Origin of the sequence: Streptomyces ovatisporus (assembly GCF_042653885.1) — a bacterium.
GTDB lineage: Bacteria > Actinomycetota > Actinomycetes > Streptomycetales > Streptomycetaceae > Streptomyces > Streptomyces ovatisporus.
Map to the genome: position 1 here is coordinate 294045 of NZ_JBHSFH010000010.1, position 226563 is coordinate 520607.

204 protein-coding genes and 4 pseudogenes (2 of these 208 running past the window's edge) are annotated in these 226563 nt (G+C 71.0%); 85 read left to right on the forward strand and 123 right to left on the reverse strand.

Annotation, left to right across the window (positions count from 1 at the left end; translation table 11 throughout):
* The 4 genes from ACFPA8_RS19025 to ACFPA8_RS19040 form a co-directional block, all read right to left on the reverse strand.
* Positions 1-1055 carry the 5' portion of an ABC transporter substrate-binding protein gene (locus tag ACFPA8_RS19025; protein WP_386450051.1) on the reverse strand. 307 nt of this gene lie to the left of the window's left edge, so the window shows 1055 of its 1362 coding nt (coding positions 1-1055); its start codon is at positions 1053-1055; the stop codon falls past the left edge of the window.
* A gap of 130 nt (positions 1056-1185) precedes the next feature.
* Positions 1186-1956 (reverse strand): DeoR/GlpR family DNA-binding transcription regulator, encoded by a 771-nt coding sequence (locus ACFPA8_RS19030; RefSeq protein WP_386450053.1) that lies wholly within the window; start codon positions 1954-1956, stop codon positions 1186-1188.
* Between the two features lie 376 nt (positions 1957-2332).
* Complete coding sequence (locus tag ACFPA8_RS19035; protein ID WP_386450055.1) at positions 2333-4315, reverse strand: DUF5107 domain-containing protein; 1983 nt, start codon at positions 4313-4315, stop codon at positions 2333-2335.
* A 250-nt stretch (positions 4316-4565) separates the two neighbouring features.
* Entirely contained in the window at positions 4566-5294 is a 729-nt protein-coding gene (locus ACFPA8_RS19040) for a 4'-phosphopantetheinyl transferase family protein (RefSeq protein ID WP_386450057.1), read from the reverse strand.
* Between the two features lie 57 nt (positions 5295-5351).
* Between ACFPA8_RS19040 and ACFPA8_RS19045 the strand changes: the two genes are divergently transcribed.
* Positions 5352-6461 carry an aminoglycoside phosphotransferase family protein gene (locus ACFPA8_RS19045; protein WP_386450059.1) on the forward strand — a complete coding sequence of 370 codons (1110 nt, stop codon included), beginning with the start codon at positions 5352-5354 and terminating at the stop codon, positions 6459-6461.
* 135 nt (positions 6462-6596) lie between these two features.
* Here ACFPA8_RS19045 and ACFPA8_RS19050 read toward each other — a convergent pair whose 3' ends face one another.
* From ACFPA8_RS19050 to ACFPA8_RS19080, 7 genes are all read right to left on the reverse strand, one after another.
* Positions 6597-7136, reverse strand: a complete 540-nt coding sequence (locus tag ACFPA8_RS19050; protein ID WP_386450061.1) for a DinB family protein — start codon at positions 7134-7136, stop codon at positions 6597-6599.
* Entirely contained in the window at positions 7133-8068 is a 936-nt protein-coding gene (locus ACFPA8_RS19055; protein WP_386450462.1) for a S66 peptidase family protein, read from the reverse strand. Before ACFPA8_RS19055 ends, ACFPA8_RS19050 begins: the two co-directional genes overlap by 4 nt.
* Positions 8069-8163: 95 nt before the next feature.
* Positions 8164-10194: a S9 family peptidase gene (locus ACFPA8_RS19060; protein WP_386450063.1), complete on the reverse strand. Its 2031-nt coding sequence runs from the start codon at positions 10192-10194 to the stop codon at positions 8164-8166.
* 56 nt (positions 10195-10250) lie between these two features.
* Entirely contained in the window at positions 10251-11579 is a 1329-nt protein-coding gene (locus ACFPA8_RS19065) for a M20/M25/M40 family metallo-hydrolase (protein ID WP_386450065.1), read from the reverse strand.
* Complete coding sequence (locus ACFPA8_RS19070; protein WP_386450067.1) at positions 11572-12405, reverse strand: M55 family metallopeptidase; 834 nt, start codon at positions 12403-12405, stop codon at positions 11572-11574. The genes ACFPA8_RS19065 and ACFPA8_RS19070 overlap by 8 nt, the downstream gene beginning before the upstream one ends.
* A 248-nt stretch (positions 12406-12653) precedes the next feature.
* Positions 12654-15368, reverse strand: a complete 2715-nt coding sequence (locus ACFPA8_RS19075) for an MFS transporter (RefSeq protein WP_386450069.1) — start codon at positions 15366-15368, stop codon at positions 12654-12656.
* A 294-nt stretch (positions 15369-15662) separates the two neighbouring features.
* The gene (locus ACFPA8_RS19080) at positions 15663-16109 is read right to left on the reverse strand and encodes an SRPBCC family protein (protein WP_386450071.1); all 447 of its coding nucleotides are present in this window, start codon (positions 16107-16109) and stop codon (positions 15663-15665) included.
* Positions 16110-16297: 188 nt separating this feature from the next.
* On the opposite strand from ACFPA8_RS19080, the gene ACFPA8_RS19085 reads away from it, so the two are divergent.
* Both ACFPA8_RS19085 and ACFPA8_RS19090 read left to right on the forward strand, forming a co-directional pair.
* A complete protein-coding gene (locus ACFPA8_RS19085; RefSeq protein WP_386450073.1) occupies positions 16298-17332 on the forward strand; it encodes an Rv2578c family radical SAM protein in 1035 nt (344 codons plus the stop codon).
* 66 nt (positions 17333-17398) lie between these two features.
* Positions 17399-17806: a RidA family protein gene (locus ACFPA8_RS19090; protein WP_386450075.1), complete on the forward strand. Its 408-nt coding sequence runs from the start codon at positions 17399-17401 to the stop codon at positions 17804-17806.
* 22 nt (positions 17807-17828) lie between these two features.
* Here the strand turns inward: ACFPA8_RS19090 and ACFPA8_RS19095 are convergent, their stop codons facing one another.
* Both ACFPA8_RS19095 and ACFPA8_RS19100 read right to left on the reverse strand, forming a co-directional pair.
* The gene (locus tag ACFPA8_RS19095; RefSeq protein WP_386450077.1) at positions 17829-18338 is read right to left on the reverse strand and encodes a pyridoxamine 5'-phosphate oxidase family protein; all 510 of its coding nucleotides are present in this window, start codon (positions 18336-18338) and stop codon (positions 17829-17831) included.
* 213 nt (positions 18339-18551) lie between these two features.
* Complete coding sequence (locus tag ACFPA8_RS19100) at positions 18552-19178, reverse strand: HEAT repeat domain-containing protein (protein ID WP_386450079.1); 627 nt, start codon at positions 19176-19178, stop codon at positions 18552-18554.
* 403 nt (positions 19179-19581) lie between these two features.
* Here ACFPA8_RS19100 and ACFPA8_RS19105 point away from each other — a divergent pair, with 403 nt between their 5' ends.
* The 10 genes from ACFPA8_RS19105 to pssA all read left to right on the forward strand — a co-directional run bounded on the left by ACFPA8_RS19105 (position 19582) and on the right by pssA (position 30843).
* Complete coding sequence (locus ACFPA8_RS19105) at positions 19582-21366, forward strand: 3-hydroxyacyl-CoA dehydrogenase family protein (protein WP_386450081.1); 1785 nt, start codon at positions 19582-19584, stop codon at positions 21364-21366.
* A 126-nt stretch (positions 21367-21492) separates the two neighbouring features.
* Positions 21493-22293, forward strand: coding sequence for a TetR family transcriptional regulator (locus ACFPA8_RS19110; RefSeq protein ID WP_386450083.1), 801 nt, complete (start codon positions 21493-21495; stop codon positions 22291-22293).
* Positions 22293-22565, forward strand: coding sequence for a pentapeptide repeat-containing protein (locus ACFPA8_RS19115; protein ID WP_386450464.1), 273 nt, complete (start codon positions 22293-22295; stop codon positions 22563-22565). Before ACFPA8_RS19110 ends, ACFPA8_RS19115 begins: the two co-directional genes overlap by 1 nt.
* 353 nt (positions 22566-22918) lie before the next feature.
* Entirely contained in the window at positions 22919-24292 is a 1374-nt protein-coding gene (gene ccrA, locus ACFPA8_RS19120) for a crotonyl-CoA carboxylase/reductase (RefSeq protein ID WP_386450085.1), read from the forward strand.
* 6 nt (positions 24293-24298) lie between these two features.
* Entirely contained in the window at positions 24299-26452 is a 2154-nt protein-coding gene (locus ACFPA8_RS19125) for a protein meaA (RefSeq protein ID WP_386450087.1), read from the forward strand.
* Positions 26449-27432, forward strand: coding sequence for an HpcH/HpaI aldolase/citrate lyase family protein (locus ACFPA8_RS19130; protein WP_386450089.1), 984 nt, complete (start codon positions 26449-26451; stop codon positions 27430-27432). The genes ACFPA8_RS19125 and ACFPA8_RS19130 overlap by 4 nt, the downstream gene beginning before the upstream one ends.
* A gap of 5 nt (positions 27433-27437) precedes the next feature.
* Positions 27438-27971 carry a MaoC family dehydratase gene (locus ACFPA8_RS19135; protein ID WP_386450466.1) on the forward strand — a complete coding sequence of 178 codons (534 nt, stop codon included), beginning with the start codon at positions 27438-27440 and terminating at the stop codon, positions 27969-27971.
* 1 nt (position 27972) lies between these two features.
* Positions 27973-29190 (forward strand): acyl-CoA dehydrogenase family protein, encoded by a 1218-nt coding sequence (locus ACFPA8_RS19140; RefSeq protein ID WP_386450091.1) that lies wholly within the window; start codon positions 27973-27975, stop codon positions 29188-29190.
* Between the two features lie 170 nt (positions 29191-29360).
* Positions 29361-30008 (forward strand): phosphatidylserine decarboxylase, encoded by a 648-nt coding sequence (locus ACFPA8_RS19145; RefSeq protein ID WP_386450093.1) that lies wholly within the window; start codon positions 29361-29363, stop codon positions 30006-30008.
* A complete protein-coding gene (pssA, locus tag ACFPA8_RS19150; RefSeq protein ID WP_386450095.1) occupies positions 29995-30843 on the forward strand; it encodes a CDP-diacylglycerol--serine O-phosphatidyltransferase in 849 nt (282 codons plus the stop codon). The genes ACFPA8_RS19145 and pssA overlap by 14 nt, the downstream gene beginning before the upstream one ends.
* A gap of 143 nt (positions 30844-30986) precedes the next feature.
* Here the strand turns inward: pssA and ACFPA8_RS19155 are convergent, their stop codons facing one another.
* From ACFPA8_RS19155 to ACFPA8_RS19185, 7 genes are all read right to left on the reverse strand, one after another.
* On the reverse strand, positions 30987-31760 hold the full coding sequence (locus ACFPA8_RS19155) for an ABC transporter permease (protein WP_386450097.1): 774 nt from the start codon (positions 31758-31760) through the stop codon (positions 30987-30989).
* Positions 31757-32485 carry an ABC transporter ATP-binding protein gene (locus ACFPA8_RS19160; protein ID WP_386450099.1) on the reverse strand — a complete coding sequence of 243 codons (729 nt, stop codon included), beginning with the start codon at positions 32483-32485 and terminating at the stop codon, positions 31757-31759. The genes ACFPA8_RS19155 and ACFPA8_RS19160 overlap by 4 nt, the downstream gene beginning before the upstream one ends.
* On the reverse strand, positions 32478-33029 hold the full coding sequence (locus ACFPA8_RS19165; RefSeq protein WP_386450101.1) for a TetR/AcrR family transcriptional regulator: 552 nt from the start codon (positions 33027-33029) through the stop codon (positions 32478-32480). The genes ACFPA8_RS19160 and ACFPA8_RS19165 overlap by 8 nt, the downstream gene beginning before the upstream one ends.
* A gap of 154 nt (positions 33030-33183) precedes the next feature.
* Positions 33184-34320 carry a glycerate kinase gene (locus tag ACFPA8_RS19170; RefSeq protein WP_386450103.1) on the reverse strand — a complete coding sequence of 379 codons (1137 nt, stop codon included), beginning with the start codon at positions 34318-34320 and terminating at the stop codon, positions 33184-33186.
* 184 nt (positions 34321-34504) lie between these two features.
* Positions 34505-35932 (reverse strand): phytoene desaturase family protein, encoded by a 1428-nt coding sequence (locus ACFPA8_RS19175; RefSeq protein WP_386450105.1) that lies wholly within the window; start codon positions 35930-35932, stop codon positions 34505-34507.
* A gap of 40 nt (positions 35933-35972) precedes the next feature.
* Entirely contained in the window at positions 35973-36791 is an 819-nt protein-coding gene (locus ACFPA8_RS19180; protein ID WP_386450107.1) for an inositol monophosphatase family protein, read from the reverse strand.
* 128 nt (positions 36792-36919) lie between these two features.
* The gene (locus ACFPA8_RS19185) at positions 36920-38797 is read right to left on the reverse strand and encodes a gamma-glutamyltransferase family protein (protein WP_386450109.1); all 1878 of its coding nucleotides are present in this window, start codon (positions 38795-38797) and stop codon (positions 36920-36922) included.
* 258 nt (positions 38798-39055) lie between these two features.
* On the opposite strand from ACFPA8_RS19185, the gene ACFPA8_RS19190 reads away from it, so the two are divergent.
* Both ACFPA8_RS19190 and ACFPA8_RS19195 read left to right on the forward strand, forming a co-directional pair.
* A complete protein-coding gene (locus tag ACFPA8_RS19190) occupies positions 39056-39862 on the forward strand; it encodes an SIR2 family NAD-dependent protein deacylase (protein ID WP_386450111.1) in 807 nt (268 codons plus the stop codon).
* A gap of 259 nt (positions 39863-40121) precedes the next feature.
* Positions 40122-41072, forward strand: a complete 951-nt coding sequence (locus ACFPA8_RS19195) for a hypothetical protein (RefSeq protein WP_386450113.1) — start codon at positions 40122-40124, stop codon at positions 41070-41072.
* A gap of 34 nt (positions 41073-41106) precedes the next feature.
* Here the strand turns inward: ACFPA8_RS19195 and ACFPA8_RS19200 are convergent, their stop codons facing one another.
* The 7 genes from ACFPA8_RS19200 to ggt form a co-directional block, all read right to left on the reverse strand.
* Positions 41107-42681 (reverse strand): NCS1 family nucleobase:cation symporter-1, encoded by a 1575-nt coding sequence (locus ACFPA8_RS19200; RefSeq protein ID WP_386450115.1) that lies wholly within the window; start codon positions 42679-42681, stop codon positions 41107-41109.
* A gap of 88 nt (positions 42682-42769) precedes the next feature.
* The gene (locus ACFPA8_RS19205; RefSeq protein ID WP_386450117.1) at positions 42770-43777 is read right to left on the reverse strand and encodes a TIGR03842 family LLM class F420-dependent oxidoreductase; all 1008 of its coding nucleotides are present in this window, start codon (positions 43775-43777) and stop codon (positions 42770-42772) included.
* A gap of 39 nt (positions 43778-43816) precedes the next feature.
* Positions 43817-45223, reverse strand: coding sequence for a dihydropyrimidinase (gene hydA / locus ACFPA8_RS19210; RefSeq protein WP_386450119.1), 1407 nt, complete (start codon positions 45221-45223; stop codon positions 43817-43819).
* Positions 45220-46569 (reverse strand): aspartate aminotransferase family protein, encoded by a 1350-nt coding sequence (locus ACFPA8_RS19215; protein ID WP_386450121.1) that lies wholly within the window; start codon positions 46567-46569, stop codon positions 45220-45222. The genes hydA and ACFPA8_RS19215 overlap by 4 nt, the downstream gene beginning before the upstream one ends.
* Positions 46569-47411, reverse strand: a complete 843-nt coding sequence (locus ACFPA8_RS19220; protein WP_386450123.1) for a nitrilase-related carbon-nitrogen hydrolase — start codon at positions 47409-47411, stop codon at positions 46569-46571. The genes ACFPA8_RS19215 and ACFPA8_RS19220 overlap by 1 nt, the downstream gene beginning before the upstream one ends.
* A 166-nt stretch (positions 47412-47577) precedes the next feature.
* Positions 47578-48942 carry a hypothetical protein gene (locus ACFPA8_RS19225; RefSeq protein ID WP_386450125.1) on the reverse strand — a complete coding sequence of 455 codons (1365 nt, stop codon included), beginning with the start codon at positions 48940-48942 and terminating at the stop codon, positions 47578-47580.
* A gap of 103 nt (positions 48943-49045) precedes the next feature.
* Positions 49046-50872 carry a gamma-glutamyltransferase gene (gene ggt, locus ACFPA8_RS19230; protein ID WP_386450127.1) on the reverse strand — a complete coding sequence of 609 codons (1827 nt, stop codon included), beginning with the start codon at positions 50870-50872 and terminating at the stop codon, positions 49046-49048.
* A gap of 160 nt (positions 50873-51032) precedes the next feature.
* Here ggt and ACFPA8_RS19235 point away from each other — a divergent pair, with 160 nt between their 5' ends.
* Positions 51033-51767 carry a hypothetical protein gene (locus tag ACFPA8_RS19235; RefSeq protein WP_386450129.1) on the forward strand — a complete coding sequence of 245 codons (735 nt, stop codon included), beginning with the start codon at positions 51033-51035 and terminating at the stop codon, positions 51765-51767.
* A gap of 3 nt (positions 51768-51770) precedes the next feature.
* On the opposite strand, the gene ACFPA8_RS19240 is transcribed toward ACFPA8_RS19235, so the two are convergent.
* Positions 51771-52211, reverse strand: coding sequence for a DUF6278 family protein (locus tag ACFPA8_RS19240; protein WP_386450131.1), 441 nt, complete (start codon positions 52209-52211; stop codon positions 51771-51773).
* Positions 52212-52446: 235 nt separating this feature from the next.
* Between ACFPA8_RS19240 and ACFPA8_RS19245 the strand changes: the two genes are divergently transcribed.
* A complete protein-coding gene (locus ACFPA8_RS19245) occupies positions 52447-54222 on the forward strand; it encodes an SGNH/GDSL hydrolase family protein (RefSeq protein WP_386450133.1) in 1776 nt (591 codons plus the stop codon).
* 190 nt (positions 54223-54412) lie between these two features.
* On the opposite strand, the gene ACFPA8_RS19250 is transcribed toward ACFPA8_RS19245, so the two are convergent.
* The 11 genes from ACFPA8_RS19250 to ACFPA8_RS19300 form a co-directional block, all read right to left on the reverse strand.
* Complete coding sequence (locus tag ACFPA8_RS19250) at positions 54413-54883, reverse strand: hypothetical protein (protein WP_386450135.1); 471 nt, start codon at positions 54881-54883, stop codon at positions 54413-54415.
* A gap of 416 nt (positions 54884-55299) precedes the next feature.
* On the reverse strand, positions 55300-56079 hold the full coding sequence (locus ACFPA8_RS19255) for an exodeoxyribonuclease III (RefSeq protein WP_386450137.1): 780 nt from the start codon (positions 56077-56079) through the stop codon (positions 55300-55302).
* A 10-nt stretch (positions 56080-56089) separates the two neighbouring features.
* A complete protein-coding gene (locus ACFPA8_RS19260) occupies positions 56090-56728 on the reverse strand; it encodes an MBL fold metallo-hydrolase (protein ID WP_386450139.1) in 639 nt (212 codons plus the stop codon).
* Between the two features lie 122 nt (positions 56729-56850).
* Positions 56851-58098 carry a bifunctional 3-oxoadipate enol-lactonase/4-carboxymuconolactone decarboxylase PcaDC gene (gene pcaDC / locus ACFPA8_RS19265; RefSeq protein ID WP_386450468.1) on the reverse strand — a complete coding sequence of 416 codons (1248 nt, stop codon included), beginning with the start codon at positions 58096-58098 and terminating at the stop codon, positions 56851-56853.
* Positions 58099-58179: 81 nt separating this feature from the next.
* Complete coding sequence (locus ACFPA8_RS19270; protein ID WP_386450141.1) at positions 58180-58791, reverse strand: hypothetical protein; 612 nt, start codon at positions 58789-58791, stop codon at positions 58180-58182.
* A complete protein-coding gene (locus tag ACFPA8_RS19275) occupies positions 58788-59948 on the reverse strand; it encodes an ROK family glucokinase (protein WP_386450143.1) in 1161 nt (386 codons plus the stop codon). Before ACFPA8_RS19275 ends, ACFPA8_RS19270 begins: the two co-directional genes overlap by 4 nt.
* A 161-nt stretch (positions 59949-60109) precedes the next feature.
* Positions 60110-60967: an ATP-binding cassette domain-containing protein gene (locus ACFPA8_RS19280; protein WP_386450145.1), complete on the reverse strand. Its 858-nt coding sequence runs from the start codon at positions 60965-60967 to the stop codon at positions 60110-60112.
* On the reverse strand, positions 60964-62049 hold the full coding sequence (locus ACFPA8_RS19285; protein ID WP_386450147.1) for an ABC transporter permease: 1086 nt from the start codon (positions 62047-62049) through the stop codon (positions 60964-60966). Before ACFPA8_RS19285 ends, ACFPA8_RS19280 begins: the two co-directional genes overlap by 4 nt.
* Positions 62046-62990, reverse strand: coding sequence for a sugar ABC transporter substrate-binding protein (locus ACFPA8_RS19290; RefSeq protein ID WP_386450470.1), 945 nt, complete (start codon positions 62988-62990; stop codon positions 62046-62048). Before ACFPA8_RS19290 ends, ACFPA8_RS19285 begins: the two co-directional genes overlap by 4 nt.
* Before the next feature lie 202 nt (positions 62991-63192).
* Positions 63193-64170 (reverse strand): sugar ABC transporter substrate-binding protein, encoded by a 978-nt coding sequence (locus tag ACFPA8_RS19295; RefSeq protein WP_386450149.1) that lies wholly within the window; start codon positions 64168-64170, stop codon positions 63193-63195.
* Between the two features lie 181 nt (positions 64171-64351).
* Entirely contained in the window at positions 64352-65074 is a 723-nt protein-coding gene (locus ACFPA8_RS19300; protein WP_386450472.1) for a GntR family transcriptional regulator, read from the reverse strand.
* Between the two features lie 189 nt (positions 65075-65263).
* On the opposite strand from ACFPA8_RS19300, the gene ACFPA8_RS19305 reads away from it, so the two are divergent.
* Positions 65264-66280 (forward strand): Gfo/Idh/MocA family protein, encoded by a 1017-nt coding sequence (locus ACFPA8_RS19305; RefSeq protein ID WP_386450151.1) that lies wholly within the window; start codon positions 65264-65266, stop codon positions 66278-66280.
* Positions 66281-66374: 94 nt separating this feature from the next.
* Entirely contained in the window at positions 66375-67361 is a 987-nt protein-coding gene (locus tag ACFPA8_RS19310; RefSeq protein WP_386450152.1) for a hydroxyacid dehydrogenase, read from the forward strand.
* An 88-nt stretch (positions 67362-67449) separates the two neighbouring features.
* On the opposite strand, the gene ACFPA8_RS19315 is transcribed toward ACFPA8_RS19310, so the two are convergent.
* Both ACFPA8_RS19315 and ACFPA8_RS19320 read right to left on the reverse strand, forming a co-directional pair.
* On the reverse strand, positions 67450-67794 hold the full coding sequence (locus tag ACFPA8_RS19315; protein WP_386450154.1) for a hypothetical protein: 345 nt from the start codon (positions 67792-67794) through the stop codon (positions 67450-67452).
* Between the two features lie 190 nt (positions 67795-67984).
* The gene (locus ACFPA8_RS19320; RefSeq protein WP_386450156.1) at positions 67985-68416 is read right to left on the reverse strand and encodes a nuclear transport factor 2 family protein; all 432 of its coding nucleotides are present in this window, start codon (positions 68414-68416) and stop codon (positions 67985-67987) included.
* Between the two features lie 133 nt (positions 68417-68549).
* Here ACFPA8_RS19320 and ACFPA8_RS19325 point away from each other — a divergent pair, with 133 nt between their 5' ends.
* Together ACFPA8_RS19325 and ACFPA8_RS19330 are read left to right on the forward strand one after the other, a co-directional pair.
* Positions 68550-69131 (forward strand): PadR family transcriptional regulator, encoded by a 582-nt coding sequence (locus ACFPA8_RS19325; protein WP_386450158.1) that lies wholly within the window; start codon positions 68550-68552, stop codon positions 69129-69131.
* Positions 69118-69957, forward strand: a complete 840-nt coding sequence (locus ACFPA8_RS19330) for an SGNH/GDSL hydrolase family protein (protein ID WP_386450160.1) — start codon at positions 69118-69120, stop codon at positions 69955-69957. The genes ACFPA8_RS19325 and ACFPA8_RS19330 overlap by 14 nt, the downstream gene beginning before the upstream one ends.
* A gap of 94 nt (positions 69958-70051) precedes the next feature.
* On the opposite strand, the gene ACFPA8_RS19335 is transcribed toward ACFPA8_RS19330, so the two are convergent.
* The 6 genes from ACFPA8_RS19335 to allB all read right to left on the reverse strand — a co-directional run bounded on the left by ACFPA8_RS19335 (position 70052) and on the right by allB (position 76178).
* Positions 70052-70546 carry a GNAT family N-acetyltransferase gene (locus ACFPA8_RS19335; protein WP_386450162.1) on the reverse strand — a complete coding sequence of 165 codons (495 nt, stop codon included), beginning with the start codon at positions 70544-70546 and terminating at the stop codon, positions 70052-70054.
* Positions 70547-70711: 165 nt separating this feature from the next.
* A complete protein-coding gene (locus ACFPA8_RS19340) occupies positions 70712-71362 on the reverse strand; it encodes a bifunctional 4-hydroxy-2-oxoglutarate aldolase/2-dehydro-3-deoxy-phosphogluconate aldolase (RefSeq protein WP_386450164.1) in 651 nt (216 codons plus the stop codon).
* A 208-nt stretch (positions 71363-71570) separates the two neighbouring features.
* Positions 71571-72500 carry a sugar kinase gene (locus tag ACFPA8_RS19345; protein ID WP_386450474.1) on the reverse strand — a complete coding sequence of 310 codons (930 nt, stop codon included), beginning with the start codon at positions 72498-72500 and terminating at the stop codon, positions 71571-71573.
* Between the two features lie 689 nt (positions 72501-73189).
* Positions 73190-73618 carry a guanyl-specific ribonuclease gene (locus tag ACFPA8_RS19350; protein WP_386450166.1) on the reverse strand — a complete coding sequence of 143 codons (429 nt, stop codon included), beginning with the start codon at positions 73616-73618 and terminating at the stop codon, positions 73190-73192.
* Positions 73619-73680: 62 nt separating this feature from the next.
* Complete coding sequence (gene alc, locus ACFPA8_RS19355) at positions 73681-74826, reverse strand: allantoicase (RefSeq protein WP_386450168.1); 1146 nt, start codon at positions 74824-74826, stop codon at positions 73681-73683.
* The gene (gene allB / locus ACFPA8_RS19360) at positions 74823-76178 is read right to left on the reverse strand and encodes an allantoinase AllB (protein ID WP_386450476.1); all 1356 of its coding nucleotides are present in this window, start codon (positions 76176-76178) and stop codon (positions 74823-74825) included. Before allB ends, alc begins: the two co-directional genes overlap by 4 nt.
* A 217-nt stretch (positions 76179-76395) precedes the next feature.
* On the opposite strand from allB, the gene ACFPA8_RS19365 reads away from it, so the two are divergent.
* Complete coding sequence (locus tag ACFPA8_RS19365) at positions 76396-77211, forward strand: IclR family transcriptional regulator (RefSeq protein WP_386450170.1); 816 nt, start codon at positions 76396-76398, stop codon at positions 77209-77211.
* A 69-nt stretch (positions 77212-77280) separates the two neighbouring features.
* Here ACFPA8_RS19365 and ACFPA8_RS19370 read toward each other — a convergent pair whose 3' ends face one another.
* Complete coding sequence (locus ACFPA8_RS19370) at positions 77281-77619, reverse strand: DUF5955 family protein (protein ID WP_386450172.1); 339 nt, start codon at positions 77617-77619, stop codon at positions 77281-77283.
* A 233-nt stretch (positions 77620-77852) separates the two neighbouring features.
* Between ACFPA8_RS19370 and ACFPA8_RS19375 the strand changes: the two genes are divergently transcribed.
* Both ACFPA8_RS19375 and aceB read left to right on the forward strand, forming a co-directional pair.
* Positions 77853-78530 (forward strand): nucleotidyltransferase family protein, encoded by a 678-nt coding sequence (locus ACFPA8_RS19375; protein ID WP_386450174.1) that lies wholly within the window; start codon positions 77853-77855, stop codon positions 78528-78530.
* A 342-nt stretch (positions 78531-78872) separates the two neighbouring features.
* A complete protein-coding gene (gene aceB, locus ACFPA8_RS19380; RefSeq protein ID WP_386450176.1) occupies positions 78873-80498 on the forward strand; it encodes a malate synthase A in 1626 nt (541 codons plus the stop codon).
* 311 nt (positions 80499-80809) lie between these two features.
* On the opposite strand, the gene ACFPA8_RS19385 is transcribed toward aceB, so the two are convergent.
* Positions 80810-81664, reverse strand: a complete 855-nt coding sequence (locus tag ACFPA8_RS19385; RefSeq protein WP_386450178.1) for an MBL fold metallo-hydrolase — start codon at positions 81662-81664, stop codon at positions 80810-80812.
* 389 nt (positions 81665-82053) lie between these two features.
* Positions 82054-82530: a hypothetical protein gene (locus ACFPA8_RS19390; RefSeq protein WP_386450180.1), complete on the reverse strand. Its 477-nt coding sequence runs from the start codon at positions 82528-82530 to the stop codon at positions 82054-82056.
* Between the two features lie 83 nt (positions 82531-82613).
* On the opposite strand from ACFPA8_RS19390, the gene ACFPA8_RS19395 reads away from it, so the two are divergent.
* Entirely contained in the window at positions 82614-83042 is a 429-nt protein-coding gene (locus ACFPA8_RS19395) for a MarR family winged helix-turn-helix transcriptional regulator (protein ID WP_386450182.1), read from the forward strand.
* Between the two features lie 102 nt (positions 83043-83144).
* On the opposite strand, the gene ACFPA8_RS19400 is transcribed toward ACFPA8_RS19395, so the two are convergent.
* A complete protein-coding gene (locus ACFPA8_RS19400; RefSeq protein ID WP_386450184.1) occupies positions 83145-84104 on the reverse strand; it encodes an alpha/beta fold hydrolase in 960 nt (319 codons plus the stop codon).
* A gap of 352 nt (positions 84105-84456) precedes the next feature.
* Between ACFPA8_RS19400 and ACFPA8_RS19405 the strand changes: the two genes are divergently transcribed.
* Together ACFPA8_RS19405 and ACFPA8_RS19410 are read left to right on the forward strand one after the other, a co-directional pair.
* Positions 84457-85302 (forward strand): helix-turn-helix domain-containing protein, encoded by an 846-nt coding sequence (locus ACFPA8_RS19405; RefSeq protein WP_386450186.1) that lies wholly within the window; start codon positions 84457-84459, stop codon positions 85300-85302.
* Complete coding sequence (locus ACFPA8_RS19410) at positions 85299-85490, forward strand: DUF397 domain-containing protein (RefSeq protein ID WP_386450188.1); 192 nt, start codon at positions 85299-85301, stop codon at positions 85488-85490. The genes ACFPA8_RS19405 and ACFPA8_RS19410 overlap by 4 nt, the downstream gene beginning before the upstream one ends.
* A gap of 174 nt (positions 85491-85664) precedes the next feature.
* On the opposite strand, the gene ACFPA8_RS19415 is transcribed toward ACFPA8_RS19410, so the two are convergent.
* Entirely contained in the window at positions 85665-86246 is a 582-nt protein-coding gene (locus ACFPA8_RS19415; RefSeq protein WP_386450190.1) for a putative glycolipid-binding domain-containing protein, read from the reverse strand.
* 465 nt (positions 86247-86711) lie between these two features.
* Between ACFPA8_RS19415 and ACFPA8_RS19420 the strand changes: the two are divergent.
* Positions 86712-87155: pseudogene (locus ACFPA8_RS19420) on the forward strand (alpha/beta hydrolase); the annotation flags it as partial.
* Between the two features lie 103 nt (positions 87156-87258).
* Here ACFPA8_RS19420 and ACFPA8_RS19425 read toward each other — a convergent pair.
* From ACFPA8_RS19425 to uraD, 6 genes are all read right to left on the reverse strand, one after another.
* Positions 87259-88494: an epoxide hydrolase family protein gene (locus ACFPA8_RS19425; protein ID WP_386450192.1), complete on the reverse strand. Its 1236-nt coding sequence runs from the start codon at positions 88492-88494 to the stop codon at positions 87259-87261.
* 164 nt (positions 88495-88658) lie between these two features.
* Positions 88659-90110 (reverse strand): nucleobase:cation symporter-2 family protein, encoded by a 1452-nt coding sequence (locus ACFPA8_RS19430; RefSeq protein ID WP_386450194.1) that lies wholly within the window; start codon positions 90108-90110, stop codon positions 88659-88661.
* A 216-nt stretch (positions 90111-90326) separates the two neighbouring features.
* Positions 90327-91742 (reverse strand): 8-oxoguanine deaminase, encoded by a 1416-nt coding sequence (locus tag ACFPA8_RS19435; protein WP_386450196.1) that lies wholly within the window; start codon positions 91740-91742, stop codon positions 90327-90329.
* Between the two features lie 107 nt (positions 91743-91849).
* Positions 91850-92776 (reverse strand): factor-independent urate hydroxylase, encoded by a 927-nt coding sequence (gene pucL / locus ACFPA8_RS19440; protein WP_386450198.1) that lies wholly within the window; start codon positions 92774-92776, stop codon positions 91850-91852.
* A gap of 7 nt (positions 92777-92783) precedes the next feature.
* Complete coding sequence (gene uraH / locus ACFPA8_RS19445; RefSeq protein ID WP_386450200.1) at positions 92784-93173, reverse strand: hydroxyisourate hydrolase; 390 nt, start codon at positions 93171-93173, stop codon at positions 92784-92786.
* The gene (gene uraD / locus ACFPA8_RS19450) at positions 93170-93691 is read right to left on the reverse strand and encodes a 2-oxo-4-hydroxy-4-carboxy-5-ureidoimidazoline decarboxylase (protein WP_386450202.1); all 522 of its coding nucleotides are present in this window, start codon (positions 93689-93691) and stop codon (positions 93170-93172) included. The genes uraH and uraD overlap by 4 nt, the downstream gene beginning before the upstream one ends.
* A gap of 489 nt (positions 93692-94180) precedes the next feature.
* Here uraD and ACFPA8_RS19455 point away from each other — a divergent pair, with 489 nt between their 5' ends.
* Entirely contained in the window at positions 94181-94699 is a 519-nt protein-coding gene (locus ACFPA8_RS19455; RefSeq protein WP_386450204.1) for a hypothetical protein, read from the forward strand.
* 191 nt (positions 94700-94890) lie between these two features.
* Here ACFPA8_RS19455 and ACFPA8_RS19460 read toward each other — a convergent pair whose 3' ends face one another.
* Positions 94891-95541: a TetR/AcrR family transcriptional regulator gene (locus ACFPA8_RS19460; RefSeq protein WP_386450206.1), complete on the reverse strand. Its 651-nt coding sequence runs from the start codon at positions 95539-95541 to the stop codon at positions 94891-94893.
* A 167-nt stretch (positions 95542-95708) separates the two neighbouring features.
* Between ACFPA8_RS19460 and ACFPA8_RS19465 the strand changes: the two genes are divergently transcribed.
* Entirely contained in the window at positions 95709-96827 is a 1119-nt protein-coding gene (locus ACFPA8_RS19465) for a serine hydrolase domain-containing protein (protein ID WP_386450208.1), read from the forward strand.
* Between the two features lie 249 nt (positions 96828-97076).
* Here the strand turns inward: ACFPA8_RS19465 and ACFPA8_RS19470 are convergent, their stop codons facing one another.
* Both ACFPA8_RS19470 and ACFPA8_RS19475 read right to left on the reverse strand, forming a co-directional pair.
* A complete protein-coding gene (locus ACFPA8_RS19470) occupies positions 97077-97487 on the reverse strand; it encodes a helix-turn-helix domain-containing protein (protein ID WP_386450210.1) in 411 nt (136 codons plus the stop codon).
* A complete protein-coding gene (locus ACFPA8_RS19475) occupies positions 97484-97798 on the reverse strand; it encodes a hypothetical protein (protein ID WP_386450212.1) in 315 nt (104 codons plus the stop codon). Before ACFPA8_RS19475 ends, ACFPA8_RS19470 begins: the two co-directional genes overlap by 4 nt.
* 228 nt (positions 97799-98026) lie before the next feature.
* Between ACFPA8_RS19475 and ACFPA8_RS19480 the strand changes: the two genes are divergently transcribed.
* The 4 genes from ACFPA8_RS19480 (at position 98027) to ACFPA8_RS19495 (ending at position 102662) form a co-directional block, all read left to right on the forward strand.
* Positions 98027-98881 (forward strand): TIM barrel protein, encoded by an 855-nt coding sequence (locus tag ACFPA8_RS19480; protein WP_386450214.1) that lies wholly within the window; start codon positions 98027-98029, stop codon positions 98879-98881.
* Between the two features lie 123 nt (positions 98882-99004).
* Complete coding sequence (locus tag ACFPA8_RS19485; RefSeq protein WP_386450216.1) at positions 99005-99925, forward strand: 2-hydroxy-3-oxopropionate reductase; 921 nt, start codon at positions 99005-99007, stop codon at positions 99923-99925.
* A 3-nt stretch (positions 99926-99928) separates the two neighbouring features.
* Positions 99929-101650 carry a glyoxylate carboligase gene (gene gcl / locus ACFPA8_RS19490; protein WP_386450218.1) on the forward strand — a complete coding sequence of 574 codons (1722 nt, stop codon included), beginning with the start codon at positions 99929-99931 and terminating at the stop codon, positions 101648-101650.
* A 157-nt stretch (positions 101651-101807) separates the two neighbouring features.
* Positions 101808-102662: a hypothetical protein gene (locus ACFPA8_RS19495; RefSeq protein WP_386450220.1), complete on the forward strand. Its 855-nt coding sequence runs from the start codon at positions 101808-101810 to the stop codon at positions 102660-102662.
* A gap of 39 nt (positions 102663-102701) precedes the next feature.
* On the opposite strand, the gene ACFPA8_RS19500 is transcribed toward ACFPA8_RS19495, so the two are convergent.
* The gene (locus ACFPA8_RS19500; protein ID WP_386450222.1) at positions 102702-105011 is read right to left on the reverse strand and encodes a recombinase family protein; all 2310 of its coding nucleotides are present in this window, start codon (positions 105009-105011) and stop codon (positions 102702-102704) included.
* Between the two features lie 190 nt (positions 105012-105201).
* On the opposite strand from ACFPA8_RS19500, the gene ACFPA8_RS19505 reads away from it, so the two are divergent.
* Together ACFPA8_RS19505 and ACFPA8_RS19510 are read left to right on the forward strand one after the other, a co-directional pair.
* Positions 105202-105327: a VOC family protein gene (locus ACFPA8_RS19505; RefSeq protein WP_465270239.1), complete on the forward strand. Its 126-nt coding sequence runs from the start codon at positions 105202-105204 to the stop codon at positions 105325-105327.
* Between the two features lie 453 nt (positions 105328-105780).
* Entirely contained in the window at positions 105781-106365 is a 585-nt protein-coding gene (locus tag ACFPA8_RS19510) for a DUF5994 family protein (protein WP_386450224.1), read from the forward strand.
* 146 nt (positions 106366-106511) lie between these two features.
* On the opposite strand, the gene ACFPA8_RS19515 is transcribed toward ACFPA8_RS19510, so the two are convergent.
* Both ACFPA8_RS19515 and ACFPA8_RS19520 read right to left on the reverse strand, forming a co-directional pair.
* A complete protein-coding gene (locus ACFPA8_RS19515; RefSeq protein ID WP_386450478.1) occupies positions 106512-107717 on the reverse strand; it encodes an RNA polymerase sigma factor in 1206 nt (401 codons plus the stop codon).
* Positions 107718-107725: 8 nt separating this feature from the next.
* Positions 107726-108133: a YciI family protein gene (locus tag ACFPA8_RS19520; RefSeq protein ID WP_386450480.1), complete on the reverse strand. Its 408-nt coding sequence runs from the start codon at positions 108131-108133 to the stop codon at positions 107726-107728.
* Positions 108134-108380: 247 nt separating this feature from the next.
* On the opposite strand from ACFPA8_RS19520, the gene ACFPA8_RS19525 reads away from it, so the two are divergent.
* The gene (locus ACFPA8_RS19525) at positions 108381-108953 is read left to right on the forward strand and encodes an RNA 2'-phosphotransferase (RefSeq protein WP_386450226.1); all 573 of its coding nucleotides are present in this window, start codon (positions 108381-108383) and stop codon (positions 108951-108953) included.
* Positions 108954-109123: 170 nt separating this feature from the next.
* On the opposite strand, the gene ACFPA8_RS19530 is transcribed toward ACFPA8_RS19525, so the two are convergent.
* Positions 109124-109537, reverse strand: a complete 414-nt coding sequence (locus tag ACFPA8_RS19530; RefSeq protein ID WP_386450228.1) for a YciI family protein — start codon at positions 109535-109537, stop codon at positions 109124-109126.
* 261 nt (positions 109538-109798) lie between these two features.
* Here ACFPA8_RS19530 and ACFPA8_RS19535 point away from each other — a divergent pair, with 261 nt between their 5' ends.
* Positions 109799-110881, forward strand: coding sequence for an endonuclease/exonuclease/phosphatase family protein (locus tag ACFPA8_RS19535; protein WP_386450230.1), 1083 nt, complete (start codon positions 109799-109801; stop codon positions 110879-110881).
* Between the two features lie 105 nt (positions 110882-110986).
* Positions 110987-111424 carry a nuclear transport factor 2 family protein gene (locus ACFPA8_RS19540; RefSeq protein WP_386450231.1) on the forward strand — a complete coding sequence of 146 codons (438 nt, stop codon included), beginning with the start codon at positions 110987-110989 and terminating at the stop codon, positions 111422-111424.
* Positions 111425-111452: 28 nt separating this feature from the next.
* Here the strand turns inward: ACFPA8_RS19540 and ACFPA8_RS19545 are convergent, their stop codons facing one another.
* From ACFPA8_RS19545 to ACFPA8_RS19565, 5 genes are all read right to left on the reverse strand, one after another.
* Positions 111453-112634, reverse strand: coding sequence for an XdhC family protein (locus ACFPA8_RS19545; RefSeq protein WP_386450233.1), 1182 nt, complete (start codon positions 112632-112634; stop codon positions 111453-111455).
* A 76-nt stretch (positions 112635-112710) separates the two neighbouring features.
* Positions 112711-114246, reverse strand: a complete 1536-nt coding sequence (locus tag ACFPA8_RS19550; protein ID WP_386450235.1) for an NCS2 family permease — start codon at positions 114244-114246, stop codon at positions 112711-112713.
* Between the two features lie 166 nt (positions 114247-114412).
* On the reverse strand, positions 114413-116845 hold the full coding sequence (gene pucD, locus ACFPA8_RS19555) for a xanthine dehydrogenase subunit D (protein ID WP_386450237.1): 2433 nt from the start codon (positions 116843-116845) through the stop codon (positions 114413-114415).
* Position 116846: 1 nt separating this feature from the next.
* Entirely contained in the window at positions 116847-117422 is a 576-nt protein-coding gene (locus ACFPA8_RS19560) for a (2Fe-2S)-binding protein (RefSeq protein ID WP_386450239.1), read from the reverse strand.
* Complete coding sequence (locus tag ACFPA8_RS19565; protein WP_386450241.1) at positions 117413-118321, reverse strand: FAD binding domain-containing protein; 909 nt, start codon at positions 118319-118321, stop codon at positions 117413-117415. Before ACFPA8_RS19565 ends, ACFPA8_RS19560 begins: the two co-directional genes overlap by 10 nt.
* A 393-nt stretch (positions 118322-118714) precedes the next feature.
* Between ACFPA8_RS19565 and ACFPA8_RS19570 the strand changes: the two genes are divergently transcribed.
* On the forward strand, positions 118715-120586 hold the full coding sequence (locus tag ACFPA8_RS19570; RefSeq protein ID WP_386450243.1) for a PucR family transcriptional regulator: 1872 nt from the start codon (positions 118715-118717) through the stop codon (positions 120584-120586).
* Positions 120587-120687: 101 nt separating this feature from the next.
* Here the strand turns inward: ACFPA8_RS19570 and ACFPA8_RS19575 are convergent, their stop codons facing one another.
* The 3 genes from ACFPA8_RS19575 to ACFPA8_RS19585 form a co-directional block, all read right to left on the reverse strand.
* Entirely contained in the window at positions 120688-121407 is a 720-nt protein-coding gene (locus tag ACFPA8_RS19575; protein WP_386450245.1) for a hypothetical protein, read from the reverse strand.
* Between the two features lie 304 nt (positions 121408-121711).
* Positions 121712-121885, reverse strand: a complete 174-nt coding sequence (locus tag ACFPA8_RS19580; RefSeq protein ID WP_386450247.1) for a hypothetical protein — start codon at positions 121883-121885, stop codon at positions 121712-121714.
* A gap of 299 nt (positions 121886-122184) precedes the next feature.
* Positions 122185-122913: an alpha/beta fold hydrolase gene (locus ACFPA8_RS19585; protein WP_386450249.1), complete on the reverse strand. Its 729-nt coding sequence runs from the start codon at positions 122911-122913 to the stop codon at positions 122185-122187.
* Positions 122914-123093: 180 nt separating this feature from the next.
* Between ACFPA8_RS19585 and ACFPA8_RS19590 the strand changes: the two are divergent.
* From ACFPA8_RS19590 to ACFPA8_RS19605, 4 genes and pseudogenes are all read left to right on the forward strand, one after another.
* Positions 123094-123246 (forward strand): annotated as a pseudogene (locus ACFPA8_RS19590) (ArsR/SmtB family transcription factor); the annotation flags it as partial.
* Positions 123247-123396: 150 nt separating this feature from the next.
* Entirely contained in the window at positions 123397-123753 is a 357-nt protein-coding gene (locus ACFPA8_RS19595) for a hypothetical protein (RefSeq protein ID WP_386450250.1), read from the forward strand.
* Positions 123750-124199 carry a MerR family transcriptional regulator gene (locus tag ACFPA8_RS19600; RefSeq protein ID WP_386450251.1) on the forward strand — a complete coding sequence of 150 codons (450 nt, stop codon included), beginning with the start codon at positions 123750-123752 and terminating at the stop codon, positions 124197-124199. Before ACFPA8_RS19595 ends, ACFPA8_RS19600 begins: the two co-directional genes overlap by 4 nt.
* A gap of 9 nt (positions 124200-124208) precedes the next feature.
* A pseudogene (locus ACFPA8_RS19605) lies at positions 124209-124331 on the forward strand (YnfA family protein); the annotation flags it as partial.
* Here the strand turns inward: ACFPA8_RS19605 and ACFPA8_RS19610 are convergent.
* From ACFPA8_RS19610 to ACFPA8_RS19625, 4 genes are read right to left on the reverse strand one after another with little or no spacing between them, the layout of a single operon-like run.
* Complete coding sequence (locus ACFPA8_RS19610) at positions 124325-125398, reverse strand: ArsO family NAD(P)H-dependent flavin-containing monooxygenase (RefSeq protein WP_386450252.1); 1074 nt, start codon at positions 125396-125398, stop codon at positions 124325-124327. The pseudogene ACFPA8_RS19605 and the gene ACFPA8_RS19610 overlap by 7 nt on opposite strands.
* A 2-nt stretch (positions 125399-125400) precedes the next feature.
* Entirely contained in the window at positions 125401-125601 is a 201-nt protein-coding gene (locus tag ACFPA8_RS19615) for a hypothetical protein (RefSeq protein WP_386450254.1), read from the reverse strand.
* Positions 125598-126707, reverse strand: coding sequence for an ACR3 family arsenite efflux transporter (arsB, locus tag ACFPA8_RS19620; protein WP_386450256.1), 1110 nt, complete (start codon positions 126705-126707; stop codon positions 125598-125600). Before arsB ends, ACFPA8_RS19615 begins: the two co-directional genes overlap by 4 nt.
* On the reverse strand, positions 126704-127018 hold the full coding sequence (locus ACFPA8_RS19625) for an ArsR/SmtB family transcription factor (RefSeq protein ID WP_386450257.1): 315 nt from the start codon (positions 127016-127018) through the stop codon (positions 126704-126706). The genes arsB and ACFPA8_RS19625 overlap by 4 nt, the downstream gene beginning before the upstream one ends.
* A gap of 88 nt (positions 127019-127106) precedes the next feature.
* Between ACFPA8_RS19625 and ACFPA8_RS19630 the strand changes: the two genes are divergently transcribed.
* Positions 127107-127520 carry an arsenate reductase ArsC gene (locus ACFPA8_RS19630; protein ID WP_386450259.1) on the forward strand — a complete coding sequence of 138 codons (414 nt, stop codon included), beginning with the start codon at positions 127107-127109 and terminating at the stop codon, positions 127518-127520.
* A gap of 97 nt (positions 127521-127617) precedes the next feature.
* Here ACFPA8_RS19630 and ACFPA8_RS19635 read toward each other — a convergent pair whose 3' ends face one another.
* The 8 genes from ACFPA8_RS19635 to ACFPA8_RS19670 form a co-directional block, all read right to left on the reverse strand.
* Positions 127618-128628, reverse strand: coding sequence for an ABC transporter substrate-binding protein (locus tag ACFPA8_RS19635; protein ID WP_386450261.1), 1011 nt, complete (start codon positions 128626-128628; stop codon positions 127618-127620).
* Entirely contained in the window at positions 128607-129419 is an 813-nt protein-coding gene (locus ACFPA8_RS19640; RefSeq protein WP_386450263.1) for an ABC transporter ATP-binding protein, read from the reverse strand. The genes ACFPA8_RS19635 and ACFPA8_RS19640 overlap by 22 nt, the downstream gene beginning before the upstream one ends.
* A 1-nt stretch (position 129420) precedes the next feature.
* Positions 129421-130449 (reverse strand): FecCD family ABC transporter permease, encoded by a 1029-nt coding sequence (locus tag ACFPA8_RS19645; protein WP_386450265.1) that lies wholly within the window; start codon positions 130447-130449, stop codon positions 129421-129423.
* Between the two features lie 166 nt (positions 130450-130615).
* Complete coding sequence (locus ACFPA8_RS19650) at positions 130616-131899, reverse strand: MFS transporter (protein ID WP_386450267.1); 1284 nt, start codon at positions 131897-131899, stop codon at positions 130616-130618.
* 23 nt (positions 131900-131922) lie between these two features.
* Positions 131923-132768, reverse strand: coding sequence for a Rossmann-like domain-containing protein (locus tag ACFPA8_RS19655; RefSeq protein ID WP_386450269.1), 846 nt, complete (start codon positions 132766-132768; stop codon positions 131923-131925).
* A gap of 100 nt (positions 132769-132868) precedes the next feature.
* On the reverse strand, positions 132869-133876 hold the full coding sequence (locus ACFPA8_RS19660; RefSeq protein WP_386450271.1) for a pyridoxal-phosphate dependent enzyme: 1008 nt from the start codon (positions 133874-133876) through the stop codon (positions 132869-132871).
* 11 nt (positions 133877-133887) lie between these two features.
* Positions 133888-134661, reverse strand: coding sequence for a class I SAM-dependent methyltransferase (locus ACFPA8_RS19665; protein ID WP_386450273.1), 774 nt, complete (start codon positions 134659-134661; stop codon positions 133888-133890).
* Between the two features lie 428 nt (positions 134662-135089).
* Entirely contained in the window at positions 135090-135287 is a 198-nt protein-coding gene (locus tag ACFPA8_RS19670) for a hypothetical protein (protein WP_386450275.1), read from the reverse strand.
* Positions 135288-135290: 3 nt separating this feature from the next.
* Between ACFPA8_RS19670 and ACFPA8_RS19675 the strand changes: the two genes are divergently transcribed.
* The 3 genes from ACFPA8_RS19675 (at position 135291) to ACFPA8_RS19685 (ending at position 138360) form a co-directional block, all read left to right on the forward strand.
* Positions 135291-136220: a GHMP family kinase ATP-binding protein gene (locus tag ACFPA8_RS19675; RefSeq protein ID WP_386450277.1), complete on the forward strand. Its 930-nt coding sequence runs from the start codon at positions 135291-135293 to the stop codon at positions 136218-136220.
* Between the two features lie 395 nt (positions 136221-136615).
* Complete coding sequence (locus ACFPA8_RS19680) at positions 136616-137620, forward strand: permease (RefSeq protein WP_386450279.1); 1005 nt, start codon at positions 136616-136618, stop codon at positions 137618-137620.
* Complete coding sequence (locus ACFPA8_RS19685) at positions 137617-138360, forward strand: TIGR03943 family putative permease subunit (RefSeq protein ID WP_386450280.1); 744 nt, start codon at positions 137617-137619, stop codon at positions 138358-138360. The genes ACFPA8_RS19680 and ACFPA8_RS19685 overlap by 4 nt, the downstream gene beginning before the upstream one ends.
* A gap of 223 nt (positions 138361-138583) precedes the next feature.
* On the opposite strand, the gene rpsN is transcribed toward ACFPA8_RS19685, so the two are convergent.
* Together rpsN and rpmB are read right to left on the reverse strand one after the other, a co-directional pair.
* Positions 138584-138889, reverse strand: a complete 306-nt coding sequence (gene rpsN / locus ACFPA8_RS19690; RefSeq protein WP_386450282.1) for a 30S ribosomal protein S14 — start codon at positions 138887-138889, stop codon at positions 138584-138586.
* Complete coding sequence (rpmB, locus tag ACFPA8_RS19695) at positions 138889-139125, reverse strand: 50S ribosomal protein L28 (RefSeq protein WP_386450284.1); 237 nt, start codon at positions 139123-139125, stop codon at positions 138889-138891. The genes rpsN and rpmB overlap by 1 nt, the downstream gene beginning before the upstream one ends.
* 68 nt (positions 139126-139193) lie before the next feature.
* Between rpmB and rpmG the strand changes: the two genes are divergently transcribed.
* The 6 genes from rpmG to ACFPA8_RS19725 all read left to right on the forward strand — a co-directional run bounded on the left by rpmG (position 139194) and on the right by ACFPA8_RS19725 (position 142846).
* On the forward strand, positions 139194-139358 hold the full coding sequence (rpmG, locus tag ACFPA8_RS19700) for a 50S ribosomal protein L33 (RefSeq protein WP_386450286.1): 165 nt from the start codon (positions 139194-139196) through the stop codon (positions 139356-139358).
* A 23-nt stretch (positions 139359-139381) separates the two neighbouring features.
* The gene (locus tag ACFPA8_RS19705) at positions 139382-139636 is read left to right on the forward strand and encodes a type B 50S ribosomal protein L31 (protein WP_386450288.1); all 255 of its coding nucleotides are present in this window, start codon (positions 139382-139384) and stop codon (positions 139634-139636) included.
* Positions 139636-140790, forward strand: a complete 1155-nt coding sequence (locus tag ACFPA8_RS19710) for a CobW family GTP-binding protein (RefSeq protein ID WP_386450290.1) — start codon at positions 139636-139638, stop codon at positions 140788-140790. The genes ACFPA8_RS19705 and ACFPA8_RS19710 overlap by 1 nt, the downstream gene beginning before the upstream one ends.
* 61 nt (positions 140791-140851) lie before the next feature.
* On the forward strand, positions 140852-141088 hold the full coding sequence (gene rpsR / locus ACFPA8_RS19715) for a 30S ribosomal protein S18 (protein WP_386450292.1): 237 nt from the start codon (positions 140852-140854) through the stop codon (positions 141086-141088).
* Between the two features lie 123 nt (positions 141089-141211).
* Positions 141212-141793: an HhH-GPD-type base excision DNA repair protein gene (locus tag ACFPA8_RS19720; protein ID WP_386450294.1), complete on the forward strand. Its 582-nt coding sequence runs from the start codon at positions 141212-141214 to the stop codon at positions 141791-141793.
* Positions 141794-142030: 237 nt separating this feature from the next.
* Complete coding sequence (locus tag ACFPA8_RS19725; RefSeq protein WP_386450296.1) at positions 142031-142846, forward strand: hypothetical protein; 816 nt, start codon at positions 142031-142033, stop codon at positions 142844-142846.
* Between the two features lie 84 nt (positions 142847-142930).
* On the opposite strand, the gene ACFPA8_RS19730 is transcribed toward ACFPA8_RS19725, so the two are convergent.
* Complete coding sequence (locus ACFPA8_RS19730; RefSeq protein WP_386450298.1) at positions 142931-143662, reverse strand: GntR family transcriptional regulator; 732 nt, start codon at positions 143660-143662, stop codon at positions 142931-142933.
* A gap of 374 nt (positions 143663-144036) precedes the next feature.
* Here ACFPA8_RS19730 and ACFPA8_RS19735 point away from each other — a divergent pair, with 374 nt between their 5' ends.
* Positions 144037-144897 (forward strand): (2Fe-2S)-binding protein, encoded by an 861-nt coding sequence (locus ACFPA8_RS19735; protein ID WP_386450300.1) that lies wholly within the window; start codon positions 144037-144039, stop codon positions 144895-144897.
* 182 nt (positions 144898-145079) lie between these two features.
* Positions 145080-146117, forward strand: a complete 1038-nt coding sequence (locus ACFPA8_RS19740; RefSeq protein WP_386450302.1) for a DUF2637 domain-containing protein — start codon at positions 145080-145082, stop codon at positions 146115-146117.
* Between the two features lie 113 nt (positions 146118-146230).
* Here the strand turns inward: ACFPA8_RS19740 and ACFPA8_RS19745 are convergent, their stop codons facing one another.
* Complete coding sequence (locus tag ACFPA8_RS19745; protein ID WP_386450304.1) at positions 146231-147694, reverse strand: protein phosphatase 2C domain-containing protein; 1464 nt, start codon at positions 147692-147694, stop codon at positions 146231-146233.
* A gap of 144 nt (positions 147695-147838) precedes the next feature.
* Here ACFPA8_RS19745 and ACFPA8_RS19750 point away from each other — a divergent pair, with 144 nt between their 5' ends.
* Positions 147839-148228, forward strand: a complete 390-nt coding sequence (locus tag ACFPA8_RS19750; RefSeq protein WP_386450305.1) for a PPOX class F420-dependent oxidoreductase — start codon at positions 147839-147841, stop codon at positions 148226-148228.
* 102 nt (positions 148229-148330) lie between these two features.
* On the opposite strand, the gene ACFPA8_RS19755 is transcribed toward ACFPA8_RS19750, so the two are convergent.
* The 5 genes from ACFPA8_RS19755 to ACFPA8_RS19775 form a co-directional block, all read right to left on the reverse strand.
* Positions 148331-149908: a DNA-3-methyladenine glycosylase 2 family protein gene (locus ACFPA8_RS19755; RefSeq protein ID WP_386450481.1), complete on the reverse strand. Its 1578-nt coding sequence runs from the start codon at positions 149906-149908 to the stop codon at positions 148331-148333.
* Between the two features lie 53 nt (positions 149909-149961).
* Positions 149962-151341, reverse strand: coding sequence for an MFS transporter (locus ACFPA8_RS19760; protein WP_386450307.1), 1380 nt, complete (start codon positions 151339-151341; stop codon positions 149962-149964).
* A 100-nt stretch (positions 151342-151441) separates the two neighbouring features.
* A complete protein-coding gene (locus ACFPA8_RS19765) occupies positions 151442-151972 on the reverse strand; it encodes a hypothetical protein (RefSeq protein WP_386450483.1) in 531 nt (176 codons plus the stop codon).
* Between the two features lie 164 nt (positions 151973-152136).
* Positions 152137-153231 (reverse strand): ribosome small subunit-dependent GTPase A, encoded by a 1095-nt coding sequence (gene rsgA / locus ACFPA8_RS19770; RefSeq protein ID WP_386450485.1) that lies wholly within the window; start codon positions 153229-153231, stop codon positions 152137-152139.
* A 430-nt stretch (positions 153232-153661) separates the two neighbouring features.
* The gene (locus tag ACFPA8_RS19775; protein ID WP_386450309.1) at positions 153662-154792 is read right to left on the reverse strand and encodes a YihY/virulence factor BrkB family protein; all 1131 of its coding nucleotides are present in this window, start codon (positions 154790-154792) and stop codon (positions 153662-153664) included.
* Between the two features lie 18 nt (positions 154793-154810).
* On the opposite strand from ACFPA8_RS19775, the gene ACFPA8_RS19780 reads away from it, so the two are divergent.
* Complete coding sequence (locus tag ACFPA8_RS19780) at positions 154811-156493, forward strand: acyl-CoA dehydrogenase family protein (RefSeq protein ID WP_386450311.1); 1683 nt, start codon at positions 154811-154813, stop codon at positions 156491-156493.
* Between the two features lie 48 nt (positions 156494-156541).
* Here ACFPA8_RS19780 and ACFPA8_RS19785 read toward each other — a convergent pair whose 3' ends face one another.
* Both ACFPA8_RS19785 and ACFPA8_RS19790 read right to left on the reverse strand, forming a co-directional pair.
* Positions 156542-158548: an alkaline phosphatase family protein gene (locus tag ACFPA8_RS19785; protein WP_386450313.1), complete on the reverse strand. Its 2007-nt coding sequence runs from the start codon at positions 158546-158548 to the stop codon at positions 156542-156544.
* A 391-nt stretch (positions 158549-158939) separates the two neighbouring features.
* Positions 158940-159926 carry a carbohydrate kinase family protein gene (locus ACFPA8_RS19790; protein ID WP_386450315.1) on the reverse strand — a complete coding sequence of 329 codons (987 nt, stop codon included), beginning with the start codon at positions 159924-159926 and terminating at the stop codon, positions 158940-158942.
* Positions 159927-160241: 315 nt separating this feature from the next.
* On the opposite strand from ACFPA8_RS19790, the gene ACFPA8_RS19795 reads away from it, so the two are divergent.
* The 13 genes from ACFPA8_RS19795 to ACFPA8_RS19855 all read left to right on the forward strand — a co-directional run bounded on the left by ACFPA8_RS19795 (position 160242) and on the right by ACFPA8_RS19855 (position 173019).
* On the forward strand, positions 160242-161990 hold the full coding sequence (locus tag ACFPA8_RS19795; protein WP_386450317.1) for a P-loop domain-containing protein: 1749 nt from the start codon (positions 160242-160244) through the stop codon (positions 161988-161990).
* The gene (locus ACFPA8_RS19800) at positions 161987-162664 is read left to right on the forward strand and encodes a GNAT family N-acetyltransferase (protein ID WP_386450319.1); all 678 of its coding nucleotides are present in this window, start codon (positions 161987-161989) and stop codon (positions 162662-162664) included. The genes ACFPA8_RS19795 and ACFPA8_RS19800 overlap by 4 nt, the downstream gene beginning before the upstream one ends.
* A gap of 92 nt (positions 162665-162756) precedes the next feature.
* Positions 162757-162840, forward strand: a complete 84-nt coding sequence (locus ACFPA8_RS19805; RefSeq protein WP_309471194.1) for a putative leader peptide — start codon at positions 162757-162759, stop codon at positions 162838-162840.
* A 227-nt stretch (positions 162841-163067) separates the two neighbouring features.
* Entirely contained in the window at positions 163068-164765 is a 1698-nt protein-coding gene (locus ACFPA8_RS19810; RefSeq protein ID WP_386450321.1) for a nitrite/sulfite reductase, read from the forward strand.
* A gap of 472 nt (positions 164766-165237) precedes the next feature.
* On the forward strand, positions 165238-165465 hold the full coding sequence (locus ACFPA8_RS19815; RefSeq protein WP_386450323.1) for a hypothetical protein: 228 nt from the start codon (positions 165238-165240) through the stop codon (positions 165463-165465).
* Entirely contained in the window at positions 165462-166169 is a 708-nt protein-coding gene (locus ACFPA8_RS19820) for a phosphoadenylyl-sulfate reductase (protein ID WP_386450324.1), read from the forward strand. The genes ACFPA8_RS19815 and ACFPA8_RS19820 overlap by 4 nt, the downstream gene beginning before the upstream one ends.
* A gap of 41 nt (positions 166170-166210) precedes the next feature.
* Positions 166211-166756, forward strand: coding sequence for an adenylyl-sulfate kinase (gene cysC, locus ACFPA8_RS19825; protein WP_386450326.1), 546 nt, complete (start codon positions 166211-166213; stop codon positions 166754-166756).
* Positions 166757-166782: 26 nt separating this feature from the next.
* The gene (gene cysD, locus ACFPA8_RS19830; RefSeq protein ID WP_386450487.1) at positions 166783-167688 is read left to right on the forward strand and encodes a sulfate adenylyltransferase subunit CysD; all 906 of its coding nucleotides are present in this window, start codon (positions 166783-166785) and stop codon (positions 167686-167688) included.
* A 2-nt stretch (positions 167689-167690) separates the two neighbouring features.
* Positions 167691-169076 (forward strand): sulfate adenylyltransferase subunit 1, encoded by a 1386-nt coding sequence (locus ACFPA8_RS19835; RefSeq protein WP_386450328.1) that lies wholly within the window; start codon positions 167691-167693, stop codon positions 169074-169076.
* A gap of 10 nt (positions 169077-169086) precedes the next feature.
* Complete coding sequence (locus tag ACFPA8_RS19840; protein ID WP_386450330.1) at positions 169087-170229, forward strand: aliphatic sulfonate ABC transporter substrate-binding protein; 1143 nt, start codon at positions 169087-169089, stop codon at positions 170227-170229.
* Between the two features lie 172 nt (positions 170230-170401).
* A complete protein-coding gene (locus tag ACFPA8_RS19845) occupies positions 170402-171160 on the forward strand; it encodes an ABC transporter ATP-binding protein (protein ID WP_386450488.1) in 759 nt (252 codons plus the stop codon).
* Complete coding sequence (locus ACFPA8_RS19850; protein WP_386450331.1) at positions 171147-172133, forward strand: ABC transporter permease; 987 nt, start codon at positions 171147-171149, stop codon at positions 172131-172133. The genes ACFPA8_RS19845 and ACFPA8_RS19850 overlap by 14 nt, the downstream gene beginning before the upstream one ends.
* Positions 172134-172251: 118 nt before the next feature.
* Complete coding sequence (locus tag ACFPA8_RS19855; protein ID WP_386450332.1) at positions 172252-173019, forward strand: sirohydrochlorin chelatase; 768 nt, start codon at positions 172252-172254, stop codon at positions 173017-173019.
* A gap of 655 nt (positions 173020-173674) precedes the next feature.
* On the opposite strand, the gene ACFPA8_RS19860 is transcribed toward ACFPA8_RS19855, so the two are convergent.
* From ACFPA8_RS19860 to ACFPA8_RS19885, 6 genes are all read right to left on the reverse strand, one after another.
* Positions 173675-173770 (reverse strand): putative leader peptide, encoded by a 96-nt coding sequence (locus ACFPA8_RS19860; protein WP_386450334.1) that lies wholly within the window; start codon positions 173768-173770, stop codon positions 173675-173677.
* A gap of 241 nt (positions 173771-174011) precedes the next feature.
* On the reverse strand, positions 174012-175244 hold the full coding sequence (locus ACFPA8_RS19865) for a S8 family peptidase (RefSeq protein WP_386450336.1): 1233 nt from the start codon (positions 175242-175244) through the stop codon (positions 174012-174014).
* A gap of 509 nt (positions 175245-175753) precedes the next feature.
* Complete coding sequence (locus ACFPA8_RS19870) at positions 175754-176281, reverse strand: DUF1697 domain-containing protein (protein WP_386450337.1); 528 nt, start codon at positions 176279-176281, stop codon at positions 175754-175756.
* Between the two features lie 73 nt (positions 176282-176354).
* Positions 176355-177671 carry a macrolide-inactivating glycosyltransferase gene (gene mgt / locus ACFPA8_RS19875; protein WP_386450339.1) on the reverse strand — a complete coding sequence of 439 codons (1317 nt, stop codon included), beginning with the start codon at positions 177669-177671 and terminating at the stop codon, positions 176355-176357.
* Between the two features lie 152 nt (positions 177672-177823).
* On the reverse strand, positions 177824-179086 hold the full coding sequence (locus tag ACFPA8_RS19880; protein WP_386450490.1) for an SAV2148 family HEPN domain-containing protein: 1263 nt from the start codon (positions 179084-179086) through the stop codon (positions 177824-177826).
* 415 nt (positions 179087-179501) lie between these two features.
* Complete coding sequence (locus ACFPA8_RS19885) at positions 179502-180083, reverse strand: FHA domain-containing protein (RefSeq protein WP_386450341.1); 582 nt, start codon at positions 180081-180083, stop codon at positions 179502-179504.
* A 302-nt stretch (positions 180084-180385) separates the two neighbouring features.
* On the opposite strand from ACFPA8_RS19885, the gene ACFPA8_RS19890 reads away from it, so the two are divergent.
* Positions 180386-181351 (forward strand): GNAT family N-acetyltransferase, encoded by a 966-nt coding sequence (locus tag ACFPA8_RS19890; protein ID WP_386450343.1) that lies wholly within the window; start codon positions 180386-180388, stop codon positions 181349-181351.
* Positions 181352-181465: 114 nt separating this feature from the next.
* Here ACFPA8_RS19890 and ACFPA8_RS19895 read toward each other — a convergent pair whose 3' ends face one another.
* From ACFPA8_RS19895 to ACFPA8_RS19920, 6 genes are all read right to left on the reverse strand, one after another.
* Positions 181466-182122, reverse strand: coding sequence for a LysE family translocator (locus ACFPA8_RS19895; protein WP_386450345.1), 657 nt, complete (start codon positions 182120-182122; stop codon positions 181466-181468).
* A 95-nt stretch (positions 182123-182217) separates the two neighbouring features.
* Positions 182218-183846, reverse strand: coding sequence for an MFS transporter (locus ACFPA8_RS19900; RefSeq protein WP_386450346.1), 1629 nt, complete (start codon positions 183844-183846; stop codon positions 182218-182220).
* Positions 183847-184025: 179 nt separating this feature from the next.
* Entirely contained in the window at positions 184026-184433 is a 408-nt protein-coding gene (gene msrB, locus ACFPA8_RS19905; RefSeq protein ID WP_386450348.1) for a peptide-methionine (R)-S-oxide reductase MsrB, read from the reverse strand.
* A 107-nt stretch (positions 184434-184540) separates the two neighbouring features.
* Complete coding sequence (gene murC, locus ACFPA8_RS19910) at positions 184541-185971, reverse strand: UDP-N-acetylmuramate--L-alanine ligase (protein WP_386450349.1); 1431 nt, start codon at positions 185969-185971, stop codon at positions 184541-184543.
* A 287-nt stretch (positions 185972-186258) separates the two neighbouring features.
* Positions 186259-186726 carry an indole-3-glycerol phosphate synthase gene (locus tag ACFPA8_RS19915; RefSeq protein WP_386450351.1) on the reverse strand — a complete coding sequence of 156 codons (468 nt, stop codon included), beginning with the start codon at positions 186724-186726 and terminating at the stop codon, positions 186259-186261.
* A 119-nt stretch (positions 186727-186845) separates the two neighbouring features.
* Positions 186846-187721, reverse strand: coding sequence for a pyrimidine reductase family protein (locus ACFPA8_RS19920; protein ID WP_386450353.1), 876 nt, complete (start codon positions 187719-187721; stop codon positions 186846-186848).
* A gap of 93 nt (positions 187722-187814) precedes the next feature.
* On the opposite strand from ACFPA8_RS19920, the gene zapE reads away from it, so the two are divergent.
* Complete coding sequence (gene zapE / locus ACFPA8_RS19925) at positions 187815-188939, forward strand: cell division protein ZapE (protein ID WP_386450355.1); 1125 nt, start codon at positions 187815-187817, stop codon at positions 188937-188939.
* Between the two features lie 128 nt (positions 188940-189067).
* The gene (locus ACFPA8_RS19930) at positions 189068-190465 is read left to right on the forward strand and encodes an alkaline phosphatase PhoX (protein ID WP_386450357.1); all 1398 of its coding nucleotides are present in this window, start codon (positions 189068-189070) and stop codon (positions 190463-190465) included.
* A gap of 129 nt (positions 190466-190594) precedes the next feature.
* Here the strand turns inward: ACFPA8_RS19930 and ACFPA8_RS19935 are convergent, their stop codons facing one another.
* The gene (locus ACFPA8_RS19935; protein ID WP_386450359.1) at positions 190595-191263 is read right to left on the reverse strand and encodes an ABC transporter; all 669 of its coding nucleotides are present in this window, start codon (positions 191261-191263) and stop codon (positions 190595-190597) included.
* Positions 191260-192105 (reverse strand): ATP-binding cassette domain-containing protein, encoded by an 846-nt coding sequence (locus tag ACFPA8_RS19940; protein ID WP_386450360.1) that lies wholly within the window; start codon positions 192103-192105, stop codon positions 191260-191262. Before ACFPA8_RS19940 ends, ACFPA8_RS19935 begins: the two co-directional genes overlap by 4 nt.
* A 58-nt stretch (positions 192106-192163) precedes the next feature.
* On the opposite strand from ACFPA8_RS19940, the gene ACFPA8_RS19945 reads away from it, so the two are divergent.
* The 3 genes and pseudogenes from ACFPA8_RS19945 (at position 192164) to ACFPA8_RS19955 (ending at position 196552) form a co-directional block, all read left to right on the forward strand.
* On the forward strand, positions 192164-192955 hold the full coding sequence (locus ACFPA8_RS19945) for a peptidyl-tRNA hydrolase (protein ID WP_386450362.1): 792 nt from the start codon (positions 192164-192166) through the stop codon (positions 192953-192955).
* Positions 192956-193244: 289 nt separating this feature from the next.
* A pseudogene (locus ACFPA8_RS19950) lies at positions 193245-194559 on the forward strand (MbnB/TglH/ChrH family RiPP precursor modification enzyme).
* Positions 194560-194962: 403 nt separating this feature from the next.
* Positions 194963-196552, forward strand: coding sequence for an alpha/beta hydrolase (locus tag ACFPA8_RS19955; protein WP_386450364.1), 1590 nt, complete (start codon positions 194963-194965; stop codon positions 196550-196552).
* Between the two features lie 115 nt (positions 196553-196667).
* Here ACFPA8_RS19955 and hemQ read toward each other — a convergent pair whose 3' ends face one another.
* Positions 196668-197384: a hydrogen peroxide-dependent heme synthase gene (hemQ, locus tag ACFPA8_RS19960; protein ID WP_386450366.1), complete on the reverse strand. Its 717-nt coding sequence runs from the start codon at positions 197382-197384 to the stop codon at positions 196668-196670.
* 4 nt (positions 197385-197388) lie between these two features.
* Entirely contained in the window at positions 197389-198879 is a 1491-nt protein-coding gene (gene hemG / locus ACFPA8_RS19965; protein ID WP_386450368.1) for a protoporphyrinogen oxidase, read from the reverse strand.
* Positions 198880-199055: 176 nt separating this feature from the next.
* Here hemG and ACFPA8_RS19970 point away from each other — a divergent pair, with 176 nt between their 5' ends.
* The gene (locus tag ACFPA8_RS19970) at positions 199056-200462 is read left to right on the forward strand and encodes an FAD-dependent oxidoreductase (protein WP_386450370.1); all 1407 of its coding nucleotides are present in this window, start codon (positions 199056-199058) and stop codon (positions 200460-200462) included.
* A 125-nt stretch (positions 200463-200587) separates the two neighbouring features.
* Here the strand turns inward: ACFPA8_RS19970 and hemE are convergent, their stop codons facing one another.
* A complete protein-coding gene (hemE, locus tag ACFPA8_RS19975) occupies positions 200588-201667 on the reverse strand; it encodes a uroporphyrinogen decarboxylase (protein WP_386450371.1) in 1080 nt (359 codons plus the stop codon).
* 264 nt (positions 201668-201931) lie between these two features.
* Here hemE and ACFPA8_RS19980 point away from each other — a divergent pair, with 264 nt between their 5' ends.
* From ACFPA8_RS19980 to ACFPA8_RS20005, 6 genes are all read left to right on the forward strand, one after another.
* On the forward strand, positions 201932-202615 hold the full coding sequence (locus tag ACFPA8_RS19980) for a DUF3000 domain-containing protein (RefSeq protein ID WP_386450373.1): 684 nt from the start codon (positions 201932-201934) through the stop codon (positions 202613-202615).
* A 184-nt stretch (positions 202616-202799) separates the two neighbouring features.
* Entirely contained in the window at positions 202800-203474 is a 675-nt protein-coding gene (locus ACFPA8_RS19985; RefSeq protein ID WP_028433019.1) for a response regulator transcription factor, read from the forward strand.
* A 187-nt stretch (positions 203475-203661) separates the two neighbouring features.
* Positions 203662-204963 (forward strand): HRDC domain-containing protein, encoded by a 1302-nt coding sequence (locus tag ACFPA8_RS19990; RefSeq protein WP_386450375.1) that lies wholly within the window; start codon positions 203662-203664, stop codon positions 204961-204963.
* Positions 204964-204973: 10 nt separating this feature from the next.
* Positions 204974-205297: a hypothetical protein gene (locus ACFPA8_RS19995; RefSeq protein ID WP_386450377.1), complete on the forward strand. Its 324-nt coding sequence runs from the start codon at positions 204974-204976 to the stop codon at positions 205295-205297.
* 151 nt (positions 205298-205448) lie between these two features.
* Positions 205449-206693, forward strand: a complete 1245-nt coding sequence (locus ACFPA8_RS20000; RefSeq protein WP_386450379.1) for a thiolase family protein — start codon at positions 205449-205451, stop codon at positions 206691-206693.
* Positions 206690-208819, forward strand: coding sequence for a 3-hydroxyacyl-CoA dehydrogenase NAD-binding domain-containing protein (locus ACFPA8_RS20005; RefSeq protein ID WP_386450381.1), 2130 nt, complete (start codon positions 206690-206692; stop codon positions 208817-208819). The genes ACFPA8_RS20000 and ACFPA8_RS20005 overlap by 4 nt, the downstream gene beginning before the upstream one ends.
* A gap of 67 nt (positions 208820-208886) precedes the next feature.
* On the opposite strand, the gene ACFPA8_RS20010 is transcribed toward ACFPA8_RS20005, so the two are convergent.
* From ACFPA8_RS20010 to ACFPA8_RS20055, 10 genes are all read right to left on the reverse strand, one after another.
* Positions 208887-210455 carry an ArnT family glycosyltransferase gene (locus ACFPA8_RS20010; RefSeq protein ID WP_386450383.1) on the reverse strand — a complete coding sequence of 523 codons (1569 nt, stop codon included), beginning with the start codon at positions 210453-210455 and terminating at the stop codon, positions 208887-208889.
* A gap of 205 nt (positions 210456-210660) precedes the next feature.
* On the reverse strand, positions 210661-212571 hold the full coding sequence (gene dxs, locus ACFPA8_RS20015; protein ID WP_386450492.1) for a 1-deoxy-D-xylulose-5-phosphate synthase: 1911 nt from the start codon (positions 212569-212571) through the stop codon (positions 210661-210663).
* A gap of 393 nt (positions 212572-212964) precedes the next feature.
* Positions 212965-214278: a sugar ABC transporter permease gene (locus tag ACFPA8_RS20020; protein ID WP_386450385.1), complete on the reverse strand. Its 1314-nt coding sequence runs from the start codon at positions 214276-214278 to the stop codon at positions 212965-212967.
* Positions 214275-215072, reverse strand: a complete 798-nt coding sequence (locus ACFPA8_RS20025; protein WP_386450386.1) for an ATP-binding cassette domain-containing protein — start codon at positions 215070-215072, stop codon at positions 214275-214277. The genes ACFPA8_RS20020 and ACFPA8_RS20025 overlap by 4 nt, the downstream gene beginning before the upstream one ends.
* 99 nt (positions 215073-215171) lie before the next feature.
* Entirely contained in the window at positions 215172-216263 is a 1092-nt protein-coding gene (locus ACFPA8_RS20030; protein WP_386450388.1) for an ABC transporter substrate-binding protein, read from the reverse strand.
* A gap of 286 nt (positions 216264-216549) precedes the next feature.
* The gene (locus ACFPA8_RS20035; RefSeq protein WP_386450494.1) at positions 216550-217851 is read right to left on the reverse strand and encodes an ROK family transcriptional regulator; all 1302 of its coding nucleotides are present in this window, start codon (positions 217849-217851) and stop codon (positions 216550-216552) included.
* A gap of 229 nt (positions 217852-218080) precedes the next feature.
* Positions 218081-219019 carry a carbohydrate ABC transporter permease gene (locus ACFPA8_RS20040; protein ID WP_386450390.1) on the reverse strand — a complete coding sequence of 313 codons (939 nt, stop codon included), beginning with the start codon at positions 219017-219019 and terminating at the stop codon, positions 218081-218083.
* A 23-nt stretch (positions 219020-219042) separates the two neighbouring features.
* A complete protein-coding gene (locus tag ACFPA8_RS20045; RefSeq protein WP_386450392.1) occupies positions 219043-220119 on the reverse strand; it encodes a carbohydrate ABC transporter permease in 1077 nt (358 codons plus the stop codon).
* A 76-nt stretch (positions 220120-220195) separates the two neighbouring features.
* Positions 220196-221611, reverse strand: a complete 1416-nt coding sequence (ngcE, locus tag ACFPA8_RS20050; protein ID WP_386450394.1) for an N-acetylglucosamine/diacetylchitobiose ABC transporter substrate-binding protein — start codon at positions 221609-221611, stop codon at positions 220196-220198.
* A 323-nt stretch (positions 221612-221934) separates the two neighbouring features.
* Positions 221935-224754 (reverse strand): aconitate hydratase, encoded by a 2820-nt coding sequence (locus tag ACFPA8_RS20055; RefSeq protein ID WP_386450396.1) that lies wholly within the window; start codon positions 224752-224754, stop codon positions 221935-221937.
* Between the two features lie 649 nt (positions 224755-225403).
* Here ACFPA8_RS20055 and ACFPA8_RS20060 point away from each other — a divergent pair.
* Positions 225404-226563 carry the 5' portion of a helix-turn-helix domain-containing protein gene (locus ACFPA8_RS20060; protein WP_386450398.1) on the forward strand. 370 nt of this gene lie beyond the right edge of the window, so only the first 1160 of its 1530 coding nucleotides appear in the window; its start codon is at positions 225404-225406; its stop codon lies beyond the right edge, outside the window.

The window sequence follows — 226563 nt, forward strand, 5'->3', positions numbered from 1 at the left end:
GCCCAGCCGAACTCCTCGCCGACGAGCCGCTCGTACTCCTTGCTGGAGGCCCAGGAGATGAACCGGTACGCCTTGTCCTGGTTGCGCGACGCCTTCTGCAGGCCCCAGGCCCAGCTGTAGAGCCAGCCGGAGGAGTCGGTCCGCACGGTCGGGGCGGGCGCGTAGCCGATCTTGCCCTTGACGGGGGACTTCTCCGCCTCCAGCGAGCCGGCACCCGACGTGGCGTCGTACCACATGGCCGACTTGCCCTGCGTCATGTTGTTCAGGCACTCGGCGAACCCCGACTGGGTGGCTCCGGACTGGCCGTGCCTGCGTACGAGTCCGACGTAGAACTTCGTGGCCTTCACGAAGGCGGGGTCGGTGAGCTTCGCCTTGTAGCTCTTGTCGAACCACGTGCCGCCGAAGGTGTTGACCACCGTGGTCAGCGGTGCGATGACTTCGCCCCAGCCGGGCAGCCCGCGCAGGCAGATGCCGCTCATGCCCTTCTCGGCGCCGTCCGCCTCGGCGGCGAGCTTCGCGACCTGCTGCCAGGTCGGCTCGGCGGGCATCTTCAGGCCCTTCTTCTCGAAGACGTCCTTGCGGTACATCAGGAAGGAGGACTCGCCGTAGAAGGGCTCCGCGTAGGTCTTGCCGTCCTCGCCCTTCAGGGACTCGCGAATAGGGGGAAGGATGTCCTTCTGGTCGAAGTCCTCGTCCTTCTTCAGGTAGCCGTCCAGCGGTTGGAGCCACTCGTTCTTCGCGTAGATCGGCGCCTCGTAGTTGCTGATCGTGGCGACGTCGTACTGGCCGGCCTGGTTGGCGAAGTCCTGGCCGATCTTGTCGCGTACGTCGTTCTCCGGCAGCGTCGTGAAGTTGACCTTGATGCCGGTCTTCTTGGTGAAGTGCTCGGCGGTGAGCTTCTGCAGCTCGACCATCTGCGGGTTGTTCACCATCAGGACGTTGATCGTGTCGCCGCCTGTGGCGAGGCTGCCCGCACCGGCGCACGCGGCCATCAGCACATTGGCGGTTGCGACACCGATGACTGCGCGCGTCCTGCGGCGGCTCTGACTGCGCATGAACGGTCTCCTGGTCATATCGGGGCGAAGCGGGCGAAGAGTGGCGGGCCGGGGGCGGGAGAGGGCCTGAGACGTACGGCCGGCAGGGGCCGGCGGGGAAGGACGGGCGGGGCGGGAACCCGTGCAGGGGTCAGACGCGGATCACTTGGGGCCCGCGGAGCGAGTAGCGGTGAGCCTCGGAGGCGGGCACCCCCGTCGAGGTGATGATCGTTTCGAAGTCCCCGACCTCGGCGAAGCGGCAGAAGCTCACCGCTCCGAACTTGGTGTGCATGCCCGCGAAGATCCGCCGCCGGGAGGCTCTGACGGCCTGTGCCTTCACCTCGCTGACAGCCGGGTCGGGCGTGGTCAGTCCGTGTTCCCGCGAGATGCCGTTGGCGCCGATGAAGGCCAGGTCGATGACGAACCCGGCCAGCATCTTCGTCGTCCAGTGATCGACGGTGGCGAGCGTCCCGCCGCGTACGCGCCCGCCCAGCAGCAGCACCGTGATCTCCTCCGCCGAGGCGAGCGCCCCCGCGGCGGCCAGGGACGCGGTGACCACCGTCAGCGGACGGTCCCGGGGCAGGGCCTCGGCGATGAGCTGCGGCGTGAAGCCCTCGTCGACGAAGACCGTCTCGGCCTCACCGAGGTGTTCGACGGCGGCGGCGGCGATACGGCGCTTCTCGGGCACGTGCATGGTGGTACGGAACGCGAGCGTCGTCTCGAAGCCCGCGCTCTCCACGGGGTAGGCCCCGCCGTGCGTGCGGCGCAGCAGCCCGTGGGACTCCAGGACGCGCAGATCACGGCGGACGGTCTCCTTCGCGACGCCCAGCGTGGCGGCGAGATCGGCCACGTCGACCGAACCGCTGCGGCGCGCCGCCACGACGATCTCGCGCTGTCGTTCCTCCGCGCTCATGGGCGGCACTCCCCTCTCCGTACGGTCACCGTCCTGCCCGTTCGGGCCCGTGTGGAGAGTTGTACAGCTCCTCGAACACGGGGACCAGGCCGAGCGCTGGCGGGATCGTGCCCGTTTCTGCCCGTTCCGGCGGGACTCCGCGGACCCCACGACGTGGGCCGACGAGCGACCGGCGCGGCCGGGTGATGTCTGCTCCGGCACTGTGCATGCCCGTCGGCGGCCCGTTCCGGCCGGGCGGAACGGTGGCAGAGGTCACTGCCCGTCGCACGCGGCGGGTCCGAACGGTCATCCGGGCGCGGTCGTCCCGGCCTGTCCTGTCATCCGGGGCTGTCCCGTCCTGGACCGTCCCGGCCCAGCCTGTCCTGCCTCGTCCCGGCCCGTCCTGTCAGGCGGGGCGCATCCGGAAGTCGTACCGCTCCGGGAGGGGTTCGTCGCTGAGGGCCGCCCACGTCTCGCTGAGCACCTCGTCGCCCTCACGCAGGTCGTCGACCTCGAAACCGGCCTCGAACACCTCACGTGCCGCGGCCTTCTTCCCCTCGGCCGAGAGCACTTGGGCGCGCAGCAGCCGGTAGCGTCCCCGGGCCCGCGTATCCGGAGGCAGCTGATCCAGGACGTCCCGCGCCTGAGCGGTACGCCCCGCCGCGAGCAGCACGGGCACCGCCTCCCGTACGAGCGCTGCCAGCACCACCGGCGGAGCGGCGGAGGACACGGCCGACTCGACAGCGGAGAGCCAGCGGTCCGCCGCCCGTGGCAGCCGGCCGCGCACGTGGGGTTCGTGTGCGTCCGCGAAGGCCAGACACCGCAGCGCCCACGGCGTCGGCGCCGCCGCGACGGACCGCTCCCAGCTGCGTACGGCCTGCGCCCTGTCGCCCGCGTGCCACTGCGCGACACCGAGGTGGTAATCCGTCAGCGGCCCGGAAGGCGCGCACTCCAGCTGAGCGCGCCAGGCTTCGGAGACCAGCGAGGGCACCGGGACTCCTGCGGCGGCGGCCGCGCCGGGTCCCGGATCGTCGGCGAAGCGGCCCTTCGTGAGCAGCTCCAGCCAGGGACGCTGCTCGTCCCCCAGCGTCTCCTCGGGGAACGGCGTCCCCGGCAACGAGTAGCCGCCACGGGCCACTTCGAGGGCTCCCCAGCCCGAGCCCGCGGCCAGCAGCCCGCCGTGCGGCTCCGAATCGGCGCACCGGCGCCACGCCTCGTAGGCGGCGTCGACCTCGGCGCGGGGCAGGACCTCCTCCAGCCGCGATTCGGTGTGTGCACGCGCTGCCGCCCAGTCCCGGCCGTGCACGGCGGCCGGGTCGGCCGCGAGGGGGCCGTACGCCTCCAGCCATGCGAACTCCTGCCCCGCCTCCAGCGGGACGTGTTCCAGCTGGGTACGTGCGAGCCCCGCCTGGATCTCGGCGTAGCCGCCCGTCCCCGGTTCGGTCAGCCACTCCTGCCAGCGCCGTCCTCCCGGACCGTGGCCCCACGCGAAGAGTTTGCGGCCGCGCAGCAGCGAGGTGGAGGTCTGCACGAGACCCGTGCCCTGTGCGTCGAGCGAGGCGATCCACTTCCTGGAAGGGGCGGGGATCTCGTAGAAGTAGTCGGCGGGGAATTCGCTGCCCAGCGGATACGAACGGTCCGCTCCGTCCCACTCCGGCACGGGAATGCGGCGCAGGCGGCGCTCGTAGGCGAAGTACCAGGTCTCCTCGGCCGGTACGAGGACCCGCGTGCCCTCCTCCTCCGGGACCGCGATGTTCGACCACCAGTAGACGGGCACGGGGCGGTCGTGCGGGTTGCGGATGCGGGCGCCCACGTAGAGGAAGTCGGAGTTCTCCGGCAGCCACAGGTCGACCTGGAACGGAGTGTCGCGCAGCCGCTCCCACTCCCACAGGCGCAGCATGTCGCCGCCGTCGGGTGCGGTCACCCGCGCCGCGTGCAGCGGGGCGCAGGAGAGCGTGGTGTGGCCCGTCGCTCCGATGTTCCACTCGATGCCGCCGGAGTACCACGCGCCGTTGAGCGCGAAGTCGGCAGGCTGCAGGACGGGGTTCGTGTAGAGCAGGTTCCTGCCCGTGGGTTTGTGGTGGAGCGAGTGGACGCGGCCGCCGTATCCCGGCAGCACGGTCGCGCGCAGCCGGTCGTTCTCCAGGACCAGTGCGTCGAGGGCGGCGGGAGTGCGCTCGCGGGTGTAGCCGTCGAGCACCCGGGCCGGCAGCACCGAACGCAGCGGCCCGTATCCCACCTGCCGTGCCATCTCGGCGGGCAGGGACGCGCGTTCACGCTCGTCGAGGGTGTGCATCTCGTCGAGGGGCAGCAGCGGGGGCAACGGGTTCTCGGGGCCGAGGGGCGCGAGGGGCAGGGTCACGGTGGTGCGTCGCAGTGTCGTCGGCACGGCTACCTCGATCCTCTACGCGGCTGGGGCGCCTCCGCCTGCCCGGGACCCTTCCCGGGAGCCCCGATGACCATGGAACACGGTGGGCGCCGCCTTGAACAGGCCGCATCCGGGGGCGTTCCGGTTCTCGCGTGGCGCCGCGGGGGCCGTCACTCGACGAGGCGGGAAGCGCGCCTCACTCGGCGGGAGGGGCCGGAGGACGGCCGTACCGCTCACGCGGAGGACGACTGCTCACGCGGAGGGCGATCGCTCACGCGGAGGGCGGCACGTCCTGCCGGTCCAGCAGCGCCCAGGCGGCGGCGTAACCGCCGGGCACGGGGATGTCGGTGATCCGCCAGCCGGCGGGCGGCACGGGTACCGGCGACGTGCTCACGTAGGTGACGGCAGGATCCTCGGCCAGTCCGGTCCCGGTGCCCTTGAGATAGGCCTCCTTCCGGGTCCAGCAGCGGGCGAAGGCCGCACCCCGCTCCCCTTCCGGGAGAGCGGCGAGTTCTATCTGCTCGCGAGGGTGCAGGGCGCCTGCGACCTCGGTGACGACCGACGGTTCCTGTTCCTGCTCGACATCGGCACCGACCGGGGCGTCGGCGAAGGCGAGCAGCACCAGGTCACCCGCGTGGGAGAGGGAGAAGTGCAGAGGATCGCCCGGCACAGAGGGACGTCCGTGCGGACCGCCGCAGACGGGGCAGTCGGCACGGCTCAGGGGGACGGCGGCGGGCGTGGTGCCGAGCCGTGCGGCCAGTTCGCGGCGGAGCGCTGTGTGAGCGACGTGGTAGCGGTCCCGGTCCGCCCTCTGCCGGAACGCCGCGCCGCGGGCCCGCTCCTCGTCGGAGAGCAGCGGCAGCTCGCGGGCGGCCCGGCTCGCGAACTCGGAGACCCGCAGGACACGGACGTCGACGGGTGCGCCGGACGCGCTGCCGGGTGAGGAGTCCTGCCCCGGCACCCGGCCGGCGTCCCGCGCTGCTCCGGAAGTGGTCGGCATCTTACGAAAGTACACTCCGTACGGTCGTCTCCCGCAGGCCGGAGGAGGGTCCCGGGCGTGACCACAGCCGATCTCTTCCCGAACTCGCTGCCTGTGACGACCGCGATGCGGCGCACCGCCAGCGGACGTGAGTGGCTGCTCCGACTTCCCGCGCTGGTCGAGGAGTTGAGGCAGCGGTGGGAGCTGCGGCTCGGTGCGCCGTACCACGGCGGCAGCTGCTCCTGGGTCGCCCCCGCCGAGCGTACGGACGGGGCCCGCGCCGTGCTGAAGGTGACATGGCCGCACAGGGAGGCCCGGCCGGAGGGCGAGGTGCTGCGGCTGTGGGCGGGCGAGGGCGCGGTGCTGGTGCTCGAACACGACCCGCAGCTGTACGCGCTGCTCCTGGAACGCTGCGAACCGGGCACCCAGCTCGGCGAAGCCCTGCAACTGACCGCCGAGGAAAGGCTCGTGGCCGGTGCGGGAGTGCTGCGCGCACTGTGGGAAGCCGGCCGTGACCGGCGGCCCGGCAGAGATTCCACGGTGGAGCTGCTCGCCGACGCGACCGGCGGGCTGGCGGACCTCCTCGACGAACGTGCCGGCCGGTACGAGTGGCCGTCCTCGGTGGACACCGGACTCTTCCCCCGGGCTTCGGCTCTGCTGCGTGAACTGCCGCGCACCGCCCCGCTGGAGACGGTGGTGCACGGCGACTTCAACCCCGGCAACGTGCTGGCGGCCCGACGCCGGCCGTGGCTGGCGATCGATGCCAAACCCCTCTACGGCGACGCCGCGTTCGACCCGTGGCCGCTGATCCAGCAGGTCGACGATCCGTTCGCGCATCCCTCGCCGCAGCGCGTGCTCGCCCGGCGTACGGAGCTGGTGGCCGGCGAACTCGGCGCGGACGTCGACCGGGTGCGCGCCTGGGCCATGGCGCGTCTCGTCGAGTTCGCGCTGTGGCAGCTGGACGTGGGCGGTGACGGCAGCGGTGCGAGCGGTGGTGACGGCTGTGGGCGTGGCAGCGGGGATGGCAGCGGGGACGCCGGTGAGGGTGGGGGTGGTGCCGGTGAGGGTGGCTGGGGAGCTCCCCGCAGCGTCGGCGGGGGTGGCGCGACGCGACCTGGAGTGGAACTGGCACAGAGCGTGCGTCTCTTGCAACAGGCCCGTTCTCTCGCCGAGTTGGCCGGGCTCTGACGCTCCGCCACGGAGGGCGGGCAGGCGGCGGGGCGACGGCGGTCGCCCCGCCTGAGACCCGGCCTGTCCCCGGGCCGGAACGGTCCGTCGGCGCAGTCACTCCTGCCCGTCCTGCCCCGCCCGTCCTTGCCCCGCCTACTCCCCCGTCGCGCCGTCGGCCAGTTCCCGTGCCACATCGAGGTGACCGACGTGCCGCGCGTACTCCTGAACCAGGTGGAAAAGGATCCAGGCCAGCGACGGCGCCTCCTCCTCGGTGGGGAAGCGGCCACCCAGTCGCGCGTGTGCGTCCAGCCGGGCCTCGCGGACGATTTCGCGGGAGCGGTCGCACTGGGCCCGGAAGGCGGCGACGGTCTCGGCCACCGTCACCCCGTCCGGGACGCGCCACTTGCCGTCCCCGCCCCTGTCGCCCCACGGGTCCGGCGCCATCTCGGCCTCGAACCCCCAGCACAGCCACCGGCGTTCCACGTACGTCAGGTGACGCACCAGCTCGAGCGGCGACCAGCCCGACGGCAGACGACTGCCCCTCAGCTCCTCCTCGGAGAGACCGTCGATCTTCCGCAGCAGGGTCTCCCGGTAGTAGTCGAGGTAGCCGCGCAGCAGTGCGTGCGGGTCGGCCACCGACGGATCGGGCTCGCCCGGCGGCAGTGGCGGGATGGACGCTTCGGTGGCGGTCACGTGAGTCCTGGTTCGTCGTAGGTGAGCGTACGGGCGTCCGCGTCCAGCACGGCCGGAACGCCCAGGGGCAGAGTCGGGGTGGAGGTGCCGTGGCCGAAGCCCATGTCCTCCACGACGGGGACGCCGAGCGGCGCGAGCCGCTCCCGGAGCACCGCTCGGACGTCTTCGCGTGCTCCGCAGTCCGTGAACGAGCCCAGTGCGATACCGGCGACCCCCTCGAACCAGCCTGACCGGAGGAGTTGGGTCAGGAGCCGGTCGAGGCTGTAGGGCTGCTGCGCTATGTCCTCCAGCAGCAGGATCCCGCCCGCCGCTGAGGGGCGTGCGTGCCTGGTGCCCCGGTCGGCGGCGAGAAGCGACAGGTTCCCGCCGAGGGTGACACCTCGTGCCTGTCCGGGGACGACGGTGCGGGTGTTCTCCCCGGGCTCTGTCACGCGGACGCTCTCCGGGGCGAAGAGGGTGCTGCGCAGATGCTCGCGCGTCGCACTGTCGGCGAGGAAGGAGGCGGTGGCGACCATCGGTCCGTGCAGTGTGGCGAGACCGAGCTGCTGCGCCAGCGCCTCGTGCATGACGGTGAGATCGCTGTAGCCCACGAACACCTTTACGGGGGCACTGCGCAGCGCGTCCCAGTCGAGCAGGTCGAGGATGCGCTGGGTGCCGTAGCCGCCGCGCGCCGCGATGACAGCCGACAGCGATGGATCGCACCAGGCTTCCTGGAAGTCGCGGGCACGGAGTTCGTCGGCGCTCGCCAAGTGGTCCATGGAGGGATGGGGTTCGAGCACATGCGGACCGAGGACGGGCTCCAGGCCCCAGTCCCGCAGGATGTCCACCCCCGTCGTGAGGTTCTCCCTCTGCACCGGCCCGCTCGGCGCGACGATCCCGACACGGTCGCCGGGCCGCAGCCGCCGCGGCCGCGTCAGCGGGCGGACGCTCACCGCCGAGGCCGAGGCCGCTGACGGTGCCGCGCCAGGGGTGCCCTGTCCTGCCCCAGCCCGGTCCGGCTCCTGCTGCTGTGTCTGCGTCGCATCCGTCACGGCTTCAGCTCCAGAGTGGGTACGTCGCTCCGCTCGATGCCGAACGTCTGGGCGTACAGCGACAGTTCCGCCTCGACGGTCCGGATGATGGTCTCCGCGCGGCGGAAGCCGTGGCCCTCCCCCTCGAAGGTGAGATAGGCGTGCGGCACTCCTCGGCCGTCGAGCTGTTCGAGGAAGCGGTCGCACTGGACGGGCGGACAGATGACGTCGTCCAGCCCCTGAAGCAGCAGGAAGGGGGCCTCGATCAGCTCGGCGTGCTGCATGGGGGAACGCTCGCGGTAGCGGTCCGGGACGTCCCTCAACGGGCCCACCAGCGACTCCAGATACTGCGATTCGAAGTCGTGGGTCTCACCGGTGGCCCATCCCGTCAGATCCAGGATGGGGTAGCTGATCGTCCCGCACGCGTACAGGCCGGCGGTGTCCGGAGAGGTCAGCGAGGCCGCGGTCGTCCAGCCGCCCGCGCTGCCGCCGCGCAGGGCGAGCCGCCGGGGGTCGGCGCTGCCCTCGGCCGCCAGCTGCCTGGCCACGTCCGCGCAGTCCTCGACGTCGACGACGCCCCACTGTTCGCGCAGCCGGTTGCGGTAGGCCCGTCCGTAGCCCGTGGAGCCTCCGTAGTTCACCTCGACGACGCCGATGCCGCGGGACGTGAAGTAGGCGATCTCCAGGTCGAGTACGAGCGGGGTACGGCTGGTGGGACCGCCGTGCACCCACACCACGTAGGGCGGCTTCTCGCCTTCCGGTGCCGCGTAGCCGGGATGGTGCGGCGGGTAGACCTGGGCGTGGATGTCGCGGCCGTCCCGCCCGGTGAAGGTACGCACCAGGGGCCGCGGGTAGTGGGCGGGATCGACCAGGTCCTCGTGCTCGGCGGCGACGACGAAGGCGTGGCCGGTGCCGGTGTTCAGCTCGACCACTTCGTAGGAACTGTGCGGTGAGGCGGCCACACCGACGACGCGGGTGCCCGTCACGGCCAGCGCGGCCCACTCCGTCCAGGGGCCGGCGGCGTCGGCGATCTCCCCCGTCCGCGGGTCGAGAATGCCCAGCCGCATGGCTCCGCGCCCGTGGAGAGTGGCGATGAGGCCGTCGGGCATCGGCTCGAACCACTTCTGCCCGATGCGCCACAGCCCGCCGGCGAACTCCTCCTCCCGCGGGCACAGGGCGACCCGCCCGTCGGCACCTCCCGTCGAAGGCGCGTCCAGATCGAGGCGCTGAAGGTTCCACCAGCCGGTCGCGTCCGAGGCGAGGAGCAAGGCACCGTCGGGCGCCCATTCGACCTGGGCCACGGACTCCTCCGGGCCGCCCGCCACGGAGCGCACGTCCTCCAGCCGCCCCTCGGCCGTCACCCGGGCGACCTTCACGACCGTCCCGTCCCACGGCATCGCCGGGTGGTCCCATGCGAGCCAGGCCACACGGCCGCCGTCCGGGGCGAGCCGGGGGCCCGTCACGAACCGGGCGGCGTCACCGGTCAGTTCCCGTACGCCAGTGCGGTCCTCGGCAGCGGAACCGTCCAGCGGGACCGCGGCGAGCAAACGCCGTACGTCGGTCGGTCCCTCGCCGGTGAACTCCTCCAGCACACACCACACCTCGGGCCGGGCGCCCTCCGCCCGCACGACGACGGGGTCGCACCAGCGCAGCCCCCCGTCGCACACCTCGGAGAGCGGGGTGAGGGGCCGCGGCACGGAGCCGGGCAGGTCCGGTTCGTAGGCGTAGAGCCGCTGGTCCGCGAAGTGGGTGAAGACCAGCAGCGGCCCGCCCTCGCTCCGGGCCGCACCCGCCCAGGGCTGTCCGCCGTACTCGATGACGCGGTTGCGCACGTTCCACGGGGCGGGGAGCACCGACTGCGCTTCGGTCCCGCCGTCGGCGGGCAGCCGCATCAGCGCGCGGCGCCCCCCTTCGGCCGGACGCGGCTCCGTCCACCAGATCTCCTCACCCACGGCCCCGGGGAACTCGGGCTTGCCGTCGTGCGAGGCGACGAGTGAGGCGTCGATCGGGGACGGCCAACTGCCGTAGGGGGCCGTGGTGGTCGGCATGCGGGGGAAGCCTCCGAGAAACTCTGGGACGAAGCGGGAGCGGACAGGGAGCCGGCTCAGAGAGCGAGCAGCGTGCGGTCGAGGACGCGGACGCCGAAGTGGAGGGCGTCCACGGGGACCCGTTCGTCCACGCCGTGGAAGAGCGCCTGGTAGTCGAAGCCTTCGGGAAGCTTCAGCGGCGAGAAGCCGTAGCCGACGACGCCGAGCCGGGAGAACTGTTTGGCGTCCGTGCCGCCCGACATGCAGTAGGGCACGACATGGGCTCCCGGGTCGAAGTGCTCCAGCGCCTCGCGCATCGCCGCGTACGTCGGCGAATCCACGGGGGCCTGAAGCGCGATCTCGCGGTGGTGGAACTCCCAGTCGACGTGCGGTCCTGTGAGACGGTCGAGAGTCTCGGTGAACTCCCCCTCGCCGCCGGGCAGCATCCGTCCGTCGACGAAGGCGGTGGCGGTACCGGGGATGACGTTGACCTTGTAACCGGCGTTCAGCATCGTCGGGTTGGCGCTGTTGCGCACGGTGGGCTCCACGAGGGCGGCCGCGGGGCCGAGCTCGGCGAGGAGCTTGTCGGCGTCGAAGTCCGGGGCGTCCACGTCCGGTTCGGGCAGGCCGTGCACGGCGGCCAGGGTCTTCAGCGCGGCCCGCACGGTCGGCGTGAGCCGCTGCGGCCATTCGTGCTCCCCGATCCGGGCGACCGCGGCGGCGAGCCTGTTGACCGCGTTGGCACGGCTGACCTTCGAACCGTGGCCGGCCTTGCCCCGCGCGGTGAGCTTGAGCCAGGCGGTGCCTCGCTCACCGGCGGCCACGGGGTACAGCCGCATTCCGTCACCGGCGTGGAAGGTGAAGGCACCGGATTCGCTGATCCCCTCCGTGCACCCCTCGAAGAGGCCGGCGTGCTGCTCGGCCAGGTACTCCGAGCCGTACTCCGCGCTGTCCTCCTCGTCGGCAGTGAAGGCCAGCACGACGTCACGGCGCGGGCGGACACCGGCGCGGGCCCAGGCCCGCACGGCGGCCAGCACCATGGCGTCCGCGTTCTTCATGTCGATGGCACCTCGGCCCCAGACCACGCCGTCGCGGATCTCTCCCGAGAAGGGGTGCACACTCCAGTCGGCGGGCTCCGCAGGCACCACGTCGAGATGTCCGTGCACGAGCAGGGCATCCGCGGCCGGGTCGCTGCCCGCGATCCTCGCCACCACATTGGTCCGCCCGGGTGCCTTCTCCAGCAGGACGGGCTCGACGCCCACCGCGGAGAGCCGTTCCGCCACGTACTCGGCGGCGGCTCGCTCCGACCCTTCGCCACCCCCGCGGTTCGTGGTGTCGAGACGGATCAGCTCGGAGGTGAACGTCACCGCCTCGTCCAGGGCCTGCTGGTCGATGTGCTCAGCCATACTGTTCCTCCACCGCCGACGAGACGAGCGTCGTCACTGCTTTGAAAGTCCGGATTCCTTCGTACATGTCCGGTGACGTGTAGGCCACGCGGCGCTCCCCCGTCACCTCCACGCCCGGAACAACACTCGCGGCACCGGCGAGGTGCTCGGCGTCGAACTCCAGCTCCACGGTGTGTTCCTGAGGCGCCGCCGGGTCGGAGCGCACCGCCAGCCGTGCGGCGCTCGCCGCGGCTTCCCTGATGTCGGACGCCGTACGCCCCGGGGTGCGGCAGACCGCCGCGTACCGCGAGACGTAGTCCTTCACGGCCACGCCGAAGGCGTCGGGCGCATAGCCCTTCGCGTCCTCGACCGTGCGGTCGTCGCCCGTCACCAGGACCACGGGGACGCCGAACTCCTCGACGACCAGGGCGTTGAGCAGCCCCTCGCTGGCCCGTGCGCCGTCGACCCAGACGCCCGTGATCGAGTTGGCCAGGTAGGTGTGGGCGAGGACCCCTTCCGTTCCGGCCCCTGTGTGATAGCCCACGAAGGCGATGCCGTCCACATCGCCGTGCTGGACGCCCTCGACCATGCTGAGCGACTTGTGCCGCCCGGTGAGCATCTGCGCCCGGTCGTCGAGCTGTTCCAGCAGGAGATTGCGCATCGTCCAGTGCGCCTCGTTGATCAGAACCTCGTCGGCGCCGCCGTCGAAGAACCCCTTCACCGCCGCGTCGACGTCCGAGGTGAACATGGGGCGGCAGCGCTCCCACTGGGGCGTGCCCGGCAGGACGTCCGCAGGCCAGGTGACACCGGTGGCGCCTTCCATGTCGGCGCTGATGAGGATCTTCATGCCGGGAACGTTACGCGGTGCGCAAACCCCATGACACCCCTGTGGATAACTCCTGTGGTCTCGACCACTGAAGACCCCCGTGTCTCCTCTCCGACCTGCGAATTCACTCGCGAACGGGATCGCCTCCGACACCGCACGACACGCAAGACGTCAACACCGCGGCACGCGCCCGGGCAGCCGCCGGGCAACCCCGCGCGCACACGGTCCGGTTGCGGGCCGGCGCAGTCGCGGGCCGGTCCGGCCGCGGGTCAGTCCTCATGGCCCAGTTGCACGTCGCGTTCCGTGCTTCCCCCGCCGGCCACCTCGAGAACCGTCGCGACAGGCGGGTAGCCGGAGGCGATGACCGTGTATCCGCCCGGGGAGAGGCCGACGAAGCGGAACAGGCCGTCGATCCCCGTGGTGACGGTCTCGACGACGTGGCCCGACCCGTCCAGGAGTGTCACCCGGGCGTCCTCCACCGGTCTGCCGCCGCCCGCCCGCACCGTCCCCCGCAGCACCGCTCCGCCCGCCAGTTCGATGTCCTGGCGGGTCTCGCGGCCCGCCTGGACGGAGACCGGGAGCGCGGCCGGGCGGCAGGCCGGAGAGCTCGCGGCCAGGGTGTACTCGCCCGCGACCAGCTCGCCGACGACGTAGCCCCCCTCCCGTCCGCTGCGGGTTGCGGCGACCACCTCGCCGCGCACATCGGTGAGGGTCACTGCGGCGTCCGGCACCGGCTGCCCGTCGGCGGTGAGCACACTTCCCGTCAGACGCCCGGCGCCGCCCAGCACGATGTCGAGCTCGACCGGGCGCTCCCCCACGGTGATGCCGACGGCCTGGGGCTGGTGCCCGCCCGCGGCCGCGATGAGGACGTAGGAGCCGTTGCCCGGCGTGCTCAGCACGTACCGTCCGTCCTCCCCCGTCGCGCCTCTGCCGGCCTGCCTGCCGCCGGTGTCGATGAGGGTGAGTGCGGCACGGGGCACGCCGCTGCCGTCGTGGTGCCGCACGCTCCCGCACACGGCGACGCCTCCGGGCGAACCGCCCGCGGCGTCAGGGGCGTCGGCAGCCCGGGGGTGCTCGAAGCGTTCGCGGCCGAAGGCTGGTTCTCCGCCGAAGGCTGGTTCTCCGCCGAAGGCTGGTTCTCCGCCGAAGGCTGGTTCTCCGCCGAAGGCAGAGGTTCCACCGAAGCCGGTGGTGCCACCGAGGGCTGTGGCCCCGCCGTTGCTGCTGTCTGGTTCGTTGCGCGCCTCGGGCACGGGAGCGTTCTCGGACACCAGCGGTTTCTCCTTGAGGAAGAAGGTCAGGACGAGCGCGAGGACGAGCACCGGGACGAGATAGAGGAAGATCCGCGGCATGGCGTCGGCGTAGGCGTGCACGTACGCGTCGCGCAGCGGACCCGGCATCGCGTGAACCGCCTGCGGCGTGAGCGACTCCGCCTCCCGCAGCGCCCCGGACCCGTCCCGCGGCAGGTCCCGGGCGAGGGCGTCCGTGAGCCGCTCGACGAACAGGGTGCCGAAGACGGCCGCGCCGACGCTGCCGCCGATCTGACGGAAGTAGTTGCTGGCGCTCGTCGCGGCGCCGAGGTCCCGGGCCGGGACGGAGTTCTGCACGGCCAGGACGAGAACCGGCAGCACCAGCCCGATGCCCAGCCCGAGGACGGCCATCCAGACGCTGTACGCCTCGCGGCTCGTGTCCGTCTCCAGAAGGGACAGCAGCCACATGCCCGCTGCCGAGAGCGCACACCCCAGAACGGGATAGATCTTGTAGCGCCCCGTACGGGAGATGAGCTGGCCGGAGACGGTCGAGGACAGCACGACGCCGCCCATCATGGGCAGCATCAGCAGACCCGACTCGGTGGCCGTCGCCCCGTCCACCATCTGAAGGAAGCCCGGCAGGTAGCTCGCAGCCCCGAACAGCGCGACGCCGACCGCTGCGCCGACGAGTCCGGTCACATTGAAGACCGAGTCCCTGAAGAGCCGCAGCGGCAGCACGGGCTCGGGCACCAGGCGTTCGACGACGAGGAAGAGCACACCGCTGAGCCCGGCACCGGCCCCCAGCGCGAGGATCACGCGGTCACCCCAGGCGTACTCCGTCCCGCCCCAACTCGTCAGCAGCACAAGGCAGGTGGAGAAGACGCCCAGCAGCACCGTGCCCACCACGTCCAGCCGGGGCCGTGCCGGGGGTCGCGGCAGCTTCAGCACGACAGCGGTGACCAGCAGCGTGAGCAGCCCGAACGGGACGTTGATGTAGAAGCACCACCGCCACGAGAGCTCGTCGGTGAACCAGCCCCCGAGCAGCGGACCGGCGACGGAGGCGAGACCGAAGGCGGCGCCGATGAGACCCATGTACCGGCCGCGCTCGCGGGGCGGCACGACGTCCGCGACGATCGCCTGCACGCCGATCATGAGACCGCCCGCTCCGACACCCTGGAGGGCGCGGTACGCGATGAGTTCCGTCATCGTCCGCGACCAGCCGGCCAGCGCGGAGCCGGCGACGAAGACGACGATGGCGAAGAGGAAGACGCTCTTGCGGCCGTAGAGGTCGCCGAGCTTGCCGTAGACGGGCAGGCCGATGGTGGCGGCCAGCAGGTAGGAGGTGACCGCCCACGACATCCGGTCCAGGCCGTGCAGATCTCCGACGATCTCGGGCAGCGCCGTGGCGACGATGGTCTGTTCGAGCGCCGCCAGCAGCAGGGCGAGCATCAGGGCGACGAAGACGAGCCGCACCCGGCGGGGGCTGAGCGGAACGGCACCGCCGGCACCGCTCCCCGCCTCCGCGGGCGGCGGGTCCGGCGGCGAGTCCGGCGGCGGCTCCTGCTGCGGCTCCCGCAGGGAGCGGCCCGGCGCAGGTCCGCCCACGCCGGGGGAAGGTGTACCGGCGGTGGCCCGGCCGCTGCTCCTGGAGTGTCCGTACTCCGGCAGTTCCAGGCTCACTTCGACGACGGCGGGACTCTGCTCATCTCTGTGATCCAGAGCTGCCCCGCCCATCGCACTCCCCTGGTCGCCCTCGCCCGTCCTCGGGGAGCATTTCTCGCATTACGCGACAAGGGCGAGCAAGTCGGACGAGGGCCCGGGGAGGACGCCGCCGGGACGCCAACTCCGTTGCCCGAGGCGCCTGTCGGGGCGCTCAACTGGGGCTTTGACGGCGGGGCGGTCACGGACATCCGCACCCCGCCCCACCGCGAAAACCACCCGAACCGGTGAGCACGGCGGCCCGCCGGGCGCCCCCGAGAGGGGGCACGCGACGCACCGCGGCCTCTCCGCTTCCTGCTTCTCCGGTACCTACTTCTCCAGCTCGGCGGCGAGCTTGCCGAGCATCTCGTCGTAGATGCGCGCCAGCCCCTTCGGCGCGAAGGTCCGCTCGAAGAAGCCCCCGATGCCGCCGGCCCCCTCCCAGACTGTCTGCACGGCGACGCGGGCGGAGCTCCCGCCGCCCGCCGGGGAGACGCTCCAGGTGGTGACCATCGTGGAGTTGCGGTCGCGCTCGACGAGTTCGTCGTCGGCCGGCTCGGTCACATCCATCAGGCAGTCACGCACCCGCTTGCTCGTGGCCTGCAGTTTCCAGTGCACGAGCGTGCCTTCACCGTCACCGCCCTCGCGCACCTCGTACTCGCTGAAGTGGGCGGGCAGCAGCTTCGGCCGGGTTCCGCTGTAGTCGGCGAGCGCGTCGAAGACCGCGTCGGGCTTCGCCGCGATCTCGCGATGTGTGGTCGAGACGACCTGCGCCATGTGCTCCTCCTGCTGTCGGCGTGTGAGTGCGCGGGGACAGTGCCTTGCTGCGTCCACCTCCGGCCGCGGCGGCCCCGGCCGTCAGCCAATCACCCGGCCGCTCCGCACCCAAATCGGCTTGACAGGTTGCGTGGGAACAGATGTTCTATTCTCGGTACGAACGGCTGGGCGGTACGCGAGGAGGGTCCATGCGCTGGGAGAACCTGAGCGGCGACGGGTCGGCGGAGTCTCCCGCCCTCTTCGGCACCGACGTGGTCACGAGGACGTTCGACACTCCGGAGTTCCGCGGCATGACCTTCCACGAGGTGCGTGCCCGCTCGATCGTGAACCGCGTTCCCGGAGCGTCCCGGATGCCGTTCGAATGGACGGTGAACCCCTACCGGGGCTGCTCGCACGCGTGCGTCTACTGCTTCGCGCGCGGCACGCACCGCTACCTCGACCTGGACACGGGCGAGGGGTTCGACTCGCAGATCGTCGTGAAGGTCAACGCCCCCGAACTGCTGCGCAGGGAACTGGGTGCGAGCCGCTGGCACGGCGAGCACATCGCGATGGGCACCAACGTCGACTGCTACCAGCGCGCAGAGGGCCGCTACCGGCTGATGCCGGGAATTCTCACCGCCCTGCGCGACTACGCAAACCCGTTCTCCATCCTCACCAAGGGCACGCTCATCCTCCGCGACCTCGACCTGCTGCGTTCCGCGGCGGCCGTCACCGACGTCGGGATCTCGGTCTCCGTCGGCTTCACCGACGAGGAGCTGTGGCGCACCGTCGAACCCGGCACACCCGCCCCGGAGCGCCGCCTCGACGTCGTACGCACGCTCAGCGGGCACGGCATTCCGTGCGGTGTCCTGATGGCGCCCGTCATCCCTTTCCTCGGGGACTCCCCCGCCCAACTGCGCACCACTGTCCGGGCGATAGCCGCTGCGGGCGCCACCTCCGTGACTCCGCTCGCCCTGCATCTGCGGCCGGGCGCACGGGAGTGGTACATGAGCTGGCTCGCCCGGCACCACCCCCGGCTCGTGCGCCATTACGAAGCGCTCTACGAGAACAGCGCCTACGCGCCCAAGTGGTACCAGCGCCGCATCACCCGGCAAGTGCACGAACTGGCCGCGGAGTACGGCATCGGCCCCAGCGCCCCCGGCAAGCACCGCCGCATCGAGGTCCACCCCGACCGGGATCCGGAACCGGAGCCGCCGGAGTGCACCCAATTGACGCTGCTGTGAAAACCGGCCCACAGGAACTTCACAAAGCGGTGGCGCGGACGATCTTTATGAACCAGCATCCGCGTCATGCCCGAACTCACGCACATCAAGACCCCGACCGGCCTCGCCCCCGGCTACGGCTACAGCCACGTCGTCTGGGGAGAAGGCCGCTTCGTCGCCGTCTCCGGACAGCTCGCGCTCGACGAGAACGGTGAGGTCGTCGGCGTCAACGACCCCATGGCACAGGCCCGGCAGGTCTTCGCGAACATCCGCCGCTGTCTCAACGAGGCCGGCGCCACCTTCGACGACGTCGTGAAGTTCACCTTCTTCGTCACCGACATACGCGTCATGCCCGCCGTGCGGGAGGCCCGCGACGCCTGCATCAACCCCGACAGGCCGCCGGCCTGCACCGCCGTACAGGTCTACTCGCTCGTGCACCCCGAACTCTTCCTGGAGGTCGAGGCGTTCGCCATCACGCCGACGTGGCGGCTGTGACCGGCCATGCCGCCCCGTGGGCTCAGGCTTCCTCGTAGAGCGTGCTGTCCTCGTCGGTCCGACGGACCGTGCGCAGCCTCTTCCCCGGATGCCAGACCTCGAAGACGAGGTACGGGTCCTCCACATGGACGCGGACGACCTCCGTCAGCTCCGCACGGAAGAGATGGAACCGCCCGGGGGCGTGGCTCTCGGGCGAGTCCGCGGCGTAACGGGCAAGCCCGTCCGCGTCCGTGACCTCCACGGCACGGCCCGACACCCGCACGTCGCCGCCCTCCGTCCCGTCGCCCGCGCCGGGATTGGCGTGCAGGGAGAAGCGCGGGTCGCGGCGCAGGTCCAGCGCCTTGCGGGAGCCGTACATCATCCCCAGCCACAGCTCGTCGGCGCGGAAGTCCCCCTCCAGACCGGTCAGCCTCGGCGAGCCGTCGGCACGGAGAGTCGCCAGGACGTGATGACGGAAACGCTCGAAGCGCGCCCGGACGACGGCGGCGAAGTCGGGTTCTGCGGCGCGGAAGTCCGCCCAGCTGTGAGTCATACGCCCATGGTGACCCGGATACCGGACACCCTCTGTCTGGATTCGGCCGCTGATAGGCAGGCGCCCCCTGTGACGGCTCCGTCCGCCGGAACGCACGGGACCGCCGCTTCTGCGGACGCGCAGGCTTCGCCCCCGACGAGGCCGAGCACACGGAGCGCCTGGACGATGCGGCAGGGACGCCCCTCACTGTGGTCCGGCACGTACGGCCGCTGCTCAAGGGTGCGGTCTGACGGTGCGCTTACGGGCACGGCGGGGTGTCGCGGGTATTCGGGCCAGGGCTGCCTTCGCCGACGGAGAGAGCCGGTGGTGTTCGGCGGCAGCGCCCAGTACGGCCACCGCGCGCCGGTCGCCGAGCGCGCCGAGCCCCTGGACGCACGCCTCCGCGATCGGCCAGTAGTGCACCGGCCCCATCAGCAGACGCTGCAGCACGGAGATGAGGGTGGGGACCGACTCCGGGGCCCGTAACGCCGTGAGCAGCCGGACGGCGTGCAGGGCGTAACCGGTGCGCAGTTCGTTCGTCGCAAGAGCCGCCGCCGCGCGGGCCGTACGGGGGTCGCGCAGGCGGGCCAGGGCGTGGGCGGCGGTGGCGCAGCGCACGGGGTCGCGGTAGTTCAGCATGAAGATCAGCGTCTCGAAGGCACGCTCGTCCCCGGCGGTGCCGAGGGCGAATGCCGCCACTTCCCGCGCCCACAACGGACGTTGGCTCTCCGCGAGTACGGCTGCGAGTTCGTCGCGCGCCGCCGGTGTGCCCTCCTTCGCGAGTTTCACGAGTCGTTCGTACTCGGCCGGGTCCGCCTCGGCCCGTACGCGATCGGTCAACGATCGGAATGCGTCGCCCACTTCCGCGCTCCCTCCCCCACGTGGTCCGTCCCACAGCCCTGGAAGAGCCATACCCCTGGCGCATTGGTTACCCACGAGTTAAGCTGCTCGTCAGAGCGGCACCCCCGCTCAGGCGGCCTGGTGACGCAGCCGCCGAGAGTGCAAGTCGGTTCGGCGGGGGTCCGGGTCCGCGGTGTACGCCGCGGCACTGCCCGGGCAGCACCGCTGAGTACGGAACAGCCCCTGGGACAGGGCTGGATCCGCCTCTGCTCATCCTCTCATCGCAGCTCTCCGAGCGCGTGCGCTGTTCTCGCGCACCGAGCTGAACCGGCCATCCGCCGAACCGGCCGTGTCCGCCCCGGGGCCCGCCCCGTGCGTGCGGCCGGCAACCCTCACCGTCAGTCGTCACCCCTGGAGTCCCGTGATGGACCGTCCGCCTCTGCACACCATCGCCGTCGTCGGCCTCGGCACCATGGGCACCGGCATCGCCGACGTGCTCGCCCGTTCCGGCCGTGAGGTCATCGGCATCGACATCAGCGACACCGCCGCCCGGCACGCCGTCACCTCCTTCGAAGCCTCCACCGCGCGCGCCGTGCAGCGCGGGAGCATGACCGAGGCCGAACGGCGGGACGCACTCGTCCGGTTCCGCACCTTCTCCGACCTGCAGGCCGCCGCGGAGGCGGAGTTGGTCATCGAGGTGGTGCCCGAGGACTACGACACCAAGTGCCAGGTCTTCGCCGCCCTCGACACCGTCGTGAAGCCGGACACGATCCTCGCCACAGGCACCAACGCACTGTCCGTGACACGCCTCGCGGCCGATTCCGACCGGCCCGAACGCGTACTGGGCCTGCACTTCTTCCACCCCGCCAAGAAGATGAAGCTCGTCGAGGTCGTCTCCTCGGTGCTCACCTCTCCGGAGGCCGTCACCGCTGTGACGGCGCTGGCCCGCGACCTGGGCAAGGAGCCCGTCGCAGTGGGCGACCGCCCGGGATTCGTCGCCGACGGCCTGCTGTTCGGCTACCTCAACCAGGCGGCCGCGATGTACGAGTCCCGCTACGCGAGCCGGGAGGACATCGACGACGCGATGCGCCTCGGCTGCGGCCTCCCCATGGGCCCGCTGGCGCTGCTCGACCTCATCGGCATCGACACGGCGCGCACCGTCCTGGACGCCATGTACGCCGACTCCCACGACCGGCTGCACGCGCCGGCGCCCGTCCTGCGCCAGCTCAGCGACGCGGGACTGACGGGCCAGAAGGCGGGCCGCGGCTTCTACACCTACGAGGCACCCGGTTCGTCGGTCACCGTCACCGACGCGGAGACGCCTGCCGGGGACGCAGGACGCACGGAAGGACGCCCCGTCGCCTCCGTCGGCGTCGCGGGCTCGGGGACCATGGCGAGCGGCATCGCCGAGGTCTTCGCCAAGGCCGGGTACGAGACGGTGCTCGCCGCACGCAGCGAGGAGAAGGCCGGGAGCGCGAAGGCCCGGATCGCCGCCTCCTTCGAACGCTCGGTCAAGAAGGGCCGGATGACCGAGGAGGCCCGGGACGCCGCCCTCGCCCGCATCACTCCGGCCGGTTCCCTGGACGGGCTCTCCGGCGTGGACCTGGCGGTGGAGGCGGTCGCCGAGGACCTGGACGTCAAGCGCCGGCTCTTCGAGTCCCTGGACAGGATCTGCAAGCCGGGGGCCGTGCTGGCCACGACCACGTCGTCCCTGCCCGTCGTGGCCTGTGCACGTGCCACGTCCCGCCCCGAGGACGTCATCGGCATGCACTTCTTCAACCCCGCGCCCGCGATGAAGCTCGTCGAGGTCGTCCGTACGGTGCTCACCGGGGACGAGGCGCACGCCACCGTGCGCGAGGTGTGCAAGGCAGTCCGCAAGCATCCTGTGGACTGCGGCGACCGTGCCGGCTTCATCGTCAACGCGCTGCTGTTCCCGTACTTGAACAACGCCGTGAAGATGGTCGAGCAGCACTACGCCTCGCTCGACGACATCGACGCCGCGATGCGGCTGGGCGGCGGCTACCCCATGGGACCGTTCGAACTGCTCGACGTCGTGGGGCTCGACGTCTCCCTGGCCATCGAGCAGGTGCTGCACCGGGAGTTCCGCGATCCGGGGCTGGCACCCGCGCCGTTGCTGGAGCATCTGGTGGCGGCGGGTTGTCTGGGCCGCAAGACGGGACGTGGCTTCCGCGAATACGCACGGCGGTGAGAATTCCGTGGGCAGGGCACCGGTGATGCGGAACCGCCGGTGAGGCAGGACAACGGGTGGGGCGGGCTGCTGGAGCCTTCCGGCAGCCCGCCCCCCGAGTCCGTCACGGCGTGTAACGTTCCCCACATGTCAGACTCGGCCAGGCCTTCCCGTTCGCACACCGCATCCTCCCAGCGCCTCAGGATGCGCCGCGAGTTGGCGGCGGCGGCGATGGAACTCTTCGCAACGAAGGGGTACGAGGCCACCACGGTCGACGAGATCGCCGCGACGGCAGGCGTCGCACGGCGCACGTTCTTCCGGCACTTCCGCGCCAAGGAAGAAGCGATCTTCCCCGACCACGACGACACCCTCGTGCGCGCCCAGGCCGTGCTGGAGGCCGCGCCCGCGCACGAGAACCCGCTGGACACCGTCTGCAGGGGCATCAAAGAGGTCATGCGCATGTACGCGGCCTCGCCCAAGGGCAGCGTCGAGCGGTACAAGCTGACCCGCGAGGTTCCCGCGCTGCGTGAGCGGGAGATCGCGTCGGTCGCGCGCTACGAACGGCTCTTCACGCGGTACCTCCTCGGCCACTTCGACGAGGCGGCGCACCGCGACGGCGTCAGCGACTTCGACGAACCGCTGCTCGCCGAAGTCGCCGCCTCGGCGGTCGTCACGGCGCACAACCACGTGCTGCGGCGGTGGCTGCGCAACGGTGGAGTGGGCGACGTCGAGACGCAGTTGGACCACGCGTTCGCGATCGTACGGAAGACCTTCGGCACGGGATTCGGGGCGAACCGGCTCTCCGCCCCGGAATCCTCCGGCTCGGGGACGATGGCGCGTGCGGCGGCGGAAACGGTCCGGCAGGACGAGGTTCTCGTCACGGTCGCGCGTACGGACGCGCCCCTCGACGAGATCATGCACACGATCGAGCGGGCGCTGCGCAGCTGATTCCCCGGAGGCGCCTCCGGCGCCCGGCTCCCTGTTCTCCGGCACCCCGTGCAGATTGGCCTGTTCGCACCGGTGCGTGCCGTCCCGTCCGAAGTGCTCGGCTCCGAGGTGCTCGGCTCCGAGGCGCTCGGCTCCGAAGTACTCGGCTCCGAAGTGCTCGGCTCCGAGGTGCTCGACTCCGAGGCGCTCGGCTCCGAAGCACTCGGCCCGCCCTCGGCCGGCCTGCCCAACTCCCCCCGCGGCACAGGGTTCTGCCCTGCGACGGAGCCTGACGGGCGGCACCCCTGCCGCCGGTTCCGCAGGCCCGTGCGCCCGTTGCCCGGCCCTCACCCCTGCCCCCAGAGGCACGGCCACGGCGCGTGCGCTCATGCGTGCGGGTGCGAGTGACAGATGAGAAGAATTTTTGGCACGCAGTGTCTTGTGCGCTGGCACTGGGTGTCATACCTTGGTGCGAGTCCGGGCGCTGTCCCAACGGCACCACAGCCGTGTGCCCGGACGCCTGCGTCACAGGCGACCCCGCGCTCACCAGCGCTGCCAACAGCATCACCCGCCGAACCGACGGCACTGCCTCATACCCGACGACCCTCAAGCGTCTCCTTCCTCGCGCTTCGCCGGAGGCAATACCGTGAACAAGATCCTCGACGCGATCCTCGCGTCAGACACAACGCCGGAAGACTTCGCCGAGCTGCCCCTCCCCGAGACCTACCGCGGGGTGACCGTCCACCGGGACGAGGCCGGCATGTTCGACGGCCTCCCCTCCCGGGAGAAGGACCCGCGCAAGTCGCTGCACCTCGACGAGGTGCCCGTTCCCGAACTGGGGCCCGGCGAGGCCCTGGTGGCCGTGATGGCCTCCTCCGTCAACTACAACTCGGTGTGGACCTCGCTCTTCGAGCCGATGTCGACCTTCGGTTTCCTGGAGCGCTACGGACGCCTCTCACCGCTGACGAAGCGCCACGACCTGCCGTACCACGTGATCGGCTCCGACCTCTCCGGCGTCGTGCTGCGCACCGGTGCCGGGGTGAACTCCTGGAAGCCGGGCGACGAGGTCGTCGCACACTGCCTCTCCGTCGAACTGGAGTCGGCCGACGGGCACAACGACACGATGCTCGACCCCGAACAGCGCATCTGGGGGTTCGAGACCAACTTCGGCGGTCTCGCGGAGATCGCACTGGTCAAGTCCAACCAGCTGATGCCCAAGCCGGACCACCTCAGCTGGGAGGAGGCCGCGGCCCCCGGCCTCGTCAACTCCACCGCCTACCGGCAGCTGGTCTCCCGCAACGGCGCCGGCATGAAGCAGGGCGACAACGTCCTCATCTGGGGCGCGAGCGGCGGACTCGGCTCGTACGCCACGCAGTTCGCACTCGCCGGCGGCGCCAACCCCATCTGTGTGGTCTCCAGCGACGCCAAGGCGGACATCTGCCGGCGGATGGGCGCCGAGGCGATCATCGACCGCAACGCAGAGGGCTACAAGTTCTGGAAGGACGAGCACAACCAGGACCCCCGGGAGTGGAAGCGCTTCGGGAAGCGCATCCGCGAACTCACCGGCGGCGAGGACGTCGACATCGTCTTCGAGCACCCCGGCCGTGAGACCTTCGGTGCGAGCGTCTACGTCACGCGCAAGGGCGGCACCATCGTCACCTGCGCCTCCACCTCCGGGTACGAGCACAGCTACGACAACCGCTACCTGTGGATGTCGCTGAAGCGTATCGTCGGCTCGCACTTCGCCAACTACCGCGAGGCGTGGGAGGCCAACCGCCTCATCGCCAAGGGCAAGATCCACCCGACGCTGTCGAAGACGTACCGGCTGGAGGAGACCGGCCAGGCCGCGTACGACGTGCACCGCAACCTCCACCAGGGCAAGGTCGGCGTGCTCGCGCTCGCCCCCGAGGAGGGCCTCGGCGTCCGCGACGAGGCGAAGCGCGCCAAGCACCTGAGCTCGATCAACCTGTTCCGGGACACCGAAGGCCCCGCGTCCGGTGCGCACGGCAAGGTCGCGTGAAGCCTCATGGTGCGTGCTGACGAACCCCGCGGAGCGAGCGGCCCGAAGGGCGCGCCGGTACCGGAGGCCGGGGGAGAGCGGAGCGCGGCGCCGGGGAGCGCCGGTGCCGGACCGGAGCGCCCGGAGGCGGTCGGACGCAACAAGAAGGACCGGCCGTGGCTCATGCGCACCTACGCGGGGCATTCCACCGCGGAGGCGTCCAACGAGCTGTACCGGCGCAACCTCGCGAAGGGCCAGACCGGTCTCTCGGTCGCCTTCGACCTGCCGACGCAGACCGGCTACGACCCCGACCACGTGCTCGCACGCGGCGAGGTCGGCCGCGTCGGCGTGCCGGTCTCCCATGTCGGCGACATGCGGCGGCTGTTCGAGGGCATCCCGCTGGAGCAGATGAACACCTCCATGACGATCAACGCCACGGCCATGTGGCTGCTGGCGCTCTACCAGGTCGTCGCGGAGGAGCACGGCGCGGACGTCTCGAAGCTTCAGGGGACGACGCAGAACGACATCGTGAAGGAGTACCTCTCGCGGGGTACGCACGTCTTCCCGCCGGTGCCCTCGCTCCGTCTGACGACGGACATGATCGCCTACACGGTCAGCCACATCCCCAAGTGGAATCCGATCAACATCTGCAGCTACCACCTGCAGGAGGCCGGTGCCACGCCCGTCCAGGAGATCGCGTACGCCATGAGCACGGCCGTCGCCGTGCTGGATGCCGTACGCGACTCGGGACAGGTGCCTCCCGAGCGGATGGGCGACGTCGTCGCGCGCATCTCCTTCTTCGTCAACGCGGGCGTCCGCTTCGTCGAGGAGATGTGCAAGATGCGGGCGTTCACACGCATCTGGGACCGCGTGACCCGCGAGCGGTACGGCATCGGGAACCCCAAGCAGCGCCGGTTCCGCTACGGCGTCCAGGTCAACTCCCTCGGTCTGACGGAGGCCCAGCCGGAGAACAACGTCCAGCGCATCGTGCTGGAGATGCTCGCCGTGACCCTCTCCAAGGACGCCAGGGCGCGTGCCGTGCAACTCCCGGCCTGGAACGAGGCGCTGGGCCTGCCCCGGCCGTGGGACCAGCAGTGGTCGCTGCGCATCCAGCAGGTTCTGGCGCTGGAGAGCGACCTGCTGGAGTACGACGACATCTTCGCGGGCTCGCACGTCGTCGAAGCGAAGGTCTCCGAGCTGGTCGAGGCGTCCCTCGCCGAGATGGAGCACATCGAGAAGCTCGGGGGCGTGATGGCCGCGGTCGAATCGGGCTATCTGAAGTCGCAGTTGGTCTCCTCGCACGCCGAGCGCCGCGGGCGCATCGAGTCCGGTGAGGAGAAGATCGTCGGCGTCAACTGCTACGAGTCGACCGAACCGAACCCGCTCACCGCGGACCTGGACACCGCGGTCCAGACCGTCGACCCGGCCACGGAGGCCAAGGTCGTCGACGCCGTCAGGCACTGGCGCAAGGTCCGGGACTCGCGGGAGGGCCCGCCGGAGGCGTCCGCCGCACACGCCCTTCAGCAGCTCAAGGACGCCGCGGCCACCGACGTCAACCTCATGGAGGCGACGCTGGAGTGCGCCCGCGCCGGGGTCACGACCGGCGAATGGGCGGGCGCGCTGCGCGAGGTCTTCGGTGAGTTCCGCGCGCCCACGGGAGTGAGCAGCGCCCCCGTGGCCGTACCGTCCGAGGAGGGCTCCGCCCTCGCCGACGTACGCCGCCGGGTCGAACACACGGCTCGCGAACTGGGCGTCGGCAGACTCCGGTTGCTGGTCGGCAAGCCCGGCCTGGACGGGCACAGCAACGGTGCCGAACAGATCGCCGTACGGGCCCGCGACGCGGGATTCGAGGTGATCTACCAGGGCATCAGGCTCACCCCGGAGCAGATCTCCACGGCGGCCGTCGCCGAGGACGTCCACTGCGTCGGCCTGTCCATCCTCTCCGGCTCGCACGCCGAACTCGTACCTGACGTGCTGGAGCGGCTGCGCGGCGCAGGCGCGCACGACGTTCCGGTCGTCGTCGGCGGCATCATCCCCTCCGCCGACGCGGCCGACCTGCGTGCGGCCGGAGTCGCGGCGGTCTTCACACCGAAGGACTTCGGGATCACGGAGATCATCGGCCGTATCGTCAACGAAATCCGCACAGCGAACAAGCTCGACCCTCTGGAGGTCCCCGCATGACAGCCCCGTCGCCGGCCGCCACCCCGGCCTCCCGCCTCCGCCCGCGGCGTTCCTGTCTCGCCGTGCCCGGGAGCAACCCCCGCTTCCTGGAGAAGGCGCAGGGCCTCCCGGCGGACCAGGTCTTCCTCGACCTGGAGGACGCCTGCGCCCCCCTGGCCAAGGAGGGCGCACGGCACACGATCGTGAAGTTCCTCAACGAGGGCGACTGGAGCGGCAAGACCCGCGTGGTGCGCGTCAACGACTGGACGACGCACTGGACGTACCGGGACGTGATCACGGTCGTGGAGGGCGCCGGGCAGAACCTCGACTGCATCATGCTTCCGAAGGTGCAGGACGCCCAGCAGGTGCACGCCCTGGACATGCTGCTCACGCAGATCGAGACGACGATGGGCTTCGAGGTCGGCCGCATCGGCATCGAGGCGCAGATCGAGAACGCCAAGGGCCTCGTGAACGTCGACGAGATCGCCGCGGCCTCGCCGCGCATGGAGACGATCGTCTTCGGGCCGGCCGACTTCATGGCCTCGATCAACATGAAGTCCCTGGTCGTCGGCGAGCAGCCGCCCGGCTACCCGGCCGACGCGTACCACTACATCCTGATGCGCATCCTGATGGCCGCCCGCACCCACGACCTCCAGGCGATCGACGGCCCGTACCTGATGATCAAGAACGTGGACGGTTTCCGTGAGGTGGCCGGCCGTGCCGCGGCCATCGGCTTCGACGGCAAGTGGGTACTCCACCCGGGCCAGGTCGAGGCGTCCAACGAGATCTTCTCCCCCTCGCAGGACGACTACGACCACGCGGAGATGATCCTCGACGCCTACGAGTACTTCACGTCCGAGAAGGGCGGCAAGAAGGGTTCCGCGATGCTCGGCGACGAGATGATCGACGAGGCGAGCCGGAAGATGGCGCTGGTCATCGCGGGCAAGGGGCGCGCCGCGGGCATGACCCGTACGAAGTCCTTCGAAGCCCCGGAGGCGTGAGCGAGATGCAGTTCGGCCGCACCTACGAAGAGTTCACCGTCGGGGACGTCTACAAGCACTGGCCCGGCAAGACGGTCACCGAGTACGACGACCACCTGTTCTGCCTGCTCACCATGAACCACCACCCGCTCCACATGGACGCCAACTACGCGGAGAGCACGACCGACTTCGGCAGGAACGTGGTGGTGGGCAACTACATCTACTCGCTGCTGCTCGGCATGTCCGTGCCGGACGTCTCCGGCAAGGCCATCGCCAACCTGGAGATCTCCTCGCTCAAGCACGTCGCGCCGACCTTCCACGGCGACACGCTCTACGGCGAGACGACCGTCCTCGACAAGACGCCCTCGAAGTCGAAGAACGACCGCGGGATCGTCCACGTCGAGACCAAGGGCTACAACCAGGACGGCACGCTCGTGTGCGTCTTCCGCCGCAAGGTGATGGTCCCCACGCAGACGTACATCGAGGAGCGGGGCGGAGAGCAGCCGGGACGCCCCGCCCTGCGCGAGTCCGCCGGCGACGCGGCAAAGGGAGGGAAGTGAGATGGGACGGCTCGCTCAGACCGAAGGTCTCACGGAGATCCAGCAGGAGATTCTCTCCACCGTCCGCAGCTTCGTCGACAAAGAGATCCTCCCCGTCGCGACCGAACTGGAGCACAGGGACGAGTACCCGACGGAGATCGTCGAAGGGCTCAAGGAACTCGGTCTCTTCGGGCTGATGATCCCCGAGGAGTACGGCGGCCTCGGCGAGTCCCTTCTCACCTACGCGCTCTGCGTCGAGGAGATCGCCCGCGGCTGGATGAGCGTCTCGGGCATCATCAACACCCACTTCATCGTCGCCTACATGCTCAAGCAGCACGGCACGCAGGAGCAGAAGGACCACTTCCTGCCGAGGATGGCCACCGGCGAGGTCCGGGGCGCGTTCTCCATGTCCGAGCCCGGGCTCGGCTCGGACGTGTCGGCCATCACCTCCAAGGGCGTGCGCGACGGGGACGCGTCCGACGGCGACTTCGTCCTCAACGGCCAGAAGATGTGGCTGACCAACGGCGGTTCCTCGACGCTGGTCGCCGTGCTGTGCCGTACGGACGAGGGGCACCCGGAGGGAACCGCCCCCCACAAGTCGATGACGACGTTCCTGGTGGAGAAGGAGCCCGGCTTCGGGGAGGTCCGGCCGGGCCTCACGATCCCGGGCAAGATCGAGAAGATGGGCTACAAGGGCGTCGACACGACCGAACTCGTCATGCAGGACCTCCGGGTCCCCGCCGACCGCGTGCTCGGCGGGACGACCGGCCGCGGCTTCTACCAGATGATGGACGGCGTCGAGGTCGGCCGCGTCAACGTCGCGGCGCGTGGCTGCGGAGTGGCGCAGCGTGCCTTCGAGCTGGGCATCGCCTACGCACAGCAACGGCACACTTTCGGAAAGCCCATCGCGCAGCACCAGGCCATCCAGTTCCGGCTGGCCGAAATGGGCACCAAGGTCGAGGCGGCACACGCCTTGATGGTCGGCGCGGCCCGCAAGAAGGACGCCGGTGAGCGCAACGACCTGGAGGCCGGAATGGCCAAATACCTCGCCTCCGAGTACTGCAAGGAGGTAGTGGAGGACGCATTTCGCATCCACGGCGGGTACGGTTTCTCGAAGGAGTACGAGATCGAGCGGCTCTACCGCGAGGCGCCGATGCTCTTGATCGGTGAAGGAACTGCCGAGATCCAGAAAATGATCGTAGGCCGCCGCCTGTTGGAGGAGTACCGCTTCCAGGGGTGAATGTCCCTTTTCGGGGTGCCTTCCTGACGCTCGGGACGGCATCCCGTCAAGGGAATTCGGATACGGACTGGCGTACTGGCTTGGCCAGTTGCCACCGGTAGCCGATACCATCCCGGAAAGCCGCCGTCCCCCTTCTGCAGCCGCGGCTCCCTCCGCTACGAAGGTCATACATGCCCCACAGCCCATCCTCTGCACCCAGCGGCCGAGTCCGCATCGCGCGCGGAGCGTCGCCGTGGCTTCTGCCGACCGTTGCGACAGCTGCCGTCAGCCTCCTGCGGGCGCGCCGCTCCAAGAGAGCAGCCGCGGTCGCCGTCCCCGCAACCGCACTCGCTGCGGGCATGCTGTGGTTCTTCCGCGACCCGGAGCGTGAGATCGCCCAGGGCCGTGTGATCTCCCCCGCAGACGGCGTGGTGCAGAGCATCATGCCGTGGCACGACGGCCGGACCCGCGTCGCGATCTTCATGAGCCCGCTGAACGTGCACGTCAACCGCGCTCCCCTCGCGGGCACCGTGTCGTCCGTGCAGCACATCCCCGGCGGCTACGTCCCCGCTTTCAACAAGGAGAGCGAGAACAACGAGCGCGTGGTGTGGCACTTCGGCACCGAGCTCGGTGACGTGGAGATGGTGCAGATCGCCGGCGCCGTGGCCCGCCGGATCGTCCCGTACGTGCCGCAGGGCTGCAAGGTCGAGCAGGGGGACCGGATCGGGCTCATCCGCTTCGGCTCCCGTGTCGACGTCTATCTGCCCGAAGGGGTGGAGGCCGGCGTCGAGGTCGGTCAGGCCACTACCGCGGGGGTGACTCGCCTTGACCGTGATTGATCCGGACACACAGGCAGCGGCCTGGGTCGCCGAGGCCGAAGAGGACGACGAGATGCCGCTCTCGACGCGGCTGTCGATAGCGGACACCCTCACCCTCGGCAACGCCACGTGCGGCTTCATGGCCGTGTACTTCACCACCACCGGCGTCCTCATCCCGCACCTGACGGGCAGCGAGGACGGCGGCATGGCCCGGCACAGCGCCGCGACAGCCGTGATGCTGATGCTGCTGGCCTCGGTCTTCGACCTCTTCGACGGGCTGGTGGCACGGAAGCTGCGCAGCTCGGCCATGGGCGCGGAGCTGGACAACCTCTCCGACCTCATCAGCTTCGGCCTGGCGCCCGCCTACTTCGTCGCCACGTGGGGGATGGTCGCCAACGACGCGAACCAGCACGTCTCCGTCGTGGCCGCCGTCGTGGTGCTGCTGGCGGTGGTGCTGCGGCTTGCGCGCTTCTCGTGCGTGCCGATGCGGGACGGGATGTTCCAGGGCATGCCGGGGCCGTTCGGCGCCCTGACGGTCGTCTCGATCGTCCTGCTCGAGCTGCCGTTCGTACCGACGCTGCTGGCCATCATGGGCGTCGCCTGGCTGATGGTGAGCCGCGTCGAGTACCCGAAGCCGCGCGGCCGGCTCGCTGTGGCGATGCTCGCCTGGATCATCGCGAGCATGGGTCTGCTGGCGGCCTGGGCCTTCGACGCACCGGGCGGTGAACTGCTCATGCAGACCGGCTGTGCGCTGCAGGTCGTACTGGGCGCCGTCATTCCGCTGTTCGCGACGGCGCGCCGCGTGCACACCTTCCGAGACAACCGCCGCGAGGCGCGTACAGCAGCGCAGGGCTGACACGGAGGACTTCACAGGAGGGGCCGGCCGCCGAACGCGGCCGGCCCCTCCTGTGCTGTGCGGATGCCGTCCGGCGGCACGGTGACCGGCGCGGGCGGTTCCGATCGGGGACGGAGCGGAACCGCCTTCCCCGCCGGCGGTTCTCAGCGGTCGAGCTGGAGGCGGGACCACGCCCGCATCGCCAACAGCCCGGACACCAAGGGGACCAGGGGCACGAGCGCCAGCTGAGCCCGGGAGACGGTGGCCGGTTCGAGAGCCCACATTGCGGGAGCGGCGACGGGGAACCACGCACCGGTGCCGGCGACGACCATGACCTGGGCGACGGCCACGGTCCCGATCGCCGCGGCGATCCCCGGGAGCAGTCCCCGCCCCAGCGTCGCCGCCCACGCCACCGGCACGGCGAGCAGACCGGAGAACACGACCAGGGCGAACACCCGGGCCAGGCCGGCGAGCTCCTCGGCCTCCGGCGTGCCGTTGCCCGCCGCGAGACCGGCGACGGCGAGCACGGTCACGAGTGCGACGGCGACCGCCGCGCTCCATGCGGCGAACGCGGTCAGTTTGGCTGCCAGGACGGTCCTGCGGGAGACCGGAAGCGCGAACAGGCCACTCACCGTGCCCTCGGCGAATTCGCGCCCGACCGCCCACGCGAGCACCACCCCGAAGCCGAGCAGTCCGGCGGCCCCGGTGATCTGAGCCGCCACGCCGGACAGCCTGGTCCAGCCCTCCTCGTCGGCGAGGCCGCCGAGCTGGGCGACGACCCTCTCGTTGCCGGCTTCCGCCGCTGCCGACATCGAGACGGTCAGCACCGTGATTCCCAGGACGATCAGCACCGTGCCCGTCCGTACGACCCGTGATGCGAGGAACTTGCGGACCTCGACGGACAGGGCCGCCGCGAAGTTCTCAGAACCGGCGCTCATGCTGCTCTCCGTTCGTCGTCGGCGTGGACCAGCGCGAAGAACGACCTCTCGATGTCCACGCCCTGCGGGTCCAGCGTGCCGATGAGGCGGCCGCCGTTGACGACCGTGATGCGGTGCGCGATCCGCGCCACCTCGTCGAGATGATGACTGGAGACGAGCACACCGGCCCCCGCCTCCGCCCTGCGCAGCAGCGCCTCCCGCACGAGGATGACGCCCGCCGGGTCCAGCGCGCTGGTCGGCTCGTCGAGGACGACCAGGTAGGGGTTGTGCTGCAGCGCGCCGGCGATTCCGAGGCGCTGCCGGTTGCCGCTCGAGAGCACCCGGGCCCGTACGCGGGCGTACGGTTCGAGGTCGAGTTCCGCCAGCGCGCGCGTCACCATGCCGGGGATGGAGGTGGCCGGTACTCCGCGCATCCGGGCGGCCACCGAGAGATTGGTGCGGGCGTCGAGTTCGGGGTAGATCAGCGGGGTGTCGACGAGGTGACCGACCCGGGCCCAGACCGACGCCTCCGCGCTGTCGAGGCTGTGGCCGTGTATGCGTACGGTCCCCGTGGTGGACCGCAGCATCCCGAGCAGGAGCCGCATCAGGGTGGTCTTGCCGGCACCGTTGAGCCCGACGAGGGCGTGGATCTGCCCGGCCGCCACCTCGAGATCCATACCGCGGACGCCGGCGCCGCCCGCGAACAGCCGGCTCAGGTCCCTTGCCTGCAGGCGGAGTTCACTCATCGCCGCCCTCCAGGGTGTCCAGCGCGGTGAGGACCGCGTCACCGAGCGGGGCGTCCTCGCTCACCGACCACTCCAGCAGCGCGGCGGTGACCGCCGCGAGCACGGCGGCGGCCGCCGCCCTCGCACGCAGGGGACGGGCTCCGTCCGCGATCAGCTGGTCGGAGACCAGACGCTCGGTGGCGGCGTTGTTGCGCCACATCTCGCCCCGCAGCGAGGGGGTGCCGGCCACGATCCGCACCCGTCTGCGGACCGTGTCCCCGTCGGGCTCGGGCACCCGCGCCCATGCCTCCCGCAGCCCGCCCGCCGCACGGCGCAGCGGCCCCAGTTCCCCGGGCTGTGCCGCGACGGCGTCGGCGATGAACTCGTCGTACGGGTCCTCGAAGAGCACTTGGTGCTTGGCCGGGAAGTGGCGGAAGAAGGTCATCTCGGTCACGTCCGCCGCGGCAGCGATCTGAGCCACCGTCGTCTGCTCGAATCCGTGCCGCTCGAAGAGCTCCAGTGCGACGTCGGACAGCCGCGCCCGTGTGCGTGCGCGCTTGTTCATGTCCCTGCCCCCTCAAGGTCGGCACAGCGATGCCAGTGCCTGACACCCGCGATTTGTTAGACACTAACATTCTCGGCGCGTGGTGCACACGGCAGCGACCGGACCTGCGTCCGGTGGACATGCGGGAGGGGAAGGCGCGCCGGGCGGCCGTGGGTCAGAGACGGTCCTCCGCCAGGCGCTCGGCCAGCTTCTCCAGCAGCGGGCCCGCCTCGGACATGCAGCGCCCGGTGTCCTTCTCCACGTCCGTCAGGGCGTAGACACGCTCGAACCCGGCGCTCTTGAGAGCCTTGTCGTCCAGCTTGAGCTGCCCGCACACGCCCAGCACCGGCTTGGCCCGCTTGCGCGCCGCCGCGGCGACCCCCGCGGGCGCCTTGCCGTGCAGGGTCTGCGCGTCCAGCGATCCCTCCCCCGTGATGACGAGGTCGGCACGCTCCAGCGCGGAATCGAAGCCCAGCACCTCCAGCAGTACGTCGATGCCGGGCCGGAACGTCGCGTCGAGGCCGACGAGCGCGCCGTAGCCGATGCCGCCTGCCGCCCCGGCGCCCGGCGCCTCGGCGGTCTCGGCCGCCCGCGGACCGACCGAGTCGCCCATCACCTTCACGAAGTGGGTGAGCGCGGCGTCGAGGACGTTCACGTCCTGCTCGCCCGCGCCCTTCTGCGGTCCGTAGACGGAAGCGGCGCCCTTAGGCCCCGTCAGGGGGTTGTCGACGTCGCTGGCCAGGACGACCTCGATGTCCCCGAACCGCTCGTCGACACCGGACAGGTCCGCGGACACCATCTCCACCAGCGGCCCTCCCCCGTGCGGGATCTGGTCGCCGTCCTCGTCGAGGAAGCGGGCGCCGAGGGCCTCCAGCATGCCGGCGCCGCCGTCCGTCGTCGCGGAGCCGCCGACACCGAGAACGACAGTGCGGGCGCCCGCGTCGGCTGCCGCGAGCAGCAGTTCGCCTGTGCCGCGAGTGGTGGCCGTCAGCGGTGCGTAGACGGTGGGAGGCATCAGCTGGAGGCCCGACGCCTCGGCCATCTCGACGACCGCGGTATCGCCGCGCAGGGCGAAGGCGGCGGTGACCGGTGCGCCGAGCGGCCCGGTGACCTCCACCTCGTGCCGCTCGAAACCGGCCGCGATCGCCGCCGCGACGGTGCCGTCGCCGCCGTCTGCGACCGGCAGCGACTCCACACCCGTCTCGGGACGGACCCGCCTGATCCCGGCTGTGATCCGCTCAGCGACCTCGACGGCCGTGAGCGAGCCCTTGAACTTGTCCGCGGCGATCAGTACGCGCGCCGTCGTCGTCATTGTTCTGCCCCTGGGTCTCTTTTGCGTTCGAACAGGCAGTCGCGCCGAGGCGACCCTATCCGGCTGTGACCCCTGCCCACCATGGGCAGTGCAAACGTCAACGGCCGCGAAGTGAGGCTCGCCGCACCGGGCCGGAACACTGCCCGCTGCGACGCCGCCGGACCCCGCGCGCCGGGGCGCGCCGTCAGTCCTGCTGCCGCAGCTGCCGCCAGACCGCGCGGGCCGCGTGGTGGCCGGACATGCCGTGCACCCCCGGGCCGGGCGGTGTGGAGGACGAACAGATGAAGACCGCGGGGTGCGCGGTGCCGTACGGAAGGGTCGTCAGCTTCGGGCGGATCAGGAACTGGAGACCGTCCACGGCGCCCGCGGCGAAGTCGCCGCCCACGTAGTTGGCGTTGCGCGCGGCCAGTTGAGGCGGCCCGGCCGTGGCACGTGCCAGCACCCGGTCGCGGAACCCCGGTGCGAACCGCTCCAGTTGGCGCTCGACGGCGTCCGTGGCGTCGCCCTCCCAGCCGTTCGGGACATGCCCGTACGCCCAGAAGACGTGCTTGCCCTCGGGCGCGCGGCCCGGGTCGACGAGACTGGGCTGGGCCGTGATCAGGAACGGCCGCTCGGGAGCCCGCCCGGAGACGGCGTCCTTGAGAGCCGTCGACATCGCTCCGGCCGTCGGGCCGATGTGCACGGCGCCGGCACGGCGTGCGTCCTCGGACGTCCAGGGCACGGGCCCGTCCAGCGCATAGTCGATCTTGAAAACGCTCGCGCCGTAGCGGAAGCCGTCGTAGGCGTTGCCCAGCCCCGCGATACGGGCCAGCGCTCTCGGCGAGGTGTCGAAGATGTAGGCGCGGGCGGGCGGCAGTTCGTCGAGGCGCTTGACCTCGGTGCCCGTGTGGATCACGCCTCCGTTCGCGCGCAGATACCCGGCGAGTGCGTCGGAGACGGCCTGCGAACCGCCTCGGGCGAGGGGCCAGCCCCTGCCGTGCGCGGAGAGGGCGAAGCACAGGGCCGCGCCGCTCACGCCCGGCGTGCTGAACGGCGCGATGACGTGCGCGCCCATCCCCGCCATCAGGGCCCGCGCCCTCTCGTCCCGGAAGCGGCGGTTGAGCCAGCTGATCGGCTGGAGCGCCTGCAGCCCGAACCGCGCGAGCAGCACCGGGTTCTGGGGGAAGCGGCCGTTGAACCACGAACCCATGCCCATGAAGTCCTCGGCCAGCTCCTCCCACCTCTCGAGGAACGGTTCCACCATGCGCCGGTACGTGCCGGCGTCCCGCGGCCCCAGCGACAGCGCCGTCTCGGTGACGGAGCGCGACAGCACCGCCGACGACCCGTCCGGGAAGGGGTTGGCCAGGCACAGCTCGGGATGGAGCCACTCCAGCCCGTACTTCTCCAGCGGCATCCGGTTGAAGGCCGGCGAGTTGGCGCCCGTGGGGTGCACCGCCGAACACGGGTCGTGCCGGAAGCCGGGGAGGGTGAGTTCCTCCGTGCGTGCGCCGCCGCCGACGGTGTCCATCGCCTCGAACACCTCGACGGAGAAGCCGCGGCGGGCGAGTTCGACGGCTGCGGTCAGCCCGTTCGGTCCGGCTCCGACGACGACCGCGTCACGGATCGATGGCACTGTCGGCTCTCCCCTCTCCTGTGAGGTCAGTCGCCGACGGTCAGCTGCCGGCGCGCAGCAGCCCCACCATACGCCGCGCTGTCCCCGCGTCCCGCGCCGCAGTGAAAGGAAGTGCGTTGCCGCCCGCGAGCCGGAACGGCTCCGCGTCGAGGGTGGAGTTGGCGCCGCCGGCCTCCGAGACGAGCAGCAGGCCCGCGGCGTGGTCCCACGCCGCTTCCCAGCTGAAGGCGACCGCGTCGAGCAGGCCACGGGCGATGTTCAGGTACTCCACTCCCGCGGACCCGCACGGACGCGGGGCGACACCTTCGGTGCGCAGCCCGAGCAGGGCGTGCTTCTGGGCGTCCGTCGTGAAGTCCGGGTGGGAGGTGGCCACTTCGAGGACCTTGTCCTCCTCCGGCCGTCCCGCGAAGAGAGCCTCGCCGTCGAGCAGGGCGCCGCCCCGGTGCCTGGCGGTCGCCATCGTGTCGGGCACCGGCACGTACGTCCACGAGGCGAGGACCTCGCCGTAGCGGGCGAGCGCGACCAGGGTGCAGAACCCCTCGTGCCCGCGGACGAACTGCCGCGTGCCGTCGATGGGGTCGACGATCCACACGGGCGCGTCGCCGTGCAGCGCCTCGTAGGTGACGGGCTTGGCGTGCACCGCCTCCTCGCCGACGACCACGGAGCCGGGGAGCAGCGTCGCCAGAGTGCGGCTGAGCTGGTCCTCCGCGCGCTGGTCCGCGACGGTGACCAGGTCGTGCGGGCCGCTCTTCTCCACCACCTCGTGGTCGGCGAGCTGCCGCCACCGCGGCATCACTTCCTCCGCCACCGTCCGCCGGATGGCTCCTTCGACCGCTGCGATCAGCTCATCGTCGATCATGCCTCCAATGGAAGCACGCCGGGATGGGCGGCGGGACCTGCGAGACCGGGCCGCTCAGCGGGCCTTCCTCCCGGCCGCTCAGCGGCCCCTCCCTCCCGGCCGCTCAGCGGCCCCTCCTTCCCGGCCGCTCAGCGGCCGACCGCGTAGCCCTGCATGCCGCGCGGATTCGCCGCGGCGCTCAGTACGCCCGTCTCCGGGTCGCGTGCCACGGCGCACAGCCGGCCCTCCGACCAGGCCGGCCCAGCCTCCACCTCGTGCCCCCGCGCCCTGAGGCCCTCGATCACGCGGCTGCCCGCGCGGGACTCCACCGTGACGCTGCCCGGCCGCATCGCCCGCGGGTAGAACGAGCCGGGGAAGCTCTCCGTGTGCCAGTCGGGGGCGTCGACGGCTCCCTGGAGGTCGAGTCCGCCGCGTACGTACGGGCGCAGCACCGCGGCGAGGAAGAAGTGCATCTGCCACTGGTCCTGCTGGTCTCCGCCGGGGGTGCCGAAGGCGAGCACCGGAACGCCGCCGCGCAGCGCGAGCGAGGGCGTCAGCGTCGTGCGGGGGCGCCGGCCCGGCGTGAGGGAGTTGGGCAGGCCGGGCTCCAGCCAGGTCATCTGCAGCCGCGTGCCCAGCGGGAAGCCCAGCTCGGGAACCACGGGGTTGGAGTGCAGCCAGCCGCCGCTGGGGGTCGCGCTGACCATGTTGCCCCACCGGTCGACGACGTCGAGGTGGCAGGTGTCGCCGCGGGTCGCGCCGTCCCGGGCGACGGTCGGCTCGCCTGCGCCGGCGGCTCCGGAGCCCCCCGGGCTTCCGGCGATCCGGAAGGCGTCCTGGCCCTGCGCGACGGCGGTGGCGTGCGCGGCGAGGCGGGGGGAGCGTCCGTCCGGGCTGCCGGGGCGCAGCTCGTGGGAGGCGGTGTCGCCGATGAGGGCGCGGCGCCCGTCGTTGTAGCCGTCCGAGAGCAGCGTCCCGACCGGGGCCGTACCGGCGCCCTCGGCGTCCCCGTACCACGCCTCGCGGTCGGCCATGGCCAGCTTCGTGCCCTCGATGAGGCGGTGCACGAACGCGGGGTCGCGGAAGCCCCCGCCCGCCGCGTCGTCCGTGCCGGAGTCGTCGCCGAACTCGACGTCGGCGGCGGTCAGCCCGCCGGGGAGGAGCGCGAGCTGCTGCAGCAGGCTCGGGCCCTGCGACCACGCCCCGGCCTTGCAGACCGTCCAGCCGTTCCACTCGTAGCTGACGGGGTCCTCGTACGTGGCCTCCCAGCCGGCCAGGTCGTCTCCGGTGAGGGTCCCGGTGTGGCGCTCCCCCGAGGTGTCCATGGTGGGACGTGCGGAGGCGGCCAGCAGCGCCTCGGCGACGAAGCCCTCGCGCCACACGCGGCGGGCGGCTTCGATGCGCTGCTCACGGCCCGGGCCCGCCGCCGCTGATTCGGCGAGCAGACGGCGCCAGGTCGCCGCCAGCGCGGGGTTCTTCAGCAGTTCCCCCGGGGCGGGCGGACGTCCGCCGGGGAGGTAGAGGGCCGCCGAGGTGGTCCATTCCGTCTCGAAGAGTTCCCGTACGGTCTCCACCGTTTCGCCGACGCGGTCGACTGCGGGATGGCCGCGCTCCGCGTAGCCGATGGCGTAGTCGAGGACACGTTCGAGGGAGAGGGTGCCGTGATCGCGCAGAAGCGTCATCCAGGCGTCGAACGCGCCGGGTATGGCGGCGGCCAACGGGCCGGTGCCGGGAACGAGTTCGAGGCCGAGTGACCTGTAGTGCCCGATGGTCGCGCCGCGCGGTGCGACGCCTTGCCCGCACAGCACCCGCACCGGGCCGCCGGCGGGCGCCACGATGAGCGGCACCTCACCGGCAGGACCGTTCAGATGCGGCTCGACGACGTGCAGGACGAAGCCCGCGGCGACGGCGGCGTCGTAGGCGTTGCCGCCGTCCTCCAGCACGGACATCGCCGTCTGCGAGGCGAGCCAGTGGGTGGAGGAGGCCATGCCGAAGGTGCCTTGGAGGGTGGGACGGGTGGTGAACACGGGGCGTACGGCTTCCTGTCGACGGCGGTGTGCTGGGACCGGGCGGTGGTGCGGAGGCTGCTGACGGTGCGGGGACGGCCGGGAGCAGGGCCTGCGTGTACCAGCGGGAACGGCAGGACGCGGGCGACGGTATGCCGTATGCATGGCCCTGGCAAGGGCTTGCTTGAAGGCTTGACCACCGCCCCTCACAGCCGCATGACGAGCAGATCCGCCCTGCGTGGCCTGCGTTCCGCAGGCGGCTGACTACCCTTGGCGGGCATGGCTGCTTCCCCCGATTCCCCCGCTTCCCCTGACTCCCCCGACCCCACACCGGACCGGCCCCGGTCCCCCTCGCGGAGCGGCGGCCCGCTCGTGGCGATCCTCAGCGGCGCGGGGATCTCCACGGACTCCGGCATCCCCGACTACCGCGGCCCGCAAGGGCTGTGGCGGAGCGACCCGGAGGCCGAGAAGCTCGTCACGTACGACTGCTACATGACCGATCCGGACATCCGCCGCCGCTCCTGGCGGATGCGCCGCGACAGCCCCGCCTGGAAGGCCCGCCCGAACGCGGCGCACGAGGCTGTGGCGAAGCTCGAACAAGCGGGCAGGCCGGTGCGGGTCATCACCCAGAACGTGGACGGACTGCATCAGCTCGCCGGGCTGCCGGACCGCAAGGTGCTGGAACTGCACGGCAGTTCACGCACGGTGGTCTGTACGCAGTGCGAGGCCGTCACGGGCATGTCCGAGGCGCTGGAGCGGGTGGAGGCAGGAGAAGCGGACCCGGACTGCACCGGCTGCGGCGGCATCCTCAAGTCGGCGACGGTGATGTTCGGGCAGGCCCTCGACCCCGAAGTCCTGGGGCAGGCAGTGGGCGTGGCCAAGGCGTGCGACGTCTTCCTGGCCGTCGGCACGTCCCTCCAGGTGCAGCCCGCCGCCTCTCTGGCGGAGATCGCCGTCCAGCACGGGGCACGGCTGATCATCGTCAACGCGGAGCCCACCCCGTACGACGCGCTGGCCGACGAGGTCGTACGCGAACCGATCGGCGAGTCCCTGCCCCGGCTCCTCGACGACCTGCACACGGCCTGACGACGCTGATGAGCCGCCCGGACAGGTGGAGGACCTCACCACCGCGCGGGTGCGGCCTCTCGGCGTCGGCACCCCCGTCATGGCGGTGGCCTGTCTGGGGGCTGCCCGGCTGACGGGGTCGGCGAGCTGCGGGTCGGCGAGCTGCGGAGCATGCTCCGGCTGAGGTGACGGTCGCGGGACGCGTCGCCGAACGGGCCCGCGTGGTGGGCGGGTTGCCGCGCCTCCTACGATGCCGTTCATCACGGGGAGGGGTGGTTTCGTGGCACAGCGTCCAGGGCGCCTGGAAAACGGTATCGGCGGAGTGATCAGGAACCTGGACGTCGTCATCGCTGTCGGACTCGGCCTGACGATCGGCCTGTTGGACGTGTTCGGCGACGTCGTCAGCGACGACGTGTCGTCCGGTGCCACACTGCTGGTGCTCGGCGCCCTGGCGGTGGGGTCGATGACGGAGCGCGTCCGCCGCAGGTCCGACATCGAGGAGGTCGCGGCCGGCACCCGACGCGCCCTTCAGGACGTGGCGATGGTCCGGTCCCTGTCCGGCGGCGAGGTCGGTGAGGCGCTGACGAAGGCACGCGAGCAGACCAGCCGCTGGTGCTTCAAGGGCGGCACGGGCACCTATCTGCGGGCGGTGACGCTGCCGCGCTGCGTGGAGGCGGCGACCCGGCAGCGTACGCCCCTCACCCTCAAGATCGACATCATCAACCCCGCCGACGAGCAGACCTGTTCGGCCTACGCCCGCTTCCGGCACACCTTCGCCCGTCAGCACAACGTGGCCGCTGCCGACGCCTGGACCACGGCCCGGACGCGCAAGGAGTCCTACGCCACCGTGCTGGCGGCCTGCTGGTTCAAGCAGCGGCTGGACACCCTGGACATCAGCGTGCACCTCTCGCCCGGAGTGCCGACCCTCCGCTTCGACCTGTCGGACTCGTGCCTTGTGATCACGCAGGACGACCCCAACCGCGTCAACATCCTCGTCCAGAAGGAACAGCCCCTCTACGACTACTACGTCACCGAGCTGCACCAGAGCCGGGAACAGGCACGCCGGCTGGAGCTGCACGGTCTTCCGCCGCTGAGCGAGGAACCCACCGTCGACGAAGTGCGCGCGGTTTTCGACCACTTGGCCCTGGATCTGCCCGCGGCATTCACCGACGGCGACATCGGCGAGATCATCGAAAGGGCACTGCACGCCGAGGACCCGTACCGGAGGTGAACCTCGCGGCGGCCCTGACCGGCGTCGCCCCGGACTAGCGCGCCCCCGCCGCGGTTTCACGCGACCCGGCCGCACGCATCAGCGCCACGTACAGCAGCAGGGAGCTGACCATGCCCACCGCCCAGCCGTAGTCGGCCAGCGGCTTCAGGAAGGGGATCAGGCCGTCGGCGGGGAACGGTCCCTTGCCGGGTGCCGACCAGGAACCGCCGACGGCCAGCAGCCCGCCCACGACGAACGCCGCGAGCGCCCGCCAGTTCCAGCCTGAGCTGTACCAGTAGGCGCCGCCCTCGCGGTAGAGGTCGGCGACGAGCAGCCGGGTACGCCGCAGCAGCCAGTAGTCGGCGATGAGGATGCCGGCGACGGTGCCGAGGAGGCCGCCGACGGTGCCCAGCCAGGTGTAGATGTACAGCTCGGGTGTCTCGGTCAGCTTCCACGGCATGATGACGACGCCCACGACGCCCGTGACGAGCGCGCCCGTACGGAAGTTGATGAACCTCGGGGCGAGGTTCGCCAAGTCGTAGGCGGGCGAGACGACGTTCGCGGCGATGTTCACGGAGATCGTCGCGACCAGTACGGTCACCAGGGCGAACAGCAGGCCGAAGACGTTGTCCGTCTTCGCGGCGAGCTCGACCGGGTCCCAGATGGTCGCCCCGTAGACCGCCTGGGAGCCGGCCGTGACGAAGACCGACAGCAGCGCGAAGAGGGTCATCGTCGTCGGCAGGCCCAGCGACTGCCCCCACACCTGGGCGCGCTGGCCGGCGCCGAATCGGGTGAAGTCGGGGATGTTGAGCGACAGCGTGGACCAGAAGGCGATCATGCCCATCAGGGCGGGGAAGAAGACCGGCCAGAACTCGGCGCCCCAGCCCAGCTCGGAGGGCTGGTCGAGCAGCGGCCCGAAGCCCCCCGCCTTCACCGCCATCCAGATCAGCAGCACGAACGCGCCGACGATGACGAACGGCGCCGCCCAGTTCTCGAAGCGGCGCAGCGCCTCCATCCCCCGGTAGATGATGGCGAGTTCGAGGGCCCAGAAGAGCAGGAAACAGACCCACAGCGTCCACGGCTGTCCGCCGATCTGTGCCGCTTCCTTCCAGCCTCCGAAGATCTTTCCCAGGAGTACGAAGATGCCCTGCCCGCCGATCCACGTCTGGATGCCGAACCAGCAGCAGGCCACCGCAGCGCGGATCATCGCCGGCAGGTTGGCACCCCGCACGCCGAAGGAGGCACGCGCGAACACCGGGAAGGGAATGCCGTACTTGGGCCCGGCGTGCCCGGTCAGCAGCATCGGCAGCAGGACGATCACATTGGCCAGGGCGATGGTGAAGACGGCCTGCTTCCAGTCCATGCCGAGCGCCACGAGTCCCGAGGCGAGCAGCCAGGACGGGATGTTGTGGGCCATGCCGATCCACACGGCGGCGAAGTTGTACGTGGTCCAGCGCCGTTGGGCGAGCGGCACCGGGTACAGGTCGTCGTTGGCGTACCGGCTGCCCTCGGGTATGGCGCCCTCGGCGAGCTCCACCCGGCCGTCGGTGTCGGTGAACTGGTCGCTCGCCGAGCCTTCACCGGGCGCGCTCTGCGGTCCCGGTGCGGCGGCTGAAGCGGTCCCGGTCATGTGCACACACCTCTTCTGCTGGGGTCGGTCCAGTGGGTGTCGCGGGCGGTGCTGCGCCCCCGGTGTCCGGTTCCGGGAACCGGACAGCTCAGGACGCGGCGCCGAGTGCGGGGATGATCTCGCTCCCGTAGGCGTCGATGGTCGACTCCGTCGCGTCGTGCATGGCGTACACGGCGAACTGGTCGACGCCCAGGTCGCGGAGCTCCTTCAGCCGCTCCACGTGCGCCTCCGGCGGGCCAAGCAGGCAGAAGCGGTCGACGACCTCGTCGGGGACGAAGGCGGTGTCGGGATTGCCGGCGCGGCCGTGGTGCGAATAGTCGTAGCCCTGGCGGGCCTTGATGTAGCTGGTCAGCGCGGCGGGTACGAGGTCGGAGTCCTCGCCGTACCGTTCGACGAGGTCGGCCACGTGGTTGCCGACCATGCCGCCGAACCACCGGCACTGCTCGCGTGCGTGCGCGAGGTCGTCCCCGACGTATGCGGGTGCGGCGACGCAGACCGTGACCTCGTCCGGGTCGCGCCCGGCCTCCACGGCGGCGACCCGCACCGCCTTGACCATGAACTCCGTCAGGTACGGGTCGGCGAGCTGGAGAATGAAGCCGTCCGCCTCCCGGCCCGCCATGGCCAGCGCCTTCGGTCCGTACGCCCCCATCCACACGGGCAGCTTGCCGTCACGCACCCACGGCAGCCGCACGGGCGTGCCGTCGATGACGGCCTCCCGGCCCTCCGCCAGATCGCGGATGACGGACATCGCCTCGCTGAGCCTGGCGAGGGTGTTCGGCTTGCGTCCGGCCACGCGCATCGCCGAGTCGCCGCGGCCGATGCCGCAGACCGTGCGGTTGCCGTACATCTCGTTGAGCGTGGCGAAGGTGGAGGCGGTGACCTCCCAGGAGCGGGTGCCGGGATTGGTCACCATGGGACCGACGATCATCCGCTCCGTGTGCTCCAGCACGCGGCTGTGGATGACGTACGGCTCCTGCCACAGCACCGCCGAGTCGAACGTCCAGCCGTAGCGGAAGCCGTTGCGCTCGGCGCGCCGCATGAGGCCGACGGTCCGGGAGCCGGGCGGGTCAGTCTGCAGTACGAGTCCGAAGTCCATGCCAGGTCCTTTCGGTGTTTTGTTGTCCGACTGCCGTGCTCAGTCCAGGAGTTGGCACAGACCGCGGGGCGTGTACTGGCCGTGCCCCGCCCGTCCCGCGTACGTGCGGCGGTCGATGACGGTCTCGCCCCGTGAGAGCACCGTCTCGACCTGCCCGGTGATCTGCTTGCCCTCGTACGCCGAGTAGTCGACGTTCATGTGGTGCGTCTCGGCGGACAGGGTCTGCTGCGCGTCCGGGTCGTAGATGACGACGTCGGCGTCCGAACCGGGCTGCAGGGTCCCCTTCTTGGGGTAGAGCCCGAACATGCGCGCCGGACTGGCGCAGGCCAGCTCGATCCAGCGGCGCCGCGAGATGTGGCCGTCGAGGACGGCCTGGTGGAGCAGGTCCATGCGGTGCTCCACTCCCGGCATCCCGTTGGGGATCTTCGAGAAGTCGCCCCGGCCCAGCTCCTTCTGGCCGACGAAGCAGAACGGGCAGTGGTCGGTGGACACCACCTGCAGGTCGTCGGTGCGCAGGCCCCGCCACAGCGCCGCCTGGTGCTCCTTGGGCCGCAGCGGGGTGGAGCAGACGTACTTGGCGCCGCCGAAGTCGGGCTCGGCGAGGTTGTCGGTGGAGAGGAAGAGGTACTGCGGGCAGGTCTCCCCGAAGACCGGAAGGCCCTTGTCGCGTGCGGTCGCCAGCTCGGCGACGGCCTCCTCCGCGGAGACGTGCACGACGTAGAGCGGTGAGCCCGCCACCCGGGCGAGCTGGACGGCGCGGTGCGTGGCCTCGGCCTCCAGCAGCGCCTTGCGCACCTCGCCGTGGTAGCGGGGGTCGGTACGGCCTGCGGCCAGGGCCTGTTCGACGAGGACGTCGATGGCGATGCCGTTCTCCGCGTGCATCATCGTCAGGCCGCCGTTGGCGGCGGTGCGCTGCATGGCGCGCAGGATCTGACCGTCGTCGCTGTAGAAGACGCCCGGGTAGGCCATGAACATCTTGAAGGAGGTGATGCCCTCCTCCACCAGTATGTCCATCTCCTTCAGGGTGCCCTCGTTGACGTCGGAGAGGATCATGTGGAAGGCGTAGTCGATGGCGCACTGGGCGTCGGCCTTGGCGTGCCAGCGGTCCAGCCCCTCGCGGAGTGCGTGGCCCTTGGTCTGCACGGCGAAGTCGACGATGGTGGTCGTGCCGCCCCACGCCGCTGCCCGGGTGCCCGACTCGAAGTCGTCGGAGGAGAAGGTGCCTCCGAAGGGGAAGTCCATGTGGGTGTGCGCGTCGACCCCGCCCGGGACGACGTACTTGCCGGTGGCGTCGATCGTGCGTTCCGCGTTCCAGCTCTCGGCGACGGTGCTGCCGGTGGCGGCGACGGCGACGATGCGGCCGTCCTCGATGAGAACGTCGGCGTGTGTCTCGTCGGCTGCCGTGATCACGAGTCCGCCGCGAACTGCCGTACGGGTGTGCGTCATTGCGAGTTCTTCCCTCCCAGCTGAGTGTCTGCCGTGCGCAACGCGTGCTCCAGGATCTCGGCGCCCTCTTCCGCCTCCGCGACGGTCAGGGTCAGGGGCGGCGCCACCCGCAGCACGCTGCTGGTGGAGTGGCCGCCTCCCTTGCCGACGAGCAGGCCCCGCTCGCGGGCCAGCTCCAGCACGAGCGAAGCCGCCTCCGGCCACGGCTCGCCGGTGCCGGGCCGTGCGAGTTCGACGCCGGCCATCAGACCCCGGCCGCGCACCTCACGCACGATGACCGATCCGGCGGCCGCGGCGCGCAGCCGCTCCAGCAGCAGCCCGCCGACGCGACGGGCGTTGCCCTGAAGGTCGTGCTCCAGCAGGTAGTTGAGGTTGGCGTTGCCGGCGGCCATGGTGACGGGACTGCCGCCGAAGGTGGAGATCGAGTTCGCCGCGAGGCAGTTCATGACCTCGGCGCGGGCGACGACGCCCCCGATGGACATGCCGTTGCCGATGCCCTTGGCGAAGGTGAGGATGTCGGGCGGCCCCGCCTGGGCGTGCGCCTGCCAGCCCCAGAAGTGCTCGCCGGTACGGCCCCAGCCCGTCTGCACCTCGTCGCTGATCCACAGGATGCCGCGCTCGCGCAGCACTTCACGGTAGGCGGCGAGGAGCCCGTCGGGGCCGGAGGTGAACCCGCCCACGCCCTGCACCGGTTCGGCGATCAGAGCGGCCACGTCGCCCCCGGCCTGGCCGAGCATGTCGGTCAGGTCCTCGGTGCAGGCCTCGATGAACGCGGCGTCGTCCAGTTCGGCGAAGGGGCCCCGGGTCCGCACGCCGCCGTGCACGTACAGCGTCTGGAGCGGCGAGAGGGACGTCGGGGACCAGGACCGGTTCCCGGTGACGCCGATCGCCGAGAACGACCGCCCGTGGTAGCTGTTGCGGAGCGCCACGATCTGGTTCGAGCGGCGGTGGGTGGTGGCCAGCAGCAGGGCGGTGTCGTTGGCCTCCGTCCCGGACGTGGTGAAGAAGACGCGGGCGTCGGGGATGCCGGAGACCGCCGCGATCCGCTCCGCCAACTCCACCATGGGGCGGTCCAGATAGAGGCTGGAGGTGTGCAGGATGCGCTGTGCCTGCTCGCTGACGGCCTTGGTCACCTCGGGCAGCGCGTGTGCCGTCATGGTGGTGAGGATGCCGCCGAAGAAGTCGAGGTAGCGGTTGCCCTCGCTGTCCCAGACGTGCCTGCCCTCGCCGTGGGTGATCTCGATCGGTTCGTCGTAGTAGAGCGCCAGCCAGTCGGGCAGTACGGCACGGTGGCGGGCGTGGAGCATCCTCGGTGAACCCGCCGGATCGTGGTCCGCGGTGGTCATCAGGGCTGCACCAGCCCGTCGTACGCGTCGGGGCGGCGGTCGCGGTAGAAGGCCCACTGCTCGCGCACTTCGTCGATCATGCCGAAGTCCAGGTCCCGGACGAGGAGTTCCTCTTCCTTGTCGCTCGCGACGTCACCGACGAACTGGCCGCGCGGGTCGACGAAGTAGCTCGTGCCGTAGAAGTCGTTGTCGCCGTACTCCTCCTGGCCGACGCGGTTGATGGCCGCGACGAAGTACTCGTTGGCCACGGCTGCCGCGGGCTGTTCGAGCTGCCAGAGGTAGGAGGAGAGACCGCGGTGGGTGGCCGAGGGGTTGTAGACGAGGTGGGCCCCGGCCAGGCCGAGGGCGCGCCAGCCCTCCGGGAAGTGCCGGTCGTAGCAGATGTAGACGCCGACCTTGCCGACGGCCGTGTCGAAGACCGGCCACCCCAGGTTCCCCGGCTTGAAGTAGAACTTCTCCCAGAATCCCTTGACCTGGGGGATGTGGTGCTTGCGGTACTTGCCCAGGAAGGTGCCGTCGGCGTCGATGACGGCGGCGGTGTTGAAGTAGAAGCCCGACTGCTCCTTCTCGAAGACGGGCACGACGATCACCATGCCGGTCTCCCGCGCCAGCTCCTGCATCCGCTGCACCGTCGGCCCGTCCGGCACGGACTCCGCCCACTTGTAGTGCTCGGCGTCCTGGACCTGGCAGAAGTACGGGGCGTTGAAGACCTCTTGGAAGCCGATCACGCGGGCTCCCTGCCTGGCCGCTTCGCGTGCGTGCTGCTCATGCTTCGCGATCATCGACTCGGTGTCGCCGGTCCACGTCGCCTGTACGAGTGCGGCGCGCACAACATCGGTCATGAGCAGCTCCTTTGGCAGGGAGGTCAGGGCTATGCGACACGCGTAGATCCACGTGAGAATGTGACCGTAGGTTGCGTCACGCACGGTGGCAAGGGCATCGACGTTAGGTCGCCCGATCGATCTTGTTTCCGGACGGTGTCAAGAGCGCCCGGCCTGCGCGGGCCGGTCAGAACGGCCCCGGAACTCCGGGCAGGCCGATCCCCCGCATCGCGTTCGCGACCGAGCGGTGGTGCTGTGGCGAGAGGCCGGCGGCGGCCTCCAGCAGCGCGCCGACGAGCACGCCCGGCTCGGCACGTGCCAGCGACGCGGCTTCCGAGGGCGTACGGGAGCGGATCACCGCGGCGAGCAACTGGGCGGCCTGCGCGGCCCGTCCGGCCCGGTGCAGCAGTACCGCCGTCTCCGCGATCTCCGGCAGCGGCCGGGAGACGCCCTGCCGCAGCAGCCGCACGCTGTCCTCGCAGCGGCCCACCGAGCAGAGCGCGTCCGCCGCCGCGGCGAAGCCGGCGGGCGGCAGTGCGGCGGCCTCCCACAGCAGGATGCCCGCGTCGGCGCTCAGGCCCGCCTGCTGCAACTCCTCCACCAGCACCGCGAGTCGGATCGCGGACCGGCCGGCGGCGGCGCTGAGGAGTCCGTGCGCCTCTCCGCCGCGGTCCGCGCCGCGGAGGCGGCCGAGCTCCGCCACGGTCCGGCCCGCGAGCGCTCTCGCGTCGGCGAGTTCCCGGGCGCCGGGGGCGGGAAATACGGGCGCCTCCGGCTGGTCCCGTACCGCTCCGGCGAAGCGCGCACCGCGCGGGCCGGTCGCGGGAGCACCGGGCGGGACGAGGGAGGCGGGCGGCGCGCTCGTCTCCCCGGCATAGTCGGCCCCGCCCGCGAAACGGGAACCGCCTCTGCGTTCCCGTTTCCTGACGGGAGCGGCGGCGTCCTCACCGGCCGGAACCGCCGACCCGGTCGGCCCGGTCGGCCCGGTCGGCCCGGTCGGCCCGGCACTCAACGCATCGATGCGCGCGGTGAGTTCACCGCGACGGGAGTCGAGGCGGGCCAGCCAGTCGCGGGCCCGTTCCAGGTCGGTGCCGGTGATCGCGCCATGGGCGGCGCCGGGCGGCGAGGGCTCGGCCAGGGCCGCGTGGAGCTCGCGGACGCCGGCCGCCGCGCGCCGCCGCTCCAGCTCGACGGCGGCGAGCTGGTCACGGAGAGCATCCGCGCCGCCGGCCCGGCCGTCGCACGCCGCGACGGCCGCCCGGTGGAGGGAACGCAGGCGCTGCTCGGTCCGGTCGGCCGCCCGGTGCCCGTACTGCTGTGCCACGTCCGCCAGCAGGGAGGCGACGACGTCCCAGGGAGGCATCTCGCGGCCGGTCAGGCAGTCGCTCAGCCCTTCGGGGTCGTGCGCGGCGAAGACCGCGTACCAGCCCCCGTCGGGGTCGAGGCGCTGCGCGAGCTGACGCAGTTCGGAGGCGTAGGCCCGCAACTCATCCGGGACCGGGGGACGTTGCGAGGGTTGCCGGGCGGCGGCCGGTGCGGGCGGATCTGCCATGCCCGCATTGGACACCCGCCGTGTTACGGCAGGTGTTACGGCTGCGCTACGGGCGTTTTTCCGCCCGGCTCACACGCCCGTACAACCCTCGCGTGCCGCCCGGTTACTTCTTTCCGGGACGTACCACCATCGCCGAGCCTCCGCCGCGGCGTTCCTTCTCCGCCGCCGCGAGCCAGCGTCCGTCCGGCAGCGGCTGCACCGCCGTCGCCGCGCCGAGCTCCGGGATCTTGGTGAACGCGTGGCCCAGTTCCTCCAGTTCGGGCCGCACGTCGCTGTCGTAGAGCTTCGGCTCGATCTCGGTCTTCGCGGCGTTGCGCTGGCTGGCGCGCGGCGCGTTCAGCGCCTTGTCCAGCGGCATGCCGCGGTCCACGTGGTTGATCATGGTCTGCAGCACGGTCGTGATGATGGTCGCGCCGCCGGGCGAGCCGAGGGCGAAGGCGGGCTTGCCCTCGTCCAGGACGATCGTCGGCGACATGGACGAGCGGGGCCGCTTGCCCGGACCGGGGAGGTTCGGGTCGTGGACGTCCGGGTCGACCGGCTCGAAGGAGAAGTCGGTCAGTTCGTTGTTGAGCAGGAAGCCGCGGCCGGGGACGGTGATGCCGCTGCCGCCGGTCTGCTCGATGGTCAGGGTGTAGGCGACGACGTTGCCCCACTTGTCGGCCGTCGTCAGGTGCGTGGTGCTCTCACCCTCGTACGGCGTGGGCGTGGCCTTGTCGCCGCTGCCGCAGTCGGACGGATCGCGCGGGTCGCCCGGCGCGACGGGGCTCTTCAGAACCTCGTCGTCCTTGATCAGGCAGGCACGGGAGTCGGCGAAGCGCTGCGAGAGCAGCTCCTCGGTCGGCACGTCCTCCGCCGCGGGGTCGCCGACCCAGCGCCCGCGGTCGGCGAACGCGACGCGGCTGGCCTCGATGTAGCGGTGCAGCAGTTCCTTCTTGCTCAGCTCTCCCAGGTCGCCGCGTTCGAGGATGTTCAGCGCCTCGCCCACGGTCGTGCCGCCGGACGAGGAGGGCGCCATGCCGAACACGTCGAGGCCGCGGTACTCCGTGCGGGACGGGGCCTGCTTCTTGACCTCGTACGCGCTCAGGTCCTTCGCCGTGAGGTCGCCGCCGCGGATCTTCTTCTCCGCGTCCTTGCCGGCCGGCGGCTTCCGGACGGTGTCGACGATGTCGTCGGCGACCGGTCCGTCGTAGAGCGCGCCGGCCCCGTCGCGGCCCATCGTCCTGTAGGTGCGTGCCAGGTCCGGGTTGCGCATGGTCGAGCCGACCTCGGGCAGCTCGCCGCCCGGCATGAACAGATCGACCGTGTCCGGGAAGTTGCGGAAGCGTTCCTCGTTGTCGGCTGTCTGCTGCCGGAAGGTCTCATCCACCTCGAAGCCCTTGCGGGCGAGCCGTTCGGCAGGCGTGAGCACGTTGCGGAGCGACTTCGTGCCCCACTTGTCCAGGGCCTTCTCCCAGGTGGCGGGGGTGCCGGGGGTACCCACGCTCAGTCCGCTGGTGACGACCTCGTCGAACGGCAGCGCCTTGCCGTCCTCCTGGAAGAGCTTCTCGTCCGCGCTCATGGGAGCGGTCTCCCGGCCGTCGAGCGTGCGGACCTCGCCGCTCTTCGCGTCGTAGGAGACGAAGTAGCCGCCTCCGCCGACGCCCGCCGAGTACGGCTCGGTGACACCGAGCGCGGCCGCGGTCGCGACAGCGGCGTCCACGGCGTTGCCGCCCTGCTTGAGCACCTTGATTCCGGCCGCCGACGCGTCGGGGTCCACGCTGGAGACGGCGCCGCCGTGGCCGACGGCCACCGGCTCCTTCTTCGGCTGCGCCGAGCCGTCCGTCGTCCCGGCTCCGGCCGGCGCGAGAACGGCACCCACTGTGCCGATGGCCGCAGTCGCGGTGATCAGGGCGAGCAGTCTGGCGGAACGGCGGTTGGTCATGCGCCGCATGGACACCTCCTGACGGGATTGGTCAGCGAAGACTAGCCCCCGGACGTGTGCACGTCAGCACCGGTACGGCCTTCGCCCCCGCGCGGTCCCCCGGGGTCCCCCGGGGTCCCCCGGACGTACCCGTACGACCGGATCGGTCGCGGATGTACGCTGCCGCCCCATGACGGACAACCTCCGGGAGATAGTGCTCGGCGTGCTGGCGGCGGGCATCACGACCGCCTTGGGCTGGTTCGCCCGTACGTACCTGTGGCGGCGCAGTCTCCGCCGCAAGCAGCGCTTCTTCGGCCTTCCGCACCACTCCGAGTGCATGCTCGTGGTCAACCGCGACCCGGCGACGAGCGAGTGGGCCGTCGCCCGCAACGACGTCTTCGCCCTCCTGGAGCTCTCCGCACTGGTCAAGGACTGCGGCGCGCGACCGGACGTCGTACCGCACGACGCCGCGCAGCAGGGCTTCGGCGAGCGCACCGAGTTCTGCATGGGCGGCCCGGTCTCGAACCAGCGCATGGCCGCCCACCTGCAGTCGCTGCTGCCCGGTGTCAGCATCAACACGGACGCGGAACGCGGCCCCGACCAGGCCGCCTTCACGGTGGGCGGCGAGCGTCATCTGATGGAGCGCGGCACCCGCGAGCACGTACTGCTCGCGCGTCTCACCGCCGGGCAGAACGCGGACACGCGCCCCGTCTTCCTCTTCTGCGGCCAGCGGTCGATAACCAATCAGGCGGCGGCCCGCTACCTCGCCCGGCACCACACACGGCTGATGCGCAAGTACGGGACGCGGGGTGACTTCTGCGTGCTGCTGCGGGTGGTCAATTCCCAGGCGTACGGGCCGGACGTGGTCGAACTGGTCGCCGACGTCACCCGCGCCGCCACCAGCTCGCCCACCACGCCCTCCTGACGCTCACCGCTCGGAGAACTCCGCGTACAGCTGCGACAGCTCCGGTGTGCCCGTCTCCGCCCAGGAGGCGCCTTCCTCCAACGCGTCCAGCTGCCTGCCCGAGGGCAGTTGCACCACCGGCTCGCCGTCCGGGCGGAACCACCAGGCCGCACCCGGCACCGTACGGACGATGACGGTGCCCAGGTAGAGGCCGGCGTCGCTGCCGAGCCACGGTGAGACCTCCGGATCGTCCCGCCAGCGCGGCAGCAGCTGGTCCAGTGCGGCCAACGACTCGGCCGTGTCGTCGAGTTGGACCCCCGCCCTCTCCGCCTGGTTCCGCAGCAGCTCGCACTCCGAGAGCAGCTGCGCAACGCCCTCGGGGTCGCTGGACACCGCGTCGGAGTCGGGCGTGCCCGGTGCCGCACCGTGCCTCTTACGCCAGTTGTCCAGGAAGGGGATGTTCATACGGGTCAGGGTGGCATCCCCGGATGTGCGAGCACCACAGGCACGCTGTGCACGGGCAGGGGTGCGGAAAAAACGGCGTGTGTCCGACTGGACACCTTGACGACCCTTTGCCGCCTCTCTACCTTCACCGGGCCTGGGTCGAATCAGGGCGCGACGAAAGGGTGTTGGAGCCGGAAACACAAGACGCCAGAGAGGACGAGTCCGCGTGCGCAGACGTCTGTGGAGTGTCCCCCTCATGATCCTGCTGAGCGTCGCGGGCCTACCCGCGGTCGCCGTGGCAGAAGACCGCACCACGTCCACCGAGCCGCTCCCTCTGGAGCGGCTCTTCGACAACCGGGCCGTCAGCGACGACGCACGCCCCGGTGAAGCCGACTTCGACGGAGCGGGCAACTCCCTCTCCGCGCAGGACCTGCACGCAGCCGGCTGGCACGCCGGCCGCCGGCTCGACCTCGACTCCGCCTCGCTGCAGTGGCCCCGCACCCGTCCCGGCAGCCCCGACAACGTACGCGCCGACGGGCAGCACGTACGGGTGCGGGGCGCCGGCAACGCCGTCTCCTTCCTGGTGGCGGGGACCTCCGCCGACGGCGGGCCGGGCGGGGACGTGACCGGCAGCGGAACCGTGCACTACTGGGACGGCACCAGCAGCACCTACACCCTCACGGCCCCGGACTGGCGCACCGGTCCGCTCGCCACGAAGGCCGTCGCCCTGCCGCACGTGAACACCCGCGCGGGCGGGCAGCTCGCCGAGAAGGCCCGCATTTACGCCGTGACGGTGCCGGCCGCACCCGGCCGCCAGATCCGCTCCGTGACGCTTCCCGCCGATGCGGGCCCGCAGTCGGACCTGCACGTCTTCGCCGCATCGGTACGCCGGGAGGAGTCTTCGTGGACGGGCAGCTGGTCGGCGAGCAGCGCCGGCTACACCGCCGTCGGACCGTGGCAGGACCAGACGCTGCGGCTGGTGGTGCACAGCTCCGCGGGCGGATCGCGGGCCCGCATCCGGCTGGCCAACACCTTCGCCTCCGCACCGGTGGAGATCGGAAGCGCCTCCGTCGTCGTACGGGACGAGGGCGCCACCGGGCGCGGGCGCCCCGTGCCGCTGCGGTTCGACGGGCGGGACAATGTCGTGATGCCTGCCGGTGCGCAGGCGGTCAGCGACCCCGTGGGTTTCGTCGTGCCGCCCGGTGCCGATCTGCTGGTGAGCATCCACCTGCCGGGACCCGTGGCCGCGGCGCCCGTGCACAGTGCGGCCATCCAGCGTTCCTACGTGAGCGGCGCCGGCAGCGGCGACCGCACACAGGACGAGGAAGGAGGCGCGTTCACGGGCTCGTTGGATTCGTGGCCGTTCCTCACGGGGGTGGACGTACGGGGCGGTCCCGGCTCCGTCGTCGCCTTCGGCGACTCCATCACGGACGGAGTGCGCTCCACGCAGGACGCCAACCGGCGGTGGCCCGACGTGCTCTCCGAGCGGCTGCGCGCGCAGCAGGACGTGCCCCGGTACGGCGTGCTCAACCAGGGCATCTCGGCGAACCGCGTCCTCTCCGACCGCTATCCCGGCGACGGGGTCAGCGACGACACCGGGGGCGTCAGCGCCCTGCACAGGCTGGAACGCGACGTGCTGGCGCAGACGAACGCGCACACGGTGGTCGTCTTCGAAGGCATCAACGATGTGCGGTGGGGCGCTTCCGCCGAAGATGTCGTCGCCGGGCTCAAGACGCTCGCGCAGCGGGCACGCGAGCGCGGACTGCGGGTCGTCGGCGCGACGCTGACGCCGTGTGAGGGCTACAAGGACTGCTCACCGGAGGTGGAGGCCAAGCGCAGCGCCGTCAACGAATTCATCCGCGACAACGGGGGCGTGTACGACGCCGTGCTCGACTTCGACGCCGCGGTGCGGGATCCGGCACGGCCGCAGCGGATGCTGCCCGCGTACGACAGCGGCGACCATCTGCACCCGGGCGACGCGGGGCTGAAGGCGATGGCCGATTCGGTGGAGCTGAAGAAGCTGGTGCCGTAGCACTGCTCCCGGGAGCACTCGAAGGAGTGGCTCCGGGAACAGTGCCCACGCAGGGACGAGCGGGGCGGCGCGTGCCGCCGCCCCGCCGTTCCGCTCCGGGATACGTTCGCCCGGTCGATCAGGGCAGCCGCTCAGGGCAGTTGCTCAGGGCAGCCGCTCAGGTCCCGGGCGCCCGGACGGTGACCGTGCCTCAGAAGGTGAAGGGACCCGGGGCCTGGGGCGCGGTGGCGTTGCAGGTCACCGTGATGACCCCGAAGATCACCAGCTTCACCGACTTCGCCTCCATGACGTCCCCGGCGGCGACCGTCCCGTCCAGAGGACCGGAGTTGACGTCGTCCCCGGCCGACATCGCCGGGTTGGACTCCCCGGTGAAGGTCGCCGTGTCGGTGCCGTTCTTCGACAGGGTGAGCGTGGTGCTGACGGACCCGGCGGCCACGTCTATGGGTGCCTTGACCGCGGACGAGGAGAGCGTGATCGTCGCGGCTGTGCCGTCCTGCGTCGCGACGAGTGTGGCCTCGCCCGCTCCGGCGCTTCCGCAGTCGGCCGTCACGGTGGCCGTCGTCGGGTCGACCGCCGCCGCGCCCGGGGCGAAGGCCAGTGCGCATGCCGTCAGTGCTGCCGTGCCCAGTGCCGTTCCGAGAGCTGTTCTGCTGCGTCCCATGGAATTGCCTTCCGGTTGGGGGGAATAGCGTGACCACCGCATCGTTGCGTCACGTCTGACGCGCGTGAGCGCGGTGTGGGGGGTGCGGTGCGTGCAGTGGCGACCAGGAATGCGCACGGTCCGCGGCTCAGGCGGCACCCCGGGGCGTCACGGTGTGACAGCTCGTCAATTCACGCGTTGCTATTGATGCGCGTGACGCGGGAGAGCGCAAGAGTGCCTGCGGGGCATTTCAAGCCATTGAGGCAGGCGTCCCCCGACAAGGAACGAGCAGTTGCCTTTCGGGCGATACGCCGGACATGCCCGGCACAGACCGGCACCGCACGGACCGGACCGGACGGTCGGGCCGGACGGTCGGGCCGGACGGTCGGGCCGGGGGACAGGCGATCAGTCCGTCAGGCAGGCAGTCCGTCCGTCCGTCAGAGTTCCAGGTCGACCACGACGGGCGCGTGGTCGGAAGCGCCCTTCCCCTTGCGCTCCTCACGGTCGACGTAGGCGTCCCGCACCGCCGCCGAGAAGGGCGCGTTGCCGTACACCAGGTCGATGCGCATGCCCCTGTTCTTGGGGAAGCACAGCTGGCGGTAGTCCCAGTACGTGAAGGGGTGGTCGTACTTCAGGGGCCGGGGCAGCACGTCAGTGAGGCCCACGTCGCGCAGGGCCTTCAGCGCGGCACGCTCGGGCTCCGTCACGTGTGTCGAGCCCTCGAAGGCGGACCGGTCGTAGACGTCGTCGTCGGTCGGCGCGATGTTGTAGTCGCCCAGTATCGCGTAGGGCATCGGGCCCGGGGCCTCCTTCTGCGCCGTACGCCGCAGCGCCTCCAGCCACTCCAGCTTGTAGGCGTAGTGCGGGTGGCCGACCTCGCGGCCGTTGGGCACGTAGACCGACCAGACCCGCACGCCGCCGCAGGTCGCCGCAGCGGCACGGGACTCGTCGCCGCCGTCGAAGAGCGGGCCCTCGGGCAGGCCGAGGACGGTGTCGCTCAGACCTACCCGGGAGAGCACCGCGACGCCGTTCCACCTGCCGTCGCCGTTGACCAGCGACTCGTAGCCCAGGGCCGAGATCTCCTCCGCCGGGAACGCCTCGGCGGAGCACTTCAGCTCCTGAAGGCAGACCACGTCGGGACGGGCGGACTCCAGCCAGGCCGACAGCCTCGGCAGCCGGGCGCTGACGGAATTGACGTTCCAGGTGGCGATACGCATACGTGTGAATCTACCGCGCGACACCGACACTCTCGCCGGGGGTGAGCCTGCTGTGGCCGACGCCGCCCAGGTCGCCGATCAGCCGGTCGTAGACGGGGCGGGCCTGGTCGGCGAGGAGACCGTCGTGGACGTCGATCGCCCGGCGCGGCGCGACCTCGCGCACGTAGTCGATGACCTCGGAGACCTTGCTCCACGGCGCGTGGACCGGCAGCAGCAGGGTGTCCACGGAGCGGTCCGGCACGGTCAGGGCGTCGCCCGGGTGGAAGAGCGAACCGTCCACGAGGTAGCCGCAGTTGGCGATGCGCGGGATGTCGGGGTGGATGACGGCGTGCAGTTGGCCGTGCACCTCGACCTCGAATCCGGCCGCGTCGAAGGTGTCGCCTTCTCCGACGGTGTGCACCCTGCCGGGGAACGCGGTGGAGATCTGGTCCGCGACGCCGCGCAGCGTCCAGATCCGGGCCGCCGGGTTGGCCTCCATGGCGGCCCGCAGCCGCCCCTCGTCGAAGTGGTCGGGGTGTTCGTGGGTGACGAGCAGCGCGTCGGCCCCGACCGCGGCGTCTCCCTCGCTGAAGCCACCGGGGTCGATGACGAGGGTGCGCCCGTCCTGCTCGAGCCGTACGCAGGCGTGGCCCTTCTTGATCAGCTTCATGGGGCCATTGTGCCCGTACGTCCCCTGTCCGGGCTGCGCCCGTCGCACTGCCGGACGCGGTGGCGCGGTCCGGTGCCGGACCGTGCGGTGACCCACGGCCCCGGAACCGGCCGGGGCGGGTGTCAGTCCTCCGGGGTGGTCTCCTCGCGGATGACGCCCTGGGCCACGGCGAACGCGGAGTTGGCGGCGGGAACGCCGACGTACACGGCGGTCTGGAGGAGCACTTCCTTGATCTCCTCAGGGGTCAGGCCGTTGCGCAGTGCCGCCCGGACGTGGAACGTCAGCTCGTCGAAGTGGCCCCGCGCCACGAGTGCGGTCAGCGTGACGACGGAGCGGGTGCGGCGGTCGAGACCCGGCCGGGTCCACACCTCGCCCCAGGCGTAGCGGGTGGCGAAGTCCTGGAAGTCCTGTGTGAACGCGTCGGCGTTCTTTTGGGCCCGGTCGACGTGGGCGTCGCCGAGTACCTCGCGGCGCACCTTCATGCCCGCGTCGTAGGGGTCGCCGCGGCCGGCGATCTGTGCGGCCGACTCCAGCTCCGCGATGGCTCCGGTGGGGCGCATGGGCGTGGGGGCGATGACCGGGGCGGGCGCCGGCGGCCCGGCGGCCGACTCCTGCCAGCTGGTCGTGAAGTGCCGGATGAGCAGTTCCGTGACGGCGCCGGGCTGCTCGACGGGCGTGAGGTGGGAGGCGCCGGGCACTATCGCGAGCCGTGCGTCCGGTATTCCGGCGACCAGCGCACGGGCGTCGGCGGGCGGAGTGGCCTCGTCCTCGGCTCCCGCCATCACCAGCGTCGGCACGCCGATGCGTCCCAGGTCCTGGCGTACGTCGAAGGCGGCGAGCACCTCGCAGGCGGCTATGTAGCAGCCCGGGTCGGTCGTGCGGACCATCTGCACGGCCCACTCGACGATCGCCGGCTGCGCCGCGACGAAGCCGGGTGTGAACCAGCGGTCCGGGGTGGAGCGCGCGATGGGGTCGAGCCCGTTCGTACGGACGACGACACCGCGCTGCCGCCAGGCGTCGGCGGTGCCGAAGCGCGGCGAGGCGGAGACGAGGGCGAGTGAGGAGACCCGCTCCCGTGCCTGCAGGCCGAGCTGGATTCCGACGGCGCCGCCTATGGAGCAGCCGACGTATCCGAAGCGGTTGATGCCGAGCGAGTCGAGAGTGGCGAGCAGGCGCTCGGCCAGGCTCTTCGCGGAGTCGGCGGAGTGGGCCGGGGCTCCGCCGTGACCGGGCAGGTCGAAGCGCAGGACACGCCAGTTGCGGGAGAGTTCGGGGATCTGGCGGTCCCACATGTGCCAGGTCGTGCCGAGGGCGGGGCCCAGTACGAGCACTGGCGCGTCGTCGGGGCCGTCCAGGCGGTGCTGCAACATCAGGGCACTCTGCTCATCGCTCACGTGTTCACGCTACCCAGGAGTTCCCGGGACTCCGCCCCGGGGTCGCCGCTCTGCACATCAGAACTTCACCGTGGACACGACATACACACGAGGACGGCTCTCGTACGTACGGTCCACGGTGATCGACACGGTCGGACGGCCCTGCTTCTGCCGGTAGGTCGTGCCGGCCCAGTCGCGGCCCTCCCCGCCGAAGTCCCAGCCGACGTGGTCGGCGTGCTTCTCCGAGATCGTGACCTCTCCCTTCCGCAGGGCGTCGCGGTCGGTGCCGACGTCCTCCAGGAAGTCGCCGAGCCGCTTCTGCGAGGTGCGGAACTGCACGTAGAGGGAGCTGGTCTTCCAGGAGTTGTTCTCGTAGAAGGCGTGATGGCTGGACTGCGCCGGCAGCGGCACGTCGTAGACGTTGCGCTGGACCTTGCTCGGCCAGCCGTAGGCGAGGTTGGTGGCGGCCGCCTTGCGCTGCTTGTCCTCGCCGCTGTCACGGCTCTGGAAGGCGGATCTGACCAGGTAGCCGCCGGGGACGGCGATGAGCAGGACGACGATGAGGAGCGTCAGCAGCCGGTGCCTCGGGCGGTGCGGCGGCCGCTGAGCGGAGCGTACGTTCGCGGGCGTTGCGTCCATGGGCGAATCGGCCTGGGAGTCCTGAGGGGTCGGGGAAGTCGTGGTGGTCACTGGCCCACCGCCCGGCGCAGGTTGTCGGCAGCGCGTTCGTAGCGCTCGTACCTCTCCAGGCGGCGCCTGTTGGCGCGGCGGAAGCGGCGGGCGACGAGGCGCGCGAGGTCGGCGGCGCCGACCATGCCTGCCTCGGGCCCGAGCTGTGCTTTGGCGATGGTGGCCTCCGGCCGGTAGCCGCGTCCCGTCAGATGACGGCGGAAAGCGTCCCGCGCGGGGTCGATGAGGAGTTCGTCGGCGGCGCTGACGCCGCCGCCGATCACGAAGCCGCCCGGGTCGAGTGCGGCGGCCAGATTGGCGATGCCCACGCCCAGCCAGTGGCCGATGTCCTGCAGGAGCTCGGTGCACATGGCGTCGCCGTCGCGGGCGAGCTCGGTGATCAGCGGACCGGTGATGTCGGCGATCTGGCCGTCGACGCGGTCGATGATGCCGTACGCGACGGGCGACTCGGCAGCGGCGAGCTCCCGTGCCTCCCTGACCAGGGCGTTGCCGGAGCTGTACTGCTCCCAGCAGCCGCGGTTGCCGCAGGGGCAGCGGTGACCGCCCGGCACGACCTGCATGTGGCCGAACTCGCCGGCCACGCCGTACTTTCCGCGCTTGACCCCGCCGTCCTCCAGGATGGCCCCGCCGATGCCCGTGCCCAGCGTGATCATCACGAGGTGGTCCTCGCCGCGGCCCGCGCCGAAACGCCACTCCCCCCATGCCGCGGTGTTGGCGTCGTTGTCCACCATGACGGGCACCGCGAGACGGGCGGTGAGGGCGTCCTTGAGGGGCTCGTCGCGCCAGGCCAGGTGCGGCGCGAAGAGGACGCGGGAGCGGTCGGCGTCGACCCAGCCCGCGGCGCCGATGCCGACGGCGTGCACGTCGTGCCGGTCGGAGAGGTCGAGGACCAGTTCGGCGATCGTGTCCTCGACGACTTTGGGGCTCTTGGACTTCTCGGGGGTCTCGGTGCGTACCTGCTCCAGGATGTTGCCGTCGGCGTCGACGACGCCCGCCATCACCTTGGTCCCGCCGATGTCGATACCGACGGTGGGCACCCGGGGGGCGGAGAGGTGCGAGCGCCGCTCCCGGGTGCTGACGGTCCGCAGAACACTGGCACTGGGTGCGGTGCGCCTGTAGACACGGTCCCGGTCCGCGCGATCTCGGTACATGCTCACGGCGCGGCCTTTCGTGTTCGCACGGCTGCTGACTTCTCGGTCACGGTGGACGCTCCCCCGCCCACGTGGCCGATTCTGCCTTACCGCGCGGTCCCGCCGCACAGCCGCACCGTGCCGCACGGCGCCGGGCGGCTCCGCGGCCCGGCGCGGTGCCGCACGGCTCACTCCAGGTGCTGCGGTACCGGTGCGCGCTCCAGTTCGTGGGAGAGCTGCTCCAGCTCGCTGCCGCCGGACATCTGCCGCGTCAGCTCCTCCAGGGCCAGTTCCTCCTTGCGGTGGCTGCCGGCCATGCCGCCGCGCTTGAGCAGCACGAAACGGTCCCCCACGAGGTACGCGTGATGCGGGTTGTGCGTGATCAGCACGACGCCGAGGCCCGCGTCCCGCGCCGCGGCGACGTACTTCAGCACGACGCCCGACTGCTTGACGCCCAGCGCCGCCGTCGGCTCGTCGAGCACCAGAACCTTCGCCCCGAAGTACACGGCGCGGGCGATGGCGACGCACTGCCGCTCACCGCCGGAGAGGGTGCCGATGGGCTGGTCGACGTCGCGCAGGTCGATGCCCATGCGCAGCAGTTCGCTGTGTGTCGTGCGGCGCATCCGCTGCACGTCGAGCCGGGAGAAGGGGCCGCGGCCCCTGACCGGCTCGGATCCGAGGAAGAAGTTGCGCCACACCGGCATCAGCGGGACGACCGCGAGGTCCTGGTAGACGGTGGCGATACCGCGGTCCAGAGCCTCACGGGGGGAGCCGAGCCTGGTCTCCTCCCCGTTGATGCGGAAGCTGCCCGAGTCGTGCTGGTGCAGCCCGGCGATGATCTTGATGAGGGTGGACTTGCCCGCGCCGTTGTCGCCGAGCACGCAGGTGATCTGCCCGGCGTGCACCTGGAGTGAGACGTCTTCCAGGGCGCGGATGTTGCCGTACAGCTTGCTGACGTCCGTCAGTTCGACCAAGGGGGCGGCGTCCGCCACTGCTTCGCCGGCCTGCTTCGCCGTGTCCGTGCCGGTGTTCTTCTCCGCGGTCATCGGTTGACCTCCGCCCGCTTACGTATCCACGCGTTCAGCAGGGTCGCGATCAAGAGCATCGCCCCCAGGAAGAACTTGAACCAGTCGGGCTCCCACTGCGCGTAGACGATGCCCTTGCTCGTCATGCCGAAGATGAAGGCGCCCACTGCCGCACCGACCGCCGATCCGTAGCCACCGGTGAGCAGGCAGCCGCCGATGACTGCGGCGGCGATGTAGATCAGCTCGTTGCCGACGCCCTCGCCGGACTGGACGACGTCGTAGTTGAAGAGCAGATGCTGCCCCGATATCCAGGCGCCCAGGGCGACTCCGAGGTAGAGGCCGATCTTCGTACGGGCCACGGGGACGCCGACCGCGCGGGCGGTGTCCTGTCCGCCGCCGACCGCGAAGATCCAGTTGCCGGCGCGGGTCCGCAGCAGCAGCCACGTGGCCACGGCCACCAGTGCCAGCCACCACACCACGGTGACCTGGATCTGGACGGAGCCGACCGACAGCTCCGAGGCGAAGAGCGCCTGCGCGGAGGCGAAGCCCTCCATGTCGCCGATGCCCTTCGTGGAGACGGTTCCGCTGATGAGCTTCGTCAGGCCCAGGTTGAGGCCCGTCAGCATCAGGAACGTGCCGAGCGTGATGATGAAGCTCGGCAGCTTCGTCCGTACGAGCAGATAGCCGTTGAAGAACCCGATGCCGAGCGTGAGCAGCAGCGACACCCCCACGCCCGCCCACACGTTGGCCGTCATCTGGTAGCTGAACATCGACGAGATCAGCGAGGAGGACGTGACCATCACGCCCGTCGACAGGTCGAACTCGCCGCCGATCATCAGCAACGCCACCGGCACCGCCATGATCCCGATGGTCGAGGAGGCGTAGAGCACCGTGGACAGGCTTGAGGCCCGCAGGAAGCTCTCGGCCGCGAAGGAGAAGAAGACGAACACCGCGACGGCGCCGACGACCGCGCCGAGCTCGGGCCGTCCCAGCAGCCGGCTCAGCACCGACCGGTGCACCAGGCGCTCGTCGGTCTTCGCGGTCCCGTTCCGGCTGTCCGCCTCGGGTGCGCCGGCGGGTGTGGGTGTGGGTGCCGTCGTCATCGCGTTCCCCGCTTCGTGTACTTCTGCAAGGTCGATGCGTCCTTCTCCGTGAGGATCTGCGGGCCGGTCAGTACGGGTTTGCCGCCGCCCAGCATGTTGGCGTTGTGGCGGTGCAGCCACAGCAGGTCGACGGCTTCGTAGCCCTGGAGGTAGGGCTGCTGGTCCACGGCGAAGCCGAGAGTGCCGTCCTTCAGTGCGGTGGCCACCTGGTCGTTGAGGTCGAAGGTGTCGATCTCCGCCTTGCTGCCCGCCCCCTCGGCGGCCTGCACGGCGGTGGGCGCGAAGGGCGCCCCCAGTGTGAGCACGGTGTCGGTCTCGCTGTCCGACTGGAGTTCGGCCTCCAGGGAAGACTCCACCGCGGGCATGTTCGTACCGTCGACGTGCAGGTTGCGGACCTTGCCGTCGAAGGTCTTCCGCACGCCGCGGCACCGCTCCTCGTGGCCGACGTTGCCCTGCTCGTGCAGCACGCAGACCGCCTTCTTGCGGCCGCGTTCGTCGAGCTCCCTGCCGACCGCCTCACCGGCCAGCACCTCGTCCTGGCCGATGTGGGCGAGGGCGCCGACCCCCTCGGACTCGTCCTGGCCGGAGTTGACGGTGACGACGGGGATGCCCGCCTTCACCGCCTTCTTCAGCACGCCCTTCATCGCGTCCGGCTTGGCCAGGGAGACGATCAGACCGTCCACGTCGTTGTCGACGGCGGCCTTCACCAGCTGCGCCTGCCGGCCGGCTTCCTTGTCGTGCGAGTAGAGGAACTCGATGTTGTCCTTGCGCGCCGCGTCCTTCGCTCCGCTCTGCACGATGTCCCAGAAGGTGTCGCCCTCCCCGGAGTGGCTCACCATCGCGATCTTCCAGCGGGGCGTACCGACGGCGGCCTCGCCTCCGACAGCGGCGTTGCGCGCCTCCTCCGCCCGCTTGCCGCCGGTGCTGCTGCATCCCGCCAGCGAGACTGCCGCCGCGAGGAGCCCTGTCGTGGCGGCTCGCCCGGCGCGTACTCCTGTGCAGTTCCCGCGGAACCTCTCCAGCCTGGACACGTGCTGCTGACCTCTCGGTACGGGTGGTGCTGTGCATCCGGATCGCCGCGGCGGTGGCCGGCACCGGCGCGGACGCCCGCGCCAGTATCGGCACTCCCCCCGCGGCGTCCGGTCACCGGGTGCCGCGCTCGGTGTACTTCTCCAGCCGTGGTACGTCCTTGTCCGTGACGATCTGCGGACCGGTCAGCACGGGCTTGCCGCCGCCCAGCTCGTTGGCGTTGTACGAGTGCAGCCACAGGGCGTCGACGGCCTCGTACCCCTGGAGGTAGGGCTGCTGGTCGACGGCGAAGCCGAAGCTCTTGTCCTTGAGCCCCTTCACCACCTGCGCGTTGAGGTCGAACGTGTCGATCTCCGCGTCGCTGCCTGCCTTCTCCTTCGCCTTGGCGGACGTCGCCGCGAACGGGGCGCCGAGGGTGAGGACGGTGTCGATGTCCGCGTCGGACTGCAGCTTCGCCTCGACGGAGGACTGCACGTCCGGCATGTTCGTGCCGTCCACGTTGAGTGTCGACATGTCACCGTCGAAGGTCTTCTTCGCGCCCGCGCAGCGGTCTTCCAGGGAGACGTTGCCCTGCTCGTGGATCACGCACAGGGCCTTCTTCCGGTCCCGCTTGTTCAGCTCCTCACCGACGGCCTCACCGGCGATCGCCTCGTCCTGACCGATGTGGGAGAGCGCGCCCACCTCTTTGGAGAACTCACCGCCGGAGTTGATGGTGATGACCGGGATGCCGGCCTTCACCGCCTTCTTCAGCACGCCCTTCATCGCGTCCGGCTTGGCCAGCGTGACGATCAGACCGTCGACCTTCTTGTCGATGGCCGACTGCACGAGCTGCGCCTGCCGCCCCGCCTCGTCGTCGTGCGAGTAGTCGAACTGGACGTTGTCCTTGCGGGCCGCGTCCTTCGCTCCGCTCTGCACGATGTCCCAGAAGGTGTCGCCCTCCCCGGAGTGGCTCACCATCGCGATCGTCATCCGTGGAGTGTTGACACCCTTGCCGCCGCCGGCGCCGTCCGCCTTCTCCTCGGAACCCTTTCCGCCGGAGCTGCTGCAGCCGGCGGCGAGGAGTGCCGCGCTCGTCAGGGCTGTCGCCACCATTGTTGCTCTACGTGCTCTACGCCGAAGGACCATGAGCGGAGTTCTAGCCGTGGTCGGAGCAGGGCGTCAATACTTTGTCCGAACATTCTCCACGGCAGTTTGTCCGAACATACTCGGAGGCGTCGGCGACCGGCCCGGCCGCCGGGCCCCGAAGCCGGGCCGGGAGCGCATCACCCGCAGGTCAGGAACGTACGAGGAGCTGGAACTCGAAGGAGTAGCGCGAGGCGCGGTAGAGATGCGAGGCGTACTCCACCGGCCGTCCGGTGTCGTCGAACGTGGTGCGCTCCATGGTCAGCAGCGGCGCACCGACGGCCTCCCCCAGCAGCTTCGCCTCCTCGGCGGTGGCCGCTCGCGCCCCCACGGACTGCCGCGCACTGTGCAGGGTGATGCCCGCACCGCGCATGAGCCGGTAGAGCCCCGTGGACTCCAGCTCCTCGCCGCTCTCCTCCGGCAGCAGGTCACTGGGAAGGTGATTGCACAGATAGGCCATGGGCTCGCCGTGAGTCAGCCGCAGCCGTTCCAGCCGTCGCACCTCCCCGCCCTCGGGCACGGCCAGCGCGGCCGCGACCTCGGGACCGGCCTCCTCCTTCTCGTAGCACAGCACGCGCGTCGCCGGCCGCTGACCGGCCGCCTCCAGGTCGTCGTAGAGGCTGCTCAGCTCCAGGGGGCGGCGCACCTGGCTGTGCACGACCTGGGTGCCGATCCCCCGACGCCGCACGAGCAGGCCCTTGTCGACGAGCGACTGGATCGCCTGACGCACCGTCGGCCGGGACAGGCCGAGCCGCCCGGCCAGCTCGATCTCGTTGCCGAGGAGGCTTCCGGGGGAGAGCCGGCCGCGCTCGATGGCGGCTTCTAGCTGCTGCGCGAGCTGGAAGTACAACGGGACCGGACTGCTGCGGTCCACGCTGAACTCGAGGTCAACGGGATCATTCTTGGCCACGGGGGGAGCGTAGTGCGCGGGACGGCCCACCGGAAGGCGTAAGTCTGGTTGTCCGGACAAAGCGGACGGTGACGTCACGACTCCCGCGGGCGGCGGAGCAATTGTCAGGACAAAGCGTTGACAGCACTTGAGAGGACCCGCGAACGTAGCCCCATGCGCATCGGACTCATCGGCACCGGCCGTATCGGCACCTTCCACGCCCGTACCCTCACCGCGGCCCCCGAGGTGACGGAGGTCCTGCTCACCGACGCGGACGCCGCACGCGCCGCCGAAGTGGCGGCGGAACTCGGCGCGACGTCCGTCTCGTCCCCCACCGAACTTCTCCTGACCCACGGCATCGACGCCGTCGTCATCGCCTCCGCGACCGCTTCGCACGCCGGACTCATCCGGGAGGCCGCGGAACACGGCCTGCCCGTCTTCTGCGAGAAGCCCATCGCTCTGGACCTGCCCGGCACGACGGACGCCCTCCGGACCGTCGAAGAAGCGGGCAGCCTCCTGCAGATCGGCTTCATGCGCCGCTTCGACGCGGGCTACGTCGCCGCACGCGAAGCCGTACGCTCCGGCAGCCTCGGCCGCCTCCACACGGTGCGCGCCATGACCTCCGACCCGGCGCCCCCGCCGGCGGCCTACCTGCCGCACTCCGGCGGCCTCTACCGGGACTGCCTGGTGCACGACTTCGACGTGCTGCGGTGGGTCACCGGACGCGAGGTCGTCTCCGTCTACGCGGCGGGCTCCGACTCGGGCCCCGCGATGTTCCGCGAAGCCGACGACGTCGACACCGCCGCCGCGCTGCTCACCATGGACGACGGCACCCTGTGCACAGCGACCGCCACCCGCGTCAACGGAGCGGGCTACGACGTGCGCATGGAGCTCGCCGGCGAGAAGGACCAGGTGGCGGTGGGTCTCGGTCCCCGCACTCCGCTGACGTCCCTGGAACCGGGAGCGGAGGCGGCTGCCGGGACGGCCCCGGGCACGGCGTGGCCGGGCTTCCTGGAGCGGTTCGCGCCCGCGTACGAAGCCGAACTGGCGGCGTTCGTACGGGCGGTGAGGGGCGAAGTGCCCAACCCGTGCGACGGCTACGAGGCGTTGACGGCCCTGCGCATCGCCGAGGCGTGCGAGCGTTCACGCCGCGAGGGCCGTCCTGTGGCGATGACGGAGTTCGACACGTGACCGCGTCGCAGTGCGGCGGTCCGGCGCACGACGGCGTCCGCCGCGCCGCCACGCCCCGCGCCGCCGCGCCGCAACCGCCTCCGGAGGGTGCGCGATGACCGGCAGACCCCGCATCGCCGTCGATCTCGCTCCCTCCCTCGAAGAGAGCCTGTTCGACGCGGCGTTGCTGGACCGTCTGGAGTCGGTGGGCACGCTCGTCCGCACAGCCGGGACGGACACCGCCCTGCGCAGGCAGGCCGACATCCTCGTCACCGGGTGGGGCACGCCTCCCCTTCCGCCGCGCAGGGCCGGCACCGGGCGGATCCGGTTCATCGCCCACAGCGCGGGAACGGTCCGGCCCCTCGTCCCCAAGTCCCTGCTCGCCGAGGGTGTCCGGCTCACTCACGCCTCGGCGGGCATGGCGCGGTCCGTCGCGGAGGCCGCTCTGTACTTCACGATCGGGCAACTGCGTTCCCTGCACCGCGTCGAGCACGCGATGCGCCACGGGCGCGACTGGCAGGAGGCCGGGTCGTACGGGCCCGGACGTACCGTCGCGGGCACCCGCGTCGGCGTGATCGGGGCGAGCAGGGTCGGACGCATCTACATCGAGCTCGTCCGTGCCCTCGGTGCCGCAGTCGCCGTGTCCGACCCGTACCTGTCCGAGCAGGAGGCCGTCCGGCTGGGCGTCCGGCTCATGCCGTTGGATGAACTGCTGCGCAGCTGCCCCGTCATCGCACTGCACGCTCCCGTGACGGAGGAGACGCGGGGCATGCTCGACGCGGAGCGGCTCGCGATGATCCAGGACGGCGGCATCCTGGTGAACACCGCCCGCTCCGCGCTGCTCGACACGGCGGCCCTGACGCGGATGCTGCGAGAGGGCAGGCTCAGCGCCTCACTCGACGTCTTCGACGACGAACCTCTGCCGCAGGAGAGCGAGTTGTGGGAACTGCCCGACGCCGTCCTCACCCCGCACATCGCGGGCGCGACACTCGACTCCCGCCGGCATCAGGGCACGATCGTGGTCGAGGAGATCGAACGGTACGTCCGTGGCCTGCCCCTCGAGCACGAGATCCACGTCGCGGCGTACGACCGTCTGGCGTGAACAGCCGTTGCGGGGCCCGGCGTTCCCCGGCCGGATGTCCTCCCCCCCCCGCGGCCGGGACACCGGCGGTGCCGCCCGCGGTGGGCTGTCAGCGTGCGCGGCCGAGGAGCTGGAGGATCCTGGCCGTGTGCGGGTAGGGGTGACGGCTGGTCAGAGCCAGCTCCAGGGCCTCCAGTTCGGTGAAGGAGTCCGGGTCGTGCTTGCGGGCGTCGTCGGCGATGTGGTCGGCGACGGTGCGGATTCCGCAGTGCTCGATGTCCTCGCAGCCCGACTCCGCGAGCAGCGGGGAGAGTTCCTCGGCGGTGTAGAGGGTCAGTTCGGCGTCGAAGGTGTGCCCCGTGGTCCTGCGTCCGTCGAGCGCGGCGCGAGCCGCCGCCGGAGGTTGGCCTCGGCGACGCTGTACCGCAGTCGGCCCCAGGGACTCCGCTGCCACTCGCGCCAGGAGTCGAGGGCTTCGTCGAACAAGTTCTGCATCGTCGGGGTCGGCTCTCCTTCTGACGGCACCGGTCGGCCCGGTACGGCGGACGGGGGCGGGGGCGGGGGGCTCGTCCCGTCCGCCGACTGCGGGGCGGGACCGGACAGCCCCATGATGCCCCGGCCCCGGGCGGTCCCGGTGGTTCCCCTCAAGGCCCGGGGGGCGCGGGGAGGAGCCCGTCGGCGACCAGTCCCGCCAGGACCGCCTCGCCCAGTGCGTGCACGGCGGACTGCGGGCGGACCATCACGGTGATCTCCTTGATCCGCTCCTCGTGGTCGAGGTGCAGCAGGTCGATGCCGTGGATCTGCCTGCCGTTCACGGTGGCGCGGAAGACCAGGGCCACGGTGGCGGTCCCGGTGCCGTCCGAAGCGGTCTCGGCGGTGCCGTCGAGCTCTCCGACGTACCGGAAGTCCTCGAAGGTGCGCATGAGGACGCCGAGGAGGCCCAGCACCGCCGGCCTCCCCACGAACGGTTCGAACTTGACGGGGCTGTAGAGCCGGACGTCCTCGGTGAACAACCCGTCCAGTGCGGCGGGATCGCGGCTGTCGACGGCGGCACGGAAACGGTTCGCAGCGGCCACGGCACTCCTCGATACGGCTTGATACTCAACAACAGGAATAGTAATTTTCTTGACTATCACGCTTCGGGCCCGCTGACCAGAAATCCCTGTGGTCCACGACGCCCGTCGCCGGAGAAGGGGAGGAGACGGCGCGATGGCATTGCGTCACGCTGTGCTGGCGGCGCTGCTCGACGAGGAGTTGAGCGGATACCAGCTGGCCAAGGCGTTCGACACGGGCGTGGCGAACTTCTGGCACGCCCTCCCCCAGCAGCTGTACGCGGAGCTGTCCAAGCTGGAGAAGGAAGGGCTGGTCTCGGGCCGTGAGGTGGTCCAGGACGCACGGCCCAACAAGCGGCTGTTCCAGGTCACCGGCGCCGGGCTGGCCGAGCTGGAACGGTTCGCGGCGACAGCAGCCAAGCCCTCGTTCATCCGTGACGACCTGCTGGTCAAGGTCCAGGCCGCCGACCACATCTCCACCGGGACACTGGTCGCGCAACTCACCGAACGGGCCGCGTTCGCCGAAGCCAAAGTGGAACTGTTCGAAGCACTGCTGCGGAAGATGCGCGGTGACCGCAGCGAGGACGAGTTCCTGCGGCACGGCGAACGGATCGGGCCGTACCTGACGTGCCGGCGTGGCCTGGACTTCGAGCGGGGCAACCGCCACTGGTGCGAACAGACGGCGGAGATCCTTCGGGAGAGGGCCGCCGGGGCGGAGGCAGCCCGTGTCGGACCTTGAGAACCTGCGCTTCGTCGCCCTCGGCGACAGCCAGACCGAGGGCCTCGGCGACGGCGACGACACCGTCGGCCTGCGGGGGTGGGCCGATCGCCTCGCCGAGCAGCTCGCGCTGCACCACCCCGGCACGCAGTACGCCAACCTCGCCGTACGCGGCCGAACCGCCGAGCAGGTCCGGGAGGGGCAGCTCGCTCCCGCCCTCGCTCTGCGCCCCGGTCTGGCCACCGTCGTCGCCGGGGTCAACGACCTGCTGCGGCCCCGGTTCGACGCCGACGAGGTCGCCGGTCACCTGGAGGCGATGTACGCGGCGCTCACCGCTCAAGGCGCCCGCGTGGCGACGCTCACCTTCCCCGACGTCGCACGGCTCACCCCGCTCGCCCGCCCGGTCGGCTCCCGCGTCGGCGCCCTGAACCACCGCATCCGGCAGGCGGCAGGACGGCACGGCGTCACCGTCGTCGAGACGTCGCGCCACCCCGTCGTCACCGACCCCCGGCTCTGGAGCCCGGACCGGTTGCACGCCAGCCCTCTGGGCCACGAACGGATCGCCGCCGCCGTGGCCCATGCCCTCGAACTTCCCGGCAGCGACGACTCCTGGACCCGCCCTCTGGCCGGGCCTCCCGTGGTGGTCCCGGCCGGGTGGCGCGCCGCGGCAGGCGAGCTGCGATGGGTTGCCTCCTTCCTCGGCCCCTGGCTCGGCAGGCGCATGCTCGGCCGCTCCTCCGGCGACGGCCGCACAGCCAAACGCCCGGCCCTCCTGCCCGTGCGGACTGCCCGCGCGGGCGACGCGTCGACGGCGAACGGACCGCGCCCGGGAGGCGGGCCAGGGTGAGAGCGGGGCAACGGGCCGCGGCAGCGGCCGGGCCCGAAGTGGCCACGTACCGCCGGCCGTTGACGGAGCAGCCGGTTCGCGTGCCGCCGGCGGCTCAGAGGTACTTGATCATGAACGTGCAGGCATCGGCGACCCGGTGGAAGACCCCCGTGCCGTCCAGGTAGACACCGCAGTCCAGGTACGGAGTGGAAGGGGTGTAGCCGAGCCGCTTGTACAGGTCCGCCGTGCGCGGATTGTTCTTCTCCACGCCCAGCCCGACACAGAAGCACTTCCGTTCGCGCACGCGGGCTTCGGCGGTCCGGATGAGGGCGGTGCCCACGGACTGGGCGCGCAGCGTCCCGGGCCAGTTCCCGAGGCCCTGGATCTCCGGGCAGTCCTCGTGGACCGCGCGCACCTCGGGTGCTTCACAGCCCTCCCAGAGCACTTCGCAGCTGCCCACGGGCAACTGGCCACGCCAGGCGATCAGGAAGGTGCTGGCACCCTCGCTGTGCCGGGCGAAGCGAGGGCCGTGGAGCGAGGTCGACCCGGGGGACGGCATGTACTCGTCGAGCAGCACGACGTCCTCTTCCCGGCACTCGCTGATCCTCATCCGCCATAGCGTAGGTTCATGTTGTGCGGGTGAGGTGGGGGTTACGGAGGCATGTGAGGCGGAACATGCGGGCCGCCCCGCGCAGCAGGCGTCCGGCCGGTTCAAGGCGCGCCGCCCGGTGCGGAGTTGCGCCGCCTCGGCGGTTCTCGCCGGCCGGGTCCCGCCTCAGGGTCTCTCTCGGCGGGAAGGCGCCGGAGCTGCGTCTTCGAGCCGCTGAAGCAACTCCGTGACGCGCTTCGCGACCGTCTCCCTGTCGCCCGTCGAGAGCGCGGAGCCCATGCCGCACGCCACCGCGCCGGCAGCGATCCACTCCGGGGCGTTCTCGACGGTGACGCCGCCGGTGGGGAGGAACGCCGCCTGGGGAAGTGCCGCCCGTACGTCCCGCAGCCATCCGGGCTCGTGGGCGGAGGCGGGAAAGAGCTTGAGGGCGTCGGCCCCGAGCTCCATCGCCCGTACCGCCTCGGTGGGGGTGGCGACGCCCGGGAAGACGGGCAGTCCGTAGCGGTGCCCGGTGCGGATGACCTCCTCGTCGAGGGAGGGCGAGACGAGGAAGCGGGCGCCCGCGTCGACCGCCGCACGTGCGGAGGCTCCGTCCAGGACGGTGCCGGCGCCGATGACCATGCCGTCGTCCGTCTCACGGCGCAGGGTGGCGACGGCCTCCAGCGCGTGCGGAGAGGTCAGCGAGATCTCCAGGCTGGTGATACCCGCACCGAGGAGGGTGTCGGCGGTCGCCGTGACGCGCTCGTAGCTGTCGCTGCGGACGATGGCGAAAACGCGCTGCTCCAGGGCAGCCCGAGTGATCTCCCATCGGTACACGGCAGTCGCCGCCTCTCTTCGTATCGGGCTCTGGGCCCGCGTCCGCGCGATCGTGCCGCGGCGCGGGCCACGGTTCGATGCGGTGCGGTGCGGTGCAAGTACGAAATGCCGCCCTGCGGATTTTCCGTGAACTGTGCGCTTCTCCTGTGTAGTTGTGCTGTGCACGAAGGTAACTCCGGGCTGCCCGGGGGCAGCACGGCGGGGGGTGTCAGCGGTGTACGGAGTCGGTGCCTCTGAGGAGTGCCGCCAGCGTCCGGTCGCGAGCGGCCGCGGTGGGGAGACCGTCGGTGTCGGCGGGGGCCTGCACGACGAGCGACGCCACGCACGCCGCCTCGGCCAGCGCCTGCTCGGGCCCGGCCTCGCGCAGCCACGCGGACAGCCAGCCCGCGGCGAACGCGTCCCCGGCCCCGACGGGGTCGACGACGGGGACGCTGAAAGGCGCCCGGGTGCACTGGCCCTGCCGGCCGACGGCGACCGCCGAGTGATCGCGCCGCTTGACCACGACGGTCCGGGCGTGACCGAGCGTCAGCAGCGCCTTCGCCGACTCCTCGAAGCCTCCGCCGAGGAGGAGTTCCAGCTCGTCCTCACCGGCGATCACCAGGTCCGCCTCACGCAGCAGCGGGCCGACCACGCGGATCCACTCGTGGTCGGTGCCGATCTTGCGCCGCACGTTGGGGTCGAAGGAGACCGCCGCGCCGACCTGCCTGGCACGCTCGATCAGCGCCCGTGTGGCACGGGCGGCCGACTCGGAGAGCATCGGTGTGATGCCCGAGACGTGCACCACCCGCGCGCCCTCCAGCGCCTCCACACGGATCTGGTCGGGCGAGAGCAGAGAGGCGGCGGAACCCGAGCGGTAGTACTGCACGTCGATCGCGCGCTGCGGGTGGCTGTCGCGCAGCAGCAGACCCGTGGGCGCCTGCGGGTCCATCTCGACCCCGGAGACGTCCACTCCGTCCGCACGCAGCTCGCGCAGCACCGCCTCACCCGCGGGGTCGTCGCCGACGCGGCCGATCCAGCGGGTCCAGTGGCCGAGCCGGGCGAGACCCTGGGCGACGTTGGACTCGGCACCCGCCACGGAGCGCCGGAAGGAGACCGCACGGTCCAGCGGCATACCCGGCTCGGCGAGCATGAGCAGCATCGCCTCACCGCAGGTAACCGCCTCTGGTCCGTTTACCACCGGTTTCTCCCCACATCTGCCACCATGGCATCACTCTCTGTCGAGAACGTTACCCGCTCACAGGGACAATGCCACCCCCGGGGGTGCACTTCCTGCCGCACCGGGCGACACCGGTCTCCGGCCGGACCTCACACACGGCACTCGTACCGCATGCCCCCTCCGCCCCGCACTCACGCCGTCGCGCGCCCCATCGCGCCCCCCGCCTCCCCCGGCGCGGCGGTCGCGTCCGGCCCCGGTCCGCCCGACCCACCCAGCTCACCCGGCTCGACGGCGGCACGGGCGGCGAGGTCGGTGACGCGCACGCGCCGGGGCGGCATCGCGGCCCGGACGGCGGCATCGCGGCCCGGGCGGCTTCGGCGCGGCCCGGGAGCACCCCGCACCGGCCCGCAGCACGGCCGTCCGGGGGCGGAGAGATTGACCAGATCTGCACGGCGGGACGGTCACCGCCCCGTCCGCGCCGGGGACTTGGAGGAACTCCCCGTCCGGATCACAACCCGCCGACAGCACTGCCCGGCCCGGGAGTGGGGGCCCCGGGCCGGGCAGGCGGTCGACGGGTTGTGATCCGGACGGCGGCGAGCACAGCCGTCCGGCCGGCCGCAGCCGCGGCGCTCAGGCGGACGCCGGCACCTCGCCGGCGTCCGCCCTCCGCGTCAGCAGCTGTAGTCGACCAGGTCGAAGGACTCGTAGTGGTCCTCCGTGAAGTAGTCCTCCTGCTCCTCCTCACCGGTCACGATGCGCTTGGCTCCACGGTCGTCGGAGCCGGGCGTCTCCACCGTGTACTCGTGGTAGTAGCCCTCATCCTGGTCGGGGAGGATGCCTTCGCGGTTCTGGAAGACGGTGCCGTCCTGCGGGTACGGGTAGGGCCCGCCCTTCTCGATGAGGTCGAGCGTCTCGTGGGCCTCGGCCGGCAGTTCCGACTCGCAGATGTCACCGACTTCTGCGGGTGCGACCGCGGCGGGCGCCGAGGCCGCGGGGGCGGAGTGCGTCGCCTGGGCGTACGCGGCGGGGCCGCCGACGAGAAGAGAGAGGGACAGGGCGCTGAGGGCGCTGATGCGCGCGATTCGTGGGGGGAATCTCATACCTCCATGCTGACGCGCGTAGATGACATGTCAACGCCAAGTCGGGGGTTTTTTCCGGCCGTTCACCTGGACGCTCCCGGGTGGCCGTGCCGTTGTTCGAGCTGCCGGACGCCCTCCGACGTGGGCGAACCGTGCAGCCGGAGGCGGGCGATGCCGCCGTCGGGAAAGATGTCGAGACGTACGTGCGTCACGGCCGGAGCGTCGTCCCCCAGCAGGAACCGGTGCAGCGTGTCCGGTTGGAGCCGGGTCCGGGGCAGCAGCTCCAGCCACGTGCCGTGCTCTCCGTCGCGGCCCCAAAGGGCCGCCCACCCGGCCGAGTTGCCCTTCAGGTAGCCGGTGTCGATCTCGGCCGCGCGGATGCGGGACTGCGCGGCCAGGGCGTAACGGATCCAGTCGTTGCCGGTGTCGCGCCTGCGACGTGTCTCCCAGCCGTCGTCCATCTGCCGCGAACGGCCGGGCAGGATGGTGTTCGTGGGCGGCGAGTAGAACCGGTCCGAGGCGTCCTGCACGGCGCCGCCGTTCTCCAGGGCCACGAGGTCGAAGGTGCCGAGAGCCTTCAACCAGCGTGGGTCGGGGACGACTTCGCCGTACACGCGCAGCCTGGCGATGCCGCCGTCGGGGTGCTGGTTGACCCGCAGGTGCGTGAAGCGCTGCCCGGCCCGGACGGTGAAGCCGTTGGCCGCGTGGCCGCCGATGTCGGTCTGCGGGACCAGGGTCGTCCATCCGACGCCGTCGTCGAGGAGGTCCTGCGGTGAGGGCGCGCCCTCCACACAGGCGGCCTCGACGGAGACGGCGCGGGGGTAGTTGCCGCGGAAGTGGGCGGTGTCGACGACGACGCCCCGCACGATGCCGGGGGCTCCGAGCCGTACGAGCGCCCAGTCGTGGTCGTCCGCGTCCGGGTGCGGCGTCCCGGCTCCGGTGCCGCGCCGGCGGCGGGTCTCCCAGCCGTCCATGATCTTGCCCTTGTGGCCGAAACGGCCGGGCTCGAACTCGGCGGGTTCCGGCTTGAGGAGGTTCTCGCGTTCGGCGAAGAACTCGTCGTTCGCCGCGACGACCCCCGCCCCGAGGCGCCGGTCGGCCAGGTCGACGAGATGCGTGAAGGGGAAGTCGGTGGTGCGGTAGTCGGCATAGGGGTCGCCGCCCTGGTAGGGCCGTGCGTCCCCCGTGAAGGGCGCGGGGGTGGCGGCTGCCGGGCGCGTTGAGGTCATGCGGAGGGCCTCTCGATGAGTTGTCCGGTCTGCTGCAGGGGGCGTCCGTGGTCGGCGATCTGCTCGCCGCGCAGCCAGGTCGCCCGCACGACGCCGTGCAGGGTGCGTCCCGCGTACGCGGTGACGGGGTTGCGGTGCTGCAGCCGGGCCGGATCGACGGTGAAGGCGGCATCGGGATCGAGGACGGCGAAGTCGGCGTCGTGGCCCGGCGCGATCGCACCCTTGCGGCCGCCCAGTCCGGCGAGCCGCGCAGGACCGGCGGACATCCACCGGACGACGTCCTCCAGGGTGTGTCCGCGCCTGCGCGCCTCGGTCCATACGGCGGGGAGGCCCAGCTGGAGGGAGGAGATGCCGCCCCAGGCCGTACCGAAGTCCCCGTCCTTCAAGTCGGGCGTGCAGGGCGAGTGGTCGCTGACGACGCAGTCGATGACGCCCTCCGCCAGGCCCTGCCACAGGGCGTCCTGGTTCGCGCGCTCGCGGATGGGCGGGCAGCACTTGAACTCCGTCGCCCCGTCCGGCACTTCCTCCGCGGTGAGAGTGAGGAAGTGCGGGCAGGTCTCGACGCTCAGCCGTACGCCCTCACCGCGGGCCTTCGCGATGAGCGGCAGAGCGTCGCTGGAGGAGAGATGCAGCACGTGCACGCGTGCGTCCAGCTCGCGGGCCAGGGCGACGAGCCGGGCGATGGCCTCGTTCTCGGCCGCACGGGGGCGGGACGCGAGGAAGCCGGCGTAGGCGCGTCCGTCCCGCTGCGGTGCCGTGCCGAGGTGCGCGGGGTCCTCGGCGTGCACGATCAGCAGCCCGTCGAGCCGCGCGATCTCGGCCATGGCGGCGGCCAGCCGGGCCGGGTCCAGTTCCGGGAACTCCTCCACGCCCGAGGGGGAGAGGAAGCACTTGAACCCGAAGACCCCCGCCTCGTGCAGGGGCTGGAGGTCGGGCACGTTGCCGGGGACCGCACCGCCCCAGAAGCCCGTGTCCACGTGCGCCTTGCCGCGGGCGACGTCCTGCTTGGCGCGGAGACCGCCGACGGTCGTGGTGGGCGGCAGCGAGTTGAGCGGCATGTCCAGCAGCGTGGTGACACCTCCGGCCGCCGCGGCGCGGGTGGCGGTGAAGAAGCCCTCCCACTCGGTGCGTCCGGGGTCGTTGACGTGCACGTGGGTGTCCACGAGGCCGGGGAGCACCACGTCGTCGCCGACGTCCACGAGCCGTGCGCCGCCCGGGAGTTCGGCGTCGTGGGCACCCACGGAGGCGATGCGGCCGTCCGCGACAACGACCGACGCCGCCCGCGTACCCTCGGGTGTGATGACGCGCGTCGAGCGCAGCACGAGCCGTACACCGGCTCCGGAGTCGGGCACGGACACTGCACACCCCTCCTTTTCAACATTCTGTTGATTGAGATCTTCTTGGCAGATCACCCGCCCGTCAAGACACACGACTGTGGCCACTTCCACGTATCGGAAGTATGCTTCCGCCATACAGAATCGACTGAGTGCCCGTCCGCCCGTCGCCACCCGCCTGGACAGTGGATGCGCGCAGGTAGCATGCGCCTCACCCGCAGGAAAGGAACGCGACGTGCCGTCGTCCGCCGAGCGAAACCCCGCAGCCGCAGCATCCGGCGCAGCACCCGTCTCCCCCGGCGGCGTCCAGTCCCTGGAGCGCGCATTCGACCTGCTGGAGCGGATGGCCGACGCCGGCGGCGAGGTCGGGCTCAGCGAGCTGTCGGCCAGCAGCGGCCTGCCGCTGCCCACCATCCACCGGCTGATGCGCACCCTCGTCTCCTGCGGCTACGTACGCCAGCACCCCAACCGCCGCTACGCCCTGGGGCCGCGCCTCATCCGCCTCGGCGAGAGCTCCTCGCGGCTGCTCGGCACGTGGGCACGCCCGTACCTCGCCCGGCTCGTCGAGGAGACGGGCGAGACCGCCAACATGGCGCTGCTGGACGGCGACCAGGTCGTCTACGTGGCGCAGGTCCCCTCGCGCCACTCGATGCGGATGTTCACCGAGGTCGGGCGGCGCGTACTGCCGCACTCCACCGGGGTCGGCAAGGCACTGCTCGCCGGCACCCCGGCGGACGACGTGCGGCAACTGCTGGCCCGGACCGGCATGCCCGCCGCGACGGAGCGGACCATCACCACGCCGGAGGGCTTCCTGGAGGCCCTGGAGCACGTCCGCGAAGTGGGCTACGCGATGGACGACAACGAGCAGGAACTCGGGGTCCGCTGCATCGCCGTCGCGGTACCCGACTCCCCGACGGCCGCGGCCATCTCGATCTCCGGCCCGGCGGGCAGGGTCACGGAAGCGGCGACGGACAAGTTCGTACCGCTGATGCAGGAAGTCGCGCAGCAGCTTTCGAAGGCGCTCGCCAGCACGGGAAGCGGCGGCGGCTGACGGTCAGCCGCCCTCGGCACAGAGGGCCGCCGACCCCTGGTCCGCTCGGTCGGCCCGGCGGACGTCCGCTCAGTTGACCCGGTGGAACGGTGCGGGTTCGCCGAAGAGTTCGACCGCCTGCCGCAAGCTCGTCATCGCCTCGGAGAGCGCGCTCACCGACCCCACGGCCGCGACGATCAGCAGCAGCGACTGGCGCAGCGCGTCCGCTGTGGGCGCGCCCGCGGCGACCAGCGCGTCCACGGCGTCCAGTGCGTCCTCGGCCGCATGACGGTCCCTCAACTGGACCGGATAGGCGTCGAGTTCGGACCTGAGCCGGCTCACCGCCTTGCTCAGCCCGGCGACGCGCGGATCCTCGCCGCTGTCCGTGACCGTTGCCGACCGCTGCCCCACGGCGTCGCTTCGCACCACAGCTTCTCCCCCACAGAGACATTGCCGTTCGCTCTCCCCACGAGAACTACGCGACCGGCTTGGGACAGTAAACGCCACTCTCCGCGCATCGCGCCACACGGAGGGCGAAATTCGGGCGGCAAATCTGTCTTGTTCACACCGCCTCACACCTCTCATACCGAATGGTGAGATATGCAGGGCGATGCACCAGGGATGCGATCCGGCAGGTCACGGAGCCCGGAAGGAAGGACGCCATGAACGGAACCGCCCAGCGGGACGCAGCGGACGAGCCACCGCGTCCAGCCGTGGCCGGACTGCTGCTCGCAGCCGGAGGCGGACGGCGGCTCGGCGGACGCCCCAAGGCGCTCCTCCCCCTCGACGGGCGGCCGTTGGTGGAGCACGCCGTCGCGGCGATGCGCGCGGGAGGCTGCTCCCCCGTCCACGTGGTGCTGGGCGCCGCCGCACAAGAGGTGCGCGTGCACGCCGAGTTGAGCGGCTGTGTGGTGCTCGACAACACCGACTGGGAGTCGGGCATGGGCTCGTCCCTGCGGCTCGGCCTCTCCTCCCTCGCCGGCACCGGTGTGGACGCCGCACTCGTGGTGCTCGTCGACCAGCCCGGGATCGGAGCGGGGGCGGTGGCACGGGTGCGTGCGGCCTGCGGCTCGTCCGCCTCTCTTGCGGCGGCCTCGTACGGGGGACGGCGCGGGCACCCCGTGCTCTTCGGAGCCGAACACTGGCCGGGAGTGGACGAGAGCGCGGAGGGCGACCGGGGAGCGCGGACATACCTGCGTGCGCGGGCGGATGAGATCGAACTGGTCGAGTGCGGAGACATCGCCGACCCCGCGGACATCGACACGCCCGCGGACATCGAGCGTATGGAGGGGCTCGGCGGCGGACTGCGGCCGTCTCCCCGCCCGGACGCCGGCGGGTGAGCCGCCGGGGGTTCCTTAGTCCTGTTCCGCCGACCGGAAGCAGCGACCCGGGCGCGTGAGGCGGCGCGAGTCGGCAAGGCGTCCTGGAGGACGCCCCGGCGCGTGAAGGGAAGCGGTGACCCGCGCATGACTATCCGATGGCACGCGGGGTCGGCGAACACCCCGAACCGCGGGACGAGAGTTGTCTCGACATCAACAGACTCTTGATTATTCCACTATGAGGAAACTAGTCTCCACTGTTCAGAAGCTTCTGCGGTCACGGACGAAGACCGCCGAGGTGACCCGCGAGCCGAGCTCGGCCAGCGGCACTCCGTGCCGCACGCACGAAGGAGAGTGACCCCCATGCCCGCCTCACTGCCCTCCCCGGTCGAGATCACCGGCGCAGCTCCCGTGGAGCGTCAGGACGAGGTGCTGACCGGCGAGGCGCTGGACTTCCTGGCCGCTCTGCACCGCCGCTTCACCCCGAGCCGCAACGAGCTGCTGACCCAGCGCGCCGCACGCCGGGCCGATATCGCGCGGACCGCCGCCATCGGCTTCCTGCCCAGCACGGCGCACATCCGCGACGGCGACTGGCAGGTGGCCCCCTGCCCTGACGCCCTCGAAGACCGCCGCGTGGAGATCACCGGTCCGACCGACCGCAAGATGACCGTCAACGCGTGCAACTCCGGTGCCAAGGTGTGGCTCGCCGACTTCGAGGACGCCTCCGCACCGACTTGGCAGAACGTCGTCGGCGGACAGCTCAACCTCATCGACGCCTTCGAGCGCCGCATCGACTTCACGGACGAGAACTCCGGCAAGTCCTACGAGCTGGGCCCCGCCGAGGAGATGCCCGCCGTCGTCACACGCCCCCGCGGCTGGCACCTGGACGAGCGTCACATGCGGGTGGACGGCGAAGCCGTGCCGGGCGCTCTCGTCGACTTCGGCCTGTACTTCTTCCACAACGCGCAGCGCCTCATCGACCTGGGCAAGGGCCCGTACTTCTACCTGCCCAAGCTCGAATCGCACCTCGAAGCCCGGCTGTGGAACGAGATCTTCGTCTTCGCCCAGGACTACTGCGGGATTCCCCAGGGCACCGTGCGCGCCACCGTCCTCATCGAGACCATCACCGCGGCGTACGAGATGGAGGAGATCCTCTACGAACTCCGCGACCACGCCTCGGGGTTGAACGCGGGACGCTGGGACTACCTCTTCTCCATCGTCAAGAACTTCCGTGACGCGGGCGCCAAGTTCGTCCTCCCCGACCGCAACTCGGTCACGATGACGGCACCGTTCATGCGCGCCTACACCGAACTGCTCGTCCGCACCTGCCACAAGCGCGGCGCCCACGCCATCGGCGGCATGGCCGCCTTCATCCCCAACCGCCGCGACCCCGAGGCCAACGAGCAGGCGCTGAGCAAGGTGCGCGCGGACAAGGACCGCGAGGCGGCCGACGGATTCGACGGCTCCTGGGTCGCACACCCCGACCTCGTGCCGGTCGCACGCGAGTCCTTCGACGCGGTCCTCGGCGACCGCCCCCACCAGAAGGACCGGCTGCGCGAAGAAGTGAGCGTCACCGCGGCGGAGTTGCTCGCCGTCGACTCGACGGAGGCGAAGCCGACCTACGCGGGCCTGCGCAACGCCGTCCAGGTCGGCACCCGCTACATCGAGGCGTGGCTGCGCGGCATGGGAGCCGTCGCCATCTTCGGCCTCATGGAGGACGCGGCCACGGCTGAGATCTCCCGCTCCCAGATCTGGCAGTGGGTCAACGCGGGGGTCGTCCTGGACGACGCCCCCGGGGGCGCCCAGCGCGTCACCCCTGACCTCGTCCGCCGCGTCGCGGACGAGGACCTGGCCGCGCTGCGGGAGGAGCTGGGCGAGGAGGGCTTCGCCGCGGGCGAGTGGCAGCGGGCCCACGACCTGCTGCTGCGGGTCGCCCTCGATGAGAAGTACGAGGAGTTCCTGACACTCCCGGCGTACGAACTGCTCTGATCCAGGTCGGAGCGGGTGCACGCTTCTGTCTGCGCCTGCGGGGGTCGAATCGGGGCCGAACGGGTCAGCGGACCCCACCCTTCACCGCGGCCGGTGGATGCGCGCAGGTGTCCGGGGCCGAGATCCGGAGTCGGCGCAACGTCGCCGACAAGGTCAGGGACGTCAAGATCTTCCGCCTGCACGCGGACCGGATGTTGCTCCAGTCCGGAGGAAGCTGCCGCCTCACGGACTTCAGTCCGGTCGACGACGAGGCTGCCGAGAAATCGGAGCGTCTGCATGCTCGCGGCCTGACCCGCCCCGAACCGCCGCGATCACGCCGAGAGAAACGGCTCCGTCAGATGCGGCGTCGCCAGGTGCAGCTTGACGGCGGTTTCGCGGCCGAGCATGCGCTCCCTCGAGTGCCTGGCCGCCTCGGGGGCGGCCTCGTGCGCGTAGGCGAGCTCGGGGTGAAGCAGCTGGAGCGCGTGCACCAGGAGGTCGCCGGTGACGAGCGCCAGCTCGCGCCCGTCGGCGACCAGCACGCTCTGGTGTCCGGGCGTGTGACCGGGCGTGGCGACCGCGCGCCCGGCGCGCAGCGGCGTGTCCCCGTCGAGGAGCCGGAGCCGACCGGCGGCGGCGAGCGGGTCGGTGAGGGTCTCGCGAAGCTGCGGGTTGAGCGTGTCGATGGCATCGAACTCGGCCCGCTGGAGCAGGTATTCGGCGTTCGGGAAATAGGGGCGGCGGCCGCCGGTCGCGCCGCCGGTCGAAGCGTTGCCCGCTGACGGGACGGCCGCCTCGGTCACGACCGCCCAGCCGACGTGGTCGGTGTGCAGATGTGTGAGCACCACAGTGTCGACTTCGGCCGGGTCGATGCCCGCGGCGGCCAGCGACTCGGGGAGCGCACCGGGCACGGGCGCCCACGAGCCGGCCGGGCTGTCCGCCGGACCGATCCCGGCGTCGACGACAGTGAGGCCCTTGTCGCCGCGGATCGCGTACGCGCGGAACTGGAGCCGCCAGCGGCCCTCGGCGTCGACCGCGCCCGGGTCGTAGCGGTCGGCCTCGGCCCACTGTGCGGCCGTGGCCTCGGGGAAGGCCTCGGCGCGCGGGGAGAAGAACGGGCCCTCGCCGTCGGCGAGGGCGATGATCTCGGTCGAGCCGATCCAGAGGCGGGGAACGCTGAGGGACATGATCGCGATCCTGCCATGCCTTCCGTAACGAGCTGCCCACTCCAAGATCATCCTGTGGGCGGGTTTCCGCCCGTACCTGGGTCATGCCCCTTGAAGTGGTGTGACCGGCCACCCGGTAAACGAACCCGAACCCCTCTCTCCGACTTGAGTTGACGCCTGACGGCCGTCAATTCGCCTGATGCGTACAGCTCTTCATGTGTCTGCGCCACCCCAAGCGGACAGCTGGCTGGAAGGCATTCAGGTGTGCGTCCTTGACTCCCGGACAGCGGCCAGCCCCTTGGAGCAACGTCTTGCTGGGTGCCTGTCTGCCGTTGATGGCTGCCCGGGAACGCCGAGACGGGCCGGCGGCGCAGTTCGTCCACGGCCGACTGGCCGCGACGTGCGGCCGTTCACGGTGTGTCGAGCTTCCTGAAGGCGCCGAAGAGGTGGAAGGCCGTCGCCGCGGTCAGCAGCATTCTGATCACGTTGAGGACGTTCCACCGCCAGGCGTAGGTGCTCAACTCGTCCTCGTACGACAGGTAGTCGGCGCCGAAGAGCTTGGTGATCAGCGTCGTGACGATGAGGATGTTGAGCGCGGTCAGCGCCAGCGCGCACAGGCTCGCCTTGCGGTAGTGAACCCTGAGTTCGCTGTCCCGGTTGACCAGGTGAAGCACCCAGACCAGGACGGTCGCCAGCAGGGTCAGCGGGACGAAGAAGAGGGTCGGATCGGTGTTGACGAAGAATCCGTTGAGCCGTGTCAACTGTGCGCCGCTGTCCACGACCCAGTTCGGCGAGATGACGATCGCCTCGTAGAGGTTGCCGAAGAACCAGTACGCGAGCCCGAGGACCGCGGTGAGAGTCAGCCATTTCTGGCGTATGCGCGTCATCGCGTCCTCCGGGCGACGAGGGAACCATCAGGAACCTGATGCCTCCACGGTATCAGGTTCCTGATGGTGCAATGATCGGTCCCATGAGTCAGCCGTTCGTCCCCCTCGATCCCGACTCGCAGCTCGGGTACCTGCTCGTGCGTTGTGCGGATCAGCTCTCACGCCCCTGGCACGAAGCACTCAGGGCCCAGGGCATCAACCCACGCCAGTTCAGTACGCTGGCGACGCTGGCGCACGACCCGGGCATCAGCCAGGGCGAACTGGCGCGCCGCGTCATGATCACGCCGCAGAGCATGAGCGAATCCCTGAGCCGCCTCATCGAAACCGGACTGGTCTCCCGGAGCGACGCCGGCCCCGGACGTGCGGTACAGCTCGAACTGACCGACGCCGGGCGCGAGTTGCTCAACAGGGCCTATCCCGTCGTCGAGGAGCTGAACCGCGAATGCTTCTCCGCGCTGACCGAAGCCGAACACACCGAGCTGGCACGCGTGTTGCGGAAACTGATCGGATGACCCGTTACCGCGCACGAGGACCGAACCCGCCGGTTTGGCCTGCGAGTCTCCGGGGCCGACAGACCATCAATTGGCCTGTCGCATACGTCTCTTGACGTGATCTCAGGGCAGCGCTCCGAGATCCGGCCGTCCGCGTGGGTCTACGTCGTCGAGGCCGAGGAACCTGCACGTTGCTTCGTAGGCGGATTCGCCGTTCAGCGACAGCGGCAGTAGATGCCAGCCCTCTTCGACGATGTGGAGCTGCGCATTCGGGATGGTGGACGCCGAATGGTGTGCGTGGGCGGGGTCGACATCCCCATCGTGGCTTCCGTGCAGCACCAGGGTCGGGCAGTGGACGCCGGCGGTGAGCGAATCGTCGAGCGCGGCCCACCGCCGCAGGTCGTTGTCCGAGCCGGCGGCACGGTCCTCGTACGGGGTGAGGAGATCCGTGACGGCCTGCAGGAACTCCCGGCGACCGCTGTCGGCCAGTATCCAGTCGACGACCCGGCGCCTGCTCCGGCGGTCCAGGGTCGACTCCTGGCGCACGAATTCACTCGCGTACGCGCGTGGCCAGCGGCGCGCGAACACGGTGGTCATCCACGTACCGCACGGTGTGAGGAACAGGGTTCTCGCGAGTGGTGAGATCGCGGGTGCGTAGCGCTTGCTGACCGCCGACTCCAGCACCAGCCGCTGCGTCATGGCCGGATGCCTGCGTGCGAACTCGATGGCCATGGGGCCGCCACCGCTGATCCCGTAGACCGCTGCCCGGGGCACGCCGAGTTCGTCCAGCAGCGCGGCGGCGGCGTCCGCCTGAGCGGCGAAGGTGCTTCCGGCCCTCAGCGGGGTGCGCAGATATCCCGGTCGTGACCAGCCGATGACGCGGCACCCGGATGCGCCCAGGCGGGAGAGAAGACGGGTCTGGTCGTGGCCGGCATGACCGCCCGGGAAGAACAGGACCGGCAGACCAGAGGCGGGGCCGAGCTCGGCGTATTCGAGCGTTCCGGCGCGCGTGGCGAGAAGGCGTCCAGCCGCATGGAGTTCCTCGCGCCTGCGGGAAGCGAAGTGCCTGTAGCCGTGAGGCATGGGAGCTCCTTCCGTCAAGCATTGGACGATCGCCTTGGGCGACTGCCCAAAAAAGCTAGCATGGCTTCGCCGTCCTCGACACAGCCGGCTTGCCGCCCGGACGTGCCGGCCTCCAGGATTGCCGTCCTGGGCCGTTGCGCGAACACACGTACGGTGACGGTGGCCGCCGGGGCGGGGTGCGTCGCCATTCCCCGCATATCCCCGACTCCACGCTCCCCCGGTCTCCTTGACCAGCACTCGCACCCGTACGCCGGGGCGCGTACGGGCTCTCCCCATGGACGGTACGCGTCACCGAACGTGAGCATTGCCCTCTGAGTCGAGCGCGGTTCGCAAGCACCGGAGGTGGCCGGACATGACGGGGAGTGCCAATGCGGCGAGTGTGGCCAACAGCGAGCCGGAGGGCTCCGACGGCCTCAAGGCGTTCGGAGCGGTGCTCAAGGCATTCCGCAGGCGGGCGCAGCTCACGCAGGACGAACTGGCCCGGCGAGTACGGTACTCGGCGCAGACCATCGCCTCCGTCGAACAGGGGCGGAGGCTGCCTCCCGGCGACTTCGTGGAGCGCGCCGAGCAACTCCTGGACGCCTTCGGCGCGTTGCGGGCCGCCGCACAGCATGCCGTGCGCAGGCCGGGGCTGGCGTCCTGGTTCCGCGAGTGGGCGCGGCTGGAGGAGGAGGCGGTGAGCCTCTGCACCTACGAATGCCGTGTCATCCCGGGGCTGTTGCAGACGGAGGCGTACGCACGGGCCGTCACCTTGAGCGTTCCCCCGCCGCCTTCGGCCGAGGAGGTCCAGCAGCGCGTCGCCGCCCGTCTCGAACGCCAGGAACTCCTGCGCCGTGAGCAGCCCATCGCGTTCAGTTTCATCGTCGAGCAGGCACTGATCGAACGGCGGACGGGCGGAGTCCGGGTGACGGAAGCGCTCATCGACCATCTTCTGGAGATCGCGGAACTGTGGAACGTCGAGTTGCAGCTCATGCCGCTCCGGCAGCCCTGCCATGCCGGTCACGACGGTCCGATGCGGCTGCTGGAGACCTCGGAGCACCAGTGGCTCGGCTACACGGAAGGACAGCAGACCGGCCAGCTGATCCCGGGCACCAAAGACGTGAGCGTGCTGTTCCAGCGGTATGCCAGGATGCGCTCACAGGCTCTTACCCCCGAGGACTCCGCGAGTCTGCTGAGGCGAATGCGAGGGACGCTATGAGCACGAACGAGCTGGTCTGGTTCAAGAGCAGCTACAGCGGCTCACAGGGCGACGACTGCGTAGAGGTCGCCACGCTGCCGGAATCGGTCCACGTCCGGGACTCGAAGGCCGATGACGGGCCCGAGCTGAACCTCTCCCCCGGTGCCTGGAGCACGTTCCTCTCGTACGCCGGGGCCACGTCGGTGTGACCCGGTAGGAAGTCGCCGCCCCCGCTTCCCCGCGGGGGCGGCGACTTCGTACCGCCTGCTGAACCGGCAGTCGCCGTGTTCTCCGCTTCCCCGGGCCCCCGGGCCGCGATCTGCTGCCCGCCCGGGTAGCGGGCGGGCAGCAGATCCGGGAAGCGCGGAACCGCCTCGGCGGCTTCAGCCGGCGCGGACGGCGATCCCCGGGTAGTCGAGGACGAGCCCGGAAGTGTCGTAGAGGAGGCGGCAGTCGACCTCGAAGGCAGGTGCGGCGTAGTCGTAGCGCTGGCGTCCCGTCTCGTCGCCCGCCCGCGCGTAGGTCTGCTCAAGTCGCTCCACGGACAGGTCCGTTGCCCGTACGTAGGCCGCCGGGGCGTCCGCCTTCGCACCGACTGCCAGGCGCAGCCGGTGTACGGGAAGGGCGTTGGTCATCGCGGAGGCCTCCAGGTCGACGTCCCGGCACCCGTCCAGGTGGGGTGCTGCCTGGCCGTCGACCCTCCAGCGCCCGGCGCTGTCGACGGCCAGCGACGTCTTGTGGTGGCCGAGTGCCGAGCGGCTGGAGACGCGCGCGAGGCGGGTGTGCCACCCGTGGTCGACTTCGAGCATGTAACCGACGATCCACGTCTGGCCCTCCTCCAGAGCGGTCGTGCAGCCGTGGACGCGCAGGCCGTCGCTGAGGGTCTCGAAGTAGACGACCTCGAAGCCGGTACGGGCGTCGAGGTGTTGCCAGGCCGCAGTCGGTGGCGGATCGCGGAAGTACAAGTGCCCACCCTCCCAAGTCGTGGGCCACCATCCTGACTCCCCGTCCGGTCCACAGCGTCGCGGCTCGCCGGAGCTTTGGGGAAAGCTGGGAAGGGCCGACGGGCTTCCGGCATCCCCGGACCGCCGGATCGGATCGGAGTCGCGCTCCACGGTGGCCGCCATGAACCGCATGAGCCCCGGGTTTCGACTGCGAAGGTGGCGGCAGACGCCCCGACCGGGGTGGGGTGAGATGCACTCCGTTCGGGGGCTCAGGCACATGTTCCGTCTCGCCGGACGTTCGTAGCTTCGAAGCCATGACGAAGAAGGAGCACGCAACCGCAGAACGCGGGAGAGGACGCCGCAGTGTGCTGCGCACGCTGGGGCTGGCAGCCGGAGGGGCCGCACTGACGACGGCGGCGGGTGCCGGTGCGGCCACCGCGCGGGAAGCGGGACGGAAGCAGGGCCGCGGCCCCCGTACGTACGTCCTCGTGCACGGCACCCGGGGCCATCAGTCCGGACGACCAAATGATCGGCAACCTCGAGCAGTTGGGTGTGGCGCGTCTCAACTGGCGTACGGGTTCCCGGAAGGACCTCGCCCTCTTCAAGGAGATGATCTGCGCCGACTACCCGGACACGGCGTTCCGCAGGGTGCTGAACGCGATGCAGACCGACGAGAGCACGAGAGCGTACGGCGGCCGGGCGGTGGGCGAAGCCGGCAGGTGGGGCCGCATTCCCCGTACCTACCTGCGCATGGGCAGGGACCGTCTGGTCACGCCCGAACTGCAGGACCGGATGATCGCCGAGGCGGACGAGGCCACCCCCGGCAACGTGTTCCGCGTCCGCGACTTCCCCTCGGCCCCGCACATGGGGCCACTGGATCCGCGTGAAGTGGCGGACGCGCTGCACGAGGTGCGGCTGCGGAACCGGTGACGTCGACGCTCCCCGGAGAGGGCGCGGGACCGGGCACGGTCAGCCGGCGCTCCCGCCGGGCAGCGTTCGCCTGGCCCGTCGCCGGACGAGCCTGCCGGGTCGTTCAGGGCCTGCGGCCGCGGAAGGTGCGCCGCAGGTCGCTCACCCAGGCTTCGGGGTTCTCCCAGGGGATGAAGTGGCCGCCGCGGTCGTGGGCGTTGACGTTGACGTGGTTGAACCAGTCGGCCTGCGGGCCGTCCTTGAACTTCCGGACGCGGGCGTCGGCGGTGTGGATACCGGGCGGGTTCTCGTACGTGACGAAGGTGAGTCCGACCGGGGCCTGCACGACCGGGGTGCGGTCGTGGGCGGGGGCCCAGGGGTAGCGGTTGGCGTTGGCGTAGTAACGCATCGACGTGGCGATGGAGTTGTTCACCCAGTAGATCGTGGCGTGGGTGAGCAGGTCGTCCTTGGTGAAGACCGACTCGACGTCGCCGCCGTTGTCGCTCCAGGCCCGCCAGCGCTCCAGCAGCCAGGCGAGCAGTCCGGCGGGTGAGTCGCTCAGCCCGTGGGCCAGGGTGGCGCCGTCGAGCATGTGCACGGCGAGGTGGGACGCCGCGCGGTGGTCCAGCTCGACGACGCGGGCACGGACATCGGCGGGCTGGTCGTCGGTGAGGGGCCGGTTCCGGGCGAAGTCCCAGGCGCGGGGGCCGGTGAAGAAGTCGAGCGGCAGCCCGGAGCCGATGTGGATGCCGTACAGCTCGTCGGCGTACTTGTGGCCGAGCTGGCTGGAGACGAGCCCGCCGATGTCACAGCCCCCGGCGGCGTACTTCCCGTATCCCAGGGTCTCCGTCATGAGGGTGTGCCAGAGGTCGGAGACCTTCCAGAAGTTGACGTCCGGAAAGCCGGTGAGCGGGCCGGGGAACCCGAAGCCGGGCAGAGACGGCACGATGACGTCGAACGCGTCGTCGGCGTCACCGCCGAACGCGGCCGGGTCGGCGAGCGGGTCGATCACCTTCGACCAGTGCCAGAACGTCCACGGCCAGCCGTGGGTGAGGATCAGCGGGATCGGGCGGGGGCCGCGGCCGGGCTTGCGCATGAAGTGCACCGGGACACCGGCGACGCCCACTCGGTAGTGCTCGTAGGCGTTGATGGCGGCCTCGGCCGTGCGCCAGGCGTAGCCGTCCCGCCAGTAGGCGACCAGTTCACGGAGATAGCTGTCCGGGACGCCGTAAGACCAGTCCCCGTTCCCCTCGTCCAGCGGGCGACGGGTCAGTGCGAGACGGGCGCGCAGGTCGTCGAGGACCTCGTCCGGCACGTGGATCGGGGTGGGCTCCAGGGGGAAGGCGTGCGGTGTGCTCATGGCGTGGTTCCTTCCGGGTGGGGAAGCGGCGCGGCCGGCGTACTGGGTGGTGGCGCAGCGAACCGGGGCCGGACTGACCCGGCCGAAGGACGACCGTACGTCTCCCGGGAGGACGCGTCGCGTCGCGGCCGGGTATCGCCGGGGCGGGACGCGGGCCGCAGCAGTCACTCCCCGGGAAGCGGGGCCCCCGGACCCGCCCCGGCCGGCCCGTCTCCCGCCGGACGGCGGGTGCCACCTTCGCGGCGCGCCGCCCGCCAGTGGTGGAAGACCAGGTTGAGCAGGACCGCCGTCGCACATCCGGTGGAGATGCCCGAGTCGAGGATGATGCGGGCGCTGCCGGGGAGCACGTGGTAGAAGTCCGGCGCGGCGACCGGGACGACGCCCACGGCCAGGGACACCGCGACGATCACGATGTTGTCGTCGTTGCCCAGGTCCGCCTTGGCGAGGGTGCGGATGCCGCTGGCCGCGACGGAGCCGAAGAGGACGACGCCCGCCCCGCCGAGCACCGGCTGCGGCACCGTGGCGACCAGTGCGGCCGCCGCCGGGCAGAGACCCAGGAGGATCAGGATGCCGCCGCCCGCGGCGACCACCCAGCGGCTGCGGATCTTCGTCATCGCGACCAGGCCGATGTTCTGGGCGAAGGCCGTCGCGAGGAATCCGTTGAAGAAGGGGCTGACGAAGGAGCCGAGGGTGTCGGCGCGCAGTCCGGCCGCGATGGTCTTCTCGTCGGCGGGGCGTTCGACGATCTCGCCGAGCGCGAGCATGTCGGCGGTGGACTCCGTCATCGAGACGAGCATGACGATGCACATGGAGACGATCGCGGCGACGGCGAACTGCGGCGCCCCGAAGTGGAACGGCGTGGGGAATCCGACGACGTCGGCCGACTTCAGCGCGCTGAAGTCCGTCAGCCCGACGGGTATCGCGAGCAGTGTCCCCACTGCCAGGCCGAGCAGTACGGCGATCTGTTTGACGAAGCCGCGCGTGAAGCGGTGCAGCAGCAGCACCACGACGAGGGTGATTCCGGCCATGGCGATGTTCTTCGCGGCACCGAACGAAGGTGCCGCCGGGTCGCCGCCCTGCGCCCAGTTGAAGGCGACCGGCATCAGCGAGACGCCGATGAGGGTGATGACGGTGCCGGTGACCACGGGCGGGAAGAAGCGCACGAGTTTGCTGAAGTACGGGGCGACGGCGAAGCCCAGCGCCGCAGCGACCATGCAGGCGCCGAAGATGACCGGCAGGGCGTCCTCCGCACCCTCCGACTTGTTGATGGCCAGCATCGGCGCGACGGAGGCGAACGTCACGCCGTTGACGAAGGGCAGCCGGGCGCCGATCTTCCACACGCCGATGGTCTGCAGCAGGGTCGCGACGCCTGCGAGGAAGAGGCTCGCCCCGGTCAGGAAGGTCAGTTCGGTGACCGAGAGGCCGACGGCCGCTCCGATGATGAGCGGGGGCGCCACCACGCCCGCGTACATGGCCGCGACGTGCTGCAGGCCGGTGGTGACGAGTTCGAGCGGCGGCAGCGACTGGTCGACGGGGTGCTTCTCGTCTCCCCCCGGCGTGTGCTCGCTGTCTGCCTGTGTGTTGTTCCGGGCACTGGACCTGGGCTTCTCGGCCACGGCGGGTCCTCCTGGCGATCTGTCGATCCGGCGATCTGTCGATAGAGGTCACGGTCATGCGGTTGTACGCGTGCGCCGTTTCGCCCGGGGTGCCGGACCGTCCCGGGACGTGAGGGGGTTGGGCCACGTCCCGGGAACGGCGGTGGTGTCGCTGGGTCCGGCCGGGAGCCGTCCCTCCCGGCCGGAGTTCTTGTGGTGCCTGCCGGCACGGTGCGGTCAGTCGTCTCCGGCTGCGATGCGGGACAGACGCCGGGCCTGGTCACGCGCCTGGCGGCCGATGGCGTCCTCGTCCGCGCCGGTCAGCCGGCCGTCCTCGACCACTGGGCGGCCGTTGACGAGGGAGAGCGTGACCGGTGCCGCGGCGCCGAGCACGAGCGCGGCGACGGGGTCGGCGATCGAGGAGTGGCCGATGCCGTCCAGCCGCCACAGCACGAGGTCTGCGAGCTTGCCGGGCTCCAGGGAGCCGATCTCCGCCTCTCTGCCGAGGACTTGGGCGCCGCCGTAGGTGCCCAGACGCAGTGCCTGGCGAGCGGTGAGTGCCTTCTCCTTGTGGGCGCCGAGCCGGTTGAGCAGCAGGGCGTTGCGCAGTTCGGTGTGGAGTTCACCCGATTCGTTGGAGGCCGTGCCGTCCACGCCGAGGCCGACGGGGACACCGGCCGCCAGCATGTCGGGGACGCGCGCGATGCCCGCGGCGAGCCGGGCGTTGGACGAGGGGCAGTGGGCGACGCCCGTGCGGGTACGGGCGAAGGCGGCGATGTCGGAGTCGTTCATGTGCACGCAGTGCGCCATCCAGACGTCGTCGCCGAGCCAGCCCACCGATTCGAGGTAGTCGGTCGGGCCCATGCCGAACCGCTCGTGGCAGAACTTCTCCTCCTCGACCGTCTCCGAGCCGTGCGTGTGCAGCCGTACGCCCTTGCGCCTGGCCAACTCGGCTGCCTGGCGCAGCAGTTCGGTGGTGACGGAGAAGGGCGAGCAGGGGGCCACGCCGATGCGCAGCATGGAGTCGAAGGAGGGGTCGTGGTAGGTGTCGACGGCCTCTTCGGTGGCGGCGAGGGCGCCGTCGGTGGTCTCCACCGCGAAGTCGGGCGGCAGCCCGCCGTCGGACTCGCCCAGGTCCATCGATCCGCGGGTGGGGTTGAAGCGGACGCCCAGTTCGCGGGCGGCGCGGATCTCGGCACCGAGCAGGTCGCCGGCACCGCGCGGGAAGACGTAGTGGTGGTCCATGGCGGTGGTGACGCCGCCGCGCACCATCATGCCGAGGGAGCCGCGGGCCGCCGCGTGGACCATGTCCTCGTCGATGCGTGCCCAGGTGGGGTAGAGGGCCACGAGCCAGTCGAAGAGGTTCGCGTTCTGGGCCAGACCGCGGGTGAGCCACTGGTAGAAGTGGTGGTGGGTGTTGACGAGCCCCGGCGTGACGAGGTGGCCGGTTCCGTCGACGCGGCGCACGACGTCCGCCAGGCCCTCGGGCGTCGCTCCGGCGCCGACGGACTCGATGCGGTTCCCCGCGACGACCACGTGGCCCTCGGCGTGTTCGGTGCCGTGCGCGTCGACGGTCGCGACGGCACAGTTCTCGATGACTACGCGTTCGGTCGTGTCTGCCTTGCGTTCGGTCGTATCCGCCTTGTCGGCCATGTGTACGTCCTCGGATGCGGGTCGCGTGACGATCGGGGATGGATGGGCCGGGGTGAGCAGGCAGCCCGTGCGGGGATGACGTGCGACGCCCGACTCCCGTGCGGGGCTCAGAGGTTGGTCATGTCCAGCGGTATCAGCGCCTCGGCGCCGTCCCGCAGCACTGTCGCCTCGATGAGGCCGTACGGTCGGTCGGCGGCGAGGTAGACGGCTCCGTCCGCGGCTTCGTTCTTGATGCCGAACGCCTCCAGATCTGCCCTGAAGTGGTGCTTGTTGGGCATGGAGAACCGGATCTCCTCCAACTCGTCCCGCCCTCCCAGGACTTGTGCGCCCATTTCGTAGAGCGTCTGCTGCAGGGACAGGGAGTAGGTCTCGGCGAAGGCCCGCAGCAGGAGCGTCCTGGTGCCGTCGTAGGACTCCTGCCAGTCGGGCGCCGGCGTCCCGTCACCGCTCCAGCTGTGCCGCCACACGGCGCTCACCTCGGTGGCGAGGATGCGGTCGTAATCCTCTTTCAGCGTCGTGTACTTGTCCTTGATGTATCCCCAGAACTCCGAGTCGGTGGAGTTGAGGACCGTCAGCCCCTTGAGTCCGCCGAGGACTTGGAGGCGACCGCCGTCGCGGCTGTCGTAGGTGATCTGCGCGGTGCGGGTCTCACGTCCGTTGCGTGCGAAGGAGTGGGGGGCCGGGCCGGCGGAGGTGTCGATGCGGTCCCAGGCGTATTCCTCGATGCGGATGCGGGCCGAGGTGATGGGCTCCGTGTCGTCCACGAAGTGCCGGGCGAGTGCGATGCCGAACTGCTCGGCCGTCTCGATGCCGTGCTCCTTGGCGAAGGCGAACACCGTGTTCTTCGTGGTGTCCGTCGGCAGGACGTGCGCGTTGGAGCCGGAGTAGTGCACCTCGTCCAGGTCGCCGCTGAGGGCGACGGAGACGTTGAGGTCCTTGATGTGGTGGGTCCCGCCGTCCCTGGTGATCTTGACGACGCGGTTCTCCGCCTTGCCGTACTGGTTCTGGCCGAGAATCGTGATCGGCACTGCCATGTCTCTGTCAGCTCCCTCGGTATACGGAGTAGCCGAACGGGTTGAGCAGCAGCGGCACGTGATAGTGCTCGCCCGCGGCGACCGCGAAGACCACGGTCACCTCGGGGAAGAAGCTGTGCGGACCGCCCTCGCTCCCCTTGCTCAGCAGGTAGGGCTCCACCTCGAACGTGAGCCGCGCGTGTGTGGCGCCCGCGGGCAGCGCCGGCAGGTCCTTGCAGCGTCCGTCGCCGTCCGTCCTGGAGGTGGCGTGTGCGGCCCATGCGGTGTCCCGGCCCGTACGCACCGACAACTCGACGGCGACGTCCCGGGCGGGGCGGCCGGCGCTGGTGTCCAGGATGTGGGTGGAGACCGAAGCCGTGGTGGTGGCGGTGGTGGTGGGGGTGTCGGCCTTGCTCATGCTCGCTCGGGTTCCCTCTCCGCGAGTCCGCTCAGGCGGATCCTGTTGATCTTCATCAGTTCGGTACGGACGATCTCCCGCTCTGCTTCAGGGGAGTTGGCCAGCCGCGAGCGGGCGGCGTCCCGCATCTGCCCGGCCGTCAGGCCGGTGGCGCAGATCAGGAAGACGTGACCGAACTTCTCCTGGTAGGCGAGGTTCAGTTCGAGCATCTCCGCCTTCAGCTCCTCCGGCGCCCCCGCCATGCCCCGCTGCTCCCGTGCGGAGGTCGCGTCCCCGGGTTCGGGACGGCCGATCGGGGGATGGCCCGCCATCGCCTCCGCGAGACCGTCCGCGTCGAGCGCGCCCGTCGCGTCGTCGCTCGCGGCGAGCAGAGCCGCCGTTCCGGCGTACGGGCGGCGGGCGAGCACCGTCCCGATCCAGGAGCGCGCGGCGCAGACCTCGTGCAGCGCGGTGCGGGCGTCGCTCTCGGCGGACGAATTCAGCCAGGTCAGACCTGGTGCAGAGCGGGACGCGGTCACGGATGCCTCCGACGCGTGGCACGGTTCGGACGGGGAACAGCTAAGCCCGCATGACCGAACGCGTCAACACTTTGTTGAATTTCTCCCCGGAGAGAGGCGCCCTCCGACCCCTGCGGCTGTCCCCCCGCACAGCTTCCACGGCCCTCGCACGGAAAGGTCACCGGTCCGGGGCCGACGGCGGTAAGGATGGCCGCCGACCGTGACGATGAAGGTACTGGTGTGATGTCGAGGGCCAACGGGGGGCTCGAGGTGCGTAGTTCGGGTGGATTTCGACGCCGTGGCCACGATCGGCGCCGCGGTCGCCTCCGGCGGGAGCGTGTGCGGCTCCTTCCACTGATGGTTCTCCTGGGCGTCGTCAGCGGCTGCGGGAGCCCGGCCCCCTCCGGGCCGCCCCCCGCCCAGACCCCGACGCCGTGTGCGTCCCGCACCGCGACGCCGTCTCCCCGCCCCAGCCCCACCGAGACGAAGTTGGCCTGGCGCGCGGAGGAGATGCCCGACAACTCGCTGCGCATGACCGTCGGCGACGTGGACGCCGCTCCGGAGGACCCGAATGCCGTACGGGTCACCAGCTACCGCGCACCCCCGTCCCGGACGCAGTGCGACAGCGAGCACATCAAGAAGGTGAAGGGCTGGTGGTGCTCGACCACCGTCTCGCCTGTCGAGGTCGAGGGCGAGATCGTCGTCGGCGGTGCGAAACCGCGCGCCCGCATCCACGGCGCAGGCTTCACCTCGCGCTGCTCGGACCGTCCCGGCCGCATGCGCCAGGCGTACCGAATCGAGCGGGACAGCTGGTCCGGCTGGCGCGGCTACAGCGACTTCACGCACACGGCATGGACACCGGCCCAGCAGCAGCGCGAGGGGAAGGTGTCCGCGCCGTGCCCGGACGGCCGGGTCGGCACGTACGACTACAGGCTCGCGGTGCGGATCGAGGTCGACGGCGTGCGGGTGGGCGACTCACGTGCCGCCGGCGCCCGCATCCGCGCCGACTGCGGCACAGGCTCCAGCTGAGGACCACGAGTCAGGGCGTACGACCCGGAGGCAGGGCTTCCTTGGGGTTCTCCCTGTTCAAGTAGTTGTAGACCGTGGAGCAGTCTGAACCACGCGGTTACGCCCATTGGAGATCGCCGTCGGGCCCCTTGCTCCCCCCCTCCTCAGCCCACTTCTCTTTCTGGGATTGAGCTAGTTGAAAAGCCGGTCGGCTAGGGTGCGTCCTCGACGTGGGCGAGTTGGGCGACGAGGATCTCCTCGAACGCAGCGCGGCGGTCCGCGCCGAGGGGGTGTACGTCGCGGGCGAAGCGGGCCAGGGCGGGGAAGCGTTCGGGGTCGGCGCCGAGCACCGCGACACGGAACAGCTCCATGCCCTGTTCGTGCTCCTCGGCGGTGATGGTGTTGACCCCGGCCTCGGAAGCGATCAAGGCGGCGATGAGGACCGCGATCCGGTGGTAGCGCGCCGGGATCTTCTCGTCGGGCAGTCCCGACGCGCGCAGAGCCTGCAGCACCTCTTCCATGACCAGCCTGGAGCCGGTGCCGCCCGACCCGTAGCGTCCCCAGAGCGCAGCAAGCTGGGGCTGCTGGCCGAAGGCCTCCCGCACGCGCAGGGCCAGGGCCGTGATGCGCTGCTTCCAGTCGCCCGCGGGGCGATAACCGTCCATGGCGGCCAGGAGGATCCGGTCGGCGACCGCGCGCAGCAGATCGGTCTTGCTGCGGAAGTGCCGGTAGAGGCTGGAGGAATCGGTCCCGAGCACTGCGGCGAGCTTGCGCACGCTGAATGACTCGGCATCGCCCGTGCGCAGCAACTCCGTCGCCGCATCCAGGATCTCCTCGGTCGACCAGCGCCTTCGGCCTGCCATCTCACCCCTATCGCCGAGACTCAGCTTAGCCTATGCACTTGGCGTTGCACGCACTGCGTGCATAATAAGGGCATGGGCATGCCGAGCGACCCGGCGTTCGTGCCCTGCTACCCGGCTCAGGCAACTGACGTGGAGTTCATCCCCGGGAAAATGAAAGGACGCATGTTGTGAGGAACCCACTGGATCCCGCAGAACTGAACGCCGCCATTGAGAACGTCCACCGCGCCGGGATGCCTGGCCTGTTCGCCGAGGTACGTGACGGCGACCAGATCTGGCGCGGCGCCGCCGGGGTCGCCGACGTCGCCACCGGTCGCCCCGTCACCGCCGACATGCGGCACCGCGTCGGCAGCATCACCAAGACCTTCACGGCCGCAGCGGTTCTGCGGCAGGTCGAGAGCGGTCAGATCGGTCTCGACAAGCCGATCGGCCGGTACCTTCCGGGGCTGGTCCCCGGAGAACGCGGTGACGCGATCACGGTCCGGATGTTGATCAACCACACCAGCGGCCTCGCCGAGTACCTCCCCTACGCCTACCCCTCCCTCAAGGCATTCCCCGCCCTCGCGGACACCGGACCCCAGAGCCTGGACGACAACCGGTTCACGCGGTTTCACCCCACCGAACTGATCGAGATGGGGGTCACCGCACCTGCCGTCGGCGCGCCGGGCGGCACTCCGGGGGTGTACTCCAACACCAACTACCTGCTCCTCGGCGAACTCCTGGAACAGGTGACCGGCACTACGGCCGAGCGGTACATCACCCGGAAAGTCATCGAGAGGGCCGGGCTCCGGGACACCGAACTCCCCGTCGAACCGTACGTCAACGGGCCGCACTCACAGATCTACGAGGCGTGGTTCGGCATGATCGACCCGCCGCGCGACTACAGCGTCTACGACATGTCATGGGTGGGGCCGGCGGCCTCGCTGATATCGACCGTCTCGGACCTCAACCGCTTCTTCGGCATGCTGCTTGCCGGCGAGATCGTCAGCCCGTCGTCGCTGGCGCAGATGCAGCGCACCGTCCCGGTCGTCTCCCAAGAGGGAAAAACGATCGACTACGGCCTGGGCTTGCACCCGATGGAGGCTCCCGGCCAGGACACCTTCTGGGGTCATGGCGGCACGGTCTGGGGTGCTGGAGCGCTGGCAATGACCAGCGCCGACGGCCAGCGACAGATGTCCGTCGCGGTGAACACGCAGAGGTGGAACAGGCTCGACTCCTCCGGCAAGCCGCAGCCCCATCCCATCGACGACGCGCTTGCGGCTCTCTACCGCGTGGCGATGTACGGCTGACAGCGCCGAAGAGGGCTACGAGGCCGTACAGGCGCGCGCGGACAACCAGGAGGCGGTTGACCGCTCCGAGTTGGCGATCACGGCCGTACGACGCCAAGACCGGCGCGATGCCGAGCAAGGCATCTGTCAACGGGTCCTCCTGTACGAGTCAAACCTGGCACCCCTCGGCGGCCAGTCACGAGATCAGCCGCTCTCCGTCCGCCAGTCAACGTCCGGAAGCTACCCCCCTGTTACTTCTTGCGGCTGGGGTCAGAGACGGGAGTCCGGGGCCTCATCACGGCGCTTCTCAGCCCGCTTCTCCTCCTGGGAGTTGATGTAGTTGTAGACCGTGAACCGGCTGACGCCGAGGGCGCCGGCCACGGTCTCCACGCCATGCCGGACGGAGAACGCGCCGCGGGTCTCCAGGAGGCGCACCACCGACTGCTTCGTCTTGCGGTCCAGCCGGGCCAGCGGCATGCCGTGGCGGCGCTCCAGCTCGGCCAGGATGTGGTCGAGGGAGTCCGAGAGGTGCGGCAGCCGCACGGCGAGGACGTCCCGTCCCTCCCAGGCGAGCACGACGTCGTCGCCCTGCGCTTCCTCGGGAGCGATCATCTCGCCGCCCATCGCGTCCACGAGGGGCTTGACCGCCGCGGCGAACCTGTCCTGCTCACCGCCGCTCATGCGCCCTCCCCGGTCGCGCCGGACGGGGAGCCGCCGTCGCCTCCGTCTCCGGTGACGCTGCCGCCCTCGGCGCCGTCGACGACGTTGAGCTGGAGCGAGATGCGCGTGGCACCGGCCTCCAGGGAGCGGCGCAGCACGGAGTCGACCACGCTCAGCACCTGCTCGGCCGCCCCTTCGGCGGTGTTGCCGAACGGGCCGACGTCGACGGAATCGAGCGGCGCCGTCTGCACGACCTCGCGGGCCACCAGCGCGTGATCCGGGGCCTCGTCCAGATCGAAGGGCTCGGTCGTGAACTCAACTCGCAATCGCACGAGGTCAACCTACGCGAACCGGCGCCGTCCCAGCCATCGGAAGGAAGAGGGCACCGCACGCGCGTCCGGCCGCGGTGACCACGCCGGGCACGCGCAGACCTGCCGCACACCTCTTGACAGTTTCCGAGGAGCGAGAGCAGTCTTCCATGAAGTAGAAACACACTTCCACAATACGGAATTCCGGGAAACGCAGCACCATCCCGGGACTCACGAAGGAAGGCGATCACCGTGACCCCCGCCCCGCCTCTCGGCAGCACCCATCACCGCTTCACCGTCAACCTCTCGATCCTCTTCACCGAACTGCCGCTGCTCCAGCGCCCCGCCGCGGCCGCCGCCGCGGGCTTCACAGCGGTCGAGCTGTGGTGGCCGTGGCCGGACGCGCCCGTCCCGGCGAAGTCCGAACTGGACGCGCTGCGGCGGGCGTTGACAGACGCCGGTACCCGGCTGACCGGTCTGAACTTCTACGCCGGCCAACTCCCCGGGCCGGACCGAGGCGCGCTGTCGGTCCCGGGCGAGGAGTCGGAGAAGTTCCGCCGCAACGTCGAAGTGGCCGCCGAATTCGCCCGGTCCACGGGATGCACGGCACTCAACGCCCTGTACGGCAACCGCGTCCCGGGCGCCGACCCGGCGGAACAGGACCGGCTCGCCCTGGAGAACCTGGCGCTGGCCGCCCGCGCGGCCCACGACGCCGGTGCCGTACTGCTCGTCGAGGCGCTCAACGCTGTCGAATCGCCCGCCTGCCCGATCGTCAGCGCCCGCAGGGCCGTCGAGATCGCCGACGCCGTCGACGAGGCCACGGGGCTGGGCAACGCGAAGTTCCTGATGGACCTCTACCACCTCGCGATGAACGGCGAGGACCTCCACAAGGTCATCGACGCCTACGCCGGGCGGACCGCACACGTGCAGATCGCGGACAGCCCGGGCCGGGGCGCCCCCGGGACGGGCGAACTGGACTTCGCCGACCTGCTGGGCCGCCTCACCGCCGCCGGCTACGAGGGCCGCATCGGCCTGGAGTACAAGCCGGGCGACCAGCCGAGCGAAGCCGCCTTCGACTGGCTGCCACGCGCCCTGCGCTCCGCCTGACGCCCATCGGACCCTCCGGATTCCCCGCACCCGCGGAGCCCACCCGCGGACCCCGCTGCTCCGCAGCACGGCCGTCCCCGCCGTCCCACCGCCGTCCCCCGCCACCACGAAAGGCAGACCCTCATGCCCCCTACCACCGCCCCGCACACCGCGGAGCACACGAAGATCGGCTTCATCGGACTCGGCATCATGGGCACGCCCATGGTGCGCAACCTGCTGGCCGCCGGCTACCGCGTCACGGCCTTCGACCTCGACCCGGCGAGGGTGAAGAGCGTCGTCGGGGACGGGGCCGAGGGTGCCTCCTCGATCCCGGAGGCGGTGCGGGACGCCGACGTCGTCATCACCATGGTCCCCGCCTCCCCGCAGGTGGAGGAGGTGATCCTGCACGAGGGAGGCGTCCTGGAGCACATCCGCGCGGGCGGCCTCGTCATCGACATGTCCTCGATCACCCCGCAGACCTCCGTGGACGTCGCAAAGGCCGCCGCCGCCAAGGGAGTCCAGGTGCTCGACGCCCCGGTCTCCGGCGGGGAGGCCGGAGCGGTCGAAGGTGTGCTGTCCATCATGGTGGGCGGTGAGCGTGAGACGTTCGAGGCGGCGGCGCCCGTCCTCGGAACCCTCGGCAGGACGATCGTGCTGTGCGGTCCGCACGGCTCGGGACAGACCGTCAAGGCGGCCAACCAGCTGATCGTCGCGGTGAACATCCAGGCCGTCGCGGAGGCGGTGGTCTTCCTGGAGAAGTCGGGTGTCGACCTGGAGGCGGCGCTGGACGTGCTGAACGGGGGCCTCGCGGGCTCCACGGTGCTCACCCGCAAGAAGGAGAGCATCCTCGCCGGCGACTTCCGGCCCGGCTTCAAGATCGACCTGCACCACAAGGACATGGGCATCGTCACCGACGCCGCGCGCAACGTCGGCGCCGCCGTCCCCGCAGGGGCGCTGCTGGCCCAACTCGTCGGCTCGCTGCGGCAGCAGGGCGACGGCGGTCTCGACCACTCGGCCCTGGTGCGCGGCGTCAGGCGCCTCTCGGGTGAGAAGACGGAGGTCTGAGCCATGGCCCCCAGCAGGATGCCCGCGATGAGCGCGGCGGTCTCCATCATGGTCGACGAGGGCGTCGACATCGCCTTCGGCTGCCCCGGCGCCGCGATCCTCCCGCTGTACAAGGCGATGGAAGAGGACGGCCGCATCGCGCACTTGACGGTCCGTCACGAAGAGGGCGCGACGCACATGGCCGACGGCTGGGCCCGTACGAACGGCAAGGTCGGCGTGGCCATCGCCACCTCCGGGCCCGGCGCCACCAACCTCGTCACCGGCCTGTACACGGCGCAGGCCGACTCGATCCCGATGGTCTGCCTGACGGGACAGGCCGTCTCGCCCAAGCTCCACCAGGAAGCCTTCCAGGCGGTCGACATCGTCGAGATCGCCAAGCCCGTGACCAAGTGGGCCGTGCAGATCAAGGAGGCCGCGCAGATCCCGTGGGCCTTCCGCGAGGCGTTCCGGATCGCCCGTACGGGGCGGCCCGGTCCGGTGCTGATCGACCTGCCGCTCGACCTGGCGAAGCGGGAGATCACCTACGACGCGGAGATCGACACACGCTTCCCCGTTCCCGCCGTGGAACCTCATCTGCCGCGCGTGAAGCGGGCGCTGGACATGCTGCTCGCCGCTAAGAGGCCACTGGTGCTGGCGGGCGGCGGCGTGATCCTCGCCGACGCGGGGGCGGAGCTGCGCGAACTGGTGGAGGAGCTGCGGGTGCCCTTCCAGGTCACACTGATGGGCAAGGGTGTCATCGAGGACGACCACGAACTCAACCTCGGCACCACCGGCATCCAGACCTCGCAGAGGTACGCCAACGCCTCATTCCTGGAAGCCGACTTCGTGCTCGCCGTCGGGGCCCGCTTCGGCGACCGCCACACGGGGGCGGACATCGGCGTCTACCGCGGCGAACGCACCTTCGTGCACGTCGACATCGAACCGGGGCAGCTCGGCAAGGTCTTCGAACCCGACCTCGGCATCGTCTCCGACGCCGGCCTCTTCCTGACGGCCCTGCTCGCCGAAGCCCGCAAACGCAAGGCCGCGGCGGACGTCGAGGACTGGGTGGACCGCTGCAAGGAGCTGAAGCGGACGCTGGTGCGCCGGGAGGACTTCGACTCGACACCGGTGAAGGCGCCCCGCGTCTACAAGGAGATCAACGAAGTCTTCGACGAGGACACCTACTTCGTCACCGCCATCGGGCTCTACCAGATCTGGGGCGGCCAGCATCAGAAGGCGTACCTGCCGCGGCGCTACCAGATCTGCGGCCAGGCGGGCCCGCTCGGCTGGGAGGTGCCGGCGGCCATCGGCGTGAAGAAGGCGCTGGAGGGCATGGGCAGGCCGGACGCCGAAGTCGTCGGCATCGTGGGCGACTACGGCTTCCAGTACCTGGTGGAGGAACTGGCCGTGGCGGCCCAGTACGACGTGCCGTACGTGCTCGTCATGCTCAACAACGAGTATCTGGGCCTCATCCGGCAGGCCGAGATCGGGTTCGGCATGAACTACCAGGTCGACATCCACTACGACGAGTTCGGCACGGACAACGTCAAGATCATGGAGGCGTACGGCTGTTCAGGGCGACGCGTGTGGGACCCGGCGGACATCTCCCCCGCGCTGCAGTGGGCGCGGAAGGAAGCCGTCGCCACCTCGCGCCCCGTCCTCGTGGAGATCATGATCGAGCGGGAGGCGAACACGCCGCACGGTCCGGACATCGACGCCGTGAAGGAGTTCGAAGCCGTGGACTGACGCCTCCGGGTCGGGCCCCGCCGTCCTCGGTCTTTCTCTTCCGTTCCTCTTCGGAAATCACGCCCTTTCAGGGACGATATGAACTGCGCCGCGCCGCCCGCCGGGCGGCGCGGCGAGGACCGACTCGTCTCACCGACCCTCCGCTGGAGCCGAAGAGATGGCAGAAAGCGTGCCCGTGCGCTGCCCCGAGTGCCGCCGCGAGCACACCTATACACCGCCGGTCTATCCGTGCGACTGCGGATCGCCCGTCGCACTCCCGCTGCAGCGCGACACCCCTCCCACGCGGGTGCTCCACCGCAACTGGGACGACTCCTGGGTGGAGGTGCGGTGCGCCGCCTGCGGTATCTCCGTCCAATGGCCGCAGCCCGAACTGGGCTGCGGCTGCGGGACGTTGCTGCGGCTGCCCGTGGCACCGCAGCCCGAGCGGCACGACGGCTGCGACGCTTCGGACGGCGCGGAGACCGACGGTACGGAGCCCGACGGCGAGGAGCCCGACGGCGAGGAGCCCGACGGCACGGCCAACTCCGGTGCGGGGCCCACGACATCGCCCTCCGCGGGCGCCTCCCGCTCCGCGTCCTCCTCCACCGCCGGCGCTCTCGGGGCGCACGACGCCAAGGGACGGTCCAGGACCCGGCCGGCCTTCCAGCCCGTCACCATCCGCACCGCGCAGGACGCCCGTACGGCCGCCGCGCAGTACCTGCGCTGGCTGGGGTTCGCGGGGGTCCGGGTCACGGAGAAGCGCCCCGCCTCCGGGGTCGACCTGCGCGGCAACGGCATCATCGCGCACGTCGACCCCTCCACCGAACCGACCGCCTTCGGCGACGTGGAGACGCTCTGGCTGAACGGCCTCAACGAGGAGGCCGACACGGCCTGTTTCTCCCTCGCCGGCTACACGCGGGAAGCCCGGATGCGGGCGGACACCCTCGGCGTCGCTCTCTTCGTCCTCGACCTGACGGGCATGCCGCAGGCCGTCAACGACCCGGCGGACGACCTCATCCGCTCCGTGTGCTGAAGCGCCCGACCGGGGTCGGCCCGGGAGCCGGACCGGGGTTCAGCGCTCTTCGCGGTACTCCTGGCCCGGCTGTCCGGCCGCGTGTGCCCGCAGCTCGACCCGACGGATCTTCCCGGAGATCGTCTTGGGCAGGTTCGCGAACTCGATGACACGCACCCGCTTGTACGGCGCGAGCGTCTCCCGCGAATGCGCGAACAGCGCCTTCGCCGTATCCGCGCCCGGCTCCCATCCTCCGGCGAGCACCACGTACGCCTTGGGCACGGCCAGCCGCACCGGATCGGGCGACGGCACGACCGCGGCCTCGGCCACCGCCTCGTGCTCCAGCAGCGCGCTCTCCAGCTCGAACGGGGAGATCTTGTAGTCGCTCGCCTTGAACGGGTCAGGATCCTCAGGCTTTTTATCTTCCCCAACCATCAACCGGGGGTCTACGCAGCCCTCTACGCGGAGCTCAGGCAGCAGGACATCCTGGTACGCCGGGGTGCCAGGAACGGACTCCAGAGCAGTCAACAGGCGCTCCCAGAGCCCGTTCCGCAGCCACCGGCTCCAGACGCTCGCGACGTTCCCGTACGGCAGCTTGTTCCACGCGCATCCGGTGCGGGCCTTGTCGAGCATGGCCCCGAGGAGCGCACGGGGGGCCTTCGGCTTCCGTCCGGGGGTAGCCGCGAGGATGGACTCCACGAGCTTCCACGCGTCATCGGTGAGCGCAGGAACGACACGGTCCCGTTCGTTGAACCAGGCGCTGATTTGATCATCGCTTCGTGTTCTCCTCGGGATTTCCCCGAGAATTGTGACCTTCAGATCCAGCAGGTGAACGACCTCCGCCTGCTGAGCTGTATCCATCGTGTACATGTGCAGCCGGGCCATTCGAGCCAGCTTTTCAAGACCTATGGCGCGTTCGACTGTCTCTTCACTGGCCTTCTGCCACGCCAGTGCTTCATCCCTGAGCTTTACCTGCTTCTCGCGGTCTTCATTGAGCGAGTGGACAGCCGCATCAACGTAGTCACCTGCTTCTCTGCCCCGCAGGTTATTCCGAACTGCCTGCCGAGAGGCGGCACTCATCGCGACGTCGATGGTGGCGTCCAGCTCTTCGATCTGAGTATTCAGCTTCTCGATGTGCTTCTCGTAGTCCATCGTGTTGGCACAGGCCATCTCGTTCCAGTCCTCTGCCATGCGCCGCAGTCGCTCAGGGTCCTCGAGCATCCGGCAGATCTCCGACCACACCCACGTCTCCAGCAGGGCGGCGTCGATCTGGGAACAGGTGCACTTCTGACGGCCCGCTTTCCGGACGCTGCCGGAGCAGCGGTAGACAGGCTTGGCTGCGCGGCCGGAGGTCCGGGTGCCCGTGTAGTGCCTGCCGCACTGCCCGAAGACGTGCTTGCTGAGCGGGTGGACTTCCTCGTGGTCGGTACGGGGACCGCGCGCTGTGCGCTCCAGCGCCTTGTTGAGCCGCTCCAACTCCGGCGGGGTGAAGACAGGTTCGAGTTCGATCGGCACGGTGTCGCCGAAGAGGGGGAAGCCGTCGTCGCCGAGCCTCGTCTTCGAGCCCTCAGGGTCGCGGAAGATCCGATTCGACTTCTGGACCGCCCGCCCGGTGAGGATCTTCCTCAGTGAGCCTCTGGGCCAGTGGTCGCCGTTCGGACCAGGCACACCATCCGTGTTGAAGATGTCCTCAACCTCGTACGGGCTCTTCAGGCCGATGACGATGAGTTCCCAGGCGCGGTGGAGAACCTCGTACGCCCTGTCCTCCTCCCCCTGGTCCAGCTCCAGAACGCTCTCACCCTTCACGCCCTTGTACTTGATCCGGTAGCCGTACGGGGCGACGCCGCCGGGGTGCCCGCCGAACTCGGCCTTCTCCTGCACACCTCCCTGTGTGCGGTCGCGGATGGTGATGCGCTCGTCCTCTGCACGGTCGGCTTCCTTGCGCATCTTGGAGCGACCGTGCTCCGTGGTGTTGTCGTAATCGCCTCGGACGACGGCCACGTAGATTCCGAGATCCTCGAGCTTCCAGACCCAGGGCCAGAAGGCTCGGTCCCGTCGGCCGATGGCACGCTCTTCCGCGACAGTGACGACATCGAAGGGGCGCGGGGTCTGCTGGGCGTCCTGCATCAGCTCTCTGAGGTCGGGGCGCTGCGTGTGGTCGAGGCTGCCGCTGTAGCCCTCGTCGGCGTACGTCTTGACGTACGCCCAGCCCTTCTTGTCGATGTGCCGCCGGGTCTTCTTGCCCGTGTAGGCGATGCCATAGCCCCTTTTCTGCTCCTGCGTCGAGACGCGCAGGTAGTCGACGGCTCGAAGCGCGGCTGTGCTGGTACCGCGTGCCACAGCGACGGCAGACATGAGAGTCTTGCCCACGTCAGTCCCTCCAGACTGGCCGACCCCGGAGCGTTGCTGCGCTGCCGGGGTCACCCGTGTTTGGGGGATCTTACCGTGCAACTCCCGGACAGAGCGGATCAGTCAGGCTGCGGCGTCGTTCCGGCACTGCTGCTGACAGGGCATGAACAGAAGCTCCAGCAACCTCCGGTAGACGGCCGGGTCCCGGTCGTTGACAGACCACTCGACCCCACTCGGTGCCCGGGAGGCCGATCACCAGCCGCAGGACAACGTCAGGGTGTTGCTCGACCCGGCCGGTCATCCCTTCTGCCCCTATTCGGATGGCTCCAATGACTAGCGCAGCAACGTGAGTTACCGCTGAGTGATGAGGCAGCAGGCCAGACTGGGGAAGGCTTCGTGAATGTAAGCTCCGCGTTCCCAGCGAATCCGCAGCCGCGCTGCCCGTCATCCTCAGTCACCGGACGTACGTCACACCACCCCCGAGCAGTAGTCCGTACCGCGGACGTGGGCGCCGGAGGGATGTCCTCCGGCGCCCCCTGACGAGAAGGGCACGGCCGGATCGCTGCTGTGCGCGCTCGCGCCCGGCCGGGCCGGGTCACCACCGGCGCCCGGGCCCGCGCGACCGCGGAACGTGTAGCCTCCTGCCTGCAGGATCGCGGCAAGCCGCTGAGCCCTGCCGAGAGGTAGGGTGGGCAGACCGGGAGTTCTCCGTGCGCCGGTTTCCACACCGGCGTCGTTCTCGGCGATCGAAGACACCGGGGCCGCATGGCCCCGGAGGCAGGTGCGCGTCGTGAACGTGACCGCAGATCGCACACTCCTGACCCACGAACCTTTCGCCGCACCACTGGTCCGTCTCGCGCTGAAGCCGGAAGGTCCTCCCACCGGCCTTCTGGACGGCGCCTGGTGGCCGCACTCCCGCAATCTGCTGCGCGAACTCCCCACTCTCGCAGCGGTGTTGGACCCTCTGTGGGGCCGCGTCACGCGGATCTCCGTCAACCCCGCGCACTGGCCGGCCGTCCCGCGGAAGGTGCCCGTCGGCGGCCACGTGATCAAGGTCGGCTGGTTCAAGGACGAGCAGGACGAGCACGAACTCGTGCTGCTCTCCTACCGCACCCGCCGCTGGAACCTGCTGGTGATCCCGCCCGGGGCGACCGCGGCCACGGCCGCCCGCCTGATGGCGGCGGCGACGGATCCCTCGGTCCGGCTGACCGCGAGCGCACTCCTCGCCGAGGACCACGCTGCCCGGACCGCGGCAACGGGCCGCCGCGTCCAGGAAGAGGAGTGGGAGTCCGACGGCGGCACCTTCAGGAAGGCTTGTGTCACCGCACCGGCGGCCCCACTGACCGCCCACCCCGGGAGGACGCGTACGCCTTGAGCCGGCTCCTCGCAGTGCCGGCGCTCCCGTGGGCGGCCCCCGCCGGCAGCGCGTCGTGCGGCTGGTCCCGGCCCCGCCTGCTCACTCCGGGGCGCCGGCTGCGGCCCGGGACCGCGCCGGGTGCCGCGGGGCGTCAGAGCGGCCCGTCAGGCACGCCGGCGGGCGTTGAGCCGGGCGGCCTGGCGCGTCAGGTGATCGCGCTCGGCCAGGTCGGGTGCCTCTCGGGCGGCCTCGGCGTACAGCCGTGCCGCCGTCGCCAGGTCGCCGTCGCGCTCGTGGAGGTACGCCGCCACCGCGGCACGGCGGGGCATGGGGCGTCCCCCGCTCGAGGAGCTCGCGGAGGAGTCGTCCACCGCCGCGAGCGCCGCCAGCCCGGCACGCGGTCCGTCGGCCTCGCCGACGGCGACCGCCCGGTTGAGCCGGACGACCGGGCTGTCGGTCAGGCGCGCGAGTTCGTCGTACCACTCGACGATCTGCACCCAGTCGGTCTCCTCGGCGGTGGGCGCGTCGGCGTGGAGTGCCGCGATGGCAGCCTGGGCCTGGAACTCGCCCAGCCGGTCGCGGGCGAGGGCCGCCTGCAGGATCTCGACGCCCTCGGCGATCGACTCGGTGTCCCACCGGCTGCGGTCCTGCTCCGCGAGCGGCACCAGGCTGCCGTCGGGGGCGGTCCGGGCGGCGCGCCGGGCGTGGTGGAGCAGCATGAGGGCGAGCAGTCCCGCCACTTCGGGGTGGTCGATCGCGGCCGCGAGCTGCCGGGTGAGCCGGATGGCCTCGACGGCGAGGTCGACATCACCGGAGTAGCCCTCGTTGAAGACCAGGTAGAGGACGCGCAGCACGGTGGCGACGTCGCCGGGCTGGTCGAACCTCACGCCGGACACGGTGCGCTTGGCCCGGCTGATGCGCTGCGCCATGGTCGCCTCGGGCACCAGGTAGGCCTGGGCGATCTGGCGGGTTGTCAGCCCGCCGACGGCGCGCAGCGTGAGCGCCACCGCGGACGACGGCGTCAGCGACGGGTGTGCGCACAGGAAGTAGAGCTGGAGCGTGTCGTCCACCGCGGGTGCGGGCCCCGGCGCCGGTTCCTCGTCGACGAGGTCCTCACGCCGCCGGCGGGCGGCGTCCGCCCGGGTCGCGTCGAGGAACCGGCGCCAGGCCACGGTGACAAGCCAGCCCTTCGGGTCCCGGATGGGGTGTCCCCCGCCCGAAGAGCTCGGCGAGGGGTCGGCCGACCAGACGCGGACCGCCTCGACCAGCGCGTCCTGCACCGCGTCCTCGGCCGCCGCGAAGTCGGCTCCGCGGCGGACGAGGATCGCGAGCACGCTCGGCGTGAGGCTCCGGAGCAGGGCCTCGTTCACCTCCGTGGTCACTCGCTGATGGTGGGCGGCGCGGTCAGGAACGGGCGCACCTCCAGCCACTCGTGGATCGGCTCCCCGCCTGCCCCGGGAGCGGCCGACAGCTCCCCGGCCAGCTCGACGGCGCGCTCGTAGCTGTCGACGTCGATCACCATCCAGCCGGCGATGAGGTCCTTGGTCTCGGCGAACGGGCCGTCGGTGACCGGCGGGCGGCCCTCGCCGTCGTACCGGACGAACGTCCCCTCGGGGGCGAGCGCCTGGCCGTCGACGAACTCGCCCGTCCCCTCGAGCCGGGCCGCGAAGTCGTTCATGTACTGCACGTGCGCCGAGATCTCCTCCGGGGTCCACTTGTCCATGGGTACGTCGTTCACCGCAGCCGGAGCGCCGCGGTAGTGCTTGAGCAGCAGGTACTTGGCCATCGTGTTCTCCTCGGTGCTTGGTGCGACCATTTTCGTCATTCGTCGCGTTCGATGCGGGGACGGAGCCGGCCACGGGTTCTCGACATCGCCGTGCGACTTTTTTCCGGCGCTACCGGGTGAGCCGCCCCGCTCTGCCGGATCCGCCGCCGCCCGCACCGCCGGGAGCCGGACGGGCCCGGCCCGGCAGACGCACGGAGAGCCCTGAAATCCGGGTGCCTCCGGTCCGCGGGCGAGCCACCCTTGGAGCGTGGACACGAACCTCGGAAAAGGCCGGAGTGTGAAGATCTCCAAGTTCCTCTCCCGGCACCTGCGGCACGAGCCGCAGCGCATCGGCATCACCCTGGACGCACGCGGCCGGGTGAACGTCCAGGAGCTGCTCCAGGCCGCGGCGGCCCACGGATTCCCCTTCAGCCGCGCCGAGTTGGAGGAAGTCGTCGCGACGAGCGACAAGCAGCGCTTCGCGATCGAGGACGGCCTGATAGGCGCCAACCAGGGACATTCGGTCGCTGTGGACCTGGAGTTGCCGGTGCTCGAACCACCGGCCCGGCTCTACCACGGGACGGTCGGCCGGTTCCTGCCCGCGATCCGTGCGGAGGGACTGCGGGCGATGAACCGGCACGCCGTCCACCTCTCCCCCGACCGGGAGACCGCCACCCGGGTCGGGGCGCGCCGCGGCCGTCCGGTGGTACTCACGGTCGAGGCGGCGGCGATGCACCGGGACGGGCACCGGTTCCAGCTCAGCCGGAACGGGGTGTGGCTCGTCGAAGCGGTGCCGCCCCGCTATCTGCGGGCGCCGGACGTCCAGCCGCCGGAGTCCTGACGGCCTGTCCGGCAGAGGGCGCCGTCCGCCGCAGGCGGTGCTCGCCGCCGATGGCGCATGCGGCCGCAGGGCGGAGGACCGGCCTCGTAGCCGGCGTACTCGGGGGACTCCGACAACGCAGCGAGGTGCGTGCCGGGCGCCACGAGCCGGTGAACCCTCCCGGTCGCAGCTCAGTCCACCGGCGGCTCCTCGCCGATCGGACGGACGATGACGGGGGGATTCGTCGAGCCCTCCGGGACGGGGCACTGGTGGATGCGCGCGGCGATCTCGGCCGCCCGATCGAAGTCCCTGCACTCCAGCACCCAGTAGCCGACGATGACCGGCTGCTCCACGCCGTAGCCGTTCTTGGACACCACCGGCCGGCCGTCCTCGTCGGCGGTGACGAGGCCCCCGTCCGAGGGCGCCGTCAGCCCCTGACCGTCGACGAGTTCCCCCGAGGCGCCGAGGTCCTCGTTCAGCTTCCGCATGAAGCCCACCATGGCCTGCAGGTCCTCCTTCGTCCACGCCGGCGCCCCCGGTGCGGATGTGCCGGTCATCGCGTCGTAGTCGCCCTGCGTTCCCTGGATCATGAGCATGTACTTCATGGCCGTCCTCCCTGCTCGTCCGGCGCACCCCCGACAGCCGGAAGCGCACACGGGGCAGACGTGCCGGGCGCCCGGAACTCATCGGCGGATGCGGGCGGCTTCACCGGGCAAACCGGTGACGGTCGCGCGGGGCCGTCGCCCTGCGGGCTCTTGACCGCCGCGCGACGAGGACCGTCAGGTCTCGTCGGGAAGTGCGCGGACGTCGCGAAGATCGGGCGCACCCGCACCCCCTCCCGGCACCGATGGTGCAGTATCGGAAGCGTGTTGACGGGGGACCGGAACCATCGCGACAAGCGGGGCGGCCGTGGCACGGTGACGGGGCATCCGCTCCAGCCCACCGAACGGACCACGCGGCCCCGTTCCGAGCGCAGCGCGCGTGGCCGCCCGCCACGGCCCCCGCGCAAGCACGTCCTCTCCACCTTCGTGGGTCTGGTGCTCGCGGCACTGAGCGTGCCGCTGGCCTACCGGGGCATGGACGACGACGGCCCCACGCCGATCGCGCAACTCCTCGCCTTCCTGCCCTGGTTCCTGGTGCCGGGCTGGCTGGGCCTGCTGTACGCCGTGCTCGCACGCCGCGGTCTCCTCGCGGTGTGGGCCATCGCGGTGCTGATGGCGACCGTCGGATTCACCCTGCCCGAGGGCCCGGACGCACCGGAGGGCGCCGCGCAGCGCACCGGCAAGGCACGCTTCCGGGTGCTGACCGCCAATCTCCACCTCGGGGACGCGACCGGGAATCTCGTGAAGACGCTGCGCAGGGAACGCCCGCAGATCGCCTCGGTACAGGAGTGCGACCCCCGCTGCGCGGCGGAACTGAACAGTCCGGCCATGCGCGACGCCTACCCCTACCGCCACATCGTCGACGGTACGGGCGCCTCGGGCTCGGCGCTGCTGAGCGTGTATCCGCTGGAGGACCGGCGCATCGTCGAGGGGCGGCTGGGCATGCCGGGCGCTGTCGCCGACGTCTTGGGAGAGCGGGTGAGGGTGCAGGTCGCGCACCCGATGCCGCCCACCCCCGAGGCGTTGCGCGTCTGGCGTGCGGAACTCGGCAGGCTGAGGGCGTACGGCGCTTCGCGCGGCGCGACGCCGACCATCATTGCGGGCGACTTCAACGCCTCGCAGGACCACGCGGCGTTCCGCGACATCCTGCACACCGGCATGAACGACGCCGCACGGCTCACGGGCCAGTCGCGCACCCCGACCTGGCCGGACAACAGGGCCCGCCCGATGGGCGCCCAGATCGACCACATCCTGGTCAGCGACCCGATGACGGCCGTCGAGGCGCGCTTCCTCGAGATGCCGGGCTCCGACCATCTGGCTGTGCTCGCGGACATCAAGCTGTTCTGACCGGGCGGCGGCACGTTCGCCGACCGGGTTTGCCCGCTCCCCGTCCGGGAAGTACACCCGAGCCAGTAGTCAAATTTGACCAATCTCTCTTGCAAGGAGGACTCCGTGGAGGAGAACGCCCCGTACACGCCGAGCGAACAGGACCAGCGCGACCTGGATGCCTGGTTCGCGAGGTACGACGCCCACGCCGCGAACGCCGACGTCGAAGCCATGGCCTCGATGGCGCTCTTCCCGCTGAACCTCGTGACCGACGACGCCGGGCCCGGCACCGGCTGGACCGGGCAGTGGAACCGCGACGAGTTCGTGCGCACCATGTCGGGCGTCATGAGTGAATCCGGCGGCGGCGATGTGCACTTCGAGTCCCGGCGCACCCCGCACTTCCTCACCGGCAGCCTCGCCCTGGTCTTCACCGAGTCCACCATGACGGTCGCCGGGCGGAGCCGGCGGATGCGCTACGCGGACGTCCTCGTCAAGCAGGAGGGCGAGTGGTACTTCCAGACCATGGTCCAGGGCGGCTGGGCGGCGGCGATGCGGGGGGTCTGACGGGGGCTCCGCACCTCCGCGGCACCGGTCAGACGACGGCCGGCGCCGTGTCCCGGTGGATCGGGGTGTGCGCACCGGTGAGCGGGACGCCGGTGCCGCCGTGGCGGACCGCCACGATCTCGGCCGCGATCGACAGCGCCGTCTCCTCGGGCGTACGGGCGCCGAGGTCGAGCCCGATCGGCGAGTGCAGACGTGCCAGTTCGGTCTCGCCGAGCCCCGCGTCGCGGAGCTGCGCCAGGCGCGCGAGGTGGGTCCGGCGGGAGCCCATGGCGCCGACGTAGGCGATGGGCAGCCGCAACGCCCGTTCCAGCAGCGGCACGTCGAACTTGGCGTCGTGGGTGAGGACGCACACGACGGTGCGGGCGTCGAGCTGCTGGGAGTCCAGATAGCGGTGCGGCCACTCGACGACGACCTCGTCGGCGTCCGGGAAACGTGCGGGCGTCGCGAAGACCGGACGGGCGTCGCAGACGGTGACCCGGTAGCCGAGGAAGGAACCGGTACTGGCCAGCGCGCTCGCGAAGTCGATCGCGCCGAAGACCAGCATCCGCGGCGGAGGCGCACTCGACTCCACCAGCAGCGTGACCGGAGGACCGCACCCGGGCTCGCCGTCGTCGCCGGCGGCGCCGCGCCCGCCTGCCCCGGGCGGGCCCCCGAGGCCGGCGCCCGTCTCGACGGTGGCGGTGCGGCCCGCCTCCAGCAGGGCGCGGGTCTCTGCGAGAGCTCCGGCGTCCAGCCCGTCCGGACCGCCGAGGCTGCCGGCGCCGTCACCCTCGGCCGGTACGTACAGCGCGCCGCCCAGCAGCTCCCGCGGCCCTTCGACGACGCGGGTGAGCGCGACGGCGCGGCCCTGCGCGGCGGCCGCCAGCGCCTCGGCGTACAGGGCGCGCCGCGGTGAGCCGGCCCGTACGGGCGTGACGAGGACGTCGATGACGCCGCCGCAGGTGAGTCCCACGGCGAAGGCGTCGTCGTCGCTGTACCCGAAGCGTTCCAGCACGGTACGGCCGGTCTCCATCGCCTCGCGGCACAGGTCGTACACCGCGCCTTCCACGCATCCGCCGGAGACGCTGCCCACGGCCTCCCCGTCGGCGTCGACGGCGAGCGCCGCCCCGGGCCGGCGGGGTGCGCTGCCGCTCACGGCGACCACCGTGGCGACGGCGAAGTCCCGCTCCTCCTGACACCAGCGGTGCAGTTCAGCGGCGAGATCCAGCATCGGGGGCTCCTCGGGGACACGCTCACAGGGCGCTCCTGTGAGCCTACGTCGGGCGGCGGCAGCGGTGCCCGCCGGCCTACCCCGCGCCCAGCCAGCCTTCGACCGGGCTGAGCGCGAAGTAGAGCAGGAAGACGCCCGCCAGCACCCACATCAACAGCCCGGGGTCGCGCCACCTTCCCTGCGCGGCCTTGATCAGCACGTAGGAGATGCTGCCTGCGGCGATGCCCGCGGTGATGGAGTACGTGAACGGCATCAGCACCATCGTCAGGAAGACGGGAACGGTGGTGGCCGGCTCGCTCCAGTCGACGTGCCGGGCGTTGCTCATCATCATCGCGCCGATGACGACGAGCGCCGCCGCCGCGACCTGCGTCGGTATGACCTGCGCCAGCGGCGTGAAGAACAGGCAGAGGGAGAAGCCGAGACCCGTCACGACACTGGCCAGGCCCGTACGGGCGCCGTCGCCGACCCCGGCCGTCGACTCCACGAAGACGGTCTGGCCGGAGGCGCCGGCTATGCCCCCGGCGACGCCGCCCGCGCCGTCGATGGCCAGGGCCCTGTTCAGGCCGGGCATCCGCCCGTCGCCGTCGGCGAGCCCGGCCTGCTGCCCGATGCCGATGACGGTGCCGATGGCGTCGAAGAAGCCGGCCAGCACGAGGGTGAAGACGATGACGCCGACGGTGACGGCCCCGACGTCGGCGAGGCCGTCGAAGGACACCTTCCCGAACAGGCCGAAGTCCGGGGTGCTCACGACGCTTCCGGAGATCTCGGGAGCGTTCCGGCCGCCCCAGTCCTTCTTCTCCAGCCCTGCGAAGTGGTGCACGAGGCCCGCCACGACGGTGCCACCGACGATGCCGACGAGGATGGCACCGGGGACGCGCCGTACCTGGAGGACGAAGACGAGCAGCACGGTGAAGGAGAAGCAGAGCACCGGCCAGCCCGTGAGCATGTCGTGGGTGCCGAGCTGCACCGGCTTGGCACCGGCGACGCCGCCGGGCCCCGGCATGCTCGTGACGAAGCCGGCCTGCACGCAGCCGATGAGGGTGACGAACAGGCCGATGCCCATCGTGATGGCGTGCTTCATCGCCTGCGGGATGGCGTCCATGATGAGCCGCCGCAGCCCCGTGACGACGAGCACGACGATCACGGCGCCGTAGATGACGCACATGCCGAAGGCGTTCGGCCACGTCATCTGTGGCGCCACCTGGAAGGCCAGCACCGCGGACACGCTCAGACCGGCGGCCAGGGCGAGCGGGACGTTGCCGAGCAGGCCCATGACGAGGGTGGTCGCTGCGGCGGCGAAGGCCGTGGCGGTGGCGGTCTGGCCGGGGTCGAGGGTGGCGTCCTGCGCGTCGGGGACGGAGAGGATCACCGGGTTGAGCAGGACGATGTAGGCCATCGCCATGAACGTCGTGACGCCGCCGCGCACTTCGCGGGCGAGGGTCGAGCCCCGCTCCGAGATCCGGAAGTACCGGTCCGGCCACGAGCGCTTCGGGGACGGGACGGGCGGGGTCTCCCCCGCCGCGTGCGGCTGCCCCTGCTCCGGGGAAGCCGACCCGGACGGGGACTGGGCCGGGGACGGGAACGGCTGGGACTGGGGCTGGGACGGGGTCATGTGCGCTCTCCCAAGGCGTGTCGGTGCAGCCCGGAGCGCCTGCGCGCTGTCGGGGCATGGGGAATGCACGACCCGGGGGACGGCCCGAGACGAGGAGGGACCGTGACCGGACGGGGTTGGTACTGGAGGACCCCGGCGCTCTTGCCGGGGCCCTCGCACGGGGCCCTCAGGCGCCCGTGCCCGCTCCCGTGCCGGTCAGGTGTTCCGGACGTACCGGGACCCGCCGCAGAGCGAGTCCCGTCGCGTTCCGGATGGCGGCGACGACTGCCGGTGTGGAGGAGAGCGTCGGCGCCTCTCCGACTCCACGCAGCCCGTACGGTGCGTGCTCGTCGGCGAGTTCCAGGACATCCACCGGGATCGCCGGGGTGTCGAGGATGGTGGGGATCAGATAGTCGGTGAAGGAGGGGTTGCGCACCTTGCCGCCGGGGTCGACGAGGATCTCCTCCATGACGGCGAGGCCCAGTCCCTGGGTGGTACCGCCCTGGATCTGGCCGACGGTCGCGAGGGGGTTCAGGGCCTTGCCGACGTCCTGCGCGCAGGCCAGTTCGACGACCTTGACCAGCCCGAGTTCGACATCGACCTCGACGACGGCCCGGTGCGCGGCGAACGAGTACTGGACGTGCCCGAAGCCCTGCCCGGTCTTGAGGTCGAACGGCTCGGTCGGACGGTGCCTGAAGACGACCTCGTCCTCGACGGCTTCGTCCTCCAGCACGTCGGCGAGTGCCGCGACGGCCTCGCCGCCCGCGGTGACGATCTTGCCGCCCTCCAGCCGGAGTTCCACGCCCTCCGCCCATGCCGGACGGCTGCCCGCGAACTTCTCCCGGCCGAGCCGGAGGACCTGCTCCCGTACGGCCTCGCACGCCTTCTTCACGGCACCGCCGGTCATGTACGTCTGCCGCGACGCGGAGGTCGAACCGGCGGAGCCCACCTGGGTGTCGGCGGGGTGGATGGTCACCCCGGAGACGCCCAGTTCGGTGCGGGCGATCTGCGCGTGCACGGTGACGCCGCCCTGGCCGACCTCGGCCATCGCGGTGTGCACCATGGCGACGGCTTCGCCGCCGACGACCTCGAGGCGTACGCGGGCGGTGGAGTAGTCGTCGAAGCCCTCGGAGAAGCCGACGTTCTTGATGCCGACGGCGTATCCCACGCCGCGCACCACGCCTTCGCCGTGCGTGGTGTTGGACAGTCCGCCCGGCAGTGCGCGTACGTCGACACCGGTGCCGCCGGTGCCGCCCGCCGCAGCGGAACTCTCCCACTGCTTCTGCGGCGGCATCGGCCGTTCCTTGACCCGGCGCAGGATCTCCGCGACGGGGGCGGGCGAGTCGACCTCCTGGCCCGTGGGGAGCAGCGAGCCCTGCGACATGGCGTTCTTCTGCCGCAGCTCCACGGGGTCCATACCGAGGGCTTCGGCGAGAGCGTCCATCTGCGACTCGTAGGCGAAGCACGCCTGTACGGCGCCGAAACCGCGCATGGCCCCGCATGGCGGGTTGTTGGTGTAGAGGGCGAGCGCCTCGACCTCGACGTTCTCCACGTCGTAGGGACCCACGCCGAGCGAGGCGGCGTTGCCGACGACCGCGGGCGAGGACGAGGCGTACGCGCCGCCGTCGAGCACGATGCGGCACGTCATGTACAGCAGCTTGCCGTCGCGGGTGGCTCCGTGCTCGTAGGTGAGCTTGGCGGGGTGGCGGTGCACGTGCCCGAAGAAGGACTCGTACCGGTTGTAGACGATCTTCACGGGCCTGCCGGTGGCCATCGCCAGCAGACACGCGTGCGCCTGCATCGAGAGGTCCTCGCGTGCGCCGAACGCACCGCCGACGCCCGAGAGCGTCAGGCGGACCTTCTCCGGGGGGAGGCCCAGCACCGGCGCCAACTGGTCACGGTCGACGTGCAGCCACTGCGTGGCGATGTACAGGTCGATCCCGCCGTCCTCCGCCGGTACGGCGAGACCCGACTCCGGGCCGAGGAACGCCTGGTCCTGCATGCCCACTTCGTAGTCGTTGCGCACGACGACGTCCGCCTCGGCCTTCGCCGCCGCCACGTCGCCCCGCACGATGGGCTGCCTGTGCAGGATGTTGGGGTGCGCGACGTGCCCCGCATGGTGGTCGCTCCGGCCCGGGTGCAGCACGGGGGCGCCCTCACGGGTGGCGCTCTCCTCGTCGTACACCGGCGGGAGTTCGGCGTAGTCCACCCGGATCTTCGCCGCCGCACGGCGAGCGGTCTCCGGATGGTCGGCCGCGACGATCGCGACGGCCTCGCCGTGGTAGCGGACCCGGTCCTTCGCCAGCACCGGCTGGTCCTGGATCTCCAGCCCGTAGTGCGTGCCGGCGGGCAGGTCGTCGTGCGTCATGACGCTGCGGACGCCGGGGATCCTCAGTGCCTCCGAGACGTCCACGGAACGGATCTCGGCGTGCGCGTACGGGCTGCGCAGCGTGCAGCCCCACAGCATGTCCTCGTGCCACAGGTCGGAGGCGTAGGCGAACTCACCGGTGACCTTCAGCGTTCCGTCCGGCCGGAGAGTGGACTCGCCGATGCCGCCCCCGGCGGCGGTTCCCCGGGAGACCTGGGTGATGGTGGTGGGGATACGGGTCGCTTCCGCCATCTCAGATCGCCTCTCCCTGTGACGTGCCCGCGCCCGGCCCGGAGTCCGGTGCTCCCGCACCCGCTGCCTGGTCCGTACGAGCCGCCGCCAGCCGCACGGCGTCGAGGATCGTCTCGTAGCCGGTGCACCGGCACAGGTTCCCCGAGAGGGCTTCGCGGATGTCGGCGTCGGACGGACGGGCGTTGCGTTCGATGAGTTCGTCGGCGGCCACGAGCAGGCCGGGTGTGCAGAACCCGCACTGCACCGCACCCGCGTCGACGAACGCCTTCTGCACCGGGGAGAGTTCGGCGTCCGCTGCCGCTTCCCCGGCGGGGACTTCGCCGCGCTGCCGGGCGAGGCCGGCGAGTCCTTCGACGGTGACGACCTCGCGCCCCTCGACCTGCCCTGCCGCCACCAGGCACGCGCACACGGACTCACCGTCGAGGCGTACCGTGCAGGAACCGCATTCGCCCTGCTCACAAGCGTTCTTGGAGCCGGGCAGGCCCATGCGCTCGCGCAGGACGTACAGCAGCGACTCGCCTTCCCACACGTCGTCGGCCTCGTGCCGCCGTCCGTTGACGGTGAACGTCACGCGCATCGGGTGCCTCCCTCGTCGTTGCGGGCACGGCGGCCCCCGGTGCGGTGGCTCTCCCATACCCAGGTCAGCGTGCGCCGGGCCATGACGCCCACGGCGTGCCTGCGGTAGGCGGCGCTGCCGCGTACGTCGTCGATGGGGTTGCAGGCGGCGGAGCACAGTTCGGCGAACCGCCGTGCCACGGACGGCGGTACGATCCGGTCGCTCTCCCACAGCCCTTCCTCGTCCAGCGCGGCGGTGAGGAACTCCTCCGCCGCCGTCGCCCGGAACGGGGTGGGCGCCGCGGACCCCACGGCTGCCCGCACGGTGCGGGTCTCGGGGTGCAGCGCCACGGAGAACCCGCACACCGCGATAACCATCGCGTTCCGGGTGCCGATCTTCGAGAACTGCTGCGGTCCCGTGGCCTTCTTGATGTGCACGCACTTGATGAGCTCGTCGTCGGCGAGAGCGTTCCGCTTGACGCCGGTGAAGAACTCCTCGACGGGGATGCGGCGCGACCCGCGTACGGACTCCGCCTCGACCTCCGCGCCCGCCGTCAGCAGCGGCGGGTGCGAGTCGCCCGCCGGTGACGCGGCCCCCAGGTTCCCTCCGACGCTCCCCCGGTTGCGGATCTGCGGCGAACCGACGGTGTGGGCGGCCAGGGCCAGGCCCGGCAGCTCGGCGCGCAGGTTCTCGATGATCCGCGTGTAGGGGACGCCCGCGCCGAGCCGCACGCTGTCCTCTCCGGTCTCCCACTCGTGGAGCTCGGGGATGCGGTTGAGGTCCATCAGCCGGCCGGGACGGCGCTGGTCGAAGTTGATCTCGACCATGACGTCCGTGCCGCCGGCGATGGGGACGGCGGAGGGGTGCTCGGCCTTCGCGGCGAGCGCCTCCTGCCAACTGGCGGGGCGCAGAAACTCCATGGGCTCTTCTCTATTCGCTTCCGGGCGCGCTCGGCCGTCGGGTCGGTGACGTGCGGGCGATGTCGGTCCAGTACACAGATGCATGTCCCGTCGGGGGCAGTCACCGAAACCATGAAGCAGTTGCCTGCTCGCAGGGTCCCTCTTGTAGATTCGAACGAATGCCGGTGAGCGGCACACTCGCGGCATCCGACGGCTAGGCCCTGTCTGACAAATGGCGTCGTCCGCCGCAGGCGGTGCTCGCGACGGATGGTGCGTGCAGCCGCAAGGCGGAGGATCGCCCTCGTAGTGGGCTACTCGGTCGATGCGACAACGCAGCGGATGTGCGTGCCAGTCGTCGCGAGCAAGGCGAGATTTGTCAGACAGGGCCTAGAGACGGAAACGGCGGCGAAAACGATGCGGCTGCGTGCACTCCTGGGGACCGGCTCGCTCGGGCTGCGCCTCCTCACCGGGGAGGACGAGCTGGACCGTACGGTGCGGGGCGTCATGACGACCGACCTGCGCGATCCCGGGCGCTACCTGTCCGGCGACGAACTCGTGCTGACCGGGCTGGCCTGGTTCCGGTCCCCGGAGGACTCCGAACCCTTCGTGCGCATCCTCGCCGCGGCCGGAGTGGCCGGGCTCGCGGCGGGCGAGGCCGAGCTGGGCCTGGTCCCGGAAGACCTCGTGAAGGCCTGCGCCCGTCACCGGATGCCTCTGTTCGCCGTCACCGAGGACGTCGCCTTCGCGACGGTCACCGAGCACGTGCTGAGGCAGGTCTCCACGGAACGGGCCGGGGACCTGGCCGCCGTGGTGGACCGGCACCGCCGCATGATGTCGCCGGGCCCGGCAGGAGGGGGACCCGACGTCGTCCTCGACCTGCTCGGCTCGGATCTGGACCTGCGCGCATGGGTGCTGTCCGTGACGGGCCGCGCGGTGGCGGGCGGCGGTACGGCGGCGGCAGGCCGCGGCACGCTGCCTCCGGACGTACGTTCACGGCTCGCGGGTGAGCATCTCGCGGCTGTACGGGGTGGCCGGCCCGGGCCGTACCGGGCGGAGGCCGGCGGCCGCGCCTGGTCCCTCTTCCCGGTGCGCGGCACGGGACCGGGCCCGGCCGAGGACCGGCATCACCTGGCGGAGCACGGCGGGCCGTCGCTGTGCGAGTGGTTCCTCGCGGTCGAGGACGACGCGGGCGAATGGCCCACGGAGCGGCTCGACCTCGTCCAGGGCGTCACCCAGCTGATCGCCGTGGAACGCGAGCGCCGCGACGCCGGTCGCACGGTCCGCCGCCGCCTCGCCATGGAGGTGCTGGAACTCCTGCACGCCGGGGCCCGTCCCGCCGAGATCGCGGCACGGCTGCGCGTCGCGGCGCCGGTGCTGCTGCCCGGCCTGGGCAGTGCCCCGCACTGGCAGGTCGTCGTCGCCCGCCTGGAGGAGACGGCCGGCCGGCCCGCCGACGAGCACGGGACCGCAGGGGCGAGGGCCGACGCGGCCGAGGCCGCGCTGGGAGCACGGTGCCGGGCGCTGCTGGAGGAGATCCTGCTCGATCCCCGCACCACGGGCGCCGGCCCGGAGCCGGAGACCGCCGACAGGGTCGCCGTCACGCACCACGGCGGCGAGGCCGTGGCCCTCGTCCCGCTCCCGTCGGTCGCCGGTGCCGGTGCCGGTGCCGGTGCCGGGGCCGGTGCCGGGGCCGGGGCCGGTGCCGGGGCCGGGGCCGGTGCCGGCGAGGGGCTCACGGACACCGGAAGCGGACCAGGGGCCGCTTCCCCGGGGACCCCGCCGCCCGACCCGGGCCTCAGCGCGGAGACCCTCCTCGCCGCGGTCCGCGACCCGCTCGAGCGGGGCCTCGCCCACGGCGGACGGCTGACCCTGGGCGTCAGCGCCACCGTGCACTCCGCCGAGGGGCTGCACGGAGCTGTCGAAGAGGCCCGCCACGCCCGCCGGGTGGCAGCCGCACGCGAAGGACGAGTCTGCGCCGCGGGGCACGAGGAACTCGCCTCGCACGTCCTGCTGCTCCCCTTCGTCCCGGACGACGTCCGCCGCGCCTTCACGGCGCGGCTGCTGGCACCGCTGCACGAGTACGACCGCCGTCACCGGGCCGAACTCCTGCCGACGCTCTCCGCGTTCCTGGCGGCCGACGGCTCCTGGACGCGCTGCGCCGCCCGGCTCCACCTGCACGTCAACACCCTGCGCTACCGCATCGGCCGCATAGAGCAGCTCACGGGGCGCGACCTGTCCCGCCTGGAGGACAAGCTGGACTTCTACCTGGCGCTGCGCCTGAGCTGAGCAGCGCCGGAGGCCGCACCGCTGCCGGCGCCGGACGAGCCCCCCGGCGCTGGTGCCTCGGGGTCTTTCCCGCCGGGTGCGGATTCCACCGGCGGGCCGGGTCAGGAGGGCGGTGAGCAGCGCCGGGGAAGGGTCACCGTTCCGGGCTTGTGCTCGAACGTGTCCATCTTGAGCCACTCGTCCAGCTCGGGGTCGTAGAGGTTCTGGAGTCCGAACTGCAGAACCTGCCAGAACGTGCCCCGGTTGTTCTGGTCGACGTAGATGTCGCCGAGCGCGAGCGGGAACCGCAGGAACTTGCCCGGAGGCAGCTGCGGTACGACCACACCGACCCGCCAGTGGTTCACATGACGCCGCGGGTTCTGCTCCAGAGTCTCGCGCCCGACGAACCGCGAGGTCGCGAGCTTGTCGTTCAGCAGCTCCAGGCTGAAGCCCGGGATCTTCGAGCACTGATGCTCGGTCAGGCCCGGCCACTTGTAGGTCAGCGTGTAGAGCGTGCCGCGGTAGATCAGGTTCGTGAACCAGATGGGATACCCGGGGCCGCCCGCGACCATCTGGCTGTCGCCGTTCTTCCCCTCCCACGTGAACGGCACCGTGATGCCCAGGTCACGGACGATCCACTTGCCCTTGCCGCGGAAGTTCCGCGGCAGACGGGGCGGCCGGGGCTCGGGCGGGCCGACACGCTTCTCGGCCACCGTCCCGACCGACGGTGTGCCGTCGCTCCGCGTGCCCGCGCCGGCGGGCGACATGGCCGCCGAGGCGGCGGCGATCACTCCGGCCAGAGCGGCCGACACGGCAGCCCGGCGTGTACGTGCCCATCCCATGGTCCACCTCGGCTTCGCGTCGCGCGCCGTCGAGGCGCAGGGCTCAATCGCAGCGGTGACTGCACACGGTCCCCGGCGTCACAGAACCTGAAACCGGCCGTCAGGCCGATCGGCGGCACGGCTCGCCGGTCCCGACGCGCTGCGGTGAACTCCGTTCTGCGGGCCGCTGCCGGCGGCCCTCGACCGCCGCTCGGCGCAAGGAGGTTGACGCTCCGGCAGCGTGATCCCGTCAGCGCCCCCGGAGTGCGTCGTACGGCACGAGCCCGGGCGGGCCTTCACGTCAGCTGCAGGCCCCGGCAGGCCGTCACGACAGCTGCACCACGGAAGCCGCCACCATCAGCATGGTGAGCGCGACCAGCGCGAACATGACGAGCTCTGCCCGTCGGCCGCCGTTCAGCGACGGGGGGCGGATTTTGCGGTTGAAGGCTCTGCCGGCTCGTCCGACGCCTCCCGCCTTCTTCCTCCGGTGAGTGCTCATCTGCTGTGCCCCTCCACCCTCACCAGGGTGCCCCATGGAGCCGCTGCGTACAGCGCCTCGGCGACATCGGCGCAAGGCAGGTGTGCGGTACGGCTCCGGGCGGGCGTTCATCTGAGGCATGGACATACGCGAAGCTCTGGAGAAAACGAACAGTTCATGACTTCAGGCACCGTGGGCCCCTGCTCAGGGTTCAGCAGGGGCCCACGGTGCGGAGAGCTGCGAGGGCCGGGACCTGTCCTCGATGAACGGCATGCCGGCCGACATCAGCTACCGTCTGCGCCCGGTCCGACGGCCCGGCCTCACTTCAGATGTCGGGTGAAGAACTGGGCCGCGGCGTCTCCCGCGAACTGCGGGACGCCGGTGTGCCCGCCCATGTTGGCGTACAGGGACTTCTCCTCGGAGCCGAAGGCGTCGAACAGGTCCAGGGCCGCTTGCCGGTCGTTCCCTTCGTCGTCCCACTGAAGCAGGACGTGCAGAGGAACGGTGACCTGCCGGGCCTCCTCGAACATGGCGCGGGGCACGAGACTCCCGGCGAAGAAGCCGGCGGCCACGATGCGCGGCTCGACCACCGCAAGCCGGATGCCGATGGAGATCACCCCTCCCGAGTACCCGACCGGGCCGCCGATTTCGGGCAGCGAAAGGAGGGCGTCCAGGGCGGCCCGCCATTCCGGGACCGCCCTTTCGACCAGCGGGAGGACGAGGGCGTCGACGATCTCGTCGCCGACCGGCTCGCCGGCCTCCATCGCCCGGCGCAGGTCGGCGCGGGCCTCCTCGGCGGCGGGCCAACGGGGCCGGTCACCGCTCCCGGGAAGCTCGATGGTGGCCGTGGCGAAGCCCTCCGCCGCGGAGTGCCGGGCCCGGGCCACCAGGCGCGGGTACATCTTGCGCAGGCCGAGGGGAGGGTGACCGAGCAGGATCAGCGGCACCGGTGCGGATGCGGGCGTCCACAGAATGCCGGGGATCTCGCCGAGGGTGAATTCACGTTCGAGGACGCCGTCGTCGAGGCGCTGTTCGGAAGTGAACTGCATAGTCGTGCCTTTCGGGAGTGCTCTTGAACGGCGCTCCCGGACGACCTACCGCCCGACCGTGACCCCGGAGGGGAGCACCCATGTCGATACTTCGTTCACGGGCACCACCTCCTCGATCTCTCGCACGGCCGCCGGCAAGCTAGCAATGGTCGCCGTGGTCCGCCAACGGGTTTTGCCCGGGTCGGGGTTTCCCGGCCCACTGTCAGCCACCACTTGAAGAAGCTGCGCGAGGCGGGGCTACTCACATCCGGCCGGCGTGGCACGTGGGTGTGCTGCCGCGTCGCGCCCAGTGTGACGGCCTTCTTGGCGCGCAGCTTCTCCATCCCCGGCTGAGGCAAGGCCGGAAGCCCGTGAAGTGAGGCAGTGCGGCGAAACCAGCTCCAGAGATCTTCCCGCGGATGGTCTTGCAACCGGTACTCGGGTACAGGTTTACCGTCGGAGTTGCCCCAGGAGTGAGGGGCCGCGACGACGGGAGTGAGCGCGATGGCAGAGCTGGATCGGGTACCGGAGTCGGCACCGCAGTCGTGCACGCTGCCGACGGAGGATCGTCCGCTGCGGCTTGCTGAGTGGGATGCCTTGTTCGCCACTCAGGTGACGGCGCCGTCGTGGCCTGAGCCGCTGCGTCTACGCCTGGAACTGCCTGCCGGAGCCGAGAGCCAGGAGCGAACCCGGGACCTCGCGGCGCGTGAGAGTGAGTGTTGCTCCTTCTTCGGCTTCACCGTCGCCGTTACCCCGGCAGCCGTCGTGCTGGACATCGCGGTGGACCAGGAGCACGAGGCAGTTCTGCACGCCATGGCGGCGCGAGCGGTGGAGGCGGCGGCACCTCGGGACACGCAGTGAGCGGCGTTGCGCTTCGCAGCGGTCAGGTCGCCGACGCGGCCGGGGTGAACATCCAGACCCTGCGCTACTACGAGCGACGCGGGCTGCTGCCTGCTCCGGAACGCAGCCCCGGTGGGCACCGCCTGTACGGCGACGGGGCGGTCACCACGCTGCGGATCATCAAGGCCGCTCAGCGTTTGGGCTTCACGCTGGATGAGGTCGCCGAGCTGCTGGAAGCCGGGCGACACCGCCACGGCCGAGCGGTCGCGGGATTGCAGGAGCGTGCGGCAGCCAAGCTCGCCGAGGTCGACGCAAAGATCGCTGATCTCGACACGATCCGCACTGCGCTGGCCACGGCCGTTGAGGCGGGGTGCGACGACCTGACCGAGTGCGCCACGAACTCCTGTTGCCCGATCCCGTTCACCGACCTCGCCGAGGAGAACCGCCATGCGGGCCCCTGCTGCTGACCCCGGCCCGCCGGGTCGATCGCCTGGGGCATGGTCGCCGACGGCTGCCGCCCTGACCGCTGGGATGTCACCGGCGCGCTGATCTGTCTCGCCGGCATGGCTGTGATCATGTGCGCCCCGCGCGGTCACTGACGAGGTCGGCTGAGCTGCCGGGAGATCTGCGCCGCCGCGTCTCTCGCGGGGCGGCCGACGCCGATGAGCGTCGCGGAAGCAGGGCCCGTCCAGTCGCCGTAGCCGAGCAGATGCAGGCGCGGTTCAGCGGTGGCTCGGGTGCCGTCGGTGGGGATGTGGCCGTTTGCGTCGCGGAGCTGCAACGGAGCGAGGTGGGCCAGGGCGGGGCGAAACCCCGTCGCCCAGACGACGGCATCAGCGTGCCGGCGTGAACCGTCGGGCCAGACCGGGCCATCCGGCTCCAGCCGCTCGAACATGCCGCGCGGGATGAGAAGGCCGCGATCCCGTGCCTCACGTACGGCCGGGACGGCGACGATGTCGCCGAGACCGGCAACTCCGCCGGTGTCCTCCCGTCCCGCTTCCAGCGCGCGCCTTCGGGCGGTCGCCGCGTCGAACAGGGCCCGGCCGTCGATGTCGTCGGGCAGATAGCGCGGCGGGCGGCGGGTGACCCAGGTGCACTCGGCACCGTCACTGGCAGCGAGGTCGGCGGCGATCTGCGCACCGGAATTACCGCCCCCGACCACCAGCACATGCTGACCGCTGAAGTCCTTGGGACTGCGGTAGTCCACGGTGTGGATCTGGCGGCCCCCGAAGAATCCCTGGCCGGGCACGGAGGGAACGAAGGGACGCCACCACGTGCCGGTGGCGCTGATCACGAAGCGGGCCTGCCAGGTGCCGGAGTCGGTCTCCACCCGCAGCCCGCGCCTGTCACGGTGCACGCCGGTGACTCGCACCGGCCGGTGCACGGGCAGGTCGTAGCGCCGCTCGTAGTCGGTCAGGTAGTCCACGACGTGCGCAGCCTGCGGGTACGGCTGCCCTGGCTGCGGGGGCATCAGGCGGCCGGGCAGGGAGGAGAGTTCGGCAGGGGAGAACAGATGCAGCGACTCCCACATGTGCGGCCAGGCTCCGCCCGGAGCGTCCTGGGCGTCGAGAATGGTGACGTCCACGCCCTTGCGGCGCAGGTGGTAGCCGGCAGCGAGTCCAGCTTGGCCGCCGCCGACCACCACCACGTCCTTGATCGTCGTCACGCTCACGGCTTGGGTGGCCTCGGCAGGGTGGCGGCCAGCACTGCGGTGAACGCGGCGCCGCAGATCACGGAGATCAGCACGTCGCGCACGAACAGGAACATCACCCCGGTCCACAGCACTCCCAGCAGCACCGCCAGTGATATGCGGTTGGCCCACACCCACTGCTGTGCCGCCTGGATGCGGCTCGCTCCGCTCCCGGTCACCGGGCGACGGGCTCCGGTGCGAACGGCGTGAACTTCCTGCGCCAGGCCAGGGAGACGTAGACCAGGGCGACGAGGACGGGGACCTCGATCAGCGGTCCCACGACTCCGGAGAGGGCCTGGCCGGAGGTGACGCCGAAGGTGGAGATGGCCACCGCGATGGCCAGTTCGAAGTTGTTGCCCGCGGCGGTGAACGCGAGGGTGGCGGTGCGGTCGTAGGGGATGCCGATGGCCTTGCCGAGGGCGAAGGTGCCGAACCACATGATCGCGAAGTAGGCGAGCAGGGGCAGTGCGATGCGGGCGACGTCCAGGGGCTGGGAGGTGATCGTCTTTCCCTGGAGGGCGAAGAGGATGACGATGGTGAACAGCAGCCCGTACAGGGCGAACGGCCCGATCTTCGGCAGGAAGCGGTTCTCGTACGCGTCGCGGCCCATCCTCCGCTCGCCGAGGCGGCGGGTGAGGAAGCCGGCCAGCAGCGGGATGCCGAGGAAGACGACGACGTTCCAGGCGATCTTCCACATGGAGACGTCGAGCTGTTCGCCGCTCCCCAGCCCGAGCCAGCCCGGCAGCAGGTCCAGGTAGAGCCAGCCGAGCAGGCCGAACGCGAGTACCTGGAAGACGGAGTTGAGGGCGACGAGGACGGCGGCGGCTTCGCGGTCGCCGCACGCCAGGTCGTTCCAGATGATGACCATCGCGATGCAGCGGGCGAGCCCGACGATGATCAGGCCGGTGCGGTACTCGGGCAGGTCCGGCAGGAAGGTCCACGCGAGGGCGAACATCACCGCCGGGCCCAGAACCCAGTTGACGACCAGCGAGGAGACCATGAGCTTCCGGTCGCCGGTGACCGCGTCCAGCTTGTCGTAGCGGACCTTGGCCAGTACGGGATACATCATGACCAGCAGGCCGACGGCGATGGGCAGGGAGATGCCGCCGATCTCGACCTTGCTCAGCGCGCCGTTCAGGCCGGGGATCAGACGGCCGAGTCCGAGCCCGAGGGCCATCGCGAGCAGGATCCATACCGCCAGGAAGCGGTCCAGCGTGGACAGGCTGGCGACGACCCCGGGCTCATGCTCCGGGGTCGAGGTAGTGGTCGGTTCGGTGCGGGTCACGGACAGGCCCTCTTCTTGTCGGCTGCAGCAGTGGCGCGGGCGGCGGCGGCAAGGTCCGAGAACGAGCCGGCCACCGCCTCGATGACATCGGGCCGCAGCTTGTAGTAGGTGAAGCGGCCGCACGGCTCGGTTTCCACGACGCCCGCCTCGCGCAGCACCTTCAGGTGGTTGGAGAGGTTGGTTTGACGTGCACCGGTCTCCTCGACCAAGTGCGTCGTGCAGAGGGTCTCGTGGGCAAGCAGGCTCACGATCTGAAGCCTGAGCGGGTCCGCGAGGACCCGAATCAGGTCAGTGTCGACTGACGTCATCATGGACTGATACTGTCACATCAGTGATGGCTGACGCCACCAGGCGCTGATATCACGCTCACCCGAACCGTCGTGAGACAAGAGAGCCCCGATGCCCGAGAAGCCTTCCGTGCTGTTCGTCTGCGTCCACAACGCCGGCCGGTCCCAGATGGCCGCCGCATGGCTTTCCCACCTGGCGGGTGACCGCGTGGAGGTCCGCTCCGCCGGATCGGCCCCCGCCGAGACCGTCAACCCCGCTGTCGTCGAGGCCATGCGCGAGGTCGGCATCGACATCGCCGCCGAGACCCCGAAGATCCTCACCGTGGACGCGGTTCAGGCATCCGACGTCTGCATCACCATGGGCTGCGGCGACGCCTGCCCCGTCTTCCCCGGCAAGCGCTACCTCGACTGGACGCTGAAGGACCCGGCCGGCCAGGGCGTCGAGGCCGTACGGCCCATCCGCGATGAGATCAGGACCCGGATCGAGGGCCTGATCTCCGAGATCGCTCCGGAGGCCGCGGGGTGAGCGACGTCCGAAACGTGATCATCATCGGCTCGGGGCCCGCCCGCCCCACGCCCCCGGACTCACTGCGAGCCGTCGTCGGCGATGGGCCCTGTTGAAGTCACCGTTCCAGGTTCCGCAGGTACTTACCGAACTTCTCCAGGCCGTCGATGTTGCGCGGTCCGCTGATTCCCTCGTTGTAGTCGAGGATGAAGAAGTTGTCCTTCTTCACGGCCGGCAACTCCTTTGTCTGCGGTGACTTCCTGAGGAAGTCGATCTTCTTCTCGGCGGGCTTGTCCCCGTAGTCGAGGATGATGACGACCTCGGGCTCGGCCTTCGTGACGCTTTCCCAGTTCACCTGTGTCCAGCGTTCATCGAGACCGGAGAAGATGTTCTTCCCGCCGGCCTTCTCGATGATGTCGTTGGGCGGAACCTGGTTGCCCGCCGTGAAGGGCTGGTCCGTGCCGGAGTCGTAGAGGAAGACCGGTACGGGGCTGCCCTTGGGCGCCTTTGCGGACACGGCCTTCTCGCGCTGCCTGAGGCCGTCGACGGCCTTCTTCGCCTTCTCCTCCACCTTGAAGATCTTCCCGAGCCGTTCGAGGTCGGTGTAGAGGGCTTCGAAGGGCTTCTTCTTCTCAGGGTGCTTCGGGTAGTTGTAGCAGCTCTCGGTGTGCATGAAGCTCTGGATCCTGAGCTTGTCCAGGATTGCGGGCGTGATGCCGCGCTGGTCGCTGAAGCCCGAGTTCCAGCCGGCCACGACGAGGTCCGCCTTGGCATCGACGACCACTTCCTTGTTGAGGAGGTCGTCGCTGAGTTTCCTGACCTTGGCGTATTCGGATGCCCACGGCGACTCGCTCACGGGAGGGTTGGCCGGTGGCATGACGTAGCCGTGGACGTGCTTCGTCAGTCCGAGGCTGAAGAGTTTGTCGGCGCTGCCGCCCTCGTAGGCGACGGCGCGCTCGGGGACGGTGTATTCGACCGGCTCGCCGCACCTCTTGACGGTGGCCTTCTCGGACTTCTTCCCGTCGGTCGCGACGTCGGCGCCGCAACCGCTGAGCAGGAGAGCGGCAGCCGCGGTCGATCCCACAACGGCGCGTCGCCGTGGATGCTTCAGTGGCCGGGTGAGGGGCATGGCATGTCACTTCCGTTCGGTGAGGGAGGGGTGAGGGAGTACAGCAGTTGCGGGTCACCGGTCAGCGGGTGGCTGACGAGGGTGGTGCGGACGCCGAAGACGTCGTGAACCATTTCCGGCGTCAGGACCTTCTCGGGAGTTCCGGAGGCGACCAGGCGTCCTTGGGAGAGCAAACCGAGCTGGTCGCAGGCCGCGGCGGCGAGGTTGAGGTCGTGCAGGACGACCAGGGTGGTCAGGCCGGTACCACGGAGCAGCGAGAGCAGCTCCACCTGGTGCCGTACGTCGAGGTGGTTGGTCGGCTCGTCGAGGACGAGGATCTTCGGCTCCTGGACGAGCGCACGGGCCACGAGAACGCGTTGACGCTCGCCTCCCGACAGCGTCAGCACACCGCGCTGAGCCAGGTGAGAGATGTCGAGCTGCTCCATGGCCCGCTCGCACAGCTCCCGCTCCCTGGCGCCGAGCGCCTGGTGTCCGCGGATGTGGGGCGTACGGCCCAGAGCGACGACCTCCTCCACGGTGAAGTCCAGTTCGACCTCCCCGTCCTGAACGAGGGCGGCGACCACTTGGGCGCTTCGCCGCATGCTCAGACGCGACAGTTCCTCCCCGCCGATGCGCACGGTGCCGGAACTCGGCCGTAGGGCACGGTAGATGCACCTCAGCGCCGTGGACTTGCCGCTGCCGTTGGGGCCGATGAGGCCCACGCACCGGCCGTCCCTCACGTTCAGGGAGAGGTCGTGCAGGAGCTTCCTGCCGTCGGTGACGACGGAGAGCTGATCGAGGGTGAGGTCCATGTCAGCGGCCTCCGAACATGTAGGCCTTGCGGCGCATCAGGGTGACGAAGACCGGGACGCCGACCAGTGCGGTGATGACGCCGAGGGGAAGTTCCCGCGGGGCGACGAGCGTTCGGGCGACGAGGTCCACCCACACCATGAAGACGGCTCCGACGAGGGGGCTGACGGCGAGTACGCGCGCGTGGGTGGCCCCGACGACCATGCGCACCAAATGGGGCATGACCAGGCCGACGAAGCTGATGGCACCGCTCACGGCGACCATGGCACCGGTCACGAGCGAGATGAGGACCAGGAGTTGCTTGCGGTGCCGGTCGGGGTCGACGCCCAGGCTCGCCGCGGTCTCGTCGCCGAGTGCCATCACGTCCAGGGCGCGGCTGTAGCGCCGCAGCACGACCAGGCCGAGCAGCACCGCCGCGGCCACGGCGGGCATGGCTGCCCACGTCGCGGCGCCGAAGCTGCCCATGGTCCAGTACAGAACCGTGCTGGTGGCCTCGCTGTCGGGGACCAGATAGATGATCACGCTCATCACGGCCTGGAAGCCGAGCGCCATGGCGACGCCTGTCAGGATGAGGCGCAGCGGCGACATCCCGGCCCGACTGGCGGCTGCGGCGTACACCAGAGCGGAGGCCGCCAGCGCGCCCAGGAAAGCTCCGGTGGACACGGCGTAGACCCCCAGCCCCGCAAGTCCTCCGGTGACGGTGACGCCGACGGCACCGACGGACGCGCCGGAGGAGACGCCCAGCACGTACGGGTCGGCCAGCGCGTTGCGCACCATCGCCTGGACGGCGACCCCGATGGTGCTCAGCCCGGCCCCGACGAGCGCGGCCAGCAGCACGCGTGGCGTGCGGATCTCCCAGACGATCTGATACGTCGTCGCCTCGCTCGCGCCGATCTTCCCGCCGCTCAGGGCCGCCCACAGGTACCGGGCCGTGTCGCCGGGAGTGACCACAGCGGTTCCGAGGCCGATCGCGACGACGACCGATACCAGCAGGAGGACAACCAGCGCGACGCAGGTCGTCGTCAGCCTCATGTGTGAGGCAGAGGGCTGGGGACCACGGGCGCCGGGGCCCTGGCCCACCTTCCCCTCCGGGATACGGGAATCGCTGCTCACCGTCGGCGCCGGGGATGCTGACGGGCGCATACGCAGTCCTTTCCGGAACGGATGGTGCACGACGTGTCCGTCGTGAGTGGGTCGGTCACGAGGTCGTGGACGTGCCGGAAGATTCGGGCTTCTCCGTGCCGTCCTCAGCGGGGTGTTCGGCGCGGGAGAGACGCGCGACCAGGAGGGCAGCTCCCAGCGCGGCCACCATGAGCGCCCCGAAGGCCAGGGCGATTCCGGGATAGCCGGCGAGTCCGAGCCCGGCGCCGCCGAGGGAAGCGCCGACGAAGACGCCGAGGCTCATCCCCGCGGCGTTGATGCTCAGTGCGGACCCGCGCCGCGTCCCGCAGCGCCGGACGAGCAGACTCACGGCGCACGCGGCGACGACCGCGTGACTGGCTGCGTGGAGCGAGGTGAGCGCAAGAGCCAGCGGAAGCCAGTGGGTGAAGTAGAACCCGACGACGGAGCCCAGAGCCGCCACAAGGCCCAGGATCAACAAGCGCTCCGTACGCAGTCGGGGCTGAGCGGAGTTCGTCAGGCGTCCCGTGAGGAGGTTGCTCACGAAGAACGAAGCACCGCTGAGCGTCCACACGAACGAGAAGAGAGCGGGGTCGAGTTGGAAGCGGCTGTCGTAGTACGCGGCCAGATATGCCAGGTACCCCATGAACACGGCCGTCCGGAGGAGGGAGATCAGCAGCAGCGGCACGGCACCGCGCACCGCGGCGAGGGCCTTGAAGGAGGCGAAGTAGGTCAACTTCTCCCCGGTACCGGCCTCTTCCTCCACACCGGAGCGTCCGCGCCGGGAGAGCAGGATGGCCGCGAGCAGCAGCGAGACGGCTGTGACCGCGAGGAGGTCTCCCTCCCATCCCCAGAACACCGCGGGCAGCGCGATCACGGGCGCCGCCAGCATCGCCGTCATGGACTGCGTGGCCGTGACCAGCGTCGCCGCTCTGCCGGCCGCTTTTCCGGAACCGAACCGGTCGGCCGCCGCCGCGGTCAGAGCCGGGTTGAGCACGGCCGTCCCGGCGCCCACGAACAGGCAGAAGGCCACCAGAAGGATGTACTCTCCGCTCGCTCCCACTGCGGCGGAGACGGCCAGCACTCCGAGTCCGCCGGCAGCGGCCCACTCCTTGGGGACCCGGTCGATCAGCGGTGCCAGTGCCGTACCGACCAACAGGGCCGCGAGGCCCCCGAGTCCGCGGAGCCCGCCCATCGCCGCGACGCTGCTTCCGGACTCGTCCGCGATCGGTACCAGATATGTGCTGAAGATGGTGAACGGCAGCAGCCCGACCGCTGAGGCCAGCAGTATCGGCCACAGCGTGCGCGTCATCTTCAGATCACCGGGCAGCCGCTCACCAGTGTCCTGGTCCGTTCGCTTCATTTGCGAAGTCCCGGCGCCGGCGCTCACGATGCCTCCTCCGGTGCCGCCGCGGAGCGGTCGGCCCAGTAGCGGTACAGGACGGTCGCGTCCGCGCTGAACTGCGAGAAGGGGAAGGCCTCGGCCGACAGGGCAGTCACGCCGCTGGACAGGAACGCTCGGGCGACGGAGCTCCCGGTCTGTGCGTAGACCACGAGCGGGACGTCGTGGTGCCTGCAGTGCTCGAGGATCAGGTCGAACGTGCCGTTGCCGAGGGTCATTCCGGTGGCCACCACGGCGTCGGCCTGCTCGAGGACTTCGGTCATGTCGTCCGAGACCGGCTCACCCCACTGGGTGGTCCGCAGATTCAGGTCGCAGGGCAGAGCGACGCCGCCCCGGTCACGTATCGCTTCGATCAGTGGATTCACCACACCGATCAGAGCCACCTCGGCGCCCGGCTCGATGTCGAGGAGGCCGGCGATGGCGGCGTCCCGCGCCCTCGCCCGTATCTCCGGCGTTCCCGTGGGCAGCGTGACCTGCTCGGCCTCACCGGCGTCCCGGTGCGGCCGCACACGGGAGAGATAGGCATCCAGTGCGGCGATGCGTACAGAGGGGGACTCGCTGCGCAGCAGCGTCTCCAGGGTGAAACCGGAGGCGTTCTCGCAGAAATCGGGGCTCAGTTCGCCCGCTTCGAAGGAGCAGGCTCCGAAGCTCTCTCCCACGCGCAGCAGAAGATAGTGGTTGTGGTACGTGACGTCGCTGCCCGCCAGCCGCGTGGTGTGGTAGAGCCAGAAGGCGCTGGTGACGGTCACGTCCTTCGGATCCGGGCCATAGGCCCCCTTCAGTATTCCCTCGGTCAGTTCCGCCACGGTGTGCGGCTTCGGGTAGGGCATTCTCAGTTCTCTCGTCGAGTGGTGGATGTGCTGTCGGCAGCTCTGCGAGCCGGTGGCCGGCCGTCGAGGAGCCGACCTGGTTTCTTACGGGACCGTGGCGTCAACTGCCGTGCGCCCGCTGGGATATGTCGCGCCAGGAAGCCGCCGACCAGGGGGGCCGCAGTTCGTCGAGGGACGTGATCTCGTGCGGCCTCAGGGTCTCGATGCCCTTGGCACCGCGGTGCTGGGCGTAGGCGTCTTCGACGTAGCGGTGACCCGTGTCGGCCGCGATGAAGACGTACGTGCGAGAGCTGTCCGCGCGCCGTTCCCAGAGAGTGGTCAGGTACGCCGCCCCGGCCGAGAGCCCGGCGAATATGCCGGTGCTGCGCAGCAGTTCGACAGAGCCCGACAGGGCGCATGCGAAGTTGACCCAGTGGATCCTGTCGTACAGGTCGTGCCGGACGTTCTTGAACTCGATGGCGCTGCCTATCCCCGCGATGATCATGTCGGGGTCCGGCACGTGTTCCGATCCGAACGTGACGCTGCCGAAAGGCTGTATGCCCACCACGGACACGTCACGTCCGGCTTCCCTCAGGTAGGTGGCGAGTGCACCGGTCGACGCCCCGGAACCTACGCCACCGGCCAAGGTGACCGGCCCCGGGGGAATTTCACGGTCCATGTCGTCGGCGACCTCGCGGTAGCCGTAGTAGTGGATCTCGTCGTGGTACTGCCGCATCCAGTGGTACGACGGGTTCTCCTCGAGGATCTCCGCGATCCGGCGAACCCGCAGTTCCTGGTCCAGCCGCAGATTCTTCGACGGCTCCACCTGTTCCAGGGTGGCGCCGAGGATCTCCAGTTGCACGCGGAGCGTCCGGTCCACGGTCGTGGAGCCCACGATGTGGCACTTGAGCCCGTAGCGGTGGCAGGCGAGAGCCAGCGCCTGCGCGTAGATGCCGCTCGAGCTGTCGATGAGCGTGTCGCCCGGCTTCACGGCTCCCGAATCGAGCAGATGACGAACCGCTCCCAGGGCCGAGTAGATCTTCATCGTCTCGAAACGCAGGCAGATCAGATCCGGCTGAATGCGAACAAGGTCGGGCTGCTTGATTGCTTCCGCTATGTGTGAGTGCATCCCGGGGCCCGTCAGACCGCTGCGATCCGTCGCAACGTGAACAGAAAGGTCTGTACGTCGTCCGTGTCCCACGTCTGATGGTGGATCACCTCCGGGAAGAACCCGGCCTCGATCGCGTACGCGACGATGTCCCGCAGTTCGGAGGTGTTGGAGACGATGAAGTAGATCTCACCGTCGTCCGTCAGCAGATCCCTCTGCACGATCTGGTCGAAGAACTGACGCGCTATGCCGATTCCCACGCACACATTGCGCACGACGGCCGGGTCGTCACTCACCGTCTCCCGCACGGCGGGCGGGTTGAAGGTGACGACGTCGAACTGCGCCCCGTCGGGCACTCCTTCGAACAAGTCGGAGACCCAGGGGTGGAAGAGGGTTCCGGGCCGGTCCCCCACGATGCGCTCGTAGGCCTCCGTCATCGCACGGACGCTCTCGGGGTCGACGTCCACCGCGTGGATCTCCTTCGCCCCGCGAAGCCCGGCTACGACCGCCTCGACCCCCAGGCCGGCCCCCATCGCGGCGTACGACCTGCCGCTGACGGGGATGGTTCCGTCCAGGATCCGGTCGTGGATCATCCGGCTTGTCTCCCCCGGCATGAAGACATCGGGAGGCAGGTCGAACGTCCACTCCTTGTAGGCGTATGTGCGCCACGTATGCAGGTCCGCCTTGGGAGTGTTCAGGGAAATGATCTCGTGCGCGGGAAGCGTGTGCGGAAGGGTTTCGTGAAGGGCCCACGCCCTGGCTTCGCCGGCGGTCGGTGCTGTCCTCGTGCGGTACTGCTCGCCCATGGCTCCTCCTGCTGGGGTTCTTCCTGCGGGTTCGGCCTCGGGCCGGTCCGCCGGCCGAGACACGACGCGCCTCCCGCAGGGAGGCGAACTCCGAGGACTCCGCTGAAGTGCTCGCGGTCTTGCGCGGGATGGCGCGCCGATGCGGACAGCTCGTTCCGGCGGCTGTCCTGCGTCAGCGAGCATCGGCTAGATGGAAATGATTGTCAAGAGCACTACTGGCCGCACCGGACGCCGCCAACTCACGAGACCCTTCGGACCCCAGGGGCACACCCCCTCTCGGACGAAGCCGACTTGCCTCTTCACCCTCGGCGAGTTAGAACGATTACCAGTTTCATCTCGCCCCCCCGTCGACACCTCGCGTATCAGGTCCTCGATCCCGGCGCCGCCACGGCCGCCAACTGGCCTTATCCGTACGCCGAGAGACCCCTTCAGGAGTCCGCGAAGCCATCCAGCCGGGTACGTACCCGGCGCGGATCGCTCACCGGCAGCTGACCGCACTGATGCGGCACCGAGCCGGCCACGGCTGGTGTGCGGCGGTTCTCGGACACATGCACTCGTGCAGTGGCAAGCAGCAGCTGCGAGGAGGCGAAGAAAGAAGAAGAGAGGAACACGTGCAACCCCTCCACGACGTGACACTGCGACAGGAACTGACGGGCACGGGCACAGCCTTCGGCACCTTCGGCGAACTGCTGCAGGGTGTGCTCCCGGAGGACGGCGGCGACTTCCTCGTCACGCTGCCGGTCGCCCGTTGGAGCATGGCAACTTTCCGTCAGGACGCGGGAGTCGGGGGGATCGGCGTACGGCCCGCGCACAAGAAGAAGGCACTGCAGCTCGCACGCATGATCGCCGAGGAGGAACGACGACCCGTCAGGGGCGTCCTGACCGTCAGCAGTGTGATCCCCGAAGGCAAGGGACTGGCCAGCTCCTCGGCGGACCTCGTCGCAACCGCCCGGGCCATGGCGAGCACTCTCCGTACGCCGATGCCGCCCTGCAGGATCGAGAGGTTGCTGGCCCGGATCGAGCCGACGGACGGCGTGCTCTACCCGGCGATAGTCGCCTTCCATCACCGGGCGGTGCGACTCCGGGCGGTCCTCGGCACCCTCCCCGCAATGACCGTCGTCGGGATCGACGAGGGCGGAGCGGTCGACACCGTGGCCTACAACCGTATTCCCAAGTCCTTCTCCACAGCGCAGAGTCACGAGTACGCCCGCCTGCTGGACAGGCTTTCCTACGCCGTCCCCAGGCACGATCTGGCAGAAGTGGGCCAGGTCGCGACCCGGAGCGCACTGATGAATCAGCCGTTCCGCTACAAGCGATCACTGGACCCGATGCTGGAGATCTGCCGAGACGTCGGCGGTCTCGGCGTGGCCGTCGGGCACAGCGGCACGACTCTGGGAATCCTGCTGGACTCCCGAGACCCCTCCTGCACGCGCAGGGCCATGGAGGCCGCGCAGGCATGCGGCGAACGGGCCGGCAACGTCGCCGTATACCGCACCCTCAGCTTTCCCGGCACACCCACCCCGACCAGTCCGCACGCAGAAACCCTCCTGCCCGCCTGAGCGAGGGTACGAAGCGAGTCCGGCAGGCGGGGGGGGCGGTCGCAAGGCGGCATCCCCCCCCCGCGTCGTCCCGGGCGCGCTGAAGCCTCGCCGCTCGGGCAGAAGCCGTACGGCTCGGAGGGTGAGGCGGCGCAGCGTTCGACGTTCTGCCTGCACAGCGCGAAGACCCCCGCCAGGGCGACGCCGCCCTCGGTGCCGATACCTGCACCGGCCCGCCGTCCGGGGCTCCGGTCGTCGTCGCGGTTCAGGGTTCCGACAGGCCACCTTCGAACCCGCCGGCTGCTTCGCAGTCATGCAGTCGAAGACGCGGCGACACAGGCCCCCACTACGCTGGCGGCCGCTGCCGCATACCCCGGCCGCAGCGGCACACACGCCACCTCGGAGGGACTGCACCCGTGACCACCACCAAGGCTCCGGCCGGGGCCGACCGCGACGTGAGGGATCCGCGGGGCTGGCAGTTCGATTCCCGGCTCGCCTTGATCATGATTCTGCTCCTGCTCGTCGCCGTGCAGGGACAGATCCGTGCGGCGTTGTCCACGCCGGCGCTGCAGAGCTGGATGACCGTCTTTGTCGCTGTGGTCATCCAGGCGCTGCCGTTCCTCGTCCTCGGCGTGCTGCTCTCGGCAGCCATCTCGGTGTTCGTCCCGCCGTCGTTCTTCGCCCGCGCGCTGCCGAATCACCCCGCCCTGGCGGTGCCGACCGCCGGGATGGCCGGGGTCGCCCTGCCCGGCTGCGAGTGCGCCTCCGTGCCGGTGGCCGGGGCACTCGTGCGCCGGGGCGTCACACCCGCGGCGGCACTGGCGTTTCTGCTCTCCGCCCCGGCGATCAACCCGATCGTGCTGACTGCCACGGCGGTCGCGTTCCCGGGCAATCCGGAGATGGTCCTCGCCCGCTTCGTGGCGAGCCTGCTCGTGGCCTGCACGATGGGGTGGTTGTGGCAGCGGCTGGGCCGCACCGACTGGCTGCGCCTGTCGGCCCGACCGTCTTCGGACGGCCTCAGCAAGGGCGCTGCATTCTGGGGCTCCGTACGGCACGACGTGATGCACGCCGGCGGTTTCCTCGTCGTCGGAGCGATCGCCGCGGCCACTCTCAAGGCAGTGGTCCCGGCAGACTGGCTGAATGCTGCGGCCGGGAGCCCCCTGGTGTCGATCCTCGCCCTGGCGATCCTCGCCGTGCTGTTGTCGATCTGCTCCGAGGCCGACGCGTTCGTGGCCGCCTCGCTGTCCCAGTTCTCGCTCACCGCTCGGCTGGCGTTCCTCGTCGTCGGACCGATGATCGACCTGAAGCTGTTCGCCATGCAGGCCGCTACGTTCGGTCGCGGGTTCGCGCTGCGGTTCGCGCCCGCCACCTTCGCTCTCGCTGTCCTGACGTCGGCTCTGGTCGGGGCGGTCCTGCTGTGAAGCGGGAAGCGCAAGCAGTCGTGCTGCTCCTCATCGGTGCGGCAGTGGTGCGTGCCGGCTCCACCGACCTCTACTTGCGTTACGTCAAGGCCGGGCTGCGCCCGTTGCTGCTCACGGCCGGCATCGTCCTGATCGTCGTCGCGATCGCCACCGTCTGGTACGAGCTGCGTCGGCCGCGCACGCCTCAGGGGAACCAGCCCGAGCCTGAGCACCAGGATCCTGACAGCCCGCGCGGCCACACACACCGCGAACCCCGGATCTCCTGGCTCCTCCTCCTGCCTCTGTTCGCCCTCGTCCTGGTCGCCCCACCCGCACCGGGTTCCTACAGCGCCATGCATGCCGGCACGGCCCTGCAACACCCCGGGGACTTCCCGGCCCTCCCCGCGAGCGACCCTCTCCGGCTCGGCGTGACCGACTACGCCGGCCGCGCGGCCTACGGCCACGGGCGTTCCCTCGAAGACCGCCGCATCAAGATCACAGGGTTCGTCGCCCTCGACCGGGGCGGCGACCCTTACCTGACGCGCATGGTCCGCAGCTGCTGCGCCGCCGACGCCCAGCCCGTCAAGATCGGCCTCTCCGGGAAGATGCCTCCGGCAATGCCGGCCGACAGCTGGCTCGAGGTCACCGGCACCTACACCCGTAAACGGATGAAGGACCCCGTCAACGGCGGCGCAATACCGTTCTTCAAGGTCAGCCAGGCCAGATCGGTCCCGGCCCCACGCGACCCGTACGAAAACTGAACCCACCGGGCGCGCTGACCCGCGGCCTCCGCCGCGAGCGCGGGGCCCGCCGGAGTCGAGGCCGACGCGGCGCAGCGTGCGTCAGCCCTGAGCAAGGCTTTCCGGACTCCGGAGCGGGAGCGCACCGAGGCCGTGGATCGGACTCTCGTGCGCCCCCGCCGCCGTTCTGTATGCCGCATCAGGGGGCGCGCAGCGAAACGAGCCGGCACCCCCTGGTCGCGGGTCACCAGGAGGACTTGGTCACTCCTGGCAGGTGTCCCCTGTGCGCGAGCTCGCGCATGCGCACGCGCGAGAGTCCGAACTTCCGCAGATGCCCTCGCGGACGCCCGTCCACGGCATCGCGGTTGCGGACCCGTGTGGGACTTGCGTCGCGTGGCTGACGGCGCAACTCGCGCAGTGCTGCATCCCTTTCGGCCTGCGTCGAGGAGGGGCGGCGAAGGATGTCCTTCAACTCGGCGCGGCGGACTGCGTAACGCTCGACGACGGCCTTGCGCTTGTCGTTCTTCGCGATCTTGCTCTTCTTCGCCATCAGACCTTTCCTCCCCGGGCGCGGATCCGGGCGACGGCCGTTTCGATGCCGACGGCGTCGACCGTCTTGATCCCCTTCGCGCTGAGGGTGAGGCGTACGTAGCGGCCCTCGCTCGGCAGCCAGTAGCGCTTGCGCTGGATGTTGGGGTCGAAGCGGCGCCGGGTCCGGCGGTGTGAGTGGGATATGGCGTTGCCGAAGCCGGGCTTGGCTCCGGTCAGTTGGCAGCGGGCGGACACGTGTGACCTGCCTCTCGTAGCGCGGGGATCGTTTTGTTAATGGAAATCATTTCCATATAGTAGCAGCCATGGCTCGCAACGACCTGCGCCCGATCGTGAAGCTCCGGTCCACCGCCGGTACCGGCCACACCTACGTGACCCGCAAGAACCGCCGTAACAACCCCGACCGCCTGACCCTGCGCAAGTACGACCCCGTCGCCCGCAGGCACGTCGACTTCCGGGAAACCCGCTGACACCCCTCGCAAAGGACACCGCAATGAAGCAGGGCATCCATCCCGCGTACGGTCCTGTCGTCTTCCGCGACAAGGCCGCCGGCTTCGCCTTTCTCACCCGTTCCACCCTCACCGGCGACGCGACGATCGAGTGGGAGGACGGCAACAGCTACCCCGTCGTCGATGTCGAGATCTCCTCGAAGAGTCACCCCTTCTACACCGGCACCGCCCGCGTTCTGGACACCGCGGGGAGGGTGGAGCGGTTCGAGCGCCGCTACGGCCGTCGTGAGGTGGGCTGATGGAGGCCGCGTCGGCACTTCCCGTCGTCCTCGTCAGCGGGATTCACTCCGAAGCCCGCACCGAGGTCGTACAGCAGATGTTGCGGTCCGTGCCCGGCAGCGTCGCCCTGCATCACGACCACGCCACGGCATGCCGCGGCACCGTCCGGCGGACGATCCGCGACGCCACGGGCGAACTGCACACCGCAGAAACACCGTTGGTCGACGACTGCGCCTGCTGCGCCATGCGCGAGGACCTGGTCCCCGAGTTGGAGCGACTGGCAGCGGGGGGCATGACCCGGCTCGCCGTCATCGAACTGTGGGACTCGGTGGAGCCCCAGGCGATGGCCGAAGTGGTCACAGCACACGAAGGCGACGCGTTCACCCTCACAAGCGTCATCACCGCCATCGACCCGGCACTGATCCTGCCCTGCCTCGCAAACGGCGACGACTTGGCCGACGCAGGACTTGCAGCTGCCCCCACCGACCGGCGGACCGTCGCCGACACCTTCGCCAGACAGCTGGAGTACCCCGGTGTGCTGGCCCTCGTCGACAGTGAAGACGCGGACGAAGCGGACGCGGCGCTCCTGAACCAACTCCACCCCACAGCTCACCGCGTCCACGCAGCATCCGAAGACCTGACCGCCGCCGCTTTCGCCGGCTTCGACGCAGGCGCGGCGGCAGCGGCCCAGGACCCCGCTTGCGCGCTCCTGCCCCAGGACGCAGACGAATGCGGGGTGAGCACCTTCGTCTGGCACCGCAACCGCCCTTTCCATCCGGAACGGCTCTACCAAGCGCTGGAGGAGCTCGCCTGCGCCGCTGCGCGCAGCCGGGGCCGCTTCTGGCTCGCCGACCGCCCCGACACCCTCCTGGCATGGGATGCCGCAGGCGGCGCACTCAGCGTGGAGAGCGCCGGGCCCTGGCTCGCCGCGCTCCCGGATGCCGCGTGGGAGATGGTGACGCCGGTCCGCAGGGCAGCAGCCGCCCTCGACTGGCACGCGGAGCACGGCGACCGCTGCCAGCACCTCGTCTTCACCTCGCCGGACCTCGACCGCGCCGGACTCGAAGAAGTCCTCGACTCCTGCCTCCTGACCGACGCCGAATACACCGCCGGACCCGACGAATGGCGGCAGCTGTCTCCCGCCTTCGCCTCCCTCCTCGGTCAGGCGAACTGAAGGCCCGACGCCGCTCAGCAGCACACGTCAGCTCATCGACACAGTCCAGGAGATTGATCCCGTGGTACGCCACAACGCCTCCCGCAAGCCCGCCAAGCCCCGCCCCAACCCCCTCGATGCGGCCGGCATCACCTACGTCGACTACAAGGACACGGATCTGCTGCGGAAGTTCATCTCCGACAGGGGCAAGATCCGCAGCCGCCGGGTGACGCGGATTTCCGCCCAGCAGCAGCGGCAGGTCGCAAGGGCGATCAAGAATGCCCGCGAGATGGCTCTGCTCCCGTACGCAACGCGGTGACGGCACCTCGGGCCGCGAACGGAGAGACTCGAAGCCCTGACAACTCAGTGCACGGAGTTGCATGCTCGCCGCCGGCTACGCGGAGCACGTGCGATACCACCGCGAGCGCGCGATCATCAGTGCATGGACATCACCCTTCGGCTCGCGCAGCAGCCGGAAGCCGACGAGTTGCTCAGCCGCAGTCCGCTCGCCGCCCTCACCGGCATGTTGCTGGACCAGCAGGTGCCCATGGAGTGGGCATTCGCGGGCCCGTACACCATCGCGAAGCGCATGGGCGCGGACGACCTCGACGCCCACGCGATCGCCGCCCGCGACCCCGAGGAGTTCGCGGCGCTGCTGTCACAGAAGCCGGCGGTCCACCGCTATCCGGGCTCCATGGCCAAGCGGATCCAGCAGCTGTGCCAGTACCTGGTCGACCACTACGACGGCGACGCGAGCGCCGTGTGGCGCCGCGCCGTCACCGGCAAGGAGGTCCTGGACCGCCTCAACGCGCTGCCCGGCTTCGGGAAGCAGAAGTCGCAGATCTTCCTGGCTCTCCTGGGCAAGCAGATGGGCGTCGCCCCGGAGGGCTGGCGCGAGGCGGCCGGTGCGTACGGCGAACCCGGCGCCTACCGCTCCGCGGCGGACATCACCGGCAAGGAGTCCCTGGAAAGGGTCCGCGCCTTCAAGCAGGAGACCAAGAAGCAGGCCCGCAAGAAGGCGTGAGCCGCAGGCGGGCACAGACCGTGACGTCCGTCCCCGCCTCCCCGTCGGCGCAGCTCGGAGGCTCAGGGAGTGTCTGACACGGGGGCGCCTGTCGGGCCACGGCCGGCATCGAGTAAAACTTTGTGAACTGATTCACAGCGCACACTTGGCCGGGTCCCGCATCCGTGCTGGGATGCGCTCACATCCGGCTCGAAGCTCGACGGCGCGCTTGGGAGGAAAACTGTGGCGGAAACCGCCATGTCTCGTTCGGTACGGCTGGACCCCGTGGGTGGCGAGCCGTCACCGGTCTTCGGCGGTGGCGCACCGTCGGAACGGCTGGGCGTGGCCTCGCCGGTGGACCGCGCCGTGTGGCGTCTGCGATCCCGCGGCTGCTGGGAGGACGCCGCCGCGCTGCTCGACCCCTACGCGGAGACCGAGACGGCAGCCTGCCTTCGCCGGGCCGCACTTCTCGTCGAGAGGTGCATGTTCACTTCGGACGGATTCGCCGCCGCGGAGGCGGCCCTGCGTGCGGCGGAGGCGCTGGCGCAGGACGACGAGGAGCGCGGCGCCGCCGCCTGCGAGCGGGGTCAACTCGCGTACACCTCGACGGTGCTGGGCGTACGCGACCGTTCCGACGAGGCACGGGCCGCCCTCGGCAGGGCTGCGGCCCTGCTGCCGCCGGACTCCCGGGGCAGGGCGATGCTGGACTACCGGCGGGGCCTGCTCGCCGAGCACCTGAGCGACACACCGCAGTCGGCGCTGGCCGCGTACCGGCGTGCGCACGCCGCCGCGACGGCGCTCGACGACGATCTGCTGTGCTCCTTCACCTGGCGGCACCTGGCGGGACTCGCCCTGCGGGACGGTGAAGTAGCAGAGGCACGGCACGGGTTCGCCGAGTCGCTGCGGCTCCGTGAAGAGCTCGGCTACCTCGTCGGCATGGCGCCGGCGCTCACCGCGCTGGCGGACGTCGAGCCGGAACCGGAAGCCACGAAACTCCGCGATGAGGCACGCCGCCTCTTCCGGCTGCTGGACGGGGTGCCGGTCTGGCTGACGGACCGACTCACCACCGGCTGACGGGACTCCGTCGCACAGCCGCTCGCCGGGGAGAGCCGTTGAGGCCCTCCCCGGTGCACGTCGGCGCCCGGCGGAGCCGGCTGCTCAGCATGCGACGTGTTCGCGCATGAGCCGTTCGACGGTGGCCAGGTCGCGCGTCCGCAGGGCGTCGAGCAGCTTGAAGTGCCCGTAGGCGTCCTCCAGCAGCTCCGCCGAGCACATCGACGGCGGGACAGGAGCCGGCCGGCGCAGTGCGCGGCGCTGTATGTCCGCGGCCACGGCGACGAGTTGGCGGTTGCCCGTCAGCTCCAGAAGCGCACCGTGGAAGGCACTGTCGGCTTCCGCGTAGGCGGTGCGGTCACCACCCTGCGCCGTGCGGAGCGCCTCGTCGGCGTAGGGACGCAGCCGCTCCCAGCACTCGGACGGCATCGCACGGGCCGCCTCCAGCACCGAAGGGATCTCCAACAGCGCTCTTATCTCCGCCAGTTCGGCACGGTCGCGGTCGCTGCACACGGCGACGCGGAAACCGCGGTTGGGCACCGTCTCCACGGCGCCCTCGCACACGAGCCGCTGCATGGCCTCGCGTACCGGCGTCGCCGAGACACCGAAACGTTCGGCCAGCGCGGGTGCCGAGTAGACCTCGCCGGGGACGAGTTCGCCCGACAGCAGCGCCTCGCGCAGGGCGGTCAGGACCTGCGCCCGTACGGAGTGACGCTCCGGCAGCTTCGGCGTTCCGGCCGTACCGGCGGCGCTCCTGCCCGCGGCGCCCCCGCCGGGCACGCCCGGACCCACCGCGCCCGGACCCATCGCGCTCGAACCCATCGCGCTCGAACCCATGGCGCTCGCGGTGACGCCCGCGCCCGCCGCCCGTGCGGCGTCCCGCGTTCTTGACGTTCCTCGTGCCCGCGGAACGACCGGGGCGCTGGTCCGCCCCGGTGCCGCGGGTTCGCTGTGCACATGCTCACCCCGTGCCCCCTGGTCGTCGTCGGCCCCCGCAGGATGCTGCTCCCCTGCGGAGGGCGGCGGAAGCAAAAGGCGGGGGTGGAGTGCGGTGCGTCCCTCCTGTTCGGGCGCATCCGCTCCGGTCTGCTCCATCTGCCCCTCCAGGTCTCGCTGTGCACCATAGGCGGACCCGGCGCGAGATCAAACCTCCGCGGCATCGGATAAGGTAAGGCTAACCTGCCGGTGATCATGGATTCGGTGGTCCTCCCATGCCCCTTCATGCCTTCGCTCCCGCGCCTTCCGAGCCGTCCCTCGTCTCGCCCCTCACTACGGCGTACACGCGTCTGACCGAGGTGTTTCCCACGCTGCGCGTGCGCGAGGTGCCTCCGGGCGGCTCCCCGGAATCGGGTCCCGGATGGGTCCGCGCCACCTCCCTGGCCGAAGGCGGCGCGATTTTCGAATCCTTCCTCGCCTGGGACGAGGAACAGGCGAGGCGCGACTACGGCCGGCAGCCCCGCCCCGACGTCGTCGCGAGCTTCGCGCTGCACCGTTACGCGTGGCCCGTCTGCCTTCTCGTCACGATCCCCTGGTTCCTGCACAGGCGGGTGCCGCGCATCCCCGTCGAAGCCGTCTCCTTCCAGCGGACGCTCGGCGAACTCTCCGTCCGTATCGAGGAGTTCGCGTGCCTGCCGGACGATCCCGCCGCGCACGAGCCCGGTGCGCGCGTCGTGGCGGACGAGGAGGCGCTGCGCGCGGAGGTACGGGCCGCGGTCGCGGAGCACCTCACCCCGGTGCTGGAGGCGTTCCGGCCCAGGACGCGGCGCGGCAGGCGGGCTCTCTGGGGCACGGCGACGGACGAGATCACCGAAGGACTCTGGTATCTCGGGCACCTCCTCGGCGAGGAGGAGCGCGCGATGCACGAGGCCGGACTGCTCCTCCCCGGTGGCACCACCCCGTACGCGCAGGGCGCCGCCTTCCGCGAACTGACGGGCCCACAGGGTGAGTTGCTCACCACACGGGACCGGGCGAGCTGCTGCCTCTACTACACGCTCCGCCCGGAGGACACCTGCGTGACGTGTCCCCGCACATGCGACGCGGAACGCATAGCGCGCCTGTCCCCGAATCGCTGAGAAGTTCGACACACAACGCCCCTGTCGGTACGGACTGCCCCCCGTTGGCGGTCAGTTGTACCGAATTCACCTTCATACGGCTTCTGCTGCGCCAAGATGCTCCGCGACAACGCAGCAGCCGAGGCGAGCCCGGCGCCGGCGGGCCGTCGGCCTTCCCGCGCCGGGCGGCAAGGGGCATTCCGATGAGAGTGACGGACATACCGCTGAGCTGGGTGGTGGCGAGCGCCGTGCTGCTCGTCGGCGCCCTTGCGGCGGCCGTGGTGATCGCACGGACACGGGGCACGGGCGGGAAGGGCGCCGAGGACGACGGCGCGCATGCCGATTCCTGGGAACTGATGGAGCAGCGGCGCAGACGCAAGGAGACCGTGTACGCCACAGCCGCGTACCTGCTCCTGTTCTGCTGTGCGGCGGTGGCCGCTGCGCTCTCCTTCCACGGCCTGGTCGGCTTCGGTCGGCAGAATCTGCGGCTCTCCGGCGGCTGGGAGTACCTCGTCCCGTTCGGCCTGGACGGCGCGGCGATGTTCTCCGCGGTCATCGCCGTGCGCGAGGCCAGCCACGGGGACGCGTCGCTCGGATCGCGGCTGCTGGTCTGGGCGTTCGCGGGTGCCGCGGCCTGGTTCAACTGGGTTCACGCGCCGCGCGGCGACGGCCACGCCGGGGCACCGGAGTTCTTCGCCGGGATGTCGCTCTCGGCGGCCATCCTCTTCGACCGGGCGCTCAAGCAGACACGGCGGGCGGCCCTGCGTGAACAGGGCCTCGTACCGCGGCCGTTGCCGCAGATCCGGGTGGTGCGCTGGTTCCGCGCGCCACGCGAGACCTTCCGTGCCTGGTCCCTGATGCTGCTCGAGGGCGTACGGACGCTCGACGAGGCAGTGGAAGAGGTCCGGGAGGAGCGGCGGCAGCGGGAGCAGGAACGTCTCCGCCGCCGTGAGCAGGAGAAACTCGACCGGGCCCGCGTCAAGGCGCTCAACCGCCAGCACCGCCGGCGGGGCCGTGGCCGGGCCGGGGGCCGCCCGGAGGAGGGCGCACCCGCACCGGCGGCCGCCGTCCCGGTCCAGGCCGCGGGCGACGGCGGGGCGGGGATGCTGCCGCTGCGGTCACGGCCTGCGACTGCGGTGGGCGGCGCCGGCGGAGACATGGACAGTTCCGTCGGGGCGGCCAGCCCACGGCTCGACACCCTGGAGGAGAAACTCTCCCAGATCGAGCGGCAGTTCGGGTGAACCGTCCGGCTGCCCGGACACCGGCCCGGCGCCGTCCCCGCGGGACGGGCCGGGCCGGATTCGTCCGTGTTTCCAGCCGGTGCACCGGCGTCCGGCCGCGTCCGCCGACCGGGTCAGCCCTCCCAGACCGCGACGGCCGTACGGTCGTCCGCGTAGCCCCGTACCCGCAGCTGGACGTCCGCCAAGAACGCGGCCAGGCCCGGCGGTTCGGGCTTCTCCGTCCACGAACGCGCCAGTCGCCGCGCGAAGGCCGGCTCCCCGCGCAGCGGCGCCGCAAGCCCGGGGCTGCACAGCAGCAGGACGTCGCCCCGCTGCGCCGCCGTGGCGCAGAACCGGAAGGAGTCCGGGTCCTGGCGGGGGGCGGGCGGCGGTACAGGGACGCGCCGGCTGGAAGGGACGCTCAGGGCGGCCAGGTCGGCGAGTTCCGAGGGGTCGAGCAGTCCGGCCGAAGTGGTGGCCGGGCCCTCCCCTGCGTCGTCGGCGAAGGGCTCGCCGGGATGGCGGGCGTGTCCGTCCGGGCCGGCCTCCAGGTCTCGCCAGGCGCCGGAGCGCAGCCGGAAGAGGCCCGCGTCCCCCGAGCCGAAGAACACACGCGTACGGCAGCGCGGATCGGCCGACAGAAGCAGGCAGCGCAGATCGGCGGTGTACTCCTCCGGCTGGACGCCGAGAGCCGCGGCCTGTGCGCGCAGCTTGCCGTAGCAACGCTCCGTCAGGCGCTGCAGACCGGGCTTGAGCGCGCTGCGGCGGTCCGCGCGTATGTCTTCGGCGAGACGGGCGTGGCTGCGGCCCACGACGGCGCCTATGGAGTGGCAGACCTCGCGTGCCGCCCGGTGCCCGCCGGTCGCTGCCCGGCCGCCCCCCGCGACGGCCACCAGCAGCAGCGCGGACTCCCCGGAACCGAACCGTGCCGTCAGCAGGGCGTCCCGCCGCAGGGCACCCCGGTGGCGGGCGGAGTCGCCGCGCAACGACGTCGCACGCAGGGTGAGTCCGCCGTAGTGCGCCCCGTCCAGCACTGTGTCGGGGACGAGTTCGGACAGCGCCGCCGGATCGGCGGAGGGGAAAGTGGCAGGCTCCGCTTCGTACGTCGGCGGGCGCTCGCCGACGTGCGCGGGGCGCAGGGGGACGTCCTCGGCGGACGCCGGGCCCGCATCCGCCACGGCGGCTCCGTCCGGCTCCACGGCTCCGTCCGACTCCACGGCTCCGTCCGGCTTCGGGGCTCCGTCCGACTCCACGGTCTGCTCCGGCTCCCGCGGCTGCCGTTCGGTGACAGGACCGGTCTGCCGTTCCGTCCGGGCGCCGGTCTCCCCTCCGTTGGCGGGGCCGGGGTCCGGGGGCTCTGCGGCACCGGATTCGCCGCGGCGTTCCGGCTCGGGCACCCGGGGTGCCTCCGGCGGTACGGGCTGCGGCGGCGGGGCCGTGGCGGGACCCATCGTGCGTCTCACGGACGCGTAGCGGTCGTCGAGGGTGTCGCCCGCGCGGCTGCGGCCCGTGTCCGGTGACCCCGGGTCGTACAACTGGCTCCACCAGTCGTCCTGTTGGCCGGAGTGCGGACCGCGTGGCCTCCCCTGCTGAGTCATGCTCATATTGTTGCCCGCACTCACGGCGCGAAAGACCTTCGCCGGACGGCCGTCCCACTCCGCCCGCGGGCCGAGTACGAAGGTCGCCCCCCGGTCGGACCGGCGCCCGGTGCGTGGACGTCCCTGGCGTGTGAGTCTTCGGGCATGAGTGCTTCACCACGGAGCGGGTCTCTCGGCGAGGCCGAGCGCGCCTACCTCGCCGGTCAACGGCTGTGCCGGATGGCCACGGTCGACCCTTCGGGGCAGCCGCAGGTCAACCCCGTGGGGTACTTCCTCCAGGAGGACGGCACGCTCCTCTCCGGCGGCCTCGCCCTCGCCCGGACCCGGCGCTGGCGCAACCTGCTGTCCGACCCGCGGCTCGCGCTCGTGGTGGACGACATCGTGAGCGTGGACCCGTGGGCGGTGCGCGGTGTCGAGATCCGGGGAGAGGCGGAGCTGCTGACGGGCCCGCACGACCTGGCGCCCGGCATGAGTGACGAACTCATCCGCGTGCACCCGCGCTGGGTGCACAGTTGGGGACTCGACGAGGTGTGAGGAGACGAGGTGTGAGGAGACGAGGTGTGAGGAGACGAGGTGTGAGGAAAGGCCCCCGGCAGCCCGTCCGTCCGCGACGCCGGCGCCTCACGCCGCGCCCCGTCACGCTCCCCGCCGCTCACCGCTCGCCGCGAGGTGCCACAGGTGGTGCAGTGCGTAGGAGCGCCACGGCCGCCACTCGCCGGCACGGGCCGCGCCGGCGCCGCTGAGCGCGAGCCCCTGCCGTACGCCCACGTCCCCCGCCAGGAAGACGTCCGGATCTCCCAGCGCCCGCATGCGCATGTAGCCCGCGGTCCACGGCCCGATCCCGGGCAGGGCGAGCAGAGCCTGTTCCGTCTCGTCACGGTCCGCGCCCGCATGCAGGGCGACCGTGCCGTCGGCGACCGCCGCCGCGACGGTGCGGAGCGTCGAGCGCCGCCGCTCCGGCATGCCCAGCTCGCCCAGCGGCGCCTCCGCCAGTGCCTCCGCCTCGGGGAAGAGGTGGGTGAGCCCGCCGTCGGGCGCGGGCAGCGGCTTCCCGTACGCGGCGACGAGCCGTCCGGCGAGCGTGCGCGCGGCAGCGACCGTGATCTGCTGGCCGAGGACGGCACGTACGGCCAGCTCGTGCGGGTCGGCGGTGCCGGGCGAGCGCACGCCGGGGCGTTGCGCGACGAGAGCACCCAACACCTCGTCCGTACCGAGCCGTTCGGCCACCGCGTACGGATCGGCGTCGAGGTCGAAGAGCTGCCGCACACGCTGGACGGCCGTGGTGAGGTCGCGGAGATCGGCCAGATGGAGCCGGCAGTCGAGCCATCCGCTCGTCTCCCCCGGCGCGCCCGGCGGTAGCCCGCCCGTCCGGTCGTCCGCGTGGTGTTCGTCGACTTCGACGACGCCCGTGCCGCACGGCAGCCGCAGCGTGCGGCGGTAGGTGCGGGCGCCCGGGCCGCCTGCCGTCTCCTCGACGCCGTGCACGGCACGGCGCTGGAGGAAGTCGAAGACCTCCCGGACCGCGTACGGCCCCCGGTAGGCCAGGCGCAGCGCGACGCCCGACGCAGTGAGACCGTCGGCCTCGCGGCCCGGCTGTGCCGGGCCTCCGGCTCGGCGCACGGGGCGCTCCCGGACCTGCCGGGGGCCGTGCCCGCCCCTCGATGCGGCGCTGCGCAGCTCGCTCGGCGTACGTGCGTAGATCTCCCGCATCGTCTCGTTGAACTGCCGGACGCTGGAGAACCCCGCAGCGAACGCGATCCCGGTGACCGTCAGGGACGTCGTCTGCAGCAGCACCCGCGCCGTGTGCGCTCGCTGGGCGCGGGCGAGAGCGACGGGCCCCGCTCCCAGTTCGGTGGTGAGCTGGCGCTGCACCTGCCGGGCGCTGTAGCCGAGCCGGCGGGCGAGTCCCGCGACGCCCTCACGGTCCACGACGCCGTCCCCGATCATGCGCATGGCCCGTCCGACGAGGTCCGCGCGCACGTTCCACTCGGCAGAGCCCGGAACGGCGTCGGGACGGCAGCGGCGGCAGGCACGGAAGCCGGCACGCTGAGCGGCGGCAGCCGAGGGGTAGTAGCGCACGTTCTCCTGTTTCGGGGTGAGGGCCGGGCAGCTCGGCCGGCAGTAGATTCCGGTCGTGCGCACGCCCAGGAAGAAGACACCGTCGAAGCGGGCGTCCCGGCTGCGAACGGCCTCGTACCTGCTCTCATCCGTCATCACGGGTCCAGTCTGCTCCGGTCTCCGGCTCCCCTGCTCGCGGTTTTCGGACGTCACCGTCGGGCACTGCCGCCCCGTTTCGGAGCCCCTTCCCCGGCGTCCTTCTCCGTGGACGGCGCCTGTCCCTCCGAGGACGGCCCCTGTTCCTCCGTGGACGGCTCCAGCCCCTCGGAGGACGGCTCCTGTCCGGACGGCTGCTCCCCCGGTTCCTCGCTCGCGCCGGTCCTCCGCCCGTACCGCAGCAGCACGAGCGCGATCAGCAGATAGGGGGCGGCGGCGGCCACGAAGAGCGTGCTGTGCCCCCACCACGCGGACCCCAGGCCGTAGCCGGCGCACAGCAGCACCGAGAACACCTCCGCCCCGAACCCCGCCATCGAACTGACCGTCGCCCGTGCCCGGTCGGTGACCCGGTCCTGGAGCAGCGCGTCGCACGTGACCATCGCCCACTGGAAGATGCCGAACGCCAGCGCCAGCAGCGGCGTGCCCGCCGGACCGCTCACCGACCCCGCCGCCAGCGCCAGGGCCGCCACGGCCAGAGCGGGGCCGAGCAACCGCGGCGTACCGCGGCCCGCGCACCAGCCGCCCACCGCGACTCCCGCGGAGACGAGGAGCATCAGCGTCGGCACGGTCGACTCGGCGACGTCCATGGACCGGACGAGGAGCGGCACGTACTCGTCGATCATCAGCGCACCCGTGACCGCGGAGCTCAGCAGCACGGCGCGGAGAGCGGCGCGTGAAGCGCGCAGTTCGGCGACGCCGGCGCGGAGGACGGTGCCGAGGCCGGGGTCGCCCGGACCGCTCTCCGTCTCGCCCCGCTCGGCGTCGCGGTCGCCGCCGGCGCGGTCGCCGCCGTCGCCGTTCCGGCGGCTCCTGGCGAGTGTTCCCCGCGACTCCGGGAAGGTGCGGCCGACGGCCGCGCCGAACAGGCAGACCACGACGCTCGCCGCCCCGACGGCCTCGTAACCGCCGGCACCGAGCACGGGTCCTGCCAGCGCCGTCGCGGCCATCATCGCGGTGGTGCCCAGCGCCTGTGACCGGCCCATGATCCGCGCGTACGAACCCGTGGCCTCGTGGCGCGCCAACTCCTCGTACACCAGGGCCTGAAGGGAACCCGAGCACAGCGAGCCTCCCGCGCCCCACAGGAGGAATCCGCCCGCGAACGCCGGGTACGACGGCAGCCACGTCCACAGCGCGAAGCCCGCCCCTGTCAGCAGCGGCGCGAGGACGAGCAGCAGCCGGCGTGAGAAGAGGTCGGCCCACATCCCGGAAGGGACTTCCAGGACGAAGGTCACGCACGACCAGATGATGAAGAGGGAGGAGATCTCACCGGCCGACAGGCCGTGTTCGGCGAAGAGCAGCGCGTAGACCGGGTAGAGCAGGATCAGGTCTTCGAGGAAGGCGTAGGCGTACAGCCGGCGGGCAAGCCTCGCCACTGCGGAACGCCGGGCCGTTGCCGTCGCCGCAGTCGGTCGGGAATCCGGTGGAACTCAATGTCGCCAGGTCATGCGTTCAGACTACGGCAGCTCCGGGCCGTCAGGGTAGGGCGCGTACCTCCGGCAGCCGCTGCAGCAGCCCCCAGGTGAACTCCGCGATCACCTCGTGCCGTACTCCCGCGGCGTCCGGGGCGGTGAAGCCCAGGCGCCAGCGGGTGGGTGCCGAGCCCTCCAGAGGCTGTGCGGGGGCGAAGGCCCGTGCGGCCTCGTCGACCGTGCAGGACCACGGAGTCAGATCCTCGACGGTGCGCAGCGGAGGTGACGGCGCACCGGGAGCTCTCACCAGGAACTCCGTCACCACACCGCCGCCGGGGATGCTCAGCACCTCGAAGCGGAGGCCGGGCCAGAGCGGCAGCGGCCACGTCAGGGCTTCGCACTCGAGATCGCCGGTCTTCCGGCGTACTGCGCCGGCGGGCGGGCCCAGCACCGAGCGGTAACGCCCGGCAGCGCTCCGGCCTCCCGGCGCCCGCAGCATGGCCTGCCAGCGGCGGTTCGCCTCCCGCATCTCCGCGCGCCCGGCGCCCAGTTCGACGAGCGCCTCCAGGACGAGGTCCTGCTGGAAGTCGGCCATCCGGCGGAGCAGCACCAGCTGGAACTCGCGCGGCCCGAATGCGCTCACCGCAGCGCCCGGAGGACCGGGAGCCGTGAAACGCGGTCTGCGGAGCGGCCGTCGGGCGAACCGGAGGGCGTGAGGAGCATGAGGGGACGGTAGCAACCGCCCCCTCATGCCCGCCTTCACGGTTTGCGCTGCACTCCGCGCTTGCGTTCCGCCATGTGCCGCCCGAGGGCCGACATCTGCTTGAAGCGCTGTTTCTGCTCGGCCCTCAGCCGCGCGTCCGTACGGGCCGCGAGGCGTGTGTTCTCGCGCAGCAGCTTGCGGTAGCTCTCCAGACGGCGGTGCGGAAGGGCACCGTCCTCGACCGCTCCGAGCACCGCGCAGTCCGGCTCGCTCTCGTGGCGGCAGTCGTGGAAACGGCACTCCTCGGCCAGCGCTTCGATCTCCGCGAAGGCCCGGCCGACGCCTTCGTGCGCGTCCCAGAGTCCGACGCCGCGCAGCCCCGGGGTGTCGATGAGGACCCCGCCGCCGCGTGACTCGGGCAGCGGCAGCAGATCGCGGGTCGTCGTGGTGTGCCGGCCCTTGCCGTCGCTGTCCCGGGTCGCCCGGACGTCCTGGACCTCCTCCCCCAGCAGCGCGTTGGCCAGCGTCGACTTGCCCGCGCCCGACTGGCCGAGCAGTACGCACGTGCCGCCGGCGACGACAGCGGCCAGCACATCCAGGCCGTCTCCGGTGGCGGCGCTGACGCTGAGCACCGTCACCCCGGGCGCGGACTGTTCGACGTCCGCGGTGAGCTGTGCGAGCGTCGCGGGGTCCTCGACCAGGTCGGACTTGGTGAGGACGACCAGCGGCAGTGCGCCGCTCGTCCAGGCCAGGGCGGTGAACCGTTCGATACGGGAGAGGTCCAGCTCGACGGCGAGGGAGACCGCGATGAGGGCGTGGTCGACGTTGGCGGCCAGCACCTGGCCCTCGGAGCGGTTGGTCGCCGTCGAGCGGAGGAAGGCCGTACGCCGCGGCAGCAGAGCACGCACCTCCGCGGGACCCGAGGCGGGCGCCGGGGCCAGCGCGGCCCAGTCCCCGGTGCAGATCGTGCGGGTGGGGTCGCCGGTGGCGACCGGCGCGGTGTCCGCCCGTACGGCGCCCTCCGCCGTGACGGCGTCGCACCGGCCGCGGTCGACGCGTACGACGCGGGCCGGCACGAGGCCCTGGTCGTCATAGGGGGCGAACGCGTCGGCCACGTCCGCGTCCCACCCGTAGCGGGCGAGCGGATGCACGGAGGGGCCGGCGGAGGCGGCTGCCCGTCCGGGACGGTCGGCCGATGCGCCGGTGGAAGACGAACTGTGCTGCGGATGCCGCGAGTTGAGCGAGGAGTTCACGGGATTGCCCTTCACGGAAGGGTGGCCGTCCCGGTGCCGCGCACGCCGTACGGACGAAGCTGTCCCGGTACGCGTCAGACGGGGACCACGGAGGTGGAAGAAACGGGCTTCGGGATGCGGGCAGCGCCCACCACAACGACGGCCATCGGTCTTCACCTCCTTCTCGCGGACTCCGGGGCGGCCCTGCCAGGGCGGCCCCGCTCGCCGGGACTCTAGCCGGGAAGGCCCGGCGGGGGCCACGGGTTTTCCGCCCGACGGATGCGGGGCCGCGGGGCCCTCCCGCCTCGTACGGGGCCGCCCGCCTCGTACGGGGCCGCGGCCCGCCGGTTCAGCGGTCGCGGCGTGCGCGGAGCCGTGCCCGCACGTCCGCGTGCGGGAGGAACTTCGTCCACCGCTCGGGGAATTCGGCCGGCGGATCGTCCCCCGGCTCCTCGGCTCCCGAGTTCTCCGCGTCCCGCATCGCCCGGCGGGCGGCTGCCGCGGCGATGACCTCCGCGGCCGCCTCCTCACGGGCCCGCTCGTTCATGCGGCGGGCGGTGGCGGTCGCCACGGACGGCCACACGTGGTCGATGGCCGCGTTCACCGCGGCTCCGACGAGTACCGCGAAGGCAGAGACGCCGATCCACAGCAGCACTGCCACCGGCGCTGCCAGCGACCCGTAGATCGTGAGGCCCTCGACGGTGCTCGTGATGTACAGCCGCAGCAGCACGCTGCCGACGACCCACATCAGCAGGGCGACGAGCGCACCCGGGATGTCCTCACGCCAGGGTGAACGCACCGGCACCGACACGTGGTAGAGCGTCGTGAGGAACGCCACCGAGAGCAGCAGCACCACCGGCCAGTAGAAGACCGTCACCAGCCCCTGCGCCTCCGGGACCAGCCGCAGCACCGCGTCCGGCCCCGCGACCATCAGCGGCAGCACGACCGCGCCGATGGCCAGCGCCACGAGGTAGAGCAGGAAGGCCAGCAGCCGGGTCTTGACGATGCCGCGCTGCCCGTCGAGGCCGTACATCACCGTGATGGTGTCGATGAAGACGTTCACCGCCCTCGAACCCGACCACAGCGCGACGGCGAAACCGAGCGAGATCACATCGGGCTGGCCGCCGCGGATGACGTCGTCGATGAGGGGCCGCGCGATCTGGTCGACGCCGCGGTCGGAGAGCACCGCGGAGGACGCGTTGAGGAAGTTGGTGCGGATCGAGTCGATCGTGTCGGTCCCGATCCAGGCGTCGAGATAGCCCAGCAGCCCGATGAGGCCGAGCAGCAGCGGCGGGATGGAGATCAGGGTGAAGAACGCCGCCTCGGCGGCGAGACCGAGGACCCGGTACTCCATGCAGGAGTTGACCGTGTCCTTGAGCAACAGCCAGGCCATCCTCCGCTTGGGGACGTTCCGGTAGATGACGCGCGCTCTGCGGAATCGTCCGCTCGGGCGAGGTGGGGTTTCGTCGGCTGGTTGCACCTCCTTAACGTATCTGCCATGCCAGCCTCCACTCACACCGTGACCAACCAGCCGCCGCCGCTCGTCGACTACGACGTCTTCTCGGCCGACCGCGCCCTCGTCGAGGCGGTCGCCCGGCACGCCGCGCCCGAACGCGCCGAGGAGGTACGCGCCGAGCTGAGCGAGCTGGGCCGCGGTGCCGGCTCGGCGCAGGCGCAGGAGTGGGGCAGGCAGGCCAACGAGGTCCCGCCCGTGCTCCGTACGCACGACCGGTACGGCAACCGCATCGACGAGGTCGAATTCCACCCCGCCTGGCACCGGTTGCTCGACCGTGCCGTGGGCGCGGGGCTCACCGACGCGTGGTCGCGGCCCGACGGACAGCTCCGCCGTACCGCCGGCTTCTACGTGTGGGGGCAGGTCGAGGCGGGGCACGGCTGCCCGGTGTCGATGACGCACGCCGCGGTGCCCGCCCTGCGCAAGGAGCCCGCCCTGGCGGCTGTCTGGGAGCCGCTGCTCTCCTCGCACACCTACGCCCCGGGGCTGGACCGTCCGGCGTCGGAAAAGCCCGGTGCCATCGCGGGAATGGGCATGACCGAGAAGCAGGGCGGCAGCGACGTACGCGCCAACACGACGCAGGCCGTGCCGCTGAGCGGGGGCGGCGAGGGCGAGTACGCGCTGACGGGGCACAAGTGGTTCTGCTCCGCGCCGATGTCGGACGTCTTCCTCGTGCTCGCGCAGGTGGCAGGCGGCGGCGAGGGCGAGGGGCTCACCTGCTTCCTGGTGCCCCGCGTGCTGCCCGACGGGACGCGCAACTCCTTCCGCGTGCAGCGGCTGAAGGACAAGCTGGGCAACCGCTCCAACGCCTCCAGCGAGGTCGAGTTCGACGGGACGACGTGGGCGCAGCGCGTGGGCGAGGTGGGGCGCGGCGTGCCCACCATCATCGAGATGGTCGCCGCGACCCGGCTGGACTGCGTGACGGGCTCCGCCGCCCTGATGCGCCACGCCGTCGCGCAGGCCACGCACCACACCGCGCACCGCAGCGCGTTCGGCGGCCTGCTCACGGACAAGCCGCTGATGCAGAACGTCCTGGCGGACCTGGCGCTGGAGTCGGAGGCGGCGACAGCCCTGACGGTCCGGCTCGCCTCCGCGTTCGACGCGGCGCAGGGCGGCGGCCAGGACGCCGAGCAGGAGAGGCAGTTGCTGCGTCTCGCGGTCCCCGCCGCCAAGTACTGGGTGACGAAGCGGTGCACGCCTGTCGTGGGCGAGGCGCTGGAGTGCCTCGGCGGCAACGGGTACGTCGAGGAGTCGGGCATGCCCAGGATGCTGCGCGAGTCCCCGCTCAACTCGATCTGGGAGGGCTCGGGCAACGTTCAGGCGCTGGACCTGCTGCGCGCCCTGCAACGCTCCCCCGAGGCGCTGAACGCCTTCCTCACGGAGATCGGCCACGCCCGCGGAGCCGACCACAGGCTGGACGCGGCCACGAAGGACCTCCTCACCGAACTCTCCGACCTCGACGGCATCGAGGCGCGTGCGCGGCGTCTGGTCGAGCGGATGGCCCAGGTGCTTCAGGGGTCGCTGCTGGTGCGGTACGCGCCGGCGCCGGTTGCCGACGCGTACTGCGCCTCACGGCTGGGCGGGGACTGGGGCGCGGCCTTCGGCACGCTGCCCCACACGCTGGACCTGCCGTCGATCGTGGAGCGTGCGCGTCCCGAGGTGCCGTAGCGCTGCGGCCGGTACGCCCCCGGGCCGTGCAGGCCCGGGGGCGGACGGCTACTCCTTCTTCCCGGAGTCGTCCGACTTCCCGGAATCCTCCGGCTGTTCCGCCTTCCCGGAGTCCTCCGGCTGCTTCGCCTTCCCCGAGTCGTCCGGCTGCTCCGGCTTCCCGGAGTCGTCCGCCTTCCGGGAGCCGCCGTCGGGGCCGTAGGCGGTCATGAAGCGGTCGCGGAACTTGTCCATCCGCCAGACCGGGCTCTCCTTGCCGGGCTTGAGGCCGTCCGCCCAGTCCCAGTCGGATATCCGGTCCATGACCTTCTCGTCGCGGGCCACGATGGAGATCGGCACGTCCCGGCTGGCGTGGTTGCCGACGACTGTCGGGACGGGCTGGTGGTCTCCGAGGACGACCAGGACGGTGTCGTCGTCGCCGTACTTCTCCAGGTACGACGTGAGGGTGTGCATCGAGTACTGCACTGAACGCGCGTATTCCTGGCGCACCTTGCGCTCGTCCCGCCAGACGTCCTTGGGGTCCTTGCCCTCTTTCTTGATCCGGTGGTAGACGGAGCCGTCGCCGACCTCGTCCCAGCCGATCATCTTCGGCAGCGGCGCCCACGGGTTGTGGCTGGTGGCGAGGATGATCTCGGTCATGAGGGGCTTGCGGTCCTTCTTGCCGCTCTCGAGCCGCTCGTAGGCGGACATCGTGTACTGGTCCGGCACCGGTGACCAGCTGAACTTGGGGCCCTTGTAGCCCATTTCACGCGAGTCGTAGACGTGGTCGAGGCCGTAGAACTTGCCCTCCGGCCACGCCTTGGTGACGCCCGGCATCATGCCCGCCGTCCGCCAGTCCCCGGTGCGCCGGAAGGCGCGGGTGAGGGTGAAGCGGTCGCTCGACGTGAGGGTGCGGTACCGCTGCTGGTTGTCGATCCACAGGCCCGACATGAACGTGGCGTGGGCCATCCAGCTGCCGCTGCCCGTCACGGGTGAGGTGAGCCAGCCGCTGCGGGACGAGAAGCCGGCGCCCTCCAGGCGCTCCTTGCCGTCCGCCAGTGCGCGGTTGACGCCGGAGGACATCTCGGGGTTCTCGATGGCGTCGCGCCCGTAGCTCTCCACGAACGCGAAGATGACGTCCTTGCCCCGCAGTCCGGTCAGCAGCCGGTCCGGGGGCGTCCCCTCGAATTTGTCGTGGGCGGCCTCCTTGGCGAAGACCCGTTCGTCCTTCAGCCCGTCGCCCACCTGCTCCACGCGGTTGTTGACGAGGCCGGCGGTGATCTTTGCGGCGACGGGCACTCCGTCGCCCGGGACGGCGAGCGCGGCGAGGGTGAACCAGACGGTGCCGAGCGTCAGGGTCGTACGCATCGCCACCTGGCTGTGCATGAGCACGATGCGGCTGAGCCTGCGGACCGCGAGGGCGGTGAGGACGAGCAGGAGCACGACCAGGACGACGACCCCGATGACGGCGACGACCGCTCCGGCCTTGCCGACCGAGTCCTCCAGGAAGGCCTCGGCGTCGTCGAAGAGCACCCAGTCGAGCACCAGGTCGAACGGCCGGTCCAGGAACTGGTAGAAGCCCATGTCGATGAACTTCAGGACCGTCAGCAGGCCCAGCACGGCTCCCATGACCGTCGCCGCCGCCCGCTTCGCCTTCGGCGGAAGGATGAGCAGGAACGCGACGCCGAAGATCGCCTCCCCGGGTATGCGCAGGAACGCGCCGAGGGTGAGGCGGTTGATCTCGTTCGGCAGGAGCAGCGCGGCGAGGACGAGGGCGGCGGCCAGGACGGTGGTCCCGTGCTTCACGTACAGGGCGGCGGCCGGGTACTTGGCGCGCCAGCCGCGGGCCGCCGGGGCGTCGTCCGTGGAGCCGGGCCCGCCGTCCGCGGGGGTTCCGGTGCCGTCGGCTCTCTCGCCCCGGGGCCGGCCCTCACCGGTTGTGGTGTCCGTGCCTGCCTCGTCGGCGGCGTCGGCGGCGGCCGGTGCGGTCTCCGGGGAACCCTCCGTCGTCCGGCCGCCCTCCGGGGTCGCCTTTTCCTTTTTCTGCAGCTGACGGGAGCTGGTGAAGAGCGGCAACCCGGAGGTCCTTCCGTGCGAACTTCTGTGGTGACACGGCGGCCGGGTTCTCGGGGAACCGGGACCCGCCGCTGGTGTACGGCCTGCCGCGGGTCCAGTTCGATCACTGAAGCCGCCTGCGCGGGCAGCGTACGCCGAGAGGGTGAACGGGTTGGCCGATTTGGCAGCCCCGACGGAGAACTTGCCAGTGCTTGGCACTACCCCGGAAAAGTCTTGACGGTGCAGGCACACGCGCCGCGTTCCGAAAGGACCGCACCCGACGCGAAGCATCACAAAGCGCTGCAAAAAGGCACGAAGAAGCGTGAAGGAACCCAACGATCCCAGGCGCCCGAAGAAGCACCGGTCCGCCGCTCCACGCCTCCGTCCCGCTGCGTTCCGCTGCGCCGCTTCGCTACAGGTCGCCCGCCCAGGGCGGGTTCGCCCCGCGCACCGCGCAGACCGCCGCCGCGACGCGGGCGCCGAACGCGAGGGCTTCCCGTACCCGGCCGGGCCGGAGCGCGTCCAGACGGCCGCCCAGCGCTCCCGCGGTGTGCAGCGAGTGCAGGAAACCGGCCATGAAGGAGTCGCCCGCTCCCACGGAGTCGACGACCTCGACGTGCGGGGCGGGGGCACGCATCCGCTCGCCGTCGAGGGACGCGAAGACCCCGTCGGCGCCGAGGGTGACGACGACGAGGCGCGCACCGTCCCCGTGGAAGGTGTCGGCTGCCTCCTCGGGCGAAGTGCCCCCGGGCAGGAGGTGTGCGAGGTCGTCGTCGGAGAGCCGCAGGATGTCCGTGGCGGCGCACCAGCGCGGCAACGCGGCACGGTAGGCGGCGGGTTCGACGAGCAGGGGGCGCACGTTGGGGTCGATGGAGACGGTCGCGCGGGCCGCCACGTCCGCGAGGAGTTCCTCCACGGCCCGGCCGCCCGGCGGACGTACCAGTGCGAGCGAGCCCGTGTGCAGGCAGGAGACCGGGCCGCGGGCCGCCGCGGCCAGCTCCTGCGGAGTCCACTGCCAGTCCGCGGTGTTCTCCGCGTGGAACGAGTAGTCGGCCCGTCCGTCCTCGTCGAGGTCGGCCACCGCGAGGGTGCTCGGCTCGCTCGCGGCGACCGCTCGGCTCAGATCGACGCCGGAGCCGGCGAGATGGTCGCGGAAGAGGCGTCCGAAGACGTCGGAGGAGAGCCGTCCGAGGAAGCGGGTGGGCGTACCGAGCCGGGCCAGGGCCACGGCCGTGTTGGCGGGGCCGCCGCCGGGGAGCACGTCCAGTCCGATGGCGGGCGTCCCCGCGTGCCCGGCCGGGGCCCGGACGAAAGCGTCGGCGACGCACTCCCCGAGCACGGCGACGGGGGCGGCACCGGCGGCGGAGGGGGACGGTACGGACGGCTCGGACTCGGGCATGCGAAGACCTCACGGGTTCGAGGGGCCGAACAGGGCTCGGCGGATGCGGCGGGCGAGAGGGGCGGCAGCCGGCGCGGCTCGCGCTGGAGTCCAACAGCCGCCCGTTCCCCTGTCAACGCGGACCGGCGGCGAACGGACAGCGAACGGGCGGCGCCGGCGCCGCACCGGGCGGCCCGGCCGGCATCGGGCCGCTTCCCGCTCTTCCCCGCCGCCGGGCCGGGGCCCCTGCGCTCCGGCCTGCCCACGGTCCGTGCCGGTTGTACGCGTTCTGTATCGTCCCGTCGCAGAAGTCCCCCTGCGGAAGGAACCGACTCAGTGCCACGGGAGCAAGGCGCCCCGCGCGACGGCCTGGAGGAGCAGCTCGGGCGTCTCGACGGAGCACCGTACGGGCGCTACAAGGGGCTGGTCGGCACCTGGAGACTGCCCGGCGCCGAGAAGTCCGGCGGGACGCTGCGGCTGGTGCGGGCGCAGGCCGATCCCTTCGCGCCGCCCGCACGGGCCGCTCTCCATCTGCCGCCGGACGCCGCGGCCTTCCCGGCGGACCTGCGGGCGACGCCCGTACGCCGCCGGGCGCTGGCGAGCTTCCTCGCCCGCCGAGCGGCCGAAGTCGCCGACGGCGAGCAGTCGTTGCGCATCGACGCCGGCGGCCAGGAGGTCCTGGACCGCAGTTCGTGCCAGATCGGCGCCGACGGAGGTGTGACGCTCCGCTTCGGTCTCTCGCTGCCGGGCAAGGGCCGCCGCATCGACGCCCGGTACGCGCAGCGCCTGCTGTGCCGCAGCGCGCCCCGCATCGCCGAGCGCGCTCTGCGCTTCGCGGCCCTGGACGCGGGCGCCGTACGGGAGTTCGTGGAGACGGTCGAGGACTCCGACGCGCTGCGTGCCGCCCTCCCCGCGCTGGGCCTGGTGGCGTTCGTCGCGGACGGTGCGGTGCTGCCGCGCGGCAGCGGCGTCGACGACCGGCCGGCGACGGGCGCCGGGGTCGTGCCGTTCACGTCGCCGGAGAACATGCGGGTGACGGTGGAGCTGCCGCACGCGGGTCCCGTCACCGGTATGGGGCTGCCGGAGGGCGTGAGCCTGGTCGTCGGCGGCGGCTTCCACGGCAAGTCGACGCTGCTGCGCGCTCTGGAGACGGGCATCTGGGACCACGTACCGGGCGACGGCCGTGAACGCGTCGTCTCCCGGCCCGAGACGGTGAAGCTGCGGGCCGAGGACGGCCGCCGGGTCGAACGCGTCGACGTGCACGCCTTCGTCGACCACCTGCCGGACGGCTCCGACACCACGGACTTCTCCACCGGCAACGCCTCGGGCTCGACCTCGCAGGCGGCCTCCCTGTGCGAAGCGGTGGAGGCAGGAGCGCGGGTACTGCTGATCGACGAGGACACCGCGGCGACGAACCTGATGATCCGCGACGCCCGCATGCAGGCGCTGGTGGCCAAGGACCGCGAGCCGCTGACCCCGCTGGTGGACTCCGTACGCTCCCTCCACCGTGACCACGGTGTCTCGACGGTGCTGGTCATGGGCGGCTCCGGCGACTACCTGGAGGTCGCCGACCGGGTGCTGATGATGGACGCCTACCGGCCCTCGGACGTCACCTCGCGGGCCCGCGAGGTCGCGTCCGTGCCGACGGGACGGCACGCGGAGGCGGAATCCTTCCCGCCGGTCGTGCACCGGGTCCCCGAGCCGGCCTCGCTGGAGGCGGAGTCGCGCGGGCGCAGGCGCGTACGGTCCCGGGGGGAGGACGCGCTGACGTTCGGCGAGCACGAGGTGGACCTGCGGTCCGTGGAGCAGATCACCGACTCCCGGCAGGTGACGGGCATCGGGCTCGCACTGGAACTCCTGGTGCGCCGCGGCCACGTGGACGGCAGGCGCACCCTCGCCGAGGCGCTGGACCTGCTCGACCGCGACCTGGCTCGGGGAGCGGAGGCGCTGCTCGCGGTCCGGGACGAGGACTTCGCCGTCCCGCGCCGCTTCGAGACGGCCGCGGCTCTCAACCGGGTGCGCGGTCTCCGCGTTCACCGGCAGGCCCCGCAGCGGGCCGGGAGCGGGAAAGGGCGGAACGCATGAACGCCGACCCCGGGAAGCCGACCGTCACCACCTGGTTCCTGGAGCAGACCGCACCCGACGATCTGCGGGAGGCCCGGCCGCCGGAACCGTCCGCCGACGTCAGCGTCGTGCGGGCGCAGGTGCCCAGCGCCGACTTCAGCCGGTTCCTCTACTCCTCCGTCGGAGCGGACGTCGAGTGGACGGACCGGCTGGCGTGGACGTACGCGCGGTGGCGGGAGTGGCTGGAGCGGCCGGGCGTGGAGACATGGGTCGCCTACGAACGGGGCACGCCCGCGGGATACATCGAACTCGACGGCGCCACCCCGGACACCTCCGGCCGTGCCATCCGGCCGGGACGGTCCGTCGAGATCAGCTACTTCGGGCTGCTGCCCGCATTCCGCGGGCGGCGCATCGGCGGGCACCTGCTCGGCTTCGGGACGGCGCGCGCCTGGGACCTGGCGCGGCGGTGGCCCGACAGGCAGCCGACGAACCGGGTCTGGCTGCACACCTGCAGCAAGGACGGGCCGCACGCGCTGCGCAACTACCAGCGGCGCGGCTTCCGCATCTTCGCCAAGGAGGTCGCGCAGGAGCCCGCCCCCGCACCGGTGGAGCAGGACGCGGACCCGGCCGCGCCCGCGGTACCGGGACCCGGGCGGCCGGAGCCGTCGCAGGGGTCCCGACCTGCGGAAATGTGAGCCCTCACACATCGTCCCGCAGTATGAGACGTTTTCGTCCATGATTTGGACGGTAGTGGACTGCCCGATCCGCGCCGTGCGACGCTTCCGTCATGTCTCGCGCTGGAATCGCCTTGGTGAGTCGACGCCACGTCGACCTCGGCCGCATGTCCAGCGCCATCTGTCCGGCGGGCTGACAGTCCCAGCACCGCCGACCCACCAGCCGCCCTCACTGACGCGGGCGCGCCCACTCCCCGCTTGAACTGCTCCGTCCCCGCCTGCCCGTAGCCGCACGTCGCCGACGTACGCGCAGGTCGGGGAAGGCTGAGCGACGCCCGCTGCCCAGGACCGTTCCCGGAACCGGCCGCGCCCCGGCAGGGCGCCCGGAAAGGGGACCCCCAAGGACGCCCGAAGGACGACCAACATGGCTGACACCTCCAAGCAGCCCGCTTCCGCCCCGAGCCGGCGCAAGGCCGGCCGCCACCGCGGCGAGGGCCAGTGGGCCGCTGGGCACTTCACTCCGCTCAACGGCAACGAGCAGACGAAGAAGGACGACGACGGTCTCAACGTACGGACACGTATTGAGACCATCTACGCGCACCGCGGCTTCGACTCCATCGACGGAGCGGACCTGCGCGGGCGCATGCGCTGGTGGGGTCTGTACACGCAGCGCAAGCCCGGCATCAGCGGCGGCAAGACCGCGATCCTGGAACCGGAGGAGCTGGACGACGAGTTCTTCATGCTCCGCGTCCGCATCGACGGAGGGCAGCTGACGACCCGGCAGCTGCGCACCATCGGCGAGATCTCGCAGGAGTTCGCACGCGGCACCGCCGACATCACCGACCGGCAGAACGTGCAGTTCCACTGGATCCGCATCGAGGACATGCCGGAGATCTGGCGGCGGCTGGAGGGCGTCGGCCTGTCCACCACGGAAGCCTGCGGCGACACACCGCGCGTCATCCTCGGCTCGCCCGTCGCCGGGATCGCCGCCGACGAGATCATCGACGGCACGCCCGCCATCGAGGAGATCCACCGCCGCGTCATCGGCAATCCGGCGTACTCGAACCTGCCGCGGAAGTTCAAGACCGCTGTGTCCGGCTCGCCCCTCCTCGACGTCGCGCACGAGATCAACGACGTCGCGTTCGTCGGCGTGGATCACCCCGACCACGGGCCGGGCTTCGACGTGTGGGTCGGCGGCGGCCTGTCCACCAACCCCAAGCTCGGGGTGCGGCTCGGCGCGTGGGTGCCGCGCGACGAGGTCGCCGACGTGCACGAGGGCATCGTCTCCGTCTTCCGCGACTACGGCTACCGGCGGCTGCGCACCCGGGCCCGCATCAAGTTCCTCGTCGCCGACTGGGGGGCCGAGAAGTTCCGTCAGGTGCTGGAGGACGAGTACCTGCTCCGGAGGATGGCCGACGGGCCCGCGCCCTCGAGTCCCGTGCAGCAGTGGCGCGACCACATCGGCGTCCACCGGCAGCGCGACGGCAACTTCTACGTCGGTTTCGCGCCGCGCGTGGGACGGGTCGACGGCGGGACGCTGGCGAAGATCGCCGACCTCGCCGAGTCGCACGGCTCGGGCCGCGTCCGTACGACCGCCGAGCAGAAGATGATCGTCCTCGACGTGGCCGAGGACGAGGTGCAGTCCCTGACGGACGCGCTGGAGGCGCTGGACCTGACGGCGCGCCCCTCGGTCTTCCGCCGCGGCACCATGGCCTGCACCGGCATCGAGTTCTGCAAGCTGGCCATCGTCGAGACCAAGGCCCGCGGCGCGTCGCTGATCGACGAACTCGAGCGCAGGCTCCCGGACTTCGACGAGCCGGTCACCATCAACGTCAACGGCTGCCCCAACTCCTGCGCCCGCATCCAGGTCGCCGACATCGGCCTCAAGGGACAGCTGGTCACCGGTGCGGACGGTGAGCAGGTCGAGGGCTACCAGGTGCACCTCGGCGGGTCCCTCGGGATGGAGCCGGGCTTCGGCCGCAAGGTGCGCGGACTGAAGGTCACCGCCGAGGAACTGCCCGACTACATCGAGCGGGTGCTGCTCAACTTCCGTGAGCAGCGCGAGAACGGCGAACGCTTCGCCCAGTGGGCGGCCCGCGCGGAAGAGGGTGCGCTCAAGTGAGCGAGCCTCGGCGCGCGGCGTCGGCTGGACCGAGGAACCGCGCAGCGACGAAGGAGCAAGCAGTGACCAGGGAAGCCGACGCACCACAGCGGGCCGAGGCTGAGCGGGAGACACAGCGAGCGAGCCCCGGCCCGCGGCGTCGGCTGCACCGAGGAACCGCGCAGCGACGAAGGAGCAAGCAGTGACGAGGGAAGCCGACGCACCAGAGCGGGCCGAGGCTGAGCGGGAGACACAGCGAGCGAGCCCCGGCCCGCGGCGTCGGCTGGACCGAGGAACCGCGCAGCGACGAAGGAGCAAGCAGTGACCAGGGAAGCCGACGCACCAGAGCGGGCCGAGGCTGAGCGGGAGACACAGCGAGCGAGCCCCGGCCCGCGGCGTCGGCTGCACCGAGGAACCGCGCAGCGACGAAGGAGCAAGCAGTGACGAGGGAAGCCGACGCACCAGAGCGGGCCGAGGCTGAGCGGGAGACACAGTGAGCGAGCGAGCAGCGCCGTTCTACTGCCCGTACTGCGGCGACGAAGACCTGCGTCCTTCCGAGGAGGGTGCCGGGACCGGCAGGGGCGCAGCGTGGGAGTGCGCCTCCTGCAACAGGGCGTTCAAGCTCTCGTTCCTCGGGCTGCTGGCCAGGGGCCTGCCGCGCGGACACGACGGAGACGGCCCGGACGCCACGGACGGCAGAGCAGGAGGTGGCACCCGATGACCACCGCACAACGGCACTCCCCGGCACAGCTGCGGCAGCTCGCGCAGGAGGCGGGGCGTGAGCTGGAGGACGCGCCCGCGCTGGACGTACTGCGCTGGGCCGCCGAAACGTTCGGACGCCGCTTCTGCGTCACCTCCTCCATGGAGGACGCCGTCGTGGCACACCTCGCGTCGCGGGTCCTGCCCGGTGTGCCGGTGGTCTTCCTCGACACGGGCTACCACTTCCCGGAGACCATCGGGACGCGCGACGCCGTCGCCGCCGTCATGGACGTCGAGGTGATCACGCTGACTCCGCGGCAGAGCGTCGCCGAACAGGACGCCGAGCACGGCCCGAAGCTGCACGACCGCGACCCCGACCTGTGCTGCGCGATGCGCAAGGTGGCGCCGCTGGAAGAGGGTCTGCGCGAGTTCGACGCGTGGGCGACGGGCCTGCGCCGCGACGAGTCGCCGACCCGTGCGGACACACCCGTCGTCGGCTGGGACGAGCGGCGCCGGAAGGTCAAGGTCTCCCCGATAGCGCGCTGGACGCAGGAGGACGTCGACTCCTACGTCGTGGAGCACGGCGTGCTGACGAATCCCCTGCTCTCGGACGGATACGCGTCCGTCGGCTGCGCCCCGTGCACCCGGCGCGTTCTTGAGGGCGAGGACGCCCGCGCAGGACGCTGGTCGGGACAGGGCAAGAGCGAGTGCGGAATCCACCTGTGACGGCGGATACGGGAACTCAACTCGGGGGCAGGGAGCGGGAGATGAACGTAACGGGCCAGGGAGCGACCGTCTGGCTGACGGGCCTGCCCAGCGCGGGCAAGACCACCATCGCGGGTGTGCTCGCGGAGCAGCTCACCGCGCAGGGCCGCCGCGTGGAGGTGCTGGACGGCGACGAGATCCGCACCTTCCTCTCGGCGGGGCTCGGCTTCTCCCGGGAGGACCGCGACCTGAACGTGCAGCGGATCGGGTTCGTCGCCGAACTGCTCGCGTCGCACGGCGTGATCGTCCTCGTGCCGGTCATCGCGCCGTACGCGGACAGCCGGGAGGCGGTGCGCAAGCGTCACCAGGCCGCAGGCACCGGCTACCTGGAGGTGCACGTCGCCACCCCGGTGGAGGTCTGCTCCGAGCGCGACGTGAAGGGCCTGTACGCCCGGCAGGCGTCCGGAGAGATCTCCGGGCTGACGGGCGTGGACGACCCGTACGAGGCCCCCGATGCGCCCGATCTGCGGATCGAGGCCCACCGGCAGGGCGTGGAGGAATCCGCCGCGGCGCTGCGGGCGCTGCTGAGTGAGAGGGGACTGGCGTGACGACGGCGATCACGACGCTGGAGGAGATGGACAACCCCTACGCGCTGTCGCACCTGGACGCGCTGGAGTCGGAGGGTGTGCACATCTTCCGCGAGGTGGCCGGGGAGTTCGAGCGTCCGGTGATCCTGTTCTCCGGCGGCAAGGACTCCATCGTCATGCTGCACCTGGCGCTGAAGGCGTTCGCGCCGGCGCCCGTGCCCTTCGCGCTGCTGCACGTGGACACCGGGCACAACTTCCCGGAGGTGCTGGAGTACCGCGACCGGGTCGTGCGGCAGCACGGACTGCGGCTGCACGTCGCCTCCGTGCAGGAGTTCATCGACCGCGGCGAACTCCGGGAGCGTCCCGACGGCACCCGCAACCCCCTGCAGACGGTGCCGCTGCTGAACGCCATCGAGACGGCCCGGTTCGACGCGGTCTTCGGCGGCGGGCGCCGGGACGAGGAGAAGGCCCGCGCCAAGGAGCGGGTCTTCTCCCTGCGTGACGAGTTCGGCGGCTGGGACCCCCGGCGTCAGCGCCCCGAGCTGTGGCAGCTCTACAACGGCCGTCACGCGCCGGGCGAGCACGTGCGTGTCTTCCCGCTGTCGAACTGGACCGAGCTGGACGTGTGGCAGTACATCGCCCGCGAGCGGATCGAACTGCCCGCCATCTACTACGCGCACGAGCGCACCGTCTTCTCCCGCTCCGGCATGTGGCTGGCCCCCGGTGAGTGGGGCGGCCCCGGTGAGGGCGAGCGCGTCGAGCAGCGACTGGTCCGGTACCGCACGGTGGGCGACATGTCGTGCACGGGTGCCGTCGACTCCGACGCCGACACGGTCGAGAAGGTCATCGCGGAGATCACCGCGTCCCGCCTGACCGAGCGCGGCGCCACCCGGGCCGACGACAAGCTCTCCGAGGCCGCCATGGAGGACCGCAAGCGCGAGGGGTATTTCTGATCATGAACTCACCCGCCACGCCCGCCGGTCACGGCGCACGCGACGACGCGCTCGCGGCCACGTCGCTGCTGCGCTTCGCCACCGCCGGCTCCGTCGACGACGGCAAGTCCACCCTGGTCGGACGGCTGCTGCACGACTCGAAGTCGGTGCTGGCCGACCAGTTGGAGGCCGTCGAGCACGCCTCCCGCAGCCGCGGCCAGGAGGCCCCCGACCTCGCGCTGCTCACGGACGGGCTGCGCGCGGAGCGCGAACAGGGCATCACCATCGATGTCGCCTACCGCTACTTCGCCACGCCCCGCCGCCGGTTCATCCTCGCCGACACCCCCGGCCACGTGCAGTACACCCGCAACATGGTCACCGGGGCCTCGACCGCGGAGCTGGCAGTCGTCCTCGTCGACGCCCGCAACGGCGTCGTCGAGCAGACCCGCCGGCACGCCGCCGTGGCCGCGCTGCTGCGCGTCCCGCACGTGGTGCTCGCCGTCAACAAGATGGACCTCGTCGGCTACGAGGAGGGCGTCTTCGCCGCCATCGCCGAGGAGTTCACCCGCTACGCCGCCTCGCTCGGCGTTCCCGAGATCACCACGATCCCCATCTCCGCGCTCGTCGGCGACAACGTCGTGACGGCCTCCGCCCACATGGACTGGTACGGCGGGCCGACCGTCCTGGAGCACCTGGAGACCCTCGCCGTCACCGACGACCCCGGCGACGACCCGGCACGCTTCCCCGTCCAGTACGTGATCCGTCCGCAGACGCCCGAACACCCCGACTACCGCGGCTACGCGGGGCAGATCGCCTCCGGCCTGCTGCGCGTCGGCCAGCAGGTCACGGTGCTCCCCTCGGGGGAGAGCAGCACGATCGAGGCGCTGGACGTGCTGGGCGAGTCCGTCGACGTCGCCTGGGCACCGCAGTCCGTCACCGTCCTGCTGGAGGACGACCTCGACATCTCCCGCGGCGACATGATCGTGCCGTCCGACGCGGCCGTCACCGCGAGCCAGGACCTGACGGCGACCGTCTGCCACCTCCACGACACGCCTCTGACGCCCGGTGCACGCGTCCTGCTGAAGCACACCACGCGCACCGTCAAGGCGATCGTGAAGGAGATCCCGTCACGCCTGACCCTGGACGACCTCTCCCAGCACCCCGAACCGGGGCAGCTGGTGGCCAACGACATCGGACGCGTCGTGCTGCGCACGTCCGAGCCGCTGCCCGTCGACGCCTACGCCGACTCCCGCCGCACCGGCTCCTTCCTGCTCATCGACCCGGCAGACGGTTCCACGCTGACCGCCGGGATGGCCGGCGACGCCTTCGCCGAGGCCGTACGGGACGCGACGGGCACCGCGGAAGCGGGCGCCGGGGGCGCCGCGGACGACGACGGCTGGGACTTCTGAGGCCGCCGCCATGCCGACACCGACCCGCCGGTTCACCGCCCGGGAGCACGCGCGTCCCCGGACTGCGCGCGCCCTCGCGGCGCTCACCGCGCTCGCCGCGCTGCCCCTGCTGGCCACGGGCTGCGGCTACGGATCCAAGGCCCCCGCGGACAGGGGCGGCCCGGCGGCCGTCGGCGGGAAGAAGGCAGGCGGGCTCGGAGAGGTGAAGATCGGCTACTTCGGCAACATCACGCACGCCACGGCGCTCGCCGGGCTCCGCACGAACGGCGAGATCCCGAAGGAGCTGGGCGGCACGAGGATCTCCACCCAGGTCTTCGACGCCGGTCCCGCGGCCATCGAGGCGCTCAACGCGAAGGCCGTCGACATGACGTGGGTCGGCCCCTCCCCCGCGGTCAACGGCTACGCCAGGTCCGGCGGCGAGAACCTGAAGATCGTGGCGGGGGCGACCTCGGGCGGCGCGTCCCTCGTCGTCGACCCCGAGAAGATCCGGTCGGCCCGGGACCTGAAGGGCAAGCGGATCGCCACCCCTCAGCTCGGCAACACGCAGGACGTCGCGCTCTTCCACTTCCTCGCGGGCAAGGGCCACGAGGTCAGCCCCGAGACCGGCAAGGGCGACGTCTCCGTGCTGCGGCAGGACAACAAGGAGATCCCGACGGCCTTCCAGCAGGGCGGAATCGACGGCGCCTGGGTGCCCGAGCCCACGGCCTCGGCGCTCGCCGCCAGAGGCGGCAAGGTGCTGCTGAACGAGAAGGAGCTCTGGAAGGACGGCGAGTTCGTCACCACCAACCTGGTCGTGCGGAAGGACTTCCTGGAGAAGCACCCCGACGTGGTCGAGGCGGTCGTGCGCGGCTCGGTGCGTACCAACGCCTGGATCGGCGAGCACCCGGAAGAGGCGAAGCAGCACATCAACACCGCCCTGCAGCGGGACGCGGGCAAGCCCCTGCCGCGGCCCGTCCTCGACTCCGCCTTCGAGGAGATCGAGGTCACCGACGACCCGCTGGCCGCCACGCTCGCCCTCCAGGCGCGGCACGCGGTCGGCGCGGGACTGCTGGACAAGGCCCGCCTGGAGGGCATCTACGACCTCTCGATCCTCAACAAGGTGCTGAAGGGCGAGGGGAAACCCACCGTCGACGAAGCCGGACTGGGCAGTTGACGACCCCACCGCGCCCCTCCCCTGCGCCCGCCCCTTGCACGGACCACGGACCACGCACCACCCCGACCCGGAGGTGACAGCGATGAGCACCACACTGACCACGAAGCCCGCCGCGACACGGCCCGCCGCGACATCCGCGGCCGGGGCGGGCGTCGCGGGCGCCCGCCCCGCCATGGACGAGGCCGGCTACGCGGCCCGCATCGACCGCGTCTCCAAGTCCTTCGGACGTGCGGAGACGCGGCAGCTCGTACTGGACGACATCGGACTCGACGTCGCACCCGGCGAGTTCGTGACGCTGCTCGGCGCCTCCGGCTGCGGCAAGTCGACCCTGCTGAACCTGGTGGCCGGACTGGACGAGCCCTCAGCCGGCTCCATCGACGTGCCCGGTGGACGGCCGTCCCTGATGTTCCAGGAGCATGCGCTCTTCCCGTGGCTCACGGCGGGCAGGAACGTCGAACTGGCGCTGAAGCTGCGCGGAGTGCCCAAGGGGGAACGGCGTGGCGAGGCCGAGCGCCTGCTGGAGCTCGTACGGCTGACGGGGGCGCACCGCAAGCGGGTGCACGAACTCTCCGGGGGCATGCGGCAGCGTGTGGCACTGGCCCGCGCACTCGCCCAGGACAGCCAACTGCTGCTGATGGACGAGCCGTTCGCGGCGCTGGACGCCATCACCCGGGACGTCCTGCACGAGGAGCTGACCAGGATCTGGTCCGAGACGGGGGTCTCTGTGCTCTTCGTGACGCACAACGTGCGCGAGGCGGTCCGTCTGGCACAGCGCGTGGTGCTGCTCTCCTCCCGGCCCGGCCGCGTCGCACGCGAGTGGACGGTGGACATCCCGCACCCGCGCCGCATCGAGGACGCCGATGTCGCCGCCCTGTCCGTGGAGATCACCGAGGAGCTGAGGGGAGAGATCCGACGGCATGGCCGGAACTGAGACGGAACGCGCCGCCCCTGGCACGGAATCCGGCCGCACCCCGCACCCGGACGGCGCCGCACGGCAGCACGGCACGACACGGCAGGACGGCACCGCGCACCCGGACAGTGCCACCGACCTCGCGGGGCTGGAGGCCGGACTGGACGCCCTGGACTCGCGTACCGCCACGCGCCGTCCGCCGCTGGGAGACGTACTGCGCCACAAGGTGCTGCCGCCCGTGGTGGCCGTCGGGCTCGTACTGGCCCTGTGGCAGCTGGCGTTCGCGCTGCACCTCAAGGAGCCGTACCAGCTGCCCGGCCCCATGATGGTCTGGGACGCCCTGGCCGAGGAGTGGTACAAGGGCACGATCCTGTCAGTCGTCTGGCAGAGCGTCTCGCGCGGTGCGCTCGGCTTCGCCGTGGCACTGGTGCTGGGCACGCTGCTGGGCCTGCTCGTCGCCCAGGTCAAAGCCGTCCGGGCGGCCATCGGGCCTATCCTCTCGGGGCTGCAGTCGCTGCCCTCCGTGGCGTGGGTACCGGCCGCGATCATCTGGTTCGGACTCACCGACGCCACCGTCTACGCCGTGGTGCTGCTGGGGGCGGTGCCCTCCATCGCCAACGGCCTCGTCGCCGGCGTCGACCGCATCCAGCCGCTCCACCTGCGCGCCGGACGCGTCATCGGGGCGACCGGGCTGCGCGGCGTACGGCACGTGCTGCTGCCGGGCGCGCTGCCGGGCTACATCGCGGGTCTCAAGCAGGGCTGGGCCTTCTCGTGGCGTTCGCTGATGGCGGCGGAGCTGATCGCCACCTCCCCCGAACTCGGTGCGGGGCTCGGCCAGTTGCTGGAGACGGGCCGGGCCTACCAGGACATGCCTCTGGTGCTCGCAGCCATCCTGCTCATCCTGCTCGTCGGCATCGGCATCGAACTGCTCATCTTCGCACCGCTGGAGAGGCGGGTGCTGCGCCACCGCGGACTGCTGGCAGCCGCCCGCTGACGGCGTCCCCCGGCAACCGGCTCCGTCAACCGGCCCCGTCCCCGACCCCGACCCCGACCCCGACCCCGACCCCCGAGTAAGCCTCCCGCAGGAAGCCTTCAGGAACGGACCCATCACCATGCACGCTGCGACACGGCCCGCCCTCGCCGTCATCGCGCACGGCAGCCGCGACCCCCGGCACGCCGCGACCGTCGACGCGCTCTGCGCGCGCGTACGGGCGCTCCGGCCGGGCCTGCGGGTGGAGGCCGGGTACCTGGACTTCGACGCCCCCTCCGTGCCGCGTCTGCTGGAGCGGCTCGACGCCGAGGGCGTCCGGGACGTCGTCGCCCTTCCTCTCCTGCTCGGCCGGGCCTTCCATGCGAAGTCCGACATCCCGGCGGTGCTCGGGGAGACGACCGCGCGGCTGCCCCGTCTCGACGTACGGCAGGCCGGGGTGCTCGGTCCGCACCCGCTCCTCCTGCAGGCCCTGGAACGGCGGCTGCGGGAGGCCGGGTCGGCACCGGACCGGCGGCACTCCACGGGGGTCGTGCTGGCCTCGGCCGGCTCCTCCGACCCGGAGGCGATCGCAGTGATCGCACAGACCGCGCGGGAGTGGCGGCGCACCGCGGGCTGGTGCGCCGTGCGGCCTGCGTTCGCCTCCGCTTCTCTCCCCCGCACCGCCGACGCCGTCCGCGGGCTGCGCGCGGACGGCGTCGAGCGGGTGGCCGTCGCCCCGTACGTCATCGCGCCCGGACGCCTCCCCGACCGCATCAGGGCGGGCGCACTCGAAGCGGGCGCCGATGTGCTCGCGCCCGTGCTGGGCGCCTCGGAGGAGTTGGCCGCCGTGCTGGCGCTGCGCTACGACGAGGCGGCTGCGGACCGCCGCCCCGTCGCGCTCAGCGCCTGACGGGCGCCGCCCGGCCCGGCTCGTACTTGTAGCCGACCCGCCGGACCGTGACGATGCGTTCCCGGTGTTCCGGGCCGAGCTTGCGGCGCAACCTCGCGATCCCCGGCCCCGGCCGGCGACGGGGCGGGCTCACGGGCGTCGAGGGCGTGGACGGGCCTGAACTCGGCCCTTACGCCCTCCGCTGCGAACAGTTCCCCGGGGTCCGTTCCCTCCGGGACGAGTACGAGATAGCCGACGAGCGGAGGCACGGCTTCTTGCCGCACCTCCTTCTCGACGACCCGGAGATGAAGTGCGGCGGTCGAATGGGCGGCGGAAAGCGCGGAATTCATCGACGGGCTCCTTCGGGACAAGCCTCGTAAGCGAACGGCCGGCCGCAGAGCACACGCCCTCCATGGACTCCGGTGAACTTCCCTGTGGCTTTCCACGGGGCCTCCATGGAGAAATTCCTGGGGAGTTCATGGGGCTTTCATGAGCGTGGCGGCACCGGGACAGCGGTCGTCACGGAAAGCGGCGGGCGGCCGCCGGAAAGGGAAATGGCCGGCCTGGCGGGCTGTGACGCCCACGGGAGCCGGAGGGGGAGAAACCGCAGCGAGGGACCCCTTCGTCTGACGGCGACGGGCTCGCGCGGCGAGGTGGAATCAGCCGGAGGACAGGCTCAGGAACCGGCGGCACAGAGCGCGCCGGCGTGCCGTCGAAGGTCGACGTGCAGCCGCGCGACAAGGTTCGCAGAACGATTCACGGAATTGAGCATGCCGGCAATTCCGGTACGGCGTCAACGAATTCTCCGGGCGTCCCGGATGGCGGATGCGGCATTCCCGAGGGGGCGCGTTCCGTTCCGCGGGAGCGACACCCGGCACAGAGAAGAAGCCGCCCGCCGCGCCCCCTCGGGGGCCACGACGGGCGGCTTTCCGCTCGTGGAGCGGGTGTTGCTCAGGTGTTGCTCAGGGTGCTTCCCGACCAGGGGTCAGGTGTTGCGTCGAGAATCGCCCTGTTCACTCGCCGACGCGCAGGAGCTTGTTCGGCGTGCCCTCGCTCGGGTTGGATATCGCGTCCGGCGTCGCACCGTCGGTCAGGCCCTTGGCCACGTCCGCCGGCTTGGCGTCGGTGTTGGCGCCGAGGAACAGCGCAGCGGCACCCGTGACGTGCGGGGCGGCCATCGAGGTGCCCGAGAGCGTCTCGGTGGCGTCGTCGCTGGTGTTGGAGGACGAGACGATGTCCACGCCCGGGGCGTAGATGTCGACCAGCGAGCCGAAGTTGGAGAAGTCGGCCTGGGCGTCCTTGTCGTCGCTGGCCGCGACGGTGATGGCGTCCTTCACACGGGCCGGCGAGCTGCCGTCCGCGTCCGCACTCTCGTTGCCCGCGGCGATGCCGTACGTGATACCCGCGTCGATGGACTTCTGGACGGCCGCGTCGAGCGCCTCGTCCTTCGGGCCACCGAGCGACATGTTGGCGACGGAGGGACCCTTGGCGTTCTCGGTCACCCAGTCGATGCCCGCGACGACCTGCTCGGTCGTGCCGGAGCCCTGGTCGTCCAGAACGCGCACGGCGACGATCTTGGCCTTCTTGGCGACACCGTGGTCGGTACCGGCGACGGTGCCCGCCACGTGCGTGCCGTGGCCCTGGCCGTCGTCCGCGTTGTCGTCACCGTCGACAGCGTCGAAACCGTGGGAGGCACGGTCACCGAAGTCCTTGTGCGTGATGCGGACGCCGGTGTCGATGATGAAGGCGGTGACGCCCTCACCCGCGGTGTCGGGGAAGGTGTACTTCTTGTCCGCCTCGGTCTTCTCCTGGTCGATGCGGTCCAGGCCCCACGACGGCGGGTTCTCCTGCGTCTCGTTGATCGTGAACTTGTGGTTCTGCACGACCTTCTCGACGCTGGAGTCACCGGCGAGCTCGCGGGCTTCCTGCGCGCTCAGGCCCTTCGCGGAGAACCCGTTGATGGCGGAGTCGTAGGTCTTGTTGACCTTGCCGCCGTACTCCTCGGCCAGGTCGTTGCCCTGCGCCTTCACGGAGTTGGCGCCCTTGCTGTCCTTCAGCATGACGATGTAGCTGCCGTCGATCGCGCCCTTGGCCTTGGTGCCGTAGACGTGGCCCTCGGTGGAGGAGGCGCCGGCGGTGCCCACCAGGGTGGCTGCGCCGATCACAGCGGCAGCGACACCGACGGCCAGAGTGACACGGCGCCGCTTCGCTGACTTCTCCGCATTGCTAGGCGTGTTGATTGCCATGACGAGGGGTCCTCCTCGTGAGGTGTGGGGGGTTGTATGTCGTTTTCACACCCGGGCAGCTTGCGGCGGTGATCCGCAACCGGGTGACTCGAAACACTGTCTGATTGGTCCCCGGACCTCAAGCACTCTGAACGTCTGTGACATAAACAACTTCGAAGACGCACGGCAAAGCGCCCTGTATCACCCCAAGTTGACCTGACGCCACGTCAGTTCGGTCAGATATCTGACCGCGGGGGAATGCTCCGGTCACTTCTGTCCCTCCGGCGACGGGCCGCGCCGTGGGCCCCCGGCTCACCTCTCGACTCCCCCGGCACACCCGCACGCTCGGCCGGTGACTCCGCTCAGCCGGTGAGTCGGCCCGGTCCGTGGGGCGTTCGGCTCGTTGAGCCGGTTCAGGTCGTGAGCCGCTCGGGGTTCGCGGGCCGTTCGGTTCGTGGTTTGTTCAGCTCGTGAGGCGGTTCAGCTCGCGAGCCGTTCGGTTCGTGAGGCGGTTCAGATCGTGAGGCGGTTCAGCTCGCGAGTTCGGTCAGCCGCTGCACCGTGCGCCAGTTGCGGCCGGTCATCGTCACCCGGGGTTTCACCGCTTCGAGAGCGGCGGGAAGTTTACTGCGGCCCATACCGTCCGGGAAGTAGCAGTAGACGGCGCTGCCGATGTGCTCGAAGACGTCGGGCGCGAAGGACGAGGCGTCCAGCGAGTCGAAGTGCCCCTCCGCCGGGGCCTCTTCCAGGAAGAGCACCAGCAGCTTCGCCGGGTCCAGTTCGGCGGCCGGGTAGGGGCAGGCGGCGGCAACGGCTCGCAACTCCTCGGAGGTGCGCACCAGACAGCGGACCTCGAACCCGAAGTGACCCGCGATGGCCTCCTCCAGGAGCGGGCCCGGGTCGGCGTCGTCGGTGGTGAAGACCGCGTTGCCGCTCTGCAGGTAGGTACGGACGTCCACCCACCCGAGCCCCGACATGAGCTCCCTCAGCCGGTCCATGGGGACCTTCTTGTGTCCGCCCACGTTGATCCCCCGCAGAAGCGCCGCATACGTCGTCATGTGCCGCAGCTTAGAAGAGCGGAGGCCCGGTCTGCGGGAGGTCACGCACCCGGGTGCTGATTCGCGGCACCGCTCAACTCCCCCTCGCCACAGGGCTTTCCGCCGCCCCTCCAGCGCCGGGGCGGCGGTCCGGGCCCGCCGGGCGCCGGTCCGGGAGTGCCGCCTCGACGAGGTCGGCCGCCCGCCGGGTCCCTCCCTCGGCGGCCACCGCGGCCTGCATCTTCGCGCACTGCCCGGCGACGCGGGGATCGTTCACCAGGGACTCCAGTGCCTCTCGCAGGGCCTGCGCCGTGGCCTTCTCCTTCGGGACGTGCCGGGCGACGCCGAGCGAGACGAGCATCTCCGCGTTGCCGAACTGGTCGACGGCCTGCGGCACGGCGATCATCGGCGTCGCCGTCGCAAGACCCTCCTGGCTGCCTCCCGCACCGGCGTGCGTGACGAACGCGTCCGCCTCCTCGAGCACGGCCAGCTGGGGGACCCACGAGTGCACCTCGACGTTGGAGGGCACCCTCCCGAGTTCGGCGGTCCGGACGTGTCTGCCGATCTGCAGCACCACGTGCCAGCCCGGCAGTTCGCCGAAGGCCCGCAGGCACTCCCGGTAGAAGTCCGGCTCCTTGGTGAAGGCGGAACCGAGGGAGACCAGCAGCACCCTGTCGTCCTCGGTGCCCGGCGGACGCCGCCAGCGGCCCTGGTGGGACCGGTCGCCCTGGCAGGCACCGACGAAGGTGTACACGGTCTCGTCGACGCGGTCCGCGTTCGGCTGGAGCACCCTGGGAATCAGCACGAGCGACCGGTCCGGCCGGCCCATGAAGGCGTCCGGGTCCATCTGGATGCCGTTCTCCGCGAGCCAGGCGGCGAACCGCCCGTAGTAGGCGGCACCCCGCGGCGTCGACTTCAGCTCGGCGACCATGGGGCCGGACACCTCCTCCTCGTACCCCTCCCACGCCACGAGGTTGGGCGAGAGCTGGATGTGGGGCACGCCCCAGCGGTGGGCGAGGACCCTGGACGGGTAGGACGTGATGTCCGAGAGCACCAGGTCCGGCACGTCGCCCTCGTACGCCGCCGCCAGCTGCGGAAGGGCCTGCTGCGCGTCGTCGAGGAACGGCTCGACGTTGTCGATCAGTTCGGTGCCCCACGCCTCCGGGTCGTCGTCCTCGCCGGGGAGCGTCGAGTGGTAGACGCGCGGTTCCGCTCCCGTCCCGGCGACGAGCTGCGCGAAGGCGGGCGGGATCGCGTACGTGACGCGGTGACCGCGTTCGGCGAGCTCGCGGACGACGTCGAGGCTGGGGTTCACGTGGCCGTGGGCGGCGATGCTGAACATGGCGATATGGGCGGGGCGCCCTGACGGAGCAGTCACGGGATTCAAGCTAGACGAGACGTAACGTCTCACGCAACCGAGCCACTGTGACCCTGAACGGCCGAGAGGCGGGTTCAGGGGAGCCGGAGGGAAGCCGCGGGGAGCCGGAGGGAGCCCGCGGGAGGCCGGGGCGGCGCAGGAACGACGCGCGGCGCACAGGAGAGGAGCGGGCGGCGGAGACGACCTCAGGAGACCGGACGCGAGTCCGCCCACGCGGACTCGAACTCCTCGCGATACGTCTGGAACAGGCCGTGCACGCCTTCGTCCTGCGGCTTGCTCCGGCCGGCTCCGCGCTGGACGATGTCGCGCCCGCTGCCGCGCAGCACCAGCACCGGCGCCTCCATGCCCCGTACGCGGCGCAGATAGTGCTGGACGACGGCGAGTCCGTCCGCTCCGTCGCCGTCGACCATGTACGCGCAGAACCGCGGGGTCTCGTCGAAGACGTGGATCTCGAACGCGCCGGTGTCCCGCAACCGCGAGCGCACCCGGCGCATGTGCAGGATGTTCGTCTCGACGGTCCTGCTCAACTCGCCCTTCTTTATGCCGAGTTCGCGTTCGCGTCGGCGCACGGCGCTGCTCGCCGGGTTGAGGAAGAGCAGACGCATCCGGCAGCCGGAGGCGGCGAGCCGCACCAGACGGCGGCCCGAGTAGTTCTGCACGAGGAGATTGAGCCCTATCCCCATCGCGTCCAGCCGCCGCGCCCCGCCGAAGAGATCCTCCGCGGGAAGCTGCCGCTGGAGCCGCACGCGGTCGGAGTGGATGCTCACAACGTCGGCGAAGCGGTCACCGACGAGGTCCTCGACGGCGTCGACCCGCAACCGGTGCGCCGACGGCGCCGCCTCCCCGTTGGCGCCCAGGAGCTCCAGCAGACGGGCGCACATGCGCTCGGCCTGGGCGAGCACCGTCTCCGAGAGCGCACGGTTGCGGGCGACGGCACTGCGGGCCACCTCCAGCTCGTCCAGGGCGAGTTCGACCTCGCGGCGCTCCTCGATGTACGGCTCGAAGCAGGGCCAGTGCTGCACCATCAGTTCACGCAGCTGCGGCAGCGTGAGGAAGGAGAGAACGTTGTCGTCCGCGGGGTCCAGCAGATAGCCCTTGCGGCGGCTCACTTCCCGTACGGCCACGGCGCGTTGGACCCACTCCTGGCCCGCCGGCCCGGCTGCGGCGATGACCCATTCGTCCCCGTGCACGGGCTCGTAGATGGGCCTCAGCACGGCGGACACCACCGCGCGCAGGCGCTGTTCGACCAGATTCAGCCAGACGTAGGCCCGTCCTGCACGCCGAGCACGGGTGCGCACCTCGGTCCAGGCGTCGGCGTCCCAGTCGAGGTCCGCGCCGATCTCCATCGGGCGGGCCACGGAGACTGCGCCCGCGGGCGCGTCGACGGCCTCCCCGTCAGCGCCGTCGCCGCCTTCACCTGGGGGGAGTTCAAGCCCTCCCGCACCCACCCGCGCACCGCCTTCCTTGCCCCTTTGAGCGATCAAGGAAGACTACTGCGGCCTCCGGGGCGCCGCACCCTGAACCCCCCTCAACTCGCTGTGCTCGTACGGCCGTACGCGTCACCGCGGCAGATTTCGTCCGGTACGCGGCACCTGCGCCCGGCGCGGGCCGGAGCTGTGCGACCGCGCGGCGGAAGGCAGTCACCTGGTCACGCTCTCCTTCCGGGGGTTCGACAGACCCTCGTACTACCGGCTGACCGGTGCCGCGCGCTACTCCAACAAGTCGACGGACACGGGTAATTCACCGTTGCTGCGCAGCCCTCACGTACGGCCGCCCGCACGATCGCGCGACGGCTCAGAGAGCACGGGAAGGGAAAGCGCTTCCCCTCGGGCGGGGGCCGGACTCCGGGACGCGGCCGGACCGTCAGGCGTGCGGCGGCAGTCCCGCCGGGGGCGGCTGGGCCACGACGAGGCGGAAACCGATCTGACCGAAGCGCACCACGTCGCCGGGGCGCACCGTGACCGACCCCGTCACCCGGCTGCCGTTGACCCAGGTTCCGTTGCTGGAGCCCAGATCGCGCAGCTTCCAGCTGCCGTCGCCCGTGCTGCGCAGCTGCGCGTGCGAACGGGAGACGGTGTAGTGGCTCAGCCGCAGCATCGAACCCGGCGCACGGCCGATGGAGAAGGGGTACGAGGCCGGGGCGGGCAGCAGCAGCTCCGGCAGGCTCCGGGACTGCCACGTCTTGCGCACACGCTGCCGGAAGTCGAAGAGCCGGGTGATCGCGGCGACGTACCAGCGGCTCCGGGGGCGCCGGGTGGGCAGGTCGTGCAGTACCGCATCCAGTTCGCTGTGCCATTGCGCACGGAGGATGGCGTCCGTGCGCCGCATGAACGTGTCCTGCGAGACCCGCCCCTGTGCGGCCCCCTCACGCAGCACCTCGAGAGCCCGCTCCCTGTCCGCGTCCGACAGCCGCGGCGGGTACGCACCGAACTCGAGAGATGTCATGCTCACATTGTCTGGACGCTCAAAGTCCCTGTCCAGGCCGGGCGGTGGGCAGTAGCGGAATGAAGACATCTGCGCCGCGCCGCCTCGTGCCTCGTGCCGTGCCGGCGGACCACGGGCCCGCACCGGAATACTCGCTGGCGCCCGCCCGCACCGCGCACTAGGTTGACCGTACGCCCGAGTCCACGGAAGGAGGCGAGAGTTCGATGTGCAGCAGCTGCCTCACGCGCTCCCGCCCCGTCCGCAGGGCGTCCGACCAGCACTGACCGGGAGCGCAACACCCCTTCCGGAAGGTCCCTTTCACCATGACCGCACATCTGGTCGTCCGTGCGCTCGGCGAGTCCGAGGCGCGTTCCGTCTTCACCTCCCTGCACGATCCTGGCCTCGTCGGCCGTCCCCTGCTCGGCCGCCCGTACACGACCGTCGGCGAAGGCGGTGAGTACCGTCCCGAGTGGACGTGGGTCGCGCTCCGCGGGAACAGCGTGGTGGCCCGAGCCGCCTGCTGGGCCGCTCCGGACGACGAAGTGCCCCTGGTCCTCGACTGGTTCGACTTCCTGCCCGGCGAGGACGACGCCGCCGTCCGGCTGCTTCGTGAGATGCCGCACCACGTCGACTTCGAACTCGTGCTCCCGCCCGGCTGGCGCACCGAGCCCGAGGTGCGGGCGGCAGCCGAGGCCCGCATCGGCGCTGCCACGGCAGCCGGTTTCCGCCCGCTCGTCGAACGCTTCCGCTACAGGTGGACACCGGAGTGCGGCCTGCCGGAGCATCCGCAGCGGCTCAGCTTCCGTCCGGAGCCGGACGACGAGGTGATCCTGGACGTCCTGCGGCGCATCCAGCACGGCACCCTCGACGCGCATGCCCGCCGGGCCCTGGAGGAGGCCGGGCCGGGAGCGCCGGAGGCCGGCATCGAGCAGGCCGCGCAGGAGGAGCTGGAGCACTTCCGCTGGATGACCTCCCCCCGCGAGTGGTGGCGGCTCGCCCACACGGCGGACGGTGCACTGGCCGGCCTGCACGTGCCGGGGAGGATCCCCAGCGGCCCGGCGGTGGGCTTCATCGGGGTCGTACCGGAGCAGCGCGGCAACGGCTACGCCTACGACCTCCTGGCCGAATGCACCCGGCAGCTGCACCGGGCAGGAGCGACGTCGATCGCCGCGGCCACCGACCTGGGCAACGCCCCGATGGCCGCCGCCTTCGCCAGGGCGGGGTATCCGGTCGTGGAGCACCGCTTCTGCATGTCGGCGCCGGAACGGCGCCCCGTCCCGGCTGCGTAGAGGCACAGGCAGCACGGCCGCGGCTCCCGCGCTCTCCGGGGTGCGGGACCCGCGGCCCGGTGCGAGGGCCCGCCCACGGGAACAGGCGACCCGAGCCTTCCACGGGCCTTCGCCTCAGCCCTCCAACGCCAGCCGTACGCCCAGCGCCACCAGCACGCCGCCCGAGACCTGCTCCAGCCTGCGGCGCACCCGCCGGCGGGAGAGCACCCGCCGCAGCCGCCCCACGAACCACACGTACAGCGAGTAGTAACCCACCTCGAAGACCGCCCACGCTGCCGCCAGCGTCACCATCAGCGGCAGCTGGGGTGCGCCCTGCGGCACGAACTGGGGGAGGAAGGACATGGCGAAGATCGCCGCCTTGGGGTTGGCCAGGTTGAGCAGCAGCCCCGCACGGTAGGCGCGCCGGCCGGGGATGTGCTCCCGCTCCGCCTTTCCCTGCCGCCGCGGGTCCGGGTCCCCCTCGTCGTCCGACGCCTCGAAGCCGCCGCCGCGCCTCGCCGTACGCAGGGCCTGCACACCGAAGACGATCAGGACCGCCGCTCCCCCGAACCGCAGGACGTCGTAGGCGAGCTGCGAGGCGGCCAGCAGCGCTGTCAGGCCGAAGGCGGCGACGACTCCCCAGATGAAGACCCCCGTCTCGTTCCCGAGGACGGTCATCTGCCCGGCACGGCGGCTGCGCAGCGAGTTGCGGATGATGAGCACCGTGCTGGGTCCGGGAGACATCGCCACCAGCAGGCACGCGCCGAGGAAGGGCAGGAGGGTCGACAGCATGCGCCCATCGTGTCCCTGTTCCGGGCCGCGGCCAACCCGTTTCCGCTGCTGCCGGCCCCTGCGCCGGGCAGACCGGCACCCTCGGACCGGCACCCTCAGTCCGGCACGTCTCGGACCGCGGTGGCCCGTGCCTGTGCGTCCCGGCCGCGCCCCGGCAGGAACGCCGCGATCAGCAACCCCGTGAGGGCGGCGCCCGCAGCGATGAGGAACGAGGCGCGGAACCCGTCCGGGGTGGGCACGGCGGTGCCGTCGAGCGGCGTGCTCATACGGGCCAGGACGACACCCACCACAGCACTCGACGTCGAGGTCCCGATCGAACGCATCAGCGTGTTCAGGCCGTTCGCGGCGCCCGACTCGGACGGGTCGACCGCGCCGAGGATCAGCGCGGGCATGGCCGAGTAGGCGATGCCGATGCCGAACCCGATGAGGACGGCGGTGAGTACGACCTGCCACACCGCCCCCATGAGGGCCGTACCGGCCAGATAGGCGACGGCGAGGATCACCAGCCCCGTCATGAGCGAGACCTTGGGGCCGCGGGAGTCCGAGATCCGGGCGGAGAGCTTCGAGACGAGCATCATCGCGATGCCCATGGGCGCCACGCACATCCCGGCCACGAGCATCGAACGGCCCAGCCCGTAGCCGGTGGAGCGCGGCAGCTGGAGCAACTGGGGGAGCACCAGGGTCGCCGCGTAGAAGGCGAGTCCCACGGTGATCGAGGCGAGATTGGTCAGCAGCACCTGCCGCCGGGCCGTGCTGCGCAGGTCCACGAGCGGCTGGGCCAGCCGCAGCTCCATCACGCCCCACCCCAGGAAGATCACCAAGGAGGCGGAGAAGATCCCGAGAGTGGTCGCACTGCCCCAGCCCCACGCCGCGCCCTTGGATATCGCGAGCAGCAGCGCGACGAGACCCGCCGCCAGACCGACGGCGCCCGCGAAGTCGAAGCGTCCTCCCTGACGCCTCGCCGACTCCGGCACCACCGTGCGCACCAGAACCATCGCGAGCGCGCCGATTCCGGCCGATCCGAAGAAGAGCACGTGCCAGTCGGTGCGCTGGGCCACGTAGGCCGCGAGCGGCATGCCGAGGGCGCCGCCGGTGCCGAGGGACGAGCTCATGAAAGCCATCGCCGGGCCGAGACGGTCCGGCGGCAGCTCGTCGCGCATGATGCTGATGCCCAGCGGGATGGCGCCCATCGCGAACCCCTGCAGGGTCCGTCCCGCGACCATGGGTACGAGCGTCGAGGCGAGTCCGCAGACGAGCGAGCCCAGCACCATCGTGCCGAGGCTGGCGAGGATGAGGCGGCGTTTGCCGTAGAGGTCCCCGAGGCGTCCCATGACGGGCGTGGCCACCGCGCCGGAGAGAAGCGTCGCGGTCACGACCCAGGCGGCGTCGGACGTCGTGGTGCGCAGCAGCTGGGGCAACTGGGCCACGACCGGGACGAGCAGCGTCTGCATGACGGCCACGGAGATACCGGCGAACGCCAGCACGGGGACCACTCCCCTGAGGTGACGTGGCCCACTCCCGGCCCGGCCCCCCTGCTTTCCCTCCTCGGACGGCTCGGACAGCTCGCCCGGCTCACCCGGCTCGCCCCGCTCGCCCCGCTCGCCCCGACCGTGAGCCCCCTGTGCCGCGTCCCCCCGGCTGCGCCCGTCTGCTTCCTCCGGCAGCGCACGCCCGGGACCCGTCCCGGATATGAGGGGTGAGGCGGCATCGCGGGCCTGCGTCATGCGGTCTCCGGGGAATCGGTCGTACGTGTGGTCCAGTGCACGGGCAGCCTGCGGATACGCGCGGTCCGCGATTACGTGCAGCGTACAAGTGAACCGGGACACTCCGCCCGGTCGTTCCACGGCAGCCGCCGGACGCGGAGCGGCGGACCGACGCCCGTCGGTCCGCCGCTCCGCCCGCGTCAGGAGCCGTCCGGCTCCAGCCGCACCGAGATGCTGTTGATGCAGTAGCGCTGGTCCGTCGGGGTCGGGTAGCCCTCGCCCTCGAAGACGTGACCCAGGTGGGACCCGCAGCGGGCGCACCGCACCTCTGTGCGGAGCATGCCCATCGTGCGGTCCTCGATCAGCTCCACGGCGTCCGAGCCGGTCGGGTCGTAGAAGCTGGGCCAGCCGCAGTGCGACTCGAACTTCGTGTCGGAGCGGAAGAGTTCCGCTCCGCACGCCCGGCAGTTGTAGACGCCGGTCGTCTTGGTGTCCGTGTATTCGCCGGTGAAGGCGGGCTCGGTGCCGGCCTGCCGCAGGACGCGGTACTCCTCAGGGCTGAGTTCGGCCCGCCACTGCTCCTCCGGCTTGTCGATCTCGTACGCCACGACGGCCTCCTCAGCTCGATCCGGTCATGATGTGCACGCTCCTCGCGCTGCACGTGCCTCGCCTCCGCCCGCACGGCCCCGCGCCCGAGCACCGGCCGCGCGGCCGGTCAGTGGGCCAGCCCGGCGAGGATCTGCGGGCCGAGATCGGTGACGTCCCCGGCCCCCATGGTCAGAACAAGGTCTCCCGGCCCGGCCATTCCCGCGACGAGCTCCGAGCCGGCCGCCCTGGATTCCCCGTGCCGCACATCGGCGCCCGCAGCGCGTGCGGCATCGATGATCAGCTCACTGGTGACCCCGGGGACCGGGTCCTCACGGGCGGGATAGATGTCGAGGACGACGGAGGCGTCGGCCAGCGCGAGCGCCTCCCCCATCTCCGTGGCCAGTTCCTGGGTGCGGCTGAAGAGGTGCGGCTGGAAGAGGACCAGCACGCGTCCGTCGCCCGCACCGCCCCGGATGGCCTCCAGGTCGGCGGTCATCTCCGTCGGGTGGTGCGCGTAGGAGTCGATGACCTGCACGCCGTTCGCCTCGCCCATGAGCTGCAGACGGCGCCGGACCCCGGTGTACGTCCCGAGGGCCTTGGCCAGCTCGTCCGCCGGGAGGCCCATCTCGGTCCCGGCGACGAGCGCGGCGACGGCGTTGTTCGCGTAGTGCCTGCCGGGCACGAACACGGCGAAGGTGAGTTCGGCACCGTCCAGCAGCACGGTCGTCTCGCTGGTCAGTCCGTGCGGGGTGATGTCGAGGACGCGTACGTCCGCGTCGGCCGCCTCGCCGTACGTGCGCACCTTCACCTCCCCGCGCTCGCGCACCCGGCGCGTCAGCTCGCGCGCTCCTTCCTGGTCCGCGGAGACGATCAGGGTGCCGCCGGGGCGGATGCGGCGGGCGAAGATCTCGAAGGACTCGTAGATCTCCTCCATGGAGGCGTAGTTGGCGTGGTGGTCGAGCTCCACGTTCAGCACGACGGCCACTTCGGGCGCGTACTTGTGGAAGCTGCGGTCGCTCTCGTCCGCCTCCGCCACGAAGATCTCACCGCGGCCGTTGTGGGCGTTGGAGCCCGGCTCGTCGAGGTCGCCGCCGATGGCGTACGACGGGTCGAGGCCGAGCGAGCCCAGGGCAACCGCGAGCATCGACGTCGTGGTGGTCTTGCCGTGGGTGCCGGCCACGGCGAGCGGCCTGCACGCCTCCATCAGAGCGGCCAGGGCGTCCGAGCGGTGCACCACGGGGACCCCGCGCTCTGCGGCGGCGGCCAGTTCGGGATTGTCCGGCCGGATGGCGCTCGAGACGACCACCGACGTGGCATCGGCCGCCAGGTTGGCGGCATCGTGGCCGATGTGCACCTTCGCACCCAGGCCGCGCAGCGCCGTCACGGACAAGGACTCCCTGGCGTCGCTGCCTTCGACGCGGGCGCCGCGCTGACTGAGGATCTTCGCGATGCCGGACATCCCGGCACCGCCGATGCCGATGAAGTGCGGACGTGCCAGAGCCGCCGGGACGGTCGGGCGGGCCGGTGCCGTGGCCGGGTCGGCTGCGTCGGCTGCCATGGGGGCGCCTCCAAGCTCGTGCTCTCGTGAACGGGCGCGGTACGCCCTCCGACAACGGGCTGCCCTCCCCTGTGCGCCTCCACACGAAGGTCCGCACGACGAGGGCCACCGCTGTGCGACGTGCCGTACGCGCGCCGACAAGCCTATGCGCTGCGTGCCGGGCCGGTCCCCGCGCACCGGCCCGGCAACGCACGCAGCACGCACGGGGCCCAGCGCACACACAGCACGCACGCAGCACGCGACGGAACCCCGGGCCGGCCCCGGGGTTCCGTCCTGCGCCGCGCCGTCTACTCCGCGTGAGAGAACAGCTTCAGCACGGGCACACCCACCTTGTGCCGGGCCCGCGTCGCCCAGTCGCGGTGGAAGAACTCCTCGACCAGGTGCGGAGCCGTCAGCACGATCACCTCGTCTGCTTCGACCCGGTCGACGACCGTGGTCAGCACGTCCAGCGGGTGGTCCTCGATGACCTCTCCCTCCGCTTCGGAACCCGCCTCACGCAGCATGGCCAGCGAACGGTCCAGTGCGCGCACGGCGAGTCCCTTCGGCTCCGGCTCGTCCGACTCCGTGCCCTCGCGCACGGCCTCGTCGAACTCGCCGAGCGCGACATCGTCCAGTGCGCGCAGCAGACGGTCCTGGTCGCCGCGCGGCTGCATCAGTACGACGAAGGAAACAGGCTCGTCACCGTGGAGCGTCGTGACGAGTTCCACATCGTCGGACACCAGCGGCTTCTCGATCATCAATACGGTCGTGAACACGGCGGTGCCCTTCTCTTCCCCATGAAGCCCGGTCCGGGCTCCCTACGTACATCGCTGCTCCCGCCTGAGCGGGCTCCGCACCCCGCCTGCGCGGCGGGCCGCAGCCGGAACTGCCTGCCCTACCGTGCCTGTTGCGGGGTGCGCCGGTAACGGGTGAACAGAAACCCGTCCTCTTCGAGTACCCCGGCAAGCCGGAAGTCCACAGGGAGAGCGAGTTCGGGTCCGTTCACGATCCGCGAAGCGCCGCCGGAGGTGATGCGCGGTGCGAGGGTGAGACACAGCTCGTCCAGCACGTTCCCGTCGATCAGCTGTCCGAGCAGACGCGGGCCGCCTTCCGTCAGAAGACGGCGCAGGCCCCGCCGGGCCAGCGCTCCCGGCAGCCGGCCGGGCTCGACGGTCTCGCCCTCGCCCGCGAAGACGACGTCCGCACCGGCACCGCGGGCGGCCTCGATACGGTCGGAGGGTGCCGAGGCGCCCGTCACGAGGAGGGTGGGCACCAGCGGTCCGGTGAACAACGGCAGCGAGAAGTCCAGGTCCAGTCCGGCACTGACCACCGCGATCGCCGGGGCGGGCCCCTGGCCTGCCGCGGCCCGCCGGCGTGCGAAGACCTCCCGCTCCCGGGCGGGCCGGTACCCCTCCTGCCGTACGGTCTGGGCGCCCACCACGACCGCGTCGGCGAGGCCACGGAGCACGCCGAAGATCCGCATGTCCGCCTCGGACGACAGGGGTTGCGAGCGGCCCTCGTGGTAGGCGGCCCCGTCCAGCGAGGAGACCATGTTCGCGCGCAGCCACACGCCCTCGTCCTCGGCACCGGAGCCCTGCCGAGGCGGCTCGGGGTAGGCGTACGCGTCCGCCAGGGCGTCGATGCTCCACGGGCCCTCGCCGGTACCGGCGCCTCCCTCGGCCGGAGCGTCCGGCCGGGACGTACCGGCGGGCGCCGCTCCTGTGGACGGCCGGGCCTGGTCATCAGCAGTGCAGGGGAACAGACGTCGCATGTCCCGCAGTCTGGCACGCTCCCCGCCGCGCGCCTCCGGCCGCCGCCGGCCGCCGCGACCGGCCCCGGCGACGACCCCGTGCCGCCGTTTAGCATGAACAGCGTGTCCCCCTCCCCGTCCGCCGATAGCGCCCGTCCCGCCGATCCCGCCCGCCCGGCATCCGGGGTCGTCGCCCCGCCGTCCCTCACGGACCGGGAGCCGCACGTACCGCCGGAGCGGCTCGTCGCGGAGATGGTTCCGCCGCCGCGCTTCGACGCCGTCCGCTTCGGGACCTACGTGCCCGACCCGGACCGGCCGAGCCAGAGCGAGGCGGTCCAGGTACTGCGGTCCTTCGCCGGAGGTCTCGGCGCCAAGAGGACCGGACACGACCGGAAGCGGTGGTTCCGCCGCCGCGCCGCGCACCCGGGCACGGACGGCCCGCGCGGCGTCTACCTCGACGGCGGTTACGGCGTCGGCAAGACCCATCTGCTCGCCTCGCTCTGGCACGCCACCGACGCCCCGGCCGAACGCAAGGCCTTCGGCACCTTCGTGGAGCTGACCAACCTCGTCGGTGCTCTCGGCTTCCAGCAGACCGTACGGACGCTCGGCGAGCACCGTCTGCTGTGCATCGACGAGTTCGAACTGGACGACCCGGGCGACACCGTTCTCGTCTCCAGCCTGCTCAGCAGGCTCGTCGACGAGGGGGTGGCCCTGGCCGCCACATCGAACACGCTGCCGGGCAAGCTCGGCGAGGGCCGCTTCGCCGCCGCCGACTTCCTCCGCGAGATCCAGGGACTGTCCGCGCACTTCCGCGCACTGCGCATCGACGGCGAGGACTACCGGCACCGCGGCCTGCCCGCCGCCCCCGCCCCTCTCCCCGAGGACGAGGTCGTCCGCACCGCGCACCGCACACCCGCCGCCTCGCTCGACGGGTTCGACGCGCTCCTCCGCCACCTCTCACGCGTGCATCCGAGCCGTTACGGCGCGCTCGTCGACGGCCTGGGAGCCGTCTGCCTCACCGGGGTGTGCCCCGTGCCGGACCAGTCGACGGCACTGCGGCTCGTCGTACTCGCCGACCGGCTGTACGACCGGGAGCTGCCGGTGCTGGCCTCCGGCGCGCCCTTCGACGCGCTGTTCGCCCCGGAGATGCTCGAAGGGGGCTACCGGAAGAAGTACTTCCGCGCCATCTCCCGGCTCACCGCCCTCGCCCGCGACGGCGAGCGCCTCGCGGCACTCTGAACCCTCCCTTTTCCTGATCCTCGGCTGCCGCGGCCCACGCGCGTAGATACTGCTGTCGTGCCTAGTGCTCGCACACCCGTGCGCGTGGTAGACACACCTGAAACCTGGCCGCCAACAGGGAGTTCTGTATGACGACTTCACGACGTCAAGTGCTGGCAAGAACGGGCGCGGTGGGAGCAGGCGTCGCCTTCACCGGTGCCCTCTCGGAATTGTTCACAGGCACCGCTGCCGCACAGGGCACCGGCGGGCGCACGGGTTACGGGCCGCTCGTCCCGGACCCCGAGGGCGTGCTCGACCTGCCCAAGGGCTTCCGCTACAAGATCCTCTCGCGCACGGGTGAAGACCTGTCGTCCGGTGAGGGGAAGGTGCCCAGCAACTTCGACGGAATGGCCGCCTTCGGCTCGCACGGCCACCACAACCGCCACGGGCACCGGAACGGCAGGACCTGGCTCGTACGCAACCACGAGAACCGCCAGGACGGCGAGGTGGCCGTCCCCACCGTCGACGGGCTCACCTACGACCCGGACGCGAAGGGCGGCTGCACCCTTCTGGAGCTGGACCACGAGAACGAGGTCCTGCAGGAGCGCGTGGGCATCGCCGGGACGTCCACGAACTGCGCCGGCGGGACCAGCCCCTGGGACACCTGGCTGACCTGCGAGGAGACCGAGTTCAAGGCCGGCGAGGAGGGCTACAGCAAGGACCACGGCTTCATCTTCGAGGTCGGCTTCCGCCACGACCGTCCCACCTCGACGGAACCGCTCACCGCGATGGGCCGCTTCCAGCACGAAGCCATCGCCTTCGACCCCCGCAACGGCGTGGTGTACGAGACCGAGGACGCCTTCGAGAAGCCGTTCGGTCTCTTCTACCGCTTCCTTCCGGAGAAGCCGCTGGGCGGCTACGGCTCGCTGCACGCGGGCGGCAAGCTCCAGGCCATGCGGGTGCCGGGCCTGCCCGACCTGTCGGTCGCGCAGAAGCCGGGCGAGACCTTCGACGGCGTCGAGTGGGTCGACGTGCCCGACCCGCTGGCCAAGGAGACGCCCATCCGTCACCAGGACTTCGGCAAGAAGGGCATCACCCACGCCCAGAAGCTGGAGGGCTGCTACTGGGGCGGGAAGTCGGTCTACTTCGTCTCCAGCTACGCCAAGAGCGAAGAGGGTTCGAAGGCCGACCACTACGGCCAGATCTGGCGCTACGACCCGAAGCGCAAGCAGCTCACCCTCGTCATCGTCTTCGGCCCGGACACGGACCTGCAGCTGCCCGGTGAGGAGCCCGACAACATCTGCCTGGCGCCGAGCGGCGGCCTGATGGTCTGTGAGGACGGCGAAGGCGCCCAGCACGTCTACGGGCTGACCAAGCACGGCTCGGTGTACCCGATGGCCGGCAACCGTCAGAACATCGGTACGCCGGAGGAGCCCGCCTGGGGCGAGTTCGCCGGCGTCACCTTCTCGCCGGACTGCAGGACGATGTACGTCAACTGCTACGACCCCGGCACCACGTTCGCGGTGACGGGCCCCTGGCAGCACTGACCGGAGACCCTCACCCGAGGCTCCCGCCCGGCACACACGGACGGCCGGGCCCGCTCCTCCAGCGGGCCCGGCCGTCCGGCGCGGGCAGTACGGGGCCGCGCCGTCGGCGGAGAGACCCCGGGCAGGCGCCTAACTCCGCCGTCCCGCCTGCGCACAGGCCAGCCAGGTCGCCAGGGCGGCCACAGCCACGGAGGCGGAGACCGGCAGCCACGGCATGGTCACCGTGCCCTCGTGCGAACCCGACACGAGACCCGCGACCGCGGCGTTCGCCGGCGAACCTCCCACCACGAGCACCAGCAGCACCGCCAGCAGGCTCGACGGGACAGCGACTCCCGAGTTGCTCAACAGCGGACGGTTGCACAGTGCTCCGATCGCGGAACCGAACAGCGCGCACGTCAGCGCTGCCAGCAGCCCGGCGACCGCCGCGGGCAGCAGCGGCACCGCCACGTGCCCCCCTGTGCTCCGCGGGTCGCTGACGGCGACGACGTAGACCGAACCCACCGCGCCGAGCACACAGGACGAGAGCAGCGCCGCGAGTACACCGGCGAGGTGCACCCGCGCCGGTCCCGCCGCGGCTGCGGTGCAGTGCCGGGCGGCCGGCGGTTCGCTGTTCAGGCAGATGCGGACCACCCACGCGGTCACCGGTAGCAGCGCGGCGGCGGCGTATCCGAGACCGTCCAGCAGCGGTTGCCCCCACTGCACGCCGATGCCCATGACAGCGGCGTACAGCAGGAACGGCGGCAGCCAGCGCTGGGAGCGCACCAGCAGCGCGGTGTGATAGCCGAGCAGTGCACTCATGCGGATTCCTCGCGTACGGACCGGATGTACCAGCTGTGCTCCAGCAGACTGCCGAGCAGCACGTCGGAGTAGGCGACAGGCGCGGTCAGGATGGTCGTGCCGCCCGGCAGCTGCTCGGCGACCACCGCGCCCGGAAGCTCCGGCGGGGGCTCTCCGGGCGGCCCTTCGGCCACGACGCGTACGCGCATGCCGGTGCCCGCCGCGCGTCCGGGCCCTCGGCCGTCCTCCTTCGCGGCGACGGGCTGCAGCCGTCCGCCGTCCAGCCTGTACGTCGCGTCGGACGCCCCGGCCAGGCGCCGGGGGTCGTGGTCGACGAAGACGACGGTGGCCCCTTCGGCGACCCGCTCGGCGACTGCGTGGTCCAGCACCGTGCGGGCGTCGTGGTCCAGTCCGGTCCACGCCTCGTCCAGCACGAGCAGGTTGGGGCGGGCCATCAGCGCCTGTGTGACGGCGACCTTCTGGCTGGTCCCCTTGGACAGTTCGGCCAGGGGCGTACCGGAATACCCGGCCACCCCGAAACGCTCCAGCCACTCGCCGGCCTGACGGACGGCGGCAGCCCGGCTCAGACCGTGCACGCGGCCCAGGTGGGTCAGATAGGCGCGGGTCGTCAACGGCATTGCCGCGGGGAAGCGTTCGGGTACGTACCCGCAGGAGGGCCGGCCGGTGATCCGCCCCTCGGTGGGGCTGTCGATACCGGCGAGCATGCGCAGAAGCGTGGATTTGCCGCTGCCGTTGGCGCCCTCGAAGCGCACCAGGCTGCGTTCGGGCAGCGACAGGTCGACCTCGCGCAGCACCCAGTCACCGCGCAAGCCGTACCGGCGGCCGACCCCGTCCAGCCTCATGAGAGTTGGTCCGATCTCATGTCTGCCGACGTTAGCCCGTGCTGGCAGACTTCGGTGGGTGATCGAGCTACAGGACGCAAGGAAGGCAGCCGAGTACGCACTGCCGCTGGTGGTGCGGCTCGAACGGGACGCGCCGCCCGCCTTGACCGACGCCCTGGAGACCGCCGCCCGCGCCGTGCTCACTCTCCTCTCGGACGAACGCAGTTCCTGCGGCGACGGCTTCGAGGGGGACGACGGGTTCGAGGGGGTCGAGGGGCGCGACGGCTTCGAAGAGGGCGAATCCGATGGGTCCGAAGGCTCCGAAGGCTCCGACGGGTCCGAAGGGGAATGGGCGCGGGCCGTACGGCTGTGGGAGAAGCGCGGCATCCGCAAGGTCGTACGGCGGGCACGCGGCGCGGAGTGGCGCCGTGCGGAAGCACTGCCGGGCATCACCGTCACCGGAGGGACGGCCTCCGTGCGCGTCTTTCCGCCCGTGCCCGTCGACGCCTGGCCCAAGGACCTGGCGCGGCTGCAGGTTTCGGGCACCGAACTGAGCGACGTGCATCCGCCCGCGCCTCCGGCGGCGGGCACGCCGGTGCTGTGGACGGCGCCCGACTTGGAGATGTCCGCCGGCAAGGCGATGGCACAGGCGGCGCACGGTGCGCAGTTGGCCTGGTGGGAGCTTCCTCCGGGTGCCCGCGCGGACTGGGCCGCGACCGGTTTCGCTCTCGCCGTGCGCAGGACACCGGGCCGGGCGGAGTGGGAGCAACTCGTGCGCAGCGGCCTCCCGGTCGTACGGGACGCGGGACACACCGAGATCGCACCGGGCACGTGCACGGTGATCGCGGCTCACCCGGCACTGCGCCGGTGAACCCGACGGCGCCGAGGGGCGCGAAAGCTCAAGCAGGGCTCTGAAAGCACCGCGACGGGGATTCGCGCGCCCCCTGCGTGGCAGAAGCCCGGAGAGCACACAGGGCGACGGCGAGGACCGCAGCATCGACGCTTCGGCACCGAACAGCCGGACCCGACGGCACAGCAGCACAGATCGCGGCACAGATCGCACAGATCGCACAGATCGCACAAACGGAGCCACGGGACGAACGGCTCCACGGGGGAGGGAGCGACGCGTGGAAGGCACGGACACAGGCACGGACACCCGCGTGCGGCTGGGGACGGGCATCGGCTGGCGCCCCGAGATCGCGGACGGGATCGAATCGCTGCCGGGCATCGACTGGGTCGAGGTGGTCGCCGAGAACGTCTGCCCGGGCCATTTGCCCGACGCGTTGCAGCGTCTGCGCGAACGCGGCACGAAGGTGGTCCCGCACGGCGTCTCCCTCGGCCTCGGCGGGGCCGGACGTCCCGATCCGGAGAAGCTGACGGCACTCGCCGAGCGCGCGGAGGCGCTTCAGGCCCCCCTGGTCACGGAGCACATCGCGTTCGTACGGGCAGGCGGAGGCCGTACGGGCAGACCACGCATGGAGGCGGGTCACCTGCTGCCCGTCCCGCGCACGCGGGACGCGCTGGACGTGCTGTGCGAGAACGTGCGCATCGCCCAGGACGCACTGCCCGTGCCACTGGCGGTGGAGAACATCGCGGCACTCGTCAACTGGCCGGGCGAGGAGATGAGCGAAGGGCGCTTCCTCGCCGAACTGGTCGAGCGCACGGGCGTGCAGTTGCTCATCGATGTCGCCAACCTGCACACCAACCACGTCAACCGCGGGGAGGTTCCGGCGGTCGCACTCGACGAACTCCCCCTCGACGCACTGGCGTACGTGCACGTCGCGGGCGGATTCGAACGTGACGGCGTCTGGCACGACAGCCACGGCCACCCCGTGACACAGCCCGTCCTGGACGTACTCGCACAGCTGTGTGCCCGTACTGCGCCGCCCGGTGTGCTGCTGGAGCGGGACGAGAACTTCCCGCCCGTCGCCGAACTGGCAGGCGAACTGGCCGACATACGGGCCGTACTCACGGGCACGGGTACCGGCACCAGCACGGGTACCGGCACGGGCAGGGAGGCCCGGCATGGCTGAAGAACACCCGGCGGGTGACACCTCCGCGGCACGTGACCGGCTCGCACAGGCGCAGACCGCGCTGCTGGCGGCGCTGGTCGCCGACGGCCCCGTGCCGGACGGTTTCGACGGGGAGCGGCTGGCCGTGCAGCGACGGGCGCTGATCGGCAAGCGGACGGACGTCGTCGCGAAAGTGGCGCCAGAACTTCCCGCGATCCTCGGCGAGAAGACCTTCCGCTCCGAGTTCGCCGCCTACGCGCACGGCCGCCCGATGGCGGGCGGCTACCGGCGTGACGCCCTGGACTTCGCACGGCATCTGCTGACGGAGGGGACGGCGGCCGACCGCGGCGCGCGGCTGAAGGTGCGCCGTTGGTGGCTTGAGCGCTCCGGTCCGACGCCGCCGCCCGAAGGCCGGTTGCGCCGTGCGCTGTACCTGCTGCGTGCGGCCCGGCACGCGGGCTGACCGCACCGTCGCAGAGACAGTCACAAGCTCCGGCACGGTCAGACCCGGCGCACAGACCCTGCGCGGACATATGCGGCACAGTCAGATCCGGCATCCTCCGCAACTGCACGCCGCTCGCCGCCGGTCCATGCCGCGCGATCGCGCACCGTCCGTACAGAAACCGGCACAGTCGCTGCATCGAGCGCTTTGCGCCGACACCGCCCTGCGGTCCTTTACTTCGCCAACTCCCGCGCAGAGCATCCCACTTGTCACACACTGCTCATCGATGCTCACTCTCCGCACCACCGGCGGGCAGAACCCGCCCCCGGCAGCGGCAGACCTGCGGACCGGCAGCCCTGCAGCCCTGCAGACCTGCAGACCTGCGGACCGGCAGCCCTGCGGACAAGAAGGAACGAGGCACCCAGTGCGCTCAGCTGCACTCCACGGCACCCTCGGCGCCCTGGTGCTGACGGCCGCCACCGTCGTCCCGTCCGGAGGAGCCCCCGAAGTCGTACCGCTCCCCCTCCGCGACGCCCGGGAGACGGCCGGCACCGCAGCGGCGGCCTCGGCGGCAGCGGCCACAGGGATCGACTGGACGAAGTGCCCCGCAGCCGAGCAGTTGCCGGCCCCCGTGGAGTGCGGAAAGGTGACCGTCCCCGTCGACTACGCGCACCCCGGGGGCGAGAAGATCCGGCTGACCGTCAGCAGGAAGAGGGCCACGGGCACCGGACGGCAGGGAGCGCTGCTGTACAACCCCGGCGGCCCGGGCGGCAGCGGCATGAGCTTCCCGATGTACGCGTCACCCGTCGGCGGCGGCGTATGGAAAAAGCTCAACAGGGCGTACGACTTGGTGGGTTACGCCCCCCGCGGCGTCGGCCGCTCGGCTCCGCTGAAGTGCGGCGAGGCGGGCGCCCGCGGCCGGGCGGCCCGCTCTCCGCGCGAGCCCTCCGCGGCGTTCAAGCGGGCGATGCGGCGGAAGGCGGCGACGTACGCGACGGCTTGCGCAAAGCGGGCGGGCGGCCGGCTGGACCACTTCACCACCCCCGCCAACGCCCGCGACCTCGACGTGCTGCGCGCCGCCCTGGGCAACAGGAAACTGAACTTCGTCGGTACCTCGTACGGCAGTTACCTCGGCTCCGTCTACGCGACGCTCTTCCCCGGCCGGGTCCGCCGCCTCGTACTCGACAGCGTCGTCGACCCCCGGCCCGGCCGCATCTGGTACCGCTCCGACCTGGAACAGAACCTCGCCTTCGAACGCCGCTGGCGCGACTGGAAGGCGTGGGTCGCCCGGCACCACTCCGTGTACCGTCTCGGCCGCACCGCACGCGCCGTGCAGCGCAACTTCGACAAGGTGCGCTCGACCCTCGACACCAGGCACGTGGGGGGCTCTGCGGGCCGGAACGTCGGCTCCCGGCAGCTGCTCGCCGACTTCCTCGGCGTCGGCTACGACGAAGGGACCTGGGCCGGGCACGCGGCCGCGCTGTCCGAGTTCCGCCACGGCGATCCGCAGCCCCTCGTGGGAAGCGCCGCCCCGGACCGCTACGGAGCGGCGGAGAGAGCCAACAGTGACGCCGTCTACAACGCGGTGAAGTGCTCGGACGCCCCCTGGCCGCGCGATTTCGCACGCTGGGACCGCGACAACACGGCAGTCGCCCGCAAGGCACCGTTCCAGACGTGGGAGAACGCCTGGACGAACCTGCCGTGCGCGTACTGGCACGGCAGGCAGACACGGCCCGTGGACGTACGCACCCGGCCCGGCGAACTGCCGCCCGTCCTGCTGCTCGCGGCCACCCGCGACCCGGCCACTCCCTACGAGGGGGCTCTGCGCACCTGGCAGCGTCTGCCCGGCTCGTCGCTCGTCACCGAGAGAGGCGCGGGCACGCACGGCGTCGCCGACGGCAACACGTGCGTCGACCGTCACCTGACGGCGTACCTGTTGCACGGCAGGACCCCCGGCCGAGCAGCCGACTGCGCCGCCCGCCCCGCGCCGGAACCACTCCCGGACGGAAGCTGACCGGAGGCCGCAGCCGACAGACGCAGCCGGAGGCCGCAGATGACAGCCGCAGCCGGCAGCCGGCACACGCCCCCCGCACGGTGCCCGGTGCGTGCCCTCAGACCGGCCCGTGCCCTCAGACCAGCCCGGCCACGAGCTCCGCCACCGGCTTGCGCCGCCCCGTGTAGAAAGGCACCTCTTCGCGTACGTGCATCCGCGCCTCCGAACCGCGCAGGTGCCGCATCAGGTCGACGATGCGGTGCAGTTCGTCGGCCTCGAACGCGAGGATCCACTCGTAGTCGCCGAGCGAGAAGGAAGGCACCGTGTTGGCCCGTACGTCCGGGAACCCGCGGGCCATCCTGCCGTGGTCGGCGAGCATCCGCCGCCGGTCCTCGTCCGGCAGCAGGTACCACTCGTAGGAGCGGACGAACGGATAGACGCTCACGTACGCACGCGGCTCCTCCCCCGCGACGAAGGCCGGGACGTGCGACTTGTTGAACTCGGCGGGGCGGTGCAGCGCCATGTTCGACCACACCGGGTCGAGGGCACGGCCCAGCCGCGTACGCCGGAAGCGGTTGTAGGCGTCCTGCAGGGCGTCGGACGATTCCGCGTGCCACCAGATCATGAGGTCCGCGTCGGCACGCAGCCCGGAGACGTCGTAGGTGCCGCGCACCGTGACGTCCTTCGCGGCGAGCTGGCCGAACAACTCCTCCACCTCGTCCGCGTATCCGGTGCGGTCCTCGGGGAGCACGTCCCGCAGCCGGAAGACCGACCACAGGGTGTAGCGGATGATCTCGTTGAGGTCCTTGGCCTTCTTGCCCGCGTTGGGCGCCTTGTCCGGTGCAGCAGTCATGGGGCTATTCTCGCGCGCCGCCCGGTACGGCCTGCGCGAGGGTCTCTTCTGCGGCCCGCACACCGCTGCCGACGCACGCGGGGATGCCGACCCCTTCGTAGACGGCGCCGCACACCGCCAGGCCGCCGGCGTCCCCCACGGCGCGGCGGATGCGGGCGACCCGCTCCGTGTGCCCGACGGGGTACTGCGGCAGGCCACCGTCCCAGCGGCGCACCACCCGGTCGACGGGGGCGGCCGACAGCCCGGTCGCCGCCCGCAGGTCACGCAGGGACAGCTCGACGAGTTCGGCGTCGTCCCGCTCCAGGATCCGCTCCTCGCCGTACCGGCCCACGGACGTACGCAGTACGAACAGCTCGGGGCTCCGGGCGGCAACCCAGCCCCACTTGTTGCTGGAGAAGGTGGACGCCTTGATGGTGTGCCCGTCGACGGGAGGCACGAGGAAGCCGCTGCCCTCCGGGACGGCTCCCATGTCCGCGCGGCGGAAGGCCATCGTCACGAGGGCCATCGACGCGTACTCCACCGCGTCCAGCCCGGCAGCCGCGACGGGCACCTCGTCCGCGAGCATCCGCGCCGCCTGAGGGGCGGGCACCGCGAGCACGACCGCGTCGGCGGCGAGCACCTCACCGGCTTCGGTGACGACCTGCCGGCGGGGCCCCGTCCCCGTCTGCGTGCGCCGGACGGTCCGTACGGGCACGCCTGTACGGATCTCGGCACCCGCTGCGCGGCAGGCGCGGGCCACTGCCCCCGGCAGACGCCCCACACCGCCCTCGACCCCCATGAAAACCGGCGAGTCCCCGGCCGCCCGCGCAGCAGCCTGCGTCTGTGCCTGTGCCTGTGCCTGTGCCTGTGCCTGTGCCTGCGTCTGTGCCTGCGTCTGCGTCTGCGTCTGCGTCTGCGTCTGGAGCAGCCTGCGCACCGCCGCCAGCAGCGACCGTTCGCCGCGTGCCGCCTCGTACAGCTGAGGCACTGCCGCACGCATCGAGATGCGGTACGCGTCTCCCGCGTACACGCCGCCCAGCAGCGGCTCGACCAGCCGGTCCACGACCTCGCGGCCCAGACGTTCGGCGACGTACTCACCGATCGCGACGTCCTCACCGATCCCGGTCGCCGGCAGCCCGGCGTCCTCCGCGAGGCGCGCGAGACCGGCGTCGGAGAGCAGACCGCGCAGTGCCTCCGGTTCGCCGGGTACGCCCATCACGTGGCCCCTGGGCATCGCGCACATCTCACCGCGCGACCAGATGGCGGCGCCTGCGGTCGTGGGCGGCTGCAGCACCTCGCCCAGCCCGACCTCCCGCGCCAGCCGTACCGCTTCGGGACGCCGCGCGAGCATCGACTCCGCGCCCAGGTCGACCGTCACCCCCGCGACCTCGCCGGTGAGCAGCTTGCCCCCGAGCCGCGCCGACGCCTCCAGCAAGGTCACCGACGCGCCGCCGGCGAGCAGCCGGTGGGCCGCGGCCAGCCCGGAGACGCCCCCGCCGATCACGATCACATGCATGCGGCAACTGTTGCACGGGGTACGACCGGCAAGGCAGTCGGGACCGCAGTACCTGGGCACCCGCACGCGCATGCCGAGGTGCCGCCGCCGCGCCGAGCGGGCACCCGGCACCCGGCACCCGAGCGCCACCCCGGCGCCCGGACGCCCACGCCCACGAGACGGAAGGAGCACGGACCATGGCCGCTGCACGCCGGATGGTCGTCGTCGGAGGTGACGCGGCGGGCATGTCGGCCGCCTCCCAGGCCCGCAGGCTCCGGAGCCCGGACGAGCTGGAGATCGTCGCCTTCGAACGCGGCGACTTCACCTCCTACTCGGCCTGTGGCATCCCGTACTGGGTCGGCGGATCGGTGAACGCGCGGGACGACCTCGTCGCCCGTACGCCCGAGAAGCACCGCGAACGCGGCATCGACCTGCGCATGCGCACCGAGGTCACGCAGATCGACGTGGACGGCTCGCGGGTCCGCACCCGCGACCTGACGGAAGACGGCGGCGGCGAGGAGTGGACCGGCTTCGACGAACTGGTCGTCGCCACCGGAGCGAAACCGCTGCGTCCGCCGCTCCCCGGCATCGACGCTCCGGGCGTCCACGCTGTGCAGACCCTGGAGGACGGCCAGGCGCTGCTCGACGCTCTGGGCGGCGTGGAGGACTCCCGCAAGGAGAGCCGGCAGGCAGTCGTCGTCGGCGCCGGCTACATCGGCGTGGAGATGGCGGAATCGCTGACCGTCCGGGGCTACGAGGTCACGGTCCTGGACCAGGCCGAACAGCCGATGACCACCCTCGACCCCGACATGGGCGCACTCGTGCACGACGCGATGTGCGGCATGGGCATGGAGGTCGTCACAGGCGCCGCGGTCACAGCGGTCGAGACCGACGGGCACGGACGGGCACGCGCCGTCACCGCCGGAGGGACCAGCTACCCCGCAGACGTGGTCGTACTGGGGCTGGGCGTCGCCCCCGAGACGTCCCTCGCCCGTGAGGCGGGCCTGCCCGTGGGCGGGTCCGGCGGGCTGCTGACCGATCTGGCCATGCGGGTACGCGGCCACGAGAACATCTGGGCCGGAGGTGACTGCGTCGAGGTCCTCGACCTCGTCTCCGGCCTCACCCGCCACGTCGCCCTGGGCACGCACGCCAACAAGCACGGCCAGGTCATCGGAGCGAACATCGGCGGCGGCTACGCCACCTTCCCCGGCGTCGTCGGCACCGCCGTCAGCAAGGTCTGCGACCTGGAGATCGCGCGTACGGGCCTGCTGGAGGCACAGGCACGCGAGGTCGGCCTGCAGTTCGTGACGGTGACGGCCGACTCCACCGGCCGCGCGGGCTACCTCCCCGGCGCCGAGACCATGCGCGTGAAGATGCTCGCCGAACGGGGCACCGGACGGCTGCTGGGCACCCAGATCGTGGGACGTACCGGCGCGGGCAAGCGCGTGGACATCGCGGCCGTCGCCCTCACCACGGGTCTGACGGTCGAGCAGATGATCTACCTCGACCTCGGATACGCGCCGCCCTTCTCACCCGTGTGGGACCCGGTGCTGGTGGCGGCGCGGAAGGCGGCGGCAGCGGTCCAGGAGGAGCGGCGGCGGTAGTCGCCCGGGCCTAACTCCACGTCCCCCGCGCCTGCTCCACGCGGGGACGGTCAGCCCCGCGCCTGCTCCACACGAGCCGGGTCAGCCCGCCGCGGTCTGCTCGTCCACGTACTCCACGAGCCGGGTCAGCCCGCCGCGGTCTGCTCGTGCACGTAGTCCACGAGCCGGGTCAGCGCGTCCGGATCGGTCTCGGGCAGCACGCCGTGCCCGAGGTTGAAGATGTGCCCGTCCAGACCGTGTGCCGCGTCCAGCACCCGCCGCGCCTGGACCTCCACCGCCTCACGCGGCGCGAAGAGCACCGCCGGGTCGAGGTTGCCCTGTACGGCCTTGCCGGCGCCGATCCTGCGGGCGGCCTCGTCCAGCGGCACACGCCAGTCCGCGCCGACGACGTCCGCACCCGCCTCGCCCATGGCCCCCAGCAGTTCTCCCGTACCGACGCCGAAGTGGATGCGGGGCACCCCGTAGCCGGCGACGGCTTCGAACACCTTGGCGGACGCCGGGAGTACGGAACGCCGGTAGTCGGCCGGAGCGAGAGCCCCAGCCCACGAGTCGAAGAGCTGCACCGCCGAGACGCCCGCCTCGATCTGCACCTTCAGGAAGACGGCGGTGATGTCCGCGAGCCGGTCCAGCAGCGCCGCCCACAGCTCGGGGTCGCCGTACATCATGGCCTTGGTGTGCTCGTGGTTGCGCGACGGACCGCCCTCGACGAGGTAGCTGGCCAGTGTGAAGGGCGCCCCGGCGAAGCCGATGAGCGGAGTGCCGCCGAGCTCCCGGGTCAGCAGACGGACCGCCTCGGTCACGTAGTCCACGTCCCCCGGCTCCAGCGGGCGCAGCCGCTCGAGGTCGGCACGGCTGCGGACGGGCGTCTCGACGACGGGTCCGACGCCCGGCTTGATGTCGAGATCGATGCCGATCGCCTTCAGCGGCACCACGATGTCGCTGAAGTAGATGGCAGCGTCGACACCGTGCCGGCGCACCGGCTGCAGCGTGATCTCGGTGACGAGGTCGGGCCGCATGCAGGAGTCGAGCATGGCGATGCCCTGCCGCACCTTCCGGTACTCGGGCAGCGAACGTCCGGCCTGACGCATGAACCACACCGGTGTGTGCGGTACGGACTCCCGGCGGCACGCCCTGAGGAAGACGGAGTCCCGGGGGTGGTCCTGGAGATCGGTCGGCTGGCCCGTCGCACGGTCGTTGGCACTCACGTACGCAGTCTCCCACGCCGTGAGAGGCGCCCCGCGCCCGGTGAGCCGCCGGGCGGGAGCGGCCCGCCGGGCCCCGGTACGTCCCCGGACGCGGGCCCGCACTTGTCGGCCATTCTCACCCGCCGCCCCTCGGCGCCCGGAGCGCTCCCACGTCCCGCTCACGGCCTCCTGACGCGCCACACCGCTCTCAACACCCACCACTCTTCGGCCACTTGCGAGTGTCCCTACCGGTCTGCGCCGCCGCCGCGGCCTACTCTTCGGCCCATGGCAGCGGCTCGACCACAAATGACGGAGGGCTCCGGCAGCTCGGGCGGCGGAGGCGACAGCGCCCCGCTGCCCTTTCAGCGCGCGGTGGCAGCCCTGAACGCCGCACGCACGCGTCCGGAGGTGCAGCTCTCCGCGCTTCCCGCTCCCAAACGCCTGGCGCCCTACACCTTCGCCCTCTCGGCGAGCGTCACGGACCCCGCCGAGGAAGGCGCGGGGGGCGACCCCCCGGAACTCGCGGACGGCCGCTTCGTCCTGCTCCACGACCCGTCAGGTCAGGAGTCGTGGCAGGGCACGTTCCGCGTCGTCACCCTCGGCCGCACCGATCTGGAGCCGGAGATGGCCGGAGACCCGCTGCTCCCGGAGGTGACGTGGTCGTGGCTGACGGGTGCGCTGGAGACGCGTTCGGCGACCTACGGAGATCCGAGCGGCACGGTGACCCGCTCCGGCTCGTCCTACTTCGGCGGTCTCGAAGAGCGGCCTCCGCAGAGCGAGTTGGAGATCCGCGCGAGCTGGACGCCCCGCCCCGACGACCCGGCGGCACCCGACGCGCTCCCCGACATGGCAGCCCATCTGTCGGCGTGGGCCGAGCTGCTGTGCCAGTGCGCGGGACTGCCGCCCGAGCATGGCGAGGGCGCCTCCGTCGTCACCCTTCCGAAGCGGCGCGGACCTCAGCCGCTCTGACTGTCCGCAGCAGGTCGAGCGACTGTCCGATTTGGGAAATATCGGTCACCAATTGGTGATCATTCCCTAAAGGCAGGCCTCCGACCTGCCGAAGGAGTCTATGACCCCTTCCACACGGAACACCCCGGATCACCCCGCACGGTCACCGGAATCGTTCCGTCCGCAGCCAGCCCTCGGAGGCCCGGTGTCTGTTCTTCTTGAGCACCCCACAAGCCTGGTCGCCTACCGCCCGAACAAGCCGACCGCAATGGTCGTCGTGGCAGACCCCCGAGTCCGATCCACCGTGACCCGACATCTCTGGGCTCTCGGCGTACGGGATGTCATCGAGGCGTCGTCGATCGCGGAGGCACGTCCCCGAGTCGGCAACCCGCGCGACATCTGCGTTGCCGACGTCCATCTCCCCGACGGTTCCGGCCTCAGCCTGCTGTCCGAGACCCGAGCCGCGGGCTGGCCGAACGGCCTGGCCCTCTCCGCCGCCGACGACATCGGCGCCGTGCGCAACGCCCTCGCGGGCGGCGTCAAGGGCTACGTCGTCACCGGCACCCGCAACAACCTCGGCGCCATGCCGACCCGGCACGGCGCCGCCCCCATCGGCGCCGCCGCCGCTCGCATGCACCGCCGCCCCGGCGGCGGGCCCGGAGGCCCGGGCCACCCCGGCGGGCAGCGCGAACTGTCCGGACGTGAGGTCGAGGTGCTGCGGCTGGTTGCGGAGGGCCAGTCCAACAAGGCGATCGGCGTCTCGATGGGCCTCTCGGCACTGACGGTCAAGTCCCATCTCGCCCGTATCGCCCGCAAGTTGGGCACCGGCGACCGCGCCGGCATGGTCGCGGTGGCACTTCGCACCGGCATCATCCACTGACCGGTACCGACCTCCCGCTCTCCGAGGCGCCCGCCGACGGCACGTTCCGTCGGCGGGCGCCTCTGCTGCGCCGGACGCTCGTCCCGGCTCGCACGCCTCCCGGCTGCGCCGTTTCTTCCAGTGGTATGGACAACCGTCTGCCCGGACATTCGGACAACCACCCTGTGCTCGCAGATACTCTTGACCGGTGACCGACGCCCAAGAGACCGCATCAGCGAACGCAGCTCAGGCCCCGCCCGGGGAGCCGGACACCGGTCCGGCGCCGGTCCCTCTGCTGGAGCCCCGCGAGGGGGTCCCGCCGGTCGTCGCGGACGAGGCGGGGCTGGCCGAGGTCGTCGCCGCGTTCGCGGCGGGTTCCGGTCCGGTCGCCGTCGACGCCGAGCGGGCCTCCGGCTACCGGTACGGGCAGAGGGCATACCTCGTGCAGCTGCGGCGCCAGGGAGCGGGGAGCGCGCTGATCGACCCGGTCGGCTGCCCCGACCTCTCCGCACTGGGTGCCGTACTGGCGGACACCGAGTGGGTGCTCCACGCCGCCACCCAGGACCTGCCGTGTCTGCGCGAGATAGGCATGGTGCCCCAGCGGCTCTTCGACACGGAACTCGCCGGCCGGCTGGCCGGTCACGCCCGGGTGGGGCTGGGCGCCATGGTCGAGAACGTCCTCGGCTACGCCCTGGAGAAGGGCCACTCCGCCGTCGACTGGTCGACGCGTCCGCTCCCCCGGCCGTGGCTGCATTACGCCGCCCTGGACGTCGAACTCCTGGTCGACCTGCGGGACGCGCTGGAGGCGGACCTGGAGCAGCAGGGCAAGCTCTCCTGGGCCCGGCAGGAGTTCGAGGCCATCGCCGCCGCTCCGCCGGCGCCCCCGCGCAAGGACCCCTGGCGGCGCACCTCCGGCATGCACAAGGTGCGGCGGCGCCGTCAGATGGCCGTCGTACGGGAGCTGTGGACGGCCCGGGACAAGATCGCGCAGAAGCGCGACGTGTCCCCCGGCAAGGTCCTCACCGACGCGGCGATCGTCGAGGCGGCGCTCGCCATGCCCTCGGACGCCCGCGCCCTCTCGGCCCTCCCGGGCTTCGGCCACCGGATGGGACGCAAGCAGCTCGACCACTGGCAGGCGGTCGTCGACCGGGCGAAGGAGCTCCCGGAGACCGCGCTGCCGCAGCAGAGCCAGGCCACGAACGGACCCCCTCCGCCCAGGTCCTGGGCGGACAAGGACCCCGCCGCCGCCGCGCGGCTCGCCGCCGCCCGCGCCGCCGTGACCGCCCGCGCGGACGAGCTGCGGCTGCCGCAGGAGAACCTGCTGACCCCGGACAGCGTCCGCAGGCTGTGCTGGCAGCCGCCGCGGGTACGCAGCGAGGCGGAGGTCGTCTCGGCGCTGCGTGCACTGGGTGCGCGGGAGTGGCAGATCGAGCAGACCGCGGCGCTGCTGACGGACGCCCTGGCGACGCCCGCCCCGTCCGACGAGCCTGCGCGGGGCGACGACGGGTAGGGACGCGCTCATGGGTGAGGTCGTGCCGTACCTGGCCGTCGCCGCGTCCCTGGGTGCGGTCATGGGGTTCTTCGCGTGGCTGGCGGCCGTGATACGCCGTCGCGGCGTCGCGGGGCAGGCGCTCCGCGACGCCGTGTCCGTCGTCTGCGAACCCTTCTACGTGACCGCTCACGAATCGCACCTCGCGGTGCAGGCGCAGGCCGAACGGAAGGTCCCGGTCCCCTCGCCCGACGATCAGCCGGGAGCCTTCGCCGGGCTGTCCCTCCTGCCGCGGCCCCGCCGTCCGCGGCGGGGGCCGGGCCGGCTGGTTCGCCGCGTGCGGCGACGGCGCTGAGAATGCTGCGGGCACCGGCCCGGGACCGGCCGGAGTGTGACGTGTGCCCCTCACCGGAGGCGGGCCTTGCCCCTGAGTTACCCATGGGTAGCATGGCCCGTGGGAAGCGCGCCGTCCGGCGTATCTGTACCGCACCTGGAGGAGAGCCAAAGTGCCTCGTACCGCTAGGGACGTCGTCTTCGTCGACGGCGTCCGTACACCGTTCGGCAAGGCGGGCCCCAAGGGCATCTACCACGAGACCCGAGCCGACGACCTGGTCGTGAAGTGCATCCGTGAGCTGCTGCGCCGCAACCCGGATCTGCCCCCGGAGCGCATCGACGAGGTGGCGATCGCCGCCACCACCCAGATCGGCGACCAGGGCCTGACGCTGGGACGCACCGCCGGCATCCTGGCCGGCCTGCCCAACTCGGTGCCCGGTTACTCCATCGACCGCATGTGCGCCGGTGCGATGACTGCGGTGACGAGCACCGCCGGGTCCATCTCCTTCGGCGCCTACGACGTCGTGCTCGCGGGCGGCGTCGAGCACATGGGCCGGCACCCGATGGGCGAGGGCGTCGACCCCAACCCGCGCTTCGTCTCGGAGAAACTGGTCGACCAGTCCGCGCTGTTCATGGGCATGACCGCGGAGAACCTGCACGACCGCTTCCCCCACCTGACCAAGCAGCGCGCCGACGAGTACGCGGTGCGCAGCCAGGAGAAGGCCGCCAAGGCCTACGCCAACGGCAAGATCCAGCAGGACCTCGTGCCGATCTCGGTCCGGCGCACGAACGAGGAAGCCGGGGAGACCGGCTGGGGCCTCGTCACGCAGGACGAGCCGATGCGCCCGGGGACCACGCTGGAGCAGCTCGCCGGGCTGAAGACGCCTTTCCGCGCGCACGGCCGCGTCACCCCGGGCAACGCCGCAGGGCTCAACGACGGTGCGACCGCCTCGCTGATCGCGGCCGAGGACTTCGCCCAGGAGGCGGGCCTGCCGGTCAGGATGCGGCTGGTCAGCTACGCGTTCGCAGGCGTGGAGCCGGAGGTCATGGGCGTCGGGCCGGTGCCGTCCACCGAGAAGGCCCTGGCGAAGGCGGGTCTCTCCATCGACGACATCGGGCTGTTCGAGATCAACGAGGCCTTCGCCGTACAGGTGCTGGCCCTGCTGGACCACTACGGCATCGCCGACGACGACCCGCGCGTGAACCAGTACGGCGGCGCGATCGCCTACGGCCACCCGCTGGCCTCGTCCGGTGTACGGCTGATGACGCAGCTGGCCCGGCAGTTCGAGGAGCAGCCGCACGTGCGGTACGGGCTGACGACGATGTGCGTCGGCTTCGGCATGGGCGGAACGGTCATCTGGGAGAACCCGCACTGGAGCGGAGCGACCAATGGACACAGTGAGGGAGCAGGCAAGTGAGCAACACAGCTGAGCTGCTGAAGGGCGCCGCCGAGCTGTTCCCCGACGAGGTCGTGACGCAGGCGCACGTACGCCACCTCGACCTCCCGGGCGGCGTGGGCCGGTTCGCACTGATCACGCTGGACAACGGCTTCGACCACACCAAGCCGACCACGTTCGGGCCGGCTTCGCTGGCCAACCTCGACGCCGCGCTCGACCAGGTCGAGAAGGAGGCGAAGGAGGGCGAGATCGTCGGCGTCGGTCTCACCGGCAAGCCGTTCATCTTCGCCGTCGGCGCCGACCTGAAGGGTGTCGAGCTCCTCAAGGAGCGCGACGACGCCCTCGCCATCGGGCAGGGCGGGCACGCCGTCTTCCGCCGGCTGGCCGACCTGGGCGTGCCGACGTTCGCGTACTACAACGGTGCCGCGATGGGCGGCGGTGTGGAGGTGGGGCTGCACTGCACCTACCGCACCGTCTCGCAGGCCGTGCCGGCCTTCGGGCTGCCGGAGGTCTTCCTCGGTCTCGTCCCGGGCTGGGGCGGCTGCGCGCTGCTGCCGAACCTCATCGGCGCCGACAAGGCGGTCTCGGTCATCATCGAGAACTCCCTGAACCAGAACAAGCAGCTCAAGGGCCCCCAGGTCTACGAACTGGGCATCGCCGACGCCCTGTTCGAGGGCGCCGACTTCCTGGAGCAGTCGCTGCGCTGGACGGCGGCCGTCCTCAAGGGCGAGATCGAGGTCGTACGGCCCGAGGTCGACCGTGACGAGGCGTGGGACCAGGCCGTGGCGCGGGGCAAGCAGATCGCCGACAGCAAGGTGCACGGGGCGGCGCCCGCCGCGTACCGCGCGCTCGACATCGTCGAGGCGGCCAGGAACGGCGACCTGCGTGCCGGCTTCGAGGCCGAGGACGAGGCGCTCGCCGACCTCATCATGGGCGGTGAACTGCGCAGCGGAATCTACGCGTTCAACCTGGTGCAGAAGCGCGCCAAGCGGCCGGCCGGCGCTCCCGACAAGTCCCTCGCGCGTCCTGTCACCAAGGTCGGCGTGGTGGGGGCGGGCCTGATGGCCTCGCAGCTGGCGCTGCTCTTCGCCCGGCGCCTCGAGGTGCCGGTCGTGCTGACCGACATCGACCAGGAGCGCGTCGACAAGGGCGTGGGCTACGTCCACGAGGAGATCGACAAGCTGCTGCTCAAGGGCCGGGTCAACCAGGACAAGGCCAACCGGCTGAAGGCACTGGTGACCGGTTCGCTGGACAAGGCCGCGGCCTTCGCGGACGCGGACTTCGTCATCGAGGCCGTCTTCGAGGAGATGGGCCTCAAGCAGCGGATCTTCGCCGAGGTCGAGGCCGTCGTGCCGGAGCACGCCATCCTCGCCACCAACACCTCCTCGCTCTCCATCACGGAGATGGCCTCGCAGCTCAATCACCCCGAGCGCGTCGTCGGCTTCCACTTCTTCAACCCCGTGGCGGTCCTGCCGCTGCTGGAGATCGTGCGCGCGGAGCGTACGGACGACGCGTCGCTGGCGACCGCCTTCGCCGTGGCCAAGTCGCTGAAGAAGACGGCGGTGCTGGTCAAGGACGCACCTGCCTTCGTCGTCAACAGGGTCCTCACGCGGTTCCTGGGCGAGGTGCTGCGTTCCATCGACGAGGGCACGCCGGTCGAGGTCGCCGACAGGGCGCTCGCGCCGCTGGGGCTGCCGATGTCGCCGATCGTGCTGCTGGAACTGGTCGGGCCCGCCGTCGCCCACCACGTCTCGGAGACGCTGCACACGGCCTTCCCGGACCGCTTCGGCGTCTCGGAGAACCTCGGCCGCGTCGTCGAGGCAGGCAAGCGCAACCTGTACGTCCACGACTCCGGCAAGCCCGAGCTGGACCCGGAGGTCGAGGCGCTCTTCCAGACCGGTGACACGGTGCTCACCGAGGAGCAGGTGCGCGACCGGGCGCTGGACGCCATCGCGCAGGAGGTGCGCCTCATGCTCGACGAGGGTGTCGTGGCCGAGGCGCAGGACGTCGACCTGTGCCTGATCACCGGTGCCGGCTGGCCCTTCCACCTCGGCGGGATCACCCCGTACCTGGACCGTGAGGGCGTCAGCGAGCGGGCCGCCGGGCGCCGCTTCCTCGAGCCGGGCGTCGCGAGCGTCCCGGCCTAGGCCCGGCCCCTGCCGTCGCAGACCGGCAGCGCCCGTCCGCAATCGGTGCGGACGGGCGCTGCCGTGTTCAGTGACCGGCCGGGTGCGAACGGACGTACAGGACCGCCCCGTCGACGGTGCCTGCGCGCTCGTAGTGGCGGTCGACGAAGGCGCGCAGGGTGGGTGTGCGCCGCACGGCGTAGGGCTTGCCGCGCGAGTCGTCGACGACGAGGACCGGCGGGTGACGTCTCAACTCCCCGCTGAAATACGGCCAGGCGCCGTCCATCGCGTACTGCTCCCCCACCCGGACGCCGCCACGGCCGCCGCTGAAGTTGGTGAGGAACCCGGCGGTGAGGTATCGGGAAGCGGGAGTGCGGTCGGCGAACCAGTAACCCTCGGGGTGCATCCCCCACAGCAGTACCCGCTCGGACGGCGCGGTGCGGGACCGGATCTCGGCCGCCAGCCGCTGCTGGTGGGCGAGTTCGCCGTGCGGTGCGAACAGTGCCCAGAGCAGGAAGCCGCTCGTGATCAGCGCGTTCACCGCGAGGGCGGTGAACAGCAGGCGTCCGCGGAGGTGTTGCAGCGCGGCAGCGGCCAACAGCGCCAGGGCAGGGGTGAGTTGCAGGAAGTAGTGGCCGAAGAACTGGAAGCCCACCGTCACGGCCGCCCCCGAGGCCGCCAGCCACACCCACACGTCCGCGGTCTGCGTCCGCCCCTCGTTCCCGGGCCGCCGGACGGCGGTGCGCCATGCGTACACCGCCGCCGCCACCAGCGGCAGGCATGCCCCCGCCAGCAGAGCCGAGTTGGCCACCGCCCGCAGCAGGGCGTGAGCGGCGGCGCCGTCGGCCGACGCGTAGTCGCCCGAGCCTGTCACCGTCCAGAAGAGGAGGCGTCCCGGCCCGAGGGCGAGCGCAGCGGCCAGCACGGGCAGTGCCGCCGTCGCGAGCAGGCGCGCGGCCGCCCACCAGCCGCACCGCGCCTGCCACAGCAGCCACAGCACGGGCAGCAGGACGGCGCCGCCCGTCTGCTTCGTGAGTACGGCCCCGGCGACCGCCAGGCCCGCCCATGCCCAACGGCCGCGGTCCGCGCACCACATGGCGAGGACGGTCCACGGCAGCATGAAGACCTCGAAGGTCGCCGCCTGCGTGTCCTCAGGGACGAGACCCACGGACACCAGTACGTAGCAGACGCCCGCGAGACCGCCCGCACGGTCGCCCCAGCGGCGGCGGGCCAGCGACGCGAGCAGCACCGCACCGGCGAGGACCACGACGACGGCAGCCACTCGCAGCGGCCACAGGGAACCGTCCCCGAAGAGCGCGAACGCGGCCTCGTAGAGCCAGGGCAGCAGCGGCGGCTTGCGGTCGACCACGGTCTCGTAGAGGACACCGCCGGCGTCCAACTGCCGTGCCTGCGTTGCGAGGAAGCCCTCGTCCGGATTCCACAGCGGACGCGTGAACGACGGCAGCCGGGTCACCCCCGCCAGCAGCGCCAGTACGGGCAGCAGCCGCCCCCAGTAGCTCGCTCGCAGCCCTGACAGCCCTCGCAGCCCTCGCAGCGCCGGACGATCCGGGAACCGGGGGCGGCCGGCGCGCTGCGACGGCACTGCCCTGTCGGCGGGCGCCGGTGTCGACATGACGGAGGGGCGGGAGGTCGGCATGCGTTCAAGCTAGTACCGCGACCGGAAAGATTCACCGGCTCGCGAGGCCCGGCACCCCTTCCCGGCCGCAGCACTGGCGGGGGCGGCACCGGCGGGGGCGGCACCGGCGGGGGCAGCGACGAAGGGCCCGACCGGTCCCCTCGCGGGGTCCGTCAGGCCCTTCGGTCAGTCGTGCAGCCCGGGCCGCGGCCGGCCCGGAGGCCGGTCAGTCGCGTGCCGCCTCCGCGGCCTGCGTCTCGAACCGGCCGTCCAGCTTGGCCACGAGCCCCGTGACCTGCCGGGCGATGTCCGGTGCGGTGAGCCCGATCTCGGCCATGACCTCGCCCCGGGAACCGTGGTCGAGGAAGCGCTCCGGAATGCCGAAGTCACGGAGCGGGACGTCCACACCGGCGTCGCGCAGCGCCTGCGAGACGGCCGAACCGACGCCGCCCGCACGGCAGTTGTCCTCCACCGTCACCACGACCCGGTGCTGCTCCGCCAGCGGCGCCAGCTCCTCGTCGACGGGCTTGACCCAGCGCGGGTCCACGACCGTCGCCGAGATCCCCTGCTTGTCCAGCAGGTCGGCGATCTCCAGGCACATCGGGGCCAGCGCGCCGACGGACACCAGCAGCACGTCGGGCCGCTGCGTGTCCGGTGCCTTGCGCAGCACGTCCATCCTGCCGACGCGTCCGACCGCCGGCACTGCCGGACCCACCGCGCCCTTGGAGTAGCGCACCACCGTCGGGGCGTCGTCCACGTCCACGGCCTCGCGCAGCTGGGCGCGTACCTGGTCGGCGTCGCGCGGCGCGGCAAGGCGCAGTCCGGGCACGCACTGCAGGATCGACATGTCCCACATGCCGTTGTGCGAGGGGCCGTCGGTGCCGGTGACGCCCGCGCGGTCCAGTACGAACGTCACTCCGCACTTGTGCAGCGCCACGTCCATCAGCAGCTGGTCGAAGGCCCGGTTGAGGAAGGTGGCGTAGACGGCGAAGACCGGGTGCAGTCCGCCGCTGGCCAGGCCCGCCGCGGAGACGGCGGCGTGCTGTTCGGCGATGCCCACGTCGTAGACGCGCTCGGGGAACTCCTCGGCGAACTCGTGCAGTCCGACCGGGCGCATCATCGCGGCCGTGATGGCCACGATGTCCTCCCGCTCCCTGCCGAGCTTGACCATCTCCTCGCCGAAGACCGAAGTCCAGTCGGCGCCCGAGGACTTCACCGGCAGGCCGGTGTCGGGGTGGATGACCGGGACGGCGTGGAACTGGTCCGCCTCGTCCTCCAGCGCGGGCTGGTAGCCGCGGCCCTTCTCCGTCAGGCAGTGCACCAGGACCGGGCCGCCGAAACGCTTCGCCCGCTGCAGGGCCGACTCGACGGCGGCGACGTCGTGCCCGTCGATCGGGCCGACGTACTTCAGGCCCAGGTCCTCGAACATGCCCTGCGGCGCGATGAAGTCCTTCAGGCCCTTCTTCGCGCCGTGCAGCGTCTCGTAGAGCGGCTTGCCCACGACCGGGGTGCGGTTGAGCACCTCCTTGCCGCGGGCGAGGAAGCGCTCGTAGCCGTCGGTCGTGCGGAGCGTGGCGAGATGATTGGCGAGACCGCCGATGGTGGGCGCGTAGCTGCGCTCGTTGTCGTTGACGACGATGACGAGCGGACGGTCCTTCGCGGCGGCGATGTTGTTGAGCGCCTCCCAGGCCATGCCGCCGGTCAGCGCCCCGTCGCCGATGACGGCGACGACGTGGTCGTCCTTCTGCTGCACCTCGTTGGCCTTGGCGAGGCCGTCGGCCCATCCGAGGACGGTGGAGGCGTGGCTGTTCTCGATGACGTCGTGCTCGGATTCGGCACGGGAGGGGTAGCCGGAGAGGCCGCCCTTGAGGCGGAGCCGGGAGAAGTCCTGACGCCCGGTCAGGAGCTTGTGCACGTAGCTCTGGTGCCCGGTGTCGAAGAGGATGCTGTCCTTGGGGGAATCGAACACGCGGTGCAGCGCGATGGTCAGCTCGACCACACCCAGGTTCGGTCCCAGGTGACCGCCGGTCTTGGCGACGGAGTCGACCAGGAACGAGCGGATCTCCCCGGCCAGCTGTTCCAGCTGCTCCGGCGCGAGCTCGTCGAGGTCACGTGGACCCTTCACGCGGGTCAGCAGGTCCCACCTTCCCCTTCGCTGCGCCTTGGGGAACGCCACCGCCCCCGACCCGGGATGACGCGCTGAGCGCGGCCCCTTATCCACGGTGCCTCCTTGCTGTCGAGCATCTCGACTGTGCTGATTCAGACGAGTCTAATGTTCCTTCCGGAGACGGCTTCTTCGGGCCGTGCGAGATCGGTCACCCGACTGGGGGCGGCGGAGGGGACGTCCGCGGGTCGCCGGCGGGCGGGCGCCGGGCGGGCGCACCGCCGGGGGCCGGGCCTCCGTTCCGGGGACGGCGCCCGGGTGCGCCGCGTGCCGGCCGGTACCGGTACGCATGAGGGCCCCGCCCGAGGGCGGGGCCCCTGCACGCCCCCGGTGGGGAACGCGGATGCGCCGTGCGGAGCGCCGCCGCTACGTACGTCCGGCCGTCTTCTGCGTACGGCGGGAGACGGAGTCGATGACCACGGCGGCCAGCAGCACCGCGCCGGTGATCATGTACTGGATCTCACTCGCCATGCCGAGCAGGTTCAGGCCCTGCTGGATCGACTGGATGACGAGGATGCCCAGCAGCGCCGACCAGATCTTGCCGCGTCCGCCGAACAGGCTCGTACCGCCGATGACGGCGGCGGCGATGACGTTCATCAGCGTGTTGCCCGCGCCGAGGCTCTTCGTGGCACCGCCGGAGAGGCTGGCGATGAACAGGCCGCCGAACGCCGCGAGCATCCCGGCGATGCCGAAGACGGTGATGCGGACCCGCTCGACGTTGATGCCCGCCCGGCGCGCGGCCTCGGCGTTGCCGCCGACCGCGAAGATCTGCCGGCCGTACGTCGTACGGCGCACCACGAAGTCCGCGACGACCAGTACCCCGAGGAAGAGGACCAGCGCCAGCGGCAGGCCCCGCGACTGGTTGAGCACGTAGGCGGCGACGAAGGCCGCCACCGCCACCACCGCGGTGCGCACCACGATCTCGCTGACGGGCCGGGACGGCAGACGGGCCGCCCGGCGCCGCCTGGCGTCCGTCAACAGGGCCGCCGCGTAGGCGAGTACGGCCACCAGGGCCAGGCCGTAGGCGGCGGCGATGTCCTCGAAGTAGTAACCGGTCAGGTCCTCGACGACGCTGCCTTCGGGCGTGTTGATGCTGCCCTCGGAGCCCATCAGCCAGATCTGCAGACCGCTCCAGCCGAGGAATCCGGCGAGGGTGACCACGAAGGCGGGCACGCCGACCCTGGCGAAGAAGAAGCCGTGCAGGGTGCCGATGGCCAGACCGGACGCGATGGCGATGAGCACCGCGAGCCAGTCGTTCATGTCGTTGGTGACGCTGAGGACCGCCCACACCGCGGCGCCCACGCCGGCGACGGAACCGACCGACAGGTCGATCTCGCCCAGCAGCAGCACGAAGACGATGCCGGTCGCCATGATGCCCGTACCGGCGATGTACACGCCGATGTCGCTGACACTGCCCGCGGAGAGGAAGTTGTCGTTCAGCGACTGGAAGATCACGGCGATGACGATCAGCCCGAGGACGACGGGCAGCGAGCCGAGCTCGCCGCCCCGCACCCTGCGCTTGAAGTCCGTCAGGTAGCCCGCGAAGCCCTGTTCGCGTACGAGGAGCCGCGGGTCGACCGCGGGGCTCCCGCCTGGGGCGGCGGCTCCGCCGGTCTTCGCCGGTGCGTCGCCCGTCACTCCGGCCTCGCCGCCGCGTTCCTTGTCGACGGTGTCGCTCACTTGGCCACCTCCTTGTCGGTGCCGACCGTCCCGGTACGTGCCTGACGGCGGGTGACCGCGTTGTCCGAAGCGCCCGTGATGGCGGCGACGACCTCCTCGTGGGAGGTGCTCGCGACGTCGAAGACGCCGTTGTTGCGGCCGAGGCGGAGAACCGCCACACGGTCCGCGACCGCCTGCACGTCCGCCATGTTGTGGCTGATGAGGATGACGGCGAGACCGCGCTCCCGCAGCCTCTCCACGAGGTCGAGGACCTGCGCCGTCTGCTCGACGCCGAGCGCCGCGGTCGGCTCGTCGAGGATGACCACCTTGGGGTCGCCGATCAGCGCGCGGGCGATCGCGACGACCTGCCGCTGACCGCCGGAGAGCGAGGCGACGGGTATGCGGACGCTCGGGATGCGGATGGAGAGCGTGTCCAGCAGCTCCATGGCCCGCTTCTCCATGGCGATCTCGTCCAGGACCGCGGCGCTGCGCACCTCGTTCCCGAGGAAGAGGTTCGCGACGACGTCCAGGTTGTCGCACAGTGCGAGGTCCTGGTAGACGGTGGCGATGCCGAGGTCCTGGGCGTCGTGCGGCCTGTTGATCGAGACCGCCCTGCCCTCCCACTCGATGGTGCCGTCGTCGATGGGGTGCACACCCGCGATGGTCTTCACCAGGGTCGATTTGCCGGCGCCGTTGTCGCCGACCAGGGCGATCACCTCGCCGGTACGTACTTCCAGATCCACATCGGTGAGCGCCTGAACGGCACCGAACCGCTTGGAGATCCCTCGCAGCGCCAGTACGGCTTCCTTCGCCACTGGGCCAACTCCGATCTTCCGTCAGGCGCCGCCCCCGGTCTGCGGGGGCGGCGGCCTGCACTTCTCGATGTCAGTGGGCCACTGGCCGTGGCCCGGGGGTCACTTCAGGCCGGCTGCCTCGCACGCCTTCGCGAACTGCGGCGTGCAGATCTCTTCGACCTTGTAGACCTTGTCCTTGACGATCGTGTCCTTGATGTTGTCCTTGGTCACGATCTTGGCGTCGTACAGCTGGGACGGGACGCCCTTCTTGCTCTTGCTGTCGACCTTCTTCGGCGTGAACTCGTCGATCTTCTCGCCCTTGAGCAGGGCCACCGCGATCTCGGCGGTCGTCTCCGCCTGCGGCTTGATCGCCTTGTAGATGGTGAGCGTCTGGTCGCCCTTGATGATGCGCTGCAGACCGGCGAGTTCGGCGTCCTGGCCGCCGAGCGGTACGTCCTCGACGCCCTGCTTCTTCATCGCGGTCGAGACACCGCCGGCCATACCGTCGTTGGCGGCGTAGACGCCGTCGAAGCCGTCCTTGCCGAGCTTGGTGATGGCGGCGCCCATCTTCTTGTTCGCCTCGTCCGGCGACCAGTCCGGGATGTCCGACTCATAGACGACCTTCTTGACCTTCTCGTCGAGCACGCTGTGCGCGCCCTTCTTGAACAGCGGCGCGTTCGGGTCCGTGGGCGAACCGTTGATCATGACGACGTTGCTGTCCTTCGCCTTGTCCCCCAGCGCGTCGACGAGGCCCTGGCCCTGCAGCTCACCGATCCGCTCGTTGTCGTAGGAGATGTAGGCGGAGATGTCACCCTCGGCGAGACGGTCGTACGCGACGACCTTGACGCCCTTCTTGGCGGCCCGGTCGACCCAGGACTTGGTGGCCTGCGCGTCCACCGCGTCGAGGATGATCGTCTTGACGCCCTGGGTGATGAGCGCGTCGAACTGCTTCTTCTGCGTCTCGGAGTCCTGCGTGGCGTTGTTGTACTTGACCTTGCAGTCCGAACACAGAGACTTGATCTTCTTCTCGATGAGCGGACGGTCGAAGGTCTCGTAACGCGTGGTCTTGTTCTCCGGCAGCAGCAGACCGATGGTCTTGTCGTCTCCGCCACCGCCGCCGTCGCCACCACCTGCCTTGCCGCACGCGGCGAGCGACAGGGCCATCGAGACGGCCGCCGTACCTATGACGACGCGACGCACCTTTGCGTTCATGGGGTTCCAACCTCCCTGACGGGGCCGCGTCGTTGCGGCCGAGGTGGTCGGAAGTCAACTCTGAGGGAAGTCAAGCGTCAAGAAGTAAATCATTAACGAGACGGCAACGATGCCATCCGTTATCTGCGTGAACTCAAAACGGTACTTTACGTAACCGGTCGGGCCCGGAACGGAGTCGGAAGCGCCGACTCCGGTGGCCTGGACGCCGCCCGCGGGGCCACGCGTCGGCCCGGCGGCCGGTGCGTCCCCGACGCGACCGCCCCGCCCGGCCCCTCCCGCCCGCGGCTCAGGCGAGGCCCGCCGCCGCACCGACGGGTGTCCGGCGCTGCGCGGTCTCCGGAGCCGCACCCGTCGAGGCCGCCCTGTTCCGTCTGGTCCCCGGTTCCCTCTTGACGTCCGCGCCGTGCGAGAACGAACTCGCGGAGTCCAGCAGCGTCGCGTCGCCCATCTCGCTCAGCACGAGCGCCAGGGCGCCGAGCACCTCCGCGCGCCCGCCCAGGGTTCCCGGCACGACCGTCAACTGCCGTGCCGCGCTGGGGATCGCGTACCGCGCCACGGAGTCGCGCACGGGCCCCAGCACCAGGTCGCCCGCTTCGGCGAGGTCGCCGCCGAGCACGACGCGGCTGGGGTTGAGCAGGTTGCACAGGTTGGCGACGCCACTGCCGATGTGCCGGCCGATGTCGGCCACGACCCGGCGGCAGCCCGGGTCGCCGTCCCGCGCCAGTTCGACGACGCGCGCCATCGTCAGGTCCGTGCCGTGGCTGGAGTGCAGCAGCGGCAGGACGTAGCGGGCCGCGGTGAACGTCTCCAGGCAGCCCCGGTTGCCGCAGCGGCAGACGGGACCGGATTCGTCCAGAGTGATGTGCCCGATCTCGCCCGCTGTGCCGCCCGGTCCGCGGTAGATCTGGCCGCTGATGACGAGACCCGCGCCCACGCCGCTCGCGACCTTGATGTACGCGAGGTCGCCCGCGCCGCGCCCGTTGCCCCACACCTGCTCGCCGAGCGCGCCGAGGTTGGCGTCGTTGTCGACGTAGACCGGCACGCCCAGGCGCGCGGCCAGCTCCTGACGGGGGTGGGTGCCGGCCCAGCCCGGCAGGATCGAGGTGGAGCCCAGCTCGCCGGTCTCCACGTCGATGGGGCCGGGGACGCCGAGGCCGACGCCGATCAGCTTCTCCCGGCTGATGCCGGTGGTCGCGACGAGCCGGTGCACGAGCTGTTCGGCGCGGTCGAACCCCTCGTCCGCGGAGGCGTCCACGTCGATGGGTTCGGCCTCTTCGGCCAGTACCTGGTGCGCCAGGTTGCCGACGGCCACCCGCAGGTGGGAGTGGCCGAAGTCGACGCCGACGACGGCGCCCGCGTCGCCGCTGAGGGAGACCGCCCGCGCCCTGCGCCCGCCGGCGGAGGTCGGGGTCACCTGGACGGTGCCGCTCTCCTTCAACTCCCGGACGATGTTGGAGACCGTCGCCGCGGACAGTCCGGTCGTACGGGCGATCTCCGCCTGGGTCAGCGAGCCGGCCATCCGCACCGCGCGCACGACCCGTTCAAGATTGGCCCGGTGCAGAGAGGACTGCGACCCCGGAGTCTCCACCACTGATCCACTCCCGCCTCGACGGCCGGCGCGACCATCGGACCGTCCGCCGCACCGCGTCAATGGAACGGCATGCCTCCAACATATGAACTCTAAGCAGAGCCCGAGGGGATCTCTCCCGTCAAGACCTTGAGCGAGGTATTGCGCTCACTTGTGGAGGCTCACGGGAGCGTGAGCAGCCCCGCCGGGCGGAGGCCGCGCCCGCGGCGGAAGCCCCGCCGAGGCGCCCCTACTTGACGGCTCCGGCGGTCAGTCCCTCCTGCACCTGGCGCTGGAAGACCATGTAGACGACCAGGATGGGCAGCATCGCGATCGTCAGCCCCGCGAAGAGCGCGCCCCAGTCGCCCTCGTAGCCCTGGTTCACGGAGAGTTCGGCGAGGCCCTGGGTCAGCAGCGCCTTGGACTCGCTCTCCGAGTTCAGCGCGAGAGGCAGGAAGTACTGGTTCCACTGGCCGAGGAAGTTGAAGATGCCGATGCTGATCAGGCCGGGCTTGGCCATCGGCAGCATGATCTGGAAGAACGTGCGCAGGTGCGAGGCGCCGTCGATGGTGGCGGCCTCGGCGATGCTGCCGGGCAGTGTGCGGAAGAACGCCGTCATGAAGAACGTCGTGAACGGCAGCGAGTACGCGATGTACGCCAGGATCAGCCCCTGCCGGGTGTCCAGCAGCGAGAAGTTGTCCATGACGAAGAACAGCGGCACGACCGCGAGGATGATGGGGAACATCATTCCGCCCGCGAACAGCAGGTAGATCACGCGGTTGCCCGGGAAGGCGAAGCGGGCGATCACGTACGCCGCCATGGAGCCCAGCAGCATCGTGCCGGGCAGTGAACCGGCAAGGATGATCAGCGAGTTGAGCGCGAACTCGCCGATGTTCGCGTCCGACCAGGCGTTCGTGAAGTTCTCGACGCTGAACGCCGTGGGCAGGCCGAAGGGCTTGCCCTGGATGTCGCCGGACTCCCGCAGGGAGTTGACCATGACCCACACCAGCGGTCCGGCGGCCATGACGGACCACAGCACGAGGAAGGAGTTGGCGAAGACGTTGAGCGTGCCGCCCTCGGTACCCGTTCCCTTCGGCTTCGCCGGCGCGGAGGGACCGGCCGCCGCGGCACCGTCCCCTGCGGCCGGTGCGGCGTCCTCGGCCTTCGCGGCGGGCTGGGTTGCGCTCATTGCGTTTGTCTCCCCGCTCATTCTCAGTACTCGATCCGGTCGCGGCGGCTGAGCAGCATCATGATCCCCGCGAACACCATGGTGACGAGGAGCAGCACCACGCCGATGGCTGTGGCGTAGCCGGCCTGCCCGGAGTCGAATGCCTTCTTGTACAGGTAGACCGGGGTGACCAGCGTCGAGTCGCCGGGGCCGCCCCGGTTGATGGTCATGATGTGCACGATCGCGAACGAGTCGAGTGCCTGGATGCCCATGTAGATCCATCCGGTCTGCACCGTGTCCCAGATCAGCGGCAGCGTGACGCGGAAGAACGTCGCGGGGCGGCTCGCACCGTCCAGCAGTGCCGCCTCGTAGATGTCCTTGGGGATGGCGCCCATCGCGGCGGAGAAGAGCACCACGTAGAAGCCGATGAACATCCAGCAGAGCACGAACAGCACACACGACAGTGCGAACTTGGGGTCGGCGAGCCAGGACCGGGTCAGCGACTCCAGGCCGGCCAGGCGCAGCACCTCGTTGATCGGCCCGGTGATGGGGTCGTACATCGCGCCCCAGACCACGCCGATGATCGCCACGGAGAGCACCTGCGGGAAGAAGTACACGTTCTTGTACAGCTTCGCGCCGCGTACTCCGGAGATGGCCTCGTTCTTCTTGTGCCGTCCACCGGCCTGCAGCATGAAGGCGAAGAAGAGGCCGAGTGCCAGCGTGACGAGTGGCGCCACCACGAGCAGCAGCAGGCTGTGCCGCATGGACGCCCAGAACGTCGAGTCCTCCAGCAGGCGGCTGTAGTTGTCGAGTCCGACGAATGCGAAGTCGCTGCTGAAGCCCGTCCAGTCGGTCAGCGAGTAGTAGAACGCCTGGAAGAACGGCGAGATGACGAAGACCGCGTAGATCACCAGCGGCACGAGCAGGAACCAGCAGATGAACCGGTACTTGTCCAGCGTTCGGTACCGGCGGTCGTTGCGCACCTTCTCCGGTGTGAAGCGGGGCGGAAGGAGGAACGCGAGAACGAGGGGTCCCGTTCCGCTTCGTGCCGTTCCTCCGGCGTTCTTCCCCGACCCTGAACCAGTGGAGGTCTCGGCCACTGTCCGGACGTCGTTCGCCATTCCGCCCCGCTCCATACTCACCTGTCGACCGATGGATCCCGTACCGCGCTGCTGTGGGGTCTCCCCACGCTCCGGCTCAGCGCTTGTACTTCTTGACCGAGTCGTCCTTGGCCACCTCGTCGGCCGCCTTCTGGCAGCGCTTCATGGCTTCGGCGGGCTCGATGTCGCCGGCCATCATCGAGGCGATGGCTCCGCCGACCTTGTCCTTGTGCAGCTCCAGGTACCAGTCGTGGAGACGCGGACTGACCAGGTTGTCGCCGGCCTCCTTCAGGGTCTGCTGCGCGGAGGCCAGACCGGGCAGCAGGTCGAGCCCCTCCGCTGCACCGTCGACACAGGTGAGCGCGGAGACCTGCTTGCTGAAGTTCTGCGTCGACTGCTTGCCCAGCATGACGCGCAGCCACTCCATGCCGCCTTCGACGTTCTTCGCCTGCTTGGGCACCATGAACGGCTCGCTCGCCTCGGCCCAGAGGGTCTCGAAGGGCATCGCGTCGGACTTGTCGAGGCTGGAGGGCGGTGCGACCGCCATCTCGAAGTCCTTGGGCGTGGTCTTCTTCGCCTCGTTCTCGACCCAGGAACCGTTCGGGATGAACAGCGCCTTGCCCTTGTTCCACTGGGTCTGGGACTGGATGTGGTCGATGCCGGGCGTGCCCTTGAGGACGTAGCCCTTCGCGTAGAGCTCGTGGTAGGCCTCGAATGCCTTCTTCACCGCGTCGTGCTTCCACGCGTTGGGCTCGAGGTTGTCGATGGCCTTCAGGACGTCCTGGCCGCCGATCTTGGCGATGAAGGGGTAGAGCGTGAAGGAGAAGTAGTACGGGTGCTTGCCCGCGTACGTCCAGCCCGCGACGCCTTCCTTCTTGGCCTTGGCGCAGGCGGCCAGCATCTCGTCCCAGGTCTTGGGGTACTCGAGATCCAGCTTCTCCAGGTTCGTCTTGGAGTACCAGACTCCGTAGACGGTGTAGGAGTAGTTGAGCTGGTAGACCTTGTCGCTGCCGAAGCGGCCCTTCTCCAGGGTGCCGGGCAGCAGCGTCTCGCTGACCTTCTTCGAGGGGTCGTAGAGGGAGGGGGCGTCCAGCAGCGGCTGGAGGTCTGCGACCTGCCCCTTCTCTATGAGGCTCGCGACGTCCATGTTCTCGGCGCCGGAGTTGTTGATCACGTCCGGCGGGTCGCCCTTGACCATCCGCGGCTGCATCTTGGTGCGGATCTTCTGGGTCTTGGCATGGCTGACCTTGCCGAAGTTCTTCTCGTAGACCTTGTGGTTGTCCAGCGCGTACTGGTCCCCGTAGCCGCCGTTGAAGATCACGACTTCGAGCCCGGCGTCCTTGTTGACCGCCAGCGGGTTGTCCTTGGACTTCTTGCCCTTGTCGACCTTGTTCTCGTTCTCGCCGCCGCCGCTGGCGCAGGCGCTCAGCAGCCCCATGCCGGGTGCGGCGACCAGGCCGACTGCGGCAGATCGCTTGATCAGATCACGGCGGTTGACGTTGGTTGATCCCATGCTCAAGTCCTCGCCTTCTCCAGGACTCAGGCGGTGTTCCGGTCTCCCGACGAATCGCCCACCGGCGAAGGGCCCGACACCGCGGGTCAGTTGAAGCTGAGTGGTGCTCTTTTTCTCGCTACCGCCAGGAGCGCCGCGCGCACGGGGCCCTCGTGAGGTGCCGACAGGTATAGTCCACTTGGCGTCAACAGGGCAAGATCAAAGCAACCCGAATGGTGAGTCTTTCCCGAGTTGAGACCTGCCGGATGTCAGCACCGCGGGGGACGACGAAAGCGGGCGCCGGGACGTACCCGGCACCCGCCTTTCCCCGTTCGCGCGGCTGCCTACTTGCGCAGCAGCGAACGCAGCACGTACTGCATGATCCCGCCGTTGCGGTAGTAGTCGGCCTCACCGGGGGTGTCGATGCGCACGGTCGCGTCGAACTCGACGCCGCCGTCCGTGGTGACCTTGACCGTCGCGGGTACGCCGCCGTCGTTGAGGGCGGTGATCCCCGTGACGTCGAAGGTCTCCTCGCCGGTCAGCCCCAGCGACTCGGCGCTCTGCCCCTCGGGGAACTGGAGCGGCAGTACGCCCATGCCGATGAGGTTCGAGCGGTGGATGCGCTCGTAGGACTCGGCGATGACGGCCTTGACGCCCAGCAGCGCCGTGCCCTTCGCGGCCCAGTCGCGGGACGAGCCGGAGCCGTACTCCTTGCCAGCGAGGACGACCAGCGGGATGCCGCCGGACTGGTAGTTCTGCGAGGCGTCGTAGATGAAGGAGACAGGCCCGTCGGGCTGCGTGAAGTCCCGCGTGTAGCCGCCCTCGGTACCGGGGGCGATCTGGTTGCGCAGCCGGATGTTGGCGAACGTGCCGCGGATCATCACCTCGTGGTTGCCGCGCCGCGAGCCGTAGCTGTTGAAGTCGCGGCGGGCCACCCCGTGCCCGGTGAGGTACTTGCCCGCGGGGGTGTCCGCCTTGATCGCGCCGGCCGGGGAGATGTGGTCGGTGGTGACCGAGTCGCCCAGCTTGGCCAGTACCCGCGCGCCGGAGATGTCATCGACCGGGGAGGGCTCGCTGCCCATGCCGTCGAAGTACGGAGGCTTGCGTACGTACGTGGACTCCGGGTCCCACTCGAAGGTGTTGCCCGTCGGCACGGACAGTGCCTGCCACTGCTCGTCGCCGGCGAAGACGTCCGCGTAGTCCTTGGTGAACATCTCCTGGCCGATGCAGGAGGCCACGACCTCCTCGACCTCCTGCTCGGAGGGCCACAGGTCGGCCAGGTACACGGGGTTGCCGTCCTGGTCGGTGCCGAGCACCTCCGTGGTGATGTCGACCTTCATCGAGCCCGCGATGGCGTAGGCGACGACCAGCGGCGGGGACGCGAGGTAGTTCATCTTCACGTCGGGGTTGATCCGGCCCTCGAAGTTCCGGTTGCCGGACAGGACGGCCGCGACGGCGAGGTCGTTGTCGTTGACGGCCTTGGAGACCTCCTCCGGCAGCGGGCCGGAGTTGCCGATGCAGGTCGTGCAGCCGTAACCGACGAGGTTGAAGCCGAGCTTGTCGAGGTACGGCGTGAGGCCGGCACGGTCGTAGTAGTCCATGACGACCTGCGAGCCGGGCGCGAGGGTGGTCTTCACCCACGGCTTGCGGGTGAGGCCCTTCTCCACGGCCTTCTTCGCCACGAGCGCCGCGCCGACCATGACGTACGGGTTCGAGGTGTTGGTGCAGGAGGTGATCGCGGCGACCACGACGGCGCCGTGGTCGATCTCGTAGGACTTGCCGTCGGGGCCGGTGACCGTCACCACGTTGCTGGGGCCCTGGCTCTGTTCGGAGGCCGCGGAGTGCTGCGGTTTGCCGTCGCCGTTCTCGTTGTTGCCGTAGGCGGGCGCGTCGCTGGCGGGGAACGACTCGTCGCTGGCCTCGTCGACGGGAGAGGAGCTGTTGGCCGCGCGAGTGCGGTCCGCGGCAGCGGTCGCCGACTCGTCCGAGACGTAGTCGGGAAGGTCGGCGAAGAACTGCTGCTTGGCCGCCGAGAGCGCGATGCGGTCCTGCGGGCGCTTGGGCCCGGCGATGGACGGAACGACCGTGGAGAGGTCCAGCTCCAGGTACTCGCTGTAGTCCGGCTCGGCAGCGGCCTCGTGCCACAGGCCCTGCTCCTTGGCGTACGCCTCGACCAGCGCGAGCTGGCTCTGCGAACGGCCCGTGAGCTTCAGGTAGTTGATGGTCTCCGCGTCGATCGGGAAGATCGCCGCCGTGGAGCCGAACTCCGGCGACATGTTGCCGATCGTGGCGCGGTTGGCGAGCGGTACGGCGCCCACGCCCTCGCCGTAGAACTCGACGAACTTGCCGACCACGCCGTGCTTCCGGAGCATCTCGGTGATCGTGAGGACCAGGTCGGTCGCGGTGGTGCCCGTGGGGAGCGAACCGGTCAGCTTGAAGCCGACCACGCGCGGGATGAGCATCGAGACGGGCTGGCCGAGCATCGCCGCCTCGGCCTCGATGCCGCCGACGCCCCAGCCGAGGACGCCGAGACCGTTGACCATCGTGGTGTGCGAGTCGGTGCCCACCAGGGTGTCGGGGTAGGCCTGGCCGCCGCGGACCATGACCGTACGGGCGAGGTGCTCGATGTTGACCTGGTGGACGATGCCGGTGCCGGGCGGTACGACCTTGAACTCGTCGAAGGCGGTCTGGCCCCAGCGCAGGAACTGGTAGCGCTCGCGGTTGCGGCCGTACTCCAGCTCAACGTTCTGGCTGAAGGCTTCGGGCGTACCGAACTTGTCCGCGATCACGGAGTGGTCGATGACCAGCTCGGCGGGGGCGAGCGGGTTGATGCGGTCCGCGTCGCCGCCGAGCTCCTTGACGGCCTCCCGCATGGTCGCCAGGTCCACGACGCAGGGCACGCCGGTGAAGTCCTGCATGATCACGCGTGCCGGCGTGAACTGGATCTCCTGACTGGGCTGGGCCTTGGAGTCCCAGCTGCCCACCGCACGGATGTGGTCGGCGGTGATGTTCGCGCCGTCCTCGGTGCGGAGGAGGTTCTCCAGCAGGACCTTCAGGCTGTACGGGAGGCGGGCCGAGCCCTCCACCTTGTCCAGCTTGAAGATCTCGTACGACTCGTCGCCCACCTGCAGCGTGCTGCGGGCGTCGAAGCTGTTCGCCGACACGACAGTCTCCTTCAGTACGTCATTGCCGATCCTCCCCGGTCAGTGGCCGGGGAGCCCGGACGGGCGCTGTGAGAGCAGGCAAGCCTTGCTCGGCAGCGGTCGTATGTGCGCTTTCGGCAGTTATCTCGATGTCGAGATAACTCTAGTACACGAGCGTCTGCCGGTCATGCCCAAACCCCCGGCTCTCCGAAGTGCTCCTCGCGGAGAGGGACAAACGTGCCCGGACGCGGGCGCGGCGCAGGTTCGGGCACGGGCGCGGGCGCGGGCACAGGCACAGGCACAGGCACAGGCACAGGCTCGGACAGGGGCTCAGGTGCAGGCACAGGCACAGGCTCGGACAGGGACTCAGGCGCAGGCACGGGCACAAGCACAGACTCGGGCTCCGCACCGCTCCGGTTTTCAACAACTCCGCAACAAGCGGTCCGTCCCGGACCGGGCACGGACAGGCGCCGAGCCGTCGGCGACAGCGCGGCCGGAACAGCCGCCCCGCAGCGAAACGCGCAGACGAAAAGGGGTGCCAGGTCGCACACGGAGCTCCGGGCCGCAGCGGACCGGGCGGTCCGGGGCGCGGCGGATCGGCAGACTTTCGCCGACTCGCCGCCACACTCTCGGCACGAAGTCATCTCACATGTGAGATACCGTCGTCTCCATGACTGATGACTACCTCGCCCGCATCGGGCAGTTGATCCGTGATGCCCGCCAGCACCGGGGCTGGACACAAGTGAAACTCGCGGAGGCTCTCGGGACGAGTCAGAGCGCCGTCAACCGCATCGAGCGAGGGAACCAGAACATCAGTCTTGAGATGATCGCGCGCATCTCCGAGGCGCTGGACAGCGAGATCGTCTCGCTCGGCTACTCGGGCCCGATGCATCTGCGCGTCGTCGGCGGACGGCGCCTGTCCGGCAGCATCGACGTCAAGACGAGCAAGAACGCCTGCGTCGCGCTGCTGTGCGCGTCCCTGCTCAACTCCGGCCGTACGGTGCTGCGCCGGGTCGCCCGGATCGAAGAGGTCTTCCGGATCCTGGAGGTGCTCTCCTCGATCGGCGTGCGCGCCCGCTGGATCAACGACGGCGCCGACCTGGAGATCGTGCCGCCCGCCGAGCTCGACCTCGACGCCATCGACGCCGACGCGGCGCGGCGCACCCGCAGCATCATCATGTTCCTCGGGCCGCTGCTGCACAGGATGGACCAGTTCCGCATCCCCTACGCCGGCGGCTGCGACCTCGGTACGCGCACCGTGCAGCCGCACATGATCGCTCTGCGCCGCTTCGGACTGGACATCACCGCGACCGAGGGGCTCTACCACGCCGTCGTCGAGAAGGCCGTGACGCCCGAGCGTCCGATCGTCCTGACGGAACGCGGCGACACCGTCACCGAGAACGCGCTGCTGGCCGCCGCCCGCCACGACGGCGTCACCGTGATCCGCAACGCGTCCTCCAACTACATGGTCCAGGACCTGTGCTTCTTCATGGAGGAGCTCGGCGTCAAGGTCGAGGGCATCGGCACGACCACGCTGACAGTGCACGGAGTCCCGGAGATCGACGTCGACGTCGACTACTCGCCCTCCGAGGACCCGGTCGAGGCGATGAGCCTGCTGGCGGCGGCAGTCGTCACCGGCTCGGAGCTGACGGTGTGCCGGGTGCCGGTGGAGTTCCTGGAGATCGAGCTGGCCGTGCTGGAGGAGATGGGCCTGCAGGCCGAGCGCAGCCCCGAGTACGCGGCGGACAACGGCCGTACCCGGCTGACCGACCTCACGGTGCACCCCTCCAAGCTCGAAGCCCCGGCCGACAAGATCCACCCGATGCCCTT

Excerpts from the sequence above, each read along its gene's own strand:
- ACFPA8_RS19040 (WP_386450057.1), bottom strand. The coding sequence starts at position 5,294 with ATGCCGACCACTTCCGGAGCAGCGCGGGACGCCGGCCGGGTGCCGGGG.
- ACFPA8_RS19060 (WP_386450063.1), bottom strand. The coding sequence starts at position 10,194 with ATGCCGACCACCACGGCCCCCTACGGCAGTTGGCCGTCCCCGATCGAC.
- ACFPA8_RS19065 (WP_386450065.1), bottom strand. The coding sequence starts at position 11,579 with ATGGCTGAGCACATCGACCAGCAGGCCCTGGACGAGGCGGTGACGTTC.
- ACFPA8_RS19070 (WP_386450067.1), bottom strand. The coding sequence starts at position 12,405 with ATGAAGATCCTCATCAGCGCCGACATGGAAGGCGCCACCGGTGTCACC.
- ACFPA8_RS19075 (WP_386450069.1), bottom strand. The coding sequence starts at position 15,368 with ATGGGCGGGGCAGCTCTGGATCACAGAGATGAGCAGAGTCCCGCCGTC.
- ACFPA8_RS19080 (WP_386450071.1), bottom strand. The coding sequence starts at position 16,109 with ATGGCGCAGGTCGTCTCGACCACACATCGCGAGATCGCGGCGAAGCCC.
- ACFPA8_RS19085 (WP_386450073.1), top strand. The coding sequence starts at position 16,298 with ATGCGCTGGGAGAACCTGAGCGGCGACGGGTCGGCGGAGTCTCCCGCC.
- ACFPA8_RS19090 (WP_386450075.1), top strand. The coding sequence starts at position 17,399 with ATGCCCGAACTCACGCACATCAAGACCCCGACCGGCCTCGCCCCCGGC.
- ACFPA8_RS19095 (WP_386450077.1), bottom strand. The coding sequence starts at position 18,338 with ATGACTCACAGCTGGGCGGACTTCCGCGCCGCAGAACCCGACTTCGCC.
- ACFPA8_RS19105 (WP_386450081.1), top strand. The coding sequence starts at position 19,582 with ATGGACCGTCCGCCTCTGCACACCATCGCCGTCGTCGGCCTCGGCACC.
- ACFPA8_RS19110 (WP_386450083.1), top strand. The coding sequence starts at position 21,493 with ATGTCAGACTCGGCCAGGCCTTCCCGTTCGCACACCGCATCCTCCCAG.
- ACFPA8_RS19125 (WP_386450087.1), top strand. The coding sequence starts at position 24,299 with ATGGTGCGTGCTGACGAACCCCGCGGAGCGAGCGGCCCGAAGGGCGCG.
- ACFPA8_RS19130 (WP_386450089.1), top strand. The coding sequence starts at position 26,449 with ATGACAGCCCCGTCGCCGGCCGCCACCCCGGCCTCCCGCCTCCGCCCG.
- ACFPA8_RS19135 (WP_386450466.1), top strand. The coding sequence starts at position 27,438 with ATGCAGTTCGGCCGCACCTACGAAGAGTTCACCGTCGGGGACGTCTAC.
- ACFPA8_RS19140 (WP_386450091.1), top strand. The coding sequence starts at position 27,973 with ATGGGACGGCTCGCTCAGACCGAAGGTCTCACGGAGATCCAGCAGGAG.
- ACFPA8_RS19145 (WP_386450093.1), top strand. The coding sequence starts at position 29,361 with ATGCCCCACAGCCCATCCTCTGCACCCAGCGGCCGAGTCCGCATCGCG.
- ACFPA8_RS19155 (WP_386450097.1), bottom strand. The coding sequence starts at position 31,760 with ATGAGCGCCGGTTCTGAGAACTTCGCGGCGGCCCTGTCCGTCGAGGTC.
- ACFPA8_RS19160 (WP_386450099.1), bottom strand. The coding sequence starts at position 32,485 with ATGAGTGAACTCCGCCTGCAGGCAAGGGACCTGAGCCGGCTGTTCGCG.
- ACFPA8_RS19165 (WP_386450101.1), bottom strand. The coding sequence starts at position 33,029 with ATGAACAAGCGCGCACGCACACGGGCGCGGCTGTCCGACGTCGCACTG.
- ACFPA8_RS19170 (WP_386450103.1), bottom strand. The coding sequence starts at position 34,320 with ATGACGACGACGGCGCGCGTACTGATCGCCGCGGACAAGTTCAAGGGC.
- ACFPA8_RS19180 (WP_386450107.1), bottom strand. The coding sequence starts at position 36,791 with ATGATCGACGATGAGCTGATCGCAGCGGTCGAAGGAGCCATCCGGCGG.
- ACFPA8_RS19190 (WP_386450111.1), top strand. The coding sequence starts at position 39,056 with ATGGCTGCTTCCCCCGATTCCCCCGCTTCCCCTGACTCCCCCGACCCC.
- ACFPA8_RS19200 (WP_386450115.1), bottom strand. The coding sequence starts at position 42,681 with ATGACCGGGACCGCTTCAGCCGCCGCACCGGGACCGCAGAGCGCGCCC.
- ACFPA8_RS19205 (WP_386450117.1), bottom strand. The coding sequence starts at position 43,777 with ATGGACTTCGGACTCGTACTGCAGACTGACCCGCCCGGCTCCCGGACC.
- hydA (WP_386450119.1), bottom strand. The coding sequence starts at position 45,223 with ATGACGCACACCCGTACGGCAGTTCGCGGCGGACTCGTGATCACGGCA.
- ACFPA8_RS19215 (WP_386450121.1), bottom strand. The coding sequence starts at position 46,569 with ATGACCACCGCGGACCACGATCCGGCGGGTTCACCGAGGATGCTCCAC.
- ACFPA8_RS19220 (WP_386450123.1), bottom strand. The coding sequence starts at position 47,411 with ATGACCGATGTTGTGCGCGCCGCACTCGTACAGGCGACGTGGACCGGC.
- ACFPA8_RS19225 (WP_386450125.1), bottom strand. The coding sequence starts at position 48,942 with ATGGCAGATCCGCCCGCACCGGCCGCCGCCCGGCAACCCTCGCAACGT.
- ggt (WP_386450127.1), bottom strand. The coding sequence starts at position 50,872 with ATGCGGCGCATGACCAACCGCCGTTCCGCCAGACTGCTCGCCCTGATC.
- ACFPA8_RS19235 (WP_386450129.1), top strand. The coding sequence starts at position 51,033 with ATGACGGACAACCTCCGGGAGATAGTGCTCGGCGTGCTGGCGGCGGGC.
- ACFPA8_RS19240 (WP_386450131.1), bottom strand. The coding sequence starts at position 52,211 with ATGAACATCCCCTTCCTGGACAACTGGCGTAAGAGGCACGGTGCGGCA.
- ACFPA8_RS19245 (WP_386450133.1), top strand. The coding sequence starts at position 52,447 with ATGATCCTGCTGAGCGTCGCGGGCCTACCCGCGGTCGCCGTGGCAGAA.
- ACFPA8_RS19250 (WP_386450135.1), bottom strand. The coding sequence starts at position 54,883 with ATGGGACGCAGCAGAACAGCTCTCGGAACGGCACTGGGCACGGCAGCA.
- ACFPA8_RS19255 (WP_386450137.1), bottom strand. The coding sequence starts at position 56,079 with ATGCGTATCGCCACCTGGAACGTCAATTCCGTCAGCGCCCGGCTGCCG.
- ACFPA8_RS19260 (WP_386450139.1), bottom strand. The coding sequence starts at position 56,728 with ATGAAGCTGATCAAGAAGGGCCACGCCTGCGTACGGCTCGAGCAGGAC.
- pcaDC (WP_386450468.1), bottom strand. The coding sequence starts at position 58,098 with ATGTTGCAGCACCGCCTGGACGGCCCCGACGACGCGCCAGTGCTCGTA.
- ACFPA8_RS19280 (WP_386450145.1), bottom strand. The coding sequence starts at position 60,967 with ATGACCGCGGAGAAGAACACCGGCACGGACACGGCGAAGCAGGCCGGC.
- ACFPA8_RS19285 (WP_386450147.1), bottom strand. The coding sequence starts at position 62,049 with ATGACGACGGCACCCACACCCACACCCGCCGGCGCACCCGAGGCGGAC.
- ACFPA8_RS19295 (WP_386450149.1), bottom strand. The coding sequence starts at position 64,170 with ATGGTGGCGACAGCCCTGACGAGCGCGGCACTCCTCGCCGCCGGCTGC.
- ACFPA8_RS19305 (WP_386450151.1), top strand. The coding sequence starts at position 65,264 with ATGCGCATCGGACTCATCGGCACCGGCCGTATCGGCACCTTCCACGCC.
- ACFPA8_RS19310 (WP_386450152.1), top strand. The coding sequence starts at position 66,375 with ATGACCGGCAGACCCCGCATCGCCGTCGATCTCGCTCCCTCCCTCGAA.
- ACFPA8_RS19325 (WP_386450158.1), top strand. The coding sequence starts at position 68,550 with ATGGCATTGCGTCACGCTGTGCTGGCGGCGCTGCTCGACGAGGAGTTG.
- ACFPA8_RS19335 (WP_386450162.1), bottom strand. The coding sequence starts at position 70,546 with ATGAGGATCAGCGAGTGCCGGGAAGAGGACGTCGTGCTGCTCGACGAG.
- ACFPA8_RS19345 (WP_386450474.1), bottom strand. The coding sequence starts at position 72,500 with ATGCTGCTCATGCTCGCCGAGCCGGGTATGCCGCTGGACCGTGCGGTC.
- ACFPA8_RS19350 (WP_386450166.1), bottom strand. The coding sequence starts at position 73,618 with ATGAGATTCCCCCCACGAATCGCGCGCATCAGCGCCCTCAGCGCCCTG.
- alc (WP_386450168.1), bottom strand. The coding sequence starts at position 74,826 with ATGACCTCAACGCGCCCGGCAGCCGCCACCCCCGCGCCCTTCACGGGG.
- ACFPA8_RS19375 (WP_386450174.1), top strand. The coding sequence starts at position 77,853 with ATGAACGGAACCGCCCAGCGGGACGCAGCGGACGAGCCACCGCGTCCA.
- aceB (WP_386450176.1), top strand. The coding sequence starts at position 78,873 with ATGCCCGCCTCACTGCCCTCCCCGGTCGAGATCACCGGCGCAGCTCCC.
- ACFPA8_RS19385 (WP_386450178.1), bottom strand. The coding sequence starts at position 81,664 with ATGTCCCTCAGCGTTCCCCGCCTCTGGATCGGCTCGACCGAGATCATC.
- ACFPA8_RS19390 (WP_386450180.1), bottom strand. The coding sequence starts at position 82,530 with ATGACGCGCATACGCCAGAAATGGCTGACTCTCACCGCGGTCCTCGGG.
- ACFPA8_RS19395 (WP_386450182.1), top strand. The coding sequence starts at position 82,614 with ATGAGTCAGCCGTTCGTCCCCCTCGATCCCGACTCGCAGCTCGGGTAC.
- ACFPA8_RS19400 (WP_386450184.1), bottom strand. The coding sequence starts at position 84,104 with ATGCCTCACGGCTACAGGCACTTCGCTTCCCGCAGGCGCGAGGAACTC.
- ACFPA8_RS19405 (WP_386450186.1), top strand. The coding sequence starts at position 84,457 with ATGACGGGGAGTGCCAATGCGGCGAGTGTGGCCAACAGCGAGCCGGAG.
- ACFPA8_RS19410 (WP_386450188.1), top strand. The coding sequence starts at position 85,299 with ATGAGCACGAACGAGCTGGTCTGGTTCAAGAGCAGCTACAGCGGCTCA.
- ACFPA8_RS19425 (WP_386450192.1), bottom strand. The coding sequence starts at position 88,494 with ATGAGCACACCGCACGCCTTCCCCCTGGAGCCCACCCCGATCCACGTG.
- ACFPA8_RS19435 (WP_386450196.1), bottom strand. The coding sequence starts at position 91,742 with ATGGCCGACAAGGCGGATACGACCGAACGCAAGGCAGACACGACCGAA.
- pucL (WP_386450198.1), bottom strand. The coding sequence starts at position 92,776 with ATGGCAGTGCCGATCACGATTCTCGGCCAGAACCAGTACGGCAAGGCG.
- uraH (WP_386450200.1), bottom strand. The coding sequence starts at position 93,173 with ATGAGCAAGGCCGACACCCCCACCACCACCGCCACCACCACGGCTTCG.
- ACFPA8_RS19455 (WP_386450204.1), top strand. The coding sequence starts at position 94,181 with ATGCCCGACAACTCGCTGCGCATGACCGTCGGCGACGTGGACGCCGCT.
- ACFPA8_RS19460 (WP_386450206.1), bottom strand. The coding sequence starts at position 95,541 with ATGGCAGGCCGAAGGCGCTGGTCGACCGAGGAGATCCTGGATGCGGCG.
- ACFPA8_RS19470 (WP_386450210.1), bottom strand. The coding sequence starts at position 97,487 with ATGAGCGGCGGTGAGCAGGACAGGTTCGCCGCGGCGGTCAAGCCCCTC.
- ACFPA8_RS19485 (WP_386450216.1), top strand. The coding sequence starts at position 99,005 with ATGCCCCCTACCACCGCCCCGCACACCGCGGAGCACACGAAGATCGGC.
- gcl (WP_386450218.1), top strand. The coding sequence starts at position 99,929 with ATGGCCCCCAGCAGGATGCCCGCGATGAGCGCGGCGGTCTCCATCATG.
- ACFPA8_RS19495 (WP_386450220.1), top strand. The coding sequence starts at position 101,808 with ATGGCAGAAAGCGTGCCCGTGCGCTGCCCCGAGTGCCGCCGCGAGCAC.
- ACFPA8_RS19520 (WP_386450480.1), bottom strand. The coding sequence starts at position 108,133 with ATGGCCAAGTACCTGCTGCTCAAGCACTACCGCGGCGCTCCGGCTGCG.
- ACFPA8_RS19530 (WP_386450228.1), bottom strand. The coding sequence starts at position 109,537 with ATGAAGTACATGCTCATGATCCAGGGAACGCAGGGCGACTACGACGCG.
- ACFPA8_RS19545 (WP_386450233.1), bottom strand. The coding sequence starts at position 112,634 with ATGCTGGATCTCGCCGCTGAACTGCACCGCTGGTGTCAGGAGGAGCGG.
- ACFPA8_RS19550 (WP_386450235.1), bottom strand. The coding sequence starts at position 114,246 with ATGACCCCGTCCCAGCCCCAGTCCCAGCCGTTCCCGTCCCCGGCCCAG.
- pucD (WP_386450237.1), bottom strand. The coding sequence starts at position 116,845 with ATGGCGGAAGCGACCCGTATCCCCACCACCATCACCCAGGTCTCCCGG.
- ACFPA8_RS19560 (WP_386450239.1), bottom strand. The coding sequence starts at position 117,422 with ATGCGCGTGACGTTCACCGTCAACGGACGGCGGCACGAGGCCGACGAC.
- ACFPA8_RS19565 (WP_386450241.1), bottom strand. The coding sequence starts at position 118,321 with ATGGAGTTTCTGCGCCCCGCCAGTTGGCAGGAGGCGCTCGCCGCGAAG.
- ACFPA8_RS19570 (WP_386450243.1), top strand. The coding sequence starts at position 118,715 with ATGCGGCTGCGTGCACTCCTGGGGACCGGCTCGCTCGGGCTGCGCCTC.
- ACFPA8_RS19575 (WP_386450245.1), bottom strand. The coding sequence starts at position 121,407 with ATGGGATGGGCACGTACACGCCGGGCTGCCGTGTCGGCCGCTCTGGCC.
- ACFPA8_RS19580 (WP_386450247.1), bottom strand. The coding sequence starts at position 121,885 with ATGAGCACTCACCGGAGGAAGAAGGCGGGAGGCGTCGGACGAGCCGGC.
- ACFPA8_RS19585 (WP_386450249.1), bottom strand. The coding sequence starts at position 122,913 with ATGCAGTTCACTTCCGAACAGCGCCTCGACGACGGCGTCCTCGAACGT.
- ACFPA8_RS19595 (WP_386450250.1), top strand. The coding sequence starts at position 123,397 with ATGGCAGAGCTGGATCGGGTACCGGAGTCGGCACCGCAGTCGTGCACG.
- ACFPA8_RS19625 (WP_386450257.1), bottom strand. The coding sequence starts at position 127,018 with ATGATGACGTCAGTCGACACTGACCTGATTCGGGTCCTCGCGGACCCG.
- ACFPA8_RS19630 (WP_386450259.1), top strand. The coding sequence starts at position 127,107 with ATGCCCGAGAAGCCTTCCGTGCTGTTCGTCTGCGTCCACAACGCCGGC.
- ACFPA8_RS19635 (WP_386450261.1), bottom strand. The coding sequence starts at position 128,628 with ATGCCCCTCACCCGGCCACTGAAGCATCCACGGCGACGCGCCGTTGTG.
- ACFPA8_RS19640 (WP_386450263.1), bottom strand. The coding sequence starts at position 129,419 with ATGGACCTCACCCTCGATCAGCTCTCCGTCGTCACCGACGGCAGGAAG.
- ACFPA8_RS19645 (WP_386450265.1), bottom strand. The coding sequence starts at position 130,449 with ATGAGGCTGACGACGACCTGCGTCGCGCTGGTTGTCCTCCTGCTGGTA.
- ACFPA8_RS19650 (WP_386450267.1), bottom strand. The coding sequence starts at position 131,899 with ATGAAGCGAACGGACCAGGACACTGGTGAGCGGCTGCCCGGTGATCTG.
- ACFPA8_RS19655 (WP_386450269.1), bottom strand. The coding sequence starts at position 132,768 with ATGCCCTACCCGAAGCCGCACACCGTGGCGGAACTGACCGAGGGAATA.
- ACFPA8_RS19660 (WP_386450271.1), bottom strand. The coding sequence starts at position 133,876 with ATGCACTCACACATAGCGGAAGCAATCAAGCAGCCCGACCTTGTTCGC.
- ACFPA8_RS19665 (WP_386450273.1), bottom strand. The coding sequence starts at position 134,661 with ATGGGCGAGCAGTACCGCACGAGGACAGCACCGACCGCCGGCGAAGCC.
- rpsN (WP_386450282.1), bottom strand. The coding sequence starts at position 138,889 with ATGGCGAAGAAGAGCAAGATCGCGAAGAACGACAAGCGCAAGGCCGTC.
- rpmG (WP_386450286.1), top strand. The coding sequence starts at position 139,194 with ATGGCTCGCAACGACCTGCGCCCGATCGTGAAGCTCCGGTCCACCGCC.
- ACFPA8_RS19705 (WP_386450288.1), top strand. The coding sequence starts at position 139,382 with ATGAAGCAGGGCATCCATCCCGCGTACGGTCCTGTCGTCTTCCGCGAC.
- ACFPA8_RS19710 (WP_386450290.1), top strand. The coding sequence starts at position 139,636 with ATGGAGGCCGCGTCGGCACTTCCCGTCGTCCTCGTCAGCGGGATTCAC.
- ACFPA8_RS19720 (WP_386450294.1), top strand. The coding sequence starts at position 141,212 with ATGGACATCACCCTTCGGCTCGCGCAGCAGCCGGAAGCCGACGAGTTG.
- ACFPA8_RS19725 (WP_386450296.1), top strand. The coding sequence starts at position 142,031 with ATGTCTCGTTCGGTACGGCTGGACCCCGTGGGTGGCGAGCCGTCACCG.
- ACFPA8_RS19730 (WP_386450298.1), bottom strand. The coding sequence starts at position 143,662 with ATGGGTTCGAGCGCGATGGGTTCGAGCGCGATGGGTCCGGGCGCGGTG.
- ACFPA8_RS19735 (WP_386450300.1), top strand. The coding sequence starts at position 144,037 with ATGCCCCTTCATGCCTTCGCTCCCGCGCCTTCCGAGCCGTCCCTCGTC.
- ACFPA8_RS19740 (WP_386450302.1), top strand. The coding sequence starts at position 145,080 with ATGAGAGTGACGGACATACCGCTGAGCTGGGTGGTGGCGAGCGCCGTG.
- ACFPA8_RS19745 (WP_386450304.1), bottom strand. The coding sequence starts at position 147,694 with ATGACTCAGCAGGGGAGGCCACGCGGTCCGCACTCCGGCCAACAGGAC.
- ACFPA8_RS19750 (WP_386450305.1), top strand. The coding sequence starts at position 147,839 with ATGAGTGCTTCACCACGGAGCGGGTCTCTCGGCGAGGCCGAGCGCGCC.
- ACFPA8_RS19755 (WP_386450481.1), bottom strand. The coding sequence starts at position 149,908 with ATGACGGATGAGAGCAGGTACGAGGCCGTTCGCAGCCGGGACGCCCGC.
- ACFPA8_RS19765 (WP_386450483.1), bottom strand. The coding sequence starts at position 151,972 with ATGGCCGACTTCCAGCAGGACCTCGTCCTGGAGGCGCTCGTCGAACTG.
- ACFPA8_RS19780 (WP_386450311.1), top strand. The coding sequence starts at position 154,811 with ATGCCAGCCTCCACTCACACCGTGACCAACCAGCCGCCGCCGCTCGTC.
- ACFPA8_RS19790 (WP_386450315.1), bottom strand. The coding sequence starts at position 159,926 with ATGCCCGAGTCCGAGCCGTCCGTACCGTCCCCCTCCGCCGCCGGTGCC.
- ACFPA8_RS19800 (WP_386450319.1), top strand. The coding sequence starts at position 161,987 with ATGAACGCCGACCCCGGGAAGCCGACCGTCACCACCTGGTTCCTGGAG.
- ACFPA8_RS19805 (WP_309471194.1), top strand. The coding sequence starts at position 162,757 with ATGTCTCGCGCTGGAATCGCCTTGGTGAGTCGACGCCACGTCGACCTC.
- ACFPA8_RS19810 (WP_386450321.1), top strand. The coding sequence starts at position 163,068 with ATGGCTGACACCTCCAAGCAGCCCGCTTCCGCCCCGAGCCGGCGCAAG.
- ACFPA8_RS19820 (WP_386450324.1), top strand. The coding sequence starts at position 165,462 with ATGACCACCGCACAACGGCACTCCCCGGCACAGCTGCGGCAGCTCGCG.
- cysC (WP_386450326.1), top strand. The coding sequence starts at position 166,211 with ATGAACGTAACGGGCCAGGGAGCGACCGTCTGGCTGACGGGCCTGCCC.
- cysD (WP_386450487.1), top strand. The coding sequence starts at position 166,783 with ATGGACAACCCCTACGCGCTGTCGCACCTGGACGCGCTGGAGTCGGAG.
- ACFPA8_RS19835 (WP_386450328.1), top strand. The coding sequence starts at position 167,691 with ATGAACTCACCCGCCACGCCCGCCGGTCACGGCGCACGCGACGACGCG.
- ACFPA8_RS19840 (WP_386450330.1), top strand. The coding sequence starts at position 169,087 with ATGCCGACACCGACCCGCCGGTTCACCGCCCGGGAGCACGCGCGTCCC.
- ACFPA8_RS19845 (WP_386450488.1), top strand. The coding sequence starts at position 170,402 with ATGGACGAGGCCGGCTACGCGGCCCGCATCGACCGCGTCTCCAAGTCC.
- ACFPA8_RS19850 (WP_386450331.1), top strand. The coding sequence starts at position 171,147 with ATGGCCGGAACTGAGACGGAACGCGCCGCCCCTGGCACGGAATCCGGC.
- ACFPA8_RS19855 (WP_386450332.1), top strand. The coding sequence starts at position 172,252 with ATGCACGCTGCGACACGGCCCGCCCTCGCCGTCATCGCGCACGGCAGC.
- ACFPA8_RS19860 (WP_386450334.1), bottom strand. The coding sequence starts at position 173,770 with ATGCTCAATTCCGTGAATCGTTCTGCGAACCTTGTCGCGCGGCTGCAC.
- ACFPA8_RS19865 (WP_386450336.1), bottom strand. The coding sequence starts at position 175,244 with ATGGCAATCAACACGCCTAGCAATGCGGAGAAGTCAGCGAAGCGGCGC.
- ACFPA8_RS19870 (WP_386450337.1), bottom strand. The coding sequence starts at position 176,281 with ATGACGACGTATGCGGCGCTTCTGCGGGGGATCAACGTGGGCGGACAC.
- ACFPA8_RS19885 (WP_386450341.1), bottom strand. The coding sequence starts at position 180,083 with ATGACATCTCTCGAGTTCGGTGCGTACCCGCCGCGGCTGTCGGACGCG.
- ACFPA8_RS19890 (WP_386450343.1), top strand. The coding sequence starts at position 180,386 with ATGACCGCACATCTGGTCGTCCGTGCGCTCGGCGAGTCCGAGGCGCGT.
- ACFPA8_RS19895 (WP_386450345.1), bottom strand. The coding sequence starts at position 182,122 with ATGCTGTCGACCCTCCTGCCCTTCCTCGGCGCGTGCCTGCTGGTGGCG.
- ACFPA8_RS19900 (WP_386450346.1), bottom strand. The coding sequence starts at position 183,846 with ATGACGCAGGCCCGCGATGCCGCCTCACCCCTCATATCCGGGACGGGT.
- murC (WP_386450349.1), bottom strand. The coding sequence starts at position 185,971 with ATGGCAGCCGACGCAGCCGACCCGGCCACGGCACCGGCCCGCCCGACC.
- ACFPA8_RS19920 (WP_386450353.1), bottom strand. The coding sequence starts at position 187,721 with ATGCGACGTCTGTTCCCCTGCACTGCTGATGACCAGGCCCGGCCGTCC.
- zapE (WP_386450355.1), top strand. The coding sequence starts at position 187,815 with ATGAACAGCGTGTCCCCCTCCCCGTCCGCCGATAGCGCCCGTCCCGCC.
- ACFPA8_RS19930 (WP_386450357.1), top strand. The coding sequence starts at position 189,068 with ATGACGACTTCACGACGTCAAGTGCTGGCAAGAACGGGCGCGGTGGGA.
- ACFPA8_RS19935 (WP_386450359.1), bottom strand. The coding sequence starts at position 191,263 with ATGAGTGCACTGCTCGGCTATCACACCGCGCTGCTGGTGCGCTCCCAG.
- ACFPA8_RS19940 (WP_386450360.1), bottom strand. The coding sequence starts at position 192,105 with ATGAGGCTGGACGGGGTCGGCCGCCGGTACGGCTTGCGCGGTGACTGG.
- hemQ (WP_386450366.1), bottom strand. The coding sequence starts at position 197,384 with ATGACTGCTGCACCGGACAAGGCGCCCAACGCGGGCAAGAAGGCCAAG.
- hemG (WP_386450368.1), bottom strand. The coding sequence starts at position 198,879 with ATGCATGTGATCGTGATCGGCGGGGGCGTCTCCGGGCTGGCCGCGGCC.
- ACFPA8_RS19970 (WP_386450370.1), top strand. The coding sequence starts at position 199,056 with ATGGCCGCTGCACGCCGGATGGTCGTCGTCGGAGGTGACGCGGCGGGC.
- ACFPA8_RS19980 (WP_386450373.1), top strand. The coding sequence starts at position 201,932 with ATGGCAGCGGCTCGACCACAAATGACGGAGGGCTCCGGCAGCTCGGGC.
- ACFPA8_RS19995 (WP_386450377.1), top strand. The coding sequence starts at position 204,974 with ATGGGTGAGGTCGTGCCGTACCTGGCCGTCGCCGCGTCCCTGGGTGCG.
- ACFPA8_RS20010 (WP_386450383.1), bottom strand. The coding sequence starts at position 210,455 with ATGCCGACCTCCCGCCCCTCCGTCATGTCGACACCGGCGCCCGCCGAC.
- ACFPA8_RS20030 (WP_386450388.1), bottom strand. The coding sequence starts at position 216,263 with ATGAACGCAAAGGTGCGTCGCGTCGTCATAGGTACGGCGGCCGTCTCG.
- ACFPA8_RS20040 (WP_386450390.1), bottom strand. The coding sequence starts at position 219,019 with ATGAGCGCAACCCAGCCCGCCGCGAAGGCCGAGGACGCCGCACCGGCC.
- ACFPA8_RS20045 (WP_386450392.1), bottom strand. The coding sequence starts at position 220,119 with ATGGCGAACGACGTCCGGACAGTGGCCGAGACCTCCACTGGTTCAGGG.
- ngcE (WP_386450394.1), bottom strand. The coding sequence starts at position 221,611 with ATGGGATCAACCAACGTCAACCGCCGTGATCTGATCAAGCGATCTGCC.